The organism is Arthrobacter gyeryongensis (assembly GCF_039543785.1).
GTDB lineage: Bacteria > Actinomycetota > Actinomycetes > Actinomycetales > Micrococcaceae > Arthrobacter > Arthrobacter gyeryongensis.
Genome location: NZ_BAABKK010000010.1, coordinates 57672 through 287401 on the forward strand (window position 1 = coordinate 57672; position 229730 = coordinate 287401).

Below are 229730 nucleotides of genomic sequence, written 5' to 3' on the forward strand. Positions count from 1 at the left end.
GTGCAACGATCCTCCGGGGAGTTCGACGCCTCCCCGGAACGAGTCCAGGGGCAAATCAATGACTTCGGGGCGAGCTTCCACCACGCCGTCATGCCGACTAGCTCGTCCGTTCCCATGAACGAGGAACACGGCTGGCCCTTCTGCCAGCGATCAACCCGCGGACACGACGGACACAAAGATGACAACGACACCAGAACGCAGCATCACAACAGAAACTGCCGAAGAACAATGGCTGACCCCGAAGGACATCTGCACCCAGTTACAGATTCCTGAGCAGACCTTTTACCAGTGGCGCGTGAAGCACCTCGGCCCCCGCGCCTACCGAATCGGCCGACATCTCCGCATCAGCCGTAGCGACTTCAACGCGTGGTTGTCCTCTCGTCTGGAAGATTAGATGTCTCCGAGACCACCGCTTCCACTGGGGACCTGGGGCAAGATCCGCCGCCAAAAGGTCCCAGGCGGCAGATGGCGGGCCACTGCCAGATACCGCGACACAGACGGAATAACTCGGGCTGCCGAAGCGTGGGGAGACACCGGCGCTGCTGCAGAACGGGCTCTTGTGACGATGCTCAAGGACCGGCAGGCCCCGATCAAATCCGAGATCAACCGCAGCATGCGGCTGTCGGAGCTCAGCGCTTTGTGGTTTGCCGAAATCGAAAGCAGCGGCCGCGCCGGTCGGCGCACGATCGACGGGTACAAGGACACTTACAAGCGTGTCATAGCACCTGCGCTATCAGGGCTGCGACTGAATGAACTTACTACCGGCCGGCTCGACCGATTCTTGAAAAGCGTGGCCGTTGACCATCCCGCGACCGCACGCCACTCGAAGATAGTCCTCACAGGAATCATCGGGCTGGCGGTACGTCACGATGCCCTCCACAGCAACCCGATCCGTGACGTCGGACCCATCAAGATAGCAACGAAGAACGTCAAAGCCCTCTCTGTCAAGGACGTTCAGAAGCTCCGCACAATCATCCGCGACTGGCAGATCGACCCTGCCCAAAAGGGACGGCCCCGGACGACAGATCTGCTTGATGTGCTGGACATCTTCCTGGCAACCGGCGCCCGCATTGGCGAGGTCCTCGCTATCCGGTGGCAAGACATCGATCTGGAAGCAAAGCCACCAACCATCACAATCTCTGGGACAGTTGTCATGGAAAAGGGCCGGGGCGCCTACCGGCAGGACCATCCCAAAACCAAAGCCGGGTTCAGGACCATGAAAATACCCCCTTTCGCCGCGCACACGCTGGAGCGAAAGCACGCGACGGAACAACCTATGCCTGAAGACATGCTGTTCCCCTCGTCTACCGGAACCGTGCGAAGTCCTCACAACTTCCGCCGGCAGTGGCGAGACGCGCGGGCCGGCTCGACCTACGAATGGGTGACCCCGCACGTCTTCCGAAAGTCCGTGGCAACGCTCATTGACAAGGAATACAGCTCCAAACACGCTGCCGCGCAGCTCGGCCATTCGGGAACCGCCATCACGGAGAAGCACTACATTGCCAAGGCGACGGAATCCCCTGACCTAACTGCTGCACTTGAGCGATTCGGCAGTCAGGAACCTCACAACGGCCCGACGGCCTAGGTCTAGAGTTGGGCTTCCCGGAGGGAGGAAATCATCAAAGTGTGGGGCGGCTTTTCGATCTCGATACATCGGGTTGGCCTTGCGGCAGGAGCCCTATCCTGGCAATCGCAATGCCAGTGGACCTACGGCTGATTGTCAGCACGAGAATGAGCGGATCATCGAACCCGGCCAGAAGCCCATGACTACCTACAAGCCGACTGACACCTCGACGATCATGAAGAGTCCGGACTAAATGCTGTTGATCAACGTCGAAGCCTCGTAGATTAGGACATCGTTCTTCTCATCAGTCCTCATCGCTTCGACCAGACTTCCCCGAACCTTCGCTTCACCCTTCTGGAGATTGAGAGTGACATGCGAGCTGTATTCCTCCAGCACCATGTGGGCCAGATCGGGCGAGAAGCCGTTACGGAGTAAGCAAATCACGGATGCGTTCGCAGTCCCGTATTTGATTTTGAGTTGAAGCCGCTCTGTAATTAGACCAAACTCAAACAACATATCTATGTACTTCATGAGATGGTTGTCGAGAAAATCTTGCTCTTCCTTGACTTTGACTACCGCCAAATTGATTCTTTCCGTAGTCGACTTCGGACCAATCTGAACCCACGCTTTCTTCCAGCCTTCGCCGTTCGTTTCCTCGCCCCATGACGTGCCGACATAAATCGGCGCATGTTCGTTCCGTGACCAGTAGTTCAGGAAACCGGCGATCATTCGTTTGAAGGACTCGTTGCCAGCTCGCCAGGCAAGGATCATCGAATAGAATTTTCTGGCGCTTTCATTCTCTTGAAGCCGCTTCAAGTCGGAATCGTCGTCCAGTAGAACCTCCTCGAGGAAGAGCTGAAATATGAGCTCTATGACTCCTCCGACTTCATCGAGCGGTGGCCTTCCACTTCGTTTGTCCAGCCTAAACTGAAGAACGGCTTCAAAGGGCACGATGTCGAAGTCATGTACACCATGCTGGAAGCAAGCTTGCCCAATCACAGTTTTTGCAAGCCGGCCCTCACTTACAGCGACAATCCCCGGTTCGATGTTCCCTAGAACCTCGAGCTCGCGCTCCATCCGCTCATTGGCATCAGCAGCTTCAAGGAGTGGATTACTAACGTCGTCTACCAGATCCTTGCTTAGATCAGCCACTTTCCCTAGGAAGTTCACAACACTCCAGTTGCGCGGCGCATACTCGGTGCCAGGGATGAGATGGATCTCCGGGGTGAGTAGTTCCAATCTCGGAGCACCCGGCCTGAAGATCTGACCGAACCGCGCAACGCGCCCTACAAGGTTCCTGAATTGGCTTTGCGTAAGGTGACCCATTCCACGACTGGGCGAAAGGACAATGAGTCGGTCGCAAGGTGTGTTCACACCCTCGAGCAGCGTTGAAGTCGTAACCAGAATCGTCGGGCTCTCCAATTGACGGAAGACGTGCTCCACGTAGATACGCAGAGAATCTGGAAGCTTGCCGTGATGGAACAGGACTCCCGTCCGCATTGCTTCGATCAGGGAGTATCGCGGATCCACAAGCTCTGCAACGGATTCGACGGCACGTTCGATTAGATCGCTGTCTTGTAATTGTGGTCGGCTTGCAGACAAACGCAGCGCAAGTTCCTGTGCGTGCTTCGGCTTGTTGACGTAGATCAACGTGTTTTGTCGCGAGATCAGTTCGACTGCACGGATAAGGTCCTTAGGAAACGAATCTTCGAGCTCAAGAGATCGCCCCAAGAACTGATCATAGATTGTTTGGCCTTCTCCGAGCATGCCGACGATCAAACGCTCTGATTTCATGTGTTCGTCAACGTTTGCCGCTTTGACATCGTTATCGAAATCCAGAACATGCCTCAATTTTCGTGCGTCCGAAATGAAGGGTGTGTAGTAGGCGATGGAGAGCTGCGGGTTCCGATACCGAACCCGGAGGATGGCACGAGAAAGATCTATCGAACGATCGTCATCGCTCAGGATGCCCTGGGCCTCATCGATTAGAAGGCAGTCGAAATCGAGTTCAGGATTCTCCGACAAGAGTCGGTGAAGGCGCTCCTGGGTAACTACGGCAACGAAAGCAGACTGTCCTGTGTACCCATCAGGATGTGTGATGATCGGCAACTTTCGGACCTTCATCCGCGCATCCCGCACCAAGGAGAGTCGAGTCTGCGCAATCAGCGCTTTGGTTGGGACGACGATACACGTTCGCGAAAAAGACGCGTCTGCAACTTTATCCAGCATCATCTCCGATTTGCCATAAGAAGTCGGCGCAACTATCGCTGCCTCACTCATGCGCTCATTAAACTCTCGGAGTTCCATCTGCCCCCGGGTTCGGGTGACGATGTTTCCTGCACCATCGTCAGTGCGGAAATTTACTCGGTCTGCCTCAAGGAACGTCTGCCCGAAAGACTCCTCGTCGCGAAGCAACGGCGCAATCGCCTCGATTGCTTCAACTATCGGGTGGAAATCATTCGTGATAGCGATGTCTCGGAGAGGAACAAAGTCACCGAACAAAAGTGAGTAGTGAAGGACGACACGATAGCCCAGGCGCCGAACCAAAGGATCGTCCGATCTCAGAAACAGAACGGCAAACATCAGGGTGTCACGTTTCTCGCCGTCCTCTAGCTGTTCGCCCTTCAGCAGAGCGGTGTACAAAGCAAGGAAGTTTGAATCTCGCAGGTTAGAGGCATTCCTAATCCGCTTTAGCGTTATTTCCATTTCTACTCCCCCAAACCGGTTCTGATGAAGTCGATCAATAGTTCAGCGGTCTCCTGCTGCACGATGAGCAGCTTAACTTGTTGGAATTTTTGAGAATCGGTTACTTTCTTGGCGGCTGCGTTAGAAGCTTCCAGCGTGATCTTGTCCAGCACCGATTCATGCATCACCACGGCTCCAAGAAGCACATTAAATCCAGTGTCGCCGTCAACGTCCGTGCCAGCGTGGGCGCGCAGGAGCTTTTTGATAGATTTCGCGTCATCTGTCTGGAGGACTTTGGCCGCGTCAGTCATGGCAGAGTCCCACCAGGACCTGTTGCGCTGTTGGGTTAGCTTGCCGTGGATGTCCAGGGCCGCGGTTGCCACCAACTGTCCAAGTTTCGAGCTCGCGCTCAGCGTTTCCCTGTCCGGCCGCGCTTTGGGTACCCCACCCGATTTCACTTCGCCGTACCACAACTCATCCATGGACAGAGTGGTGAAGGTAAGATCGAAGCCCTTCTTGATGCTGCGCTCCTCCTTGTTGAACAAAATGGAGGTGTTGAGCAGATCGACGTGATGCTCCGGCATCAGCGAGTGAATAATCAGCTCTCCGGCCATCCCAAGTTTCGTCGTGGGAGATTTGGTGTCGTAGCGCTTCAGAAACTCTTCGACGGTGTTCTCGAAAGAGTAGTACTCAGGATCTTCAACAATGTCTGCACTCCCGTAGCAGATCCCTGCCAGCCGATCACGGACGAGAGCTTTGAGCTCATCGGATAGTTCATGAACTACGACGGCGACTGCCTCGCCCGTCGATACAACTGTGATCCCCTGCACCTAAACAACATAGGCCAATTTCCGCGGATCGGAGGGATTCGCTGGAAGCCGCGCCAGAGGCTTACGTCTATGTTGTCAGCCGCAATGAAAGCCTACCCGTAGGTGGCCACGAAAGTGCCCACTAACGGCCAGGAGAACGGTGCGTTTGGGCTATGAGATCTGCCCACTTCCTTACTGAACCTACCGCGTCGTAAGCGGCAGGGGCCTCTCCCCGGGATTTGATAATGGCAGACGTACCAGAGTCGCCCACGAAGAGGCCATGTATGAAGCATGACGGAGAAATCATGGAATGCGGGCTGCCTCGATCTAGCTGGATCGTTTCGTGCACCGCGGAACTGACGGGCCGCTCCCACCACACTGTTGCCAGGCAGGTCGCTGCCCGTGACGCTGGCCCATCACTGAACCGTCGCCCACGAGCTTGTCACGGACACGCTCCTGCCCAAAGGGGGCGGAGTGGTCCATCCGGCGGGCGATCGCGCAGGTCAAAGCTGCATGGCGGCTGGTCCACACCCGCAGTGCCCGGGCTCGCCGCAGCCCGGGAGCGATGTCCATGCCAGATTAGCGCCCGTCGAACCAACGCAGTTCGATACCCATTGGGTGGATCGTCGTTACCGGCACGAGGCAGAATCTTCAAAAATCGCCATCGTCTGCCACAGGTTTTCATCCCAAAACGTCGGGTAATCGTCGGGTTGGCCCCATTTTCGGCACAAGAAAGACCCTCCCACCCAGCGTTCCCGCAGGTCAAAGGGCCTTCACTGTGGAGCTAAGGAGATTCGAACTCCTGACCTCTTCGATGCGAACGAAGCGCTCTACCAACTGAGCTATAGCCCCTAGTCAACCGTGCGTTGCCAGTGTCCCTAGGCTACAAACTATCTTCGCGCTTTGCCAACCAAGACTCGAACGTGTCTGTTCCCGTCCGCTGGCTTGGCACCAAATTCAGTCCGCTCCGAAGATATTTGCCCATCGCGCCTGGCAAAGGCACCTCCACGATCCGCCCATGTCCGGTAGTTTTTCGCCAGATCTCAGCGAGTTCACGCATGGTCCGGATGTCCGGTCCGCCGATGGTTCGTATCCGGTGCCGCTCTGTTGAGGGCTCCCCCACGGCTTCGGCAAGCAACTCGAACGCCACATCCGCCGGCGAAATCGTTTGAAAGCGTGCGCCTTTGAAGACCGGGATGAGGCGGACTTTCGCCCCTGCCTGGAAAACCGCCGTCACGAGGCTGTGGAACTGGGTGGCCCGCACAACAACCGTCTCGAGCGCCGAATTGGCGTAGACCCGTTCTTTGTCTGCTTTGGAGACGTAAAACGCCGCGTTGCTCTGGTCGCAGTTGACGATCGAGAGGAGAACCGTTTTACGGACACCGGCACCGGCGGCCGCGGCGAGCAGGCGCGCGCCGCCGTCGGCGAAGTTCTTGCGGGCCTTCCCGAACTGCCCTTCCAAGCAATCGATCACGACGTCGGCCCCGTGCAGGGCTTCCGGCAGTCCGGCGCCTGTGGTGACGTCAGCCTGAAAGTAGCGGACGCCGTCGTGACGGACCGATGACGTGCCCGACGGCGGGCGGCGGCTCAGCACCGTCACGTCTAGTCCGGCGTCGAGCGCCAGACGGACGACTTCACGCCCCACCTGGCCGGTGCCACCTGCGACGCAGACAGTAGTCACGGGAGGCTATGCCCGGCGGCGCTGCAAAACGTCGTCGAGGTTGCTGAGCGCGCTCTGAGGCTTGCCGTGCTGCGCCTGTACCGACGGGGCCGCGGACGGCGCGCTGGCCGGCTTCAACGTCGGTTTGCCGAGGGGCTTGGGAGCTTCAGGCAAGTCGAGGGGTTCTGGTGCCGGCCGGGGTGCCTTGGCTGCGTCGACGTATGTTGGTTTGGGAACGTCCACCGGCTGCCATTCGGATTCCTTGGATTCCGCCGTAAACCGGACTGTGTTGTCGCCGGCGGCGACGGCAACGTTGAGGGCAGCCTGACGAAGTTCGACGGCGGTCAGGCGGGTCGCTTCTCGGGCATGGGCTTCGGCATCGAAGATCTTGGTAGCCGGGCGGTCCGACGCCGGACGACCTACGCGGGCACTCTCAACCGTGGGACCCATTGCGTTGCGGAAGGCCCTGTTCATCTTCGCCCTGCGGTCCCTGATGGCCAGCCGGCGAAGCAGGAAGACGGTCCCGACCACGCCGACGATGGATACCAATGGCACCCAGCCCGAAACGAGGCCAAGAATGCGCAGCACGCCGGAAACGGCTGCCGTGAGTAACAGGAGGAGACCGGCGAGAGCAAGCGCGCAGCGCCCGTATCTGACTTTGAAGACCGCTGCGTCCGTTGCAGCATCACGCCGTTCGCCGGCGCCAGCCGATACCTCGGGCAATGCGGTTGCGGTGCTCTGCATGGTTTCCATTGCTTTCTCCTGCCGAGGGGTGATTGACAGAACCACCCCGGCTTGCAGTTCATGAGCGTCTTCGTCGATCACATCCGCTGGGATGTCACCGGCCACTTGGACGTGGTTGTGACGATTCCGCAGTATGTATGGCGCAACCCAAACAATCCACAGCGCGACAGCAATGACCAATATCACCGAGCTGCTGAGAGGGAAGTCCACAATCAAAACCGTAGAAGCAAATACGCGGAGGCCACGGCATTGCCAACGGTGTGTCGCCGGAGAGTCGGCAAATCAATGGATTTACCGACTCTCATCCACCCCGGCGGACTAGTTGGCCCCGCGTCTCAACCAAGCAGCCAGCAAACCCCCAGGGACCTCCTCCGAGGTCAACGCAAAGCTTCGATGGTCGGCCCATTCGCCGTTGATGTGAAGGAAACGCTCCCGGCGGCCTTCGTCACGGAATCCCAGCTTCTCAACGACACGCAGGCTCGGCCCGTTCTCGGGCCGGATGTTGATCTCCATCCGGTGAAGGCCAAGGGCCCCAAAGCAATGATCGGTCGCCATGGCAACCGCAGTGGGCGCTATTCCGCGGCCGGCCCGGGCCTGGTCTACCCAATAGCCAAGGGTGGCCGTCATCGCCGATCCCCACATAATCGAGGAGACCGTCAGCTGCCCGACGATCCTGGGCTCCGCGAACCCGGGAATCCGCTCCGTGATCACAAACGGAAGGGCACTGGCTTGCCGAGCTTGCGCGTTAAGGGAGGCCACCATCTGCCGGTAGTTCGGAAGTCGACCGCCCGGGGCCGGGTTGGAGGCTTCCCAAGGCGCCAGCCACTCACTATTGCGTGAGCGGACCTCGGTCCACTCCTTCTTGTCCCGGAAATGAATGGGACGCAAGATGAGGTCGCCGCTCTCCAGCGTCACCGGCCAAATGGCCGACCCCCACACGCGCAGCTACTTGCTGAGGCCGGCGGTAAAGCCCGGCAGCCACTCACGCAAGCCAGGCCCGAGGTCTTCACTGTCGCACGCAAGCTGGACGCAGGCTTTGAGGTAGCTGAGCTTGTCCCCGGTATCGTACCGACGGCCGCGGAAGACGACTCCGTAGACGCCGCTACCTTCGCCATCGCCCGCAGCGAGTACTTGAAGCGCATCCGTCAGTTGGATCTCTCCCCCACGGCCCGGTTCGGTTTTCTCGAGAACGTCGAAAACCGAGGGGTGAAGCACGTAGCGGCCGATAACGGCCAAGTTGGAAGGAGCTTCATCTACAGCAGGCTTTTCCACAAGTTGCTTGATGCGGACGTAGCCGTCCTCGCCGATATCTTCGATGTCCGCGCAACCGTAGGCGCTGATCTGGGAGGGCTCGACTTCGATGAGGGCCACAACGGAGCCACCGGTTTTGTGCTGGACCTCGATCATGTCGCTCAGGAGTGTGTCCCGGGCGTCGATAAGGTCGTCACCGAGAAGAACGGCAAAAGGTTCGTACCCGACGTGCTGCTTTGCACGCAACACCGCGTGTCCCAGCCCCTTGGGGTCACCCTGACGCACGTAGTGAATGTCGCCGAGGTTACTGGTAGCCTGCACCGAGTCCAGCTTGGTGGTGTCACCCTTGGCCTCGAGGGTCGCTTCCAAAGCCGGTACCCGGTCGAAGTGGTCCTCCAACGCACGTTTGTTGCGGCCTGTGATCATGAGGACGTCGTTGAGTCCCACGCTCACGGCTTCTTCGACGACATATTGGATGGCCGGCTTGTCGACTACCGGGAGCATCTCTTTGGGCATGGCTTTTGTAGCAGGCAGGAACCTGGTGCCGAGTCCGGCAACGGGGATAACGGCCTTGCGGACGGTGCAGTTGTTGGAAGTCACCGGACTAATCTAACGGAAGGAGCTGGACATTGGGCAAAAGGGTCCTGTGCGGATAGAAGGGACTCCGCTGTTTCTTCCCCGTCCTCAAGCCGCAAAGCAGCGTGAACTGGAGCAAAAATGACTTTGAAAGACGATATCCGCAGGGACTACCGCAAGCGCCGGCTGACATTGACAACGCAACAGCGCGCTGACGCTGGAACGGGGATTGCCCTCGGTGGCCTCTCTTGGGCGGATTCCGTAGCCCGGGGGAAACCGTCGACTTTTGCGGCCTATGTCGGAGTAGCCGCCGAGCCGCCGACCATGCCCTTGCTTGCGGCGCTCCACGCGGCCGGCCACAGGATCCTTCTTCCCGTCTGTGAACCGGAACGGCTTCTGAGCTGGGTCTATTGGACACCGGATACGGCCTTTGTCCGCTCAAAGTACGCACCGATTGACGAGCCGGTGGGCGAACGCTTCGACAGCGACGTCATCAGGGATGCCACTGGAATCTTCCTCCCGGCCACCGCCGTCGACGAAGACGGAAACCGAATCGGCCAAGGGGGCGGTTACTACGATCGGCTCCTTGACAAGCTCGACGCCGACGGGCACCGTCCGCCGACTGTCGCCGTCGTATATGACCACGAAATACTGGCCGCGGGGACGATCCCGGCCGAATCGTTCGACAAGCCCGTGGCGGAGGCACTTACCCCCTACCGGATCGTCCGGCTGGTTCCGGCCGATTGATCGGGGCTTCCGGCCTGTCTACTCCGCCACATTTTGTGGTACCGGCCCCGACTCCGGATGATAGAATTGGCACTCAGGCCCTGGGACTGCTAATGGACGGAACAATCCGCCTTGGCAGCACAGGACCTGTAGTTCGTCCCGGAGGAGGATCACCAGTGCCCACATATGCCTATGCCTGCAAAGACTGCGGACATGCCTTTGACATCGTTCAGTCGTTCACGGACAGCTCCCTGTCCGACTGCCCTGAATGCCAGGGGTCGTTGCGTAAGAAGTTCAACAGCGTGGGCGTCGTCTTCAAGGGATCGGGCTTCTACCGCACCGACTCCCGGGACTCCAAGGGAAGCACCGTTTCGGCCGCTCCCGCCGCACCAGCTGCGCCTTCTGCTCCAGCGTCGGTTCCGGCGGCTGCCGCGAGCTGATCGCTGTTTCCAGCTGCTCCCGGTTTTCCACATAGCTCAACGTTCCACATAGCTCAATAAAGCCCTGCCGCGGGCCGGCGTGCCCGGTTAGCGTGGCACCATGCCCGCAACCCCGAACGTACCCCCGGACCCCCTGTCCGCCGGATCATTGTCGCTTCCGCGCGATAGACTCCTCGCACCGATCAACAGGTCCCGCACCCGCCGTCTTCAAGCTCTTCCCTTCAGGGCCGGCGGGCACCGGGGCGCTAGCGCGGGACCATCCAAACACCGCAGCTTCGGTAGCTGGTTAAACCGCAACCGCCGCCTCGTCGTGGCGCTCTTGCTATGCGTGGCCGCCGGGATCGCAGTCCATCAGCTGACTCCCGCTTCGGAGCGACGAGCCACGGTCCTGGCCGCCGCGCGGGATCTTCCCGCCGGGTCCACTTTGACGGATACCGACCTCAAACCCCTCGATGTCCTTCCTGATGGAATTCCGGCCGGGGCGCTCACCCCGGGAACCGGATACGGCGGAAAGCAGCTTGCCTCGCCGCTGCAGAAGGGGCAGATCCCCACAGACGCCCAATTCCTGGGACCGGGCCTGCTGACCGGAACCGCGCCCGCGACGGCGGCCGTTCCACTTCGCATGGCCGATCCCGCTTCAATTCAGCTCATCTCGCCCGGCCAGTTGGTCAACGTTGTGCTCACCGCGGCAGATGGACTTGAAGGGCCTGCCAAGAAATCCGAACTCTTGGCACCTGCGGTCCCGGTTTTGTGGACATCCGCACAAGGAGGCAAAGCGAACCAATGGTTGGGCACGAACGAGGCGGACGGCCTTGTGGTGGTCGCCGCCAATCCGCAACAGGCCGAAATCCTCGCCGGAGCTTCCACTCGCGGGAAACTGTTCTTTGTCCTCGTCAATCCCTCTGACAACCGGTCATGAAATATTCAGCCCCAGTGCGGGGGCCTTTGTTCCTTCAGCCAGGCGTCGTGGTCGTAGCCAGGCTCATCACCCCAGCGGCGAGCATCGTCCTCGGAGGCTTTCTTGGGCAGAATGCTTTCTCCCGCCTGCTTCCGCTCGGGCGCGGGTTTCACTTTTGGTTTCTCCTGCTCGTCCAACTCGATGTCAGCGCCTACCGCATCGGCACTGGCGTCCGCAGGGTGCTTGGATTGAGTGCTTTTGCTTTCCGCCATTGCGCTTCCTTAGGGGATCGCCGGTCCCGAGCCAGGGCCTTCCGGGCTGCCAGGTCCGGCCGCGGCCGATTCCGCCTGGTTGTCCAGTTCCAATTGTTCAACATCAATGTCCAGGAATCCATCCTGGACTGCGCCGTACGAGGGTGCAACCGGCTTCTCCAGTCCCAAGTAGGACCCGATGCGGTCGGCGCAGGACGAAGGATCAGTGAACACTTCAATGGTCCACAAGGACATGTAACGCCAGCCAAGTCGTTCCAGCAATTGGGGCCGCAGCCGGCTGCGCTCCCTGACGCTCATGCGGCGGTATCGTTCCGTGCCATCCGATTCAATGGCCACCGGGGTGGGCATTTCGGTGTCATCACGGCCTATGGTGTGCACGGGGTCGGCTGCCGCGGCAATGTCCAAGGCTCCGTCATAGTGGTGCCACACCCGGGCTCCACGGGCACGGAGTCGCTCGCCCAGATCCGCCACCAACGGATCCTCACCGAGCGCTTGCTCGCTGGCAGCAGCCCTGGTGGCTGGTGTCCCCAGTTCAGAATTCCCGGACAGTTCACGGTCAAGGAGTTCATGGAAATCAACGGCGCCGTGAGCCAGCCGGTCCAGATCGAGGTCCTCCGGACGGAAGCAGCTCAGGACGTGCAACGATCTCCGGGAACGGGTCATTGCCAAGGCAAACTTGTTTCGGCCGCCCTCGACGGACAGGGGCCCGAAACTGTGCAGCGCCCGGCCATGCGGAGTGCGCCCGAAGCCCAAGGAGAAGATGATGTGGTCGCGGACCAGTCCCTGTGCGCGCTCCAAGTCCACCACGCGGAAGGACTCCGCACCGGCGTTGAAGAAACCCGACAACAGCGGATAGTTAGGAAGCTGGAGCCTGATGGCTTCGCCGATCCTTGCCGCATGGCGAAGGCTTGCAGTGACCACGGCGAGCGAGGTCCGCGGCCGAAGGCTGGCATGTTGAAACACCAAGTCAACAACGCGGTTCACTTCGGCGGCGACCGATTCAACACCTTCGTGATCCGCCCCCGGCAAGCCGGTGCCATCCGGGATGTATTCAACTACTACCGAGCGGTCCAGCCCCGTGACGGATTGCCCGTCCGGCAGCCGACGCAGACCACCGTTGTAGTAGTTCTTGCTCAACTGGAGCACCAGATCTTCGTCAACCGCCCGATACACCCAGTTCAACTGCCACGTGGGCAGGACCCGGGCCAAAGCAGTGAATGCACTGTCCACTGTGTCCTGGCTTGCGGCACCGGCCATGGGTGGCTCCACCGCAACGCTGAAAGTGCGGGCATTGGCGATCTTCGCGTCGCCAAAGGCAACCACTTGCTGGGCCCGGGCGATCGCCGGCAGCACGGCCTGCAAGGATGTGCTCTCGGCGTCGAGAATCACCACCGCATCGAATTTCTGCTCTGCGGGCAAGAGGCTGGTCAGCAGGTACGGACTGATGGACCAAACGGGGACCAAGCGGGAGACAAGGGCAGGCGCCTGGGCGCTGAGCGCCGAGAGGGTAACGCGGCCATCCTTGATCAGGTTCCGGAGGAGTTCCGATTGGCGGGGATGTTCAGCAATTCCAGCCCGCCACATTTCGGCGAGTTTCCACCGGAGCCGGGCGGCTCCGCTGGCGATGTGCGCGTGGTCAGCCAGGCGGTACTCCGCTTCGAGGCGGCGGAGGGAATCGCCGTCGGACATCGCGAGATAGTCGTCACCGCTGATCATCGCTTCCAGGGCAGACTGCCACCAGGCGAGGTCAAGTTCCGCGGCAACGGATTCGGCAGGCACTTCGCGTTCAGCCAGGTCAGCAAGAAGCTCGGCGAGTCCGTGCTCGCGCATATTCTCGACCAGAAGCGTGCGCTCCGGGAGCGTCTCAAGGGTTCCCGTGTCCGCCACAAGGCGCTCAAGACGGTCCATGAGATCTTCGTAACGGCTCGCGTGGAGGTCGCCGCCACCGGCCGTGTGTTTGAGGCAATCGCCCAGACGGCGCAGATCCCGGTCCAGTTCACGGTAGCTGGCGCCGAGGTCCGCAAGTCCGGACGGCACTGCCGGATGGCGCTGGCTGGTCGCGTACTGGGCCCACAGTGCCCGCTGTTCCTGAACGAGCGCCAAGGAGCTGTGCAGATCCGCAATGTGGACACCAGGGCGGACATATTCCTTCGCCACGCGACGCAAGCGGGAGCGCTGCATCGAGGGCATCTCGACTCCCCGCTCACGGCGCCAAGCGGAGGTAGCGGTAGCCGAAATCAGATCGTGGACCGGCCGGTCAAAAATATCGGGGGTGAATTTATCCAGGCTTTCCCGCACCGCCATCAGGAGCTCAAGCTGCGCGCCCCATTCGGCGAAGTTCGCCCCAAGCCGGATTTCGGAGTCCCCCGCAACCTGGTTCATCCGTTCGCGCAACAGGGGAAGTTGTTCGGCGGCACTACTGGCCAGTTGCTGGGCTTCCTCGGTCTCCTTGCGCGTGACCAGACGCGCGCCGTACCAGGGGCTAGACGTCGATGCACGGCTGAAGCTGCCAAGCTCGGCAGCGCGTCGCAATCGTTCAGCCAGCTCAGCCCGGTCTTTGATATTGTCCAGCACACTGCGCTTCAAGCGCACCGTCGTGGCGGGGGCCGGGTGGATGGAGGTCAGTTCCGCGAGGGACTGCATTGCCTGGTAGGGAGAGCATCCCCAGCGCTGGCGCACGTTGTGCAAGGACGCGACATGGTCCATGAGCGCATGGCGGTGCTCGGTCAGGGTCTTGTGGAGATTCGCAAGTTGCGGTTCCAGCGACTTTTCGTTGCGGATGATCGCGCTGACCAGCTGGCCTTTGAGCTGCTGGGGCGTGGCACCGTTGCCCGGCCTGAACAGCATCGATTCAAGGCCCAGGGCTTCAAAATGAGCCGCCAGGCCGTTGAGGCTCGCCCGCCGGTCACCCACTACAAGCACCGATTTCCCCTCGTTGACGAGGGCACCGATCGCGTTGATGGCCGTCTGTGTCTGGCCACTGCCTGGGGGGGCGCTCACTACCAGCGAGTCCCCTGCCCGGACGGCATCCACGACGTATTGCTGATCCGAGTCCGCATCCAGGAGGAGCGACTCTTCGGCGGGGTCGCGCTCGTCGAGGTTCGGGAACCGTCCGGATTTGATGGGTTCGGGTTCCACTTCGCCGCCGTTGGCGGCTTCAAACAGGGAGGCAACGACGCTGCTGTTCTCGTTGATCCAGGGGTCGTCCAAGTTCCCGGACAGATCCGCCAACGTCGTGATAAGGAGATTGGGGGTTACTTCCGCACCGTGGATCGGTTGTACCAGTGTGGCAAGACGGTCGAGGACCGGCAGGGGGTCAAGGCGCGCGGTGTTGTAGGCCATGCGGCTCACGGCGTTGACATCAAAGACGATTCCATGGACGGTCTTCAAGTGCCGGACCAACGCCGGGTTGATGCCCGCTTGTTCGGTCAGTTGCAGCTCGTAGTCATCTTCGCCCGGCCGCGCCGTGAGTGAGATCGCGGCCAACATGACAGGGGCGGAGACTCGCTGGGGCTTTCCGCCGACGGCCGAGGTCCACACGACGGTGCCGCAGGACAGATAACCGGCGTCGATCCCCCGGTCGTTTCCCAGTTCGAAGATCTTCGAGCGAAGGTTCCTGGCGGCACGCGCGGCAACAAGATACTGCTGGCGATCGCGGATCAGGGTGGAAAGCCGGGTCCGGCGCCCGGCGAGGAGCTGTGCCAGGCCTGAAGGGTGGCCGTTGCTGAGGTCTATCGAACCTTCCGGCGTCTTGACGAAGCGCAGCATGGTGTCCGCGCCAGTCACGGGCTTGAGCCCTGACAGCCATTTCCGGAGCTCTACAGAACTCCCTTCGTGGCTTTGACCTACTGACACCGCTGCCTTCTTTTCTGTTATAGCTCGAGACGACTTGGACCAAATCGGCATACTTTCGAGGGTAGCGGGAATCGACCTGCAGTCCGCACCGCAACACTGGTGCGAAGGCAAATTAGCCCTGATTTCAGGGGAAATACAAAGTGACCGGCCTCTGGAACAGAGACCGGTCACTCAGAATGCTATTCCCACTCGATGGTTCCCGGCGGCTTGCTTGTGACATCAAGTACCACGCGGTTGACGCCGTCAACCTCGTTCGTGATCCTGTTGGAGATCCTGGCGAGGAGGTCATACGGGAGCCTCGACCAGTCAGCAGTCATGGCGTCCTCGGAGGATACGGGACGCAGCACGATCGGGTGTCCGTAGGTGCGGCCATCGCCCTGCACGCCAACGCTGCGGACGTCCGCCAGCAATACGACAGGCATTTGCCAGACGTCATTGTCGAGTCCGGCCGCCGTGAGTTCGGCCCGCGCGATGGCGTCCGCCTTGCGAAGGAGGTCGAGCCGTTCCTTGGTCACGTCGCCCACGATGCGGATGCCCAGGCCGGGTCCGGGGAACGGCTGGCGTCCGACGATTTCCTGCGGCAGGCCGAGCTGCGCGCCCACGGCGCGAACCTCGTCCTTGAACAGGGCGCGGAGCGGTTCAACGAGTTCGAACTGCAGGTCCTCGGGAAGGCCGCCCACGTTGTGGTGGCTCTTGATATTCGCGGCACCTTCGCCGCCGCCGGATTCGACGACGTCCGGGTACAGGGTGCCCTGGACAAGGAACTTGATGCTCTCGCCTTCGGACGCAGCCTCGGCGATGATGGCCCGTTCTGCTTCTTCGAACGCACGAATGAATTCGCGGCCGATGATCTTGCGCTTGGTCTCGGGATCGCTGACCCCGGCCAGGGCGGACAGGAACCGCTCCTGCTCGTTGGCGACATAGAGTTTGACGCCGGTTGCGGCAACGAAGTCACGCTCGACCTGTTCGGCTTCGCCTTCGCGCAGCAAGCCATGGTCCACGAATACACAGGTCAGCTGATCGCCCACGGCGCGCTGCACGAGCGCTGCCGCTACGGCCGAATCGACGCCGCCGGAGAGGCCGCAGATGACTTTGGAGTCGCCGACCTGCCGGCGGATCCGGTCCACTTGCTCTTCGAGGATGTTGCCGGTGGTCCAGTTCGGCTTCAGTCCGGCTCCGTTGAACAGGAAATTCTCCAGAACCTGCTGGCCGTGGACAGAGTGCTTTACTTCCGGGTGCCACTGCACGCCGTAAAGATGCTTCTCTTCGTTTGCAAAAGCAGCCACGGGTGCGCCCGCAGTGGTCGCCAGGACCTCGAAGCCGTCAGGAGCCTCGTGAACGGAGTCTCCGTGGCTCATCCAGGTGTTCTGGGAGTCCGGAACACCCGCAAGGATGGAGCGGGCTTCGCCAACGGTCGTGGCCTCGGTGGCGCCGTACTCCCGCAAACCGGTCTGTGCGACCTTGCCGCCGAGCGCATTCGCCATGGCCTGGAAGCCGTAGCAAATACCGAAGACCGGGACGCCGGCCTCGAAAAGGTCCGCGCCAACCCTCGGGGCACCCTCGGCATAAACGCTTGAAGGTCCGCCGGAGAGGATGATCGCTGCCGGGTTCTTGGCCAGAAGCTGCTCGGTGGTGAACGTGTGCGGAACAATTTCCGAGTACACATTCGCTTCACGGACGCGGCGGGCAATCAGCTGCGCGTACTGGGCACCGTAGTCAACAACCAGCACCGGCTTCTGGGAAGTCTGAGCTTCAGAACTGAAGGGTGCGGTGGGAGTAGTCACCGTAACAGCCTACTTTGCCGGGATGCCCCGGTGCACCTTGAAACCGGTCGTGAAGCGCGGAATCAGCTCCGAAAACAGTCCGACGTTAGCGATCTCACAAAGTCGCCGGGCCAGGCCCGTCAGTAGCGCTTGGACGCCTGCGGATTCGCGGCGAGCTCCATCTCTACCTCCGAGTGGAACTTCTTTTCCACGATGAAGGACATGAGAGGGACAACGCCGCCCAAGGCGAGCAGGATGAGCTTCGTGAACGGCCAGCGCATGAGCGACCACAAGCGGAAATCCGAGACGAGGTACAGCACGTACATCCAGCCGTGGACAATCAGCACGGCGATGGATACGTTGACTCCGCCCAGCACCGCCTTGGACTCGGCATCGGCGAATCCGAAACCGAAGGGCTGACCGGTGATCGCGTTGGTGCCGCCGGCGAAGAGATACACGCCGAACACATAGCGTGCAACGAGCTCGGCGCAAAGGAGCAGCAGCATGGTGCCGGTGAGGTAGGCCATGACTTTGTAGAACTTCAGTGCCGAGCGGATCTGGGCCGTCGTTCCACCGAAGCGGCGTTTCTTGGCCGCGCTTGGCTTCGCGGCGGATTCTCCGGACTGTTCGGGCTGGATGGCCGGTTTGGGCTCAATCATGGCTTTACCTGTTCTGGCTTGGTAATTGCTGGCAAATCGTCTGATGGGAATTCGTCGTCGGGCTCTTCGTCGTCTTCTTCGAGGGTGCGCCGGTAGTCATCGGCCACCATGCGCCACCAGACATAGAGGGCGAATCCCGCAAAGACGACCCACTCCACGGAGTAGAAGAGGTTGAGCCAGTTGATCTGTTGGTTGGGGGGCTGGGCCGGGATATTCAAGGGTTTCAGCTGGGCGGGAAGTGCGAGGGTCTTGCCCTCCGATGCTTCCGACGTCGCGGCGACGAAGCCGGGATAGCTTGAGACTTCCCACGTGTTGATGAGTTCGGCGACCGAAACCGCAGACGCGCGGCCCGCTCCGGCGTCGACGTTTGGCACCGGCGCCTCGGACGGCAGGAGCCGTCCGGTCAGTTCAATAGTGCCCGACGGCGGCGGCCCGGCTTGGGCGGGATCGGCTACCCAGCCGCGGGCCACGGGGATCCAGGTTTTCGCGGTTGCGCCGACGCCGTGGAGTGCAGGGGCGCCGTCGACCGCAAACGCAGTCACTACCCAGTACCCTTTTTGCCCGGCGAGCAGCCGGCCCTCCACAAGGACCTGCTTGGCGGGGTCGTAACTTCCCTTGGCGCTGACCATTTGGTCTGACGCCGAACCCGGGAAGAACGTTCCGGGCTGCAATTGCCCGGTAAGCGGCTTGACTTGCTCCACAGCGGGGTCGTCAACCGGGGCATCGCTCTGGGTGGATCTGCCGAACTGCCACTGGCTGAGCAGCACAAACACCCCGGAGAGCAGGAGCGCGAAGATGAGTCCTGCGATCCAGCGGGGCTTCAGAGCGGTTTTCAACACCCCTTAACCGTACTTCGCCAAGCTGTAGAACAGCTAAACGGGAGGTCCTTCCCTCCTACACGGCCTGCCCCAATTTCAGTGGTCGAAGAACACCAGGCTGGAATTGATCAGTTCGGCGATGACTTCGGGGTCGTGGGCGCGCCTGAGGGATTCCCTGAATGATTCCTTGGACAGGGAGCGGGCCAAGGTCGCGAGGACTTCCAAGTGGTCCGAGAATGAACTGGCGGGCGTAGCGATGAGCAGGACCAGCGTGGCCGGTCCGTCGCTGGCGCCGAAGTCCAATGAGTGACCGAACTTCGTGACCCCGACGGCAATGGAGACCCGGGAAACAAACTCGCTGCGGGCATGCGGGAGGCCAATGCCGCCCGGCAGCCCGGTGGCAAGTTGGTGTTCGCGCGAGTTGACGACTTCGAGGAAGCCCTCAAGGTCCGTGATGCGCCCGGCGGCGTAGAGCCTTTCCGCGAGCTGCCCCGCGGCATCTGTTTTGTCGACCGCTTCCATCTCCAGGATGACGGTCTCCGGCGTTGTCAGTTCGGCATCATACGGGTCCAGTGGTTCCGCCAAGTCGTTTTCCCTCCAGTGTGGCCAGCCAACCCGGGCCGCTCAGCGGAGGGGAACGATGTCATCGACACCCATGCGCGCAGCATCGGCCGATTCGTCGTCGGGCTGCTGTTGGCTAAGCCGTTCAGCTTCCACCCGGGCCAGGTAGTGCTTGATTTCGCTTTCCCGCTGCGCGTCGCTCCAGCCAAGAATTTCTCCCATCAGCTTAGCGACAACAGGGACAGCGGAAACACCTCTGTCCCACGACTCGATCGAGATACGGGTGCGTCGGGTCAGGACATCATGGACATGGCGGGCACCCTCATGCGTCGCGGCATAGACGACCTCCGCCGCCAAATAGTCGTCTGCCCCCGGCAGCGGCTCGGCCATGGCCGTGTTGTCCTTGATGATCGCCAGGACTTCCGGGGTCATGGAGCCATAGCGGTTGAGCAAATGTTCCACCCTTGCGACGTGGACCCCGGCCTCATCAGCGGTTCTCGCCCGCCGGTTCCATGCGGCTTTGAAGCCTTCAGCGCCCAGGAGCGGGATGGTGTCGGTGCAGCTCGCGGGTACGCGCTCGTCCATGGCCCGCGTCGCTTCATCCACCGCGTCCTTCGCCATGACCCGGTACGTGGTGAACTTTCCGCCCGCAACCACCACCAGGCCTGGAACAGGGTGCGCCACGACGTGTTCGCGTGAAAGTTTGGCCGTGGAGTCGCTCTCCCCCGCCAGTAGCGGACGGAGGCCCGCGTACACGCCCTCAACATCCTCACGGGTCAGTGGACGCTTCAAGACACGATTGACGTGTTCAAGAACATAGTCGATGTCCTTCGTGGACGCGGCAGGATGCGCCTTGTCGAGCTTCCAGTCGGTGTCCGTTGTGCCGATGATCCAGTGCCGCCCCCAAGGGATGACGAACAGCACGGATTTTTCGGTCCTCAGGATCAATCCCACCGTCGATTGGAAGCGGTCGCGCGGGACCACAAGGTGGATGCCTTTGGAGGCGCGGACCTTGAGCTGGCCGCGATCCGTCACCATGGCCTGGGTCTCGTCCGTCCAGACTCCCGTGGCATTGACCACTTGCTTGGCGCGGACTTCGATGACGCTGCCGTCTTCCTGGTTTTCCACCTTCGCGCCCACCACGCGTTCGCCCTCGCGCACGAACGACACCACGCGCATCCTGTTCACGGCATGCGCACCGTAATGCGCAGCAGTCCGGACGACATTGACCACCAGCCTGGCATCGTCAACCTGTGCATCGTAGTAGCGAATGGAGCCGACGAAGGCATCGTTCTTGAGGCTTGGTGCGGCCCTCAGTGTGCCGCGCCGGAAGAGGTGTTTGTGCATGGGGACACCGCGGCTGTGGCCGGAGGTGAGGCCAAGCGTGTCGTAGAGGAAGATACCGGCACCAACGTAGGGCCGCTCCCAAAAACGCCGGGTGAGTGGGTACAGGAACGGGACCGGACGGACAAGGTGTGGTGCGATCTGTTGGATCAGCAGTCCGCGTTCTTGGAGAGCTTCCTGGACCAGCGCGAAGTCCAGCATTTCCAGGTAACGCAACCCGCCGTGAATCAGCTTCGAGGACCTTGACGAGGTACCCGAAGCCCAGTCCCGGGCCTCGACAATACCCACGGACAAGCCGCGGGTCACCGCGTCCAAAGCCGCGCCTGCCCCGACCACGCCTCCCCCGACAATCAGGATGTCGAGTTCCTTGCCGGGTTCGGTGGTGCCCTTGAGAACTTCGATGGATCTGGCCCGCGCCTGCGGACTCAATGCACCCGTTGGTGCATCATCCCTTTGCGAACCATCTGCAACACTGCTCATTGGACGCCTCCCATCGCACAAGCCCGTAGTTCCCCACACTACTTCTTGTCCAGCGGCTTGGGCAGAGTTTTCGGGCGCCCGCTAAAGCGGTCCCAGCGGGAGCTACCCGCCGGAGTAAGGCGAGACGACGACGTCGACCCGCTGGAACTCCTTCAGGTCCGAATAGCCCGTGGTCGCCATGGAACGGCGAAGCGCGCCAATCAGGTTGGAGGTGCCGTTGGTGTGGTGGCCCGGCCCGAAGAGCACTTCTTCGAGGGGACCCACAGTGCCGACATTGACCCTGTCGCCGCGGGGCAGCTCAAGGTGGTGGGCTTCCTGGCCCCAGTGCCAGCCCTTGCCCGGGGCTTCTTCCGCACGGGCCAAAGCGCTGCCGAGCATGACGGCGTCGGCGCCCATGGCGATGGCTTTGACGATGTCACCCGAAGAACCCATGCCGCCGTCGGCGATCACGTGCACGTACCGTCCACCGGACTCATCCATGTAGTCGCGGCGGGCAGCAGCGACGTCGGAAATGGCGGAAGCCATCGGAGAATGGATACCGAGCGCACGGCGCGTCGTGGTCGTTGCGCCGCCGCCGAAGCCCACCAGGACGCCGGCCGCTCCGGTACGCATGAGGTGCAGGGCCGGGGTGTAGCCGGCGGCCCCGCCGACGATCACAGGGACGTCGAGCTCGTAGATGAACTGCTTGAGGTTCAGGGGCTCATGGTTCTTGGAGACGTGTTCGGCCGAGACGGTGGTGCCGCGAATGACGAAAATGTCTACGCCCGCGGCCACCACGGTCTTGTAGTGCTCCTGGGTGCGCTGCGGTGTCAGCGAGCCGGCCACCGTCACCCCCGACGCTCGGATTTCCGCGAGCCTCGTGGTGATCAGTTCGGGCTGAATGGGCGCTTTGTAGAGCTCCTGCATGCGCCGCGTGACTGCCGGGCTGGCCGTTTCATCCGCTAGGGCAGAGATTTCGTCCAGCACGGACTGTGGATCCTCGTACCGAGTCCACAAGCCCTCAAGGTCCAGGACGCCCAGGCCGCCCAGCCGGCCAAGGGCGATGGCCGTTTCAGGCGACATCGCCGAGTCCATGGGTGCGGCGATCACTGGCATCTCGAACTTGTAGGCATCAATCTGCCATGAGACGGAAACGTCCTTGGGGTCGCGCGTCCGGCGGTTGGGGACGATCGCGATGTCATCCAGGGAGTAGGCACGACGCCCACGCTTGCCACGGCCAATCTCAATCTCGTAAGTCACTGCTCTAGGTTATCCCAGTGCGGCGCGATGTACCGGCAGGGTGACGCACACCATGGCGGCAGGCAATGCCCCATAAACGAGCGGGCCCGGCACCTCCATGAGGGAGGTGCCGGGCTCGCTTTGGAACTGCCTAGGACAGGAATTACGCCTAGCGGGAACCGTAGTTCGGAGCCTCGACGGTCATCTGGATGTCGTGCGGATGGGACTCCTTGAGCCCGGCCGCAGTGATGCGGACGAACTTACCGCGTGCTTTGAGTTCAGCGATGGTCGGAGCACCCGTGTAGAACATGGTCTGGCGCAGGCCGCCGACCAGCTGGTATGCCACCGAGGAGAGCGGCCCGCGATATGCGACGCGGCCTTCGATGCCTTCCGGGATGAGCTTGTCATCACCGGAAACGTCCGCCTGGAAATAGCGGTCCTTCGAGTAGGACGTGTTCTTGCCACGGGACTGCATGGCACCCAGGGAACCCATGCCGCGGTAGCTCTTGAACTGCTTGCCGTTCACGAAGATCAGCTCACCGGGCGACTCGTCGCAGCCAGCCAGCAAAGAGCCGAGCATGACGGTGTCGGCGCCGGCCACGAGGGCCTTGCCGATATCGCCCGAGTACTGCAAGCCGCCGTCCGCGATCAGCGGAACACCGGCAGGGATGGCCGCCTTCGAGGACTCGTAGATGGCCGTGATCTGGGGGACGCCCACACCGGCAACAACGCGGGTGGTGCAAATGGAGCCCGGTCCCACGCCCACCTTGATGCCATCGGCACCGGCGTCGATCAGTGCCTGGGCGCCTTCACGCGTGGCGGCCTGGCCACCGATGATGTCAACGTGGGCAGCAACGGGGTCCGACTTCAGGCGCGTGATCAGGTCCAGGACACCCTGCGAGTGGCCGTTGGCGGTGTCCACGAACAGTGCGTCGACGCCGGCGTCGATCAGGGTCATGGCCCGTTCCCAGCCATCGCCGAAGAACCCGATGGCGGCGCCGACGCGGAGCCGGCCTTCCTCGTCCTTCGTCGCGAGCGGGTACTGCTCGGCCTTCGTGAAGTCCTTGGTGGTGATGAGTCCCTTGAGGCGACCCTGCTCGTCAACGAGGGGCAGTTTCTCGATCTTGTTGGTGGCCAGCTTGTGCGAGGCCTCTTCGCGGCTGATGCCTACGTGGCCCGTGATGAGCGGCATCTTGGTCATGACGTCGCTGACCAGCCGCAACGGGAAGTCGGACTCCGGCACGAAGCGTGTGTCGCGATTGGTGACAATACCCAGCAGCCGGCCATCGGGGTCGATGACAGGCAGACCGGAAACCCGGTAACGCGAACACAGTTCGTCCAGTTCCTGAAGGGTGGCTTCCGGGTGGATGGTCAGGGGGTTGGTGATCATCCCGGACTCGGAGCGCTTGACGCGGTCGACGTGGTCGGCCTGGTCTTCGATGGACAAGTTGCGGTGGATGACGCCAAGGCCGCCCTGCCGGGCCATGGCGATGGCCATGCGGGACTCGGTGACGGTGTCCATGGCGGCCGACAGCAACGGGGTCTGGACCGAAATTCGCTTGGAGATCCGGGATGAAGTGTCAGCCTCGGACGGAATGACGTTGGTGTGCCCCGGCAGCAGCAGGACGTCGTCGTAGGTCAGGCCAACAAAGCCAAAGGGATCGTGTTCGGGCTGGGTCATGAGTGCGCCTCTTACCTTGGTTCTTGGGGGTTGCTCTGGTAGGGGTTGCAACTGATGACCAGCCCGTCATTACGGGACTGGCCTGTGCAGAAAGGTTCTGAATAAATAGTAGAACCTCGCCGCCGATCCCCATATTCCGCGAGGGCAATGTGAGCAACAGCACCCGGCACCAGCCGTCGAGCCGCTCGACAGCCCACCCCGGGCCGGCTAGCTAGCTCCACCCGGTCGCGGCCAGCCACCGGTCCCTGAACATGGGCGCCATGCTCGCAACATAGGTCTTGGAGAGGTGGTTGTTGTCCAAGTAGACAAAGGTGTTACCTACAACGCCAGGGCATTCGCCGCCGTTACAAATCAGATCGGTCATGTCCAGTATGGACAAGCCGACGTACTTGCCTTGAAGTGATGCGAGTGGGTTTTGCGGCGCAAGCAGCTGGGCCTCGCCGGGATTGCAGTCGGGGCTGTGCTGTCCTTTGGTCACGACGCAGTCTGCCATGTTGAAGTCGAACCTCGGGTTGTCACGAACGGCAATGACGGATATGCCTTTGTCTGTCAGCATCTTCACGGTGTCTTCAAACCCGACGGTCAATTTTTCATCGGGTGACGATGGAACGGCTGCAGTTCCCACGAGGAACACGGCGCTCGGCGGGTGCTCGTCGATTTGCTGGCGAACGGCGTCATCAAAATCCTTGCATTCTGAGCTCAGCCCCGAGGTGTCCACCGTGAACGGACAGCCGCCGAGCAGCAGGTTGTACAGGCGCCATTGCTCTTGTTCTGCCAAAGGAGCCAATGCTGCCAACCACTGCTGCGCATGCGAGTCACCCAGTGCCAGGATGGTGCGGTCCGATCCAGCGGGTTGACTGTTTTGATTACACCCCGGCTGGAGGACGTTCGAGGCAGGCTTCAGATCCCCGCTGCACTGGTCGGACAGGCCTGCCCAGTCCTGTGGCAATTTTTCCGGGGTAGGAAGGAGAGCTGCTTTCGGGCTGACTTCGTTAACATAACCGGGCACCAAGGCGGCAGCGCCCGGGTTGTCCTTTTCCGCCTGGGCCATCGCAATTTTGGCACTCACGTACTGCTGCACATTGAATGCGAGCAACGGAACGACGGCAACAGCCAAGCAGGCGACCATCGCAATGGCGGCACGCCGCCGGTTCACTTCCGGCCATTTCCACTCCCGCAACGGCTTCTCGACGAACTTTGTGGTGAGGAAAGCCAAAACCAGGGCGGCCGCAATGATCACAGTCCCCGAGAGCCACCCGGCATGGTCTTTGCCGGTCCAGATGAGGGAGATGACAAGCAGCGGCCAATGCCACAGATACAACGCGTAGGAGTTGTCGCCCAGGCGTACGAGAGGCTTGGAGCTCAGGATCCGGTCAACACCGAAACGGCTGCCTGTCTGGCCGGCAACAATAACGCAGGCCGCCGCCAGGGTAGGCCAGAGGGCAACGAAGCCAGGGAAAGCCGTCTGGACCTGGAGCACGATCCCACAGCTCAACATTGCCAGAATGCCCACCCAGCCCATCATCACGCGGACGGGCTTCGAGAACCTCAACGCCGGCAGGATGAGGGCAACCAGCGTTCCTATGGCGAACTCCCACAGCCTGGCAAACGTGTCGAAATAGGCAGTCGTCTGGTCGGTTGCGGTCGCAATGACTGAATAGGTGAGCGAGACAGCGAAGAGCAGGCCAAATACGTACAGCAATGCGACACGATACCGAAGGCGGTACTTTTTACAAGCCAGGGCGACGAGCGCGAAAATAACCGGCCACAGGATGAAGACCTGGGCTTGGATCGATAGCGACCAGAAATGCTGGAGCGGACTCGCCTGGCTATGATCAGCGGCGTAGTAGTTGACTGCCTCCCGCTGAAGTAGCCAGTTCTGGACGTAGAAAAGCGAAGCCCAGACCTGGTCAACCAAAGCCGCCCATCGGGTCTTGGGGAGCACCACGAAAATTGCGGCCAATGTACCCAGCAGAACGACCACAGCGGCCGGAAGCAGCCTGCGGAACAGGTGAAGCCAGTGCCTCAGCAGGTCCATGGGGCGGCCCTGCTCATAACGGCTTGCGAACTGCAGCGTCATCAAGAAAGCAGAGACCAAGAGGAAAACATCGACGCCGCCGGAAACGCGGCCGAACCACACGTGGTAGGACACCACCATGAGCACAGCAAGCGAGCGCAGGCCTTGAATTTCGGGGCGGAACTTTGACTTTCGGCTGGTGATACTGGAACGACTCTGCCCCTTGATAGAAGCTGCCGTTTGCACAGTTGACACCACAATGCCCCTCAATGACCTAGATCGAACCATAAATCTTACTGATTCGTAATGTTCAATGCCAATCGAAAATTCATCCGAAGAGCACCCATCCTTCAATTGAGCCATCCCTAGCTGGGCGTTCACAGGGTGATTGCCCGGTACCAACTGTGGGCCCGTCTGCGCCGAAACGGCGAGCCAAATGCAGGAGGCCCGGCCCCCAAAGGGGACCGGGCCTTCTTTCACGCAGGTGGGCCCACACCGCCCGGGTTCCCTGGCCGAAGCGAAGCGAGGCTAGGGAGGCGAGGTGGGCCCACGCCGCCCGGGTTCCCTGGCCGAAGCGAAGCGAGGCTAGGGAGGCGGTCTGGGCCCACGCCGCCCGGGTTCCCTGGCCGAAGCGAAGCGAGGCTAGGGAGGCGGTCTGGGCCCACGCCGCCCGGGTTCCCTGGCCGAAGCGAAGCGAGGCTAGGGAGGCGGTGGGGACTAGTGGCTGTGACCTGCGTGCTCGTCTTCCTCGGCCGGCTTCTCGACAACCAGGGTCTCGGTGGTGAGAACCAGTGCTGCGATGGATGCGGCGTTCTGAAGCGCGGAGCGGGTGACCTTGACGGGGTCGATCACGCCGGCAGCGATCAGGTCCTCGTACACACCGGACTTCGCGTTGAAGCCGTGGTTGTCTTCCAGCTCGGCAACCTTGGCGACGACGACGTAGCCGTCGAAGCCGGCGTTCTGGGCGATCCAGCGAAGGGGCTGGGTCAGGGCGCGGCGGACGATGCCGACGGCGGCAGCCGCGTCGCCTTCCAGCGCCTTGACGGCGGCGTCCTCGTCCAGTGCCTTGAGGGCGTGGATGAGGGCGGAGCCACCGCCGGAGACGATGCCTTCTTCAAGGGCAGCACGCGTGGAGGACACTGCGTCCTCGATACGGTGCTTCTTTTCCTTGAGCTCGACCTCGGTGGCTGCGCCGACCTTGATCACGCCGATGCCGCCTGCCAGCTTTGCAAGCCTTTCCTGCAGCTTTTCCCGGTCCCAATCGGAGTCGGTGCGGGTCAGCTCTGCACGGATCTGGGCGACGCGTGCTGCTACGTCCTCGGGAGTTCCGGCGCCGTCAACGATGGTGGTGTTGTCCTTGGTGACGGTGATCCGGCGGGCGCTGCCGAGGACCTCGAGGCCAACCTGGTCGAGCGACAGGCCGAGCTCCGGGGAGACAACCTGTGCGCCGGTCAGTGTGGCAATGTCCTGCAGCATGGCCTTGCGGCGGTCACCGAAGCCAGGAGCCTTGACGGCAACGACGTTCAGGGTGCCACGGATACGGTTCACGATCAGCGTGGACAGAGCCTCGCCGTCGATGTCCTCAGCGATGATGAAGAGCGGCTTGGCAGCCTGCAGGGCCTTCTCGAGGAGCGGCAGGAATTCCTGCAGCGAGGAGATCTTGCCCTGGTTGATCAGAATGAGCGCGTCTTCCAGAACAGCTTCCTGGCGTTCCGCGTCAGTGACGAAGTACGGGGACAGGTAGCCCTTGTCGAACTGCATGCCCTCGGTGAGGACCAGTTCGGTCTGCGTGGTGGAGGACTCTTCGATGGTGATGACGCCATCCTTGCCGACCTTGCCGAAAGCCTCGGCGAGGAGCTCGCCGACCTCATCGCTCTGGGCGGAGATCGCGGCAACGCTGGCAACCTGGGTGCCTTCTACTTCGCGGGCGTTCTCAAGAAGGCGGGCAGCCACGGCCTGGACCGAAACCTCGATGCCGCGCTTGATTTCGCCAGGGGCGGCGCCGGCGGCAACGTTGCGCAGGCCTTCCTTGACGAGTGCCTGTGCCAGTACGGTGGCCGTGGTGGTGCCGTCGCCTGCGACGTCATTGGTCTTGGTGGCGACTTCCTTGGCCAGCTGCGCACCAAGGTTCTCATACGGGTCGTCGAGTTCGACTTCGCGGGCGATCGTCACGCCGTCGTTGGTGATGGTGGGAGCTCCCCACTTCTTGTCCAGAACGACGTTGCGGCCACGCGGGCCAAGGGTGACCTTGACGGTGTTGGCGAGCTTGTCAATGCCTGCTTCGAGCGAGCGACGGGCAGCGTCGTTAAACGCAAGCTGCTTTGCCATGGTTGTGTCCTTTCAAGACGGAAAACCCGCACCGCTGATTCGACCGGAAGAAGTCCGACTTGGTCTGCGATGCGGGATCCAGGGAATTACTTAACGACGATCGCCAGAACGTCGCGGGCGGACAGAACGAGGTATTCGTTGCCGCCGGTCTTGACTTCAGTTCCGCCGTACTTGGAGTAGATGACGACGTCGCCAACGGTTACGTCGACGGGGACGCGGTTGCCGTTGTCATCGAAGCGGCCGGGGCCAACTGCAACAACTTCGCCTTCCTGCGGCTTTTCCTGTGCAGTGTCCGGGATGACCAGGCCGGAAGCCGTGGTCTGCTCTGCTTCGAGCGGGCGGACAACAATGCGATCCTCGAGAGGCTTAATGGAGACCGACACTCGGATCTCTCCTTTACGTGAGGTAGTACATGGACTATCAAACCAGGGGTGCCGTGGCGGGCTTACCGTCGTCGCGGTGCCGGTAAGTGCCTGGCGGCATGATTAGCACCCGCCTAGGGAGAGTGCTAATCAAGACTCTATGTAAGCATTAGCACTCGGTCAAGGCGAGTGCCAGAATTCCGTCATGGGTGAACGCCCAATAGCGGCTTCCGGCTCGAGTAGCTCATTGCCCGGCGAGGTCGTCGAAGTCAACGTCCTCGCCGTCGTCGTACTCTTCCGTCTGTGCGGTTCCGCGGTTCAGATAGAGCACTACGCCGCTGGCGAGCGCGACGACGCCGAACACCACCAGCCCGACGATCGCTCCGATGCGGGCACCGGTGTAGGTGTCACGGATGTCCCGGGCCTCATCCGTGGCGTCCTGGACGCTCTTTCCGGTCATGGAGTAGGTGGCCGCGTTGAAAGAGTCTAGGAAGAAAATAATGATCAACAGCGCGATGCAGACAATGGCAATCAAGGCACCCACGATGAGCGCAGGACGGGCATACTTGGAGAGATTTCCGGCGAAGGGACGTTTATCGGGGGCAGAGGGAGATCCATTGGCGTCGTCAGGCTGGCGTACTGGGTTGTCTTCCATGGCATCAACCCTATCCGCCCGAGCGCTCCCGGATCCCTCCCGACCCCGTATGACGGGCGGGCACTAGGCTAGTTCCCATGGCTGACACACCCCAGGAACAGATCGCACCCTTGCTGACAACGGAAGGTTGGGAACTGCTGGCTTCCTTGGGACCGTACCGCGATGACGAAGCCTTCGCCCTGAATGCCCGCCTGCGCAAAGACGGCCACTCCCCTGCGCTCGTTGCCGCCGTCCTCACCCAATCCAGGCTCCGCACCCGGGCCGAGGCCAAGTTCGGCGAATTCGCCCGGCAGATGCTCTTCACCCAGGCCGGCCTGGAACAGGCCACCCGGCTCAATGTAGCGGCCAGGCATGCCGAACGCTTCGCCAACGCCGGCACACAGCACGTCGCGGACCTCGGCTGCGGGCTTGGAGCAGATTCCATGGCCATGGCCTCCATGGACATCAAGGTCACCGCCGTGGAGCTCGACGAGACCACCGCAGCCTGCGCCACCATCAACCTCATTCCTTTCCCGCACGCGACGGTAGTGCACTCCGATGCAACCTCGGTGCCTCTCTACGGGGTCGACGGCGTGTGGCTCGATCCGGCGCGACGCTCGACGTCGTCGTCGGGAACCAAAAGGATCTGGGACCCCGAGGCGTTCTCGCCGCCGTTGTCCTTCGTTGAATCATTGGCCGCCACCGGCAAGTCCGTCGGGGTCAAGATGGGTCCGGGAATGCCGCACGAATCGGTTCCGGCCGGCTGCGAGGCACAGTGGATCTCGGTGGGAGGGGACGTCACGGAGGTCACGCTATGGTTCAACGACGTCGCCCGTCCCGGCGTCCGCCGCGCGGCCCTGGTGCTCGGGCCGCAGGGCGCGGCCGAGATCACCAGCAGCGCAGATTTCGACGGCGGCCCGGTGCCCGACGTCGGGCCCGTGGAGGGATACCTTTACGAACCGGATGGCGCGGTGATCCGCGCGGGACTGGTAGCCGATGTCGCGCTCCGGCTCGGAGGCCACTTGGTGGACCCACACATTGCCTACATTTGCGCTCCGGAACTGGCGGAGACCCCGTTCGCCCGCGCCTACAAAGTTTTGGAAGTCATGCCGCTGAACGTCAAGGCACTCAAAGCCTGGGTGAAGGCCAACGGCGTCGGCGTCCTGGACATCAAGAAACGCGGCACCTCCGTTACCCCCGAAGAGCTGCGGAAACAATTGCTGCCGGCCGGAAAGAACTCGAGCAAAGCCCGCGGCAACAAAACAGCAACCCTGGTCCTCACCAGGATCGGCGAGGAAAAGGTGGCTGTTGTGGTGGAGCCGGTAGCGGCTGCTTGAGCCGATCCCTGACTTGGGGCGCCCTATTGGGCGCGCGTGAACTCCTCGGCCGCGGCCACTTGCTCCGGCGTCGGCGTGATGCCCGTGTAGAGCACGAACTGTTCAAGGGCCTGGATGGTGGCTACCTCGGCGCCGCTGATCACGCCCTTTCCTGCCGCGCGGCCGGCCTTGATGAGCGGCGTCTCTGCAGGGAGGGCGACGACGTCGAACACTACCCGCGCGGCCGACACCGCTGCTTCGGGGAAGGACAGCGAACCGGACTCGGGACCGCCGGCCATGCCGATCGGTGTGACGTTGACGAGCACGTCCGCCGTCGACTCCCCTACTTCTGCTTGCCAGCCGAAGCCATAAAGCCCCGCGAGGGCTTGTCCGGGCTTTTCATTCCGGGCAACCACCGTGACGCGGGAGAATCCGGCGTCGCGGAAGGCAGCGGCGGTGGCCTTGGCCATTCCGCCGGAACCCCGGAGCAGCACGGACGACGCCGGATCGATCGCGTTGCGCTCGATCAACTGGGCGATCGCGGTGTAGTCCGTGTTATATGCCGTGAGTACGCCGGCGTCGTTAACGATCGTGTTGACCGAGTCAATAGCGGCGGCCGAAGCGTCCATGCGGTCGACAAGGGCGATGACGTCTTCCTTGTACGGCATCGAGACGGCGCAGCCGCGGATGCCCAGGCCGCGCACGCCGGCGATGGCGTTCGGAAGGTCGGTGGGAGCGAAGGCCTTGTAGATCCAGTTCAGGCCGAGCGCCTCGTAGAGGAAGTTGTGGAAACGCGTTCCGTTGTTGCTGGGCCGGGCAGAGAGAGAAATACAGAGCGTCATGTCTTTATTGAGGATCGGCATAACGGGGTTTCCTTCGCGTAGCGGGTTCTCTGCCCAGCCTAGACGGGGAGCTAGCCTTGGCGCGCCTTGAAGCGCGGATTTAGCTTGTTGATGACAAAGGTGCGGCCGCGCCGGCGGACCACTTGCGCGCCGGGGATCTTCTTGAGGGCACGCAGCGAATTCCTGACTTTCATGGGGTTCTCCTTCTCGGGTTTTGACTTGGTTGATGGGGGCTTTGTTCCGCCGGGGCTGGTGCTCGGCTACAGGGTGGATTCGAGTTCAAAAGGGTCCTCGAGTCCGGCGAAGACGAGCCTCATCTCGGCTTCGCTCAGCGCACATCCGTCCAGCAGGGCCCGGATTTCCGCGGCGTTGACGTCGTCTCCCCTTCCGGTCACGGCAAGCACCGTCCCCCGGTCGCCGAAGCGGGGATGCCAGTTGAGAGCGGCGTCGACGTCGTGGAGTCCGTTTCCGTGCTTCAGGCCATTGCCGCTAGGGACGGGGCCGATGCCGGCGTCCGCCAGCCACTCGCCCGTGCTCTCAAGCCAGACGCGCGGCCCGATGCCCTGCACCGCGATCCGGACTTTGGCAGCCGACGCAATCCACAAGCGGCCCCGCATCCAGTGGCATCCCTCGGCCAACTTGGGCAGCGCCTCCTGGAAGCGCCTCGGATGAAGGGGTCGCTCCACTTTGTGGAGCACGGTCCGGAAACTCCCCGACTCCTCCTCGAGCGGCACCCTCACGGAACCACGACGGACTCTCGCGAGAGCCTCGGCGCCGTCGTAGCAGCCGGGCCGGAAGTCGTCGTCGCCCGCGGAAATGGCTGCGTGCGGCGCGAGCTGCCCAAGAAGTTCCACGCCGTGGGTCCACGCCTCGCTTGAGTCCGGGCGCAATCCGGTGAGCTCTGCCCCAAGACCGGCGTGCACCATGACAGTATCCGAGTGGCTCAATTCCCCGATGAGAAATTCTCCGCTGGTGCGCTCGTCCTCGGGCATGGCCGTAAACCCGGATTCATACAGCGTGTGTTTGTCCCAGATATGGTCTTCCAGCCCGGAGGGGTCAATCGCCAACACCGCGTTGTCGATGACGGCGGGCCGCTCCAGGCCGCGCTTGAGTTCGGCCACCGCCATCTCCACGGAGACACCCGGTGGCAGGCCCAGGACGATGTGGTCGTGTCCCGACGCGGCGAGGCGTTCCGCCGTCGGGACAACATCGAGACGGACCGTGCAGCTAAGGCAACCGTGTTCCAAAGCGGTTTGAGCCTGCTCCACCAGTTGGCCGTTGCGGAAGATCCTTCGCAAGACAATGGACCCGTCCAGGAGGTCGTGCAGGACAACCACCGAATCTCGATGCGTCCGCCCAAGCCTGGCGGCGGCTGCTTCGCGGCATTGGCTGTCCAGTGAGCTGACAACAGAAAGATGCATGCCAATAATCTTAGATGCAAATCATTCTCATTAGCAAGCCGATTCGGCTTCCTGTTTTACCTTGAGGTTCCCATCATGCGGTACCGTACCGCCCCTGCATTAGACTTGAGCCAACCGCTGACGGCCCCACGGCGGGCATTGCTCAGGGCGTTTTTGGCAAATACCGAGGGGACCCACGTGCAGATTGATTTCGCTTCATCCAGGCAGTCGACTCTGGGGGTGGAATGGGAGCTTGCGCTCGTCAACGCACGCACCGGCGAATTGGTCTCGGTGGCGAATGAGGTCCTGCGGGGCGTGGCTTCGCGGCATCCGGATTTGAACGAAGACGACGAGCACCCGCACATCAAGCGGGAACTGCTCCTGAATACCGTGGAACTCGTCACCGGTGTGTGCAACACCGTCAAGGAAGCCAAGGAAGACCTGGCCCGCTCGCTGCAGGCCGTCAGGGAAGTCACCGACCCCATGGGCGTGGAGCTCTTCTGCGCCGGAAGCCATCCTTTCAGCCCGCCGCAGCTCCAGCCGGTCTCGGACAAAGAACGCTATGCCAAACTGATCGACCGGACCCAATGGTGGGGACGGCAAATGGTCATCTACGGAGTCCACGTCCACGTCGGCCTGGATCGGAGGGACAAGGCGCTCCCCATCCTCGATGGCTTGGTCAACTACTTCCCCCATTTCCAGGCATTGTCCGCTTCGAGCCCGTTCTGGGGCGGTGAAGACACGGGCTATGCGTCACAGCGCGCCCTCATGTTCCAGCAGCTTCCCACGGCCGGATTGCCTTTCCAGTTCCCCAGTTGGGCCGAATACGAGTCCTATGTCCAGGACATGTTCACCACTGGAGTGATCGACACCCTGTCTGAAATCCGCTGGGACATCCGGCCCGTGCCGAACTTGGGCACCATCGAGATGCGCATTTGCGACGGCCTGGCCACCCTCGAGGAGGTCGGCGCCGTTGCAGCCCTGACCCAATGCCTGGTGGACGAGTTCTCCACCATCCTGGACAACGGCGGCAGCATTCCCACCATGCCGCCATGGCATATCCAGGAAAACAAGTGGCGCGCCGCCCGCTACGGCATGGAAGCGATCATCATCCTCGACGCCGAGGGCAATGAGCAGCTCGTCACTGAGCACCTGAAGGAAACGCTGCTGCGCCTGGCACCTGTCGCGGAAAAGCTGGGTTGCTCGGCGGAACTGGCCGACGTCGAAAAGATCATCGCCCGCGGAGCCGGCTACCAGCGCCAGCGCCGCGTCGCGGCCCAGCACGACGGCGATCTTCACGCGGTTGTCCAGGATCTCGTAGAGCAAATGCGGTCCGTTCCGACCTCCTAGCCTCCGGCCGTATAGCCGCCCGCCGGATTCCCGCGCCTACACCGAAACGGTAGTCACCGGCAGGGAAGAATCCGGAGCGAACGCGACGCCGCTGGGAGCGATTCCCGCCATGATGAGCTGCGAGCCCAAGGCCGCCACCATGGCGCCGTTGTCGGTGCACAGTGGCAGCGGCGGCACATGCAGGGTGATCCCGGCGGAGCTGCAGCGTTGCCCTGTCAGCTCACGGAGCCGGGAGTTGGCTGCAACGCCGCCGCCGAGCAGGAGATCCGTGATGCCGTTCTCCTTGCAGGCCAGCACAGCCTTGGACGTGATGACGTCCACCACCGCTTCCTGGAATGCAGCAGCGATGTCGGCGACGGGAACCTCCTCACCGCGCGCTTCGAATTGTTCAACGCAGCGCGCGACGGCGGTCTTGAGCCCGCTGAAGGACCAATCGTAGCGATGGGGTCCCGGCTCTTCCACGGTTCCCATGTACTTGGGTTGCGTCAGTCCGCGTGGGAAACGTATGGCCTTGGCGTTGCCTTGCTTGGCGAGTTTGTCGATGGCCGGTCCGCCTGGGTAGCCAAGGCCCAGGAGCCTGGCCACCTTGTCATAAGCCTCGCCTGCGGCGTCGTCGATCGTGGAGCCGAGCATCTCGACGTCGTCGGTGATGCTGCGGATGCGCAGGATTTCCGTGTGCCCGCCGGAAACCAGCAACGCACCGAGGTTTTCCGGCAGCCGGCCGCCCGCACCGAGCCCCCCAGCGCCGCCGTCGGCGCTGTCAAGGAGCCCGACGCCGACATGCGCCACCAAGTGGTTGATCGCGTAGAGCGGCTTGCCCGTGGCAATGGAGAGGGCCTTGGCAGCGCAGACACCCACCATGAGCGCGCCGGCCAGGCCAGGCCCGGAGGTCACGGCGATGGCGTCGATATCGTCGAGCGTCACCCCTGCTTCGTGCAAGGCTTCCTGCAGCGTGGGTACGAAGGCGTCGAGGTGCGCACGGGAGGCGATCTCCGGAATGACACCGCCAAAACGGACGTGCTCATCCATCGAAGAGGACACCGTGTTGGTCAGCAAGGTGGCGCCCCGGACAATCCCGACGCCGGTTTCGTCGCAGGAGGACTCGATCCCCAGCACGAGCGGCTGGATAGCGTGGGAGCGGTTCATTCCGGTGTTCCTTCAGTCAGTGTGAGCCTCATGATGAGGGCGTCCGTGCCGTCCCGGTAGTAGCGTCGGCGGACGTGGATCTGCTCGAAACCGAACCGCACGTAGAGTGCTTGCGCTCGTGGATTGTCGGCACGGACTTCCAGGAGCACTTCCACCGCGCCGCGCCGCCGGGCCTCTTCGATCAGTTCCGTGAGGATGGCGGAGCCTATTCCCCTGCCTTCGAATTCGGGCACGACGGCGATCGTCTGGACGTCCGCGATCGGCTCGATGCACATGAGCCCGGCGTAGGCCACAATCTGCCCGCCGGCTTCGGCCACGACGTAGCGGCGGGTGTCAACCTGGGCAAGTTCATCGAAGAACATCTGCATCGGCCACGCGTCTACCGGGAATAGCCTGCGCTCCAGGACTTCGACCGCGGTGACGTCGTCGGCGGTCATGTCGCGCAAGGTCACGCCGTCGAGCTTGAACTGGTACGAAGGGTTCACAGGGCACGCTTCCTGGGGCCCGGCACTTGCGCGTCGGATTCCCGCAAATACAAGGGTGTGGAATCCGGCAGCTCCCCGCCGGCCGCCAGGACGGCCATAGCGAACTGGCCCAGCGAGGCGGCGTCAGGCTGGGTGTTGCTGAATTCCTCGTTCGCGTTGACGACGTCCGCGTAGATGCCGCCGCCGGCACCGAAGACCGGGAGATCGGGCAACTCCGAGGCGAAACCGACGTGCGGACCATCCACAAGTTGCGGGAGCTGGCCATCGTTGAGCGTATAGCGCGCCCAATAGACCTCCTTGCGACGAGCATCCGTGGCCACGAGGAACTCGGCCTGCGCCTCCGTTGACTCGGCCACTTCCAAAGCGATCGCATCCAGGCTCATGAGTCCGAACAGCGGCTTGTTCCAGGCAAATGCCAAAGTGCGGGCGGTTGCAATCCCTGACCGGAGGCCCGTGAACGGCCCAGGGCCGACGCCGGTGACGATGAGGTCGATGTCCGCGCCGCTTACGCCCGCGTCCTCCAGGAGCTTCACAATGCCGGGCGCCAGGACCTCGGCGTGGCTCCGGGTGTCCTCCGTGGCGAAGGACTCCACCACGCCTTCCATGGCATCGTCAGAGATAAGTGCCGCACTTGCCACGGCCGAAGTGTCAATGGCCAAGATCAGCATCAGGCGTTCTCCTCCAGTATTTCCGGCACTGCGCTCCAGCGAGGGCCAAAGCCGCGGAAAACGATGGTGCGCGGTTCGTCGTCGTCCTCCGGGTCGAAGTCCAGCACGGCGTCCTGGCCTGCTTCATGGCGGGTTGTCGCCCTCTCCATGCCGCCAACCGTCCGGTGCATCTCGATGTCCAGGCGACTATCCGAAAGGTGTTCCACGCGCTCGCGCCCCCACTCGACCACTGTCACGGAGTTGTCCATGGTGTTTTCGAGGTCGATGTCGTCGATTTCCGCGGCGGACCCCAGCCGGTAAGCATCAACGTGGACCAGATCCGGGCCGCCGGGCCGGGGTCCGTTCGGCAGGTTGGGGTGGATGCGCACCAGGACAAACGTGGGCGAGATGACGCCGGCACGGACGCCCAGTCCCTCGCCGAGGCCCTGCGTGAAGGTGGTCTTGCCTGCACCGAGTTCGCCTGTCAGGACCAGCAGGTCACCGGGCTCAAGGACCCCGGCGAGCGCCGAGCCCAAAGCGTGTGTCTGCTCCGCCGTCGCGACCTTGACGGTCCGTTCCCACAACGCATCACTCAATGGGGTCTGGTCAATCGAGGCCCCGCTCACCGGGCATCCGCCCCCGGAGTCTCATTGATGTAGATCCGCGGCACGCGTGGGCTGATGCGGGTGACAATCTCATAGTTGTTGGTTCCCGCGGCTGCTGCCCAGTCGTCCGCCGTCGGGCCGCCGTCGGCGCCGTCACCAAACATGACAGCTTCGGCGCCCAGCCAGCCGGCTTCGTCCGTCACCGCGTTCCCAAGGTCGATGACCATCTGGTCCATGGCGATCCGACCCACAACGGGATAGTTGACTCCGTTGACCCGCACCGGTCCGCCGGTGGCGACGCGCGGCACGCCGTCGGCATAACCGAGCGGGATCAGGCCCAAGGCACTCTCGCTGGACGTCCGGTAGTTGAGTCCGTAGGACACCCCCTGGCCTTCGGGCACCCGCTTGCAATTCGAAACGAGGGTGCGCACTGTCATGGCCGGGCGGAGACCAAGTTCCGCGGAGTTTTGTCCTTCGAAAGGGGACAGCCCGTAGAGTCCGAGACCCACACGGACGAGGTCGAAGTGGGCATCCGGGCGCGAAAGCGTGGCGGGAGTGTTGGCAAGGTGCCGGACTTCGGTGTCCACTCCGGCGTCCTCGGCCACGGCAATCGCTTCCCGGAAAGCCGCCAACTGCTCATCGGTCTCGGGACGGTGCGGTTCGTCGGCCACGGCCAGGTGCGAGAAGATGCCCACCACGCGCAGGAGGCCCTCGTCCTGGTACTCCATGGCCTGGCCCACCAATTTGTCCCACTGGGCGATGGTGGAGCCGTTGCGGCCCAGGCCGGTGTCCACCTTGAGGTGGATGCGGGCCGGCCGTTCCTGTTCGCGTGCCGCGGCGACCACCGCGTCCAGCTCCCAGCCGGAAATTCCGACGTCGACGCCGGCGGCAACCGCCGCCTGGAAGTTGCTTTGGCTCGTGTGCAACCAGGCGAGCATGGGGGCGTCAATTCCGGCAGCGCGCAGCGCCAAAGCCTCCGATATATGGGCAACGCCAAGCCATCGGGCGCCCGCTTCAAGGGCCGCCCGTGCCACCTGCACCGCGCCATGCCCATAGGCATCGGCCTTCACCACGGCCATGACGCTTGCGGGCGAGGCGATAGCCACGAATTGGCGTACGTTGTGCCGGATGGCATCCAAATCAATAACGGCTGATCGTTCGAGGACCGTTGCCGGACCCGATTTCGTCGAGGGCTCGAAACTGGCAGCTGCTTCGTAAGTCACCCTCACGATTCTAGTGCCGCGGCGGCGTGCGGGTTGACTGGGGGGTGAGCGGGTTGACCGGGGTGAACGCCGCTCACGCGTCCGAGTTGTGGGCGATCGTGGCTGTCGCACGACGTTGGGCCCCGGGCGGGACATCCGCCACAATGTCCTCAAGGAAAGCGAACCGTTTGAGCCACTGGCTGGACTGCCGCTCCCTCCGGGCGTTCGCTCGCTGCCACCAGTCGGCGATGTCACCCCAACCAGGCGCAGCAAGCGAGCCGCCCACCTCCTGCACCGCCAGCGAGGCGCAAAGATTGGCAAAACGGAGCCGGTCCCCCAAAGGCCACCCGGCCAGGCAGCCCACAACAAACGCCGCACCGAAGCAGTCGCCCGCTCCTGTGGGGTCGTACGCCGTCACGGGAAGGGACGGCACCCACTCCTCCTCGCCGGTTTCGGAATCCACGGCCATGGCTCCCTGCGCTCCCAGGGTCACAACAGCCACCGGAACGCGGTCGGCGAGGGTGTAGAGCGCGGACCATGGGTTGTCCTTGCCGGTGAAGGCCATCGCTTCCCGTTGGTTCGGCATGAAGGCGTGGAAATTGCTGAGCTGGTCCAGCCGTTTCGACGACCACGCTCCCGTCGGATCCCACCCGGCGTCGCCGAAGAGTTTGACGCCGGCTTTCCTCGCCGCCAGCATCCAGGGCTCTGGCTCCTCGCCAAGATCCGCGATGGCGGCGAGCGCTTTGGGCGGGTCGCCAATCAGTTCCGAGGCGCTCATGGGCGAGGGATGTCCGTGGGTGACCATGGAACGATCGTGGTCGACACACAAGGAGACGGTCACCGGAGAATGCCAGCCTTCGAACCGCCTGGACAAGGAAAGGTCCACGTGCTCCTGGCTTTCCAGGATCCGCCAGTTGAAGTCCCCGTATCCGTCATCCCCGAAGGCCGCGGCGAGGCTGGTCCGCAACCCGAGCCGGGCAGCCGCAATGGCTTGGTTGGCCACGCCGCCCGGGCAGGTCCCCATGCCTTGGCTCCACACTTCGGTCCCCGGTTCAGGGCTGCGGTCCAGTCCGGTAAAGATAATGTCTTGGAACACGGTGCCTGTGAGCAGGAGATCGCAGGCTGAATCGGCCCCGTCATTACGCGCTTTCCCCCGGATAGCGGCGAGGGGATCGAATCCAGTCCTGGGCGTTGCGTCCATGCACGGCAGACTACGCCGCGGCCACGATTGTGCAAAGCTCTTAGAGCTCCTGGTACATGACGTGCAGCCCCACATAGCCCAGGGTCGGATGATGGAAGGCTTCGGGGATGGTCGCAAGGATGCGGAAGCCCATGGACTGCCATAGTCCGACTGCGCGGACGTTGCTTTCGACGACGGCGTTGAACTGCATCGCCTTGAACCCGGCGTCCCGGGCGGCAACCAAGGAATAGGCACAAAGTGCCCGGGCGATTCCTTGCCCGCCGTGATCGGCATGGACCATGTAGCCGGCGTTGGCCACGTGGCTTCCGCCGCCGCCCTGGTTGGGGTGCAGTTCACCGGTACCCAGCACGTCGCCGTCGCGCACTGCCACAAAGGTCAGGCCGGGCGCTTCCTTCAACCATTTGCTCCGGGCAGTTTCTTCTGTTGTGTCGCGGTCCCAGGTGAAGGTCTCCCCTGCCCGGATCACAGGTTCCAGGACGGCCCAGATCCCGGGCCAGTCGCTTGCCCGGGCGGGCCGGATCTCGTATGTCACGGCCGCCGCCGTTCCTGTTTCGCTGATTGAGTGGCTCACGTCCGTAACGGTATCAGTCCGCCACGTGATGCTGGCCCTGGGGGACCGGCTGCAATGCCGGGGAGCTCAGGAGTAGTGTTTTCGCTGGGACGCCAAGGATTTATCGCTTTGCGGAACTTGTTGAATTGCGTTGGATACAGGAGGTAGCGGTGTCGTTGATCCGTCGCGTGGCCTTCCTGTCACTCCATACCTCGCCCATGGAGCAGCCGGGTTCGGGCGATGCGGGCGGCATGAATGTCTACGTCCGGGCGCTGGCCATGGCGTTGGCTGATCTTGGCGTGGAGGTCGAGATCTTCACGCGTTCGACGTCCGCCGGGCAGCCCGCCGTCGAACATCCCGGTCCCGGCGTCTGCGTGCACAACGTCCTGGCAGGGCCGCCCCGGAAACTGCCCAAGGAGGAGCTGCCCGATCTCCTCCACGCCATGGTTGCCGAAGTCGAGAGGATCCGGCAGCGGCAACCGCACGGCCGTTACGACGCCATCCATTCGCACTACTGGGTGTCGGGTGTGGCCGGCCTCGAACTCTCCGCATTGTGGAACGTGCCGCTGATCCACACGATGCACACGATGGCGAAGGTCAAGAACCTGGTGCTCGAATCCGGCGAGCGGCCCGAACCCCGCCTGCGTGAAGACGGCGAACAAAAGATCGTCGATGGAGCCACGCGCCTCGTGGCCAACACTCCTGCCGAAGCCCAGGAGCTTGTATCGCACTACGACGCCGATTTCGACCACATCGACATCGCTCCCCCGGGCGTTGACCTCACCGTGTTCACTCCCGCGTTCCGGGCCCGGTCCCGTGCCGAGCTTGGAGTCCGGCCGGGCAGTTTCCACCTCCTCTTCGCCGGACGCATCCAGCGGCTCAAGGGCCCGCAAGTATTCATCGAGGCTGCAGGCATCCTCCGCAAGAGACGGCCCGACATCGACCTCGAATTGACCATCCTGGGCGCCTTGAGCGGCGCCAAGGACTTCAATCTGCAGTCCTTCATCACTGCCGCTGGGCTCGACGACGTCGTAACTCACCGCGCGCCGGTCAAGGCGCCGAAGCTGGCGGGCTGGTTCCGTTCAGCCGATGTGGTGGTGATGCCTTCCTACAGCGAATCGTTCGGGCTTGTTGCCCTGGAGGCGCAGGCCTGCGGCACTCCGGTGGTCGCTACCAACGTGGGCGGCCTGTCCCGTGCCGTTGCCGACGGGCGGACGGGTATTTTGGTCGACGGCCACGATCCTTCCCGCTGGGCCGACGTCATCGAAGCCCTGTACGACGATCCCCGGACCCGCGAAGACATGGGACGCGCCGCGGCAGTCCACGCGGAGGCCTTCGGCTGGCACAGGACGGCCGCCATCGCGCTCGAGAGCTACCACGCAGCCATCGGCGCTGTCCTCGTCCGCCCAAGCTAGACCCTCGCTCACAAACAAGCCCCCTCCCGGCGACGCTCGCTCACCTATGGGGCCAATCCCAACGACGCCCGCTCACCTATGAGGGCAATCCCGACGACGCCCGCTCACCTATCGGGGCAATCCCGACGACGCCCGCTCACCTATCGGGGCAATCCCGACGACGCCCGCTCACCTATGAGGGCAATCCCGACGACGCCCGCTCACCTATCGGGGCAATCCCGACGACGCCCGCTCACCTATCGGGGCAATCCCGACGACGCCCGCTCACCTATCGGGGCAATCCCGACGACGCCCGCTCACCTATCGGGGCAATCCCGACGACGCCCGCTCACCTATCGGGGCTCGACTGACGACGCCCGCTCACCTATCGGGGCTCGACTGATAGATTGTCGCGGACAGTGTTCCGCACAGAGTTGAGGACGAGGATGTCTGAAAACAAGATCTTGAGCGACCTCGAAATTGCCCAGAATGCAGCGATACGTCCCATTGAGGAGATCGCGGAGCGTGCCGGGATCAACGTCGATGCATTGGAACTGTACGGCCGGTTCAAGGCGAAAATCGATCCCGCCAAGCTCCGTCTCCCGGATGCCAAACGCGCGGGCAAGATAGTCCTCGTCTCAGCTATGTCCCCGACCCCGGCGGGTGAGGGGAAGTCCACAACCACGGTAGGCCTCGCCGATTCCTTGGCGCGGGCCGGGCACCGCGTGATGATCGCGCTACGCGAACCGTCCCTTGGACCGATCCTGGGCATGAAGGGAGGCGCGACCGGTGGCGGCCACTCCCAGGTTCTTCCCATGGACGAGATCAACCTGCATTTCACCGGCGACTTCCACGCGATCACCTCGGCCAATAATGCCCTGATGGCCCTCGTGGACAACCACATATTCCAAGGCAACGAGCTCAACATTGATCCGCGGCGCATGACGTTCAAACGGGTCCTCGATATGAACGACCGCTCGCTGCGCGAGGTCATCATCGGCCTGGGCGGGCCCGCTCAAGGCGTGCCGCGACAGGACGGCTTCGACATCACCGTGGCCTCCGAAATCATGGCCGTCTTCTGCCTCGCGACGGACTTGGATGACCTCCGCGAGCGCCTAGGACGCATCACTTTCGGATACAGCTATGACCGTCAGCCGGTCACCGTGGCCGATCTCGGCGTCCAGGGTGCCCTGACCATGCTGTTGAAGGACGCCATCAAACCGAATCTCGTGCAGACCATCGCAGGAACGCCGGCCCTGGTGCACGGCGGCCCGTTCGCCAACATCGCGCACGGCTGCAACTCGCTCATCGCCACACGAACGGCCCAACAGCTCGCCGACATTGTGGTCACGGAAGCGGGATTCGGCGCCGACCTTGGTGCCGAAAAGTACATGGACATCAAGTCGCGCATAGCGGACGTGGCGCCGTCCGCCGTCGTCGTGGTCGCAACTATCCGGGCGCTGAAGATGCAGGGCGGCATCCCGAAGGAGCTTCTCAAGGAGCCGAACGTCGAGGCGCTCGCCGCCGGCGTCGAGAACTTGAAACGGCACGTGCACAATGTCGAGAAGTTTGGCGTCACACCGGTTGTCGCAATCAACAAATTTGCGTCGGACACAACAGAAGAGCTCGAATGGCTGCTGGCTTGGTGCGCCCAGGAAGGAGTCCAGGCGGCGGTGGCGGACGTTTGGGGTCGCGGTGGAGGGGGCGACGGCGGTGACGAGCTCGCGGCGAAGGTCGCCGCTGTGGTGGCGGCAGCAGCGCCGTCGGACTTCCGGCACTTGTACCCTCTTAGCCTGTCTGTGGAGGACAAGATCCGCACGATCGTGCAGGAAATCTACGGCGCCGACGGCGTTGAGTTCTCGGTCCCTGCGCTCCGGCGCCTGGCGGACATCCGGAAAAATGGCTGGGGCGGACTGCCCGTTTGCATGGCAAAGACGCAGTATTCATTCACCGACGACGCCTCCCAGTTGGGCGCCCCCAAGGGGTTCACGGTGCACGTGCGCGAGCTGATTCCCAAGACCGGAGCGGGCTTCATTGTCGCACTGACAGGCGCAGTCATGACCATGCCCGGTTTGCCGAAGGAGCCCGCCGCGATGCGGATGGACGTCGATGAGCACGGCCATCCTGTTGGCCTCTTCTGACGCTAGCTCACCTATGTGCCGTCTTTACGGAACGCTCGCTCACTTATAAGGCACTTTCGCGGAACGCTCGCTCACATATGTGGCACTTTCGGGAAGCCCTCGCTCACATATAGACCCACGAGGACGACAAGTCGCACAGCCGAATCCCGGACCTGTGGATAACTTCTGCGGGCACCGGTCGGTTTGCGGCACAATGCGGGTATGCGAAACGAGTTTGCCCTTCCCGCTGAACTGCTTTCAGGTCCGTTCACGCTCACCCAGGCCCAAGCCCAAGGTGTCCCGCGCAGCCGCCTGCTTCGCGCCGACGTCGAACGCGTCAGCCGCAGCCTCTACCGTCCGATCGACTGGGACTTCGATCTTGAGTCCGCAGCCCGTGCGCTGTCGGCCGCTACCCCAGGGGCCTGGATCTCCCATGTGACGGCAGCGCGCCTTCGCTGTTCCTGCCTTCCGCCGTGGCTTGCCGATTCGACGGAACTGCACCTCAGCAAGCCGCGATCGGTGCCTGGAGCGCGTCGGAAAGGCGTGATCGGGCATAGGGTGATCGCAGCCGAGGACGAGGTCGAATCCGTTGATGGAATACGCATAAGCACGCGCCCACGCACTTGGCTGGACATGGCCCGGCTGCTGCCTTTGAACGACCTCGTCTGTATGGGCGACGAGCTGATTCGCGTACCGCGGCAGGCGCTGGAAGGACGAGACACGCCGTTCGCGACCCTTGAAGAACTGCACGCCTTGGTGGGGCGGCATCCAAATTTGCAGGGCGTCGTGCGTGCCCGGCAGGCGCTCGAACTGATGCGCGTAGGCGCGGATTCAGCGCCAGAGTCTCTGCTTCGCTTGGCCATGCTGGACGCTGGAATTCCCGAACCCGAACTTCAACTCAAGTTGCGAGGTGACGATCCGTTCTCGCCGTCGGCCGATTTGGGGTTCCGTCAAAGGCGGGTCGCCATTCAGTACGACGGCGGCCATCACCTCGCGGAGGCGCAGACACTAAGTGATCGACGCCGGAACAAGGCCTTCGAAGCGGCCGGATGGACCGTCCTCGTGTTCCGCAGGGACGATTTGTCGGATGGTTTCGAGCTGGCTACCAAGAAGATCAAAAAGGCCCTGCGATCGGCATGGGTTGATCCCGCCGTCGCATCCGGCTTTGCCAGCGCCGTGTAGTGAGCCGGCGTTAAACGACAGACGCCCGCTCACTCACAAGTGAGCGGGCGTCCGCCCAAAACCCGGCACAAGTGAGCGAGCGTCCGCCCAAAACCCGGCACAAGTGAGCGAGCGTCCGCCAAAAACCCGACATATGTGGGCGGGCGTCCGCCAAAAAGCCGATATATGTGAGCGGGGGTTAGCGCTCGACGTCGCCGCGGATGAAGGCCTCGACCTTTTCGCGGGCGAGGTCGTCGTTGAACTGCTCCGGCGGGGACTTCATGAAGTAGCTGGAAGCAGAGAGCAGCGGGCCGCCGATGCCACGGTCCAGGCCGATCTTGGCGGCGCGGATGGCGTCGATGATCACGCCGGCGGAGTTCGGGGAGTCCCAGACCTCAAGCTTGTACTCGAGCGACACCGGGGCATCGCCGAAGTTGCGGCCTTCGAGGCGGACGAACGCCCACTTGCGGTCATCGAGCCAGGCGACGTAGTCCGACGGGCCGATGTGGACGTCGTCGGCGTGCAGGACGGCCTCGACGTTGGAGGTCACGGCCTGGGTCTTGGAGATCTTCTTGGATTCCAGGCGGTCGCGCTCCAGCATGTTCTTGAAGTCCATGTTGCCGCCGACGTTGAGCTGGTACGTGCGGTCCAGCGTGACGCCGCGGTCTTCGAAGAGCTTGGCCATGACGCGGTGCGTGATGGTGGCGCCGATCTGGCTCTTGATGTCATCGCCGACAATCGGCACGCCAGCGGCGGTGAACTTGTCGGCCCATTCCTTGGTACCCGCAATGAAGACCGGCAGGGCGTTGACGAAGGCAACACCGGCGTCGATGGCGCACTGCGCGTAGAAGTGCGCGGCGTCCTCGGAACCGACCGGCAGGTAGCACACCATGACGTCGGCCTTGGCTTCGCGCAGTGCGGCGACGATGTCCACTGCCTCTTCCGGGGCCTCGACGATGGTCTCGCGGTAGTACTTGCCCAGGCCGTCCAGGGTGTGGCCGCGCTGCACGGTCACGCCAGTGGAAGGCACGTCGGCGATCTTGATGGTGTTGTTCTCGCTGGCGCCGATAGCGTCAGCGAGGTCGAGGCCGACCTTCTTGCTGTCGACGTCGAAGGCAGCGACGAACTGGACGTCGTTGACGTGGTACTTGCCGAACTCGACATGCATCAGACCCGGAATCGTGGCCTGGGGGTCGGCATCGCGATAGTAGTGGACACCTTGGACCAGCGAAGCGGCGCAGTTACCTACGCCGACAATGGCGACACGAATCGGATGTGAAGACACGGAACTCCTTTGAGAACTAACCTCAGGTGCCTAGCGCGTCAGTACCTGAATGTACGACGGCGTCTTAAAGGCACAGCACCATTCGGCGCTCTTAGCATTGTAACCAACCCAAACGGGGCCGGCTTTGTTCCCAGCCGGCCCCGCAAGTGTGTTAAGTTTCCGAATCTACTTCTGCGCCCACAGATTGATGTCGGATTCGACGGCGAACTCGTCAATTGCTGTCAGTTCCTCCGACGTGAAGTCGAGGTTGTTGATCGCAGACACGGTGTCCTCGAGCTGGGCCACGCTGGACGCCCCGACAAGCGCCGAGGTCACGGGCGAACCCTTCGGCTGATCGCGCAGGATCCAGGCGATGGCCATCTGGGCGAGGGTCTGGCCGCGTCCTTCGGCAATGGCGTTCAAACCACGCACTCGGCCCAGCTTTTCCTCGGTCAGCGCTGATTCGGACAGGAACCGTTCCTTGGCTGCGCGTGAATCCGCGGGAATTCCGTTCAGGTACCGGTTGGTGAGCATCCCCTGTGCCAGCGGGGAGAAGGCGATGGATCCTGCGCCAACCTGGTCCAGCGTTTCGTACAGGTTGGGCGAACCGTTCTCGGTCCAGCGGTTGAGCATGGAATAGCTGGGCTGGTGGATGAGCAGCGGCGTCCCCAGCTCCTTGAGAATCCGGGCTGCCTCGAGAGTCTGCTCCGGGGTGTAGGAGGAGATGCCGGCGTAGAGGGCCTTGCCGGAACGGACTGCGTAGTCCAGGGCGCCCATGGTTTCTTCCAGCGGGGTTTCGGGATCGGGACGGTGGCTGTAGAAGATGTCCACGTAGTCCAAGCCCATGCGCTGAAGCGACTGGTCAAGGCTGGAGAGCAGGTACTTGCGGGAGCCCCATTCTCCGTAGGGGCCGGGCCACATGTAGTAACCCGCCTTCGTCGAAATGACGAGTTCGTCGCGGTACGGCCTGAAGTCGTCCTTCAGGTGGCGGCCGAAGTTCGTTTCAGCGGATCCGTCCGGCGGACCGTAGTTGTTGGCAAGGTCGAAGTGGTTGACACCCAGATCGAAGGCCCGGCGCAGGATGGCGCGCTGCTCTTCGAAACGCTTGTCGTCGCCGAAGTTGTGCCACAGTCCCAGCGAGATCGCAGGAAGTTTGAGGCCGCTGCGTCCGACACGGCGGTAGGGCATGGTTTCATAGCGGTTTTCCGCAGCCGAATAAGTCATACCTACCATCCTGCCACCGCCTTGGAGGCTCGAAGTGCGATGTCCGTCATGTGGGCGCGGTCACTTGCCAGGGTCCAAATTCACCATCGCTGATTGTGGGGACGTGCTGCGCCGGGTCAGTACCTCCTTTAGCGATTCGACCCAGAGGGCGGTTAGGGGTAGCGACGCCCAAGGGGCACTTACAGCCGCAAAGGGCCAAGGCACCGATAAGGACAGCACGTGCAGCGCCGGAGCCAGCCACATCAGCACGAATGCTGCCACCAACATCACACGGATAAAAGCAGATGGGCGCCGTTCCAAGAGAAAGAGAGCGACAGGGACGAGCAGGATCGCGTCGTAGATCATTAGATGGGGCGAGAAAACGACGGTGGTTGCCAGCGTGGCCACCCAGACGGCTTGGGTGTCCACAGTGGTAGGACTGGCTGCACGGATTCTTTGGAGGAGAAAAACAAAACCGATGGCGATGAACGCCCACCCCACGTATGTGGCGAGCCAAGCACTCCATCCCGGCGGCAGAATGGCGATGATGAAGGCCGGAAGGCTCACCATCTTCCAGGCTTGGCCTTGCTGGACCTGTTCGGTGTAGAGCGAACTAGTGATTGCGGCCACCCAATGTTGGACTCCGTCGATTCCAACAAGTAGTACCGATACCCCGGACAGTCCCGCCACAACCGCCACGAAGGCTGCGAGTGCCCTGTATCTTCGAGTGAAAAGCAGGACGAATGGGACTAGAACTACCTGCTGGGGTTTCAAGAAACCAAGACCAATAGCCGCCCCCGCGAGGCCTTGACGGCGCGTTGCCATGAGGCGCAGCCCGACGAGCCAAACGGCGAGTACGAACGCAGAATCCTGCCCGCCACCCACTAATTCAAGAACCGGTGCGGAAGCGAATATTGCCAGGAACACATATTTGCGCCGTCGTCGCATGAGGTTCGGGGCGAGGAAGCCCAGGCTATGAACACACCAGATCAACATCGAAGCGCTCAAGACTACCCAGCATGCCGCGCTCACGTTGTAGTTCAAAACTGAAAGGGGTGCGTACAGCGCCGCGACGAGTGGAGGAGAAACAAACCATGCCAAGTAGGCGGTCGGACCCAAGGCTGTAACCTGATGCCCCAACTGGATTGCGGGGTCGTACAGCCCTTCACGCTCACCAGATAGAAGGAGTCCGCCTCCCGTCCAGTGTGCGAGATAGTCAGGGAGAAATGCCCCTTGCGCTCCGGGATCGATTACGCGCTGCGCGGACGAAACGACAGTCATGAGCGCACCCAGGACGATGAAAATCACGGGATAGTTCTGCAGGCGCTCCGCAGTAATCAGCCTGTCGAGCGCTTGAACCAAATTTCGGAAGAAACGTTCGCAAGATCGCGGAATTCGACGAAATCCCCAGTTTTGTTTTCGACCGCGCAGCAGCATGTTGCGGAGCCTACCTCAAACACATTTACCGGGCCATCCCCCATGGAGTCTATGGTGAGGTGCCGGGGAGCCGGAGCTCACCGTTCGGGGCGGCCCCGCCTTACTTAAGGCGCACGACGGCGGCGCTCTCGCCCGGGAGGGTCAGCTTTCCGTTCCCGACGGCGGCCGTGGAGTCCGTGGCGAGCAGGACTTCGCCATCCATCGCCTTCGTCAGGGTCCGGTCCCCAAAGTTGCAGGCAACCCTTACGGCGCCCCGGCTAAGAACCAGCCATTTGTCCTCTTCGCTGAAGTCGACGTGTGTGTCAGTGAATCCGCCGCCCGCAAGCTCCGGAGTCGAGCGCCTGAGGTTCGCCAGCGCCCCGTAAAGGTCCAGCAATCGGGCGTGATCGCCGTCGTGTGCTTCCTCCCACTTGAGCTTGGAACGTTCAAACGTCTCCGGATCCTGGGGGTTGGGCACCAACGCAGGGTCCCAGCCCATCCGTTCGAATTCCTTGAGCCGGCCCTTTGCCGTCGCCTCAGCCAGCCATTCCTCAGGATGCGAGGTGAAAAACTGCCAAGGCGTGGACGCACCGAATTCTTCGCCCATGAAGAGCATCGGAGTGAACGGCGACGTCATAGTCAGCACGGCGGCCAACGCGAGCCTGCCGTAGGACAGGCTCGAACTCAGGCGATCACCGGCCGCGCGGTTGCCGATTTGATCGTGGTTTTGGTTGCAGACCACCAACGCGGCAGGATGAACGAGCCCCGGGCGGATGGGGCGGCCATGATGCCTGCCGCGAAAGCTCGAGTAGCTCCCGTCGTGGAAGAAACCGTGTTCAAGCACCTTCGCGAGTGCTGCCAAGGAATCGAAATCCGCATAGTAGCCGGCTGTCTCCCCGGTGAGGTTCACATGCACGGCGTGGTGGAAGTCGTCGCTCCACTGCCCTTCCAGGCCATAGCCGTTGGTATCCCGGCGGTAGATCAGGCGCGGATTGTTCAGGTCCGATTCCGCAATCAAGGTCTTGGGGACGCCTGTTTCCGCTTCGATGCCATCCGCGAGGCTGGCTAGGTCTTCCAGGATATGGACGGCCCGCTCATCGCGGAGGGCGTGTACGGCGTCGAGGCGCAGCCCGTCCACGTGGAAGTCGCTCAACCACATAGCGGCATTGTCCAGGATGTATCGACGGACTTCGTCGGAGCCCGGGCCGTCCAGATTCACTGAGTCGCCCCACGTGTTTCCTTCGCCGGACTTCAGGTAGGGGCCGAACTTCGGCAGGTAGTTTCCGCTCGGTCCCAAATGGTTATAGACCACGTCCTGGATCACGCCGAGTCCGGCAGCATGCGCGGCATCCACGAATCGCTGATAGGCCTCCGGTCCACCGTAAGCCTCGTGGACGGCGAACCACAGCACGCCGTCGTAACCCCAGTTGTGGGGGCCATTGAAGGCATTGACCGGCAGGAGCTCCACGAAGTCGATTCCCAGTTCAACGAGGTAGTCGAGTTTTTCCGCGGCCGTGTCCAGCGTGCCTTCCGGAGTGAAGGTACCGAGGTGAAGCTCGTAGATGACAGCGCCGCCGAGCCCGCGTCCGGCCCAATCCGAGTCGTTCCAGGCATAGGACGTGGCGTCGAAGGTGCGGGAAAGGGCATGGACCCCGTCCGGCTGGCGCTGCGACCTCGGATCGGGAAAGGGCCCCTCCCCGTTCACCAGATAGCCGTAGTCAGTTCCGGCCCGCCGTGGTACGTCTGCCGTCCACCAGCCCTCGGCGCCGTCGTCGTTCGACCGCATTTCGTGGTGCTGACCCTCCGCAAGCAAAGTGACAGATTCTGCAAACGGGGCCCACACGTCGAACTGTTTCCCCGCGCTGGTCTTCTCGGCCATTGCTTCCCCTCAATTGTCTCGTTCGGGCTTCGTTTGCCCGCCGTTGTTGGTGCTCTGGCTAGCCAATGGGCACAAGCAAGGCCACCGGGTATCTCTGCAGAAGCCTCGCGACGTGAACCTCGCCCGCAGGGTAACTGTTGCCTGTCAGTTCATCCCGAACTTCGCTCCCAAGACGAATGAACGTGTCTTGCCACCCGCCGTTCCGCTGAAGCTTCCGCGGGAGCCTGGTTGCCAAGGTGATGGCACCGCCACCGGCGGCAAGGGCGCCACGGTCGAAGGCGATGAGATGTCCGGCCGCGGGACCCTCAGCATTGACAGCACTGTAGCCACCGAAAAGCTCCGGCCTGTCCCGGCGCAACCGCAGGGCCCTGGAAGTCAGCAGCAGTTTGGCCAGCTCGTCCCTCGCTTCAGTCTGGACACCGGCGTCGAGGGCTGCGAGCGCGGCCCTCCGCCGTTCGAAGTCGACCGCGCGCCGGTTGTCAGGGTCGGTGAGCGAACGATCCCAGAACTCCGTGCCTTGGTAGACGTCCGGTACGCCCGGCATGGTCAGCTGGACAATCTTTGCCGACAATGAGTTGGACGTCCCATACGGGTCCACGAGGGCAACGAACTCTTCCAGTGCGGTGGTCACCTCCGGCACGTCGAAGACGGCGTCGACGGCGGAAGCCAGCTTCGCTTCGAACTCTTCGTTCGGCTCGGTCCAGCTTGTGGAGTTGCCGGCTTCGCGTGCAGCCTTGACGACATAACCCTGGAGGCGTTCACGACTGGCCGGCCAGGCACCCGCGATGGCTTGCCATACGAGGACTGCGAGTGGGCCGTCGGGAATCGGAGCCAGTTTCTGCATACGATCCACGAATGCTTCCCATTCGGCGGCCGCCTCGGAGATAGCGGAGATCCTGGCCCGGGTGTCTTCGCTGCGTTTGGTGTCGTGGGTGGTCAGTGTGGTCATGGACAGCGGCAGCCGTGCCTGGCGACGTACCATCCGCTCGTGGAATCTGGCCCCGGACAAGGCGAATTCCGTGGGATCCGCTCCCACCTCGGTCAGCGTCCCAAGGCGCGTGTAGCGGAAGAACGCAGTGTCTTCCACGCCCTTGGCCATGACCATGCCGGAGGTCTGCTGGAAGCGGCGGCCCAGTTCACTGCCGGCGTCGAGCAGCAGCGGAAGCAGCGCCTTGAGGACCTGTTCCAACTCCGGCCTGGTGCGGGCAGCCCGTTCAACGGCCTCAACCAAGGTGTCTTTGCCGTATGGGAGATAGCTCCGGTAGACATGAAACGAGGCGATGGTCTCGGCCAGGGCGTCTGCCACCTCCGGACGGGGGGTCTCCTGAGAATCCGGGACGAGCCGCGCGAGCCGGAGGATTTCCGAATGCAGGATGCCGTCCGTGATACGCCGCTTGGTTCCGTGGATCATGGCCTGGTAGTCGACGGGCGAGCCGGTGCCCCGGAGCCTGGCATCCAAGGCATCAAGCTGCACCTCGGCGTCGGGATCCACGAAAAGGCGGTCGACGTCGGCGAGGGCGTCGTAGCCTGTAGTCCCCTCACAGTTGAAGTTCTCCGGAAGTTCCTCCCCTGGCTCAAGGATCTTCTCGACGAGCAGATAGGAGCCGGCCGTGGTTTCCTTGAGGCGCTCCAGGTACCCGGCGGGGTCGGCGAGCCCGTCCGGGTGATCGATCCTCAACCCGTCAACGAGCCCGTCACGGAACCAACGGGCGATCTCCGAGTGGGCTTCATCGTAGACCCATGGGATCTCGACGCGGACCCCGGCCAAGGTGTTGACTGCGAAGAACCGGCGATAATTCAGCTCGTCGTCGGCCCGGCGCCAGCCGACCAGCTCATAGTGTTGGCGCGCATGGACGTCCCTGGCGTTGTCACCCGCGGCATAGCTGCCTTCGGCCAGCGGGAAGCGGTGGTCGAAGTAGCGCAATTCGCCGTCGACGACGTCCAGCTTGTCGACGTCGTCGTCGCTTCCGAGGACCGGGAGCCGGAGCTTTCCGCCGGCGAAGTCCCAGTCGACGTCGAACGCTTCCGCATAGCGGGAGGCCTTGCCCTCTTTGAGGAGGGACCACCACCAAGCATTTTGCGGGGGCGACGCAACGCCCATGTGGTTCGGGACGATATCCACCAGGACCCCGAGGCCGGCCTCCCGTGCTGCCTTGGAGAGCGCCGCGAGCCCTTCGGCGCCGCCGCGCGAAGCATCAACGGTTGAGGGGTCGGTGACGTCGTAACCGTGATCCGAGCCCTCCTCCGCCGTCAGGATGGGTGACACGTACACCCAATCCACCCCGAGCTCGCGCAGATAGCCCGTGAGTGCCGCCGCGTCCTGGAGCGTGAACGACGGCCTGATCTGGAGCCTGTACGTGGAGACGGGTGTCCTCATGATCCCCCGTTCTTGTGGGCGCGTGGCTTTCTGGGCTTCTTCGGCGCAGCGGCAGGCTTGGTTTCGGGGTCAGCCTTCGGCTCCGGAGCGTGGTGCTTCTTCGGTTCAGGGGCTGCTTCCGGCACAACCTGGAGCTTCCGGGTTGACGGTGCCGGTTTGGCCGGCGCAGTCAAGGAAGCCGTTTCGGCGGTGGCAGTCTGCGACAACGCGGCAAGAGACGCGGCCACGGAATGGTCCGGGTCCGTGTCCGGGACGCTGTGTGCCCGCAACACCACGAGTGATTTGGCCCCGACGCCCAGGACCGCTTCAGCCTGCACGGGTTCGGTGTCCGCTCCGCCACCGGCGGTGTCGATGATGATGTCCCACGCAGGTGCGTATTCGTCCGAGGGCACCTTGAAACCGACTTCGTCGTCGTGGGCGTTGAAGTAGAGCAGGAAGTTGACGTCCGTGATGCGTCGGCCCTGGTTGTCCCGGCCGCGGATCCCGTCGCCGTTGAGGAACACGCCCACGGAGCGGCCGAAGCCGCTGTCCCAGTCCGACGGCGTCATGGTGGTTCCGTCGACGTCGAGCCATACGATGTCCGGAAGCCTCTCGCCTTCGCCTCGCAGTACCGGGCGTCCGTCGAAGAATCGGCTGCGCCGGAAGGTGGGGTGCTTGGCGCGCAAAGCGCTGACCGCGGCCGTGAACTCCACCAAGGGCTGGTCCACGCTGTCCCAGTTGATCCAGGTCAGCTCGGAGTCCTGGCAGTAGCCGTTGTTGTTGCCCCGTTGCGTCCGGCCGAGCTCGTCACCGTGCAGCAGCATCGGGACTCCCTGGGACAGGAGCATGGAGGCGATGAAGTTCCGCTGCTGGCGGGCACGAAGGCCCAGGACCTTCGGGTCCTCCGTGGGCCCCTCGACGCCGCAGTTCCAGGAACGGTTGTGGGATTCGCCGTCGTTGTTGCCTTCGCCGTTCGCCTCGTTGTGCTTCTCGTTATAGGACACCAGGTCGGCCAAGGTGAAGCCGTCGTGGGCCGTGACGAAGTTGATGGAAGCCACCGGGCGGCGCCCGGAGTGCTCGTAAAGGTCCGCCGATCCGGTCAACCGGGAGGCGAACTCGCCGAGGGTGGAGGGCTCGCCGCGCCAGAAGTCGCGGACCGTGTCCCTGTACTGGCCGTTCCATTCCGTCCATTGCGGCGGGAAGTTGCCCACCTGGTAGCCGCCGGGACCGACGTCCCACGGCTCGGCGATCAGCTTGACCTGCGAAACCACCGGATCCTGCTGGATGAGTTCGAAGAAAGTGGACAGCTTGTCCACGTCATAGAACTCGCGGGCCAGCGTGGATGCGAGGTCGAAGCGGAAACCGTCCACGTGCATTTCGGTGACCCAGTAGCGCAGGGAATCCATGAGCAACTGCAAGGAATGCGGGCTGCGCACGTTCAGCGAGTTGCCGGTGCCCGTGTAGTCCATGTAGTGCTTCTCGTCGCCCTCCATCAGACGGTAGTACGCGGAGTTGTCGATCCCCTTGAAGGACAGCGTGGGCCCGAGGTGGTTTCCTTCGGCCGTGTGGTTGTACACAACGTCGAGAATGACCTCGATGCCGGCCCGATGGAGGGAACGGACCATGGCTTTGAAGTCCTGGACCTGCTGGCCGGTATCGCCCTTGGAGCTGTAGCTGTTGTGCGGGGCAAAGAACCCGATGGTGTTGTAGCCCCAGTAATTGTTCAGCCCCTTGTCCTGCAGGATGCCGTCGTTCGTGAACTGGTGCACCGGCATGAGCTCGATCGCGGTGATGCCGAGCTTTTGCAAGTGGGAAATCACCGCCGGGTGCGCGACGCCGGCGTAGGTGCCGCGCTGCTCCTCCGGAACCTCGGGGTGGAGCTGGGTCAGGCCCTTGACATGCGCCTCGTAAATCACGGAACGGTGGTACGGGATCCGCGGGAGGTGGTCTCCGTCCCAATCGAAGAACGGGTTGATGACCACACCCATCATCATGTGGGGCGCGGAGTCCTTGTCGTTGCGGGAGTCCGGATCCCCCATGTTGTACGAGAAAAGCGCCGGGTCCCAGTCGATCTGCCGGTGGATGGCCTTGGCGTACGGGTCCAGGAGGAGCTTGTTGGGATTGAAGCGCTGACCGTTAGCAGGGTCATACGGACCGTGCACGCGGTAACCGTACTTCTGTCCGGGCTGGACGTGCGGAAGGTAGCAATGCCATACGTAGCCGTCTACCTCGCTGACGGTGTAGGAAATCTCTTCTCCGTCGTCGTCGAAGAGACACAATTCCACCTTTTCCGCCTTCTCGCTGAACAGCGCGAAGTTGGTTCCCGTGCCATCGAAAGTAGCCCCCAACGGGTATGCGGATCCTGGCCAAACGTCCATGTGTTCTCCTTCATGTGCCGGATAACTTTCTGCCAGCCTAGCGAGACTATGCGACTTTCACGGAACATCCGGGATCATCCGGCGCGATGTTCCCCGAGAAATCGGAAGACATCGGGGACGGCCCGGGCAATATCGGAAGCGGTCAATGGCCCGCCCGCCGAGGCTGCGCTGCCCGCCATTCCGTGGATGCCCGCGCCGACGGCGGCTACCGCGGCCCAGCGCTCATCAGGGGCGATTCCCAACGCTGCGAAGGGTCCATCGTCGTCCAGCCCGGATTCCGCGTACGCCGCAGCCAACGCGCCGACAATCCCGCCAAGGACGTCCCCGCTGCCTGCCGTTGACATCCACGGGCATCCATCCGACTGACTGAAGACCGCCCCGTAAGGCGAAGCAACTACCGTCGTGGCACCTTTGAGCAAAACGACGGCGCCGGTGTGCTCGGCCGCAAGCCGGGCGAAGTGCACGGTCCGCGATTCCACGTCCTCCCGCGTGACGCGCACCTCGCCTCGGCCGAGAAGGGCCGCGAGCTCCCCGGCGTGCGGGGTGAGAATCCAGTTCGGCGGGCAGCGTTCCGGCAGGAGCTCCAGGGCTCCGGCGTCGACGACGGCGGGCTGGCCGGCGCTGGCCGCGGCGGCCAGCACGTCGCGGGCTCGTTGGAGTTGTTCGGCTCCGTCCAGGCCCGGACCGAGCAGCCACGCCTGGACCCGGCCGGGCTCGGCCGGCTCCCAGATGGCTTCGGGGGTTCGTGCCAGGACCTGCCGCGCCACGACTTCCGGGCCGAGATACCGCACCATTCCCGCACCGGCAGCGGAGGCGGCCCCGACACAGAGAGCCGCGGCCCCGGTGTAGCGCTCGGAACCAGCCACGATGCCCAGGACTCCCCTGGTGTACTTCTGGGCCCGACGCCCCGGCTCCGGAAGCACGGCGGCCAGGTCAAGGGCGGAGAAGCGGCGCAGGGCAGGTGCCGGAAGATGCTCCTCGATGCCGATGGGCACGAGGATCGCGCGGCCGGCACGGCCCTCACCCGGGTCGGCCATCAGCCCGGCTTTGATTCCCCCGAATGCCACGGTCAGCCGCGCCGCCAATACAGGCCAGTGGACCTCGCCTGTGTCGGCGTCCACTCCGCTGGGAGTATCGCAGGCCACCACCAGGCTGGGCCTTAGCTCCTCCAGGGCGGCAATTAATTCCGCGGCCGGACCCCCGAGGCCGCCACGGGCACCGGTACCCAAGATGGCATCGATGACTGCATCGTCGCCGGCAATCAGCACGGCCAGTTCTTCGGCGTTGTCCCGGTCCAAGACGTGGACGCGTCCGCCCACGTCACGGAAGGCCTTGAGCGCGTCAGGATGGGCGGAACCGGTGGTGAGCACCGCCGTCGTGCGCATGCCACGCCTCGCGAGCATTGCCGCGGCGAAAAGACCGTCCCCGCCGTTGTTGCCCTTGCCCGCGAGCACGGTGACGCTCGAGCCGTAAAGGCGGCGGCCTTCCGAACGCAGTTCACGCACGACGGCGTTTGCCAGTCCGTATGCTGCGCGTTGCATGAGAACAGCGCCTTCGCCGGCATCAAGAAGCGGTTGTTCCGCTGCCCTGATCTGTGTTCCGGTGAAGGCGCTGATCATGGTTGCTTGCGCTGCTAGGCTTCGGCGATGACCATGGCAGTGGCGATTCCGCCGTCGTGGCTCATGGACACGTGCCAGCGCTTCACGCCCATGGACTCGGCAACTGCCAGCACGGTGCCCTTAACCTTGATGGTGGGGCCGTTCTGGTCCAGGCCGATCCAGCAGTCCTGCCAGTTCATGCCCGCCGGAGCCCCCAAGACCTTGGCTACGGCTTCCTTGGCCGCGAAGCGCGCGGCCAAGGACCGCGTGTTGAGTTCGCGTTCCGCGGGAACGAACAAACGGTCACGGAGGCCCGGGGTCCGCTCGAGTTGGCGCCCGAAGCGCTCTATGTCTACGACGTCTACGCCTATGCCAACAATCATGCGGCTATTCTACGGTCACACTCTTGGCGAGGTTGCGCGGCTGGTCCACGTCGTATCCCTTGGCCTTGGCCAGCTCTGCAGCAAAAATCTGCAGCGGAACAGTGGTGAGAAGCGGCATCAGCAGGGTAGGCGTCTGAGGGACGTAGAAAACGTGCTCGGCGTAAGCCCGCACGGCTTCGTCGCCTTCCTCGGCGATCACCAGGGTACGCGCCCCGCGGGCGCGGATTTCCTGGATGTTGCTGACGACCTTCGCATGGAGGGAATCGCGGCCCCGAGGCGAGGGAACCACCACAAAGACGGGCTGCCCTTCGTCGATCAAGGCAATCGGACCGTGCTTGAGCTCGCCGGCTGCGAACCCTTCAGCATGGATGTACGCGATTTCCTTGAGCTTCAATGCGCCCTCGAGCGCTACCGGGAAGCCGACGTGGCGGCCCAGGAAGAGCACCGATTTCTCGTCCTTCATGCTGCGGGCGAGCTCGCGGAGGGGACCCGCGTTGTCGAGGATCTTCTGGATGTGGGCGGGAATCTTTCCAAGGTCCGCCAAGACGTCCTTGATCTGGCCGGAGAAAATGTTTCCGCGGAGCTGGGCGAGGTAGAGACCGAGCAGGTACGCGGCCGTGATCTGGGCCAGGAACGCCTTGGTGGAAGCGACGGCGATCTCCGGACCCGCGTGGGTGTAGAGAACAGCATCGGATTCGCGCGGGATGGTGGATCCGTTGGTGTTGCAGATGGAGATCGTCTTGGCGCCCTGTTCGCGGGCGTAACGGACGGCCATCAGGGTGTCCATGGTCTCGCCGGACTGACTGATGGACACCACCAGGGTGTTGGCGTCCACGATCGGGTCGCGGTAGCGGAATTCATGCGCGAGCTCCACCTCGGTGGGGATGCGGCACCAGTTCTCGATCGCGTACTTGGCGACCATCCCGGCGTATGCGGCCGTGCCACAAGCCAGGACGATAATCTTGTTGACCTGCTTCAGCAGCTCCGGGTCGATCCGGAGCTCGCTCAAGGTCAGCCGGCCGTTAATGTCCGAGCGGCCGAGGAGGGTCTGGGTGACTGCGTCGGGCTGGTCGTGGATTTCCTTCTCCATGAAGGAGCTAAAGCCGCCCTTTTCCGCGGAAGCCGGGTCCCAGTCAACGTGGTATTCCTTGCCCTGGGCGGGGGCCCCGAAGAAGTCTGTGATCTCCACGGTCTCGGCGGTGATGGTGACGATCTGGTCCTGGCCCAGCTCGACGGCGCGGCGCGTGTGATCGATGAAACCGGAGACGTCTGAGCCGAGGAAGTTCTCGCCCTCCCCCAGTCCTACAACAAGGGGGGAGTTGCGACGGGCGGCGACGACGACGTCCGGCCGCTCGGCGTGCACGGCGAGGAGCGTGAACGCACCTTCGAGCCGCTGGCAGGCAAGTTGCATCGCTTTAGTGAGCTTGCCGTTGGAGGAGTCCCCGTTGAGCTGGTTACGGAAAATATCGCCCAGAAGTGCTGCCGCTACCTCGGTGTCCGTCTCTGACTCGAAGGTGACACCCTTGGCGACGAGCTCCTGCTTGAGCTCGGCGAAGTTTTCGATGATTCCGTTGTGGATCATTGCCAAGCGTCCGCCATCGGCAAGATGCGGGTGTGCGTTCTGGTCCGTGGGTCCCCCGTGGGTGGCCCAGCGGGTGTGGCCGATGCCGGTCAGCGAATCCGGGAGCGGATTTCCCTCGAGCTCGTTCAGTAGATTGCTCAGTTTTCCGGACTTCTTGCGGGCTGCAATGGTTCCATCAGCCACCACTGCAACTCCGGCTGAATCATAGCCCCGGTATTCAAGCCTCCGGAGTCCTTCAAGCACGACGTCGAGGGCCGAGTGCCCGGCATCTGCCCGGCGGGATGAATTGCCAACGTAACCTACGATTCCACACATGCCTACAAGAGTAGCGGGTGCCCCTCGAAATGGACGTAGGATATCCGGGCCCGCACGTAGGCCAGACCGCGGAATATGGCGGTTCATGCACCTTTTCCGGAGAGCATGCTCACACAAAATCTGCCCGCCGTTCATGCAGTATTTCCGGATCAGCCAACGGAGGGGCAGAATCTCTATAGTGACTTTGCAACGCAATGAAGCGAACGGCGACAGCTCCTCTCCGTTCGTGGAGCTGGACAGGCAGACGTGGTCCCGGCTGGGTGCACAGATGGAGCAGCCGCTTAACGAAGAGGACATCATCCGGCTTCGCGGCCTCGGCGATCCCCTGGACATGAAGGAAATCCGCGAGGTCTACCTTCCGCTCTCCCGCTTGTTGCACCTTTATGTCCAGGCGTCACAGCAGCTTCATGCAGCCACAACCACCTTCCTTGGCGAGCAGACCCAGCGCACGCCCTTCGTGATCGGCGTTGCAGGTTCGGTGGCGGTCGGCAAGTCCACTATTGCCCGCGTGCTGCGCGAGATGCTCCGCCGTTGGCCTGGCACTCCGAACGTCGAACTCATCACCACCGACGGGTTCCTGTACCCGCTCGCTGAGTTGAAGCGCCGGCATTTGCTTGAACGCAAGGGCTTTCCGGAGTCCTACGACCGCCGGGCCCTGCTTCGATTCGTGAGTGCGATCAAGGGGGGCGCCGAAGAGGTCCGGGCTCCTTGGTATTCGCATGTCACGTACGACATCGTCCCGGACAAGGAAGTGGTGGTCCGACGGCCTGATGTCCTCATTGTCGAGGGCCTCAACGTGTTGGCACCCGCCCGTCCCCGGCAGGACGGCCGGCAAGGCTTGGCCCTGAGCGATTTCTTTGATTTCTCCATTTACGTTGACGCCAAGACCTCGTACATCGAAGACTGGTATGTGGACCGTTTCCGCAAGCTTCGAACCACGGCGTTCGCCCAGCCCGAATCCTACTTCCACCGTTACGCCACGCTCTCCGACGCCGAGGCGGAAGCCACTGCACGCGGCATTTGGAAGCGCATCAACGAACCCAACCTTGAGGAAAACGTGCTCCCTACCCGTGGCCGTGCGCAACTTGTCCTCACCAAGGACGCCGACCATTCCATCCGCCGCATGCTGCTCCGAAAGGTTTAGCACTTATGTGCTACACCTGCGGTCCCAGCCGAAGGTCCTTCGCAACGCTACTTGTGGCCGGGGTGGGAATGGCGGCCTTGGCGGCCTGCAGCCCGGATGCCCGGGTCGCTTCGCCCACATCCGCACCGTCCTCTTCGGGTCCGCAGACTGCAACGCCGACGACGACGACGCCGCTTCCCGCCGCGGCGAGCAAGCCGCCGTCGAGCGCACCGCCGTCGAAGGCTCCGCCGTCGGGCGTGCTGTCCCAGCAGTTTTCCCTGAGCGACCCGGCGAGCCAGTGGGTCATCGTCAACAAGCACCGGCCGCTGACCCCCTTGCAGTTTGTCCCTGCCGACTTGGCACAGCCACGCGTGCAACTCGCAGCCAGCGGAGAGGCGTCCCTGCTCAACAGCACCACCGCCGGAGCAGCCGAAAAGCTCTTCGCGGCAGCCGCCGTGGACGGCGTGACTATGACCTTGGCGTCCGGCTACCGTTCCTTTCAGACCCAAACCGCCACATACGACGGCTACGTGAGCACCCGCGGCCAGGCCTCGGCGGACACGGCCTCCGCCCGTCCCGGCTTCTCGGAACACCAGACCGGTTGGGCGTTCGACATCGGAGACGGCGGCGGGGCGTGCAGCTTCGAGCCATGCTTCGCTGATCAGCCGGCCGCCGTTTGGGCCAAGGCCAACGCATACAAGTACGGCTTCGTTGTCAGGTACCCGTGGATGCTCAATGAAATCACCGGCTATTACTACGAGCCGTGGCATTTGCGATTCATCGGGGTTGAGGCGGCAACGGACATGGCCAAGCGGGGCATCGGCACCCTCGAGGAGTACTTTGGACTCGAAGCGGCGCCGGGCTACCCCTAGAGGTTGATTAACCAGGGAAGTTCCCGACACTCCTGGGAATTGAAATAACTGTGGCCCGCCTCCTGACGGAGACGGGCCACAGTTGTTTGGTCTTTTGCTGCGTTCGGGCCTAGAGCGCCAGTTCGCGTGGAATAGCGAGCCGGTCTTCGACGACGCCGGCCAGTTCAGTGCATATGCGGGTGGCGGTTTCCATGTCCGCGGCCTCCACCATCACGCGCACCAGCGCTTCGGTGCCCGACGGCCGCAGGAGCACCCTGCCGGTGTCACCAAGTTCGAGTTCGGCGGCAGCCACCGCAGCGGCGACGCCTTCGTCCGTGGCGGCGCGCGACTTGTCTACGCCCTTCACGTTGATCATGAGTTGCGGCAGCTTGGTCATGGCGCGGGCGAGGTCTTGGAGGGTGCGGCCTGTCCCGGCCACCTGGGCGGCGATCTGCAGACCGGTCAGGACGCCGTCGCCGGTGGTGGCGTAATCGGAGAAGATCACGTGGCCCGACTGTTCTCCCCCAAGGCTGAAGCCGCCGTCGCGCATTGCCTCCAGGACGTACCGGTCACCCACCGCGGTCTCACGGAGGGTGATTCCAGCGTCGCGCAAGGCGATCTTGAGCCCGAGGTTGCTCATCACGGTGGCTACCAGGACGTCGTCCTTCAGTTTTCCGGACGCCTTCAGCGCGAGGGCCAGGATCGCCATGATCTGGTCACCGTCGACCTCGTTGCCTTCGTGGTCCACGGCCAAGCAGCGGTCGGCGTCGCCGTCGTGCGCTATACCGAGGTCCGCACCGTGCTTGACGACCGCTTCCTTGAGCTGGCCAAGGTGGGTGGAACCGACCCCGTCGTTGATGTTCAGACCGTCGGGTTCTGCGCCGATCACCACCACTTCGGCGCCCGCACTGGCGAAGACCTGCGGGGAACAGCCGCTGGCTGCACCGTGGGCGCAGTCCAGCACAACCTTGAGACCCTCAAGGCGGTGCGGCAGGGTGCCGAGCAGGTGGACGATGTATCGGTCCTCGGCGTCCGAGAAACGCTGGATGCGGCCGACGTCGCCCCCCACTGGGCGTGAGGGTTCCTTGCCGAGCTGAGCCTCGATCGCGTCCTCCACCTCGTCCGGGAGCTTCTGGCCGCCGCGGGCAAAGAACTTGATTCCGTTGTCCGGTGCCGGGTTGTGCGAGGCCGAGATCATGACGCCGAAATCGGCATCGAGGTCGGCGATGAGGTAGGCCGCGGCGGGAGTGGGCAGCACCCCAGCGTCGTAAACGTCGATGCCGGAGCTCGAAAGTCCGGCCTCCACGGCTGCGGCGATAAACTCCCCGCTGGCGCGCGGATCCCGGGCGACCACGGCGCGGGGCCGCGTTCCGCTGGCCGCACGCTCGTGGCCAAGGACCACCGCGGCAGCTTGGGCCAACTGAAGAGCAAGCTCCGCGGTGAGCAATCCATTGGCGAGACCACGCACGCCATCTGTTCCAAATAATCTAGCCATCGCGTCCCAGTCTAGACGACGGTTGTAGGGGTCGAGGGAAGGCGGCCCGCCGACCCTGCTTTTACCTCTTCAGCGGCGCGAGCGCAAGAGTGGAACTACTTGACTTGCGTCTTGCGCTCCACTCTAGTAATGCCCCTTAACAAGTATCTACGATTACCGCATGACACCTAGCTCTGGGGGCTTGGCGCTCGAAATAATTGTCCCCGTTTTCAACGAGTCCGCCATACTCGAAAGAGGCATTTGCTGGCTTTCTAAGAATGGGTGCTGGGAATTGTTGCCCGGTTGGGGAATTACGATTACCTGGCCAACGAGCCGGACGCGGTTGGGTTGCCATGATTAATTCGGATGAAGAGAACATCACCGATGCCTTGGTCAGTCCACGGACTGCCTTTGCCAGGAAGTTTCCTCTGCTTACAAAAGCCGCGCTCGTGCTGGTTTGGCTAGCCGGTCCGTACTTTGCAACGCACGGCATTTACTTCGCCATGCTGAACAGCAACCCCGGTTTCGACGCTCATGCGTACTGGCTGGCAGGGCAAGGCCCCCTTTTGTATGACAAACCTGCCGGAGCAATCGATGCGTATCTTTACTCTCCGGCTTTTGCCACGGCCATTCGCCCGCTTGCCATGCTCGACTGGCCGTTTTTCTTCGCAGTGTGGGTGTGTTTGGAGTCGGCCGTTCTTGTCTGGCTCCTCAAACCACTACAGCTCAAGTGGGCGATCCCGCTCTTTTTGCTGAGCGTTCCAGAATTGGTCAATGGAAACATCTTCATCCTGCTTGCCGCTTCGGCAGTAATCGGAACCAAAATGCCCGCCGCTTGGGCTTTCCCGGTGCTGACGAAGATCACCAGCGGAGTAGGTCTCATCTGCTTCGCGGTGCGTGGTGAATGGCGTCGACTCGGCCAAGGCATCAGCGCGTGTCTGGTCATAGCGGGCGTTTCATATCTTTTTAACCCCTCCGAGTGGCAGGCCTGGTTCACCTTCCTGATTGAGCACCGGGACGCTACACAAGACGGCGGTCTCAGCTTCCTTCTACGATGCCTGCTTGGAGCGGGCATAGCTGCAGTTGGCGCCCGAAAAGGTTGGCCTTGGCTCATTGCCCCCGCCATGGTGCTGGCCTCACCAGTATTACTCCTGCCCACACTTACGCTCCTTACAGCAATTCCGCGCCTCACAATGGCCGTTGAGCCTGGCAGGCCGGGAAGCAGTTTCGGAATGAACCATCACCCGGTTCGCACAACACTCGGGGGTTGAAATGTCGGCGGGCGTCCGAGCACGGACAAGAAACCTCCGGCGGACCCTGTTCCGCGGACCAGCCCAGGATCTTCCATGGCAGCGTCCGGCTCTTCTGAGCCTTCTGGCTTTCGCGTCTGTCCTCTATATGTGGGGGCTCGATCGAAACGGGTGGGCCAACTCTTACTACTCGGCTGCCGCCATGGCCGGATCGGAAGATTGGACCGCGTTCTTTTACGGGTCCTCGGATCCCAGCAATGCGATAACCGTTGACAAGCCTCCGATGTCTCTATGGATCATGTCCCTCTCCGTGCGCGTTTTCGGGCTCAACTCATGGACCATCCTCTTGCCGCAAGCTCTTATGGGCGTGCTCAGCGTCTATCTGATCTACCGGATGGTGGCGAAACGAACCGACCTTGCAACTGGCCTGCTTGCGGGGCTCTTTTTCGCGGTTACCCCCGTGGCCACGGTTATGTTCCGATACAACAATCCGGATGCACTGCTGACCCTGCTTATGATTGGGGCCGCCTACGCGACCCTCGAGTCAATCGACCGGGGGAAGTTGCGCTGGCTACTCATCGCGGGAGCCCTGGTGGGTGCCGGGTTCCTGACGAAACAACTTCAGGTCCTGCTCGTCCTACCGGCTCTGGGCGTGAGTTACTTGGCATTTTCCCGTGCCCCTATTGTCAAGAGGCTCCTGCACCTAGGTGGGGCACTGCTCGTTGCAGTCCTCGCAGGCGGTTGGTGGTTCGGCCTCGTTCAGCTGGCAGACCCATCCTCGCGCCCCTTCATTGGGGGCACGAGAAATAACGGTGTCATAGAGTTGACCGTCGGATATAACGGCCTCGATCGTCTGACTGGGGAGGCGGCTGTTCGAACTATGACGCCTGGAAATTCAGACGACCTCGAAGCCGGGTTCCAGCGATTTCTGCAACCGCAGTTTTCCGGTCAGTTCGGATGGTTCCTGCCCTTGGCCCTGGCTGGAATCTGGATCATTTCCTGGCTTTTGTTGAAGCGTGCCGGCGGAACACCGAAACGCGCTCTCCTACTACTTTGTGCCATCTGGTTTGTCACTTCGGCAACGGTCCTTGCTTTCATGTCGGGGATTGTCCACCCCTACTATTCCCTCGTGGGGGTACCACCGCTGAGCTGTCTCGCTGCCTTTGGGTTCATTCACCTCCTCCGTCTAAGAAAACACCCGAGGCCGCGTCTCGGCCTCGGGTTGGCCCTCTTTGCGTGCTTGATCGTTGCCTATGTCTCGGCAGCACGTTCAACCAGCGACTTCCCGTGGTTCCCGGAAACTCTTCTTGTCCTGGGCGCGATATCCATCGCATTACTGCTTGTCCCCTCCGCCGACCTTCGTATCCAGCGGATCTCCATTTTTGTGCCTCTGTTCACACTGTTTCTGGGACCTGTGCTCTGGTCGTTCAATACCGTCTTGAGCGCACACGTCGGCGCTGAGGTGATAGCTGGCCCGAGCATCCTACATATCCGCACGGACAGCCCCGATCGGCAACAATTGCCACCGAACATCACGCCGACACTTCTGGCCCTTTCCTACGGCGACGTCCCGGTGCCCGGCATCATCGATCGGCTGCGACAGGACCCCCAAAGTGTCACCTGGTCCGCAGCGATCGTTGGTTCTGAATCCGCGGCTAATTACCAGCTCGCGAGCGGGAGGGCGGTGATGCCTGTAGGGGGCTTTGATGGAACCGACCCATTTCCGACGCTCGCACAATTCAAGGACCTTGTCCGCGCTGGCCGCGTTGGGTCCATGGTCATCCAGAAACTGCCACCAGCTACCTTAGAAGGCCAGGGCGAAGCCGCGCGAATAGTCGACTGGGTAAGGACCCATTTCAATGCAGAAGCCATCGATGGAGCGCAGTATTACGCTCTCGGCCCCAACTCCCCCAATTGACTTTGCACGCCAACGACGAAAGCCCGCCCTGCCAAATGGCGGGACGGGCTTTCGTAGAAGCGGCTTTGGCTCTCGCGGAGAGTTTAGCGCTTGTGGAGCCGAGCGCGTAAAACGCGCTGCGGGCCCCGTAGTGATGTCGCGCCAGCGGCAGCACTACGGGTAGGCGCATTTTTAACGCTTGTGGATCCGAGCGCTAAAAAGCGCCGAGGGCCCCGTAGTGATGTCGCGCCAGCGGCAGCGCCACGGGTAGGCGCATTTTTAGCGCTTGTGGATCCGAGCGCTAAAAAGCGCCGAGGGCCCCGTAGTGATGTCGCGCCAGCGGCAGCACCACGGGTAGGCGCATTTTTAGCGCTTGGAGTACTGCTGAGCCTTGCGTGCCTTCTTGAGACCAGCCTTCTTACGCTCGATGACGCGGGCGTCACGACGCAGGAAGCCGGCCTTCTTCAGGGTGGCGCGGTTGTTCTCGGTGTCGATCTCGTTCAGTGAACGGGCGATGCCGAGACGCAATGCGCCGGCCTGGCCGGAAATGCCGCCACCGTGGATGCGTGCGAAGACGTCGTAGGCGCCGTCAAGATCAAGGATCTTGAAGGGCTCGTTGACGTCCTGCTGGTGCAGCTTGTTCGGGAAGTAGTTGGCCAGCTCGCGGCCGTTGATGATCCACTTGCCGGTGCCGGGCACGATGCGAACGCGTGCAACAGCTTCCTTACGACGGCCAACTGCGGCGCCGGCAACGGTCAGTGCCGGGCGCTCCTTCTTCGGCGCTTCTGCTTCCGCAGGACCGCTCTCCGAGGTGTAGCTGGTCAGGTTTTCCTCAGCCACAACGGCCTCGGTGGTCAGTTCTTCGTTCTGAGCCACGATTCTCCTTGATTAAAAGTTGTTTGGTGGCCAGGACTACTGGGCGACCTGGGTGATTTCGAAAGTCTTGGGCTGCTGGGCGGCGTGCGGGTGCTCTGCACCGCGGTAGACCTTCAGCTTGCCCAGCTGCTGTGCAGCGAGGGAGTTCTTCGGGAGCATGCCCTTGATGGCCTTCTCCACGGCGCGGACCGGGTTGGATTCCAGCAGCTCCGCGTAGTTGACGGAGGTCAGGCCGCCCGGGTAGCCGGAGTGGCGGTATGCGCGCTTCTGCTCCAGCTTGGCGCCGGTCAGGGCGACCTTTTCAGCGTTGATGATGATGACGAAGTCGCCCATGTCCATGTGGGACGCAAAGGTCGGCTTGTGCTTTCCGCGCAGCAGTGTTGCGGTCTGGCTGGCAAGACGACCAAGGACAACGTCGGTGGCATCGATGACGTGCCACTGGCGGTTGATATCGCCGGGCTTCGGGGTGTACGTACGCACGGTTTTGCCTCGTTCTTGTTCTGGCGTTCATGTTTTAGGCGGCACGCTTGAAGCGTGTGCCTACTAGGTATGCGTTACCGGAGCAGAGGTGAGGGCTCTATGTACCAGTTATCCCGAAGTCCCGATATGCCTGTCGAGTTAACGATCCTGCAACTGGATCCCCAAGCGGGCATGTGTCATCGAGAAAGGACACGCACAACGACTATCAACAATAGCGGCAACGAGCTCTAGGGTCAAAATAGGCTGGAAACCAGCGTGAACGACTGAGACCCTTCCTGAGCTCCTAGGAGATGCCATGACAGCAACTGCCGCCCAGCCCTTGCTTGTGGCCGCCTTCGGGCTCCTGGGGCTCCTCACAAGCCCTCTCGCGGAGCTTCTGATAGCCCGTTCCCTGCCGCGGCTTGGCGGGCTCCCATCGCCCCGCATCCGGATCACGACGGCGGTGGTGACCGCCGTGCTGTTTGGCTTCCTGACCCTCCGCTTCGGATTCGCACCGGCTCTCCCCGCCTACTTGCTTTTAGCAGTGATGGCAGTGCAGCTGTCACGCGTGGACGTGGCACACCATTTGCTTCCAAACCCGCTGATCCTGCTGCTGCTTGCGGCCGGCATTGTCTTGTTGTTCATGTCCGCCGTGTTGGCGCCGGACTGGTCTGCCCTGCTTCGCGCGGCTGCTGGAGGTGTCATTTTGTTCCTCGGATACTTAATTCTTGGATTAATTTCTCCCGGAGGCCTCGGAATGGGCGACGTGAAGCTCGCAGCGCCACTCGGAATGTACTTGGGCTACTTGGGCTGGAGCCAAGTGTTCTACGGGGGACTGTTGAGCTTCGTGGTGGGCGGGGTGATGACGGTGCTGGTGTTGCGCCTAAAGCGCGGAATCAAGCCATCGGAAGTGGCACACGGGCCGGCTATGTTCGCCGCGGCCATTGGAGTGGTACTTCTTATCGCTTGAGCCTGCGGCACGCCTCCCCCGGGCTCCCTCAGCCCACAGGGGTCCCATACGTGTCAGTAACGGGTGGTACCTAGCCAGAAAAACCGAGTACTGGCACAGGCTCCTTCGAGTAGTGGACGCAACCGGCACTAAGAAAGACAAGTACCACTACGCATTGTTTGTTAACCCTCCCAGGGGCAATTCTGGTCCTATCGAAATCCGATCCGCTAAACGGGATATGCGAGCGGCAGGAATTCGTAGACAAATTCACTTATCTGGGAAGGTTTTCCAATGTCAACTCTCATGATTCACACCCTCGCATTCATCGCCGGCGTAAAAGACCGGTTCTCCTCAGAAAAGGGCGCGACAGCCGTTGAATACGGCTTGCTGGTTGCACTGATCGCCGCGGTCATCGTAGCCGTTGTTGCAACCCTCGGCACGCAAATCAACAGTGCCTTCCAGACAATCTCGTCCAGGCTTTAACAAGTCCAATGAGGCTTCTGATAATTCCGGCCCTGTCCCTTAGAAGGTGGGCCCAGCAGTTGGTCAGATCCGAAAAGGGCGCGACTGCCGTCGAGTACGGCTTGCTGGTTGCACTGATAGCCGCGGTCATCGTAGCCGTCGTTGCAACCCTCGGCACGCAAATCAACAGCGCCTTCCAGACAATCTCTAGCCAGCTCTAACAACTAGAGACACAGCAATGAGCCCAGGGGCGGCCAGGACAGTTCGGGCGTCTGCTCCGGCTGGCAACGACCGCCCCTGGGCTCTTCATTTTGGTAATCACTCTCGTCAAGGAGCGGTTGTGAAAGGTCTCAAGTCCCACGTTGGTGCTTTCTCATCGCGGCTGAGGAAAATTCTCGGGGCCGCAGGTGGCTCCGAAACCGGGGCGAGCGCCGTCGAATACAGCCTTCTGGTCGTGTTCATCGCCACCGCCATCGTCGCGATCGTTGGCACCCTCGGCCTTCAACTCGTACCAGGATTTCAACAAGTTGTGGCGGGCCTGTGATGAGGACCCGGCGCAACACCAACACCAGAGCCAATCGGCGTTCTCCGCGGGAATCGGGTGCCGTAGCAGTCGAATTCGCCCTCGTTCTTCCTATATTCCTTGTACTCGTGTTGGGGATTGCCGAGTTTAGTAGGGCTTTCAACATTCAAGTGTCCCTCAGCGAAGCAGGACGTGAAGCCTCACGCTACGCGGCCATTCACTGTTCCGAGTCAACCTACAGCGTTGCCGCCGCGCAAAGCGCGGGGATTGCTGCGGCACCGTCCGTTACCTCACCGGCCCCAACCATCGCCATCACGTATTCGGGCGATGGTACATGCTCGCCGGGAAACAACGCGATAGCCACCGTGAGCTACACGACCCCCTGGATGACCGGTTTTCCCGCCCTTATTCCAGGCATGCCGTCCTCTCTATCAATATCCGGAACGGGGGTCATGCGATGCGGCGGATAAGGCTTGATCAGCCGGAGCGCGGCGTCATCGCTCCGATGACGGCATTCCTCATGGTCTTCTTGCTCGGCATGGCGGCATTCGCAGTTGATGTCGGGTCCATGTACTCGGAGCACTCGCAGCTCCAAAATGGCGCAGACGCGGCAGCCCTCGCCATCGCCCAAAGGTGCGCAAAACTGCCTGCCGGCACCACGTGCGCTGCCGACCAATCGACAGATGCCGCACCGTTTGCCAACGGCAACACCTTGGACAGCCACGGACAAGCAATCGTGGCCACCGTCACAGGCGGCATCGTCGATGTGACTACCCAGGCCCAGGATCCGTCTGCGGGCAATCATTTCTCGCTTGTATTCGCCCACGCACTGGGCATCCAGACCGCGGATATCCGTGCGACCGCTCAAGCGAAATGGATCTACCCCACCAAGGGCCGCACAGTCCTGCCCCTCGTATTTGCATCGTGCGAGTTCGTCGATGATGGGCTTCCGCACAAGATCCTGACTCAAGGAGGCGGCCAGGGTGCCCAGGATTGCAACGGTAGAAATCCGTCCAATCAGATCATTCCAGGCGGGTTCGCGTGGCTGAATCCTGACGCCGGCGGCGGATGCAATGTCACAGCCAGCGTTGGCAGTTGGAGTCAGACAAGCACCGGCGGTTCGATACCGAACGGGTGTGGCAGCCTCTTTAGTTCATCACTCATAGGCGAGACGGTCGCGCTTCCTGTGTACGGGTATACGTGTGCGGGAATGACTGCCACTGGGTCCCCGAACTGGGGAAGCTGCTCAGGAAACAACGTCTACTACAAAATCACGAAATGGGCTGGATTCAAGGTCCTTGGCTTTAATTTCCCTGGCTCAAGTGCAGGCGATATCAGTCAATTCCAGGGCAGTGAGAAGGGCCTCTATGGCACCTTCGTCGGATATGCGGCGGACCCGACCCTCTTCAGCGGCGGATCAAGCACACCCACCGGAAACGTCGTTGTCATCGGACTTACAAAGTAAGAATTAAGAACGGAGATTGAAAGTGAAAACTCGCCTACTGGGAGGCATCGTTGCACTAGTGCTCGCAATTGTCGGCACACTGCTACTGGTCTCATTCGTACAGGGGTCCGAAGCCCGGGCCCAAAAAGATCTTCAACCCGTTGACGTCTTGGTTGTGCAGACGCAAATCCCGTCCGGAGCGACCCTCGATACCATCAGGTCCTCGGTCAAACTGACGTCGTTGCCCACAGCTTCCGTCCCCAACGGAGCACTCAAGAGCCTGGATGGGGTCCAAGGGAAGGTAGCCGCCACGGATTTGATGCCCGGCGAACCGTTGCTCGGAGCCCGTTTGGTTGATCCCAACAGTCTGGCGGCCCCAGGGTCCGTCCCCGTTCCGGCCGGAATGCAGGAAATCTCCGTTCAGCTGGAGGCACAGCGCGTGGTCGGCGGGCGGATCGCGGCCGGCGACACGGTAGGTATCGTCGTCCTCTTCGGTGCTGGATCCGGCGGTGACGCCGCGAGCGGAGCAACGTCACAAGAAGTCTTCCACAAAGTCCTGGTCACGAGCGTGCAGCGTTCCCAATCCAAGGCGACTAACTCGACTTCAAATTCGCAGGAACAGGCGAACACTGAACTGCCAACCGGTCAGCTGCTCGTGACTTTCGCCCGCAGCGACGTGGATTCGGCCAAACTCGCTTTCGCGGCTGAGTTCGGAAAGCTGTGGCTCACCAAAGAGCCGGCTTCCGCCGCGGAGAGCGCACCAGTGGTCATCAAGAAGACGGAGTTGTACCGATGAGCCGGTTTGTAGTGATCACGTCCGATGCGGACTTTGAGCGCAGGGCACGGCATGCAGCCACAGGGCTGCGCGGCACCCTCCACGTGATCACCGCCGACTATCTGCCTCCCGGTCCGGACGACATCCTGCGGGTGCTGACCGGAGAACTTGCCGAGGTCATCCTGTTCGGCCCCGGGCTTCCGCTGGAAGATTCGATCCGGCTCGCCAGTCTTTTTGATCTCCAGTTCCCGGAAATCAGCGTTGTTCTTGTGACGGAGAGCAGGTCCGAGGTAGCCCTGCCGGCCATGCGCGCTGGCGTACGGGACCTGCTGTCACCAAACGCAGACGTGGATGAAATCCGCTCGCTGTTCGAACGGGCCAGCCTTGCTGCAGCCGGACGGCGCCGTGGGCTTGGAAATTCAGTCGAGGGCCAACCTCCCGGCGGCCGCGTCATCGCGGTCATGTCCCCGAAAGGGGGCGTCGGCAAGACGACCGTCACCACAAACCTGGCCGTGGGGCTTGGGAAAGTGGCGCCGATGGGCGTCGTTGTTCTGGATCTGGACCTCCAGTTCGGAGACGTTGCCTCCGGGCTCATGTTGGAACCCGAGCGAACGCTTGCGGACGCCATAACGGGTGCCGCGACCCAGGACAGCATGGTTCTCAAGTCCTACCTGTCGGTTCATCCCGCTGGCATCTATGCGCTTTGTGCTCCGCTCAACCCTGTTGAAGCCGATAGGATTTCCGGCGATCAAGTGGGGCACCTGATCAGGCAGCTGTCCGATGAGTTTCAGTTCGTGGTGGTGGACACCGCGCCAGGTTTGGGTGAACATGTGCTCGCGACCCTCGAAGTGGCCACCGACGTCGTGTGGGTCTGCGGCATGGACATTCCGAGCATTCGCGGACTCCGGACGGGGTTGACCATTCTCAACGAGGTGGGCCTCCTTCCCGAACGCAGCCACATTGTCCTGAACTTCGCCGACCGTCGAAGTGGCCTCACGCTCCAGGACGTCGAGGCGACCATCGGCTTCCCCGTGGACGTAGTTCTTCGGCGCTCCCGGGCAGTCCCGTTCTCCACAAATAAAGGTGTCCCGCTCTTGCAGGACGGAACCAAGGATCCTGCGACCAAAGGACTCGCGGAGCTGGTGGATCGGTTCAAACCGAATTGGGAAGACAGACCACACAAGAAACTTCACAGAAGGGTTGTAGTCCAATGAGTCTCGCCAAACGTCTCGAGGCCAGCCGTGGTCTTGACCAGATCTCCGCGCCGACATCAGGCCCGGCTTCACAGGCAGCCCCCTGGGCTGCCGCTGTGCCCGGGCAAGCAGGTAACGCAGCTCCTCCACCGGCCGACCGGCACGCGACCGAAAACAATGAAGCCCTCAATGCGATAAAGGAACGCGCCGGCATCGCCCTCTATGAGCGAATGGGAAGCCGAATCACCGATTCTTCCGTGGACGAATCGGAACTGCACCAGTATGTCAAAGACGAACTTCGCGCCATCATCGACGAGGACGAGATTCCGCTGTCCGTTCTCGAGCGGCAGAGGCTTGTCCAGGAAATTATCGACGACGTCCTGGGGCTCGGTCCGCTGCAACGGTACCTCGATGAGGAAGCCGTCACCGAAATCATGGTCAACGGTCCTGACAAGGTCTACGTGGAGCGGGCCGGAAAGCTCTATCTGACCGGCGCGAAATTCAGCGACGAGGAGCACCTCAGGCGCATCATCGAACGCATCGTCACCAAGGTGGGCAGAAGGATCGATGAATCGTCGCCGCTGGTCGACGCCCGGCTGTCGGATGGCTCGCGTGTAAATGCGATCATCCCGCCTCTGGCGGTCGGCGGCTCGTCGCTCACGATTCGAAAGTTCGGCCACGTTCCCCTCACTGTGGACAATTTGATTTCCTTCGGAACCATGTCTCCGGAGATTGCCGAACTGCTCCACGCCTGTGTGAAGGGCCGCCTGAACATCATCGTTTCCGGCGGCACAGGCACAGGCAAGACGACGCTGCTCAATGTCCTGTCATCTTTCCTTCCACCTGAAGAACGCATCATCACGATAGAGGACGCCATTGAACTCCAACTCCAACAGGAGCATGTTGTTCGGCTGGAGAGCCGCCCACGCAACATCGAGGGGAAGGGTGAAATCAGCATCCGGGAGCTCGTCCGGAACTCTTTGCGTATGCGCCCGGACAGGATCGTTATCGGTGAAGTCCGCGGCGGCGAATCCCTGGACATGCTGCAGGCCATGAATACCGGCCACGACGGCTCCATTTCCACTGTTCACGCCAACTCGCCCCGGGATGCAATTTCACGCCTGGAAACACTGGTTCTCATGGCCGGGATGGATCTGCCGCTGCGTGCCATCCGCGAACAGATCGCCTCAGCCGTAAACCTGATCGTCCATATCTCGCGGCTCAGGGATGGAACGCGGCGCATCACTCACGTTACCGAGGTCCAAGGGATGGAGGGAGACATCGTCACTCTCCAAGACGCCTTTGCCTTTGACTACGGTGCCGGCGTTGACGCCAACGGCAAGTTCCTGGGACGACCCGTCCCCACAGGGGTGCGGCCCCGGTTCGTCGATCATTTCGCCGATTTGGGCATTGCGCTCTCGCCTGCAGTCTTTGGCAGCGTGCCCATTGGCGGTGCATACCGATGACCATCACCGACCCGATCTTCCTCGCAATCGGTGTTGGACTGTGCGTCACTGCACTAGCCGTTCTGCTGCTTGTGGCTGTCGGACCCGGCAAGCAAATTGCCATCTCCCGCCGCAGGCCCGGCGTTATGGAGCAACCATCGATACTCACCCGCGTAACTGACCAGGCAACAACATTCCTCGACCGTAACGTCAGCAGGAACGCGAGCTTCGGCAGCCGTAACTCGCTGGAACAAGCGGGCGTCAAGATGCGCCAAGCGGATTTCATTCTGCTGGTAGCTTGCATCGCCGTGACCCTCGGAGTTGTGGGGTTCATCCTGTCGGGGCCGTTTCTCGGCATCGTGTTCGTCCTCGTGACGCCTCTGGGCGCCATGGCTGCCCTGAAATTGCTGGCCGGCCGGCGCCGCGGAAAGTTCGAGGATCAGCTCGGCGACACCTTGGTAATGCTGGCCGGAGGACTTCGAGCAGGGCACAGCCTGCTCCGTTCGGTTGACGCAGTAGCCAAGGAAGCCGAAGCGCCTACCTCTGAAGAATTCGCGCGGCTCGTCAACGAGAACCGTTTGGGACGAGATTTGAAGGACTCAATGCTGGACGCCGCCCGCAGGCTCCGCAGCGAGGACTTCGACTGGACCGCCCAGGCCATCGAAATTCACCGCGAAGTGGGCGGAGATCTCGCCGACGTCCTGGACCACGTAGGCGAAACCATTCGGGAAAGATCACAAATCAAAGGGCAGGTCCGCTCGCTCAGTGCGGAAGGCCGGCTGTCGGCCTACATTCTGATGGCCCTTCCGATCGGAATGTTTCTCTACCTGAGTGTTGCCAGCCCCAAGTACGTCGGAACGCTTTACACCAACGGATTGGGCTGGCTGATGATTGGCGCCGCAGTCGTACTACTAGCAGTCGGCGGGTTCTGGCTCAGCCGCGTCGTAAAGATCAAGTTTTAGGAGGGCATCGTGACTGCCATGGCGTGGTTGATCGTTGGGCTGATCGTACTGCCCAGTTCTTACATCGTGTGGTCCTTCGTATCCATCGATCGAAGCGGCCTCGCAGCTGTCCGGACCAATCTAGGACGTGACCGGGAGCGCCTCGTTGCCTCACCCGACGGAACCTCGGTTGGTGCAGGCCCTCAAGTGAAGAGGGCTGTACCTCTGGGGCTTCGGCTTGCACCTAAAGGCTACGCCGGCTGGCTGGACAAACTGCTGGCAAAAGCAGGCCGGCCAAGTGGGTGGCCGCTGGAACGGTTGCTGATTGCGAAGCCTGCCCTGGCGCTGGCAGTCGGGATTCTGGGGATCGTTCTAGTAGTCAGAACGCCGACAAGCACCACAGTATTGCTTGCAGCGTCTCTAACCGTCTTGGCCTACTTCGTTCCAGATATTCTTGTCCACGGCCGCGGGGCCGAAAGGCAGAAGGCAATCGAACTGGAACTGCCGAACACTCTTGACCAGATGCTGATTTCGGTCGAAGCCGGACTCGGCTTTGAGACGGCAATGGCTCGTGCCGGGCAGAACGGCAAAGGTCCGCTCGCCGCCGAGTTGATCCGTACACTCCAAGACATGCAGGCCGGACGAAGCCGAAAAGACGCCTATCTCGCTATGGCGGAGCGGGCGGACGTCCCTGACCTCAGGAGCTTTGTAAGGGCGGTGGTCCAAGCTGACGTCTACGGGATCGCCATTGCAAACGTACTGCGTTTGCAGGCAAAGCAAATGCGTGTCAAGCGGCGCCAAAGGGCCGAAGAAAAGGCAATGAAATTGCCAATCAAGGTCTTGTTCCCGCTCATGTTTTGCATTTTGCCGGTGCTCTTCATCGTGATCATCGGGCCCGCGGTCATCAACGTGATGACCAGCTTCGCGGGAGTGTTTTAGGCGATTGGTGAACCTGTGCCTTGAAAGGGGCGTCAGGCGCAAAGACCGGTCCTCCTCGACACCCAGAGTCGAGGAGGACCTCCTCGCGGGTGCCTTGGATACGCCAGCCTCAACCTACTCGCGCCGCGCCCGCGTCAGCTCGGCCCGCGCAAACAGTTCGTCGTCGGAAGGATAGGCCACTTCCTCAAGTACCAAGGGGTGTGGAGCAGCCAGCACGGATTTGGCATCCCTCACCCCCGCGAGCAGTCGCTCATGCAGCCACTCCGGACTTTCCAGGCCTTCCCCCACCCGCAATGCCGACCCCACCAAGGCACGCACCATGTTGTGGCAAAATGCATCGGCCTGGACGTTGGCGACGAGTACGCCGTCATTGCCCCGCACGAACTCAAGCCGCTGCAGTTCTCTGATGGTCGTCGCGCCTTCCCTGGGCTTGCAATAGGCGCGGAAATCCTGGAGCCCCAGCAGCGCCGCGGCTCCCTGGTTCATCGCGCCCTCGTCCAGGGCGGCCTTGTGCCAAAGCGTCAACCTGCGCAGGACGGGGTCCCAACGTTCCGGGCCATCGGCGATCCGGTAGCTGTAGCGGCGCCACAACGCTGAGAAGCGAGCATCAAAACCGTCAGGCGCCAGTCCGACGTCGTGCACTTCAATGGCCCCGGTTTCATCCCGCAGGACCCGGCTCAAGGCTCCCCTAAGCCTCCGCAACAGCGCGGCGGCGGGGTCGATCTCGTGGCCCCTCGGCAGCACGCCCCACTCCGCCTCGGAAAGGTCAATGTGCGCAACTTGTCCCCGGGCGTGGACACCGGCGTCGGTCCTCCCCGCCACGGTGACCCGTACGGGGCGCCGTACGATCAGTGCCAATGCCTCTTCCAACGATCCCTGCACGGTCCGAAGACCGGGCTGAAGCGCCCACCCATTGAAAGGGCCGCCGTCATACGAAAGATCCATCCGGACACGCAAAAACCCGCCGCCCCCCAAAACGGGGGCAGCGGGTTCTCGTTCGTTCATAGACTTAAGTCTACTGTGAAGAATTCAGTGAATTACTTCTTTTCCTCAGCGGCCGGAGCCTCTTCGGTTTCAGCAGCTTCAGCTTCGGGAGCCTCGGCTTCGGTCTCCGGGGCTTCGGTCTCAACGACCTCTTCCTCGGCAACCGGAGCGGTCTCTTCGGCAGCCGGAGCAGCCTTCTCAGCGTCCTTCTTGGCAGCAGCAGTTGCCTCGGCAACTACAGCCTGCTTCGGGGAAACCGGCTCAAGAACCAGCTCGATGACAGCCATGGGAGCGTTGTCGCCCTTGCGGTTGCCGATCTTGGTGATACGGGTGTAGCCACCATCGCGGTTGGCAACGGCGCCGGCGATGTCGGTGAACAGCTCGTGGACGATGCCCTTGTCGCTGATCAGGCCGAGCACGCGACGGCGGGAGGAAAGGTCGCCGCGCTTGGCGAAGGTCACGAGGCGCTCTGCGTACGGCTTCAGGCGCTTGGCCTTGGTGACCGTCGTGGTGATGCGCTTGTGCTCGAACAAGGCTGCTGCCAGGTTCGCGAGCATCAGGCGCTCGTGAGCCGGACCGCCTCCGAGGCGCGGACCCTTAGTGGGGGTAGGCATAGTAATTTCTCCTGTAATGAAGGCCGTCCGGGTCCGAACGTGGACTCGGTGGCCAAGATCTGCTTGTTAGAGCTCGTCGTCGCTGAACGCGGCGTCGTCCTCTTCGATGGCTGCGGCGCGGGCTGCAAGATCGAAACCGGGAGGCGAGTCCTTGAGGGACAGACCCAGTTCAACCAGCTTTGCCTTGACCTCATCGATGGACTTCGCACCGAAGTTACGGATGTCCATCAGGTCAGCCTCGGAGCGGGCAACGAGTTCACCCACGGTGTGGATGCCCTCACGCTTGAGGCAGTTGTAGGAACGGACGGTGAGGTCCAGATCCTCGATCGGCAGTGCCATGTCAGCTGCCAAGGCAGCATCCGTCGGCGACGGGCCAATCTCGATACCTTCAGCTGCGGTGTTCAGCTCACGTGCAAGACCGAACAGTTCCACCAGGGTGGTGCCTGCCGAAGCAACGGCGTCGCGCGGGGCGATAGCCTGCTTGGTCTCGACGTCGACAATCAGCTTGTCGAAGTCAGTGCGCTGCTCAACACGGGTAGCTTCCACGCGGAAGGTAACCTTCAAGACCGGCGAGTAAATCGAGTCGACCGGAATACGGCCGATCTCGGAGTCGCCGGACTTGTTCTGAGCTGCCGAAACGTAGCCGCGGCCGCGTTCGATGGTCAGTTCGAGTTCGAACTTGCCCTTCGAGTTCAGCGTGGCAATGTGCAGATCCGGGTTGTGGAATTCGACGCCGGCCGGCGGAGCGATGTCCGCGGCCGTGACGACTCCGGGGCCCTGCTTGCGCAGGTATGCAACAACCGGCTCATCGTGCTCGGAGGACACGGAGAGGTTCTTGATGTTCAGGATGATCTCAGTGACATCTTCCTTAACACCCGGAACCGTGGTGAACTCGTGCAGCACGCCATCGATCCGGATGCTGGTTACAGCAGCACCGGGGATGGAAGAGAGCAGGGTACGGCGGAGGGAGTTTCCGAGGGTGTAACCGAAGCCCGGTTCCAGCGGTTCAATGATGAAACGCGAGCGGTTCTCGGAGACTACTTCTTCAGACAGAGTGGGGCGCTGTGCAATAAGCACTTAGGTTTCCTTTCGGCGAGCATCCGCTATATGACGCAACACAGGTGGTGGAAATCGGCTTGGTTCCGGCTTTGCCGGCCGGGCCCCACGGAGCAGTCAAGCTGTTCCGTGGCAGGCCCGGCCGGCAAAGCCAAGAATCCAATTAGACGCGGCGGCGCTTCGGCGGGCGGCAACCGTTGTGGGCGCTGGGGGTGACGTCCTGGATGGAGCCAACCTCGAGGCCAGCGGCCTGCAGCGAACGGATTGCGGTCTCGCGTCCGGATCCCGGTCCCTTGACAAACACGTCAACCTTGCGCAGACCGTGCTCCTGGGCGCGCTTTGCAGCGGCCTCGGCAGCCATCTGGGCGGCGAACGGGGTGGACTTGCGGGAGCCCTTGAATCCAACCTCACCGGCGGAAGCCCAGGAGATTACAGCACCGTTCGGGTCCGTGATGGACACGATGGTGTTGTTAAAGGTGCTCTTGATGTGCGCCTGGCCAAGCGCGATATTCTTCTTGTCCTTCTTACGCGGCTTGCGAACCGCGCCACGAGTCTTCGGGGGCATTATTTCTCCTACAGAAAGTTATTTGGGGGAAAGCCAGCGGCTTGGGCCCACATTTGCCGGGTTCCCTGAAATCGCGAAGCGATTTTAGGGGGCAAATGGGGACTAGCGGCCGGCCTTCTTCTTGCCGGCGACGGTACGCTTCGGGCCCTTGCGGGTACGAGCGTTGGTCTTCGTACGCTGACCGCGTACGGGCAGGCCCTTGCGGTGACGCAGGCCTTCGTAGCTGCCGATTTCAACCTTGCGGCGGATATCTGCTGCTACTTCGCGGCGAAGGTCACCCTCAACCTTGTAGTTGCCTTCAATGTAGTCACGCAGCTGGACCAGCTCGGCGTCAGTCAGGTCCTTGACCCGAACGTCAGCGCTGATGCCGGTGGCAGCCAGGGTTTCGTGTGCACGGGTCTTGCCCACGCCGTAGATGTAAGTAAGCGCAATTTCCAACCGCTTTTCGCGGGGAATGTCTACGCCAGCGAGACGAGCCATAGTGGCAGTACTCCTTGAATAAACCGGAGGTCGTAGGCAGTACACCCGCACTTTCAGTGCGGCCCCAGCCTCCGACCGGGGGTTAGCTGTCCAGGCTCTAATACGTCCCGATTCAGCTTGTGCTGCCTTTATTTACTTGCGTGGGTTAGCAACCCAGGTTGCCCTCGCGGGCGCTAGTTCCCCCGCGGGGAATTAGCCCTGGCGCTGCTTGTGGCGCGGGTTCTCGCAGATCACCATGACCCGGCCATTACGGCGGATCACTTTGCACTTGTCGCAGATCTGCTTAACGCTCGGCTTGACCTTCATGGCGTTCCTTTGCGTGTTGCAGTTGGTCAGCTGTTGCGGCAACTACCCCGGTTTCCCAAGGCTGCCGCCCAGCAATTACTTGTAGCGGTAGACGATGCGACCACGTGTGAGGTCGTAAGGGCTTAGCTCAACCACTACGCGGTCCTCAGGGAGAATCCTGATGTAGTGCTGTCGCATCTTCCCCGAGATATGTGCAAGAACTATGTGCTTGTTGGTGAGCTCAACGCGAAACATCGCGTTGGGCAGCGCCTCAGTCACAACGCCCTCGATCTCAATGACCCCGTCCTTCTTGGCCATATCCTCCGCTAACTGTTGTTTGCCGCAGCCCTCCGGTTAGGCACCGGAAAATCTGCGGACGTTTTTTGTTTGTTTGGCCGTCCGGCTCTTGCCACTCCACGAAGCAGGACTCGCGACCTGTTAAATGGGCGTGGCTGTGGAGACAACCAACAAACAACTCTACGCCAAGATGGCACGAAAGTTAAATCCGCCCATGCTAGCGCAGAGACCGGCACCGTGTCACGCTTCCGAGGACCGCGGAGCCCCCTTGGATCCCGCTAAACCTCGCCGTAGGCAGGGAAGGTGCCTGCCGCTGTCGTGATGGATTCCGCGGCCGCGACACCGTCAAGGACAGCCAAGCGGACGGCGTCCGCCGCCGCGCTTTGCAGGGTAATGAGCGAAACCTGCCTTGCTTGTTCCGAACTGCGGTCAAGCCCGACGGCGCCGGTCGCCAGCGCGAACACGGTGTCGCCGTCGGCGAGGGTATGGGAAGGACTCAGCGCCCGGGCGAGGCCGGCGTGTGCCGCACTCGCGGTGCGCTTGCATTCGGCGGGGTCGAGGACCGCATTGGTCGCGACGACGACGAGCGTGGTGTTCAGCGCCGGAGGCCCCACCGGTTCGGAGGTGCCGGATTCGATCCGCGGGGACGATGTGCCGAAAGGCATCCCCAACGCGTTGACCACTGCGAGCGCGCCCACCACCACGCCGCTGTCCAGGGTGATCGACGAGGTGCCCACTCCCCCCTTGAACGCGCCGCGCCCAATCACTGCACCGGTACCGGCGCCGATGTTTCCGCGTCCGACGTCGGCGTGCTCGCTCGAGGCGGCAGCCGCACCGGCCGCTTCGTATCCCATGGCTTCGTCGGGTCGGGCGGCGAAGTCACCGCCGCGACCCAAATCGAAGATCGCGGCGCCCGGAACGATCGGCACCACTCCCCCGGGTACGGCGAAACCGCGAGCTTGCTCCTCGCACCATCGCTGGGCACCGTGGGCCGTGACCAAACCGAAGGCACTCCCGCCGGTGAGCACGACGGCGTCGACCGTGGGCACCAGGGTGGTGGGGTCGAGCGCGTCCGTCTCGTGCGTGCCGGGGCCGCCGCCTCGCACGTCCACCGATCCCACCGTCCCGGGCGGCGGAAGGACAACGGTCACCCCGCTCAGCCAGCCATCGCCGATCCGCTGGACATGTCCCACCCGGATTCCTGGCACATCAGTGATCTTCGAAGTCATGTGCCTATTCTGCTCCCCGCCACCCAACTGGCTGACAGTTGTTGTCGTTATCAGCCGCCATAACGACAACAACTGCGAGCTACTTGGGCGCGCCCAGGATTTCGCGAGCACGCCGGGGTCCTTCCGAACACAAACGGTAGTCGTGCCTCGAATGTAAACACGGCCCCATCCGCCACGAAACATCGAGTGAACAAGCGCAAAAGGCTTGTCCAACAATCCCGCGAACAGCCCTTTTTTTGACTTGACAGGTGCTCCCGTGTGGTGAGGTAAAACTAGCCGCCCCCTTGACCCAACAGTTCGGGTCCGGCGCGCCCCGATATCTGCGAACCGTTAGAGACCTCCCATGACAAGACAACTGACAGGCAGCCCCGCGGACACCGCGCAGGCTGTCCCGGCCCCTCAGCGCCGGGAACGCTGGTCCGGCCGAACCCGACGCGACTTCTTTGTGTTCCTGGCACTGGCCTTGCCGAACTTGGCGCTGATCGCGGTGTTCACGTATCTGCCGTTGATCAACAACATGTATTACTCGACCCTTGACTGGACCTTGGGCTCCACCTCGGCCACCGTCGTGGGCTTCGACAACTACGTCAACTTCTTCACCAGCTCCGACGCCCCGCAAGTGCTCGGCACCACGCTCATCTTCACCGTGGTCACCGTGGGCGGTTCCATGGTGCTGGGCCTCTTGGTGGCCCTGGCCCTGAACGCGAAGGTCCGCGGCACCACCTTTGCGCGCTCAGCCGTCTTCGCCCCCTACGTCCTGAGCGGCGTAGGAGTCGGCCTCGTATGGTTGTTCATCTTCGACCCCGGATACGGCGTGCTGTCCTGGCTGCTCCGGGGCATCGGCCAGCAAAGTCCCCAGTGGATCAACGATCCGCAGCTCTCCCTCGTGATGGTCATCATCGTCTACGTCTGGAAGAACCTGGGCTACTGCGCCGTGGTGTACCTCGCCGGACTCCAGTCGCTCCCGAAGGACGTCATGGAGGCAGCCTCCCTGGACGGCGCCAACGGCTTCCGCCGCTTCATGAGCATCTCCGTTCCGCTGCTCTCCCCCACCACGTTCTTCCTGCTGATCACCACGATGATCAGCTCGCTGCAGGCCTTCGACCTGATCCGCATCATGACGCCGCTGGGCAACGGCACCAGCACGCTGATCTACGAGGCCTATCTCCAGGCCTTCGGAGCCTACAACCGCGCCGGCTACTCGGCCGCCATCTCGGTAGTGCTCTTCGCCATCTTGCTCATCATCACCGTGCTCCAGTTGCGGTTCGTCGAACGGAAGGTGCACTACTCATGAGCACGCTCTCTCCCGTCAGCCCCAACCCCGCAAGCGGCGTCGGAACCCTTGAAGCTCCCGACGGCGGTCCGGAGCTCCCAGCGCGGCGTGACAAGCCGTTCTCCCGCGCAAACCTCGTCCAGACACTGGCCGGAGGCTACATCCCGCTGATCGTAGCCACCCTTGTGGTGGTCCTGCCGCTGTTGTGGATGTTGCTGAGTTCCTTCAAGCAGCCCGGCGAGATCGTCACCACGGACCTCAAGATCCTGCCGCAGGGCTTGAGCCTGGAGAACTACCACACGGCCATGACCACAGTGCCGTTCGCGCGGTTCTTCCTGAACAGCCTGATCGTCACCGTGGTCGGTTCCACGGTGAAGGTGATCCTCGCCATCCTGACGGCGTACGCCCTGGTCTTTGTCCGTTTCCCGTTCAAGAACGTCATCTTCGTCGTGATCCTCGTGGCCCTGATGGTGCCGCCGCAGGTGTCGATCCTCCCCAACTACATCCTCATCGCAGGAATCGGCGGGAAGAACACTCTGTGGGGGATCATTCTTCCGGGACTCGGCACCGCCTTCGGAACCTTCCTGCTCCGCCAGCATTTCAAGACGCTTCCGGGGTCCATCCTCGAAGCCGCGGAAATCGACGGCGCGGGCCATTGGCGCAGGCTATGGCAAGTCGTCGCCCCCGTGTCGCTCCCCTCCATCGCCACCGTCGCCCTCGTCACCGTGGTCAGCGAATGGAACGACTACATCTGGCCGCTGATCATCACGGACCGGCCGGAAACCATGACCCTCCCCGTTGGACTGACCCTGCTTCAGAACTCCGAAGGAAACGGCGCCGGCTGGGGGATCTTGATGGCCGGGGCCGTCCTGGTGATCATCCCCATCCTCCTGGTCTTCGCCGCGTTGCAACGCTACATCGTCGCCGGGCTCACCCAGGGCAGCGTCACTGGTTAGCAACACCGCACCTTCCACACAACCCCATCACTACCTTTGCATCCTTGAGAGGACCAACCATGGCAATGAATCTTGATCGTAGAAACTTCCTGGGGCTCGCCGGACTTGGAGTCGGCGCCGCCGCCCTGGCAGCATGCGGCGGTCCGTCGACCAGCGGCAGCGCAGCGAGCAGCAGCCCTTCGGACATCGACTTCACCGGAGTCAAGCCGGCCGGCTCGTTCGACTTTTGGACCAGCCACCCTGGGCAGTCCCAGGCCGTCGAGCAATCCATCATCGACAAGTTCCAGGCGAAGTTCCCGGACATCAAGGTGAACCTCGTGACGGCAGGCGCCAACTACGAGGAAATCGCGCAGAAGTTCCAGACCTCGCAGGCCGCGAAGTCGGCCCTCCCCGGCCTCGTCGTGCTCTCCGATGTCTGGTGGTTCCGCTACTACACCAACGGCAACATCATTCCGTTGGACGGGCTCATCAAGCAGCTGGACTTCAAAATTGACGACTTCCAGAAGTCCCTCGTAGCGGACTACCAATACGCCAACAAGCAGTGGGCGCTCCCCTACGGCCGCTCCACCCCGCTCTTCTACTACAACAAGGACCACTTCAAGGCCGCCGGCCTTCCGGACCGGGCACCCAAGACCTGGCAGGAGTTCGCCGAGTGGGCCCCCAAGCTCCAAGCCAGCTCGGGAGCGAAGTACGCCTACATCTACCCGGCCCTTGCCGGATACGCCGGATGGACCCTGCAGAACAACCTGTGGGGCTGGGGCGGCAGCTGGTCCAACGGCTGGACCTTCAACTGCGATTCCACCGAGTCCGTCACTGCCCTACAGTGGGCCCAGGACTCCATCTACAAGGACAAGTGGGCCGGCGTTTCCTCCAAGAACGCCGCGGACGACTTCTCCGCGGGCATCACGTCCACCACGATCTCCTCCACCGGGGACCTGCTGGGCGTGCTGAAGTCCGCCAAGTTCAACGTCGGCGTCGGCTTCCTGCCGGGCGGCCCCAAGGCCGAGACCAACGTCTGCCCCACCGGCGGCGCCGGACTCGGGATTCCCAGCGGTGTGAGCAAGGAAGTCCAGCTCGCGGCTGCCACCTTCCTGAAATTCATGACCGAGCCGGAGAACACCGCGGCATTCTCGGCTGCGACCGGCTACATGCCCACGCGCGTCTCCGCGGACATGACGGCAGTCCTCGCAAAGACTCCCCAGATCAAGACGGCCATGGACCAGCTCGCCGTGACCAAGGTGCAGGACAACGCCCGCGTGTTCCTGCCCGGTGCCGATCAGGAGATGGCCAAGGCCGCCGCGAAGATCCTCACCCAGCAGGGCGACGTGAAGGCCACCATGACGGACCTCAAGACAACCCTCGATGGCATTTACACCAAGGACGTGAAGCCCAAGCTCAAGAGCTAGCCAAACTTCCCCGATACGCAGAATCCCTGGCGACACCCGAATTCCGGAGTCGCCAGGGATTTTCCGTATCGGTTCCAGGCTTGGGCGTCAGGGAATCGGAACGGGCACGACGCCGAGCGGCGCCAGCTGCTCTGCACCGCCGTCGGGCGCGGAAAGCACCCAGATGCCCTTTTCGTGGACGGCAACCGAGTGCTCCCACTGGGACGAACGCTTGCCGTCAGTGGTCACCACGGTCCAGTCGTCGTCGAGGGTTGCTGTTTCAATGCTGCCGCGGACGAGCATGGGTTCAATCGCAAGGCACAGTCCCGGCCTGATCTTCGGGCCGCGGTGCGTGGTGCGGTAATTCAACACATCCGGGGCCATGTGCATCTCGGAGCCGATGCCGTGGCCGACGTAGTCCTCCAGGATGCCGAGCGGTTTCCCCGGTACGGAGGAGACGTAGTCATCCACGGCGTTGCCGATGTCGCCCACGAACTTGCCCTTCGCCAAAGCAGCGATTCCACGCCACATGGCGGCCTGGGTGACATCCGAGAGCCGTTGGTCTTCAGGATCTGCCGTTCCGACTATCACGGTGCGTGCGGAGTCGGAGTGCCAACCGTCAACGATCGCTCCGCCATCAATCGAAATGATGTCCCCGTCCTGGAGGACCCGGTCGCCGGGGATGCCGTGGACCACTTCCTCGTTGACGGATGCGCAGATGGTGGCCGGGAAGCCGTGGTACCCGAGGAAGTTCGACTTCGCTCCAGCGTCGATGAGGACCGCGGCGAACACTGCGTCGATCTCACGCGTGGTGACGCCGGGTTTCGCAGCGTCAACGGCTGCGTCGAGCGCTCTGCTGAGGACCAATCCGGCCTCCTGCATCTTGCGCATTTGCTCATTGGTCTTGTATTCGATGCGGGGCTGGCCGAACGCCATGGTCTCCTCTTGTCGTGTGCTGCTTGTGGTGGGCTGCGGAACCAGACCACCCTCAGATCTCTTATTTTCCCGCATCGGCGGTAGTGCCCGAAACCGGAGCCGCGGACGCCCGGGAGCGGTCCCGGGTCCCGCCCCCATAAGGGGAACAGAAAAGGGCGTGTCCAGCGTGGGGAGCAGTTCACTCCAGCGCGGGACACACCCTTTTCAACAGTCGTGCGGCGACTAGACTGCCTTGGCTGCCTCGATGGCCAACAGGACGCGGTCCGTGACCTCGTCGATGCCGCCAATGCCATCGACCTGGGTCAGGATGCCGCGTTCGGCATACTTGGCCACGACGGCCTCGGTCTGCTGGTGGTAGAGGTCCAGGCGGTGGCGGATGACACCTTCGTTGTCATCCGAGCGCCCGGTCTCCTTGGCGCGGCCCAGCAAGCGTGAAACCAGTTCCTCGTCGTCGGCCGTCAGCTGAAGCACGACGTCGAGCTTCTCTTCCGTGTCGGCGAGGATCTGGTCCAGGTATTCCACCTGGGCGGTGGTGCGCGGGTATCCGTCAAGCAGGAAGCCGTTCTCGACGTCGCTCTCGCTCAGGCGGTCACGGACCATCTTGTTGGTCACGCTGTCCGGAACGAAGTCGCCGGCGTCCATGTACTTCTTGGCTTCGATACCCAGCGGGGTTTCGCCCTTGACGTTTGCACGGAAGATGTCGCCCGTGGAAATGGGGACTACGCCCAAGCGCCCGGAAATCCGCTCAGCCTGGGTTCCCTTGCCCGAACCCGGGGGTCCAATGATCAGCATTCTCGTCATCGCAAAAGCCCTTCGTAGTGACGTTGTTGTAGCTGCGCATCAATCTGCTTGACGGTTTCCAGGCCCACACCCACCATGATCAGAATTGACGTGCCACCGAACGGGAAGTTCTGGTTGGCGCCGATCAGGACGAGTGCGACCAACGGAATCAACGCCACGAAGCCCAGGTAAAAGGCGCCGGGGAGGGTGATCCTGGAAAGCACGTACTGCAGGTAGTCCGCGGTCGGTTTACCCGCCCGGATGCCCGGAATGAACCCGCCGTACTTCTTCATGTTGTCCGAGACCTCTTCAGGGTTGAAGGTGATCGCGACGTAGAAGTAGGTGAAGAACACAATCATGACGAAGTACAACGCCATGTAGATGGGGTGGTCGCCCTTGGTGAGGTTGTTGTTGATCCACTCAACCCACGGGGCGATGGACTCTCCGGCCTTGGGCTGGTTGAACTGTGCAATCAGCCCGGGCAGGTAGAGCATGGAGGAAGCAAAGATGACGGGCACGACGCCGGCCATGTTCACTTTGATGGGGATGTAGGTGCTGGTGCCGCCCACGGTGCGCCGGCCGATCATACGCTTGGCGTATTGGACCGGAATGCGCCGCTGGGACTGCTCCACGAAGACTACGAGTGCGACCGTCACGAGGCCGATTGCCAACACCGTGAAGAAGGTGCCCGGTCCCTTGGAGTTCCAGATGGCACCAAGCGAAGTCGGGAAGCCGGCTGCGATGGAGGTGAAGATGAGCAACGACATGCCGTTGCCCACGCCCTTCTCGGTAACGAGTTCGCCCATCCACATGATGAGGCCCGTACCGGCCGTCAAGGTGATGACGACAAGAATCGTGGCGATGATGCTCGTGTCGGGGATGATCGGCAGCTGGCAGTTGGGCAGCAGCTGCCCGGAGCGTGCCAGGGACACCAATGTGGTGGCGTTCAGCAGGCCCAGCGCAATGGTCAGATAACGCGTGTACTGCGTCAGCTTCGACTGGCCCGAGGCGCCTTCGTCATACAGCTCCTGGAACCGCGGAATGACCACGCGGAGCAGCTGCACGATGATGCTGGCCGTGATGTACGGCATGATCCCCAGGGCAAAGATCGAAACCTGCAGCAGTGCACCACCGCTGAACAGGTTGACGAGCTGGTAGAGGCCGCCCTGGTCCTGATTGCTTGACAAACATTGCTGAACATTTTGGTAGCTCACACCAGGCGAGGGGATAAAAGCTCCCAAGCGGAAGATTGTGATGATTCCCAGCGTGAACAACAACTTGCGTCGCAGATCAGGCGTACGAAATGCCCGGCCGAATGCGCTTAGCAAGCGTCCTCCTGAGTTAAAAGTCCAAGGGTGTCGAAAGGGGTCATTGAAACCCAACACCCGAGTCTAACGGTTTGATGCGCCATGCGAACAATCGAGGGGTGTGCGCCATATGAAAAAACTCCCGGCGCGAGGGGCCGAAGCCCTCCACACCGGGAGTCTTTTCACAGCGGGCGATAGCCCCAGAGCCCTTTAGAGGGCAGTGGTGGTTCCGCCTGCTGCTGCGATCTTCTCAGCTGCGCTGGAGGAGAAAGCGTGGGCGGTGACGTCAACCTTGACGGTGATGTCGCCGGTGCCCAGCACCTTGACGGGCTGGTTCTTGCGAACGGCACCCTTCTCAACCAGGGACTCGACGGTGACAGCGCCACCTTCCGGGAACAGCTCGTTGAGCTTGTCCAGGTTTACAACCTGGAACTCAACCCGGAACGGGTTCTTGAAGCCGCGAAGCTTCGGCAGGCGCATGTGCAGCGGCAACTGGCCGCCGGCAAAGCCAGCCTTGACCTGGTAGCGGGCCTTCGTACCCTTGGTACCGCGACCAGCGGTCTTACCCTTGGAGCCTTCACCACGACCAACACGGGTCTTGGCAGTCTTGGCACCGGGGGCGGGACGCAGGTGGTGGACCTTCAGAGTGTTCTGATTGTCGGCAGCCACGTTCTCTGCCTTATCGGCAGCCTTGTTCTCAGCCATTACTTCGCCTCCTCTACATTCACGAGGTGCGGAACCGTGTTGAGCATGCCAACGGTTACGGCATCAGCGGTACGGACAACAGTGTGTCCGATGCGCTTGAGGCCGAGGGACCGCAGGGTCTCACGCTGGTTCTGCTTGGCGCCGATGACGCCCTTGATCTGGGTGATCTCCAACTGAGCGTCGGAGGGAGTCAGGTTCTTAGCCATGACTAGACACCTGCCTTCTGGTTCTGGAGTGCGCGCACCAGAGCAGCAGGAGCAACCTCGTCCAGCGGCAGGCCACGGCGGGCTGCCACGGAAGCGGGCTCTTCCAGTCGCTTCAGGGCGTCAACAGTCGCGTGAACGATGTTGATGGCGTTCGAGGAACCGAGCGACTTGGAGAGAACGTCGTGGATACCGACGCATTCCAGTACCGCGCGGACCGGACCACCAGCGATAACACCGGTACCCGGGGAAGCCGGACGCAGCATGACAACGCCTGCTGCGGCCTCACCCTGCACGCGGTGCGGGATGGTGCTGCCAACGCGGGGAACGCGGAAGAAGGACTTCTTAGCCTCTTCAACGCCCTTTGCGATAGCTGCCGGAACTTCCTTGGCCTTGCCGTAGCCAACGCCAACCAGGCCGTTGCCGTCACCGACGACGACGAGGGCGGTGAAGCTGAAGCGACGACCACCCTTGACGACCTTGGCAACACGGTTGATGGTTACAACGCGCTCTACGAACTGGCTCTTCTCGGCCTCGCGACCGCCGTCGCGGCCACCACGGCCACCACGGTCGCCGCGGCCCTGGCCACGGTCACCACGCTCGCCACGACGGCCGCCGCGGCGGTCGTCGGTGGCAGCAGCAGTCTCAGTTGCCTCAGCAGCTGCAGCTTCAGTCACCTGAATGTCCTTTTCGTTATTCTCAACGGTCACAGTGCCAGCCCACCTTCACGTGCGCCGTCAGCGACGGCGGCGATCCGGCCGTGGTACTTGTTACCACCGCGGTCGAAGACAACAGCTTCGATACCTGCAGCCTTGGCACGCCCGGCAACGAGCTCGCCGACGCGCTTGGCCTTGGCAGTCTTGTCGCCGTCGAATGCACGAAGGTCAGCTTCCAAAGTGGAAGCGTAAGCCACGGTTACACCCTTGCTGTCATCGACAACCTGGACGAAGATGTGGCGTGCGGAGCGGTTGACGACCAGACGAGGACGAGCAGCCGTACCGGTGATGCGCTTGCGGATACGAAGCTGGCGACGGCTGCGTGCAGCAGACTTGCTCTTGTTCGACCGCTTCTTGTTAATTGCGATGGCCATGGTTTACTTACCAGCCTTTCCGACCTTGCGGCGGATAACTTCGCCGGCGTAACGGACACCCTTGCCCTTGTAGGGGTCGGGCTTGCGCAGCTTGCGAATGTTGGCAGCAACCTCGCCGACCTGCTGCTTGGAGATACCAGCGACGGAGAGCTTGGTCGGCCCCTCCACCGTGAAGGTGATGCCTTCGGGAGCGGAGACATTGACCGGGTGGCTGAAGCCGAGAGCGAACTCAAGGTCAGAACCCTTGGCCTGAACGCGGTAACCGGTACCAACGATTTCAAGCTTCTTTTCGTAGCCCTTGGTGACGCCCTCGATCATGTTGGCGATCAGGGTGCGGGTCAGGCCGTGCAGGGAACGCGAAGTGCGCTCGTCGTTCGGGCGGCTGACAGTCAAGGTGCTTTCGTCCAGGGTGACCTCGATCGGGCTGGCTACAGTGTGGCTCAGCTCGCCTTTGGTGCCCTTGACGTTGATGACAGAGCCATCAACCTTAACTTCAACGCCGGCAGGAACGGTGATGGGGAGACGTCCAATACGTGACATTATTCTCTTCCTTTCCCGTTACCAGACGTACGCGAGGACTTCGCCGCCCACGCCCTTCTTGCCGGCCTGCTTGTCAGTCAGGAGGCCGGAAGAGGTGGACAGGATTGCGATACCCAGGCCACCCAGCACGTGAGGCAGGTTGGTGGACTTCGCGTAAACGCGGAGACCAGGCTTGGAAATGCGGCGGACACCAGCGATCGAACGCTCGCGGTTCGGACCGAACTTGAGGTCGATGGTCAGCTTCTTGCCGACCTCGGCTTCCTCTTCCTTCCAGGCAGCAATGTAGCCTTCTGCCTTCAGGATGTCGGCAACGCGTGCCTTGAGCTTGCTGTACGGCATGCTCACGGTGTCGTGGTATGCCGAGTTGGCGTTGCGCAGACGCGTAAGCATGTCTGCGACAGGATCTGTCATAGTCATTGTGGGCTCTTGCCCTTCCTCGTAATGGTTTCCGCGTTGGCTGCAAAGCAGCCGCGGCCGGACCTACTACGTAGTTATTAGTCTTCGGATTTGAACGGGAAGCCAAGTGCCTTGAGCAGCGCACGGCCTTCGTCATCGGTCTTTGCAGTGGTGACAACCGTGATGTCCATACCGCGAACGCGGTCGATGGAGTCCTGGTCGATTTCGTGGAACATAACCTGTTCGGTCAGACCGAAGGTGTAGTTGCCGTTGCCGTCGAACTGCTTGCCGTTGAGGCCGCGGAAGTCGCGGATACGGGGCAGGGCGAGGGTCACGAGGCGGTCCACGAATTCCCACATACGGTCCCCACGCAGAGTTGCGTGTGCACCGATGGGCATGCCTTCGCGCAGCTTGAACTGTGCGATGGACTTGCGGGCCTTGGTTACCTGCGGCTTCTGGCCGGTGATCAGGGTGAGGTCGCGGACAGCGCCGTCGATCAGCTTGGAGTCCTTGGCGGCATCTCCAACACCCATGTTCACAACAACCTTCACCAGGCGGGGAACCTGGTTCACGTTCTCGTACTTGAATTCCTCAACCAGGGTCTGCTTGATGGAATCGGCGTACTTCGTCTTCAGACGCGGAACGATCTTCGCTGGAGTCTCGAGAGTCTCAGTCATTAGATGTCCTTCCCGGATGCCTTGGACACGCGGACACGGACGGCCTTGGAGACGCCGTCCTTCTCAACGGTCTCGAGACGGAAACCAACGCGGGTCGGCTTCTTGGTCGAGGGGTCAACAAGCGCAACGTTGGAGACGTGGATCGGGGCCTCAACGACCTCGATGCCACCGGTCTTGGTGCCGCGCTGCGACTGACCGACCTTGGTGTGCTTGGTGACGCGGTTGATGCCTTCTACCAGGACGCGGTTGGTCTCGGTGAACACGCGAAGAACCTTGCCCTGCTTGCCACGGTCGCCGCCACGTTCCTGCTTGGCGCCGGTGATGACCTGGACGAGGTCACCCTTCTTGATCTTTGCACCCATGGGTTACAGCACCTCCGGAGCCAGCGAAACGATCTTCATGAACTTCTTGTCACGGAGTTCACGACCAACCGGGCCGAAGATACGGGTACCGCGGGGGTCGCCGTCGTTCTTCAGAATCACAGCTGCGTTCTCGTCAAACTTGATGTAGGAACCATCCGCACGGCGGCGTTCCTTCTTGGTACGAACGATGACAGCCTTGACGACGTCACCCTTCTTTACGTTGCCGCCCGGGATAGCGTCCTTGACGGTTGCGACAATGACGTCGCCAATGCCTGCGTAGCGACGGCCGGATCCACCGAGAACGCGAATGGTAAGGATTTCCTTAGCACCCGTGTTGTCGGCGACCTTCAGTCGCGACTCCTGCTGAATCAATTTTTACTCCTTGCGTCGCGCCGGTTCTCAGACCGAAATGGAGCATACGGAATGAGCCTTGCGGAACGGTTGATCGGGGTGTCTCTTGACCTGCCTGGATTTTGCCAGAGCAGGCCTAAACTCCCGTGCCGCCAGCATCAGCTTCCCTTGCGGAAATAACTGCGCGGGGCAGTATGCCGCGGCACGATTGTTTACGAGGTGGTTGTTGACGCACAACTGGCGCCATACAAACTCAATATCCTAGCACGTTTTATGCTAAGGACCGAAACGCGGAAAGGCCCGCATTCCTTCCGGAATACGGGCCTTCCTACCAATCCATATCGCTGCCGGACAAAGCCCGGCGCGGGATTACTTAGCCTTTTCGAGGATCTCGACCAGGCGCCACCGCTTTGTAGCGGACAGCGGGCGGGTCTCAGAGATCAGAACGAGGTCGCCGATGCCGGCGGTGTTCTGCTCGTCGTGAGCCTTGATCTTCGAGGTGCGGCGAATGACCTTGCCGTACAGAGCGTGCTTCACGCGGTCTTCGACCTGAACAACGATGGTCTTTTCCATCTTGTCAGAGACAACGTAGCCGCGACGCGTCTTACGGTAACCGCGCTGTTCAGCGCTGGCTGCTGCTTCCGTCACAGTTTCCTTCTGTTCGCTCACTTGGCGTCCTCTCCAGCCTCGGCTTCGGCCTTTTCAGCCTTGGCTTCTGCCTTCTTGGACTTCTTTTCTTCCTTGGCTTCCACAACCGGTGCGGCAACCTCGGCACGAATGCCCAGCTCGCGCTCACGGAGAACGGTGTAGATGCGTGCGATGTCCTTCTTTACCGCGCGCAGACGACCGTGGTTCTCCAGCTGTCCGGTGGCGGACTGGAAACGCAGGTTGAACAGCTCTTCCTTGGACTTGCGGAGTTCTTCAACGAGACGCTCGTTGTCGAAACCGTCCAGCTGTGCGGGTGCGAGATCCTTCGACCCTACTGCCATTTCTATTCACCACCTTCGCGACGCACAATGCGTGCCTTCAACGGCAGCTTGTGGATTGCCAGGCGCAGTGCCTCGCGAGCTACCTCTTCATTGACACCGGCGAGCTCGAAGAGAACGCGGCCCGGCTTGACGTTTGCGACCCACCATTCCGGAGAACCCTTACCGGAACCCATGCGGGTTTCGGCCGGCTTCTTCGTCAGCGGGCGGTCCGGATAAATGTTGATCCAGACCTTGCCGCCACGCTTGATGTGGCGGGTCATCGCGATACGGGCAGACTCGATCTGACGGTTCGTGACGTAGGCCGGGCTCAGCGCCTGGATGCCGTATTCACCGAAAGTGACCTTGGTGCCGCCCGTTGCAGCGCCGGAACGACCCGGGTGGTGCTGCTTACGGTGCTTGACTCGACGTGGGATAAGCATTTAAGCCTGTCCTCCTTCTGCTGCGGGAGCAGCAGCTTCAGCTGCCGGAGCCTCTGCAGCAACAGGTGCCGCGTCAGCTGCCGGACGGTCGGTACGACGACGGCGGTCACCACGGTCTGCGCCACCCGGGCGGCCCGGACGGTCGCTCGGACCGCGGCCGCGGGACGGAGCAGCAGCTGCCTGCTGAGCCAGTTCCTTGGCGGTGACGTCGCCCTTGTAGATCCAGACCTTCACGCCGATGCGGCCGAAGGTGGTCTTGGCCTCGTAGAAGCCGTAGTCGATGTTCGCACGCAGGGTGTGCAGGGGCACACGGCCTTCGCGGTAGAACTCCGAGCGGGACATTTCTGCGCCACCCAGTCGACCGGAGCAAGCGATACGGATGCCCTTGGCACCCGCACGCTGTGCGGACTGCATGGCCTTCTTCATCGCACGGCGGAAAGCCACGCGGGAAGTCAGCTGCTCAGCAACGCCCTGGGCAACAAGCTGTGCTTCCATCTCGGGGTTCTTGACCTCGAGGATGTTCAGCTGGACCTGCTTGCCGGTGAGCTTTTCGAGCTCGCCGCGAATGCGGTCTGCTTCTGCGCCGCGGCGGCCGATGACGATACCCGGACGAGCCGTGTGGATGTCCACGCGGACACGGTCACGGGTGCGCTCGATTTCGACCTTGGCGATACCAGCGCGCTCCATGCCCGTGGACATGAGCTGGCGGATGCGGATGTCTTCGCGAACGAAGTCCTTGTACCGCTGGCCAGCCTTGGTGCTGTCAGCAAACCAGTGCGATACGTGATCGGTGGTGATGCCGAGTCGGAACCCGTGCGGGTTTACTTTCTGTCCCACTTAGCGAGCCTCCTCTTTCTCCGGGGTAGCGACTACCACGGTGATGTGGCTCGTGCGCTTCTTGATTTGAAATGCGCGACCCTGAGCACGCGGCTGGAACCGCTTCATGGTCGGGCCTTCATCAACAAACGCTTCGCTGATGTAGAGGTCTCCCTCGTCAAAGGCAACGCCGTCGCGGTCCGCGAGAACCCGTGCGTTTGCCATTGCCGACTGAACTACCTTGAATACCGGCTCCGAAGCTGCCTGTTCGGCGAACTTCAGAATTGCCAGAGCCTCATTCGCTTGCTTACCACGAACAAGGTTGACGACGCGCCGGGCCTTCATAGGCGTTACGCGGATGTGACGCGCAATAGCCTTGGCTTCCATTGCTTTCCTTCTCTCGTCTTAGCCGTAGAGCCAGCGCCTTAGCGGCGCTTGCCCTTACGGTCGTCCTTGACATGGCCGCGGAATGTCCGCGTGGGAGCGAATTCGCCGAGCTTGTGCCCGACCATCGACTCAGTGACAAACACCGGAATGTGCTTGCGTCCGTCGTGAACGGCAATCGTGTGACCCAGCATGTCCGGGACGATCATCGAACGGCGGGACCAGGTCTTGATGACGTTCTTGGTGCCCTTTTCGTTTTCCCTGGCGACCTTCACAAAGAGGTGCTGGTCTACGAAAGGACCTTTTTTCAGGCTGCGTGGCATGTGTCCAGGCTCCTATCGCTTGTTCTTGCCAGTACGGCGGCGACGAACAATAAGCTTGTCGCTCTCTTTGTTGGGGCGGCGGGTGCGGCCTTCACGCTTACCGTTCGGGTTGACCGGGTGACGTCCACCGGAAGTCTTACCTTCACCACCACCGTGTGGGTGATCGACCGGGTTCATGGCGACACCACGGACGGTCGGGCGAACGCCCTTCCAGCGCATACGGCCGGCCTTACCCCAGTTGATGTTCGACTGCTCGGCGTTGCCGACCTCGCCGACGGTTGCGCGGCAGCGCACGTCAACGTTGCGGATTTCACCGGAGGGCAGACGCAGCTGGGCGAAACGGCCTTCCTTGGCGACGAGCTGAACCGAAGCACCTGCGGAACGGGCCATCTTGGCGCCGCCACCCGGACGCAGTTCAACTGCGTGGATGGTGGTACCAACCGGGATGTTGCGCAGCGGCAGGTTGTTGCCCGGCTTGATGTCAGCGTCGGGGCCAGCCTCGACGAAGTCACCCTGGGACAGCTTGTTCGGGGCGATGATGTAACGCTTGGTGCCATCAACGTAGTGCAGGAGGGCGATGCGAGCCGTGCGGTTCGGATCGTACTCGATTTCGGCAACGCGGGCGTTGACGCCGTCTTTGTCGTGGCGACGGAAGTCGATCAGACGGTACTGGCGCTTGTGGCCACCACCCTTGTGACGGGTAGTGATCTTACCGGTGTTGTTACGGCCGCCAGTCTTGTGCAGCGGACGCAGCAACGACTTTTCCGGAGTCGATCGCGTGATTTCGGAGAAGTCGGCTACGCTCGAGCCGCGACGGCCCGGGGTAGTCGGCTTGTATTTACGGATTCCCATAATTCATTTCCTCGTTAAAGTGGTCTCCGCTACGCGAGCGGACCGCCGAAGATGTCGATTGTGCCTTCTTTGAGGGTGACAATTGCACGCTTGGTGCTCTTGCGCTGTCCCCAGCCGAATTTGGTGCGCTTGCGCTTACCGGCACGGTTGATGGTGTTGATCGATTCGACCTTGACGGAGAAAATCTTCTCCACGGCCAGCTTGATCTCGGTCTTGTTCGAGCGGGGGTCCACCAGGAAGGTGTACTTGCCCTCATCGATCAGGCCGTAGCTCTTTTCCGAAACGACGGGTGCAATGACGACGTCGCGCGGGTCTTTGATGGTGGCTGCACTCACTTGGCATCCTCCTCGTTCTTTGCCTTGTCAGCGATGAAAGCCTCGAACGCAGCCTTGGTGAAGACAACGTCGTCGGAAACCAGCACGTCGTAGGTGTTCAGCTGGTCTGCGTACAGAACGTGAACATCCGTGAGGTTGCGCACGGAAAGTGCAGCAACATCGTTGGCGCGCTCGATAACAACGAGCAGGTTCCGGCGCTCGGAAACTGCACGCAACGCGGCCAGTGCTTCCTTGGAGGACGGCTTGGGGCCGGCGACCAGTTCAGCAACGACGTGGATACGGCCGTTACGGGCGCGGTCGGACAGGGCGCCACGCAGTGCGGCAGCCTTCATCTTCTTGGGGGTCCGCTGGCTGTAGTCACGCGGAGTCGGGCCGTGGACAACGCCACCACCGGTCATGTGAGGAGCACGGATGGAACCCTGACGGGCGCGGCCGGTACCCTTCTGCTTGAACGGCTTGCGGCCTGCACCGGAAACTTCGGCGCGGGTCTTGGTCTTGTGGGTACCCTGGCGAGCAGCAGCGAGCTGTGCGACGACGACCTGGTGCAACAGCGGCACGTTGGTCTGGACGTCGAAGATCTCTGCAGGCAGGTCTACCTTGACAGTGCTAGTCATTTAACTAGGCTCCCTTCACGGCGGTGCGTACGAGGACGACCTGGCCGCGGGCGCCGGGGACGGCACCCTTGATAAGGAGCAGCGACTTCTCGGCGTCAACAGCGTGAACCGTGAGGTTCAGCGTGGTGTGACGTTCTGCGCCCATGCGACCGGCCATTTTCAGACCCTTGAAGACGCGGCTCGGGGTGGATGCGCCACCGATGGAACCGGGCTTGCGGTGGTTCTTGTGCGCACCGTGGGAGGCTCCAACGCCGTGGAAGCCGTGACGCTTCATAACACCGGCGAAGCCCTTACCCTTGCTGGTGCCGACGACGTCGATCTTCTGACCGGCTTCGAAGAGCTCAACAGAAAGCTCCTGGCCCAGTTCGTAAGACGCGGCGTCTGCAGTGCGCAGTTCGACGACGTGGCGGCGAGGAGTTACGCCAGCCTTTTCAAAGTGACCAGCCAGCGGCTTAGTGACCTTGCGGGGATCGATCTGGCCGTAGCCGATCTGAACGGCGACATAGCCATCAGTCTCTGCATTGCGCAGCTGGGTGATGACGTTGGAGTCAGCCTGGACGACAGTTACCGGGATGAGCTTGTTGTTCTCGTCCCAGACCTGGGTCATGCCGAGCTTCGTGCCCAGCAGGCCCTTTACATTACGGGTTGCGGTCATAGTTTTCTCAGCACCTCCCTACAGCTTGATTTCGATGTTCACGTCGGCCGGCAGGTCGAGACGCATAAGCGAGTCAACAGCCTTCGGCGTGGGGTCGATGATGTCGATCAGACGCTTGTGAGTACGCATTTCAAAGTGCTCACGGCTGTCCTTGTACTTGTGGGGAGAGCGGATCACGCAGTAGATGTTCTTCTCCGTCGGCAGCGGCACGGGGCCCACTACCGTTGCGCCTGCGCGCGTGACCGTCTCAACGATCTTCCGCGCTGAAACATCAATGACCTCGTGGTCATATGACTTCAGCCGGATGCGGATTTTTTGTCCCGCCATGTCGCCTGACTCTCTTTCAGTCTGTGCTGCCCTCGAATAAAGGCTGCCCTGTTCACTTACGTGTTGTATGTGGCTGCCGAAGCATTTGAAGTAGTACTACCACCCGCCGCACAAGCTGAATCCGGAGGGATCCGGGTTCCTCAACTTGCCGGTGTAACCGACCCCCGCGGTCGGGCGTGTCGCGATTTCCACGCAAACGCGTCCGACTTCCTTTGGGGATCTGGGTTATGTTTGGGCTTCAGCTTGGACCCTGACACCCGGCATTATCCGGATCGGGACGCGAAGAAGCGCTTGAACAACTCACCTAGTATGCCGGAATTCCCCGGCATAAGCCAATCGGGCCTCGCGGACCATTGCCATCGGCTCCTGCGCTCGGGATGATGGGGTCATGACTGTCCAAGATTCTGCCACGGTGGGGGATCTTGCAGGCCGCATCCGGCCGGACTTCACCTTGGGCGTCGCTGCGGCAGCCTTCCAGATCGAGGGCTCGCTCTCAGCGGACGGGCGTGGACCGTCAAGCTGGGATGCATTTGCCGAGAAACCAGGCGCGATCGTCGACGGGCACTCCCCCGCAGTAGCCTGCGACCACTACAACCGGACGGACGAGGACATTGCCCTCATGCAGGATCTGGGCGTGGATTCCTACCGGTTCTCGCTCTCCTGGCCCCGGATCCAACCCGGCGGCAAGGGCCCCATCAACGAACAGGGCCTGGACTTCTATGACCGTCTGATCGACAAGCTCCTGAAGGCCGGCGTCTCGCCCATGGTGACCCTGTTCCATTGGGATACTCCCCTGCCGTTAGAGCACGACGGCGGCTGGCTGAACCGGGCGACGGCGGAACGGTTCGCCGAATACTCCGCTGCGGCCGCGCACCGCTTCGGTGACCGCGTGGCGCAATGGGTCACCCTGAACGAACCCGTTTCGGTCGCGTTGCAAGGTTATGCGCTCGGTGTCCACGCTCCCGGCAGGCGGTTGCTTTTCGATGCCTTGCCGGCTGCCCACCATCAGTTGTTGGGGCACGGCCTTGCTGTCCAGGCCCTGCGCGCTGCCGGCGTGGCGGGAACTGTCGGCGTAGCCAACGTCCATTCGCCAGTCCGGCCCGCAAGCAAGCGGCTTGCAGACGGTCTCATGGCCAAGGCCTTCGACCTCATCTTCAACCGGGTCTATGCCGATCCCATCCTCCTGGGGCGGTACCCGAAACCGCCACTCCAGGTCAGGCCCTGGTTCCGGGCCTTGGGCAAAGTCCGGGACGAAGATCTCAAGACCATCCACCAGCCCTTGGATTTCTACGGCTTGAACTACTACTACCCCATCAAGGTGGCCTCGGGCCACGCCGACGGAACCGCGCACTGGAACACCCCGGACATGATGGCCAAGCTTCCGTTCCACCTTGCGGCCTTCCCCGAATACGAAACGACAGGATTTGGTTGGCCTGTAGCTCCCGAACACCTCGGAATCCTGCTGCGGGAGCTGAAAGACCGCTACGGGGCAGCGCTGCCTCCCCTGTTCATCACGGAGAGCGGCGCGAGCTTCCCGGAACCGGATCATACCCGGGGTCCAGTGCACGACGACGATCGCATCAGCTACCTTGCTTCGCACCTTGACCAGGCCTTGAGGGCCACGGCCCCCGGCGGGATCGCCCACGACGTCGAACTTCTGGGCTACTACGTCTGGACGCTACTGGACAACTTCGAATGGGCCGCCGGATATTCACAGCGATTCGGGCTGGTGCACGTTGACTTCGACACCCTCGAAAGAACCCCCAAAGACTCGTACTACTGGTACCAATCCTTGAGCAAGGCACGCAGGAGCTGATTCGAGCCCCTTTTGTGGACCGATCGTGCTAAATCAATCTTTCCTGTTGGCCCGATTGATGCGCTTGGCGCGCTCGATCTCGCGGCGAAAATATTTCCTTCCCCACATCACGCCAGCTACCACCACAACAACCACAACCAGAAAAATGAGCCATCCCATTCCGCATTCCTCCTTTGAGGCAACGCTATCAGGGCGCGGTCCTGTTGAGGCGCCAGACGGCAAGGACGATCAACGCCAAGGCGATCACGGCGAGCATCGCGAAGGCATAGGAACGAAGGGCCCACATAACACTGAGGGCAACGCCCGCGGCACCCCACCACACGAACATGCGCTCGGCGAGGACCAGTCCGGCAAGCAGTAACACGGCATATCCGACGAGGACCCATAGTTGCTGTGGCACAGTGCCAGTGAAGACGCTGCCTGGCACTATCGAGAGGAGGCCCCCGAGCGACAACAAGCCTGAGGCGAGGCCCAACCTGATACGCCCCTCCAGATTTTCCCCTACGTAATAGCGCACCCCTGCCAAAACGGCACCGAGGACCGCGAACCACTGCACCACCCAAAAGAGCTCTGGCCTGGCTCCATGGACGAAAAGGACCGCCCGCTGAGCAGCGGCAAGCACCAGCACCGCACCCAGCTCGGCGACAGCGAATCTGATGGCCCGGGGTGCCTCGAGGTAGGCCACGGCCACGGCGGCGCCGAGCAGGCAAGTTCCTGCCAGAGCGGTGTCATCGTGCAGTAGGCCTGCAGCTGCGGCCAGGGCAAATCCCCCTCCTGCCGCTACTGCGAGCGACAACTTGCGCACAGGCTGCGACCCCACCCCCGGAATCCGGGACCACCGGACAGCGCAGAGAACAGCGGCCGATCCTGCGCAGCCCAGGAGCCACGGGAGGAAATCCTCCCATTGAGCCCCGGCCTGCCCAACGATCGGAGCCCTTTCCAAGACAGAAGAGGCGAAGACTGTAGCCCCGACGAGGCTCGCGGCGGAGGCAAGAGGATAGAAGCCGGGCATTCCCTCGACATGCGAGGCCGCGAAGCACACTATGGCCAATACCAGTCCCGCCATTCCCGTGGCGATGTCCGACACGTCCGCTGACAGCGCCCCACCGGCGCCGGTGAAAGCCAGCGCCGCCACCAGCCAGAACCAACGTTCAGGGACGCCGCTTACCGGCCGGACGAGTAGCCTCACAACAGTCACCAAAAGTGACATCGCGAGCAGCACCAGGGGCACCGCCAACTCGCCGAGGAGGGGTGCGGCAAGCCACGTCCCGGAAGGGAAGGACACCTCGGGTCCGGCTGCCGCCACCGCCGCGATCGACGCCGGAATGGTGAAATACACAGCGCCTCGGGCGGTGAAGATGCGGTTCGCGACAACGGCGGAAACCAGTAACACGGCCAACTCAAGCAACAGGACCCAGCGGCCGCCGTCGTGGGCTTCCGGCTCAACCACAGACGAAAGGTACGTCGCCGGCAGCACGGCCTGCGCGCTGAGCGTCACCCACACTGCTGCCTGTTGGAAGGGAATCTGCTGCAATCGGTTCCGCATGAGCCAACGGATGATGTGCTGCAGCACCAGGACGCCCGCGAAAGTCAGCGACACCACCGTGGCGGACGCCGACAGGTCATGGGCAAAAACCGCGGCAACGGTGGCCGTGAGAAACCTGGCGGCGATGAAGTAAAAGCCCTTCGCTGTGCGCCCGGAAGCCGCGGCCACCATGACTGCGCCGAATACGGCGAAGATGGCAAGCAACGCCTCGACTTCGTGAATGTGCGCATCGCGAAGCCATAGCAAGAGCGCCAACGTCGCAGGCGCGAAGACCGCGGACGCGCCCTCCGAGCGAAGCATGAACCCCGCCGCCACAGCCGACACCGCCATGATGATTGAGATCGCGACCGCCTGCCAGCTTCCAGCCAAGGGATTGTCGAAGGAGGTGTCGGAGATGCTCACGACGAGGGCGGCGCCGGCCATGAAGGGCAGCACCACTGCAGCGTCGAGTGCAGCGAGACCTCGATCAGGGCCGCGCAACGCCTCGGCAAACGGCGGAATCAGTTGGAGTGCCAATGCCACGAAGACCACGGTGGCAAGCTGAAGCCTCTCCCCCGCCACCACCAGGCCGCCTCCGTCCCGGAGCAACTGCAGATAGGCCGTGCCGGCGAGGAGGGTGACGAGCGTACGGGCGGCCCACCAATAGCTGCGGCGGTGCAGGGTGCGGGGAAGGCGGAGCGCCTGAACGGTGAAGTAGACCACGCCAACGAGCAACACAACGTTTCCCAACGCCACGGACACCGCCCCGAAGGACAACGCCCCCGCCCAGGCAAGGGCTGCCGGCGCGAGGAACTCGACCACCCTTCCGCGCAAGGTAGCTCTCAAGGCTTTCGGGAACAGCGTCCAGCCAAGCAACGCGACAGCAAGGACATGAATCACGACGGCCGACACTGTCAAGGGCTGACCCGGCGCTTGCTCGAACAACACAACCAAAGGCATCCCTGCCATGCCGGCACCGGCAAAGGCTGCGAGGCAGGCGGTCGGCGCGAAGGTCCTGACGCCGGAACGGATCATCGCGGCTTCCACCAGCAGCTGGAACGTCGCTGCGGCAAGAAACGCCAGGACGACGGCGGCAATGCGGTCGGGATTCTCCGGCAATATCCCCGCTGTCACTGCCGGGACGCTGAGAGTGAGCGCAATCCGCCCCGCCAAGACAAAGACCCTGCGCTTGGGCTCCGTTGGCCTGCTTGCCCGCAACAGCCAGAACGCGCCGGCGATAGCCAATAGGGCCGCCGTCGGCCAACCGCCCAGCTCATCGGCAAACGGCGCAGCCACCACAATGGCTGTCACAGGGAGCCACTCGGCCTGCCCTCCGAGCTTCCATGCCAGGACCAGACTGCACAGGAGGGTCGCGAACAACGGGATCCACAAGGGCGTCTCGGAATGCCGGACCAGGATGGTGAAGGCCGCCATGAACGCTGCGGCCAATTGAAGGCCGAAGCACACCACGGCATCGATCCAGCAGCGCCGGATCGCCTGAGGTGTGCCCGGTACCGGGAACCAACGGACGAGCCGGCGGCTGTCGAATGCCGACCACAGCGACTGCAGTGCCAAGAGAACGGCCGCGGCCAGCAGCACTTCCGGCAGCCGAAGCCCGGCGTCGGACAGGGCCACGAGGAAAGCCACGGTGAATGAGAGCCTCGCCGCATAGAACTGTGGGAGCCGGAACACGCCCTGGGGAATGGCCGCCATCACGGCGAAATACAGTCCACACGCCATCATGATCATGGCGTACTCACCCTTCCCCAGATGTTGGGGCACGAAGCTGGCGGCAAGTGCGACGAACGGTACGACATAAGGGTGCAGGGACATCAAAGGCCGGACATAGACCGGCGGAAGCCAGCGCGGTCTACGCATGGCCGTCACGGTCAGGACCGCGGCGAACCCGATCAGGGAAGCGAAATACCAGACAAGGACGCCGCCCAGCATGGATACGCCGGACCAGGCCGCGGAGACCACAAAGCTCAATGACAGGAAGGCGAGAACCCTGTTGTCGAGTCGCACCGCGGCGACAACATAGGCCGCTGTCCCAACGATGGACGTGACCAGCCAGGCGGCCGGGCCGTTGTGCAACGCGAAATTGTACATCGCCAAACCCGTGACGGGGATCAAAGCAAGGCCCGTTCCCGCAAAGGCGACCGCGGCGGGCCGCAGCCTGGGAGCCCTCGCGTGGAGGACGAAACCCCCCGCGTAGAAGGCAGCAGTGATGGTCCAGACGCCGGCAAAGCGGAGGACAGACGGGAGGCTGGTGCCAATGAACAGTGCCGACGCGGCGACCAGTAGAAGGCTCGCCACATACAGCGTGATGTTGATGTTCTGCCGATCCCGTTGCTGTTTCCGGGCCGCTTGCTCCTCCCGCAGCATCTCCGGCGGGACCTGGGCTGGCAGCGACTGGATGGGGAATGGCCCGGGCTTAACTGGAACGGGCCAACCCGGGGCGGCCTGGGCTGGGGTGGTTTGAACCGGAGTAGTCCGGACCGGGACCGTCTGGACGGGAGCAGGCGCGAACGTTTGACCGCGTTCCGCGCCTGGCGGGCGGAAATCCCCTTCCTTCGCGGGGGCACCCCCGCGGTGAGCCTCGGCGTCGCGCCATCCTGCCAGGTGGCCGGCCAGATAGCCTGAGCGATACTGCCGGACAGAATCGTCAGCAAGCCGTTGGGCGGCCCTTGCGGCAAGCGATCGTCCTTTCGATTTCCCTGAGGAGTATGCCACCAAAGCGGTGACGAAGACGACAAACAGTACGAGGATGGTGCCAAAGAAGCCAGACATTCCTGCTCTCCTGTCCAGGGGCGACGAAGCCGCACGGGCTTTGGATTCGCAAAGGCACGGATCCACCCTTCGCCATTAATCCATTCGATAGATAAACCATAGCAAAGAAGAACCCCGCCACGATAGTGACGGGGTTCTTCTTTGGTTTGCTACCGGTCGCCGGGCGGCCGGTCCTCCACCGATCTACAAGTAGAAACTACTTGAGGATCTTGGTGACACGTCCCGAACCAACGGTGCGGCCACCTTCACGGATTGCGAAGCCGAGGCCCTCTTCCATAGCGATCGGCTGGATGAGCTCAACGGTCATCTCAGTGTTGTCGCCAGGCATAACCATTTCCGTGCCTTCCGGCAGGGTGATAACGCCGGTTACGTCCGTGGTACGGAAGTAGAACTGCGGGCGGTAGTTCGAGTAGAACGGGTTGTGACGTCCGCCTTCGTCCTTGGAAAGGATGTAGACGTTGGCCTCGAAGTCGGTGTGCGGGGTGATGGAACCCGGCTTGACGACAACCTGGCCACGCTCGACGTCGTCGCGCTTCAGACCGCGGAGCAGGAGGCCACAGTTCTCGCCGGCCCATGCTTCGTCGAGCTGCTTGTGGAACATCTCGATACCGGTAACGGTGGTCTTCTGGACCGGACGGATACCAACGATTTCAACTTCCGAGTTGATCGCGAGGGTACCGCGCTCGGCGCGACCCGTAACAACGGTGCCACGACCGGTGATCGTGAAGACGTCTTCGATCGGCATCAGGAACGGCTTGTCGCGGTCACGAACGGGGTCCGGAACCGAGTTGTCGACAGCTTCCATGAGGTCCTCGACGGACTTGACCCAAACCGGGTCGCCTTCGAGTGCCTTGAGGCCGGAAACGCGTACAACCGGAGCGTCGTCGCCATCGAAGCCCTGAGCGCTGAGCAGCTCGCGAACTTCCATTTCAACGAGGTCGAGAAGCTCTTCGTCGTCGACCATGTCGGACTTGTTCAGCGCGACCAGCAGGTAGGGAACACCAACCTGGCGGGCAAGCAGAACGTGCTCGCGGGTCTGAGCCATCGGGCCGTCAGTGGCGGCAACCACGAGGATCGCACCGTCCATCTGTGCAGCACCGGTGATCATGTTCTTGATGTAGTCAGCGTGACCCGGAGCGTCTACGTGTGCGTAGTGGCGCTTCTCGGTCTGGTACTCAACGTGGGAGATGTTGATGGTAATACCACGCTGGCGCTCTTCCGGAGCAGAGTCAATCGACGCGAAGTCGCGCTGCTCGTTGAGAGTGGGGTACTTGTCGTACAGCACCTTGGAAATGGCGGCAGTCAGCGTCGTCTTACCGTGGTCAACGTGACCAATGGTGCCGATGTTGACGTGCGGCTTAGTCCGCTCGAACTTTGCCTTTGCCACAGGTTCCTCCTAGAACGATTTCAAGTGAGTTGCTCCTCGGCCGCGCTTTTCGCGGCAGAAACTCCAGCAAGTCTACTTGGGGGCTTTGGATTTGGTGAAATTGCAGATTCAGGGACCACTATTGGGACCTGGAGTCTGTTCGCACAGGGACCGGACTGCTGCCTGGGCTACAGCCCGGCACCTGCGCTGAATGCTTTCCCGGAACGGGCCAACATCCTGGTTTATCCGTCGGTGATTACTCGCCGCGGTTCTTCTGGATGATCTCGTCGGCAACTGCCTTCGGGACCTCGGCGTAGCTGTTGAACGTCATGGAGTACACGGCACGGCCCTGGGTCTTCGAGCGCAGGTCACCGATGTAGCCGAACATGCCGGACAGCGGAACGTGCGCGCGGATCACCTTGACGCCGGCGGCATCTTCCATGGACTGCATCTGGCCACGGCGGGAGTTCAGGTCACCGATTACTTCACCCATGTATTCCTCAGGGGTGCGGACCTCAACATCCATCAGCGGTTCGAGCAGAACCGGGTTCGCCTTGCGTGCGGCTTCCTTGAAAGCCATACGGCCGGCGATCTTGAACGCCATTTCCGAGGAGTCAACATCGTGGTACGCGCCGTCAATCAGCGTGGCCTTGATGCCCACAACCGGGTAGCCGGCCAAAACGCCGTCGTTGAGTGCATCCTGGATGCCCGCGTCAACGGACGGGATGTACTCGCGGGGCACGCGGCCACCGGTGACCTTGTTCTCGAACGCGTAGAGCTCGCCGTCGGCGGTGTCCATCGGCTCGATGGCGATCTGGATCTTTGCGAACTGACCCGAACCACCGGTCTGCTTCTTGTGCGTGTAGTCGTGACGCTCTACAGCGCGCTTGATGGTTTCGCGGTAAGCAACCTGCGGCTTGCCGACGTTTGCCTCGACCTTGAATTCGCGGCGCATGCGGTCCACCAGGATGTCCAGGTGGAGCTCGCCCATGCCGGCGATGATGGTCTGACCGGTGTCCTCGTTGAGGGAGACCTGGAAGGTCGGGTCCTCAGCGGAGAGCTTCTGGATGGCCGTGGAGAGCTTCTCCTGGTCACCCTTGGTGTTCGGCTCGATAGCAACCGAGATCACGGGCTCCGGGAAGCTCATGGACTCGAGGACGATCTGGTTGTTCGCGTCGCACAGGGTGTCGCCCGTGGTGGTGTCCTTCAGACCGATCGCTGCGTAGATGTGGCCAGCGGTAGCGCCTTCAACAGGCATTTCCTTGTTGGCGTGCATCTGGAACAGCTTGCCGATGCGCTCCTTCTTGCCCTTGGTGGAGTTGACCACCTGTGCGCCCGCTTCCACGTGACCGGAGTACACGCGGATGAAGGTGAGCTGGCCGAAGAACGGGTGCGCGGCAATCTTGAACGCCAGAGCCGAGAACGGCTCTTCGGCAGAAGGCTTGCGGGTGAGCTCCTTCTCTTCGTCGCGCGGGTCGTGACCGATCATGGGCGGGACGTCGAGCGGGTTCGGCAGGAAGTCAACAACAGCATCCAGCATCGGCTGTACGCCGCGGTTCTTGAAGGCAGAGCCACAGAGAACCGGGTAGAGCTCAGAGTTGATGGTCATCTTGCGGATGCCGGCCTTGAGCTCCTCGACAGTGAGTTCTTCACCCTCGAGGTACTTCTCCATGAGTTCTTCGGAAGCCTCGGCAACAGTCTCAACGAGCTGTGCACGGTACTCTTCAGCCTTGGCCTGGAGATCAGCGGGGATCTCCTGGACCTCGTACTTGGCACCCATGGTGACGTCACCCTTGGCATCGCCCGGCCACACCAGGGCGCGCATCTCAAGGAGATCCACAACGCCGATGAAGTCGTTCTCTGCACCGATCGGCAGCTGGAGGACCAGCGGCTTGGCGCCGAGGCGGCTGATGATGGTGTCTACGGTGAAGTAGAAGTCAGCGCCGAGCTTGTCCATCTTGTTGACGAAGCAGATACGCGGCACGTTGTACTTGTCGGCCTGGCGCCAAACAGTCTCGGACTGCGGCTCAACGCCTTCTTTGCCGTCGAAGACAGCAACGGCGCCGTCGAGGACGCGCAGCGAGCGCTCGACCTCAACCGTGAAGTCCACGTGGCCCGGGGTGTCGATGATGTTGATCTGGTTCTTGTCCCAGAAGCAGGTCACGGCGGCAGACGTGATGGTGATGCCGCGTTCCTTTTCCTGTTCCATCCAGTCGGTCGTCGAAGCGCCGTCGTGCGTTTCGCCGATCTTGTGGTTCACACCCGTGTAGAACAGGATGCGCTCGGTGGTGGTGGTCTTGCCGGCATCGATGTGGGCCATGATGCCGATGTTGCGGACCTTGCTAAGGTCGGTAAGCACGTCCTGTGCCACGGTGTCTCCCTTTCGGATGGACTACACGTTCGCCGCCAGCTCAGGGAGCCGGCGGCGTACGGGAAGTTTTACCAGCGGTAGTGTGCGAAGGCCTTGTTCGACTCGGCCATCTTGTGGGTGTCTTCGCGACGCTTCACAGCGGCACCGAGACCGTTGGACGCATCCAGGATTTCGTTCTGGAGGCGCTCGGTCATCGTTTTCTCGCGGCGGGCCTTGGAGTAGCCAACCAGCCAACGGAGAGCGAGGGCGGTGGAGCGGCCCGGCTTGACCTCAACGGGAACCTGGTAGGTTGCGCCACCGACACGGCGGGAGCGGACCTCAAGGGAAGGCTTGACGTTGTCCATGGCCTTCTTGAGGGCGGCGACGGGGTCGCCACCGGACTTGGCGCGTGCACCTTCGAGTGCGCCGTAAACGATGCGCTCTGCGGTGGACTTCTTGCCGTCGATCAGAACCTTGTTGATCAGCTGCGTGACCAACGGGGAACCGTAAACGGGATCGGAAACTAGCGGCCGCTTCGGGGCCGGACCCTTGCGAGGCATATTACTTCTTCTCCATCTTTGCGCCGTAGCGGCTGCGGGCCTGCTTGCGGTTCTTGACACCCTGGGTATCGAGGGCACCACGGACGATCTTGTAACGGACACCCGGAAGGTCCTTCACACGACCACCACGGACCAGCACGATGGAGTGCTCCTGGAGGTTGTGGCCAACACCGGGGATGTAGGCGGTAACTTCAACGCCACCGTTGAGGCGGACACGTGCAACCTTACGGAGAGCCGAGTTCGGCTTCTTCGGGGTGGTCGTGTAAACGCGGGTGCAAACACCGCGGCGCATCGGGCTGCCCTTAAGCGCGGGAGCCTTGGTCTTTGAGACCTTCGGCGTGCGGCCCTTGCGGACCAGCTGGTTAATCGTAGGCACTTTCGTGTTCTCCGTTGGTTGATCTCTGCTCCGCGCCCAGGCGTTGGCCTGTGTTTGCGTGAGAGCTTTGGCGTTGTCCATGCGGCCCTGGTCCGAAGACCGGTGGGCGTGCAAAAGTGCGGCATTCGTTGCGCACGTAGCCCGCAACCCGGAAACAGGCACCACCGAAACATCATGAGAACAAAACCGAAATGATGCTGCGGCGGCCTTCATCCACTGCCACACAGAACAATTACCAAAATTCTAGCATGGCTTGATCTGAGGCCTTAATCGGGTGTAAAGGGGTGAACCACGACGGCGGGTGCCGCCCGCCGTCGTCGGGCACTTAACGGGAAGGACCCCGCACTCACTGAGTACGGGGTCCTTACCTTGACTTGAAGACTTCTCAGCGGAAGTCGTTGCCGAGATCGTAGTCATCCAGCGGGATGGCGTGGAACTCGGGAGCTCCGTCGCCTCCCAAGGCGTCATACGAGAAGTCGGTGAAGGCGCTGGGGCCCGTGAACAGGCTTGCCTTTGCTTCTTCAGTCGGCTCCACGGTGACCTCGGTGTAACGGGGCAGGCCCGTACCGGCCGGGATGAGCTTACCGATGATGACGTTCTCCTTGAGGCCAAGCAGCGGGTCGCTCTTGCCTTCCATGGCCGCCTGCGTCAGAACGCGGGTGGTCTCCTGGAAGGAAGCGGCCGACAGCCAGGACTCGGTTGCCAGAGATGCCTTCGTGATACCCATCAGTTCCGGACGGCCGGAAGCCGGGGTACGGCCTTCGGACACCACGCGACGGTTCTCGTCTTCGAAGCGGCTGCGCTCAGCGAGCTCGCCCGGAAGCAGATCGGAGTCGCCGGATTCGATGACGGTCACGCGGCGCAGCATCTGACGGACGATGACTTCCACGTGCTTGTCGTGGATGCCGATGCCCTGGCTGCGGTAAACGCCCTGGACCTCGTCCACCAGGAACTTCTGGGCGGCACGCGGACCCATGATGCGCAGAACCTGCTTCGGGTCCACAGGACCGTTGATCAGCTTCTGGCCGACGCTGACGTGCTCGCCATCCTCGATGAGGAGGCGGGAACGGCGCAGCACCGGGTAGGCGATCTCCTCGGAACCATCGTCCGGGGTGATGATGAGGCGCATCTGGCGCTCGGACTCTTCGATGGCGATGCGCCCGGCTGCTTCAGCAATCGGTGCAACACCCTTCGGAGTACGGGCTTCGAAGAGCTCCTGGATACGGGGCAGACCCTGGGTGATGTCGTCGCCACCGCTCGCGGAAACAGCACCACCGGTGTGGAACGTACGCATGGTCAGCTGGGTACCGGGTTCACCGATGGACTGTGCGGCGATGATGCCGACGGCCTCTCCGATGTCCACGGTCTTGCCTGTAGCCAGCGAACGGCCGTAGCAGAGCGCACAGGTACCGACCTTGGACTCACACGTGAGCACAGAACGGACCTTGACCTCGGTGATGCCGGCTGCGAGCAGCTCGGCAATGACGACGTCGCCGCAGTCGGTGCCGGCAGCTGCCAGCACCGCACCCTTGGAGTCGACGACGTCGACGGCGAGGGTACGTGCGTAGGCGCTGTTCTCGACGTTCTCGTCCAGGACGAGCTCACCGTTGGAGTCCGGCACGGCGATTGCGGTCATGAGACCACGCTCGGTACCGCAATCCTCTTCACGGACGATGACGTCCTGCGAAACGTCCACGAGACGACGGGTCAGGTAACCCGAGTTGGCGGTACGCAGCGCGGTGTCGGCCAGACCCTTACGGGCACCGTGCGTGGCGATGAAGTATTCCAGCACCGACAGGCCCTCGCGGTACGAGGACTTGATCGGACGCGGGATGATCTCGCCCTTCGGGTTGGCCACAAGACCACGGATACCCGCGATCTGGCGGACCTGCATCCAGTTACCACGTGCACCGGAGGACACCATGCGGTTGATGGTGTTCATCGGGGACAGGCTGTCACGCATCGCCTGGGCGATTTCGTTGGTGGCCTTGTTCCAGATCTCGATCAGTTCCTGGCGACGCTCGTCGTCGTCGATCAGGCCCTTGTCGTACTGGCCCTGGATCTTGGCAGCCATGGTCTCGTAACCGGCCAGGATGGCCGGCTTGGAGGTGGGCACCTCGATGTCGGAGATTGCCACGGTGACGCCCGAACGGGTTGCCCAGTAGAAACCGGCGTCCTTCAGGTTGTCCAGCGTTGCGGCCGTGACAACCTTCGGGTAGCGCTCTGCGAGGTCGTTGACGATCCGGGACAGCTCGCCCTTGTCGGCAACAGCCTCAACCCACGGGTAGTCCTCCGGCAGGGTCTCGTTGAAGAGAACCTGGCCGAGGGAGGTCTGGACCAGTGCGACCTGACCCGGCTCCCAACCTTCCGGAGCTTCCCAGCCTGCGTAAGGGACAAAGCCCTCAAGGCGGATCTTGACCTGGGAGTTCAGGTGCAGCTCGCGGGCATCGTAGGCCATGATGGCTTCCGCAACCGAGGAGAAGATCCGGCCTTCGCCGGCGGAACCAACGCGCTTGGTGGTCAGGTGGTACAGACCGATGATCATGTCCTGCGAAGGCAGGGTCACCGGACGGCCATCGGACGGCTTCAAGATGTTGTTGGAGGACAGCATCAGGATGCGGGCTTCAGCCTGCGCTTCGGGGCTCAGCGGCAGGTGGACTGCCATCTGGTCGCCGTCGAAGTCGGCGTTGAAGGCGCCACAAACCAGCGGGTGAAGCTGGATGGCCTTGCCTTCAACAAGCTGCGGCTCGAATGCCTGGATGCCGAGGCGGTGCAGGGTAGGTGCACGGTTGAGCAGCACCGGGTGTTCGGTGATGATCTCTTCCAGCACGTCCCAGACCTGCGGGCGGTAACGCTCGACCATGCGCTTTGCCGACTTGATGTTCTGCGCGTGGTTGAGGTCAACCAGTCGCTTCATCACGAACGGCTTGAAGAGCTCCAGGGCCATCTGCTTGGGCAGACCACACTGGTGCAGCTTCAGCTGCGGGCCGACGACGATGACCGAACGGCCGGAGTAGTCGACGCGCTTGCCAAGCAGGTTCTGGCGGAAACGACCCTGCTTGCCCTTGAGCATGTCGCTCAGGGACTTCAGCGGACGGTTGCCCGGACCCGTGACGGGACGGCCGCGACGTCCGTTGTCGAAGAGGCTGTCAACAGCTTCCTGAAGCATGCGCTTCTCGTTGTTGACGATGATCTCCGGAGCGCCGAGGTCAAGCAGTCGCTTGAGTCGGTTGTTGCGGTTGATCACACGGCGGTAGAGGTCGTTGAGGTCGGAGGTCGCGAAGCGGCCACCGTCCAGCTGGACCATCGGGCGCAGTTCCGGCGGGATCACCGGGACGGCGTCAAGAACCATGCCAAGCGGGCTGTTGTTGGTGGTCAGGAATGCGTTGACAACCTTCAGTCGCTTGAGGGCACGGGTCTTGCGCTGGCCCTTGCCGTTCTGGATGGTGTCGCGGAGGGACTCCGACTCTGCCTGCATGTCGAAGTTCTCAAGACGCTTCTTGATGGCTTCGGCACCCATGGAGCCTTCGAAATACATGCCGTAGCGATCGCGCAGTTCGCGGTACAGGCCTTCGTCACCTTCAAGGTCGGCGACCTTGAGGTTCTTGAAGCGGTCCCAGACCTGCTCGAGGCGCTCGATCTCAGCATCCGCGCGCTTGCGGACGTTGGCCATCTGACGGTCCGCGGAGTCGCGGGCCTTCTTCTTGTCCGCAGCCTTGGCGCCTTCACCTTCGAGGCGGGCAAGCTCGTCCTCAAGGTCGCGGGCGATCGTGGCGATGTCGCTGTCGCGGTTGTCGACGAGCTGCTTCTTCTCGAGGTCGTGCTCCACCTGAAGGTTCGGCAGTTCCGCGTGACGGCTCTCGGTGTCGACGCTCGTGATCATGTAGGCAGCGAAGTAGATGACCTTTTCAAGGTCCTTCGGCGCCAGGTCAAGGAGGTAGCCCAAGCGGGAGGGAACACCCTTGAAGTACCAGATGTGCGTGACGGGAGCGGCCAGCTCGATGTGGCCCATGCGCTCGCGGCGCACCTTGGCGCGAGTGACTTCAACGCCACAACGCTCGCAGATGATGCCCTTGAAGCGCACGCGCTTGTACTTGCCGCAGTAGCATTCCCAGTCCCTGGACGGGCCGAAGATCTTCTCGCAGAAGAGGCCGTCCTTCTCGGGCTTGAGCGTGCGGTAGTTGATGGTTTCCGGCTTCTTGACCTCACCGTAAGACCAGCCGCGGATGTCTTCCGCGGTGGCGAGGCCGATCTGCATGAGGCCGAAGGAGGATTCGCTGGACATATGGTCCCTGTTCTCTCTTGTTCTCTAAATTCTGAAGTCTTGGGTTTACGGAAAGAGGCAGCTGCCTTGGCTGGCGGTCTGCACCGCCAGCCAGAGCGGCTGTTAGACCTCTTCTACGGAGCTGGGCTCTGCGCGAGACAGATCAATGCCCAGTTCTTCCGCAGCCGTAAAGACTGCGTCATCAGAGTCACGCATTTCGATCGTCGTACCGTCCGTGGAAAGAACTTCCACGTTCAGGCACAGCGACTGCATTTCCTTGATCAAGACCTTGAAGGATTCCGGAACGCCAGGCTCGGGGATGTTCTCGCCCTTGACGATGGCTTCGTAGACCTTCACGCGGCCGTGGATATCGTCCGACTTGATCGTCAGCAGTTCCTGGAGGGTGTAGGCAGCGCCGTATGCTTCGAGCGCCCACACTTCCATTTCACCGAAGCGCTGGCCACCGAACTGTGCCTTACCACCCAGCGGCTGCTGCGTGATCATGGAGTACGGGCCGGTGGAGCGCGCGTGGATCTTGTCGTCCACCAGGTGGTGGAGCTTCAGGATGTACATGTAGCCCACGGAGATCGGGTCCGGGAACGGCTCGCCGGAGCGGCCGTCGAACAGACGGGTCTTGCCGGAGGAGTCGATCAGGCGGTCGCCGTCGCGGGTCACGTTGGTGGAATCCAGCAGACCTGTGATTTCCTCTTCGCGTGCACCGTCGAACACCGGGGTGGCGACAGTGGTCTGGCCGGATTCACGAGGCAGGTTCGGGAGGTTCTTGACCCACTCCGGCTCGCCTTCGATCTTCCAACCGGTCTTCGCAACCCAGCCAAGGTGCGTTTCGAGCACCTGGCCGACGTTCATGCGGCCCGGAACACCCAGCGGGTTCAGGACGATGTCCACCGGCGTACCGTCGGCAAGGAACGGCATGTCTTCGATCGGGAGGATCTTGGAGATGACGCCCTTGTTACCGTGGCGGCCGGCGAGCTTGTCGCCGTCGGTGATCTTGCGCTTGGCAGCAACGTAGACGCGGACCAGCTGGTTGACGCCCGGGGGCAGCTCGTCGTCGTTGTCGCGGTCGAAGACGCGCACGCCGATGACCGTGCCGGACTCACCGTGGGGAACCTTCAGGGAGGTGTCACGCACTTCGCGGGACTTCTCACCGAAGATCGCACGGAGGAGGCGCTCTTCCGGAGTCAGTTCGGTTTCACCCTTCGGGGTGACCTTTCCGACCAGGATGTCGCCGGCTTCAACTTCGGCACCGATGTGGATGATGCCGCGCTCGTCCAGTCCTGCGAGGACTTCCTCGGACACGTTGGGGATGTCACGGGTGATTTCCTCGGCACCAAGCTTGGTGTCGCGGGCATCGATCTCGTGCTCTTCGATGTGGATGGAGGAAAGAACGTCCTCAGCGACGATGCGCTGCGACAGGATGATGGCGTCCTCGAAGTTGTGGCCTTCCCAGGACATGAATGCCACGAGGAGGTTCTTACCGAGGGCGAGTTCACCCTGGTCCGTTGCCGGGCCGTCAGCGATGATGCCGCCGACTTCGAGGCGCTGGCCTTCGTTGACCAGGACACGGTGGTTGTAGCAGTTGCCCTGGTTGGAACGGGCGAACTTGTTGATGCGGTAGCTGGTTTCCGTGCCATCGTCGTTGAGCATGGTGACGAGGTCAGCGGAAACTTCGTTGACGACACCGGCCTTCTTCGCGATGACAACGTCACCGGCGTCGACGGCGGCAGCGCGCTCCATGCCGGTACCCACGAACGGGGCCTCGGAACGGACCAGCGGCACAGCCTGGCGCTGCATGTTGGCACCCATGAGTGCGCGGTTTGCATCGTCATGCTCGAGGAACGGAATCAGGGCGGTAGCTACGGACACCATCTGGCGCGGGGAAACGTCCATGAACTGGACCTCGCCGGCCGGAACCAGGACGGGCTCGCCTCCACCACCACGGGCACGGACAAGCACGGTTTCTTCCGCGAACTTCTTGTCGGCATCCAGCGGTGCGTTGGCCTGTGCAATCAGGACCTCGGCTTCGTCGTCGGCGGTGAGGTACTGGACCTCATCGGAAACGACACCCTCGGACACCAGGCGGTACGGAGTCTCGATGAAACCGAACGGGTTGATACGGCCGTAGGAAGCCAACGAACCGATCAGACCAATGTTCGGGCCTTCAGGAGTTTCGATGGGGCACATACGTCCGTAGTGGGACGGGTGAACGTCTCGAACTTCCATGCCTGCGCGGTCACGGGACAGACCACCCGGGCCAAGGGCCGACAGGCGGCGCTTGTGGGTCAGACCCGACAACGGGTTGTTCTGGTCCATGAACTGCGACAGCTGGGACGTTCCGAAGAACTCCTTGATAGCTGCCACAACAGGGCGGATGTTGATCAGGGTCTGCGGCGTGATCGCTTCGACGTCCTGCGTGGTCATGCGTTCGCGGACGACGCGCTCCATGCGGGACAGGCCGGTGCGGACCTGGTTTTCGATCAGTTCGCCGACGGCGCGGATGCGACGGTTGCCGAAGTGGTCGATGTCATCGATCTCGACGCGGAGCTCGTGGTCTTCGCCATCGCGCTTGCCCATGAGGGTCTTCTCGCCGGCGTGAAGCGCGACGAGGAACTTGATCATGGCCACAATGTCTTCAACGTGCAGGACCGAAGCTTCCTTGTCGCCAAGGGAGCGGTCGATGCCGAGCTTGCGGTTGATCTTGTAACGGCCGACCTTGGCCAGATCGTAGCGCTTGGCGTTGAAGTACAGGTTGTCCAGCAGGGACTGGGCAGCCTCGACGGTGGGCGGCTCGCCCGGACGCAGCTTGCGGTAGATGTCCAGCAGGGCGTCTTCGCGGGTTTCGGTGGCGTCCTTCTCCAGCGTTGCGCGCATGGAGTCGTACTGGCCGAACTCTTCGAGGATCTGGCCTTCGGTCCAACCGAGGGCCTTCAGCAGAACGGTGACCGACTGCTTGCGCTTGCGGTCGAGGCGTACGCCGACCTGGTCGCGCTTGTCGATTTCGAGCTCGAACCATGCACCGCGGGACGGGATGATCTTTGCAGTGAAGATGTCCTTGTCACTGGTCTTGTCAGCGGTGCGCTCAAAGTAGGCGCCCGGCGAACGGACCAGCTGGGAGACGACGACACGCTCGGTGCCGTTGACGACGAACGTTCCCTTCTCGGTCATGAGAGGGAAATCGCCCATGAACACGGTCTGCTGCTTGATTTCACCCGTGTTGTTGTTCATGAACTCGGCCTTGACATACAGCGGTGCCGAGTAAGTGGCGTCACGGTCTTTGCATTCGGCCATGGTGTACTTCGGATCAGCGAACTCCGGCTCGGAGAAGCTCAGGGACATAGTGCCCTGGAAGTCCTCGATGGGGGAGATCTCTTCGAAGATGTCAGCAAGTCCCGAGGTGGTGGCGACGCTCAGGTCGCCTTCCTCGACGGCCTTCGCTACCCGCGACTGCCAGCGTTCGTTTCCGACCAGCCAGTCAAAGCTGTCCGTCTGCAGTGCGAGCAGATTCGGAACGTCCAGCGGTTCGTGAATCTTTGCGAATGAGAGCCGGCGAGTTGCACCATCGGTGCTTGCCGTATTAGCGGTTTCGTTATTAGAGGTGCTCGAGGCGACCAAGAGGGATCCTTCCACAGACCTTCAGGCGTTTTCAGATCTCCCCCGCTTGCACCCTGCAGATTGAATCCGCAGTGTACCTTTCCGGTTCCGCTATATGACCCGGGACCCCCGCTGGCCAAGACCATGCGCGTTCTTAACGGCACGTCGATGGCGCAGCTGAGAGGTAAAGCCCACCGCTATATGAAGGCTGAAGGTTAACAGGGAAGACGCAAATATCCACAATACGGCAAATCAACCCACCTGTCTACCCCACATCCCGCCCGAATGCAAGCACAGTTGCTGCAGGCACCTATGCGCCCCTGCCCGGATACTGCCGTCGACGGAATGTAGATCCAGGCTCCATTGTTGAATGGAGTGGTGATGTACGCCACGGTAACCTAGGCTCACCACCCTTGATCGGAAGAGAGAAAATGAGCACCCCCTCAGACATGACGGACAACAACAACGACGTTGTCATCCTTTCCGCCAGCCGCACCCCACAGGGACGGTTGAACGGGCAACTGGCAGGGCTCACCGCCGTCGAGCTCGGCGCTCACGCCATTTCGGGCGCCATCGCCGCGAGCGGACTCACCGCGGACAAAGTGGACGCTGTGATCATGGGACAGGTCCTGCAGGCGGGCGCCGGCCAGAACCCGGCCCGGCAAAGCGCCATCGCCGCCGGAATCGGCTGGAACATCCCTGCCGTCACCATCAACAAGGTCTGCCTCTCCGGACTGACTGCCGTGATCGATGCCGCGCGAATGATCCGTAGCGGGGACGCCGCCGTCGTGGTTGCCGGCGGCCAGGAATCGATGAGCCGCGCCCCCCACCTGCTGCCCGGTTCAAGGCAAGGGTGGAGCTACGGGGCGATCCAGGCCCTCGACGTCGCTGCCCACGACGGCCTCACCGATGCCTTTGATGGCCAGTCCATGGGGCTGTCCACCGAGATCAAGAACCTTTCGCTCGGCATCGACCGCCGGTCCCAGGATGAAGTGGCCGCCGCTTCGCACCAGCGTGCGGCCGCTGCCGCCGCGCAAGGCGTGTTCGACGGCGAGATCACACCCATCAGCGTCAAGCAGCGTAAGGGAGAACCCTTGGTGCTGACAAGCGACGAAGGCGTCCGCCCCCAGACAACATTGGAGACCTTGGCCCCGTTGAAGGGCGCCTTTGCCACCGACGGAACCATCACCGCAGGCAACTCCTCTCCCCTGTCCGACGGCGCCTCCGCACTCGTTCTCACGAGCCGCCGCTTTGCCGAGGAGAACGGCCTTGACTACCTCGCCGTCGTCGGCAAGCCCGGCCAAGTAGCCGGACCCGACAACAGCCTGCATTCGCAGCCTTCCAACGCGATACGCCACGCCCTGGACCGCGCGGGATGGACGACGGCCGATTTGGACTTCATCGAGATCAACGAAGCCTTCGGTTCGGTTGCGGTGCAGTCCTTGAAGGACCTGGACTATCCCTTGGAGAAGTGCAATGTCCACGGCGGAGCCATTGCGATCGGACACCCGATCGGTGCCTCAGGAGCGCGGCTTGCCCTCCACGCGGCCCACGAGCTGAAGCGCCGCGGGAAGGGCAAAGCGGCGGTTGCCCTGTGCGGCGGCGGCGGCCAAGGCGAAGCGCTGCTTCTCTACCGCGACTAGATGTTCGGGCGATTCAGCCGCGGAAGCGGCCTTGAATGGAAACGGGGCATGAATGCGGGGCACTGAGCGATTCCTGGCCGACGCGGCCGCCCGCGGACTCGACGTCCAACTCGTGGAGCGGGCCGCGGCAGGCAGCCTTGACGAGGCGGCCCGCATCATGGGCATCAGACCGGCGGACATCGTGAAGTCCCTCGTGGTCAAGCACCGGGATGGCACGTTCCTGTTTGCGTTGGTTCCTGGTGACCGGCAGATCTCCTGGCCCAAGCTGCGCGCCCTCCTCGGCGTCAACAAGCTGTCCATGCCGTCCGCAGACATCGCTTTCGAGGCAACCGGCTATGAGCGCGGTACCATCACGCCGCTCGGAAGTTCCAAGCCATGGCCCGTCTATGCGGATGCCAGCATCTCCGGACGCAGGATCTCCATGGGGGCGGGCGAACACGGATTCAGCGCTTTCGTGAAGGCCGATGAGCTGGCGGCCGCGCTGCAGGCCGTAGTAGCCGACATCAGCGACCCCATCTGAGCAACACGGGGTCACTTACGGCCCATCCAGCAGCACCCAATGGGCCGTAAGTGACCCCGCGTTGCCCTTAAACGCAGGAAAGCCCCGCCCGGACGAATCCGGACGGGGCTTCCCGAAAAGGCGAGTTACTTGACAGTAACCGTGGCGCCTGCAGCTTCGAGCTGGTCCTTGGCCTTCTCAGCGGCTTCCTTGGTGGCGCCTTCGAGAACAGCCTTCGGTGCACCGTCAACCAGGTCCTTGGCTTCCTTGAGGCCGAGGGAGGTGATGGCGCGAACTTCCTTGATCACTGCGATCTTCTTTTCACCAGCAGCTTCGAGGATGACATCAAATTCGGTCTTCTCTTCAACTTCTTCGCCAGCACCGGCACCAGCCGGGCCTGCAACTGCAACAGCAGCAGCAGTAACTTCGAAGGTCTCTTCGAAGAGCTTGACGAACTCGGAGAGCTCGATGATGGTCAGTTCCTTGAAAGCTTCAATGAGCTCTTCGTTGCTGAGCTTCGCCATGTTTGGCGTCCTTCCTTTAGGTGGTGCTGCCACGGACGTCGTCCGTTACTGCACCGCAGTTTGAATGGGGAGAACTTAGTTCTCTTCGGTTGCTGCTTCAGCGGCTTCAGCCGGAGCGGCAGCCTCTTCTGCAGCAGCCTCGGCGGGAGCCTCTTCGGCAGCCGGTGCTTCTTCAGCGGCCGGTGCAACAGCGCCGCCCTCTTCTTCAAGCTTGAGGCGCAGAGCGTCAATGATGCGTGCAGCAGCGGCAGCAGGTGCCTTGAGGATGCCTGCAACCTTGGCGAGCTGCAGCTCACGGGACTCGAGGGCCGCCAGTGCGGCAACCTCTGCTGCGTTCAGTGCCTTGCCTTCGAAGTAGCCGGTCTTGATGACCAGCTGCTTGTTGACCTTGGCAAAGTCCGTCAGGCTCTTGGCGGCAGCAACCGCGTCACCCTTGATGAATGCAATTGCAGTGGGGCCGGCGAGCTGACCGTCGAATGCTTCGACACCAGCTTCCTTGGCTGCAATGGCGGTCAGGGTGTTCTTGACGACCGAGAACTTGGTGTCCAGGCCGAGAGAAACACGCAGCTGCTTGAGCTGTGCAACAGAGAGCCCACGGTATTCGGTCAGGACAGCGGCGTTCGATTCCTTGAAATCGTTGGTGATCTCAGCTACTGCAGAGATCTTGCTAGGCGTTGCCATAACCCTCCTTCCGGGGAATAAAGCCGGTTTTCCGGGTCCCCGCTCAAAAGAGCTGCAACTAAAAAACGCCCCGCGCAGATGCACGGGGCTTGGCTCGACACGACTCAATGATCGCGGAGATTTGCTTCGTTCACCTGCGCCGGCCGCCCTTTGTCAGGGTCCTTCGTCAAGGAAACCACTTGGTTCTTCCGCGCGTAGCTGCAGAGTTGAGCTGCGCGCGGAGGAGTGGATTCCCATCAACCGACGGTCTTTGGTAGTTCAAGCTTACGGGACGGGCAAGTGCATCGCCAAATCGCGCCGCCTCACTCGGAGGAGGTGACCCTCGGGCCCATGTTCGGCAGTTCCTTCTGCCACAGACCGGTGACCCCGGCCGTCGTGAATCCCAATTGCTTGTTCACCGTCAGCAAGTACCGGTTTTCGGGGGCATTCCAGGTGTAGATCACACGGGCGTCGGGGAACTGTTCGCTGAGGCGCTGCATGTTGGCGACTTTGATCAGGAGCCCGAGCTTGTTTCCCCGGTGCTCCTGCAGGACGATCGTGTCGTCCTGGAAGACGACATCCTGGCGTTGCGCCAGGACGCCGATCGTGGTGAGTCCGACGATCCGCCCGCTCGCGACGTGCTCGACGGCGGTGACCACCGTTCGGCGCCCCTGCGCGACGGCGGCGTCCTCCGCCTGGCGCAACACAGCGGCGTCGAACACTAATTGCTGCTGTTCGGCCTCCGCGGTCTCACTGCCCTCGGACACCACTTCCCCGGCCGCATTCTCCAGCGCCGCCACGGCTTCGAGCCACTGCTCCGGGCAACGGTCGGTCCAGTGGTGGAGACGGTAGCGGCCGGCGTTCGCGTCTTCCGCTTCGGCCTCAAGCTCGGCGACGAGCTTCGAATCCAACGGGAGCGCACAGGAGCTGAACTGTTCGATGTGCTGGAGGGTGTAGCCGGTGCGCCTGGCAAAATCGACCTCGCGGCTGGCCAAGGGAACGAAGCCCAGGCCGCTGCCAGGTACTAGCTGGCCCTCTGCACCGCCGCGCAAGGACTCGGCAGGATGGTTGGTGTCCACCATGATCATCGTCCGGCCCTCGCTTTTGGCGAAATGTTCGGCAGCTTCCAGAAGCTGCCGGCCGACGCCCCTGCGCTGGAATTCAGGAAGGATGTCGAGGGTAAACTCGGCCAGGTCCATGTTGTCCGCAAGGGGCAGCGCGATGTCCACGGTACCGACAATGCGTCCGTCAACGCGGGCTACGAGAATGACCTGGCGTTCGTACGGGTCGCCGAGTTCGAGCAGTTTCTCCAACGGAGTGTAGGCGAGATCATCCGTGCCCCAGATCTGCATGCGTACCCTGCGGCTGACTTCGACGGCCGCCAGGAAATCCTTGGCGTCATCGGCGTCAAGGGAATCCGGGATCCAGAGTTGGCCGATCTCCACCGTGCTCGTCATTTGATCCTCTTTTGCCATTCGCCGTCGTATCCCGCCGGTTTGAAGCCGAGCTGTACGTTGATGGACAGCATATGTTCGTTTTCCTCGGCGTTAAAAGTCATGACGCGCCCGACGGCCGGATATTCCGTCTGCAGCCTGCGCAGATTGGCCAGTTTGACGAGCATCCCCAGTCCATGGCCCCGATGCGGCTTTGCCACCAAAGTGTCGTCCTGCTCGGCCACCCCGGCCTTCGCGGGATCAAGGTAGATCACGGTGTACGCAACGAGCTCCCCCGTCCGCCGATGTTGCGCGGCGGCCACAAGGGCAGTCTGTCCTTCGGCTAGCGTGGTGTCCTCGAGTTGCCTGACGCGGGCCGCATCCCAGGCCTCCGCCTCGATCTCCAGGCCTCCCGCCGGGGTATCCGTGCTCATCCGGCCCATCAGCCCGGCCATGTGGTCCACGTATTCTCCGGGGCAACGGTTCGTCCAGGCAAGGACCCCGTATTCGGCGTCTGCTTTGGAATGCGCCGCAAGCTCGAGTCGTGCCCATTCCGCGTTATGGTCCATGTCCAGCGTGCTGAATCTGCTGGCCTGTTCCAAGGTGTATCCATGCTTGAGGCAGAAGGCTGCTCCCGGACCATCGTCGGGTACTCCCCCGGGTACTCCCTCCGCGCCTGCTCCTGCTCCTGCTCGTGCGAAGCCGATCGGGTGTTCGGTGTGCGCCTGCAGGACGTGCCTCCCCTGGGCCGCCGCGATCCCTTCCACGGTGCGGAGCAATGCGGTTCCGATTCCATGCCGGCGGCACCCCTCCAGCACATCTACGTGGATCCACGCGGTATGGACATTGTCCTTGAGCGGAACGCTGCAGGAAGCGTGGCTGACGATGCTTCCCTCAACCCGGGCGAAGAAGTTCCTCGATACCTCGTATGGAGTATCCCGCCATCCGGCGAGCCGGGCCTGCGCCGAGGACGCGCGCTCCAGGTTTCCCCAGGTTTCCAGCACCATGGCGTCCATCACGGATGAGAGCTCCCGGAAATCCTTGCCGTCCGGCCCATCCATGGACTCCGGCAGATGGAGCTCGTGGATGCTGAAATCCGGAATCTGGCCTGTCATGCCCTCAGCCTAATCAGCGCTCGCCAGCCGCGATAGGTGCCCGTTTGCATACAACGAAAGGACCGCCCGGCGAATGCCGGACGGTCCTTTCAGAGTCGATGCTCCCGGTGGCTTACGCCTCGGTGAGAACCTTGGTGACGTTCGGGTCAACGGAGATGCCCGGACCGAACGTGGTGGCGACCGTAGCCTTCTGGATGTAGCGGCCCTTGGAAGCGGACGGCTTCAGGCGAAGAACCTCTTCCAGAGCGGCTGCGTAGTTCTCGGCCAGCTTCAGCTCGTCGAAGGAAACCTTGCCGATGATGAAGTGCAGGTTCGAGTGCTTGTCGACGCGGAAGTCGATCTTGCCGCCCTTGATGTCGTTGACAGCCTTGGTGACGTCAGCAGTCACGGTACCGGTCTTCGGGTTCGGCATGAGGTTACGCGGGCCGAGGACCTTACCGAGACGGCCAACCTTGCCCATGAGGTCAGGGGTTGCCACTGCGGCGTCGAAGTCGGTCCAGCCGGCTGCGATCTTTTCGATCAGGTCATCGGAACCAACGAAGTCGGCGCCTGCAGCGATTGCCGCTTCAGCCTTGTCGCCCGTTGCGAAAACGAGGACGCGGGCAGTCTTACCCGTGCCGTGCGGCAGGTTCACGGTGCCGCGGACCATCTGGTCGGCCTTACGCGGGTCAACGCCCAAACGGAAAGCAACCTCAACGGTGGCGTCGAACTTGGACGGGTTGGTGTCCTTGGCGAGCTTGATGGCCTCGAACGGGGCGTAGAACTTGTCCGCCTCGATCTTGGCTGCGGCTGCCTCATATGCTTTGCTGCGCTTTGCCATGCTGCTTATTCTCCTTGTGCAGTTGTGGTCTGCGGACCGCGCTGGGCCCTGCCACAGTCGGACATCCGGCGTGGATCTCCAACATTTTCAATATTTCAATGGTGCCGGTTTCCCGGCGGTGCTACCCGGCGTCGTCAGTTTCCCAAAACAGACGCCATGAAGCGGTGAGGGGAATTAACCCTCGACGGTGATGCCCATGGAGCGTGCGGTGCCGGCGATGATCTTGGCAGCGCCCTCAAGGCTGGTGGCGTTGAGGTCTTCCATCTTGGTGGTGGCGATCTCGTTTACCTGCGCCTGGGTCAGCTTGGCAACCTTGACGGTGTGCGGCGTGGCCGAACCCTTTGCAACGCCTGCAGCCTTCTTGATGAGTTCTGCAGCCGGCGGGGTCTTGGTGATGAAGGTGAAGGAGCGGTCTTCGTAGACCGTGATTTCAACCGGGATAACGTTTCCGCGCTGGGCTTCCGTTGCAGCGTTGTACGCCTTGCAGAATTCCATGATGTTGACACCGTGCTGGCCAAGCGCAGGACCGATCGGCGGGGCCGGGTTGGCGGCACCTGCCTGGATCTGCAGCTTGATGAGGCCGGTGACCTTCTTCTTGGGAGCCAATGTAGGTCCTTCTCTCAATAACTTCCTAGGACACAGGAGCGTGCCTCAGGTTTATGGCCGCCATGGCAAGGCGACCGACCGCTCCGTGGCTGCTAAGCGGGCAACCGCGGGGCGAAATTCTTGGATCAACTAGATCTTGGTGACCTGGTTGAAGGCGAGCGTAACCGGGGTTTCGCGTTCGAAGATCGACACCAGGACCACAAGCGTCTGGGAATCCATCTTGATCTCGGAGATCGTGGCGGGAAGGGTCTCGAACGGACCTTCCTTGACGATGACGGATTCTCCGACCTCGAAGTCGATGTCGACGGGCGTCTGGTGCTGCTTGTTGACCGGCTTGCCCTTTTCGGCCTGCTGCTCTTCGAAGACCGGAGCCAGCATCGAGAAGACCTCGTCGAGGCGAAGCGGAACCGGGTTGTGTGCGTTGCCCACGAATCCGGTGACCCCGGGGGTGTGGCGGACGGCGCCCCAGGATGCGTCAGTCAGGTCCATGCGGACGAGGACGTAACCGGGGATGCGTACGCGGTTGATGATCTTGCGCTGGGCGTTCTTGATCTCAACCACTTCCTCCATGGGCACCTGGATCTCGAAGATGTAATCTTCCATGTCCAGGGTCTGGATGCGGGTCTCAAGGTTGGCCTTGACGCGGTTTTCGTAGCCGGCGTAGGAGTGGATGACGTACCAGTCACCTTCCTGGCGGCGAAGCTTGGCCTTGAACTCCTCAGCGGGGTCGGCAGGCGCTACGGCTGCAGCGGCGGCCAGGGCGTCGGCGTCGTCGGACGCCTCAGCAGACTCGTCGTCGTCGTCGGCAGACTCGTCGTCGCCGGACTCATCCTGGTCGGCGTCGTCGACGTCGGCAGTTTCGGGCGCAGCAGAATCGACCTCGGATCCTTCCACGGCGTCAGCCGTGGCGTGGGCCGTGCTTTCAGCGGGCCCATCCAGCTCAGTCTCAGTTACCTCGAGCTCCTGCTCAGACACTTGGTCTCCTGCTTCCTCATTGCCTAACATGCCTATTTAAATGGCTCAATTCCGCAAACCCTGCGAAATCCCTTGATTTTCCGGGGATTCCACGCGGTTTGCGGAGCGATCCGCTTAGTGGTTCGTGGTGCCAGTAGCGCCGAAAACCCATTTGATTCCCGTACCGAAAGCCAGGTCCAGGATGGTGACGACCAGCATCATGATGGCCACGAACACCAGCACCACGACTGTGTAGTTGACCAGTTCCTTACGGGTGGGGGCAACTACCTTCTTGAGCTCGCCAATTACCTGGCGAACAAAAAGCGCAATTCGAGCGAAGAGGCCGGAATCGGACTTCTTGGCAGGGCGGCCCTTCGAGCTGCTCGCAGCTGTTTCGGTCACCTGATCCTCACTCATCTATGCAAACGTCGTTGACCCGACTCTGATCAGAGTCATGGTTGCTGCGCTTGTTCCAAGCAAAACCCGGAACAGCTTGCGCAGGGCAGACAGGACTCGAACCTGCAACCTGCGGTTTTGGAGACCGCTGCGCTACCAATTGCGCCACTACCCTATGGAACGAATCCATATTTCGGCCACACTCCATCGAAGCCAACGAATCCAGAAGAACACGAGATTCCGGAGCCTATCTGGGGCGCGAACCATTGTGATGTTTTTCAACACCGGTGAACCAGTCTACGCAACAACGTCGCGATAGTCGAACCGGGCCATTTCGGAGCGTTCAGGCCGTCCCGCTCGTGTGATCAGCGCTCGCTTGATCAGCCTTCACTGTCACTTTCCCGGCGTTAGCCCGATAGCTCCGCAGAACAGCATAAAGTAGATTTCGTCGAATCCCACCATCCAGCCCATGAGCTGCCCGCGAAGAACGGTGCTTTAATGTCTGCCGGAATACCAGCCGCCCGCATTTCACAGCGAATTTCCGCCATCGCCGAATCCGCCACCCTTGCCGTTGACGCCAAGGCCAAGGCGCTCAAGGCAGCGGGTCGCCCCGTGATTGGCTTTGGCGCCGGGGAGCCCGACTTCCCGACCCCCGACTACATCGTCAAGGCCGCCGTCGAGGCCGCCGGCCAGCCGAAGTACCACCGCTACTCCCCTGCCGCCGGCCTGCCGGAGCTGAAGCAGGCTATCGCGGACAAGACTTTCCGCGACTCGGGCTACAAGGTGGATGCGTCCCAGGTGATGGTCACCAATGGCGGCAAGCAGGCTGTCTACAACACCTTCGCCACACTGGTTGATCCGGGCGACGAAGTAATCATCCCCACGCCTTTCTGGACCACCTACCCGGAGGCAATCCGCCTCGCCGGAGGCGTTCCCGTCGAGGTCTTCGCCGGCCCGGAACAGGGTTACCTGGTCACCGTGGAGCAGCTTGAGGCCGCGGTCACCGACAAGACGAAGATCCTGCTTTTCGTTTCCCCGTCCAACCCGACCGGCGCCGTCTATAGCGCCGAACAAGTTGCAGAGATCGGAAAATGGGCAGCGGCGAAGGGCCTCTGGGTAGTCACCGACGAGATCTATGAGCACCTGACGTACGACGGCGTCCCCTTCACCTCGATTGCCACTGCCGCCCCCGAACTCGGCGACAAGGTGGTCATCCTCAACGGTGTCGCCAAGACCTACGCCATGACCGGATGGCGTGTCGGATGGATGATCGGCCCGGCCGACGTCATCAAGGCCGCCACCAACCTCCAGTCGCACGCGACGTCGAACGTTTCCAACATCATGCAGATCGCAGCCCTCGCTGCGGTGTCCGGTCCGCTGACCGCCGTCGACGAAATGAAGGTCGCCTTCGACCGCCGCCGCAAGGCGATTGTTGCCGGACTGAACGCGATCGAGGGTGTGGAATGCCCGACGCCGACCGGCGCCTTCTACGTCTACGCCGACGTCCGCGGACTGCTGGGCAAGGAATTCCCGACGTCGAACGGTCCCGCCCGCCCGTCAACGTCCGCTGAGCTAGCCTCACTGATCCTCGACGAGGTTGAGGTCGCCATTGTTCCGGGCGAGGCCTTCGGCCCCTCCGGTTTCGTGCGCCTCTCCTACGCCTTGGGCGACGACGACCTCGCCGAAGGCGTTCGACGCCTCCAGGAATTCCTCGGCCAGGCCAAGTAGCCTTCCGCTTCCACAAACGCCTGCTCACCTTGGCCATAGGTGAGCGGGCGTTTGGGTTTAAGCCGCCATAGGTGAGCGGGCGTCAGAGGAGGCGTCGCTCGGCGGCCCACTTTGTCAGTTCGTGGCGACTGGAGAGCTGGAGCTTGCGGAGTACCGCGGAGACATGGGTTTCCACGGTCTTGATGGAAATGAACAACTCCTTGGCCACCTCCTTGTAGCTGTAGCCCCGGGCGATGAGGCGCATGACTTCCAGCTCCCTCGCGGAGAGACGGTCGAGTTCGTCGTCGGCGATCTCGGCCGGGGAGGTTCCAAACGCGTCCAGGACAAAACCGGCCAGTCTCGGCGAGAAGACGGCGTCCCCGTCGGCCACGCGGATCACGGCATCGGAGATCTCGGGGCCGGAAATGGTCTTGGTGACATAGCCCCGGGCTCCGGCGCGGATGACGGCCACGACGTCCTCGGCGGCATCGGAGACGCTCAAGGCCAGGAAGCTCGTGCTCCCACGCAACGGCGCGGATGCGCTGATGACCTCCCGACCGCCACCGCCAAGGCCGCCAGGCAGGTGGACGTCGAGCAACACAACTTCCGGGTGAACCTCTGCAATCACGGCGATAGCTTGCTCCACTGTTCCGGCTTCGCCTACGACGTCGATCCTGGAATCGAGGTCGGCCTTCAGCCCGGACCGGAAAATGGCGTGATCGTCCACGATCACCACACGAACCTTCCGCGCTACTTGCTCTGATAGGGCGTTCATGCTTTGGCTTCTCCGTTTCGGTTCTCTGCTTTGTCGGCGTTCTCGACGGGCAGTTTCAGGCGTACTTCGGTGCCCTCGGAGCTACTGCTGATGACCGCAGTACCGCCGTGGCGCTTCATCCGTCCGATGATTGATTCCTTGACTCCGAGCCGGTCTTCCGGGACGGTATCCGGATTAAAGCCGGGTCCGCGGTCCCTGACAAAAACCTCGCTGCCGGTGTCCGAGCTCTCGAGATAGACGGACACGGCTCCGCCGCCGTGCCTGGCGGCATTGTGCATGGCCTCCCGGGCCGCCAGGACGAGGGCTTCGTGCCTGTCTGTCATGGCGGCGTCTCCCACGCTGACGACGTCGACGGCGTGTCCGTGGGCGTCCTCGACTTCGGCTGCGGCCGCGCCAATCCGCTCCGCCAGGAGTCCCGCATCCTTGGCGGCGTCCCGGTACAGCCAGGTGCGCAGTTCACGCTCCTGGGCACGGGCGAGGCGGACCACGTCCTGCTCGGAACCTGCCCGGCGCTGGATCAAGGCGAGCGTCTGCAGTACCGAGTCGTGCAAGTGGGCGGCAATCTCGGCCCGCTCAGTCTCGCGAACCCGCGCTGCCCGCTCAGTTTCAAGGTCCTTCCAGAACTTCAAGCCCCACGGCAGCAGCACCAGTGCGACGCCGCCCAGCACCGCGATGGAAGCCAGCAGGGCGAGCCAGGTCTGCTCCCACGAACCGGAACCGGACACCATGACCAACACCCCGGCAACCACCAGGGCCAGGCCTGCAGCGAGGCGGACCCAGCCACCGGCTTGGTCGGCCTTGGTCTTGTCCACCAGCCCGGCCCGGCGCGTCTCATCCAACTGCATCCACGCGATCGACGCTCCGCCGAGTATGGCCGCCGCCGGGATCAGCGTGCCGAGAGGGACCTCGACGCCGAGCTGCCGGGCAATGAGGATGGCGGCCACCAGGAGCAGGCCGGCTCCGAGGAGGATCTCTTTCCCGTACTGGATGCGGCGAATCCTGAACCAGGAGGCGAAGACGGGGGCCGGGGCGGACGGCGGCAGCGGCTGCGCGCCGCCGTCGGGCGCTGTTACGTCGGGGGGCATGCTCACCGAAAGGGGCATGCTCACTGCGGGAGCAATGGGCGACGCCGGCCGGCGGCTATTGCGGCGGGCGCTTTCGTCGGCGGTGGGCACCATGACCCAGAGCCAGGCGTAGAAGGCCAGGCCCGCGCCGCCGGCGAACGAGGCTAGGACCATACCAAGCCGGATGTATTTCACAGGCCAGCCAAGGTGGTCGGCCAGGCCGCTGCACACGCCGGCAATCATCCGGTCGCTGCTCCGGACCAGCGGCGGGCGTTGCATGGCGGTTGTCATGATTCCATCCAAACACGTATCAGGGCCTTCGGCGCTCGAAGCTAGGGCATCTCAGGGGGCCACTCAGGGAACGTTCAGGGTATCCCCCAATAGAGGGCGGCGTCGCCGGGCGGCAAGATCGAAGTATGAACGCGAACAGCATGAATCCCGAGGACTCCGGACAAGCAGCGGAGCCCGGTCAACCTGAAGAATCCAGCCAGCCGGCCGGGACAGGCTCGCCGGAAGAACCGGCCCAGCCAAACGCAGCCAACAGCGGCGCCTCGCCGAACTACGCCGTTCCCGCTCCCCCACAGAACTTCTTCAACTGGATCCGCAGCCAAGGCATCAGCCGTGGCCGGGACCGTTGGGTGGGCGGCGTAGCGAGCGGCATCGCGCACCGCTTCGGCGTCGATCCATTGATCGTCCGCGGCATCTTCATCGTCCTTACCCTCTTCGCCGGCGTCGGCATGCTGCTCTACGGCGTCGCCTGGGCGCTCCTGCCCGAACCGGATGGCCGCATCCACGCCCAGGAGGCCGGAGCAGGCCGCTGGTCCGCAGGCATGACCGGCGCCCTCATCACGACCATCATCGGATTGCCGGGCCTCGGCCGCGGTTTCTGGGGATGGGGCTGGAACGGCGTTCCTGGAATCCTCTGGACGCTGTTCTGGGTAGGCGGCACCATCTACTTGATCTACTTCCTGGTCCAGCGCAGCAAATCCCGCAACGGAAGGCAGACCATGGGCCCTCACAACCATGCGGCCGCTCCAGGCTCCCCCGGCGGGGCGGGCACCCACGCCTCAGCAGGTTATCCGGCCGGTCCTTACAGCGCGGGTCCTTACGGCGCAGTTCCTTACAGCGCAGTTCCTTACAGCGCAGCTCCTTCCGGCTCCGGTACTTACGGGACAGGCGGCCCCTCAACTCCCGCAGGCCCCGTCAATCCTGCGGGGCCGTACCCACCCGTTGGCGTACCGAACCGCCCAGAGCGGCCCGAGCGGCCGAGGCGGCAGGGACCGGGCGCGGCCATCGTAGCGGTCTCAGCCGGGGCGGCCCTGTTGGCCGGCGGAACGCTCAAGCTGCTCGACGCCGGCAACGTCATCCACCTTGGCGATGCCGCCAACGCTGTGGTCTGGGCCACGGGGGCCGCAGTCCTCGGCCTCGGCATCCTTGTCGCCGGGCTCCGGGGCCGTTCGTCGGGGCTGCTCGGCTTCCTGGCCGTAGCGACGCTGGTAATCGGAGCCGTATTCAATATCGCCCCGAGCGCGGACCACTTCCGCCTCCAAAATGCCCAATGGAATCCCGTGAGCATCGACGATGCCCGCAAAGGCTTCGACATCACGGGAGCCAACGGGACCGTTGACTTGACCAAACTGAACCTGAGCGCGCCACTGAGTTCCGACGTCGTGGTTCCGATGGACGTGACCGCAAGCAATATCAAGCTGGTCGTCCCCTCGACCGTACCGGTGGAGGTCCAAGCAGACATGACCTTCGCGAACCTCAAGCAGGACGGTAGCGCCGTCACCCAAAGCAACGGTGGTACCAGGGAGAGCTTCAACACGGACAAACCCGGCGCCAAGCTTGTCGTCAGGCTCAACGGCACTTTCAGTAACGTCACCGTCCAGGAAGGAAACTGACATGAGCACGCACGAACCCACGCGGGCATTTGAAACGGCACCTGAAACCCCGGTTCAAACCGCCCGGGCAAGGGTAGGCACAGTGGTCTGGGGGCTGATTGTCCTGGCACTCGCGGCTTTGATCATCATTTCCGAGCTCGGCCTCGTGGTCCTCAACGGCACCTACGTGCTGATCGGGCTCATGATCGGGGCCGGAGCGGCACTCGTGATCGGAGGCCTCTTGTCCGCCCGCTCCCGAAAGGGCAGCGGGTCAGGCCCGGACTCCGGGGCCGGCGGCACCGATTCCGACCACCGGTAGCAAGCAGCACGTGACAAAGCAGCCACAACAGGGAAGGCTCTAGCCATGAACAAGTTCTTCAGCATCGTACGGGGCATTGGCCTGAAGCGCGGTCCGCAGCGTTTGATCGGAGGGGTGTGCGGTGGCATTGCCGCCAAACTGAATGTGGACGTGGCCTACGTCCGTATTGGCTACCTGATCTTCTGCCTGCTACCCGGGCCCGCCGTGGTGATCTACGTGGTGGCTTGGCTGTTGCTTCCCAACCAAAGCGGCACCATTGCCCTGGAATCCTTCCTCACCCAGCGTTCGCAAGGCCGGAAGTAACACAGCCCTGGTTCGCCCGTCCCATTTCAACCCTGTTTCAAAAGTCTCATCCCTGGCGGTGGTCATGGTTTGTGTCCCACCCCACATTGCCCCCTACAATCAGTGTGAGCTCAGCGTGGCGCTCTGCACGTATACCTCCTAGCCAGGATTTGAGCCCTCATGAAAATTGGAATCCTTACCAGCGGTGGCGACTGCCCCGGACTTAACGCCGTCATCCGCGGCGCCGTCCTCAAGGGAATTGCCATTCACGGCCAGGAATTCGTCGGTTTCCGGGACGGTTGGCGGGGCGTCGTGGAGGGCGACGTCATCGACATTCCCCGCACCATGGTCCGCGGTATCGCCAAGCAGGGTGGAACCATCCTCGGCACGTCCCGCACCAACCCGTTCGAGAACGGGGGCGGGCCGGACGTCATCAAAGCCCACATGGACCGCCTCGGCATCGACGCCATTATTGCCATCGGCGGTGAAGGCACCCTTGCAGCCGCGAAGCGCCTGACCGACGCCGGTCTGAAGATCGTGGGCGTCCCCAAGACCGTGGACAATGATCTCGACGCCACCGACTACACCTTCGGTTTCGATACCGCCGTCCAGATCGCCACTGAGGCCATCGACCGGCTACGCACCACCGGGGAATCCCACCACCGCTGCATGATCGCCGAGGTCATGGGCCGCCACGTGGGCTGGATCGCCCTGCACGCGGGCATGGCTGCCGGCGCGCACGCCATCCTGATCCCCGAGCAGAAGGTCAGCATCGAGCAGATCACCGAGTGGGTCCAGGAGGCCCACGATCGTGGCCGCGCACCGCTGATTGTTGTTGCCGAGGGTTTTGTTCCCGACCACATGGAAGCCCCGCACTCCGAACGCGGCCTGGATACCTTCGGCCGGCCCCGACTGGGTGGCATCGCCGACCAGCTCGCCCCCGAAATCGAAGCCCGCACCGGCATTGAAACCCGCGCCACGATCCTCGGCCACATCCAGCGCGGCGGCGTCCCCTCGGCTTTCGACCGCGTGCTGGCCACCCGTCTGGGAATGGCAGCCATCGATTCAGTCGTGGAAGGCCGCTGGGGAACCATGGTGGCCCTCAAGGGCACGGACATCGAGCACGTGGGTTTCGAAGCCGCCTTGGGCAAGCTCAAGACCGTCCCGCAAAACCGCTATGACGAAGCCGCGGTCCTGTTCGGCTAAACCGGTTCGTCAAGGAGCAGGTTCTTCAAGGAGCCGGCGGGTACCACCAGGTGCCTGCCGGCTCCTTCCTTTCCCGGGACTGCATAGACTCGATGTCATGGAACTTGATGCGGGATCGGCGGAAATTGTGCTGCTGGCCTGGGCCCGGCATTTAGGGTTCGACGACGAGGCCTTCAGTTTCGTCTCCGGTTCACCTGCTGCCCGCAACGGGGAGCGGTTGGTCCGGGAAGATGAGGACGCCGAATCCATTACGTTCGTGAGGCTCTTCGGCCGCTCCGCATTGGTGGCTCCGGCATGGGCGGCGGCCGCCGCCGTCGAACTCCCGGACGACCAACTGAGCGAGCATTCCGTACTGTTGCGGATCAGCCGCGAACACGGTGGCCACGGGCTCGGGACGTCTGCCCTGCTGTTCGCCGACGACCTTCCCCTCTTCCAGCCGGGCGGCGAGGTCACAGTCTCCCACGGCCACCCCGAGGCGATCGAGTTGGAGGGCAGATGCCCCCCGGACGACGTCAACGAAGTCCACCTCTCAAGGATGGACCACCATTTCACCGTGATGGACGGCAACGAACCGGACCGCAAACCGGTGGCTTGCGGCGCTTATGCGGAGTGGCAGGGGATCCTCGCGGACATGGGCGTCCTGGTGCCCCCGGAATTGCGCCGGCAAGGGCTCGGAACCCTCGCTGCTTCGATCGCTGCCCACGAGGCACTCGCCTCCGGGCTGACCCTGCAATGGCGAACGGCGCTGGACAACCGGGGCTCCCTGGCCTTGGCCCGAAAGCTGGGATTCGCCGACGGCGGCATCCAGACCTCCGTTCTGCTTCGCTAGCGCCCTCCACTGCCCGCGAGTTGGCAGACGATGCCCCCAAAACCGCATTTTGAGGGCATCCTCTGCCAGTTCGCGCCGGTTAGCCGTCTTGCGAAACAGTTTGAGGCTTAGCCCCTGCGGCAGCCGGGGAACCCCAACCCTGGACGGCCTTGGGCTTGCCAAACAGCAACGCCGCTACTGCGCCCAGCAGAATCGCAAAGGCCGGCAGCAGGACCGACTGGCTCATCGCCGTCGAGAAGCCGTCATGCAGGAATTCAGGCAACTTTCCGGCGAATCCGCCTTCACCGGCCGGGGCAGCACCTGGCGGAGCCGCGGGAAGCTCGGCCGCGAGCCGGGACTGGATGAGTGCGGCGATGGCTGCCGAACCCAGTACCGCACCGATCTGGCGCGTCGTGTTGAAGACGCCGGAACCGGCGCCTGCCGACCGCGGCGGGAGGTTGCGGGTGGTGGCGTTCGAGACCGGGCCCCAAATGAAGCCGTTGGCCACACCCTGGAGGGCACTGGGCAGCAGGAACATCCAGATTGGGGTGTCCGGTTTCAGAAGGGTCGACGTCCAGAAGAGTGCACCGGACAGGCAGACGAGGCCGAAGGCGGCAAACCAACGCGGGTTGATGCGGTCGATCAGCTTGCCAACGAAAGGTGCCAGCGCGCCGGAGATCACGGCCATGGGGATCATGAGCAATGCGGACTGCGTCGGGGTCAACCCGCGGACTACCTGGTAGTAGAAAATGGTGGGCAACGGGAACGCGGTGATGGTGAAGCCCACCGCCATGATGATGGTGTTTCCCAAGGAGAAGTTGCGGTCCTTGAACAGGCCCAACGGCAGCAGGGGTTCGCCGCCGCGGCGCTCCAGGAGCCACTGCCACAACACGAACAAGGCCAGGACGACGAGCCCCGTGATGATCAGTCCCCACACCGTAATAGGCCCGCTCACGGTACCCCACTTGTAGCTTTGGCCTTCCTGGATGCCGAACACCAGAAGGAACATGCCTGCTGCGGACAGCAGCACACCCAGGACGTCGAACTTGTGGCTGTGCGTGGTCAGCTTCGGTACAAGCCGGGTCACGAGGACAAAGGCAACGACGCCGATGGGAACGTTGACGAAGAAGATCCACTGCCAGCCGAGGCCGTCAACCAACACGCCGCCGAGGATCGGGCCGACGAGGATCGCCATGCCGGCCGTGGCGCCCCACAGGCCCATCGCCGCGCCCCGGCGGTCCGGCGGGAAGATCCGGGTGATGACGGCCATGGTTTGAGGCGTCATCATGGCAGCGCCGATGCCCTGGACCACCCGGGCCGCGATCAGCATGCCGATGTCGCCCGAGAGGCCGCACCACAGCGAAGCCAGGGTGAAGACCACGAGGCCGATCAAGTAGAGGTTCTTCGGCCCGAAGCGGTCACCGAGCCTTCCGGTGATCAGCAACGGCACGGCGTAGGCGAGGAGGTAGGCGCTCGTCACCCAGATGACGGCATTGATATCGGTGTGCAGGCCCTCCATGATCCGCGGGTTCGCCACGGAGACAATGGTGGTGTCGATCAGGATCATGAAGAACCCGACCACGAGGGACCACAGCGCGGGCCACGGTTTAGCTACGTTTTCCATGGGTTTCCTTTGACTGTGCTGAATCTATTGCAAGTTGGTTCGTGGCATGGGCGGTCACCATGGCAACTGCCCGCTGCGGAGATCATTTTGGAAGCTGCGTATCCAGTCGATTTCCGTCCGCAGCATGGTTTGTTGGTACTTGACGTCGATCCAGAACTTGGGCTCGACGCCTTTGGCAGCGACAGCTTCTTCACCGCGGACCAGGAAGTCGAGCTGGTTTTCCAGGTTCGCCACGCGGTGGTCCAGGAGTTCGAGTACGACGCCGGACGGCAGGTTGTGTGCCTCGGCGATCGCGTGGGGGAACACCGGGTACTCATTCACGGGTTCCGCCAGCATGTTCTGGAGGCGCTCGGTCAGCGCTTCCCGGCCGGTTCCCGTGATTCGGTAGGTGGTGCGCTCGGGCCGGTTGCCGGAACGGTCAATGCCTGTGGACTCGACCAAACCCGCCTCTTCCAGGCGGCCGACTGCGTGATAGAGCGTACCCGGCCGGACTTTGACCAAACGGTCCTCGTGGCGGGCCATCAGGAGCTGGTACATCTCGTATGGATGCATCGGCGCCTCGACAAGGAGGGCCAATGCAGCGACGCCCAGTGGAGTCAGCGCTGCTCGTGCCATTTCCCCATCCTCCGTGCGAACTATTCCACAACAACTATTCCACATGGAATATTTGCGCGCAAGACAGCCGGCGCGGCGAGGCCGTCACGTATGGACAAAGCCCGACGGCCCCGCCTTGGCCTATCCGAGCAGTCCGAGAATCTCCGTGCGGGCAAACATCCGGGCGGCGTCGCGCGCTGTGGGTGCACCGGCGTCAGGATCGGCACCGGCGTCGATCAGAACCCGGGCCACCTCCGTGTAACCCTTGAAGACTGCGCCGGCCAGCGGAGTCTGGCCACGGTCGTTCGCGCCGTTTGCATCGGCACCGTGGTACAGCAGAAGCTGAACGGTTTCAGCGTGGCCATGGTATGCGGCCAGCATCAGCAGCGAGTCACCCGCGGCAGTGCGCATTCCAACCGGCGCACCGGCATTGAGGTAGCTGCGCAGGATCTGCGAGTTGCCTTCCCTGGCGGCATCGAACAAGGCATGCGCCAAGGCAATGGCCTCGTCATCGGCACCCGTCGCCTGGGCTTCAGCGCCCGTCGTTTCGCTCATCGATGGGGTCCCTTCAGGAATCCGGTCTGACGCCCCACCACCTGTCCGGCATCGGGCGCAACGATTACTTCCTGGGCGGCCGGATAAGGCTCCTCACCGTCCAGCACGGTCAGCACTTCGTGCGGGTCGACGGACCGCTTGATCAAAGCCAGTCCTACTGCCCCCATTTCGAAATGCTGGGCCACGGACGTTAGCGTACCCACCTTGCGCTCTCCGGCAAATACGACGCTGCCCGGCGCCGGAAGGGTGTGCTGCGAGCCGTCCAATTGCAGGAAAACGAGCCGCCGGGGCGGGTGTCCCAGGTTGTGGACGCGGGCGATGGTCTCCTGGCCCTTGTAGCAGCCCTTGGACAAGTGGACCGAGGTCCGCAGGAGATCGAGCTCGTGCGGAATGGTCTTCTCGTCTGTCTCCGCGCCGAGACGGGGACGCCACGCGGCAATGCGGAGCGCCTCCGCCGCCAAGGAGCCGGCGAGGGCCATGCCTTCAACGGCCGCTTCAAGCTCGTCCGCGGGAATGAGGTACTCGAACCAGGGACGCTCAAGGCCGGGATGGGAGCTTTCCTCCACCACGCTGTAGGAGTAGCCACCGACGCCGATGTGCGGCCACGGGTCCTCCCAGACGAGCCGCCCGGACCAGGCGTCAACGGGCTTGGTTGAGCCGACGACGGCCCAATCGGCCGACACGTCGGCCACCTCGACGCGCAACATGAACCGCATTCTGTCGAGCCACTCCGCCAGCGGGGCAGCCTCGGCGGCTTCGACCAGCAGCCAGGTGGTCTCGCCGTCGTCCACCACTCGGGCGTCAAACTCGATGCGGCCCTGGATGGTGAGGAGCAATAGTTCGCTCGAGACGCGGGGCTGGAGGTTGGTCAGTTGCTGCGAGGAAAGGGTGTTGAGCCAGCTCAGTCGGTCAGGGCCGGTGACGGTGACAACGCCCCGGTAGGAAAGATCGACGACGGCGGTGCCGGCGGCGAGTGCGCGCTGCTCCCGCAGGGGTTCGCCGTAGTGGGCCGCGACGCCGGAGTCCTCGCCGCCGCCTTCTACAGCTCCGGGGCGCGACAATAGGGGGCTCTTGTAAGTCATATGTAGTAGAAGTCCTTGGGGCTCAGCGGTATTCCGGGTTTTCAAAATCGAAGCGTGTGCCGGCTTTCCATTCATCCGGGAGGTTGCCGTACGCAGGAATGCCGCCGACGTCCTTGAGCATGCGGGCGTAGTGGAGCAGGTTCCACGTCATGAAGGTGGTGTTCCGGTTGGTGAAGTCGCTCTCGGGGCCACCTGATCCTTCGTCGAGGTAGCTGGGGCCGGGGCCAACGGCACCGATCCAGCCGGCGTCGGCCTGCGGCGGAATGGTGAAGCCGACGTGCTGGAGGCTGTACAGGACGTTCATGGCACAGTGCTTGATGCCGTCCTCGTTGCCCGTGATCAGGCAGCCGCCGACTTTCGGATAGTAGGCCCACTGGCCTTTGCTATTGAGCTGGCCCGAATGGGCGTAGAGCCGCTCGATGAGTTTCTTGGTCTGGGAGGAGTTATCACCAAGCCAGATAGGACCGGCCACCACCACAATGTCGGCCTCCAACACGGCCGGGTACAACTCCGGCCATTCGTCAGTGGCCCAGCCATGTTCGCGCATGTCCGGATAAACCCCGGCGGCGATGTCGTGGTCCACCGTGCGGATCACGCGCGTGCTGACGCCCTGCTTTTCCATGATGCGCCGGCTGATGGCAATCAGACCGTCGGTATTGCTCACCTGTGGGGATGGTTTGAGCGTCCCGTTGAAAAAGACGGCCTTGAGATCGTCATAGCTGGCAGGCTTTGTTGCTTCGTTCACTTGCTGCTCCCCTTTGGTTCGGACTGCGAAACGGGACGTTCAGTGAGACCTCTTCGGTGAGACCTTGAAGACAGGGAACAAGCCCTCCTAGGAGAGCTTGTTCAGGAAAGCCGAAGCGTGGGCCTCGAGCGACTTGCCCGGAGTGGACACATCCCAGCGCCACAACAGATTGCCATCCACGAGGCCGAAGATGCGTGTGGCCGCAGTGTATTCCTTGGAGTGGCCGCCGCGCATCACCATATCGGTGCTCATCTGGATCTGCGGCCCCTTGATTTGGCCGTAGTACAGCTCGCTGATGCCACCGGGATGGGCGATCGTCACGGTGATGTCGAACCCGCCGTCCGCGTTCCGGTGGGCCTCGACGTCGTCGGCGGTTTTCAAAACCGGGACGATTTCCGCGGGAATCAAGCCGGGGCCGCCGTCGGCGTCGAGCATTTTCCGCTCCAGCGCCCAGAAGCCTGTTTCCACGGTGAGGGGCCGCAACTTGGTGCCGTCCTCGTCGCTGAGCCAGCTTTCCGCGCGGTACTCCAGGTAGGGCAGACCGTGGTGCGTGAAGGAGACATGCTGGATGAAATGATCCGAGTCTTCTTCACCGGTTCCAAGCCGTCCCCGGCCTTCCCACTCACCAATGAGCCAGGAAAGGGGTACCAATTCGGGTGTCAGGTCGGAAGGGATTTCGATGGGCACAGCAATTACCTCAGTGGACCGGAAGGTACAGGTTGATCAAAAGCGCTGGGAGCTCTACTTCTGGCCCTTGAAGAGACGGTAAACGACAAAACCAGCGAACCACGCCATCGAGAGGCTGGCCAGGCCGAGGAGGACAAGGAAGAAGATTTCAAATGCAAGTACGGACATGATGCCATCCTAACTGTTAGTAGATGAGTAGTTTGTCGATGAAGTAGCACATGGCGCCAACCGCCCAGACTGGGGCGACGCCCATTCCAAGGACAGCCGGGAAATTGAGGCGGCCGAGCCGAAGCGTCACCATCCGGCGGAAACTGACCAGGACCGAGCCGATGACGACGCCCACCACGATGGCGGCGACGATCGCGATATTGGAGAACACCAGGCCTGCCAGCGGAGCCACCAACCCCGCCGCCACGATGCCCAAAGGCGCCACGACCCGGTCCGGCCAGCGCAACAAGCCGGCGAGGAGGGCGACGGCGGCGCTGAGAGCGGCGACCAGCACCATTTCCTTGATCCCGTTGAACCTCGCCCCCGCAATCCAGCCCGCGCCAAGGCAGCTCAGCAGGACCCCGGCGCAGCTGCCAAGGGTGGATTCGAGCCGTTGGGCCTGGCCGGTTCCGCGAATCAACTGCACGACGAACACCGCGATCACGCCTGCGGCGATGAAGGCGGGGGTTGCGTCGAGAAATCCGGGGGCTGGCACGAAGCCGGCAGCCAGGGCTGAACCCGCACCGCTCAGGCCGATCACGGTGGCGAGTGTTTTCTTCGCGGGGACCGCTAGAAAATGGGGCCAGCCGATGCCGACCGCGGCCGACGCCAGGATTCCGACGGCGACCAGCCCTTCCGTGGGACCGTAAGAGCCGGCGACGAAAACCGCGAGCGCCACGAGGCCGACCACCCCGATGCTCCAAGACTTCACTGCGCCCCTGACCTCACTGTGTCCCTAACCTCGTTGCGCCCTCGTGGGATCCTCGATGGGCCCCATTTCGTTCCAGGCTGCGAGCAACCTCCTGCCAATCCTGCCTTATACGGCACAAATATGTCGCAAACATGGGTTGAAGGTGACACGAATCCCTGACGTTGCAGGGGCCTTTGGGTATACTCGGTTGTCAACAGCGCTTCTTGTTGCAACGCTTCCGTTACAACGGAACCACGCCCCATAAGCAGCTACCGGCCGGTGGAAACCCGGTTCAGACGCCCGATGATGCGCGGACCGCCCATTGGAGGAACTATGTCGCACATCCTGCTCCTGACGAACAGCACCGGCTCGTCGGTAGACATCCTGCCCGCCTTGGAGCTATTGAACCACCGGGTCCACATCCTTCCGGCAGAGCCAACGGCATTGCTCGAAACCGACCCCACCGACGTCGTGTTCCTTGATGCCCGCAAGGACCTCGTGGGGGCCCGCTCCCTGACCCAGTTGCTCAAAGCCACGGGCTTGAGCGCCCCCCTCATCCTGATCCTCACCGAAGGCGGCATGGCTGCCGTCTCGTCCGCTTGGTCTGTTGATGACATCGTCCTCGACTCGGCGGGCCCGGCCGAAGTCGAAGCCCGGATCCGCCTGGCCGTGGCCCGCGCCATCCCCGGCGAAGAGGAAACCAACACCGAAATCCGGGCGGCCGGCGTCGTGATCGATGAAGCGAGCTACACGGCCCGCGTGAACGGGCAGCCGCTCAACCTGACCTTCAAGGAGTTCGAACTCCTGAAGTACCTGGCCCAGCACCCGGGCAGGGTATTCACGCGCCAGCAGCTGCTCACCGAAGTATGGGGCTACGACTACTACGGCGGCACGCGCACCGTGGACGTTCACGTCCGGCGCCTGCGCGCCAAGCTGGGCGTGGACCACGAGAACCTCATCAGCACGGTCCGCAACGTCGGCTACCGCCTGACCTTGGTCCGCTTGCCGGAAGACGAGCTCACGGAGGCCTAGGCTTCCGACACCCTTCAAAACCCCAATCTTCTCAAAACACAGGGAAGGCCCGGACTCATTGAGTCCGGGCCTTCCCTTGCTTGAGTGGAGGACATACGGGTCGAACGTATCGAGGCCACCCCACTGGTGGATCCCCCTCGTATCCTGCTTCGCGAAGCCGGACGAGATATAGACCTTACACGGCCAACACAGTGGCCGCAAAATCCATCCCGCCAAACCGGCCGGAGACGTATAGCCTTGCAGCATGAGCCTTGCGCACCCGGAGAACTGGCCCGTCCTCGTCGTCAAAGGCGCGTCGGACAACGACTTGTTGAAAGACATCAAGACGCTGGCCGCAGCTGCCGAGGAGTCGGACGGCAATCCCCCGCTGTCCGAACAGACCCTGGTCATGCTGCGCGGAGCCGATGCCGGCGACCACTCGGTGCTCACGCTGGCCCTCTACGCCCCGGACGAGCAGTCCGATCCCGCAAGCGGCCAGGATTTGGCGGGAATCGCCGTCGTGGTTGAAGCGGACGACGGGACCGGAGTCCTGGAAATGGCAGTGCACCCCAGCTACCGCAACCAGGGTGTCGCAGGCCGGCTGTTGGACTCGCTCCGGGACAGCCGCGGGCTCGACGGGCTGAACGCCTGGTCCCATGGGAATCACGAGGCCGCCGCGGAGCTTGCGGCCCGTTACGGCTACGGCCCGGCGCGCGAACTGTGGAAGATGCGCCTCATGACCTCCACAGCGGAGCTGCCCGACGCCGGCCTCCCTGAGGGAGTCTCGCTGCGCGCCTTCGTGCCGGGTCAGGATGAGTCCGCCTGGCTGGCCGCCAACAGGGCGGCATTTGCCCACCATCCCGAGCAGGGTTCCCTGACCAGGGCCGACCTGGAAGCCCGGATGGCTGAGGACTGGTTCGATCCCGCCGGTTTCCTGCTGGCTGTGAACCCGGCCGGGGAACTGCTCGGATTCCATTGGACCAAGGTGCACCCCCGGCAAGGACCCCATCCGGCCATCGGAGAGGTCTACGTCGTCGGTGTGACACCCGCGGCCCAGGGGTTGGGGCTTGGCAAGGCGCTCACTGTCGCCGGGATCAGGTACCTCCAGAGCCACGAACTGCACTCCGTGATGTTGTATGTGGACGCCGACAACACCGCGGCAGTCGCCCTCTACCAGAAGCTGGGCTTCGTACGATGGGACGTCGATGTCATGTATGCGCCGTTGACCCGGAAGTAACCCGGAACCAAGGCGTATCTGAAAGGCTGGGACATCTAGGATTCCGGCACGTGGAATCCTTGTAGGGTTGAATCAAACCCCCGCGCTGAACGAAGGAGAGCCCGATGAACCCGGACCCGGTCGGAACCACCAAAACCGAGGTCAAGGGCGCAACCTTGCCTCCCCGCTTCGGATCTTCCGAAGTCCCGGCTGCGCGGGCAACACAGGACCGCATCGACATTCCCGAATTTGCGCCCTCCCTTGAACCGGAAGGCGACATCACTCCGGACCGCTTCCTGGACCGCGAGCTGAGCTGGCTCGCCTTCAACTCCCGGGTTCTCGAGCTCGCGGAGGATCCGGACCTCTTCCTGCTGGAGCGGGTCAATTTCCTCTCCATCTTCGCCTCGAACCTGGATGAATTCTTCATGGTGCGGGTTGCCGGCTTGAAGCGGCGCATCGCCACCGGGCTCGCGGTCCCCTCCCCCGCCGGGCTGAGCCCGATCGAAGTCCTGGAGCAGATCGGCGATGCCGCCCGGAAGCTGCAGGAACGACACGCGCGCGTGTTTGCCGAGCAGATCCGCCCCGCACTGGCCTACGAGCACATCCACCTCATGCGCTGGGACGAACTCGACGACGAGGCCCAGCACCGTTTGAGCATCATGTTCGGCGAGAAGGTCTTCCCGATCCTCACCCCGCTCGCCGTCGATCCCGCGCACCCCTTCCCGTATATTTCCGGTCTTTCCCTCAACTTGGCCGTGATTGTCCGCAACCCCGTGAGCGACAAGGAACTCTTCGCCCGCGTCAAGGTTCCGGACCAGTTGCCGCGGCTCGTCTCGATCGACGGACCGCGTGCCGGCGCGGTCCCGGGCCGCGTGGCACGATTCATCGCGCTCGAAGAGGTCATCGCGGTGCATTTGGACAAGCTGTTCCCCGGAATGGAAGTCATGGAGCATCACAGCTTCCGCGTCACCCGCAACGAGGACGTGGAAGTTGAAGAGGACGACGCCGAGAACCTCCTGCAGGCGCTCGAAAAAGAACTGCTGCGCCGCCGCTTCGGCCCGCCCGTCCGGCTCGAGGTCACCACCGACATCAACCCGAACATCCGTGCGCTCCTGGTGCGGGAACTCGGCGTCGAGGAATCCGAGGTGTACTCCGTTCCGGCTCCCTTGGACCTCCGGGGCCTGTCGGTCATCGGCGGAATTGACCGCGCGGACCTCCACTACCCGAAACACGTGCCCCACACCTCGCGGTACTTGAACGAATCCGAGACCTCCAAAGCCGCCAACGTCTTCGCGGCGATGCGTCGCCGCGACATCCTGCTGCACCACCCGTATGACTCGTTCTCGACGTCGGTCCAGGCCTTCCTGGAGCAGGCGGCCGCCGACCCCAAGGTCCAGGCCATCAAGCAGACCCTGTACCGCACGTCCGGCGATTCCCCGATCGTGGACGCACTGATCGACGCCGCCGAGGCCGGCAAGCAGGTCCTGGCCCTCGTGGAGATCAAGGCCCGCTTTGACGAGCAGGCCAACATCTCCTGGGCCCGCAAACTTGAGCAGGCCGGCGTGCACGTGGTGTACGGCATCGTGGGACTCAAGACGCACTGCAAGTTGTCCCTGGTTGTCCGTCAGGAAGTGGATGGCCTCCGACGGTACTGCCACATCGGCACAGGCAACTACCACCCCCGGACAGCCCGCTACTACGAGGACCTGGGCCTGTTGACCTCCAATGAGCAAGTCGGCGAGGACCTGTCCAAGCTCTTCAACCAGCTCTCCGGATATGCCCCCAAGTCGACCTTCAAGCGGCTCCTCGTGGCGCCGCGCTCGGTGCGGTCCGGCCTGATCGACAGGATCGAGACCGAGATCCGCAACGCCCGCGCAGGAATTACCGCCAAGGTCCAGATCAAGGTCAACTCCATGGTTGACGAGGCCACCATCGATGCCCTTTATCGGGCGTCACAGGCCGGGGTAAAGGTTGACGTCATTGTCCGTGGCATCTGCTCGCTCCGTCCGGGAGTTCCTGGACTGAGCGAGAACATCACGGTCCGCTCCGTCCTGGGACGCTTCCTGGAACACTCCCGCGTTTTTGCCTTCGCCAATGCCAACGATCCCGTGGTCTACATCGGCTCCGCGGACATGATGCACCGCAACCTCGACCGCCGGGTTGAGGCCTTGGTGCAGCTCTCCAACCGCGAAGACACGGCCGAGGTCATGGACCTGCTGCGCCGTTACATGGACCCAGGCACCGCCAGCTGGCACCTCGACAACCAAGGCCACTGGACAAGGTTCCACCAGACCGAAGACGGCACGCCGCTGTTGGACATCCAGTCCTGGCTGCTTGCCTCCCGGTCCCGCCAACGTGCAGTTGCCCGGCGGTAGGCAGCGAAAAGTTGAAGAGCGATACACCTGTTGCAGACCAGACGGACCATCCCGGGGAGCCGATCGCCGTCACGGCGGCCGGCGCTATTCCTTGGCGCGTTACCAAGGGTGCCCTTGAGGTCCTGCTGATTCATCGGCCAAAATACGACGACTGGTCCTGGCCCAAGGGCAAGCTCGACTCCGGGGAAACCATCCCGGAGTGCGCCGTCCGCGAGATCAGGGAAGAAATCGGCCTCGACGCTGCCCTCGGGATCCCCCTTCCCCCGACCCACTACCATGTGGCGGCCGGGTTGAAGGTGGTGCACTACTGGGCGACGCAGGTCAACGGGGCCATCATCAAGCCGGACGGCGAGGAAGTGGATGCCTACATGTGGGCCGCGCCGGACAAAGCGGCACGATTCCTGAGCAACCCGACAGATGTGGGACCCCTCCAGGCGCTGGCCAAGGCACACCTGAACGGTGAGCTGGAGACCTGGCCCCTGATTCTGGTGCGCCATGCCAAGGCCAAGCCACGATCCTCCTGGTCCAAGGCCGAAGGCAGCCGGCCGTTGGCCGTGACGGGACTGCGGCAGGCGCTGGCCGTGGAACGGCTTCTGGGCGTGTGGAAGCCGCTGCGGATCGTGAGCAGTCCGTGGGCCAGGTGCGTATCCACCATCGCGCCGTATGCCAAGTCAGCCGGAGCCAAGGTGAAACTTGTGGAGGCCCTGACCGAGCACAACCATCAGCGGAGCCCGAAGAAGACATCCGCCGTCGTCGAGGGCTTGTTTGACAAGCAGCGCGGGGTTGCACTGTGCACCCACAGGCCGGCACTCCCCACCGTCTTGAAGACGCTCGGCGAGCGTATGGGCCCCGAGCTTCACGAGATGCTGCCTGCCCAGGATCCGTACCTGGCGCCTGGCGAGATGATCGTGTGCCACGTGGCCCGGGCAAACGGCCAGCGGGTTGTGGCCGTGGAACAGATCAAGCCCTTCGACGACTGACTCCAGTAAGCTGGGTGCGTGAGCATCCCAACCCCATATGAAGACCTCCTGCGCGACGTCATGGCCAATGGCACGCATAAGTCGGACCGCACGGGCACCGGCACGCGGAGCGTTTTCGGCCGCCAGCTGCGCTTCGATTTGAGCCAGGGTTTCCCGCTCATCACCACCAAACGGGTGCACTTCAAATCCCTCGCGCTGGAGCTCTTGTGGTTCCTCCGCGGCGAGTCGAACGTGAAGTGGCTCCAAGAGCAGGGCGTCACCATCTGGGACGAATGGGCGGACGCCGACGGCGAACTCGGCCCGGTGTACGGCGTGCAGTGGCGCAGCTGGCCGACCCCCGACGGCGGGCACATTGACCAGATCGCCGAGCTCATGAAGGGCCTGGCCGCCAACCCGGATTCGCGCCGGCACATCGTTTCGGCATGGAACGTGTCCGAGATCAAGGACATGGCCCTGCCGCCGTGCCACGCGTTCTTCCAGTTCTATGTGGCCGACGGCAAGTTGTCCTGCCAGTTGTACCAGCGTTCGGCAGACATGTTCCTGGGTGTTCCTTTCAACATCGCTTCCTATGCACTGCTGACTTGCATGGTGGCCCAGCAACTGGGCCTTGAGCCCGGCGATTTCGTGTGGACCGGCGGGGACGTCCACGTTTACGACAACCACGTGGAGCAAGTCACCGAGCAGCTCTCCCGGGAGCCTTACGAGTACCCGCAACTGCGCTTCGCCCGCAAGCCGGACTCGGTCTTCGACTACACCTTCGAGGACTTCGAAGTAGTCGGCTACCGCCACCACCCCTCGATCAAAGCACCCGTGGCGGTATGAACACCCACGAAACTCCCGCCGAGGAGTCGCCTTCCCCCGGGGAGGCCGCGGAAACGCTCAACGGAATCGGCCTGGTCTGGGCACAGACCGGCAGCGGAGTGATCGGCAAGGGCGGGACCATGCCTTGGCATGTTCCCGAAGATCTGCAGCATTTCAGCCGGCTGACAAAAGGACATCCGGTCATCATGGGCCGGAAGACCTGGGAGTCTTTTCCCGCAAAGTACCGGCCCTTGCCCGGCCGCACCAATATCGTGGTGACCCGGCAACACGGCTGGGCGGACTCGCCCGAAGCACGTGGCGCCGTCGTGGTTTCATCCCTTGACGCAGCCCTGCTCGAGTCCCAGTTCGCACCGGGCGGCCAGAATGTCTGGATCATTGGCGGCGGCGAAATTTACCGGCAGTCCATGGATATCGCGAATGTCGCCGTCGTCACGGTCATCGATTCCGAAACCGACGGCGACACTTACGCGCCGGAGTTCGGCGAGGCTTGGAATCTTGAGGCGATGGAGCCGGCTGAAGGCTGGCTGACGTCCAAGAACGGCACCAACTACCGGATCGCCACGTGGCGCCGGACGGAAGACTGAGAATGCTGAAGAAACCTGAGACCCTGTTCGTGCTCGGCTACATGTTGTTGCCGCTCTTCGCTCTCTTGTCCGCGATCGTTGGACTCACCATGATCCTGGGCGGCAACAAGATCCTGGGAATCATCGTGCTTGTAGTTGTCACCCAGATCTTCGCTTTCGGCGCCTTCTACGCCCTGCGCGCCCGGAAGGCGGCCCTGCTGGAAGAACCCGACTCCGGCAAGTAAGCGGCAACTTGCCCAACTGACTCGCAGTTGTTGTCGTTTTGGAGGTTCAAAACGACAACAACTGCCAGTCAGTTGGGTCCGGGAACCGCCGTCGTGGATTTCCTCGTGACGTAACCGACAGCGGCCGGGAGCCGCGAAAGTCTAGACTGGTTCAATGACTACAGCAGCTAATCCGTCCGTTGGACTGGTCGGTTGGCGTGGCATGGTCGGCTCCGTCCTGATGCAGCGCATGCAGGAAGAAGGCGACTTCGCCAACATCAACCCGGTATTTTTCTCCACCTCGAACGCTGGAGGTGCCGCGCCGTCATTTGCCGACGGCGCAGGCAAGCTCGAGAACGCGTTCGATATTGAGACTCTTGCCAAGCTGCCGATTATTGTCACGGCCCAGGGCGGCGACTACACGAAGCAAGTCCACGGTGAACTGCGCGGCCGCGGCTGGGACGGGCTGTGGATCGATGCCGCATCCACGCTGCGTATGAACGACGACTCCATCATCGTGCTGGACCCCATCAACCGCGACGTCATCGACGCCGGACTGTCCGGGGGCGTGAAGGACTACATCGGCGGCAACTGCACCGTCTCGTGCATGCTCATGGGGCTCGGCGGCCTATTCAAGAACAACTTGGTCGAGTGGGGTACCTCCATGACCTACCAGGCGGCATCGGGCGGCGGTGCCCGCCACATGCGCGAACTGCTCAATCAGTTCGGCACCCTCAACAACGAGGTCAGCAGCGAACTGGACGATCCCGCCTCCGCGATCCTGGAAATCGACCGCAAGGTCCTGGCGACCCAGCGCACCGGCGTCGACGCCACCCAGTTCGGCGTGCCGCTGGCCGGCTCCCTGATCCCGTGGATCGATGCCGACCTCGGCAACGGCCAGTCCAAGGAAGAGTGGAAGGCCGGAGTGGAAACCAACAAGATCCTCGGCACGGGCAACGGAAAGCCGGGCAAGGACCATGTGGTCATGGACGGCCTCTGCGTCCGTATCGGCGCCATGCGCTCCCACTCCCAGGCACTGACGCTCAAGCTGCGCGAGGACTTGTCCGTCGCCGAAATCGAGAAGCTCCTCGACGCTGACAACGAGTGGGCCAAGGTCGTTCCCAACACCAAGGAAGCCTCCATGGCGGACCTCACCCCGGTAGCCGCCTCCGGCACCTTGGAGATCCCCGTGGGCCGTATCCGCAAGCTCGAGATGGGCCCTGAGTACATCAGCGCCTTCACGGTGGGCGACCAGCTCCTCTGGGGCGCTGCCGAGCCGCTGCGCCGCATGCTGAAGATCGCTACCGGCACCCTCTAGGCGTCCTGCTTTCTTCAACTGACTTGCAGTTGTTGTCGTTTTGAGGGCTCATAACGACAACAACTGCGAGCTAGTTGGGTGCGCTCAGCGCTTCATGAACCGCACGTACTTCGCGGCCTGGAGTTCAAAGGAGCGCTTGGCCGCCGGAGCCAGGCCTTCAGCGGCGAACGGTTCGGGCACGACGACGGCGGTCCGGCCGGTGCCGCTGCGGGACCAGGTGCCCACCACTTCGCCGCCGGACACGATCATCCGTTTGAAGACACCGTTGCCGCCGGGAACGACCTTCTCGAAATGCTCCGGCGGCAGGACAAGGCTGCGGTCCGTATACCCCAGCAGGAATTCATCGAATCCCGGCAAGGCGAGGACCGTCCGCGAGCCGGGGACGCCGTCGTCGAGCAGTGCTGCCGTCTCAGGCGAGAGCCAATAGGACGTTCCACGGAAGACGAGCTCAACGAGTTGGCTGCGAATAGCCTCGTGGGCTGCCCGGACCTCGGATTTGGGAATCTGGGTCCACCACGCGAAGTCCAAGAGCGTGGCCGGTCCGTGGCTGCGTATATACCTGAGCAGGAATTCGGCTATTCCCTCTTCACGGCCCAGGCCCTTGGATTCCGGAATCCACTCATCGAAGGCCACGAATAGTTGCTGTCCAAGCGCTTTGCCTGCCGTGCCGGCCGGAGGACCTTGGACCAGCCAAGCGTTCTGGCACAGGATCCACAGCAAATGGATCCCGCGTTGTGCCGTGGTCACTTGGCCTGCGGATTCGAAGATCTTGAAGAGTTCCTCGCGCGTTGCGCCTGGGCTTCCGGCGACCCGTTCAAGGGCAAGGTCCCGGCACGTGGCGATGTCTGCCTCGTCGATCCCAAGCTCCCGATGCCGTGCGGCAACCGAACGCATGGACCGGTCCGTGGTGATGGCCAGGATCCAGCGCAAGTCCTGCGGCGGAACCAAGTGAAGTGTGCCCCGCATGGGCCAGGACCGGACCACTGCGCCGTTCTCCAGCGCTTCCAGCACCTTCGAGAGGCCGGAACCGGGGACCCGCTGTCCCACCGCCCAGAACGCCGAGGCAAGGTCTTGGGCCTGCATCGCGCCCATCCTGGAGACGCATTCCTCCGGGCTACTGAATCCGCCAAGCAATCCTTGGCTCGCAAGGCGCAGCCTTCCCATGACTTTGGGAGTGACGTTGGTCTTCGTCGAAGCTGCCATGGGCCCATCATAGGACGCGCCGCGGACAGCTTCGGTCCTCATTAGCCCGTTGGAGGAACTCCCATGCCGCTCACAGGGGCCTTCCAGCGGGCCCTCCTACGCTAGGGGAATGCTGTTCGGTGAGTTAGGTCCGCTGCTGCGGCCGCTCAGCCGGCGGTTAGCGGCCGCTGGTTGGTGTGCCGCCGCCGTCGGGCTTGTCTGCGGCTTGGCAATAGCTGTTGGTGCGGGGGTCCGGTTGTCCCCGTCGATGCAGGCTGTCCAAGAGGTAGGACTCGCCGCCACGGGCGCCGCGGCCCTCCTCCTGGGCCTTGCCGCCGCGTGCCAGCCCTCGTCCGAGCGGCACGTTGACGATTCCGAACCAGGGTTCCAGACAGGCGCCAGCGATCAAGTGCGCAGTTTCCTGCTTGCCGCCATCGTTATGCTCCTGGGGGTGGCAGGCTTTGCGGCAGCTGGCTGGATTTCGCCCGGCGGTCCGTCGCCGCAGAGCATAGCGTTCAGCCAGATCTTCCTCTTGGGGGCCGCCAGCTGCGGGCTGACGTTCCTGTTGCTCAACAAGGTCCTCCCGAGCGGAAAGCGCTGACGGGCGTTCCTCGCGGGTTTCTTAGCGGTTTTCTACAGGGCCAAACCGATCAATAGCGGCTCCGGATGCAGTTCAATGCCAAACCGCTCGACGACGCCGCGGCGCACCTCGCGCGCGATCGCCACCATGTCCTCCGCACTGGCTCCCCCCCGGTTGGTGATGGCCAGGGTGTGTTTGGTGGACAGCGAGGCGCGGCCGCCGGAGACGCTTGCGGGTTCGAGTCCGAAGCCCTTTCCGAAGCCGGCCTGGTCGATCAGCCAGGCTGCCGACAGCTTGACGAGGCCATCGTTTCCGGCCGGGTACTGCGGCGCTCCCTCGGGCAGTGACGCGGCCGCTGCGGCCGGGACAATCGGGTTGGTGAAGAAGGAGCCCGTGGAATACGTGTCCCTGTCCGAAGCGTCGAGGACCATGCCCTTGGAGGCACGCAGCCGCAGGACTTCGCGCCGAACGTCGTTGGAATACGCGCGTTTCCCGGCCTCGACCCCGAGTGACCGGGCCAGCTCTGCGTACCGGATGGGCGCGCTCATGCGTCCGAGCGGCAGCTGGAATTCAACAGTCAGCACCACGTATCGCGGTGAGCCCTCGGTGGTGGTCTGTTTGAGGATGGAGTCCCGGTAGCCGAACTTGAGCTCGGAGTTGGTGAAGGTTTGCACGGCGTTGCGTTCGCGGTCCCAGGTACGGACCGCGGCGATGGTCTGGGAGACATCGGCACCGTAGGCGCCCACATTCTGAACAGGGGTAGCGCCCGTGGCTCCGGGGATGCCGGAGAGGGCCTCAAGTCCCGACCACGCGTGCAGCACCGAGTGCTCCACGAAGGCATCCCAGTTGTGCCCGGCCTGGACCACCACGGAAACGCCTCCGCAGCTATCCTCCGAATTGACGGTGAAGCCTTGCGAAGCGATCTTGAGCACGGTGCCCGGGTATCCGGCGTCAGAGATCAGCAGGTTGGAACCACCACCGATGATGAGCAGTTTGTCGCACGCAGCATCCGCCGAGCGGACTGCGTTGATGATTTCCGCTTCGTTGCGGGCCTCCACGAAGGTACCGGCGGGGCCACCAACAGCGGCCGTGGTCAGTTCGGAAAGCATCGTCTGGGTCACCAATCAAGCCTAGCGGGGATTGCCTGCCATGGCCGACTCAGGGGTGCGCCGGGTCAGGGGTGCGCCGGCTCAGGGGCGCGCTTCCGCGAAACGGGCGCCAGGAAGAAGCTCGCGACGAGCAGGACCAGGACGGCGAGCAAGGAATGCAGGATGCCGAAGTGCTCCGCCAACAGTCCCAAGAGCGGCGGACCGCAAAGGAAAGCTCCATAGCCGATCGCGGAGACGACTGAAACCCGTGCCGCTGCGTGCGCTGGATCATCGGCGGCAGCGGACATGCCCACCGGGAACCCCAAAGAGGCACCCAGTCCCCAGATGGCCAGGGCCGCGAAGGCGAGCCACGGCACGGGAGCGAAGACAAAGAGCGCCAGCCCCACCACAGCCGTGGCCGAGCACCAACGCATGACGGGCACCCGGCCGAAGCGGTCCAGGACCACCGTCCCGGCAAAACGGCCCACAGTCATGAAGGTCACGAAGATTCCATAGCCGATGGCTCCGGCAGCGTCGGATTGACCGTGTCCATCGGCCAACGCCAAGGCCACCCAGTCCCCCGCCGCGCCCTCAGCCAGGGCGAGCCCCAGGACGAGCAATCCAAGCAGGAGGGTCCGGCGTTCGCGCCACGCCCGCGCCACCATGCGCTTGCTGTCTAACGGTTCGGCCGGTCCCTGCTGGCCGGGCTGACTCGGCCGGATGACCGGCAAGGGGCCGGTTGAAGGATCTTCGAAGGTGTCCGGCCTTTCGGGCTTGAAAGCCTTGGCCGCCCCTCGCGCTATGGAATGGCGGGTGATATCCGCACGGAACCAGGCAGTGGCTGTCACCACCGAGACCGCGACCGCCAGGCCGGCCGCGGCCAGATGCCAGAAGACCGGCAGTCCCGCGGCAGCGGCCCAAGCGCCGAGCCCTGCGCCCGCAACGGTGCCGAGGCTGAAGGATCCGTGGAGACGCGGCATGATGTGCCGTTCGAGGGCGCGTTCCAGTGACGCACCCTCGACATTCGATGCCGTGTTCCAGCTGGCCGTGCCGAGGCCGATCACCATGAGTCCAAGCGCCACGACCACCGGGCTGGCCAGCACGGACGTGCCAAAACCGGCGACCGCAAGGCCGAGGCCCACCATGGCGCCGCCGATCCGCGTGGTCAGTCGTGACCCGAGCCGGATCACGATCACGCCGGACGCCGACACGGAGAGGAACGATGCCACGGTCATGCACATGAGCAGGAGCCCTACCGTGCCGGGCGTCAGGTTCAGGCCATCGCGGATCGCGGGCAAGCGGGAGACCCACGAAGAGAAGGCCAGGCCGCTGGCGCCGTACGCGGCCACCACAGCATTACGCCACCGCGACAATTCCGCCGCGGTGGCGCGAGGTGCTGATTGTTGCAGCTGGCTCAAGCGAGCTTCACAACGGCCTGGGATTTCATGAGGACCTTCTGGCCGGCAAAGGTGACAGTCAGGTCGATGCGCGCGGTGCGGGCTTCGGCGTCGAGCGCTCCCACCACTCCGGCAACCTCAATCACGGCGCCGGGCTCGCTGGTACCGGTCGTGTCGGTGACCAGCACCGGCTTGGTGAAGCGCGTCTGGTAGTCGACGACGGCGGCCGGGTCGCCGGCCCAGTCGCTCACCAATTGCACGGCGGAGCCCATGGTGAACATACCGTGGGCGATGACACCGGGAAGTTCGACGCCGGTGGCGAAGGATTCGTTCCAGTGGATCGGGTTGAAGTCGCCGGACGCGCCGGCGTACTTGACCAGGTCCTGGCGCGTGACCTCGATGCTGCGGGTGCCGATTTCCTGCCCGACGGTGAGTTCTTCAAGTTTCAAGCTCATGGCTACTGTCCCTCTCCGCGGACCAGGATGGACGAGGTAGTGGTGGCGACCCTTTCGCCGTCCAACGTTGTGATTTCCGAACGAGTCGTGATCATGGCCCCGCCACCCATGGCGCGGACGCCGTCGACGTGCAGCTCGGCGCGCAAGCGATCGCCGGCAACGATCGGGCGGTGGTGCGTGAAGCGCTGGTCTGCGTGCACCACGCGGCTGAAGTCAATCCCGGAATCGGGGTCCTCGATCAGCTGGGCATCGGCCCGCTGGGCGACGATGATGGCGAAGGTCGGCGGGGCGACGAGGTCGCTGTGGCCAAGGGCTTTAGCGGCTTCGACGTCGAAGTGGGCGGGATGGGTGGCCTTCACGGCCCGGGCGAACTCCCGGATCTTTTCGCGGCCGACGTCGTACACCTCTGCGGCAGGGTAGCTGCGGCCCTGCAAGTCCGGGTTAATAGTCATGCTCCAACCCTATCGGCCCGGGGCGGGTCTCCGGATGAGCGTCGAAGCCGGACCGCTACGCGGCGGCAGGTGGTCCGAACCATGTGGTCAGCGCGTCGGCAAGGCCCGCCTGGGTTCGGTCTCCCACCCAGGCCACGTATCCGTCGGGCCGAATCAACACGGCGGCCGGAGGAGTGACGGCCCCGAGTGCCGGAAGCTCCCAGGTACCAAGGTAGGTGGCGTCGACCAACTGGACGCGGTCCGCCCACGGCGTGATGTCGATGCCGCCGGGCTCGCCAAGGTTGAGGAGGACCGGCTGGGCATCGTGCAGGAGGCTGAAGACGCGCAACGGGCCGTTAGCCGTGACCAGGTCGAGATCGGGTATGCGGCGTCCGAGCAGCGGGTGCCCCTCGCCGACGTCGTAATGTACATCGAGGCCGGACTGCATCGCCGCGAAGCGCTTGCGGGGTTCCTCCATGCCTAGGAGCTCGGCAATGACCTCGCCCACGGCTTTTGTGCGTTCGTCCGGGCGGCGAAGCGCGACACTCGCCATCGTGTTCCGCAGCACGCGGGCGGCCACCGGGTGGCGCTCGGCGTGGTAGCTGTCGAGGAGGCTCTCCGGCGATGTCCGCTTGACCACCTGGGCCAGCTTCCATCCAAGGTTCACGGCATCCTGCACACCTGTGTTGAGGCCCTGTCCGCCGTCGGGGGCATGAACGTGTGCGGCGTCGCCGGCGAGCAGGACCCGTTTGTCGCGGTAGCTCGCGGCCTGCCGGGTCATATCGGTGAATCTGGAGATCCAGATGGGACTGTGGATTCCGTAATCCGTCCCGCATACGGCGATGAGCGCCTCGCTCAGGTCATGGAGGGTGGGTTCGCTCGCGGGGCCTACGTGCTCTTCGGTCACCATGACCCCCACCGGCCCGCCATCCGCGTAGACCACCTTGCCGTCGAGAATCTTGTAGTCCAGCTTGCCGAAGGAGTGGATGCCGAAAGGATTGGGGTGGGCGCCCAATGGCGGCTGCTCGGTCATCTCGACCTGGGCGATCAGGGCGCTGGTGGTCGGATCCCACCCGGGGAACTCGATGCCGGCTGCTTTACGGACCAGGCTGCGGCCGCCGTCGCACCCGACGAGGTACTCCGCGCGCAATGGCCCGCCGTCGGACAGCTCGACGTCGACGCCGGTCGCGTCCTGCGCGAATCCGGTCACCTCGCGTCCGTAATAGATCGGCACGGCCAGCTCGGCGATCCAGCCGGCCAGGATGCGCTCAATGTGGTTCTGCCACAGTCCTAGCCCGTAGTTGTGCCGGGTGGGAAAGTCGCTGATGTCAAAACGGACGCCGCCGAACCCCGCGACCTGGGCCACCTGCCCCTCGGACAGGAACCGATCTGCGATTCCGCGCTGATCGAGGACCTCGATGGTGCGTGAGTGCAAACCGCCCGCACGTGAGCCGGCGAGATCCTGGTTTGGACGCCGCTCGACAATCGCGACATCGACGCCGGCCAACGCCAGTTCGCCCGCGAGCATCAGCCCTGTGGGGCCACCTCCGGCGACCACCACCACATGCTTGGTCATCGCCATGCTCCGCCAGGCTACTTCTTCAAGCCCTTGCGGACCTGCTGTCCGCGGACCACCATGCCCACGACATGCAGGACCAGGCCGAGCCCGATCACGAACAAGGACGTCAGTGCAAGGCTTTGGTTATGGGAGGTGTTGCCGATGATCGTAAGGATGATCCCGACGGCGATAAGCCCCATCGCGCTGAAAACCAGCGTCTTGTAGGCGGTAGAGGCCGTGGCCCAGAATTCGTTCAGCACCCCCCAAGTTTAGGGCACTTGCCAGAGCAGCTGGTCCTGGGGCCCGGAAACCCGACGAACGCTCGCTCACCTATGGCCGCCAATCCACCAACGCTCGCTCACCTATAGCCGCCAATCCACCAACGCTCGCTCACCTATGGCCGCCAATCCACCAACGCTCGCTCAGATCATCTGCAGGAGGGTTTCGGGAATTGCCGTCATAAGTGAGCGAGCGCCGTGAAAAAGCCGCATATAAGTGAGCTAGCGTCGGTGGGTGCCCTTAGAGGGAGGGCTGGACCCCGAAGGCCACCGCGAGCTTCATGATCTTTTCGGCGCGGCCGAGGCGCGGGAGGTCGGAACCGTCGCGGATGACCCTGCCATTGGCTTCGAAGTCGTTCATGAAATCGGTGGCCCAGGCGACGTCGGACGGCGTGGGGCTGATGACCTCGTTGATGACCGTGGTCTGGTCAATCGCCAAGCAGAGCTTGCCGGTCATGCCCATGGTCACCGTGATGCCAGTCTGCTCGCGCAGGATCGGGTGGTTGGTGCCGACGGTGGGACCGTCGATCGGTCCCGGCAGGTTGCCAACGCGGCTCGCGACGACGAGCTTGGCCCGCGGGTAGGCCATTGCCTCAGGCGTTGCGGCCATGCCGGTGTCCCGGCGGAAGTCGCCCGAACCGAACGCCAGGCGGAAGGCACCTTGGGCGCGGGCGATGTGGTTGGCTTCCTCGATGCCGAGGGCCGATTCCACGAGAGCGACCACCGGGGTCTTGCCATCCATGCGGTGGAAGGACTCGGTGACCTGGTCCGCTGACTCGGTCTTGGCCAACATGACGCCCAACAGGCCGGGCGTGCCGCGCAGACCGGCGAGGTCATCGGCCCAGAACGGGCTCGTGGCGTCGTTAATGCGGACCCAGGCCTGACCGCCGGCGGTCAACCAGTTGATGACGTTGTCGCGGGCGATGTCCTTCTGGGACGGGTCCACAGCGTCTTCGATATCAAGGATGATGGCGTCCGCGCGCGATGAGGCCGACTGGTCGAAAAGCTCCGTCTTCATGGCGTTCACGAGGAGCCAGGAACGGGCAATGTCTGCGGGAATTTTGCGGGTTGACCGAATGGACTCGGCGGCGGTGCTTGACGTCATGTATCTACCGTATCCGGCCAGCCGCCAGGAACGCTAAGAATCTGGCACCGGTGTGAGCATCAATACGAACAAAACGATTGTGACAGGCGGTTCCACCCAACTAGCCCGCAGTTGTTGTCGTTATGCGCCGTCAAAACGACAACAACTGCGAGTTAGTTGGGTTTGACGCGCTTTGGGGAGCCCGCAGCTCAACGCAGCTCAACCCCGCGACGCGTAGCGAATTGTGTCCTTGCATTGCCCGGAGTTGCGCGGGCATGTCGCCGGATTTCGCCCGGTTTCCCGGCATTTCCGGGGGTTACTGCCGGGCTTCCCCTGAGCAGTGGACGTGCGCTTACATCGTTCCCACGGCAGTTCGGTCTACCCCGGAACAGAGCCGGACCAACGAATTCCACACCCCCAGAAAGTAGCTCCCATGAAACTGCACCAGCCCCTGCTAGGCGTCGCGGCCGCCGTCGTACTTGCGCTGACGGTGACCGGCTGCGGCGGCAATGCTCAAGCGGGAGACCAATCAGCCGGCCAATCAGCCGGCCAACCGGAAATCAGAGTGCTCCGCTACCAAGGCTCGGCCAATAGCGTCGGCCTTCCCGAACTGGCGGCGGACCTCGGTTACCTGGGCGACATCAAACTCAACTGGGTGGGCAACACCACCAGCGGCCCCCAGGACATCCAGTCGGCGGCCACCAACCAGACCGACTTCGGCGGTGCGTTCGCCGGGGCAGTCGCGAAGCTGATTGAGGCAGGGGCTCCGGTGACCGCCGTCGTGAACTACTACGGCGAAGACGCCAAGACTTTCAACGGCTTCTACGTCAAGGCGGACAGTCCCATCAAGACCGCCAGGGACCTCATCGGCAAGAAGATCGCAGTCAACACCCTGGGCGCCCATTCCGAAGCCGTCATCAACACCTACCTCAGCAAGAACGGCCTCAGCCAGGACGAAATCAAGCAAGTACAACTGGTAGTGCTCGCGCCCAACGACACCGAAGAAGCGATCCGCCGCGGCCAAGTGGACGTCGGAAGCCTGGGCGGGGTCCTGCAGGACCATGCGGTTGCCGCCGGTGGACTGCGCTCCCTCTTCAACGACTACGAACTCTTCGGCACCTTCGCCGGCGGACAGTACGTGCTCCGCAACGACTTCATCGACAAGAACCCCAACACAGCCCGGACCTTTGCGACGGGCGTGGCCAAGGCCATCAAATGGGAGACCGAGACGCCGCGGGACCAAGTGATCGCGCGCTTCAAGAAGATCATCGACGCCCGCGGACGCAATGAGAGCACCGCGAACCTGCAGTACTGGAAGAGCCCCGGCGTCCCCGACAACGGCGTGATCAAGGACGAGGACTTCAGCCGCTGGTCTGCATGGCTGAAGAGCTCGGGGATTGTCAAGAACGATCTCGCACCGTCGAAGTACTACACGAACAAGTTCAACGATCTCGCAACAACCACCCCAACCCCAAGCACCGCGAAGGGATAGTGATGACCGCCAAAATCAGCCTCCGCAATGTCACCAAGCAATTCGCCGTCCGGCCCGGCAAGGGCTCCAAGGCCTCCCCGACCGGCGCAGCTGGCAAGATCGGCGCGAAAGAGCCCACTACGCTCACCGCCCTCGACTCTTTGAGCCTCGACGTGCGCGACGGCGAATTCCTCACCTTGGTGGGGCCCAGCGGTTCCGGCAAGACCACCTTGCTGGACCTCCTGGCTGGCCTGTCCACGCCCACCTCCGGCGAGGTATTGGTGGACGGCCAGCCCGTGACGGGTCCCGGCAAGGACCGTGCCGTGGTTTTCCAGCAGTACGCGCTCTTTCCCTGGCGCACGGCGTCGGCCAATGTGTCGATCGGGCTTGAAGGCAAGGGCACGGACGGGCGCAAGCTCAATCGCCGAGAACGTGCCGCCAAGGCAAGCGAATACCTCAAACTGGTTGGCCTGGCCGGCTTCGAGGACCGTTTCCCGCATGAGCTCTCGGGCGGCATGAAGCAGCGAGTGGCCATTGCCCGGAGCCTCGCCTATGAGCCCGATGTGCTCCTCATGGACGAACCCTTCGCCGCGTTGGACGCCCAGACGCGTGAACAACTCCAGGACGAGCTCCTGCGGATCTGGCGGGCCACGGGAAAGACGATCGTGTTCATCACCCACGGCATCGACGAGGCCGTATACCTGGGGCAGCGCGTCGCCGTCCTTAGCGCCCGGCCCGGACGGCTCAAGGAAATCGTGGACGTGGACATCCCGGACCGCGACGGCGAAGACGACATCCGCTCGCACCCCGCCTTCGTCGAACAACGGCACAAGGTGTGGACCCTGTTGCACGACGAAGTCCGCCTGGCCCAGGGCGCCGGGCATCGCAAGATCCTGCCGGACGGCACAGCCCCGGATGAAGTTCCGGGAACAACTCTCGAAAGGAGCGCAGCCTGATGACCACAACTCTCGCGCAACAGCCCGCGGCGAGCGCCGCACCCAAGCAAGCGCCCGCCGTCGGGCACTCCGGTCCTGTTGAGACGGGGCATCGGGGCACGACGGCGACACTCGCCTTCGTGCGGACAGCAGCCGCCCGCGCCGGTTCCGGCCTGTGGAAGGCCGCAGGGATCATCGCCTTCCTGGTTCTGTGGGAACTCGGGCCGACATATCTGGCCAGCCCCTCAACCCGGGTATTCCTGCCGCCCTTGCACGAGGTCCTGGCCGCGTGGGGCAAATTGTTCGAATCCGGCAGCATCCAGGCGCATCTGGCCGCGAGCCTCACCCGTTCGGTGTCGGGATTCGGCGCAGCCCTCGTGGCTGGCGTATCCCTCGGTCTGCTGATCGCCTGGTACGGACGGCTCAATGCGGTGCTGAACCCGCTCCTGGAACTGTTCCGCAACACTGCCGCCCTTGCCCTGCTGCCCGTCTTCACGCTGCTGCTGGGGATCGGCGAAGAGTCCAAGATCAGCATCGTGGCGTATGCGGCGTTCTTTCCGGTCCTGCTGAACACGATCGCGGGCGTGAAGACCGTGGATCCGCTGCTCATCCGGGCCGCGAAATCGCTTGGCCTCTCGAGCCTCGCGCTGTTCCGCAAGGTGATCCTGCCTTCCGCGGTGCCCACTATTTTCACCGGAATCCGCATGGCCGGAACGGCCTCCATTCTGGTGTTGATCGCCGCCGAAATGGTGGGGGCCAAGGCCGGGCTCGGCTACCTCATCGTGAATGCCCAGAGCAGTTTCCTCATCCCGGACATGTACGCCGGCATCCTCACGGTGTCGCTCTTGGGCTTGGCCGTGAATTTCCTTCTTGTCGCCTTGGAGCGGCATTTCTCCCGCTGGCGGACCGCCGTCGGGTCCGGGTCCTGACCGTCAATCCATCCCGTCACAAATTAGTCACAACAGAAAAGGAACAAAAAATGTCCGTCATCACTGAAACAAAGTTGGAATTTGCCAGGCTCGGATCCCGGATCGGCGCCGAAATCCGCGGCTTCGACCTTAGCGGCGATCTCTCCCCGGAAACCGTGGGACAGATCCGGGCCGCACTCAACGAACACAAGGCCCTCGTTTTCAGGGAGGCCAACATTCTCAGCGACGAGGCCCAGGTGAAATTCGCCAGCCATTTCGGCCCGCTCACCACTGCGCATCCGACCGTGGCCTCCGTGGAGGGCGAAGAGAACGTACTGCCGGTGGATAGCGAGAACGGTTCCGCCAACAATTGGCACGCCGACGTCACGTTCGTGGTCAACCCGCCGCAGGCTTCCACCCTGCGCAGCATCGATCTGCCGTCCTATGGAGGCGAAACCCTGATTGCTTCTTCGGCGGGAGCGTACGCAGACTTGCCGGACGAGCTTCGGAACTTCGCGGACACGCTCTGGGCGATCCACACCAACGACTATGACTACTCGGTGCCGAAAAACCTGGAACACGAGAACGCCGATGAGCGCCGCAAGGAGTTCACCCGCATCAAGTTCGAAACCGCCCACCCCGTGGTGCGCGTCCATCCCCTGACCGGCGAGCGCGGATTGTTCATTGGGGGCTTCGCGCAGCGCCTTCGGATCGTGGGGCTGTCCAACACGGAGTCGAAGGACATCATCCGCTTGCTCCAGGCCTACGTCACCCGTCCGGAGAACATAGTGCGCGTGAACTGGGAACCGAACCAGTTGGTGCTCTTCGACAACCGCATCACCCAGCACTACGCCCCCGACAACTACGACGGCCAGCCGCGCAAACTCAACCGTGTGACGATTGCCGGCGACATCCCGGTGGGCGTGGACGGCAAGCCGAGCCAGTCGATCCAAGGTGACTCAAGCACCTATTCCCCGACGGTTCCCTCGCCTCGCAAGCTCGGCCAGGGAACCCCGCCGTCGGGGGCCCATGTTGTCGCGCCGCTGTAGCTGCCTTAGCCCAACTAGCTCGCATTTAATGTCGTTTTCATGGCTCATAACGACATCTAATGCGAGCTAGTTGGGCTTAACGCGCTTAGGGGAGCTTGCTGCCCCGCGCGGCCACCCACAGGCCGTACCACTCGGTCCGCGTCATGGCTGCGGCAACTGCGGCAGCATCCGCGCAGGCAGCGATCCGCGCCGGGTTGGAACTGCCCAGCACCGGGGAAATACGTGCCGGATGCTTCATGAGCCACCCCAACAACACCGCCTCAGGGGTGACACCCTTTGCTTCCGCGAGCTGGGCGACCAGAGCGGCAGTCGCAGTGTCCGCGGCAGTCGGGAAAACCGGCGTCGAGCCCGTGTACCGGCCCTGGGCGAGGGAACCATAGGCCTGCAGCTCAATCCCCTGGCCGACGCAGTATTCCAAAGTGCCGTGCGGGAAACTGTAGCCGAGGGCGTCGTCGTGGTTGACCAGGACAGTGCTCTCGAGCCAGGCCCGCCGGTGCAGGCTCATTTCCAGCTGGTTGGCGACGATCGGCACCTCCAGCTGCTCCTGCAGGAAGGTGATCTGCGCGCCGGACATGTTGGACACGCCCAATTGCCGCACCTTGCCTTCCGCCATGAGCTGCCCGACGGCGGAGGCCACCTCTGCGGGTTCCATCAAAGGGTCGGGGCGGTGAAGCAGAAGAACGTCGACGTAGTCGGTCCGCAACCGTTCCAGGCTTCCATTGACCCGTTCCAGGATGGCGTCCTTGCTGAGGTCGTAATGTCCGTCGACGCCGGGCTGCCCTAGCCGGATTCCGCACTTGGTCTGGAGCTGGATTTTCTCCCGCAGCCCTGGCGTCCTGGCCAGGACTTCACCGAAGACTGCCTCGGACTTGCCGCTCCGGTAGATGTCGGCGTGATCGAAAAGGGCGATCCCGATGCCCATGGCGGCTTCGATCGCGGCCGCGGCCTGCTCGACCTCGGCAGCACCGTATTCACTGCCCTCCCAAGGGCCTCCAAGACCCATGCAGCCATAGATGAGCCGGCCGGACGCGATTTTGCTTTTTGCAGTCATTTTTCAACTCTTTCACATGCAACTGGCCCGCAGTTGTTGTCGTTTACAGCCTTCAGAACGACGTTAACTGCGGGCCCGTTGGGTAAGCGGTCAGGGAGCGACTGGGGACTAGACGATCCAAGCCGTGGTGTTTGCCGGGAGCTTGCCGCCGTCGAGCGGTGCGCTGCTCACGACGACGGTGCCTTCCGGAAGTGCCACCGGCTCGGTTCCGAAGTTCGTCACCGACTGCCAGCCGTTGGGCCGCGCGAAATGGAGCACGGAATCATTGCTGGAGGGGATCCACTCAAGATCCTCGGCCGCCCGCAGCTCCGAACGCAGTGCAAGGGCCTTGCGGTACAGCTCCAGGGTGGAGCCAGGAACGTTGTCCTGCGCCTCCACGGCGTAGCCGGCAAACCATTCCGGCTGTGGCAAGTGGGCATGTCCGTCGCCAAAGCCGAACGACGATCCTTCACTGGTCCACGGCAGCGGGACACGGCAACCGTCGCGGCCGACGTCGACTCCCGGGTTGCGGAAGAACGCGGGGTCCTGGCGCTGGCCGGCCACGATGTCGCCGACTTCCTGCAATCCAAGTTCCTCGCCCTGGTACAGGTACGCGGAGCCCGGCAGGGCGAACATCAGCAGCGACGCGGCGCGGGCACGGCGCAGGCCGAGCTCGGCGTCGACGTCGGCGGCCGAACCGCCGTCGAGCAGCCATTGCTTGCCGTCCTGGCCCAAGCCGTCACGGCCGCCACCCGCGGGCAAGCCGTAGCGGGTCGCGTGCCGGACGACGTCGTGGTTGGAGAAGACCCAGGTCGAGGAAGCACCGGATGCCGCGGCCTCGCCGAGGTTCTTGGTGATGATCGTGCGGAACTGTTCGGCGTCGAAATCGGCCTGGAGGAGGTCGAAGTTGAAAGCCTGGCCCAGTCCCTCAGGGCTGGCGTAGCGGGCGCGGCGGTCCGCGTGGACCCACGCTTCCGCGACGGCCGTCCGGGGCGGGTTGTACTCGTTGAAGACCTTGCGCCACTCGGCGTAGATTTCGTGTACCTCGTCGCGGTCCCAGAACGGGTGCTCGCCCAAGGCGTTTTCGCCTTCCTTGGGCAGTTCGTTCTTGGAGGGCAGAACCTCCGGCAGGTCCTTCGTGAGGGCGTGGGCGACGTCGATGCGGAAGCCGTCCACGCCACGGTCGGACCAGAAGCGCAGGGTCTTCAGGAAGTCCTCGCGGACCTCAGGGTTGTCCCAGTTGAAGTCCGGCTGCTCCTTGGTGAAGATGTGCATATACCACTGTCCGGGGGTGCCATCCGGTTCGGTGATGCGCTCCCAGGCCGGGCCGCCGAAGATCGAGTCCCAGTCGGCCGGGGGCAGTTCGCCGTTCTCGCCCAGCCCGTCGCGGAAGATGTAGCGTTCACGGGCCGCCGAGCCCTTCGGGGACGCCAGCGCCTCCTTGAACCATTCGTGCCGGTCCGAGGAGTGGTTCGGGACGATGTCCGCGATCAACTTGATGCCCGCGCCGTGCAGGGCGGCCGCCATCTCATCGAAGTCGGCCAGGGTGCCCAGCTTGGGGTCGACGTTGCGGTAGTCGTCGACGTCGTAGCCACCGTCAGCAAGGGCCGAGGGGTAGAACGGGCTCAACCAGACGGCGTCAATGCCGAGGGACTTCAGGTACGGAACCTTGGCGGTAATGCCCTTGATGTCGCCCAGGCCGTCGCCGTTCGCATCGGAAAAGCTGCGCGGGTAGATCTGGTAGACAGCCGCTTGGCGCCACCAGTTCGGATCGGCCATGCGCTCGGAGCGCTCGGAGTCGAAGTGGGTTGCCATGGTGACGGTGGAGGACAAAGGAAATCCTGTTCTGTGTCGACGCTTCGATGAACGGACTTTTATTTAGAATCTAAATTTAGTACCTCAAGTATTATGTGACGCACACCTACAGGAGGTCAACAGCCATGGCTGAAATCGCGACTGCCACTCCGCAGATGCTCCGGAGGTTCAACGCGGCCACCGTGCTCGGAGCCATCCGTTCCTCCAACGCCGTGACCGTTTCGGAGCTGATGGACGCCACCGGCCTGACCCGCGCCACTACTATTTCCGTGTGCGAAGACCTCATGGCCCGGGGCTGGATCCGCGAGCTGGAAAACCAGCGCGATTTCGGCACGTACCAGAAGGGGCGCCCCGCGCGGCGCTTCGAGCTCGACGAAAGTGCCGGCTGCGTCTTGGGGATCGACGTCGGCGTCCTCAAGACCACCGTGGTAGTGGCGGATCTGCGCGGCAGGACCGTCGGACGGGCCAGCGAGCCATTCCGCGCCAGGGAGATTGAAGCGCAGGAACGGATCCGTGTCATCAGCCAAACCGCGCTGCTCGCCCTCGAGTCCGCCGGAGTGGCGCCGGACAAGGTCCTTGCAGTGACGGTGGGGCTTGCCGCCCCGGTGGGCCGCGACGGAAATATCCTCGTCAGCCAGCCGTTCTGGAGCCTGTTCGACGTCGGCCTGAAGAAGGCCCTGCACGAGCTGCACGGATGGGCGGTAATGCTGGAGAACGATGCCAACTTAGCGGCATTGGGCGAATGTTGGCGCGGCGCCGGCAGCGGCGTCCAGGACCTGGCCGTGCTCCTGGCCGGTGAGCGTTTCGGGGCGGGCCTGGTGGAATCCGGCAGGCTGCTGCACGGTACTGCCGGGGGCGCGGGTGAAATGGCCTACTTGGACATGGTGGAGGGTGTGGGATCGGCGGACGGCCTCGCTGCACTTGCCAGATTATGGGCGGCGGAAGCCTTGGCCGGAAAGTCGAAAACCACGCTGCGGACGGCAGCGCCCGCAGGCCACGAGGTCACCGCGCAACACGTCTTCGCCGCAGCTGCCCAGGGTGACAAAGTTGCGCTGGACATCCTGGACCGACTCTCGGACCGGCTCGCCCGCGTGGTCTCCACAGTAGCCATTTTGCTCAACCCGGAGCTCGTGGTGGTCGGCGGCGCGGTGGCAGATTCGGCGTCGGTCCTCCTAGAGCCGGCCGCCCGGAAGCTGGCTAGCTACACCGCCACTCCCCCACGGCTCGCAGCGTCCCCCTTGGGCGATGCGATTGTGGGCATCGGCGCGGTGCGCCACGCACTGGACCGTGTGGAAAAGAACTCCTTGGATCTGGTGTTGCGGCGAGCCTAGGGCCTTCGGCGGCTAATCCGGCATCGCCATGGTGCGGAGGTCCAACTGACGCAGCACCCGGTCAGCCACCTCGGGATCCATGCCGGGTTCGCTCCGCGCGGCGACCACTTCCTGCCGTGCGGCGTCGAGGGCGATGGTCTGGACCGCGATCGCCAGCTCCCGGCCGCGCTGTCGCTTTTCGGCGTCCGACTCATTCTTCAATGTTCCGTCGAGCAGCTCGGCATGCAGGCGGGTCATCTTTTCCTTGACGAGGGCCACCTTGTCCGCCGGCAGCTCCTTCATCAGATCGTGTTCCTTGAGCGCAGAAATGGCAGCAGTCTGGGCGCGTTTGGCCAAGAGCCGCGCGGCATCCTTTTCGTGTGAACCGTCTTCGGACGCCTTGAGCACGCGCATGAGCCACGGAAGGGTCAGCCCCGGCAGCACCAGTGTGGCCAGCAGTACGGCGCAGGCGATGACCAGGATCTCGTGCCGTGCAGGGAAGTCACTGCCGTCCGCAATAGTCAGCGGAAGGGCCAAGGCGAGCGCGAGCGTCGCCAGCCCCCGCATGCCGCACCAGGTCAGGATCAGGACCTCCTTGGGGGAAGTGGGCTGCAGCAGGTTCTTCCGCTTGCGGGCCGAGATTGCCAAAAGCCCGAGCCAGGCGAAACGGACAACAAAGACGAGCACGCAGACCGCCACGGCCGGGCCAATCATGCCGTAGACCGCTGCGCCCTCGTCCCGGATCACATGCCGGATCTCCAGCCCCACAAGACCGAACGCCAGGCCCGTAGCAAGGAGTTCCACCACATCCCAGAAGGCGGTGCGGGTGACACGCTCGGCCGCGTCCTGCGACCGTGCGTGCCGCTGTGTCTCGAGGGCCGTGACGACGACGGCGATCACCCCCGAAGCATGCAGCTCTTCAGCCAGGATGTATGCAGCGAAGGGAATCACCAGGGTCACGGCACTTCGGGCCACCATGGAGGTGACCAGCTTGGTGATCAGCCTCGTCAACCAGCCCATCGCAATGCCGACAATGACGGCAAGGGCGGCACCGATGACGAATTGGAGCACGACGCCGGCCCCCAGCTTGGTGCCCGAAACCGTCGCCGCCACCGCAGCCTGGAAGATCACGATCGCGGCGGCGTCGTTGAACAGGCCCTCGCTCTGCAGCACGGTGATGAGCCTGCGCGGCATGTGGACGCGGCCGGCAACGGATTCAACTGCGACGGGGTCCGGTGGAGCCACCATGGCGCCCAGTGCGATCGCCGCAGGGATGCCGATCCCTGGAATCATGAGCCACGCAGCTCCGGCAACGACCGCCGTCGAAACAACCACGAGTGCCACCGCCATGAGCAGAAGCGTCCGCCAACGGACCCGGAAGACCGCCCAGGAACTTTTCTGGGCGGTCGCGAAGAGCAGCGGAGGGAGGAAGATCGGGAGGATCAGTTCAGGCGCAAGCTCAAAGTCAGGGAAGCCCGGGATGAAGGTCATCGCCGCAGCCAGCAACAGCATCAGCACCGGGTACGGGAGCCGCAAGCGGTCCCCCAAGCCCACGGCCACGACCGTAGCAAGCAGCAATCCAACAATGAGTGCCAACTGGTCCATGTTCCCGATTTCCCCAGACGTCATAGTGGCTGCGTCCCGGGCATTGCCTCGGGACTACCAACATATCCCGGCGACGTGCGGTCCTGGCCCGGCTCCAGGCCCGGCAGTGTGTGGCTAGGACGCGGTGAGGGCTTCCACCACAGGCACCGAGCCGTCCCTGAACTCGATGGTGCGGCGGACAGTCTCGGGCAGTTCCAGGACGGCGGCAGCCACTAGGGCAACATTGGCCCGCGAAGTTTCGGTCCCGGTGCCCGGGTCCGCGGGGCTTACCTCAATGAGCGCAGACCCAGGATTGCTGGTCAGTGCGCCCGGGCCAAGGATCGTCCAGTCGAGGTCAGTCGCACGCAGGTACTCGTCCGCCGCAGCCTTGGCATCCGCGTAGGCGTAGAAGCTGTTGTCCTCGGGAACGCCATGGCCGGGTCCTGCGCCGAAGTAGGACACCATCACATAGCGGGACACGCCCGTTTGCGCCGCGGCATCCATCGAGCGGATGGCGGCGTCCCTGTCCACTGCATACGTACGGTGCGGATTGCCTCCGCCTGCCCCGGCGGACCACACCACCGCGTCGTGGCCGTCAAGTGCAGAGGCGATTTCTGACGTCGTCGAATTCTCGACGTCGAGTACTACCGGGGCGGCACCCGTCACTTCGACGTCGGGCGCGTGTTCCGGATTGCGGATGAAGGAAGTGACCGAGTGACCTTCGTTGCTCAGGATGCGGGACAGTTGCAAGGCCACCTTGCCGTGGCCGCCGATGATTGCGATTCGACTCATGGACCCATTCTGTCCCAATGGTCAAGTGCGTGGTCAAGCCCTCCCCGACACGGTGGATACATTCTCGAAAATCGGTCTCTGCGCATTTCCAGAGCGCATTGCCGAATTCGTCAATTCTCGGGATAAATATGACTACTAATTACTAAGCAGACTTAGTTTAGTAAAGTTCACACCTCCCCGCCCGCTGGCAGGCCGGGCTCCTGCAAGCACCCGCCCCCTGCCGAGGAAGCCTTGCGAGTGTTTGGCCGGCAGTCCGGAATAAAAGCGAGTGGCACCCACTCGTGTAGAGCGAATTCCCCATTCCTACACTCAAATTACCTGCAGCAGGAAAAAGGAAATATCTCTTTCATAAATCTCACTGATGGATTTATCAAAACGGGTTCATACATCCCTTTGATGGATTTATCAAAGTAGATGGATCGAGAGATTCCTCAGTGCTGCGCATTTAAGCAAAAGGGTCTCAACAAGCGCCATCCCCTGCGCCTGCGTATCACTTCCCGGGCCAGCCAACCGGCCGGCCCAAGAAACGATGAATTACGGGGATCCGACATGTATCAGCAGGAGTACAGACACAGCGGGATCAGCGGAGGCAACGTCTTCGCGCTGATATCCGCGGGAGTAAGAACCCTCACCAGGTACAAGGCATCAATAGCCACCTGGGCGATCGTGGCAGTGGTGGCCGTTGCGGCCGTGACGATGCAGAACTACGCACAGGTACTTGCACCGGCAGGCACGAGCGCCGCACTTGCCCCGCAGCTCGGATCGGGAGCCGGTATTGCCGCGCCTTCGCCGGCCGCTGCCAGTCCCAAGCCGGCAGCCACTCAGGCGCCAGTACAGACGCAGGCACCGGCCGCCGTCGCGCCGTCAGCGCCCGCAGCAGCGCCGGCCGCAGCGCCACCCGCTCCGGCTCCTGCTCCTGCTCCTGCTCCTGCTCCTGACCCTGCGTCTGACACGAACGCCTATACGGTGGTCAGCGGCGACACTGTTGGCTCCATAGCCGCCAGGTTCGGCGTCGACGTCAACGGGATGCTGGCAGCCAATGGGCTGAGCGCCTATTCCGTCATCGTGCCTGGCGAGGTGCTAAAGCTGACAGGGCCGCCGGTTGCCGCGGCTCCCGCACCTGCCCCTGCCCCTGCCCCTGCCCCAGCACCTGCACCAGCAGCCGCCCCAGCTCCCGCTCCGGCGGTGCGGACCATTTATGTTGCGGGCTCAGGCGGCCAGGCGGCCGTGGACAGTTGCATTGGCCCGATCCATTTCACCCCCACGGACGCCTACTCGCTGTTCATTACCGAACATGATTTCTGCGGGGGGTGGGCACAATTCTCGGGTATCGGCGTCGGCGAGACCGTGAGCATCCCCGGCTATGGCACGTACACAGTGACGGCGCGCGGCCAGGTGCCTCAAGGCGGGACCACCAACAACGTCGCAGCGGTATTCGGCGGATTTCCTCGGGCGGTATTGCAAACATGCATCCCGGGCACCAACCAGATGCTCGTCATCGCACTGAACTGAGGGCGGTCAGGACGGCAGGCCCGCGGAATTCAGCGTCGTAACAGAAGCAGGCCAGAAGCTGAACGCTCCTGGCCTGCTTCTGTGAGCGTGGGAGGTTCGATCTCCCCACCAGACCTCGCTCAACAGCCTTCATTTTGGGAGACTGGACCAAGACCTGAGAGTGGGGCGAACTTGGACGGACAACAATGGATCTGGGTTGCGACAGTGCTGGTCGTCGCGGCGGTAGTAGCCATTGTCATGGCCTTTGGACGCCGGTAAGAGTCGCCCGCTGATCGCGAATGCGTCCAGGGCCTGGCCTTTCCGGACGGGCTCCGGTATCGCGTCCCGCTAGCGGCTGTCTCTCAGGGCGCAACAACTTCGTGTACTTCCGCTTCTTGTGCCACAGCACGAGCAGGTGAAGAGAACACATCAGCACAACTGTGATGCCAACGAAGACCACAAGGTCAATGAGATAGCGGCCAAAATCCACGAGCAAGGATGCCTTTCGGTCCGGACAACCTCCTGATCGTAGCTGGAGATAGCCCGCAGACGAAACGGCCCACTACATGGTGAACCTCAAGGAAACGCTAAGAAAAGATCAAGATTCACTTAAGACTGCCCGCTCGGGCGCCAAACGCTTATAGGAGAATCTGTTTGTTCACAGGCACCTAAGTCGCTGGCCAAGATCTTCGAGAAGCGCCGCCACCTGAGGATTGGGGGACACTCAAGTGGCGGCGCCTCTAAAAACTATCGGCTGGTCGAACGCGCTCTCAGCTTTTCGACAGGATCTTTACGAAATCTTTACGGCAAGTGCCCAGCAGACTTGCGGGCTTCGATCAGGACTAAGGGCAGGCTTGGCTGGCCGCCGGAAGGGCGATTTCTTCGATCCACATCCGGCTCGGTGCGACACCCCGGGAAACGAAAAAGTCCCCGCCTTAGCGGGGACTTTCAAAGTAGCGGTGGGGAGGCTCGATCTCCCGACCTCACGATTATGAGTCGTGCGCTCTAACCAACTGAGCTACACCGCCACGAATGAGAAAAACCTGCGTCAAGCCGGTCAAAAACCGCCTTGACACAGGCCCTCATTCAGAGCCCCCCACCGGAATCGATCCGGTGACCTCGTTCTTACCAAGAACGCGCTCTACCACTGAGCTAGGGGGGCAACGAGTAAATACTCTACCGGACGATTTCTCAGGTCACAAATCGGCTGCGGGACAGGGAAAAACGGCGCCGACACAATTTGCATCCGCACCGGATTCTTGAGCCGGAAAGCGTCTGAACTAGGGCAGGCGGAGCACTTGGCCCGGGTAGATGTGGTCCGGGTTGGGCACGGTATCCGCGTTCGCTGCGATCAGGGCATCCAAGTCAACGCCGAACTGCATGGCTATGCCGCTCAGGGTATCGTCTGCTTCCACTACGACCTCGGTGACCTGCCCAACGCTGCCGGCGGGAGCATCGGCGTCGGGCACTGCGGTGCCAGGAACCACGAGAGCTCCCACTGACGGCTCCGGTCCGGCATTTTGGACCGTCTCCCCCGTTGCGGCTTCAGCGGCCTTCTGCGGGGCCTCCGAGGCCCGTCCAGTCGGCTTGTGTTCGGCCTTGTCGAAGCCGAGGTTCTTCTTCAACCAATCAAGGAAACCCATGAACCAACCTTTCCACACCCGCGGGCCGCGCGTCTTCCCCATGTTTGGTTTGGGAAAGCGTTTACGACACGGCGGGTCGGTCTTTCTTGATCCTCAGGGCCGTCAAACATGGGGGAAACGCTGCAGTCAGGCGTGCGCGGGACCTGGGACGGCGCTAAAGGCGGGCCGCCGTTAAACAGCCAGAGGCCGGCTCGAAAGCCGGCCTCCGCCAAAAACCCAGGAACTAGTCCTGTTTACCACTTACCCTTGCGGTTGAAATCGCGGTTGCCAGCGTCGCCGCCAGTGCGCGGCTTGCGTGCGCCTCGGTCGGCGTAGCTGCCGGTTCCGGCGCCGGCGCCGGCGCCGGCGCCGCTGCGCTCGCTGTAGGAACGGCCGCCGCGGTCAGCGGAGGAACGCTCGCCACCGGAGTAGCCACCACGGTCGCCTTCGGTCTTACGGAACTCCTTTTTGAAGCCACCGTTGCCCTTGAAGTTTCCGCCGCGGTCTCCACCGGAGTAGCCACCACGTTCGCCGCCGCGGCTGCCACCGGAGTAACCGCCACGCTCGCCGCCGCGGTCAGAGGCAGGCTTGCGACCGTTGTCCAGCTCGAGGTGAATCAGCTCGCCGCCGATCCGGGTGCGGGACAGTGCGCGCAGCTGCTCGGGGCTCAGGTCCGCCGGAAGCTCCACCAGGGAGTGGTCCGAGCGGATGTCGATGCCGCCGATCTGTGCCGAGGAGATGCCGCCTTCGTTGGCAATGGCGCCAACGATCGAACCCGGCATGACGCGCTGGCGGCGTCCGACGGCGATCCGGTAGGTGGCGTTGCCCTCGGTCAGGGTGCGGGTCGGGCCGCGGGAACCGAAGCCGTCCTTGGAGCGCTCGCGCTTCTGGAATTCCGGCGCAGCCGGCAGTTCCTTCACCAGGAGCGGCTGGCCGCCCTGTGCCATGACAGCCAGTGCAGCGGCGATCTCCGAAGCCGGAACGTTGTGCTCTTCTTCGTAGGAGGAGATCAGGTCGCGGAACGCGGCAACGTCCTCGGATTCGAGGGTCTCCGTGATCTTGTCTGCGAACTTGCCCAGACGCAAGGTGTTGACCGTCTCGGCGGTGGGCAGGTGCATCTGCTCAACCGGCTGGCGGGTGGCCTTCTCGATCGAACGCAGCAGGTACTTCTCCCGCGGCGTCATGAACAGGATGGCGTCGCCGCTACGGCCTGCACGGCCGGTGCGGCCAATGCGGTGGACGTAAGACTCGGTGTCGTGCGGGATGTCGTAGTTGACCACGTGGCTGATGCGCTCTACGTCAAGGCCGCGGGCCGCGACGTCGGTGGCGACCAGGATGTCGATGCGGCCTTCCTTGAGCGCGTCGACAGTTCGTTCGCGCTGCTGCTGCGGAATGTCACCGTTGATCGCGGCGGCCTGGAAGCCGCGGGACTTCAGCTTGTCAGCCAGGTCCTCGGTTGCCATCTTGGTGCGCACGAAGGCGATAACGCCGTCGAACTCTTCCACCTCGAGGATGCGGGTCAACGCGTCGAGCTTGTGCGGGCCCATGACCTGCAGGTACCGCTGGCGGGTGTTGGCGCCGGTGGTGGTCTTGGACTTGACCGAGATCTCGGCCGGGTTGTTCAGGTACTGCTTGGACATGCGGCGGATCTGGCTCGGCATGGTGGCAGAGAACAGCGCAACCTGGCGGTCTTCCGGGGTCTGCTGGAAGATCTGCTCAACGTCCTCGGCGAAGCCCATGCGGAGCATCTCGTCGGCTTCGTCCAGTACGAGGTACTGCAGCTCGGACAGGTCCAGGGAACCCTTGGAGATGTGGTCGATGACGCGGCCCGGGGTACCGACAACAACCTGTGCACCGCGGCGCAGGCCTGCAAGCTGCGGGCCATAGGCGGAGCCACCATAGACAGGGAGAACCGTGAAGTCATCGATGTGCTTGGCGTACGAGGTGAAGGCCTCGGCAACCTGGAGCGCAAGCTCGCGGGTCGGGGCGAGAACCAGGGCCTGGGTCTTGCGGGACGGGCCGTTGAGGTCGTGGAGTTCGGCCAGGCGGGACAGTGCCGGTACTGCGAATGCTGCAGTCTTACCGGTGCCGGTCTGGGCGAGGCCGACGACGTCGCGGCCTTCGAGCAGAAGCGGAATGGTTGCTGCCTGGATCGGAGACGGCTTCTCGTAGCCGACGTCCTGCAGGGCCGCCAGGACGCGGGGGTCGATTCCGAGGTCGACGAAGCGGACGCCCTCTTCCTCTTCTTCGACGGGTGATTCGGCCGAGGCCTTTGCGGGTGCCTCAGCTTCAGCGGGTGCCTCAGTGAAGGTAGGAGCCTCAACCGGCGCTGCAGCCTCAGCCGGGGCCGGAGCCTCGATGAATTCAGCGGCGGGTGCGGTTTCGGCGATCTCGACGGCGGTCTCTGCTTCTTCAGCAGACTCGGCGACGAACGGGTCGTTCAGGTTTTCGGGCATAGGGGAAAGTTTCCTCATCCATAGGGGGCCAGTCGGCGCGGCCCGGTTGGGCTTGGCCGCAGTACACGTTGCAAACAGAAGAACCCGAAGGCTCTGGTGCTCGCAAGAAGTCCGGCGCTGTCGCAATCCCATGGCAGGACTTCCCGCTGCATCTCTTGGCTGCTATCTCAGCAGTCTGTACAGCGTTTTCTTCGCCCGGCTCTCCCTATGAAACTGCCCACACACATTTTGCGGGCCCCAACACTGACCAGTCCTGCCTCAAGAATTGGGCAGGAAAAAGGGATTTCCGGAGTGGGGGATGTTTCAAGTGTAGGGCACAGATGAGTCCCTTGGCGACATAACCGTCGACGGCGACGGTGAGCTTGCGCACAAAGCCGCCCCGAGCGCCTTCAAGACCGCCCCTCAGGACGGCCGTTCGAGGACGTCCGTTCGACGGCGGATCAGGCGTCCACACCGTTGCGGCGCATGAGCTTTTCGAAGCTGTCGTGGTAGTCGGACTGCAGCAGGACTTCCCCGTCGGCCTCGGCGTCGAGGAGCAACTGCATGTCATCGAGGTTGGGGTTGCTGAACCACTGCCCCACCGTGATGCCATGTTTCGGCACAAACAGTTTGTGGATGTAGTCCCCGGCCGAAATGGAACCGGTCTTCACCACGCGCAGATAGGTGCCGACGCGTCCAGCTTCCGTGAAGCGCTTGACCCACTGCGGTTCATTCATGCGGCGTTGGAACGTTGCGCACGGCACACGCGGGGAGGTGACCTCGACTTCGACATCCAGGCCGATCTTCCACCGTTCGCCGATCACGGCACCGCTCGTCTCGATCCCGGCAACGCGGAGGTTCTCCCCGAAGATCCCGGCGGGCATGTCCCTCTGGAGTTCACCCGCCCAGTAATCGGCATCCGCTTGGGAGTACGCATAGAGCGCTTGGTCCTCGCCCCCGTGGTGGATCCGGCTCGCCTGGATGTCTCCATGGATTCCCAGCTTGTGGACCTTCACCGGCCCGTCGACGGGGCGCTTGTCAATGGCCGTCACTCCGACCGACCCCTCGGGATCGGGCAGTAGTTCGTATACCCGGCAAACAGCAAGCAACGATGCGGTATCCATAACTACAGTCTACGTACGCAGCTACGGATCGAAGCGATATCCCATGCCGGCCTCGGTGTGGAGATGGCGGGGCTGTGCAGGGTCGCGTTCGAGCTTGCGCCGGAGCTGGGCAATGTAGACACGCAGGTACTGGGTCTCCTTCGCGTAGGCCTGTCCCCAGACCTGGGTGAGGATCTGCTGCTGGCTGACCAGCCGGCCGGCGTTGCGGACCAGCAATTCCAGGATGTTCCACTCCGTGGGTGTCAGCCGCACTTCCGCGCCGTCTTTGGTGATCTTCTTTCCGGCGAGGTCAACCAGGAAGTCGGCGGTCTGGAGCGTCGGCACTTCGTGCCGGGGCGCTGCCCGCCGCGAGGCTGCACGGAGCCTGGCCAGCAGTTCGTCCAGGCCGAAAGGCTTGGTCACGTAGTCGTCGGCTCCGGCGTCGAGGGCCTCTACTTTGTCTTCCGAACCGTGCCGGGCGGACAAAACGATGATGGGCATGCTGCTCCAGCCGCGGATTCCTTTGATCACATCCACGCCATCCATGTCCGGAAGCCCAAGGTCGAGCACCACGATGTCCACGGGCTGCTGGGCGGCCGCCTTAAGCGCATCCGCGCCGTTGCCCACGCTGATGGCGTGGTAGCCGTGGGCATGGAGATTGATTTGCATCGCGCGGGCGATCTGCGCCTCATCTTCCACGATCAGCACGAGGTTCAAGGCCGCCCTCCTGTCCACAGAGGGAGTGTGACCACCATGGTCAGCCCGCCTCCCGGCGTCGCCTCAGCCATGAGCGTACCGCCCATGGCCTCCGTGAATCCCTTGGCGACAGCGAGTCCCAAACCGATTCCGCTGCGGCCGTCCCGGCTGGATGGAGAATCATCGAGTCGTTGGAAAGGCTGGAAAAGCTCCAGGACTGCCGCGGGCGCGATCCCCGAACCATGGTCCATCACCCGCAGTTCGCTGGCCGGCCGCCCGTCCACCGTGATGCCTGCTCCGGTCCGAGCGACAAGCACAACATCGGAGTCAGGTGCGTATTTCATTGCGTTTTCCACGAGGTTCGCCACTACGCGTTCCAGTATCCCGGCGTCGGCCTCTACATACGGAAGGTTGGCAGGAAGCTCGTTGCGGATGCGCTCCCCCGGCACGCCTCGCAAAGCCTCCGGCATGATCTGGTGCCAGCCCAGTCCACGCAGCAGCGGGTTCACGGCATCCGCCGTGATCCGGGACATGTCCAGCAAGTTATCCACCAAGTGATCCAAGCGGTCCGCGTAGTCCTCGATGGTGGCCAACAGTTCGCGCTCGTCTTCGGGGGCGAAGGTCACGTCTTCCTGTCGCAGGCTGCTGACAGCAAGCTTGATGCCCGCCAGCGGAGTGCGGAGATCATGGGAGACGGCGCGCAGGATGGAGGTCCGCATTTTGTTGCCTTCGGCCAGGCGCACGTTGTCCTGCCTGCTCTTGACGAGTTGCTGTCGCTCCCGCAATGCCACCACGAAGGCGCCGAACGCCGCGAGCATGCGCCGATGCTGTTCGGAAAGCGGCCCGCCCCGGAGCAGGAGCGTGTAGTTGCGATCGACGACGGCGGCATGGTCGGCTGCCGCATGGGTCACCGGCGGTTGAAGCCCTGAGCTTGCAAGGACCTGCCAGTTGGGCCCGGGGGCATCCGGCGAGTCAAACGTGGAGAGCAGCGTCACCGACTCCATGCCGAGGTTGACGCGGATCTTGTCCAGGAAAGACTCGAGGCTGCCGTCCGAGCTCAGGATACGAAGGGCCAATTCGCTGAGGGCTTTTGCTTCGGCGCCGGAATGCGCGGCCTCTTGGGCCCGTCGGGTCGCCAAACCGACGGCGAGCGCCACTCCGCACGCCACAGCAAGGAAGATGACCAGAGTGAGAAGCGTGGCGGGATCCGCGATCGATAAGGAGCCCACCGGTTCGGCCGAGAAGTAGTTCAAGAGCATGCTGCCGAGGACGGCGGAGACCACGGCCGGCCATAATCCCCCGATTGCGGCAACGGCGGCGGAGACGGCCAGCTGGAAGAGCATGATCATGGCGAAGTTCCGGTATTCCAGCACGGACACCATGACTTCGACGGCCGAGGGTAGCAACAGGGCCAGGACCAGGCCAGCCAGGATGCGGCGTCGCCCGATCCCCTTGGCTGCCCGAAGCTGCAGCCCTAGTGCGTTCACGTCCGCGGCGGCCATGGCTCAATTCTGGCACGGCGCGGGTGCCGCACCCGCGTCGACCGTCTCTACAGGACGCTTCGGGGGAACATGTCCGGCCTTAGGATGCTGGCATGAGCCATTCAACGACGAATACCTCCGATGTCCTTGCCCTCGATTCCCTCTTGAGCTCCGAGGAACTGGAGCTTCGCGAGAAGGTACGCGATTTTACGGACCAGCGGATCCGGCCGAACATCGCCCGCTGGTACGAGGACGCGGTGTTCCCGCGGGACCTGCCGGCGGAACTCGGCGAACTCGGCGTCCTTGGCATGCACCTGGAGGGCTACGGCTGCCCGGGCCGCACCGCCGTCGAATACGGCCTCGCCGCGATGGAACTCGAGGCCGGCGATTCCGGCATCCGGACCTTCGTATCGGTCCAGGGCTCCCTGGCCATGACGGCGATCCACAAGTGGGGCAGCGAAGAGCAGAAGGAGCAATGGCTCCCACGAATGGCAGCCGGCGAACTGATCGGCTGCTTTGCCTTGACAGAGCCCACGGCGGGTTCGGATCCGTCGTCGATGGCCAGCCTTGCGCGCCGCGACGGGACGAGCGACGACGCGGGCTGGGTGCTGAATGGTTCGAAGCGCTGGATCGGGATGGCATCGATCGCCGACGTCATGATCGTGTGGGCCAACACTAACGACGGCATCCGGGGCTTCCTGGTTCCCGCCGGAACTCCGGGAGTCACCGCGACTCCCATCGACGCGAAGCTCTCCATGCGCGCCTCGATCCAGTGCGACGTGGTGTTCGACGCCGTCCGGCTCGGTCCGGAAGCCCTCCTCCCGGGTGCCACGGGACTCCGCGGCCCGTTCTCCTGCCTCAACGAGGCGCGGTACGGCATTGCCTGGGGCGCCATGGGCGCGGCCCGTGACTCCTACGAGGCCGCGCTCGAATATGCCGGAAGCCGTATGCAATTCGGCAAGCCCTTGGCCAGCTACCAGTTGACCCAGGAGAAGCTCGTGAACATGGTCCTGGAGATCCAGAAAGGTACCTTGCTCGCTCTGCACCTTGGACGGCTCAAGGATGCGGGCAAACTGCACCCGGAGCAGATCTCTGTGGGCAAGCTCAACAATGTGCGCGAGGCAATCAAGATCGCCCGCGAAGCCCGCACCATCCTCGGTGGCAACGGCATCACGCTGGATTACCCGCCGTTGCGCCATGCCAACAACCTGGAATCCGTGCGCACCTACGAAGGGACGGACGAGGTGCACACGCTGATCCTGGGCCAACACATCACGGGGGTTCCGGCTTTCCGCTAGCCTCCAGCGCGAGGATCAGGCTCCGACGGGAACCGGCTCCTTCTTCCCCGCGTCCTTCCGGATGGTGGCGCTGATGACGGCGGCCACCGTGCACATCGCTGCCGCGCCGATCCATGCATAGGTGTAGTGGCCCGTGGCGTCCCGGATGTAACCCGCCAGCAACGCGGCGGCTGCGGCCCCGAGCTGGTGCGCGGCGAAGACCCAGCCGAACACCACCGAACCGTCCGCCCCGAACACCTTCCGGCAGATGGCCGCCGTCGGGGGCACAGTGGCTACCCAGTCCAGGCCGTAGACCACCACGAACAGGATCATGCTGGGTTGCACCGTGGACCCCAAGAGCACGGGCAGCACCAGCAGCCCGACCCCGCGGAACTGGTAATACACAGCCAGAAGCACCTTGGGGTTGAAGCGGTCCGTCAACCACCCGGAAGCGATCGTGCCCACGATGTCGAAGATCCCGACGACGGCCAGCAAGCCTGCTGCGGTGGTTTCCGGCATTCCGTGGTCGTGCGCCGAGGGAATGAAGTGGGTGCCGATCAGGCCGTTGGTGGTGGCACCGCAGATGGCGAAACCGGCAACCAGTGCCCAAAAGGTGCGCACTTTGCTGGCGCGTTTGAGGACCTGCAGTGCTCGCACCGCAGCGTTGGGCGTCTTGGCGCCTTCAGCTTGGGTGGCGTCCGCGACAGTGGCGGCTTCTGCCGTCGTCGGCTGCTCTTCTTCAGCACCGTAAGGCTGGACCCCGACGTCGGCCGGTGAGTTCTTGAGCCAGCGCAGCACGAGCGGCACGACGGCAAGCGCCCCGGCTGCGATGAGCAGCGAGGCGCCACGCCAGCCCGGGCTCTGCGCGAGCATCGCGATGAAGGGCAGGAACACAAGCTGCCCGGCGGCGCTGCCCGCCGTCAGTATGCCGATCACGAGTCCACGGTTCTTGGAGAACCACGTGTTGGCGATGGTGGCCGCGAAAACCAGGGCCATGGATCCGGTGCCGAGGCCGATCAGCACACCCCAGGTCAGCAGGATCTGCCAGGACTGGTTGACGAACACCGTCAGCGCGGAACCGAGGCCGATCAGGCAGAGGGCAATCGAGGTGACGGTGCGGATGCCGAAGCGTTCCATGAGCGCGGCAGCGAAGGGCGCGGTGAGGCCGAACAACACCAGGTTGATGCTGACGGCGAGCGACAGCACGGTTGTTGACCAGCCGAATTCCTGCTGCAGCGGCACCATGAGCACGCCGGGCGCTGCGCGGAACCCGGCAGCGCCCACAAGTGCCAGGAACGCGACGACGGCCACCGTCCAAGCGGGGTGGAGGCGCCGCTTCCGAGGGGCCTTGCCAACTGGGTTGCCGGCGGAAAGTTTGGTGGGATTGGGTGCGGTCATGCGGAGGGCTCCGATTCGTTCGGGAGGTCGCGTCTGGCGGGGGCAGTGGCCAAAGCCAACGGGTGTTCAGACCGCGTGAGGCTATGCCAGCTGGTGTTGGCGGCGGTCAGCCGGGACCCGCAGTGGGAGCAGGTATCAGCCGACGCTGTCGGCAGTCCGCAACCATTGTGGATCACGCGCATATGGGCGTTGTCCGCCGGGGCGTCGAGATGTTTTTCGGACCAGAGGATGATGGCGTTCAAGACAGGCAAGGCATCTTCGCCCTTGGGGGTGAGGACGTACTCCTGGCGCGTCCGGGCGCCGTCCAGGTAGGGCCGTTGGGCAAGGAGGCCCGCTTCAACCAGCCAACCCAGTCTTTTGCTGAGCACATTGTCTGCGATGTGGAGGCGGGTCTTGATGGCATCGAAGCGGCCGTTGCCGAAGAAGACCTCCCGCAGCACCAGGCTTCCCCAGGGGTCTCCCAGGATATCGAGGCCGCGGGCCAGGCTGCACGTCCGCTCGGACCAATCGGATCGTAAAGGCATGGTTCGAGATTAGCTGGCTTTTCTAAAGAAAGCTAGGTTACTTGGTGAGGGGAGACTCCACTCCTGACCATGTTTGAATGCAAATCGGCCGGGACTCGCCGCTGGGATGGCGCGTCCCGGCCGATCTGGTCATTCAAAAACGGTCAGAAGTTGAGAGGCTTTCAGTCAGTGATGTTGCCGATCGCCTGCTCGAGGTCCGCAATCAGGTCCTCGACGTCCTCGATGCCGCAGGAAAGCCGGATCAGGTTGACCGGAACGGCCAGTTCGGTGCCCTTGACCGAAGCGTGCGTCATCTCCGAGGGGTAGTTCATGAGGGACTCGATGCCGCCCAGGGATTCGGCCAGCGTGAAGACCTGGGTGGACTCTGCCACCTTGCGGGCAGCAGCTTCGCCGCCCTTGAACTGCACTGAAATCATGCCGCCGAACTTCTTCATCTGCTTGGCCGCGAGCTCGTGGCCCGGGTGGGAAGGCAGCCCCGGGTACAGCACGGCTTCAACCTCGGGGCGCTCAAGCAACCATTCGGCCACGGCCTGGGCATTCTCGCTGTGGCGGTCCATGCGCACGCCGAGCGTCTTGAGGCCACGGGTGGTCAGGAACGCATCCATGGGTCCGGACACGGCGCCGACAGCGAACTGCACAAAGCCGATCTTTTCGGCCAGTTCGGCATCCTTGACCACGATCGCGCCGCCCACGACGTCCGAGTGCCCGCCGATGTACTTGGTGGTCGAGTGGACCACGACGTCGGCACCCAAGGCGAGCGGGGTCTGCAAGTAGGGCGAAGCGAAGGTGTTGTCGACGACAAGGAGGGCACCGGCGTCGTGCGCTACTTTGGCGAGCGCCTCGATATCGGTGATCTTCATCATCGGATTGGAAGGAGTCTCCACCCAGACGATGCGGGTCTTGTTCGCCGCGACGGCCGCCGCAACGGCGTCAAGGTTGGACATGTCCACTGGTGTGTTGCCGATGCCCCACTCACCGAGCACGCGGCTGATGAGCCGGTAGGTTCCGCCGTAGGCGTCGTTGCCAAGGACGATGTGGTCGCCGGGGCGGGCAACTGCACGGATCAGGGAGTCCTCCGCGGCAAGGCCCGAGCTGAAGCTGTAGGCGTGGGTGCCGCCCTCCAGCGCTGCGAGCTGTTCCTGCAGCGCATCGCGGGTGGGGTTGGTGCCGCGGCCGTACTCGTAGCCGTCGCGCAGACCGCCTATGCCGTCCTGGGCATACGTCGAGCTGAAGTGCACCGGCGGAACCACAGCGCCGGTGCGGGGTTCGAAGGCCTGGCCGGCGTGGACGGCACGCGTGTTGAATCCTGCTTCGTTTGCAGACATATGAACTCCTAGTGTCAGTTGCTCAGGTAGGCGAGAAGGTCGTGGCGGGTCAGGATGCCCACGGGAGCTCCGACGAACGTCACCATGACGGTGTCGACGTCGGACAGCAGCTCGCGTGCGGCGGAGATGGTTTCCAGGAAGCCGATGACCGGCAGGCGCTCCCCCATGTGCTCGGAGATCTTGTCGGTCAATTTCGCCTCGCCGCGGAATAGCTTGGTGGTCAGCGTGCGCTCATCGACGGCGCCCAGGACCTCGCCCATCACCACAGGCGGTTCTTGCGAGAGGACCGGGATGTGCGAGACCCCGAATTCGTTCATGATGTTGATGACATCGCGGACGGTCTCATTGGGGTGGATGTGGACGAGGTCCGGCATCTGGCCGGTCTTGGACTTCAAAACCTCGCCAACCGAGGCCTCTTCGCCACCGGGGAGGAAGCCGTAGGAGCGCATCCACTTGTCGTTGAAGATCTTCGCCAGGTAGCCGCGGCCGGAGTCCGGCAGGATCACGACGACGACGGCTTCCTCGCCAAGGTCTTTGGCCACCTGCAACGCGGCAACTACTGCCATGCCCGAGGAGCCGCCGACCAGGAGGCCTTCCTCGCGGGCCAGTCGCCGGGTCATCTCGAAGGAGTCGGCGTCGCTGACGGCAATGACATCGTCCGGCACGGTCTTGTCGTAGTTGGCCGGCCACATGTCCTCGCCGACGCCCTCCACGAAGTATGGCCGCCCGGTGCCGCCCGAGTAGACCGAGCCTGCCGGGTCCGCGCCGATAACCTTGACGCGGCCGCCGTCGGACACCGGCCGGTTGGCGGACACGTCCTTGAGGTAGCGCCCCGTGCCCGTGATGGTGCCGCCTGTGCCCGCGCCGATCACCACGTGGGTGATCTTCCCGTCGGTATCACGCCAGATTTCGGGCCCGGTGGTTTCGTAGTGGCTGCCGGGGGCGGCGGGGTTGGAAAACTGGTCCGGCTTGTAGGCTCCGGGGATTTCGGACACGAGCCTATCCGAGACGCTGTAGTAACTTTGCGGGCTGTCCGGGGCCACGGAAGTGGGCGTGACGACAACTTCCGCACCGTACGCCTGAAGCACGGCACGCTTGTCCTCGCCCACCTTGTCCGGGACAACGAAGATGCATTTGTAGCCCTTTTGCTGGGCCACCAGGGCGAGTCCGACGCCGGTGTTGCCCGAGGTCGGTTCCACGATGGTTCCGCCCGGCTTGAGCTTTCCGTCCCGCTCTGCCTCCTCGATCATTTTCACCGCGATGCGGTCCTTGATGGAGCCACCGGGGTTCACATATTCGAGCTTCACCAGAATGGTGGCTTTGATGTCCCCGGTCACGTGGTTGAGCTTGATGAGGGGTGTATTGCCAATGAGGTCCAGGACGGACTGGGCGTACTTCATAGGTACCAAGTTACCGCCTGGTCGGGACTGCTCCTGTGCAGCCGAGGGTCGGGGTGGTGGCGGGTCGGCGTCCGCTCCCCGTGAGTGACATTGACCGTGCCATCGAGTTCTACCGCGACAAAGTGGGCTTCAACCTCGATCACAACACCACCAACGAGCACATGCACGTGGCGCAGCTTACCCCGCCAGGCTCCGGATGTTCGATCGTCGTCGGCGACCTGCCCGCGCAGAGCGAGATGGCGCCGGGTTCCATGCGGGGCCTTCAACTTGTGGTGGCGGATGCGCGCGCTGCACGCGAGGAATTGCTCAGCCGCGGAGTCGAGGCCAGCGAAATCACCGTCTTCGACGAGCGCGACGGCGGCACGTTCTTCGGCTTCAGCGATCCGGACGGAAACACTTGGGCGGTGCAAGAACTCAAGGTCCGCGCCGGGAAGCCATTGATTCCGGCGGAGTCCCGAGGGCGCTTCGGAGAGTAGTTTCGGGGGCGTAGGTCCAGCTCACTCGGCCGGTGCAGGGCCTGCTGCCGAAGAGTCGGTCTGCCAGAGGCCCAGGATGTTGCCTTCAGTGTCCTTGAAATAGGCGTAGTAGCCCATGCCCGGAACGGCGTCCTTGCCCTTGACCACTGAACCGCCCGCACTCTCGATTTGGCCGAGCGATGCCTCGATGTCTTCGACGTCGACCGTGATGATGGGAGTCTTCAGCTCTTCCGAGCGCGGGAAAAGTGCGCCATTGATGGCCCCCGGCGAGCTCGGCATGCCCGTCTGCGGGTCTGACGGCGTGGTGATTGCGATCGTGTAGTCCATCTCCTGCATGGGGTTGAGCATCCAGCCGAAGGCACCCTGGTAGAAAGTGTTGGCCCGCTCCTTGTCGTCCGCGGGGATTTCAAAATGCACAACACCGGCCATTGCGTTCTCCTGAAATTGTCATGGAAGGCGCAGACGCCCCGCGCCACACGTGGAGTCTAGTCGTGTGGGTTTCGCGGCGTAAGGGCTTGGACGCCGCACTTTTGGAGTGTTGTCGGACGAGCATGCGACCATGAATGAATGACCATCGTCGATGCCCCGCCCGCCGCAGCGGCTCCGTCCGACGCGTCCGTGCGATGGCACCCCGGCGGCCCCTTCGACCTTCTCCAGACCTTGGGAATCCTCATGCGCGGCAATGGCGACCCGTCCTTCGCGGCGCGGCAGGACGGCGTGTGGATGGCCTTCACGACGCCGGACGGTCCGGCAACGCTGCGCCTCACCGCCGCGGGAACCGGCCAAGACACCCGTGTCGATGCCCAGGCGTGGGGCCCGGGCGCGGGCTCCGCCATTGCCTCGGTGCCTGCGCTGCTGGGGAGCGGGGACGACTGGTCCGGCTTCGATGAAGCTGCGTTTCATGCCACCCTCCCGCGCATGGTCCGGGAAGCCCGACGCCGGAACCTCACCGTCCGTTTACCCACCACCGGCCGCGTGGTGGACTCCCTTGTGCCCACGATTCTTGAGCAAAAGGTCACGACTATTGAAGCCCGCCGGGGCTACCGCTACCTGATGTACCGCTACGGAACCGCAGCGCCCAGCACCGGCCGCCTATCGACGTCGGGCCTGCCGTCGGGCCTGATCGTCGCACCGACCGCCGCCCAATGGTTGGCCATTCCTTCATGGGAGTGGCACAAAGCGGGCGTGGGTCCCCAGCGTTCGGCAACAGTCATGCGGGCGCTGCGATCCGCCGTCGCGCTTGAACGGCTCGCCTCACTCAGCGCGGCGGAGGCCGGGGCCAAGATGCAGACCATTCCGGGCATTGGCATCTGGACGGCTGCCGAGGTGGTCCAGCGGACCCATGGATGCCCTGATTCGATCGCGGTGGGCGACTACCATCTGGCCTCGTACATCGGTTACGCGCTCACAGGCAGGAAAACGGACGACGCCGGAATGATCGCCCTCCTGGAACCCTGGCGTGGGCATCGGCAGCGGGTAGTCCGAATGCTCGGGCTCAGCGGCTTCCGCAAGCCGACGTTCGGACCGCGGATGACTATCCAGGACCACCGAGGACACTAGCAACGCGGGGTCACTTACGGCCCATGTTGCTGCCCGGCATGGGCCGTAAGTGACCCCGCGTTGAGGGTTTCGCCCGCTTGATCCGGACAATCAGGCCGGTGAACCCTTCGGCCAGGTCATCGGCGTTGACCTTGAAGTAAGACCAGCCGGCGCTGGTGAAAGCCTCGTCCCTCCGGTTGTCCCTTGTCTGCCGTTCCCGCGTGAGATGCGGGGCACCGTCATACTGCACGGCGATCCGGAATCGCCGGTACCCCAGGTCCGCGGAAGGCGACCACGGATCGTCCGGATCGAGACGGAGCTGCAATTCCGGTTCAGGCAATCGAGCATCCACCATGGCCAGCCGCAGGAATGTCTCCGGAAACGAATCTGCCCCGACGCGCATCTCTTCGAGAGCAAGCCGGGCCTTCTCCACGCCTTTCATGTTCGGATGCTGCCGGATCAGGAGCCGCAACCCTTCCTTGTTGGCGTAGGGCTCGGACCTTCCTTCAAGTCCCGGCCGGGGCATGCGGATCAACTGGTCACCCATGGCAATCACGTACCGCAGCGGCAACTGCTGCGCCAGGTCAAGCCACGTCCGGGGTGGAGAGGACACAGGAATTCCGTCAATTTCCGTGACTTCGTCCGGGAGGATACGGACTCGGTGCCCCGTCACTCCGGTTCGTCGGACCCTGGGAAGCGCATGGGGCTTGCTGAGGTGGACCGTCTCGCCGCCGCCCAGCCACGGAGGAAGGCCGAGGCGGATCAATATCGCAGCGCTCTCATGGGACACCCAGGCGCCCGGTGTTGCCGCGGCAAGGATCCGCGCCCTTTCGGCAAACTCAAACTCGCGACCCGCGGGCAAGTAGATCAGGCGGCCGCCGTCGGACACGTCCCTGGCCCGGAGCCGCTTCGGAGCGACGCCAAGCACGCGGGATTCATAGACCGTGAAAGGACGGTTACTGAGTTCCTTCGGCAGCGGAATGATGCGGACCATGGGATCCAGTTTGGCTGCAATTTGACCCCGCCGAGGAGTTATCCACAGGCAGACTTCCAACCAAGCCAACGCGGGGTCACTTACGGCCCATGTCGGGCAGCAACATGGGCCGTAAGTGACCCCGCGTTGGAATTAGAGTCCGAGGCGGGCGATCGCTTCTTCGCGCATGTCGATCTTGCGCACTTTGCCGGACACCGTCATGGGGAAGCTCTCCCGGATGTCCACGTAGCGCGGGATCTTGTAGTGGGCCAGTTTGCCGCGGCAGAACTCCTGCACGCCGTCCAAGTCCAAAGCTGCTCCCGGTTTGAGGATGATGCAGGCCATCAGCTCCTCGCCGTACTTGGCATCCGGAACGCCGATAACCTGGACATCCTGGATGGCGGGATGCCTGTACAGGAACTCCTCGATTTCGCGGGGATAGACGTTCTCGCCGCCGCGGATGACCATGTCCTTCATGCGGCCTTCGATCACGATGAAACCGTCCGGGTCCATCCGGGCCAGGTCGCCGGTGTGCATCCAGCCGTCGTCGTCGATAGCCTCGGCTGTCTTCCCCGGCTCGCCCCAATACCCTGCCATCACGGCGTAACCCCGCGTGCACAACTCGCCAATCCTGCCGCGTTCCAGGGTTTCGCCAGTGCCTGGATCCACGATCTTGGACTCGAGCCGGGGCATCGTGCGCCCTACCGTCGTGGTCCTCTGCTCCAGGGTGTCGGCCGCGAGGGTCATGGTGGACACGGGCGAAGTCTCGGTCATCCCGTAGCAAATGGCTACGTCCCGCATGTTCATCTCGGAGATGACATGTTCCATGACCTCGATAGGGCACAGTGAGCCGGCCATGACGCCGGTACGCAGCGTGGAGAGGTCGTAGGATGCGAAATCCGGCAAAGCCAACTCGGCGATGAACATGGTGGGCACGCCATACAGCGAGGTCCCGCCAAAATCCTGCACGGCTTCCAGTGCTGCGGCCGGCGTGAATCCGCGGCCGGGAATAATGGTGGCCGCGCCGAAGCTCAGGGCGTTCAGGTTCCCGATGACCATGCCGAAACAGTGGTAAAACGGCACCGGAAGGACCACGCGGTCGCGTTCCGTGTACCCCAGCAGCCGGCCGATCTGGTTGCCGTTGTTGAGGATGTTGTGGTGGGTCAGCGTGGCGCCCTTGGGGAAGCCGGTGGTCCCCGAGGTGTACTGCAGATTGATGGGATCGTGCGGGTCCAGTTCGGCCATGCGAGCCTTGAGCGCTGAGGGCGCGACGTCGTCCGCTCGCTTGAGCAGTTCGGCGTACGTCAGCTCGGCGACGGTTTGCGGTTCGCCTGCGTTGAGCATGTCCAGTCCCAGATCGGGAAGGAAGACCAGCTCCCGAAGCTCGGGGCAACTGGCCAAGGCCTCCCGGGCCATGCCCACATAGCCGCTGTTCTTGTCCGATGGTGCGGCCACCAGCATCCGCATGCCATTCTGACGGACCACGAATTCCAGTTCGTGGCTGCGATACGCCGGATTGACATTGACCAGGATCGCGCCAACCTTCGCCGTCGCGTATTGCAGGATGGTCCATTCGGCGCAGTTCGGGCTCCAGATGCCCACCCTGTCACCTTTGGCGACGCCCTTGGCGAGCAGCGCACGCGCGAGCCGGTCGACGTCGTCGTTCAGTTTTTCGTAGCTCCAGCGCCGAGCCTCGTCGCCGGGCACCACGGCGGCTTCGATCAGCGCATCCCGCAACGGAAACCGCGCCGCGACGCGTTCAAAGTTGGCGCCGATGGTCTCTTCAAGCAGCGGGACGTCAGTGTCCCCGGCTGTGTAGGAAAGCATGAACGCACGCTACCAACTCCGCGGGGCCAAGAGAAGACTTTTGCTTGGAAGTCCTACAAAATATTTCAGGACCTTGCCGGGCCAGCCGGTAATGTGAATCCCATGAGTGCACCCATTGACCTGCAGGCCACGTTCATTCCCAACGACGGCGAATACTTCCGCGTCAAGCTCGCTCTGGAAATCGCGATCGACGAAGTAGTGAACGAGCCCGGCTGCATCCGCTACGAGCTCACCGAAGCCAACGAGGACAAGCTGGTCCTGACCGAGCAGTGGGCCTCCGAGGAACACCTCGACATCCACTCCAAGGGCATCGCCGTCCAGGACCTCAACGAATCCCTCAGCGCACTGCTGGCGGAGCCTGTGATTCTCGAGCGCCTCTAGGAGTTTTCGGCTAGGAGTTTTCCGCGCGCTGCTTTGCGATATGCGCGTGGACCTCATCCATGTCGAGCCCCTTGACGGCCTCGATGACCTGCTCCAGCTGGGGTCCGTTCAGCGCGCCCGGCTGGGAGAACACGAGGACCTTTTCGCGGAACGCCATGAGCGTGGGGATCGAGGAGATCCCGGCTTCGGCGGCAAGCTGCTGCTCGGCCTCGGTGTCCACCTTGGCGAAGAACACATCGTCATGCTTCTCGGAAGCGGCCTGGTATGTGGGGGCAAACTGCCTGCAAGGGCCGCACCACGCAGCCCAGAAATCCACCAGGACAATGTCGTTGCCCTCGATGGTCGATGCGAACTGCTCCCCGGTGATGTCAACTGTAGCCATGCTTCCACGGTACGCGACCGCGCCCCCTAAGTCGCCTCTGTTCGCTACCCGGCAAACCGGGAATAAAGCACGACGGCGGGCGGCCGGTTTGGGGCCGACCGGTACCTTCGGCTAGTGCCAGAAGTGCGGGGCGGCCTTCCGGGCGCCGGGGAGCGCGTTGTTCTCGCGCCACTCGTGGATCCATTCCGGAAGCTCGAGGTCCGCGGGCGGCTCGCCGAACTCGGCCAGGATTTCCTCCTGGCTCACGGGCCGGCCCTTGTCGACAAGCCGGGTGGCAATGTGCGCGCGGGCGTAGATCTCGCCGTCCACCACCATGCGTTGTTCAAAGTAGATCGCCTTCGAATCGAGCCCGATGATCTTGGACTCGATGGTGTATTGCTGCCAAAGCTGCAACGACTTCCGGAATGCGATGGTCTCCCCTGCAGCCACGGGGCTCCAGCCCCGGCGGCGCATCTTCTGCCAGATCCCTGCACGCACCATAAGGTCGAAGCGTCCAAGATCCATCAGCGAGAAGTACATGCCGTTGTTTACGTGCATTGCAATGTCGATGTCCGTGGGCAGTACGCGCATGGGCAACGAGGACATACCCCACACACTGAGCCGGCTCCGCCTGGACGAGGTGAACAAGATCAAGAGGGTTCGCAGAAGCAAATGCATAACCGCCATGTTACTCCGCAGTAACATTTCGGGACAGTCTCGTTTTGTGTGTCGCTACATGGCATGTCGTTTACCACCAGTTCACATGCCGCGGGAAGAATGTCTGAAAACAAATTCCAGAAGGCACCAAGGAGATCCCGTGAGCACCACCCAAACCATCAGGGCACACGCAGAGGTGTGGCCGGAACTGCCGCTCCACCAGGAACTGGTGCTGCAGGACACCCGCGGCAACAGGATCGTGGGGACTTTGGACGGCATGACCGAGGATCGCAGCACGCTCTGGATCCAGTTGTCCGGAGGCCTGGGCCGGCAACTCGTCCACCATCAGGACGGATACTGGCTGGAGCCGGGCAGCGCGAGCTAATTGGGCTTTCGTCGTCGACACCCGAGTTCCGGTGTCGACACCCCAAATCCCTGACGACACCGGAATTCGGGCGTCGAGAGTCCATCCGCGCCTCACAGGAAATTTTCCGCGTCGAACGGCCCCGCCAAGAAAACACGGACAAACAAAAAATCCCCGGAACCATATGGTTCCGGGGATTTAATTTTGTGGCAGATGAGGGATTCGAACCCCCGTAGGCGTTGCCAGCTGATTTACAGTCAGCCCCCTTTGGCCGCTCGGGTAATCTGCCGAACTTCAAAAGAAGTCACTCCCGATCATCGTTTCGTTTCCGATCCGGTAAGCGCGAGCAAGACAACCTTACAGAACTTCTGCCGAAGAATCGAATCGAGGCCTCGAAGCCTCAAAACAGGCGAAAATCTCAGGCCCCACCAAATATCCGGCCAGCCAACTTGGCCTCGAAACTGGCTGCTTGCTCCAACGTGATCTGGTTGAGCTGAACGGCCCGCAACAAGTCCGAGTGGACACCATCCATCCGCGAAGCCGCATCAGGAACCGGGCTCAGGACCACGGACGCCGCGAGTGCCGCGGCTGCAACCGCGGTTGCGGCGGTGGTGGCGGCGGCTCCGATTGAACCGGCGGCGGCAGCGGCTGACTTGGTGACGTAACGGACGGCCTGGTTGCTCATAGTGCTCCCTTTCAGGATGGGATCTTCAAACTGGTACAACTCTGTCGGGGCAGTCTCAGTTCCGGCCATGCGTGTGCTGTGAGCGAACTGTGAACGCTCAGCACACGCCGGGCGCTTCCGTATTAGGCTGGTTGGCAGACAAAGCCGCCCGTTTCCGGGCCGCACGCAACAACCAAAGGAGAGTCATGGCAGGCGAATCCACATTCGACGTCGTCAGCAAGGTAGACAAGCAGGAAGTCGCCAACGCGCTCCACCAGTCCCAGAAGGAAATCGCACAGCGATACGACTTCAAGGGCGTCGGCGCGGAGATCGACTTCAGCGGCGAAAAGATCCTCATGAAGGCCAACTCCGAGGACCGCATCCTCGCTGTCCTGGACGTCTTCCAGTCCAAGCTCATCAAGCGCGGCATCTCCCTCAAGTCCCTCGACCAGGGCGAGCCCTACCCCTCCGGCAAGGAATTCCGCCTGGAATGCTCCATCAAGGAGGGCATTGCCCAGGACATTGCGAAGAAGATCAACAAGATCATCCGCGATGAAGCCCCGAAGTCCGTCAAGTCCCAGATCCAGGGCGACGAACTCCGCGTCACCTCGAAGTCCCGCGATGACCTGCAGGAAACCATGAACATCCTGAAGAAGTTCGAAGAGGTCGATCTCCAGTTCGTGAACTTCCGCAGCTAAGGCTTCGCTGCGGCCCAGGCCGCCATCCGGAAGTACGACGACGGCGCGTTGCCCCCTGAGCGGGCAACGCGCCGTCGTCGTTAATGGTGGCGGTCGTTAATGAAGCCAGGAGCGTCACTCCACGCAACTTTTTGGGGTCGAGGTGTGCGACGACCCCGGGATTCCGCGGCTGCACCGACCCGCGGAGGCCAAAAGACTGCTTTGCGTGACAACCCCTCAAAATAATTACGAAACCCTTCTTTTGCGTAATCGGGTCAAACGGGTACTGTACTTTCTTAGGCGAGCCTAAGTGTGGCTCCCCTAACGAAAGATTCCACATGACCGCGAACTTCCTGATCGGCCTGCGCGAGGGCCTCGAAGCCACCCTCGTTGTGGTCCTGCTGATGGCCTATCTCGTCAAGACCGGACGCCGCTCGCTGCTCCCCCGGCTTTGGGCCGGCGTCGGCATCGCCGTGGCCGTATCCATCGCCTTCGGCGCCCTGCTCACCTTCGGTCCGCAGGGACTGACTTTCGCTGCGCAGGAGGCGATCGGGGGCGGATTGTCCATTGCCGCCGTCGCGCTCGTCACTTGGATGGTCTTCTGGATGGCGCGGACTGCCCGCAGCCTCGGCGGCGAGCTGAAGTCGCAAGTGGACAAAATGGCCGACGGCGCCGCGTGGGGCCTCGTGGTCGTCGCGGCACTCGCGGTGGGCCGCGAAGGACTCGAGACTGCGCTGTTCCTTTGGGCTGCTGCCCAGGCCGCCGGCGAGTCGTCGCAGCCGCTGCTAGGCGCGCTGCTCGGCCTGGCCGTCGCTGCCGGGCTCGGATACCTGCTGCATCGCGGCGTCCTCAAGGTCAACCTCTCGCGGTTCTTCACCTGGACGGGCGTCGGGCTCATCGTGATCGCGGGCGGTGTGCTGGCCTATGGCATCCATGACCTCCAGGAAGCCGGAATCCTGCCTGGGCTCCCCGACCTCGCGTTCGACGTCTCAGCGGCCATCCCGCCGTCGTCCTGGTACGGCACACTGCTCAAGGGCACCCTCAACCTGTCCCCGGCCACCACGTGGCTCGAAGCCGGGGCCTGGCTGCTCTACGTGATCCCGGTGCTTTACTTCTACATCCGCGTCAACGGTTCCACGCCGAAACAATCCACGGGCAACGCCGCCTCTCCCCACGCCGCCAAAGCCGCCTAGACGCTTCTCGCACTCCACAACAGAAGGAAACCCCATGCCTGGCACTCCCCTGCCCAAAATAACGCTGCCTAAATTGACCTCCCGCCGTCGGACGTCTTTTGCCATCGTCGCCGCGGCCGCAGCTGTTCCGCTGGCACTCACTGGCTGCACGGACAACACAAAGACGCCCGGCCCCAGCGCTTCCGCTGGACCAATACAGGTCACCAGCACCAAGACCGAGTGCAAAGTTTCTACCGGGAGCGTCCCCAGCGGCAACCTGAGCTTCGCGGTCAAGAACGAAGGCACGGAAATCACCGAGTTCTACCTCCTCGCCGAGGACGGCTTGCGGATCGTCGGCGAAGTGGAGAACATCGGTCCCGGCCTGACCCGCAACCTGGTGGTCACGGCTCCCGCGGGCAAGTACACCACCGCGTGCAAGCCCGGCATGCAGGGCGACGGTATCCGTGCCGCCTTTGAGGTCACGGATTCCGGAAACAAGACCGGCGTCGATGCCGATTTCCAGAAGCTCGTGGACACCGGCGTCCAGCAATACACGGCCTACGTCAAGGACCAGACCGAGCAGCTCGTGACCGGCACCAAGGCCTTCGCCGATGCCTACGCTGCAGGCGACGCATCCAAAGCCCGCGAACTCTACGCCGCGACCCGCATGCACTGGGAGCGGATCGAACCCGTGGCGGAATCCTTCGGCGACCTCGACCCCAAGCTCGATGCCCGCGAAGCCGACCTTGAGCCCGGCCAGGAATGGACAGGCTGGCACCGCGCGGAGAAGGACCTGTTCCCCCCGGCAGGCTACACGGCGCTGACGGCCACGGAGCGAGCCAAAATCGCCACGCAGCTCGTCTCCGATACCGAGGAGCTCGGCAAACGCACCCGCACAGTGGTGCTCTCCGCTGACAAGCTCGGCAACGGAGCCAAGGAACTCCTGGACGAAGTCGCGCGCGGCAAGGTCACCGGCGAGGAAGAAATCTGGTCCCACACCGACCTCTGGGACTTCCAGGCCAACGTCGACGGCGCCCGGATCGCCTTCGAAAACCTCAAGCCCGCGCTTGCGCAGAAGGACGCTGCCCTCGCCACGAGCCTCGACGGGAAGTTCGCTGCCCTGCAGGCCGAGCTCAAGAAGCACGCCAAGGGTGACGGCTTCGCCTACTACAACGAACTCAGCCCGGCCGAGGTCCAGCAGCTCGCCGCGCTGGTCGACGCCCTGGGAGAGCCGTTGTCCAAGCTCACCTCAGCCGTGGTCCTGTGAGCGGCTGCCCTTTCAACCACGGGCCCGCTGAGGTGCCCGACGGCGGAACCCGGTCTGCCGCCGTCGGGCCCGCCAAGGCGGCCCTCCCGTCCGCCAAGCGCGACGGCGGCGGCAAGCGCGACGACGGTGGCAAGCCCCGCCTGTCCCGTCGCGGACTGTTCTCCCTCGCCGGCGCGGGCGGTGCCGGTGCAGTGGCTGGCCTTGCCGCCGGATACCTCAGCCACGATGCGGTGGCAGCTCAAGCGGCGCCCGCGGCAAGCGACGTCGTTCCTTTCTATGGCGAACGCCAAGCAGGCATCGTCACTCCTGCCCAGGACCGCCTCCACATGGCCGCCTTCGACGTCACCATCGAGGACCGCGCGGCATTAATCCAGCTCCTGAAGGACTGGACCGCTGCGGCCGAAGCCATGACCGCCGGCCGCACGACCGGCGCGACCGGCGCCGTCGACGGCCCCTACGATGCGCCGCCGGAAGACACCGGGGAAGCCCTCGATCTGGCGGCGGGCAAGCTGACGTTGACGTTCGGCTTCGGACCGGGCCTCTTCGAAAAGGACGGCAAGCCCCGCTTCGGACTGGAGGGCCGCAGACCCGATGCCCTAATCGACCTGCCGCATTTCCCCGGCGACGCCTTGCAGCCAGAACGCACTGGCGGGGACATTGTCGTCCAGGCGTGCGCCGATGATCCGCAGGTCGCCGTGCATGCGATCCGGAACCTCGCGCGCATCGGCTTCGGCAAGGTGCGCGTCCGTTGGTCCCAGCTTGGCTTCGGCCGGACCTCCTCCACGTCCAGGGCCCAGACGACCGCCCGCAACCTTTTCGGGTTCAAGGACGGCACAGCCAACCTGAAGTCGGAAGACGCGGCACTCCTGGACGAACACGTCTGGGCCACCGCCGGAACCCACCCGGGTGAAGCGTGGATGGCGGGAGGCAGCTACCTTGTGTCCCGGCGGATTCGGATGCATATCGAGATCTGGGACCGGACCTCGCTCCGCGAACAGGAAGGACTGATCGGCCGCACGAAGGGTGCCGGGGCGCCGTTGTCCGGAGGGGAAGAATTTACGGCGCCGGACTTCGGGATCAAGGGCCGCGACGGCGAGCCGTTGATTCCGATCGATTCCCACGTCCGCCTGGCGCATGCGGACCAGAACAACGGTGTGAAGATGCTTCGCCGCGGATACAACTACACCGACGGTTCGGACGGGCTCGGCCACCTCGACGCGGGCCTGTTCTTCATCGCCTTCGTCAAGGACCCGCGGACGCATTACGTGCCCATGCAGACGGCCATGGCGAAGAGCGACAAGCTGGCCCTGGAGTACCTCAAGCACACGGGCTCGGGCCTGTTCGCAGTGCCTCCGGGGATAAAGGCGGGCGGCTTCATTGGTGAGGGCTTGTTCGCATGAAGCCGTCCGTCGTCGGACGCGGCACCGGCACTCGGTGACTTACGGGACCGCTGGCTAGGAAAGCGGCCGTCCGGCCATCCGTTCGAGCCGCTCGATACGCTCACGCATGGGCGGGTGGGTGGCGAACAGCTTGGTCATGGCACCGCCGCGGAACGGGTTGGCAATCATGAGGTGCGAAGTATTCACGAGGCGCTGATCCTGTGGCAGCGGCACTTGCTTCACGCCCGCTTCGATCCTGCGGAGGGCTGAGGCGAGCGCCAGCGGATCGCCGGTGAGTTCCGCGCCGTCGTGGTCGGCGTCGTACTCCCTCGTGCGGGAAATGGCGAGCTGGATCAAGGAAGCGGCAAACGGCGCCAGTAGCGCCATGGCGATCATGGCAAACGGGTTGGCGTTCCGCCGGTCCCCGCCGCCGAAGAACAGCAGCATCTGGCCCACCGAAGTAATGACGCCGGCGACGGCGGCCGCGATGGACGAGGTGAGGATGTCGCGGTTGTAGACGTGCATGAGTTCGTGCCCGAGGACGCCGCGGAGTTCACGGGCGTCGAGCAAGTTCAGGATGCCCGCGGTGCAGCACACGGCGGCGTTCTTCGGATTGCGTCCCGTGGCGAAGGCATTGGGGTTCATGGTCGGAGAAACGTAGATCCGCGGCATGGGTTGGTTCGCCCGCACGGAGAGTTCCCGGACGATCTGGTACAGCTGTGGAGCCTCCGCCTCCGAAACCGGGTACGCGGCCATGGAGCGGATGGCGATCTTGTCGCTGTTCCAATATCCATAAGCCGTTGTCGCGATGCCGATCAGTGCCATGATCCAGATGGGCGACGCGCTGCGGGTGCCTACGCCGATCACGGCACCAAGACCCAGCAGCACCGCCCAGAGCACACCGAATAGCGCTGCGGTCTTCAGGCCATTGTGATGATTATGCACTTCACTACTTTCTTGCAGTACGGCTTTTGTCTTGCATTGCATGCTGGTTCTGTTCCGATTAACGCCGACGGCGGCCCGGACGTTCCGCCTCTGCCCACCCAAGTGACTCGCATTTGTTGTCGTTCTGAGCCGCCATAACGACAACAACTGCGAGTTACTTGGGCGTACGAACGGGCGCAAAACTCAGGGCACCGGGTGGAGGGAATCGTAGCGGAGAAATCCGCGCTGCCCGCGCGCCACGAGCCACGCAAGCACTGCGCACAGCACGCCGCCGAGGAGCAACACCCAGCCTTCGCTGAGCACTTTCGTGACGCCACCGGCGAGCATGTCCCCCACTCGCGGACCACCGGACACCACCACGATGAACACGCCTTGCAACCGTCCCCGCATGTGGTCCGGAGTGGCCGATTGCAGGATGGTGGTGCGGAAGACCGCGCTGACGGAGTCAGAGATCCCGGCAAGGGCACAACACATGGCCGCCGGGATGATCCACAGCGTAACGCCGTTGCGCCCGGCGTCCCCGGCCAGGACCACGACCAGGCCGAAAGCAGCAATCGAGAAGCCCCATCCTGCCACGGACCATACCACCGCACTCCCCTGACTCCGCACCCTCCCCAGGGGCCCGGAGAACAACCCCGCCAGGAAGGCACCGACGGCCACGGACGCGAGCAGCACACCCACGGTGGTGTCGCCGCCTCCGATCATCGTGGCTCCGATCGCGGGCATGAGGGCGCGCGGCTGGGCGCAGATCATCGCAATGAGGTCGATGATGAAGGTCATGCGGAGGTTCGGCCGGGTGCCCAGGAAACGGAAGCCCTCGACGACGGAGCGCAGGCCGGGTGCCGACGCGTTCGCTGCCGCGGGAAGGGCCGGGAGCTTGAAAAGGCTCCACAGCGCGAAGGCGAAGCTCAGGGCATCGATCGTGTAGGTCCAGCCAAAACCGCTCGAAGCGACCAGAACGCCGGCCAGCAGGGGGCCGGCCGTCATGGAAATACCCATGTTGAGCATGCTCAACGCGTTGGCGGCGGGCAGCAGTTCCTTGCGGACCAGCAAGGGAATGATGGCGCTGCGTGCCGGCGCGTTGATACCTTGCGCGCCGCTCTGGATCGCGACGAGGAGGAACAGTATCCAGACATTGTTCAGCTGGAACCACGCCTGGAGTGCCAGGGCCACGCTGCAGGCCCACAAAACGAGGGACGCAACAATGGCGACTTTCCGCCGGTCATAGGCATCGGAAAGGGCCCCGCCAAACAAACCCGCGATCACCAGCGGAACCAGGGCAAAGATGCTGAGCAGGCCCACATAGAGGCTCTGTTGGGTGATGCTGTAGACCTCGAGGCTCACGGCAACCAGGGTCAACTGGGATCCGACCATCGACACGGACGACCCGAGCCACAGGCGGCGGAATGCGGGGCTTTCGCGAAGCGGGGTCATGTCAGCCAGGAGTTTTGCCACCGTCCAACCCTACCCATCAACGCTTCCGCCCTCCCGAAGCGCGGCGTGGGGCGGGGTTCGCCGTCGCGCCCGAGTGCGGGCCGCCGTCGGCGGGTTCATCTGAAGTTAGCCTCACCTTATTGTGAAGTACTCATAATAAGTGCTTCAATGGGCGTATGGCAGATCACACGGCAGACCAGGAAGCGTGGGCTTCCGCCCTGCATTCCCACGGACGCCGCGTGACCAAGCAGCGTCTTGCGGTTCTTGCTGCCGTTCAGCACAATCCACATTCCCCGGCCGAAGGCATCCTGGCTGCCGCGCGCAAGGATCTTCCCGAACTGACAGCGCAGTCTGTTTATGTGGTGCTGAGCGACCTCACGGACCTGCAGATGCTGCGACGCTTCGAACCGCCCCACTCTCCCGCACTGTACGAGACGCGGGTGGGCGACAACCATCACCACGCTGTGTGCATCAGTTGCGGCCGGGTGGAGGATGTCGACTGCGCCGTAGGCCATGCCCCCTGCCTCACCCCGCACTGGGATGAGCACTCCAAACCCATGACCATCCAGATCGCAGACGTCCTGTACCAAGGCATCTGCCAGGACTGCCAGGCCAAACAACAGCTTCCTACTCAAACGCAAGTAACCACGAAATAGGAGAACGATGACCGCGAACATCTCGACCACCCAGTCGGGCGCCCCTGTCACTTCGGACGCGCATTCCCAGTCCGTTGGTGCCGATGGTGCCATCATCCTGACCGACCACTACCTGGTGGAAAAGCTCGCCCAGTTCAACCGCGAGCGCGTCCCGGAGCGTGTTGTCCACGCCAAGGGCGGCGGCGCTTTCGGTACCTTCAAGACTTCCTCGGACGTTTCCAAGTACACCAAGGCTGCCCTGTTCCAGCCCGGTGTCGAGACGGACATGCTCATCCGCTTCTCCTCCGTCGCAGGCGAGAACGGCTCCCCTGACACCTGGCGCGACCCCCGCGGCTTCGCCGTCAAGTTCTACACTTCCGAGGGCAACTACGACCTCGTGGGCAACAACACCCCGGTGTTCTTCATCCGCGACGGCATCAAGTTCCCCGACTTCATCCACTCCCAGAAGCGCCTCCCGGGCACCCACCTGCGCGACGCCGACATGCAGTGGGACTTCTGGACCCTCTCCCCCGAGTCCGCACACCAGGTCACCTGGCTCATGGGCGACCGCGGCCTGCCGGCCTCATGGCGTGAAATGCAGGGCTACGGCTCGCACACCTACCAGTGGATCAACGCCGAAGGCGAGCGCTTCTGGGTCAAGTACCACTTCAAGTCCAACCAGGGCGTCAAGACCATCACGGGCGACCGGGCTGAGGAACTGGCCGGCTCTGACGCGGACTTCTACATCCGCGATCTCCAGGAAAACATTGCCGCCGGCAACTTCCCGTCCTGGGAACTGCACGTGCAGGTCATGCCTTACGAGGACGCCAAGACGTACCGCTTCAACCCGTTCGACCTCACCAAGGTGTGGCCGCACTCGGACTACCCGCTGATCCACGTTGGCACCATGGAGCTCAACAAGAACCCGGAGAACTATTTCGCGCAGATCGAGCAGGCCACATTCGCGCCGTCGAACTTCGTTCCGGGTATCGCTGCCTCCCCGGACAAGATGCTGCAGGCCCGCATCTTCTCCTACGCTGACGCACACCGTTACCGCGTGGGCACCAACCACGCCCAGATCCCGGTGAACCAGCCGAAGAACCAGGTCAACAACTACAGCCAGGACGGCGCGGGACGTTACCTGTTCAACGCTCCTTCGGTTCCGGTCTACGCACCGAACTCCGTGGGTGGCCCGGCTGCTGTTGAGCCGCAGAACCCGGCCGGCGGCTGGGAGAACGACGGCGAGCTGACGCTCTCCGCGCACTCCCTGCACGCCGAGGACGGCGACTTCGTCCAGGCCGGCGCGCTGTACCGCGAGGTCTACGACGACGGCGCCAAGGCCCGCCTGCTGGAGACCATCACGGGCGCTGTGGGCGGCGTCAAGAGCCCCGGCATCAAGGAACGCGCCATCCAGTACTGGACCAACGTCGATGCTGAACTCGGCGCCAAGTTGCGCGCCAACCTCGGTGCAGGCGAAGGCGAGTCGGCTTCAGAGGCAGCCAACAAGCTGTAACAAAGTCAACGCACGAAGCAACCCCGCTGCGGAATCTCCGCGGCGGGGTTGCTTTTTTATGCCCATGAATAGCGGGCCTGATTACCGTTCCGCGGCGGGTTTTCCACATAGCCGAGAATGTCTCTGGCTAGCTCGGCATTGTGATCCATAGGATCCTTACATGAGCACATTCACCGGGATCCCCGCAGAGGCCATCGCCTTCTATGCCGAACTTGAAGAGAACAACAACCGCGAGTGGTGGTTGGCGCACAAAGACATCTACGACTCCGCCGTGAAGGAGCCATTGACGCTGTTGCTGGAGGAGCTTGAGCCGCGATTCGGGCCGGGCAAGGTTTTCCGTCCGAACCGGGATATCCGCTTCTCCCAGGACAAGTCCCCCTACAAGACGGCACAGGGAGCGTTTGCGGCGGACAAGGAGGGTGTGGGCTTCTACCTCCAGCTCAGTGCAGACGGCCTGTTGCTCGGCGGCGGATGCCACTCGCGCACCCCAGAGCAGATTGCCCGGTTCCGCGCCGCCACGGATTCGCCGGCCAGCGGGGAGGAACTGCAGCAAATCGTCGATTCCATCGCCGCAGCAGGTTTCGCGGTCGAAGGCGAGAAGCTCAAGACCGTGCCTCGTGGTTTCGACAAAGACCATCCCCGCGCCGAGCTCCTGAAGCACAAGTCGTTGTCTGCCGGGATGACTTTGGGCGAACCGGAATGGATGTCACAGCCCTCAGCCAAGGAAGAAATCGCCAAGCGTTGGGAGGTATTGCGCCCGCTCGTGGAGTGGGTCAACGAACACGCGGCGCCGTAATCTGCAGGAACAGTGAATCCGCCGCTGGTTAGACCCTGCTGAGGCTGTCTTCGTCGTCGCCGCTCTTGTCGGAAACAGCGGCCTTCCCGGATACCGCAGCCGTCGCGGAAGCGAACTTCTCGTTCAGTCGGGAGTGGCGCTGCCCGTAGGCAAAGTAGATGGCGAGTCCGATTACCAGCCAGATGGCGAAGAAGATCCAGGTCTCCACGGCCAGGTTTGTCATCAGGTAGATGCACAGCACTGCCGAGACCACGGGAAGCACCTTGCCGAACGGAACCCGGAAAGCGGGCTTCAGATCCGGGCGCTTCTTACGCAAGACCAGGATGCCCAGGCTCACCATGACGAAGGCCGAGAGGGTACCTATGTTGATCATTTCTTCGAGAAGATCCACGTTGGTCAGACCCGCGACGATTGCCACGGCCGCGCCGCAGATGATCTGGAGGCGGACCGGCGTCGAACGCTTGTCGCTCGTCTTGGACAGCGCGCGCGGAAGCAGACCATCGCGGCTCATTGCGAGGACCACGCGGGCCAGGCCCATGAGCAGCACCATGATGACAGTGGTCAACCCGATCAGGGAGCCAAAGGCAATCACCTTGGCCGCGTCGGTGTTTCCGACCGCTTCGAAGGCCGTGGTCAGGGTGGGGTTCTTCGCTTGCGCCAGCTGTGTATAGGACACCATGCCGGTCAGGGCGAGGGAGACCAGGATGTAGAGCAACGTCACGAGCGCCAGGCCGCCGAAGATTCCCCGGGGCAGGGTCTTCTGCGGGTTCTTGACCTCTTCCGCGGAAGTGGCGACAACGTCGAAGCCGATGAAGGCAAAGAACACCAAGGCTGCGCCGGCAAAGATGCCCAGCGTTCCGTACTGCGCCGGGACCGCACCAGTGAGGAAGCCGAAGAGGGATTGTTTCATGACATCCGCACCGTCGGCGCCTCCGGTAGGCTGCGATGCCGGGACGAAGGGAGTGTAGTTGGAGAACTTCACGTACGTGAAGCCGACAACAATCACGAACAGCACCACGGCGATCTTGATCAGCGTGAAGACGTTGCCCACGCGGGCAGACAGCTTGGTGCCGAGCACCAGGAGTACCGTGAAGATCGCGACAATCAGGAAAGCGCCCCAATAGAGATCCACGCCGGCGATGTTCAAGGCCGGCGGCATATCCACGCCCATGAGCGCAAACACCTTGCTCAAGTAGATGCCCCAGTATTTGGCGATTACGGCAGCAGCGGTAAACAGTTCAAGAATGAGGTTCCAACCAATGATCCAGGCAAGGACTTCACCCATGGTGGCGTAAGTGAAGACGTAGGCGGACCCAGCGACCGGGATCGCAGTAGCGAATTCGGCGTAGCACATGATGGCCAAGGCACACGTCACGGCCGCAACGGCGAAGGAGATCGTCACGGCGGGGCCGGCAAAGTTCGCAGCCGCCTTCGCCCCGACAGAGAAGATCCCGGCGCCGACTGCAACGGCGACGCCCATGATCATCAGATCCCAGGTGCTGAGCGAACGCTTGAGCTTGCGTCCGGGCTCATCGGCGTCCGCAATGGACTGCTCGATCGATTTGGTCCGGAAGAGGTTCATAGAAGAGTCCACAATCTTGATGAGGTGGTAGAAACAGACTCATCAAGAGTAGTGTCCAGCCAATGGACCCCCACATTTGTCCCAAATCGTGAGACGCGAGGACGGCTTCTCTTCAGAGCTTGGGGACGTTCCAATCCATCAAGGTGGAACGGATAAGGAAGCGTTTCCCCTCAGGCGATTCCACCGAGAAGCCACTCCCGCGGCCGTCTACCACATCCACCGTTAGATGGGTGTGGGACCAGTAATTGAACTGCTCCCGGGACATCCAGAACTCCAAGGGCTGCGGCCGTTCGGGCTCGCCAATGTCGAAAAGTCCGAGCAGAACGTCGGAATCACCGGTGATGAATTCGCCGGCGGGGTAGCACATCGGTGAGGAACCGTCGCAGCAGCCACCCGATTGGTGGAACATGAGCGGACCGTGTTGCTCCCACAGCTTCCGGAGCAGTTCGATGGAAACGGCGGTGAGCGCCACCCGGGGAAAGTCTTCCCCGGGCAGCGTCACTGCGGCGTCAAGCCTGTTGTGGGGCATTAGAACCTCAGCACCACGCGGCCGTCGATCTTGGCATGCTTCATTTCGTCAAAGACCGCATTCACCTCGGAGAGCTCCCGCGTGGACACCGTCGGGTGGATCTTGCCCTGCGCGTAAAAGTCCAGGGCTTCCTCCAGGTCCTGGCGAGTTCCCACGATCGAGCCACGGACGGTCAGGCCCTTGAGCACGATCTCGAAGATCGGCGCAGGGAAGTCTCCCGGCGGGAGCCCGTTGAAGACGATGGTCCCGCCCCGCCTCGCCATGCCGATCGCCTGCCCGAACGCCGAAGGGTGCACCGCTGTGACCAAGACGCCGTGGCATCCTCCGGTTTCCCGTTGGATGACTTCCGCCGGATCTTCGTGCAACGCGTTGACCGTAAGCTCGGCACCGTGTTTCTTGGCGAGGGCGAGCTTGTCGTCGGCGATGTCCACTGCGGCAACCCGCAGGCCCATGGCCACTGCATATTGGACGGCGATATGACCCAGCCCGCCGATGCCGGAAATGGTGACCCATTGGCCCGGTTTGGCCTCGGTCATCTTCAATCCCTTGTAGACGGTGACGCCGGCGCACAACACCGGGGCGACTTCCACGGGGTCCGAACCTGCCGGAATCCTCGCCGCGAACCGGCTGTCCACCAGCATGTACTCCCCGAAGGAGCCGTCCACGCTGTAACCGGCGTTCTTCTGGGCCTCGCACAGCGTTTCCCAACCGGTCCGGCAGAACTGGCAGTCGCCACAGGCGGACCAGAGCCAGGCGTTGCCCACGAGGTCCCCGACGGCCAGGTCGGTGACGCCCTCACCGAGGGCCACCACTTCGCCCACGCCTTCATGGCCGGGCACGAACGGCGGCGAGGGCTTGACCGGCCAGTCCCCCTCGGCGGCGTGCAGGTCCGTGTGGCACACGCCGCTGGTGATGACCTTGACCAGCGCTTCCCCTCGGCCAGGCGTGGGGAGGGGAAGGGACTGGATCTGAAGGTCTTTTCCGAATTCAGTTACTACGGCTGCTTGCATTGTCGTCGTCATTGGCGCAATCCTTGCGTTGTTAAAGCGTTTCTCTAGGGGTGCTGCTGCTTTCCTGAGCGGTAGCCAGGGTGGTTCGGCGGGGAGTGATCTGTGCTGAACACTCCCCGCCGGAGCAAGTGCGGCTTAGAAGAAGCCGAGCTTGTTCTCGTTGTAGCTGACCAGGAGGTTTTTGGTCTGCTGGTAGTGGTCCAGCATCATGGCGTGGTTCTCACGTCCGATGCCGGAGGACTTGTAGCCGCCGAACGCGGCGCCGGCGGGGTAGGCGTGGTAGTTGTTGACCCACACGCGGCCGGCCTGGATTTCCCGTCCTGCCCTGTAGGCGACGTTTCCGTTGCGCGACCAGACACCTGCGCCGAGTCCGTAGAGGGTGTCGTTGGCGATACCGATGGCGTCGTTATAGTCGCTGAACTTCGTCACGGACACCACGGGGCCGAAGATCTCCTCCTGGAAGATCCGCATACGGTTGTGGCCTTCGAAGATGGTCGGCTGGACGTAGTAGCCGCCGGCGAGGTCGCCGTCGAGCTGGGCGCGGGCGCCGCCGGTGAGGACCTTGGCGCCTTCCTGCTTTCCGATGTCGATGTAGGAGAGGATCTTCTCCAGCTGGTCGTTGGAGGCCTGGGCACCGAGCTGGGTGTCGGTGTCCAGCGGGTTGCCTTGGATGATCTTGTTGGTCCGGGCAACGGCGTCGGCCATGAAGGAGTCGTAGATGCCTTCCTGGACCAGGGCGCGGGAGGGGCAGGTGCAGACTTCGCCCTGGTTGAAGGCGAAGAGCGTGAAGCCTTCCTGGGCCTTGTCATAGAACGCATCGTTCTGCGCGGCGACGTCGTCGAAGAAGATGTTCGGGCTCTTGCCGCCCAGCTCCAGGGTCACCGGGATCAGGTTCTGGGACGCGTACTGGCTGATCAGCCGGCCCGTGGTGGTCTCGCCCGTGAAGGCGATCTTGCGGATCCGCGGACTGGACGCGAGCGGCTTGCCGGCCTCGACGCCGAAGCCGTTGACGACGTTCACGACGCCGGCTGGCAGCAGATCGGCGATCAGTTCCATCAGGACCAGGATGGAGGACGGCGTCTGTTCGGCGGGCTTGAGGACGACGGCGTTGCCCGCGGCCAGTGCCGGGGCGAGCTTCCACACGGCCATGAGGATCGGGAAGTTCCACGGGATGATTTGGCCCACCACGCCGAGCGGCTCGCGGAAGTGGTATGCCGTGGTGTCCTCGTCCAGCTGGGACAAGTGGCCTTCCTGGGCGCGGATCGCGGAGGCGAAGTAGCGGAAGTGGTCCGCCGCCAACGGAATGTCTGCGTTCAGGGTTTCCCGGATCGGTTTGCCGTTGTCCCAGCTTTCGGCGACGGCCAGCAGCTCGGTGTTCTCGTCGATCCGGTCGGCGATCTTGTTCAGGATCGCGGCGCGTTCGGTCGCCGAGGTCTTGCCCCAGGACGGTGCGATCTTGTGGGCGGCGTCCAGGGCCAGCTCGATGTCCTCGGCCGTGCCCCGGGCCACTTCGCAGAATGCCTTCCCGGTCACCGGGGTGATGTTCTCGAAGTACTGCCCCTTGACGGGGGCAACCCATTCGCCGCCGATCCAGTTCTCGTAACGGTCCTTGAACGTGACCTTCGAACCCTCGGCACCTGGCTGTGCATAAACAGTCATCTGTAGCTCCTTTGCTCCGCATGATGGTGGCTTTGCTGTGCCATCAGCGTAGGAGCGGGGAGGTTGCAAGCAGGTTGCAACCTTGTGGTTCAGATCACTTCGGGGCGGCTCAGGTCTGGGGGCGCTCCCCTGCCGCGCCCAGGAAGCTAGAGACCCGCAGGGAAATTGTAGGAACCGGGAACCGGTGAGGGTGCGGCACCGTAGGAGAGCACTACCTCGTCGTGGGCCTTGAGAACTACGTCAGACACCGGCGCACCCTGCTTTGCTCCGTTCACGTACACGGTCCATCCACCGGTCCCGCCATGCGGTGCTCCGCTGGCGTCCTTGCCGTCGAGAACTCCCCATTCGCTGAGCACCTGGCCCAGCGTGTACTTCAGGCCGGCCGTGGGCGCTTCGATGTGGATGACGCCGGACGTGTCGTGGGTGTGAAGCGCGGAGATTCCGTTCGGCTGCCCGTCTGCCCCGAAACTGAAGCCGATCTCGGCCGGGACCGTGACGGCTTTGCCGTCAACGAGGACGTCGAGATGGGCGTGATAGTGCTCGGCTGTGCCTTCGGCGGTCAGGATATCCAGGCCTGCGGCTTTGATTCTCCGGGCGCCCGCGGCTGGATCGAGTTCCCAACCGGCGGCAGCTGTGGTGGCCGACGGCGACGGCGTCGCCGATGTGGGCGCTGTCTGGGCGGGTGCTCCGCAGGCTGTGGCTCCGGCGAGGAGTCCGGAAATGGTCAGGGCAACAGCGAGGCGTTTGTTCAACACGGAGGAAGCTTCTTTCGTTTGGCTCGGTTCTACGATACGGGCCGAAACTCCGTATTGCCCGAGTGCCACACGAGGGTCCTTCGTCAGGCCGACAGTTCGCTTTCCAGGCGTTCAAGCTCGGCGACGACGGCGGCCCGCTTGGGCGAGCGCGGCGGCAGGAGCTTGAGGGCGGCAAGCCGGACGTCGACGTCGTTCTTCGCCTCGGGTAGGCCGGCATACTTGAGCAGCGCCTCGGCACTGCCGTCGTTGAGGACCGCCTCGCGCAAGAGCGCCGAGACCTTCTCACGGAGCTCCACAATGCCGGGCGCTTCCGAATGCGGAAGGACGGCTCCTTTGTAGATCTCCAGCGCGACGCGGTGGGCACCCCGCTGCAGGCAGGACAAAACCTGGGCGGCGTCCTGGCCGAGGTCGATCGGGAGCCGGTAGGGGCGGGATTCCGGAACCGCAGCGGGATCGAGCTCGTGGAGTACCTTGCGCAGGCGCACCATTTCGGCCCGGAGAGTGACAGTGAATCCATCGCCCGGATACAGGGCCAAGGCGAGCTCTTCGGCACTGAGCCCCTCGGGACGGGTTCCCAGCAACGCCAGGATCTCGCTGTGCCGTGCGGACAGCGGAATGCTGCGCCCTCCGATGCTCAACAAAGCCTGGTCCCGGCCGAGCAGCTGGAGGCTGTTCCGGTACAGTCCGGTCCCCTGGCGTGAGCCGACGGCGGAAGGCGAGTTCCGGCGTCGGGCAGACGCAGAGTGCTTAGTGGCCGCGAGCTGTAGCCTTTCCACGCGCAATTGGGCCTGCGCCGCGGCCACCGTCGCTTCAACGAGGGAAAGCGTGTGGGGCGCGACGGCGGCTTGCGTGCCGGTGATGTCGACGACCCCAAGGAGGGCTCCGGAGTCAGGGTCATGGAACGGCACCGCCGTGCAGCTCCACGGGTGGACGGAACGTTTGTAGTGCTCGGCGCCGGAAATCTGGATGCCGCGGCCCAAGGCGAGCGCCGTGCCGGGCGCACTCGTGCCGACCGCGGCTTCGGACCAGTCCGCGCCTGCCACGAACATCATGCCTTCGGCGCGGCGCCGCATCGCGGGATTTCCGTCCACCCACAGCAGTCGGCCGAGCTCGTCCCCCACTGCGACCAGCAGCCCGCTCTCATAGCTGGGCTGGATCAGGAGCTTCTGGATGACGGGCATGATGGTGGCCAGCGGGTGTTGGCGGCGGTATTCCTCAAGCTCGTCGAGATCCATGGCCACGGGAGCCTCGGGCTGGTCCGGGTTCGCCTTGAGCTGCGCGGATCGCTGCCAGGATTCCTTGATCAGGCGGCGCAAACCGGGAAGCTCCGAGGTGTCGGGAAGCCCAAAGCGCCACGTATCAATTTGCTCATGTCCAGCGCGGGCATGGCGCTGCAACAGCTCGGCGACATCATTGACCGAAGCTGCCGGATGGATCGGATTCTTCATCGAACTCCCAAAACCGGACGCAGCACAGTACGGGCCAGTCTAGTTGCGAAGCAGGAGTTTGCCTATGGCGAGACGCCGAGGGCGGCTGCCTGTTGAGCGAGCCCGGTGATGAGTTTCCAGTCGCCGTTTTCGATGGCGTTGCGGGGTGTCAACCAGCTGCCTCCGACGCAGGAGACATTCGGCAGCCGCAGGTAGTCGGGTGCCGATGCCGGGCTGATGCCGCCTGTAGGACAGAACTGCACATGCGGGATGGGAGCTCCGATGGCAGCCACATAGGCGGGTCCGCCAGCCGGGCCTGCCGGGAAGAACTTCATGGCCTGAAGTCCCTGCTCCAGCACCGCCATGACTTCCCCGACCGTGGCAACTCCGGGGAGTATCGGAACTTCAAGGGTGAGCATGTGCCCTAGGAGGGCGGGCGTGACACCCGGGCTGACGAGGAACTGCGCGCCGGCATCCACCGCTGCATCGGCCTGTCCGGGTGCGAGGACTGTTCCCGCCCCAAGCAGGATCTCCGGCACTTCCCCTGCGATGAGTTTGAGCGACTCAAGGGCGCTGTCCGTGCGGAGGGTCAGCTCGATGATCCGGACCCCGCCGTCGGCGAGCGCGCGGGCCACCCGCACGGCGTGGCGTGGATCATCGATCGTGACGACGGGAATAACGGGGGAAACCCTCAGGATATGAGTGGCATCAGCCATGGTGGATCTCGTTTCTCAGGCCGTCCAGCCTGTGGTTGTCGACGATGCTGTGCGCCCGGGTCTGCTCAAACGTCGGGACGAATCCGGTGCCGCCTTTGCCGCCCACCACAAGGGAAGCGGCCGCGGCACCGTAGCGGGCCGCCGTCGTGAGCGTGTCGCCGAGCACCATGCGGGCGGTCATCGTTCCCACGAAGGCGTCCCCGGCACCGGTCTGGTCCACGACGGCGGGTGCCGGTATCGCTTCAACCCAAAGCGAAGCGGCGGCGCTGCCCAGCTGGATGCCTTCAGCTCCGCATGTCACCGCGACGTTCATGGCGCCGAGCTGCCGAAGCTTTCCGACGGCTTCCTCCGCGGATGCGCAGCTGAGGAGCGCCCCCGTTTCCCCCGGGAATGAGGGGGTCACGAGGAACGCCTGGGGCGCAAGTTCGGCGAGGTCCGCCGTCGCAGCCTCCACGGACGTCAGCCGCGGCCGGAAATTGGGGTCGAAGACAAAGCGGGGCGAAAGCCCTGCGGCCTTGAGAACGGCGGCGCGCGATGTACTCGAAATAGCGCAAGCGATCCCGCCCGCCACCACGGCACCGGCTGCCGAAAACACAGCGGGATCGACGTCGTCGGGGCTTAGCGTGGATCCAACGCTGCCGCGGCGGGCGTAGGAGAATTCCCGCTGGCCTTGGGGGTCGCAATGCACCAGGTACATGCCCTGCTGTCCCGGCCTGAACTTCAGGAGCTCCGTGGAAATACCGAGCTCCCCGACTCTGGCGGCAATCGCTTGCCCGAGCTCGTCGTCGCTCAGTACGGACAGCAGTCCCACACGGGCACCGGCCGCGGCGGCGGACGCCGCGACATTCAGCGCGTCCCCGGAGATGCCTAGCTGCGCCGGAACGCCGTGTCCGACGGGGACATCCGTCGCGATCTCAAGGAGGATTTCACCCATCACGACCACGTCGAACGGCTGCCGTTGGAGGGCTTCAGTCACCGTGTTCACCAGTCGTGGACCGAGCCGTCGAGGCGGCGGTTGATAGGCAAGTACTTCGGGTCGAAAGGAAACGTCAGCGCTGCCTCTTCGTCGAACGCCACCCCGAGGCCGGGAGCGTCGCCGGGGTGCATGTAGCCGTCAGTGAAAGTGTAGGACGTCTTGAACACTTCGCCTGCTGGATCCCGGTGCCCCATGTATTCCTGGATGCCGAAGTTCGGAATGCCCATATCCACGTGAAGCGCCGCAGCGAACGAGACCGGTGAAAGATCGCCGGCACCATGCGAACCCGAGCGGACGCCGTAAAGGTCGGCAAGGGAGAAGATCCGCCGCAGGTGGGTGATGCCGCCGGCGTGTGAAACCGAGGTGCGGATGTAGTCGATGAGGCGTTCCGTGATGAGCTGCTGGCAATCCCAGATCGAGTTGAATACTTCCCCGACGGCGATCGGCGTCGTCGTGTGCTGGCGGATCAGCCGGAACGCGGATTGGTCCTCTGCCGGGGTCGGATCCTCGATCCAGAACGGACGGTACTGCTCCAGCGAGGCACCCAGCCTGCCGGCCTCAATGGGCGTGAGCCGATGATGCACATCGTGCAGGACATGGACGCCGTAGCCGAACTGTTCGCGGACATGTGCCATCATCTTCGGCGCAAAATCCAGGTAGGCCGTGGTCTCCCACGTGTCTTCCTGCGGGACGTTGCCGCTCGCCGGCTCGTAGGTCTTCCCGTCCACAGGCGCGATCCCGTACGTCTTTTCCAGCCCGGGAACCGCCGCCTGGGCACGGATGGCCTTGTAGCCGAGGTCAAGGTGATGCTGAAAGTCGGCGTCGAGGTCCTCAAGGCTGGATCCACTCGCGTGACCGTAGACCATGACGCCTTCACGGGCCGCGCCGCCCAGGAGCTCATAGACGGGCATGCCGGCCGCCTTGCCCTTGATGTCCCAAAGCGCGACGTCGATAGCGGCGATCGCGGTCATGGTCACCGGGCCGCGGCGCCAGTACGCGCCCTTGTAGAAGTACTGCCAGGTGTCCTCGATACGGCGTGCGTCGCGGCCGATCAGCAGCGGGCAGAGGTGCTCGGACAGATAGGACGCCACGGCCAGCTCGCGGCCGTTGAGCGTGGCGTCGCCGATGCCGGTGATGCCGTCCTCGGTTTCAATAACGAGCGTGACGTAATTTCGTCCCGGGGACGAAACCACCACCCGTGCGTCGGTGATCTTCACTGCTTGGTCCTTCAAGTAGGTGGCAGTACATGTCGTTTTGAGCCGTCAAAACGACACCTACTGCGAGTTAGTTGGGTTGCTTAAGAATTGCTTGGCTTAGCTCAGCTGGAGCATGACTTTGCTGCTGCCGGATGTCGGGTCTGTGGCAACCCTCATTGCTTCGGCGGCCTGGTCAATGGCGAATTTATGCGTGATCACGGGTGAAACATCCAGGCCGTCGGCCATGGCGAGCAGCGCGTCGCTGATTTCGTCCACGAAACGGTACGAGCCGATCCACGTGATTTCACGCGTCACCAGGTCACCAATGGCCGAGAGGCCCGGGGCGCCCGGAAGGTTGCCCACCTGGACAATGGTTCCGCCGCGCGCGGTGGCTTTGAGGACGCTGCCGAGGACTCCAGGGATACCAGAGGCCTCAAAAACCAGTTCGACGTCGTCGGGAAGCGCGCCGCCGCTTGCAACATTAAGCACCTCGTCGGCCCCCATGGACTTCGCGATCCGCAGCGAGGCGTCGTTGATGTCCGCCGCGATGACAGTCCTGGCTCCCGCGTACTTGGCAGCAGCAATCACCAAGGAACCGATCGGACCCGCACCGTTCACCAAGACGTCCCGCCCTATGAGTGATCCCGCCCTGCCGACGGCGTGCATAGCAACGGCGAGCGGTTCAGCGAGCGCACCACGCAACGTGTCCACGCCGTCGGGCAGGGACCTGAGTTGCGATGCCCGGACGCGCTTCCGTTCACTGAAGCCACCGTCCGTGTGCGGGTCAAAGGCGGCCGAGCCAAAGTACCGAACGTGCGGATACAGGTTGGTACGTCCGGCCAAACGCTCCGGCATGACGCCATCGCCTACCAGTTCCGCGGGATGTACCGTGACAGGCTGGCCGACGTCGAAATTCTCGACGCCGGCGCCGAGCTGGGCGATGCGCCCTGCAACTTCATGGCCCAGGATGAGCGGTGATTTCAGCGTCGCTGTTCCAGATGCACCGTGCTTCCAGTACGACAAATCAGAGCCGCAGATCCCGCCCCACTCGACGTCGATTACCACTTCTCCGTGCCCCGCGACGGGCTCGGGCCGTTCGTCGATGCGGAGGTCGTTGGCGCCGTGGACCGCTACCGCTTTCATACGGCGTCTTCCAGGAGGACCATGTCACGGCCACGGACTTCCGGTCCGACGGCGGCGGAAATCAAGGTAATCAGGGAGTAGCCGATGAGCATCGCGGCCAGCGGCCACCATTGACCGGTGACGGCTGTCAGGGTTGCAGCCAGCAGAGGACCGATGGCGGTGGCGAGGATGCCGCCGATTTCCTTGGCCAGCGCCAGCTGGGTGAAGCGGGTGCGTGCTCCAAAGAACTCGGCCATGGTGACGCTCTCCATCGAGAAGAGGCTGAGAACGCCCAGGTTAAGACCGATGACCATGCCCGTCGTGATGACGGCGGGATTTCCGCTGGTGACCATCAGCATCATGGGGATCGCGAAGAGAGCGCTCAAGGCGCTGATGGCCAGGTACAGGGGCCTGCGTCCGAAACGGTCGCCCAGGAGGCCGATCAGCGGAATTGTGACGAAACCGAGCAGGGACCCGTACACGATGGCCGTGGTGCCTACGGTCTTGTCGACCAGAAGCACCGTGGCGAGGTAACCGACAAGGAATGTTTGGACGAGGCCGGAGTTGCCAGCTTGGCCAAAGCGCAGACCAAGCGCGATGAGGAAGGCTTTGCCCTTGCGTTGGTGGAGCGCGGCTTCGATGGTGCTGGTTGCTTTCTTGTTGTCCTTGGCTTCGCGAACAACGTCCTTGGACAGGATGTCTTGCTTGGAGAGGGCCACGCCGTCAACAACGTCTGCACGCTCCTCGAACACCGGGCTTTCCTTGAGGGAGCGGCGAATCCACACCGCGAAGATCATCAGCACGAAGCTGGCAAGGAACGGGATGCGCCAGCCCCAACTGAGCAATTGGTCTTGGGGAAGAGCTGCAACGAGGATCGCCCAGAGCGCTGAAGCGCCCAGGGTTCCGGAGTTGGTCCCGAGGCATACCAACGAAGAAATCAGGCCGCGACGGCGGGCGGAGGCATATTCGGTGAGCATGACCGTTGCCCCGGCAATTTCGGCGCCGGCGCCAAAGCCCTGGATGAGGCGCAGCGCGACGAGCAGGATCGGTGCCCAAATACCGATCATCCCGTACGTGGGAAGCACCCCGATCAGGGTGGTGGACGCACCCATGAGTGCGATGGTGATGAACAGGACTTTCTTGCGGCCGATCCGGTCACCCATGCGGCCGAAATAGATCGCGCCGACGAGGCGGGCCACATATCCGACGCCGTAGGTTGCCATCGCGGCGATCAAACCGATGACCGGGCTGACGTCCGGAAAGAAGATCTTGTTGAAGACGATGGCCGCTGCTAGCGAGTAGAGCTGGAAGTCCATGAATTCCATGGCAGTCCCGAGCCAACCGGAAACGGCAACCTTTGCGAGGTCGCCGGTACTCCTGGTAGTTGGCTTGACGGCGGGTGGGGCAAAGCTCTCGGTCATCAATTGCTCCTTTGCAGGCGATGAAAAGCGAAATGGAGAATTCTCGGAGGAAATGCCAGCCGTCGTGATGCCCTGGAAGCGAGGCCTCAGGAAGATGAATTCGGCTGATTTATTACTACCATACAAGCACTACCATTCTAGTCTGTCAATGGATATTAGACTGGACATGTGGCTACGAATAAACCAGCAAGTGAACAGGCGCCCCGGCTTTCGGTGCGTGACCGGACCCTGGACACCCTCCGGCGTCGAATCATTTCGCTTGAGCTGCGGCCCGGTGAGCCCCTGTCCGAAAATGAACTGGCCCAGGAGCTAGGGGTCAGCAGGACGCCGGTCAGGGAAAGCCTGATTCTGCTGCGCGAAGAAGGCCTGGTCCAGGTCTTTCCGCAGATCGGTTCGTTCGTCTCCCTGGTGGATCTCGGCAGGGTCGCCGAAGCCCAGTTCGTCAGGGAGGCCATCGAGTGCGCTTCCCTGGTTGACGCCGTGGTTGATCGCGACGGGATTGAGGGGCTCCGCGAAATCCTCACGGACCAACGAGGTGCCGAGGCCGCCGGCGATATAGACGAGTTCTTCAGGCTGGACGAGGACTTCCACCGCGAACTGCTCCGCCTCGCAGGCCACGAAACCGCATGGACCGCGGTCAATTCAGCAAAGGCTCATTTGGACCGTGCGCGGCGGCTGAGCCTCATCGACACCCGGCCGGTGTCCACCCTGATCGAGCAGCACACCGCAATCGTGGACGCGCTGGAGGCCAGCGATCCCGCCGGCGCCGACCATTCGCTGCGCCTCCACCTGCGGGGCGTTTTCGACGACGTCAAGCGCATTCAGGCAGCTACGCCCGAACTCTTCTCCGACGGCACCGCGCCGCGCCCGATCCGCCGGAGCATCGCCCGGCTGACCTAAAGTCCGGAGAGCCGTTAGCCGCGCGAGATCTCGATCATGTCCTCGCGCGGAACCACCTTGATGCGTTCGCGTACGACGCCGGCGTCCGGGTTTTCGGCGGTCCATTCGGCGCCGAGGGCTACTTCGTGCGCATCGAGCTTGTTCCAGCCTTCCCAGGTGGTGTACTCGATGCCCCGCTCTTCCAGGAGGTTGATGATGGCTTGCGGGTCCGGGTTTTCTGCCGGGGGCAGCGTGAGGCGGTCCTCCAGTAGGCAGCCGATGGTCTCCAGCGCGTCGCCCTTGGTGTGCCCGATCAGGCCGACGGGCCCGCGCTTGATCCAGCCAGTGGCGTAGATGCCGGGTACCGGCTTGCCGTCGGCGCCCAGCACCCGTCCGCCGTCGTTCGGAATGACGCCGCGGCGGGCGTCGTACTCAAGCTCGTCCAGCGGCGAACCGTGGTAGCCGATGGCGCGGTAGACGGCCTGGATCGGATAGTCCACGAACTCGCCGGTGCCTTTGACGTTGCCCGTGCCGTCCAGCTGCATGCGCTCGAACTTGATGCTGGAGACTTTCCCGGAGCCGTCCTCGGAAACGATCTCCACCGGGCTGTGCAGGAAATGGAGGTGCAGGCGGCGGGACGAGGGCCGCTCGGCTTCGGCGTGTTCCTCGACGAGCCAGTTGGTCAGCGTGTTGACCATGGTCTTGATCTGGTTGTTGCTGCGGATGGCCTCGTCTGAGGCTTCGTCAAACTCGAAGTCTTCCGGGTACAGCACAATGTCGACGTCGTTGGAGTGCGAGAGCTCGCGCAGTTCCAGCGGAGTGAACTTGATCTGGGCGGGGCCGCGGCGTCCGAAGACGTGGACGTCGGTGACCGGGGAGGCTTTGAGGGCGGCATAGACGTTGTCCGGGATTTCGGTCACCAGGAGGTCATCTGCGTGCTTGGAGAGCATGCGGGCCACGTCGAGCGCGACGTTGCCGTTGCCGATGACCGCTACTTCCTTGGCATCCAGCGGCCATTCACGGGGCACGTCGGGGTGTCCGTCATACCAGGAGACGAAGTCAGCTCCGCCGAAGGAGCCCTCCAGCTCGATGCCCGGGATGTTCAGGTCAGCGTCCTTGATGGCGCCGGTAGAGAAGATCACCGCGTCGTAGAAGGAGCGGAAGTCATGCAGCGTGAGGTCGCGGCCGTACGTCACGTTGCCGAGGAAGCGGATGTCTCCGCGGTCCAAGACCTTGTGGAGCGCGTTGACGATGCCCTTGATGCGGGGGTGGTCCGGCGCCACGCCATAGCGGATCAGGCCGTACGGCGCAGGGTATGCCTCGAAAAGGTCAATACTGACCTCGACGTCGCCGTCCTTGACCTCGTTCGATTTGGTCAGGATATCCGCGGCGTACACGCCGGCCGGTCCTGCGCCGACAATAGCGACGCGCAGTGGACGTTTTGAGGTGGTTTCGGCCGAGTTGGACACCGTGAACCCTTCTGAGACAGGAATCCGCCCCGCGTGGTGGGGCGCGCAGTTTCCAATTCTAGTTCTCACTTGTGGCCGGAGTGTCAGTACGTGGCGGGAGGTGACACAACTGGGCGAGGAAGCTCACACTAACTTTCCGGCCGTACGGTCAGGAATACCCTCGCAAAATGTGATGTTGTTGACTTTGTGCCTACGCCCGAGCAAACCGTGCCTGCCCAGTCCGCCACCACCGCGCCGAATGCTTCCGCTGCAGCATCTGCCGCCGCTGCCATGGCAAAGAAGGAGACGACGGCGGGTGTCGTGTTCGGTATCGGGGCGTACGGTCTGTGGGGGCTGCTCCCGCTCTACTTCGTAGTGTTGCAACCCGCCGGAGCCGTGGAAATCGTCGCCAACCGAGTGGTGTGGTCGCTCATTTTCTGCGCCCTGCTCATCACCATCACCCGGACATGGCGCCTCCTCGGCAATGCATTCAGGGACCGGGCCGTCCTTGGACCGCTCGCGATAGCCGCCGGGCTGATCGCCGTCAACTGGCTGACCTACACCTTCGGCGTCACCACCGGGCACGCGGTCGAAGCTTCGCTCGGCTACTTCATCAACCCACTCGTGTCTGTGCTCCTTGGGGTGTTCGTCCTGAAGGAAACGCTTCGCCCGCTCCAGTGGGCCGCCGTCGTGATCGGCTTCATCGCCGTCGGCGTTTTGACGGTTTCCTATGGCAAGCTGCCGTGGATCGCTTTGGTCCTGGCGTTCAGCTTTGGACTCTACGGCTTCGTGAAGAAACGCGTAGGGCCAAAGGTCAACGCCATCACGAGCCTAACTGTGGAAACCGTGGTCCTCGCTCCTATCGCCGGCGCCACCATGATTGTTCTCGGTCTCACGGGTGCCGGGACTCTGGGCAGCAACGGCCCGGGCCACTTCTGGCTGCTGGCCGCTTCGGGCATCATCACCGCCGTGCCGCTCCTGTTCTTCGGCGCCTCCGCGCGCCGCCTGCCCATGACCACCATCGGCCTCCTGCAATACTTCGCGCCTGTCCTCCAGTTCATCGTGGCTTTGGCGGTCCTTCACGAGACCATGACACCGGACCGCTGGGTGGGCTTTGGAATCGTGTGGCTGGCGTTGCTGCTCCTGACCCTCGACATGCTGCGTACGGCACGCAAGAACTCGGTCATCAGGAAAAGCGCACGGCTCAGCGCGGCCTAAGCAGCTTCCCGCGCCTGCACCCACGGGGGACATGCCCCCTGTTAAACGCCAAGGATGGACATAGTCACACTATGTCCATCCTTGGCGCGTAGAGGTGGGCATGTCCACCTGGAGGCTGTGGCTAAGCGTTGGCCTTGATGGCCGCTGCCAGGACCTCGAGGCCGTCCAGGAGCAGTTCGTCGCTGATGACCAGCGGCGGCAGCAGACGGATCACATTGCCGTAGGTACCGCAGGTCAGGATGATGACGCCTTCCTGGAGGCACGCGGCGGCAACAGCCTTGGTCAGTTCCGCGTTCGGTTCCTTGGAACCGGCCTGGACCAGTTCGATCGCCAGCATCGCACCGCGCCCACGGACGTCGCCGATGACACCACCTGCAGAAGGATCAGCGGCCAACTCACGCAAACGGCCGAGTGCGACGTCCTCGATGTGGCGCGCGCGGGCGTTGAGGTCGTGCTTTTCCATGGTGCCGATGGCAGCAAGAGCTGCAGCACAAGCCACCGGGTTGCCACCGTAGGTGCCGCCGAGGCCGCCCGGGTGGACGGCGTCGAGCAGGTCTGCGCGGCCGGTGATCGCGGACAGCGGGAGGCCGCCGGCAATGCCCTTGGCCATGGTGATGATGTCCGGGACAACACCCTCGTGGTTGACGGCGAACCATTCACCCGTGCGGCAGAAACCGGACTGGACCTCGTCCGCAATGAAGACGATGCCCTTGTCCTTGGCCCATGCGGACAGAGCCGGCAGGAAGCCTTCGGCCGGGACAATGAAGCCGCCCTCGCCCTGGATCGGCTCGATGATGATCGCGGCAACCTGCTCGCCGCCGATCTGCTTCTCGATCATGGTGATGGCGCGCTTGGCGGCCTCGGCACCGGTGATCTCCGGGTTTTCCTCGCGGAACGGGTAGCTCATCGGCATGCGGTAGACCTCGGGCGCGAACGGGCCAAAGCCACCGGCAGGGCCAGCCTTGTACGGCATGGCCTTGGCGGTGAGCGCCATGGTCAGGTTGGTGCGGCCGTGGTAGGCGTGGTCGAAGGCGACGACGGCGTCACGGCCGGTTGCCAGGCGTGCCACCTTGACGGCGTTCTCCACTGCTTCGGCGCCGGAGTTGAAAAGCACGGTGCGCTTCTCGTGGTCGCCCGGGGTGAGGCGGTTCAGCTGCTCGGCGACGGCGACGTAGCCCTCATAAGGCGTGACCATGAAACAGGTGTGCGTGAAGTGCGCTGCAGCGTCCTGGACGGCGGCGACGACGGCGGGATCCGAAGCGCCCACGCTGGTCACCGCAATGCCCGAGCCGAGGTCGATGAAAGAGTTGCCGTCGACGTCGCGGATGATGCCGCCGTCGGCGTCCTCAACGTAAACGGGCACGCCTGAGGACACACCGGCAGCGACGACGGCCGCGCGGCGCTCGTCCAGGGCCTGCGACTTGGGGCCGGGGAAGGCGCCGTTGATGCTGCGCTTCTGGTCCAGGCGGTAGGTGATTTCATGTGCTGTTGCGGTCATGATGGTTCTTTCTTTCTTATGCTTGCCGTGTTTGGGCGTCGGGCGTCATACGCCTGAGTTAGGCATCAAGGGCGGACATGACGTGCTTGATGCGCGTGTAGTCCTCGACGCCGTACATGGACAGGTCCTTGCCGTAACCGGACTGCTTGAAGCCGCCGTGGGGCATCTCAGCGGTCAGCAGGATGTGAGTGTTGATCCAGACCGCACCGAAGTCCAGGTCGCGGCTCATCCGCATGGCGGTGCCGTGGTCCGTGGTCCAGACACTGGATGCCAGGGCGTATTCGACGTCGTTGGCCAGCTCGAGTGCCTCGGCTTCGGTGGTGAACTTCTGGACAGTGATGACGGGTCCGAAGGTTTCCTTCTGGACGACGTCGTCGCTCTGCTTGGCGCCGGTGATGATGGTGGGCTCGAAGAAGAAGCCCTTGTCACCGGCGCGGTGACCGCCGGTTTCGATCTTGCAGTTGGCCGGCAGGTGCTCCACCACCGAGTTCACGGCGTTGAAGTGGTTCACGTTGTTGAGCGGGCCGAAGTAGTTTTCCTCGTCGTTCTGCGAACCGGTGTGCAGCGTCTTGGTGTGCTCCACCATGGCGGCAACCATGTCGTCGTGGATGGAGTCCTCGATCAGCACACGGGTGATGGCCGTGCAGTCCTGGCCGGCGTTGAAGAAGGCGAATTCGGCGATGGCCGCGGCGCTCTTCTTGATGTCGGCATCCTTGAAGACGATGGCCGGGGCTTTGCCGCCGAGCTCCAGGTGGGCGCGCTTGAGTCCCTTCGCCGCCCCACTCGCGACGGCAATGCCGGCACGTACGGAACCGGTGATCGAGACCAGGCCAGGGACCTTGTGCTCGACCATCATCGAGCCGGTGGCCGCGTTGCCGAGGACCACGTTGAGAACGCCGGCCGGGAAGATCTCCCCCGCCAAGCGGGCCAGGACCAAGGTGGATTCCGGCGTGGTATCGGAGGGCTTGAGAACAACGGTGTTGCCTGCTGCGAGGGCGGGGCCGATCTTCCAGATGCCCATGAGGAAGGGGTAATTCCACGGTGCAACCTGGGCCACGACGCCGATCGGTTCGCGGCGGACGTACGAGGTGTGGCCCTCGAAGTACTCGCCTGCGGACTTGCCTTCCATGATGCGCGCGGCCCCGGCGAAGAAGCGGAGCTGGTCTGCACCAGCGGCAACTTCCTCGGATGCAATGAGGGCGCGGACCTGGCCGGTGTTGCGGTGCTGTGCCTCAACGAGCTCGTCGCTGTTGGCCTCGATGGCATCAGCGAGCTTGAGCAGCATGAGCTGGCGCTGGCCGGGCGTGACATGCTTCCAGGACTTGAAGGCTTCCTTCGCCGCGTTCATGGCCGCATCGACGTCGGCCGCCGTGGAAATAGGCGCCTGGGCGACAACCTCCCCGTTGGTGGGGTTCACGATGTCGAGCAGTTCGGTGCCTGCCGGCGTGACGAACTCGCCGTTGATGAAGTTCTGCAAGGTTTGGACCACGGTGTACAACCTCTTTCGGTGTCTAGGCATTGGTTGCAGCTGCTCCGAGCCTATGCCAGCACCCCGCGGCGCGGAATAGTCAGGTGCACACCCCGACCACCCAGACTTAGTGCGAATGACCAGTGCCGGGATATCCTTTTTGGCATGGCAATGTCACTCGCCGCGCTCGTCGGCGTCCCCTCTCTTCGGCTCCGTAAAGCCGGCCTCGCGGAAACCACCTGGAACGAAGATATCCGTTGGGTGGCCGTGACCGAGCAGGAGGATCCCCAACGCTTCCTCAACGGCGGCGAGCTGATCCTGACCACTGGCCTCAGGCTCAACGGAGCCGCGGAACAGCGCCGCTTCGTGCGCCAGGTCCAGCGCGCGGGAGCCGTCGGCATCGGCTTCGGCACCGGGCTGACCCACGAGGCCGTGCCCCCTGCCCTCATTGCGGAAGCGAACCGCTGGGGCCTGCCCCTCGTCGAAGTCCCGTACGAGACCCCTTTCATCGCAATCGGCAAACTCGTGGCCGATTCCCAATCCGCTGACCACTACTCGAAGCTGGAGCGCCTCATCGCCGGCCACCAGATCCTGGCCCGGGCCTTGCTGACCGGTGGCGGACTCGGCGAACTGCTCAAGCAGTTGGGCAGCATGCTCCGGACCGACATCGCGCTCACGCAGTTCAGCGCCCAGCTCTACAACAGCGTGGCCGGCAACCCCGCACCGACGGCTGACGACTGGGCCTCCTTCCCCATCCCGACAGGCCGCCGCGACGCCTGCACCCTATGGATCAAGCAGCCCTTCGGCGACACCGGGATTGTCAGTTATGCGCAAAACCTAATCAGCGTGGAACTCAACAACATGGTCAAGCAGCGCCAGAGCCAGCGGGCCTTGGCGGGCCAGGTGCTGGACGACGTCATCCACGGAACGCTGGACACGGTGGAGGGCGCCCGCCGCCTGGCTGGCGTCGGAATCAACAGCACGCGCAAGAACGTGGTGCTGCTGGTGGTCTCCGCAGCCCACCACAAACAACTCGGCAGCACCTCACTGCCGCAGTCGCTCGACGGCGGGGTGACCGCCGTCGTCGGGAAGGACCTGGTGACGGTAGTGCCCGACGACGGCAGTTCCGCGAGCGCGCTCGCGAAGGACCTCAGTGATCACCTTCTGGAAGCGGGGATCCATGCGGTGATCGGGATCGGCGGCGCGTACACCAAGCCGAACGGCGTTCGCTGGAGTTACTTCGAAGCGCGCGACGCCGTGGCCCACGGCCTGCCCGTCAACGAACCAGAGCGGCTCAGCCTGACCTCGCTGTTGCTCGCGAGCGAGGATGTGCCGTTGGCCGATATGGCCAGTGAGGCCCTCACCCCCCTGCGCAAGTTCGACGCCACGCACGGCTCGGAGCTCGTTTCGACCCTGGAAAGCTACCTCAACCACAATGGTTCGGTGGCCGCCGTCGCAGAAGCCCTGACCCTGCACCGCAATACGGTCCGCTACCGCTTGGCGCAAATCACGGACCTCACCGGCTACGACCCTGCCCAGACTCCGGACCGGGTGCAGTTGTGGCTTGCCCTGGCGGTACAACGGCTGGGAGCGCGCAACCCGCGCTGAGGGTTCTTCGCGGCCGGCCGGCCCAACTAGTCCCCACCGCGACGGGGCCTAGCGGAAGATGTCGGCGGCGACACCCATGATGATCCTGTCCCCAGGGGTCGACTTTTGCAGGAAGTCCACAACTGCCCAATCGTCCAGCGAGATGCACCCGGCGGTAGGCACTTTGTTTTCGTGCAGGAAGATGGCAAATCCGGCGTCTTGGACGATCGGAGAATCAGGGGGACGGTTGTAGTTGATGACGGCCCCTTGCCGGTAATCATGCTGCGGGCGCGTAGCGAAATACCACATGTTCTCGTCATAACCCACCCACGAGCTGGATTCGAAGTACGTGTTGTAGCTCCCGGTCCATGGATTTCCACCCCAGCGCGAACCGGGGTTCAGCGTGCGGTACGGAAGGGCCGTCCCCGGATTACCCAAGCCGAAGGCCTCCGTGACGGAGAACGAGCCGGTGGGCGAGTAGTTGTAGCGTGTAGGACCCGAGGGAACTCCGGGTGGCTTGAACCCACTGGCGCCCACAAAACCGCTCGTGGTCCACTCCGCCACGTACATTCCTGCCACCCGCTTGCAGTACGCAACTCCGGCGAAGGACTGCCCATAGGCGGCGGTATATACCAAGGTCACGTGGTTGGCGTTGCCAGAGGAGTATTTCACTCGGCCGTCGTTCAACCCCGTGCACTCACTTTGCCTGTAGTCGCGGGTAGCGGCCGGCGTCCACGTCAGGAACCCGCCCTGGAAAGCTTGGACACATTCACCGTTGACGCACGTCTCAGGCGTCGCCGGATAGCCGAGGTAACTCAGATGCCAGCCCATTTGTTCGTACTTGGCTTTGATGGCTCCCCGAACAGGTTGTGCCCCCGTGGCCGGCGACCAGAAGATGAGACCGCCTTGAAACCACTCGTAGCACCCGCCGTCGCGCTGGCCGCACACCTCGCCCCCCAAGGGATAGCCAAGATAGCCGCCTGTTAGTCCGCCCATGTTGTCGTACTGGGCACGGATGCCGCCGTTGACGCCATTCGCCCCGGTCTGCGGCGACCAGTAGATGACGCCGCTTTGGAACTGCTGAAGGCAACCGGATGCTGGCTGGCCGCAGATTTCGTCGGAAACGGGATAGCCAAACCGTCCGTTTTCGAAGCCCGCACTGGCCCACGCAGAGCGAATGCCGCCGTGGCTTGTCCGTGCCCCGCTGGCCGGTGACCAGATGACGGCCCCGTGCTGATACATCTGGTAACAGCCACTGGCCTTGAGTCCGCAGGTCTCGCGGGTTGTCGGATAGCCCAGCCAGCCAGATTCAGCTCCGGCCGCAGCATACGCTGCGCCAATAGCCCCTGGTGTCCACACTCCGGCCGCTCCCGACGCCGAGCTCCACAGAATTCTCAGATTCCCGAAGCTCTGCTGGCATCCGGAGTTCACCAGATCGCATAGTTCCGGGCTCGTGGGGTACCCCGCTTGGGCGTAGCCACCATACAAGCGGAACAGGGAGTCGCCGATGCCACCCTTGGTCCAGACAGTCTGAGGACCGCCGACAGCGCTCCAGGTGATATCCAAACCACTGGAGAACTTCTGATAGCAGCCATTGCTATCGCATTTTTCCTCGCCGAGGGGATATCCGAACGCGGAAAGCTGTCCGCTTTCGTGCCACTGGGGCCCCGTCTTTCCTGCCGTGAGCAGCACGGCGTTAGCACCAGTGAGCGCCGTGGAATAGATGCGTCCGCCGGCAAACAACTGAACGCAAAGGAGATCCTGGTCGCACGATTCATCCGCTGTAGCGGCCCCCAAAGGTCCCGCCGCACCACCCAATAGCTGCCATTTGGCCCCGATCGCTCCTGTAGGAACGATGTCGACGGCGGTCGGAGCGAGGTTCGGCGGGGCCGCGGGCGCTACGTCCCGGGTCGGAGCGGGCGCGGGCACCGAGGAGGGCGCTGTTGGAGCCGTCGTCGCTGGCATCCCCGTCGGTTCCTGGGTCGGGGCCGTGCCATTGCTCGGCTGAGGGGCGGGCGTCTCCGAAGGTGCCGGAGACGTGGAGACGGCGGGAGACGGCGTCGGAGACTCCACTGCCGGGAGAGCGACGGCGGTTGCCGCCGTGGGCGCGAGCCCGGCCGCGACAACGGCGGTCAGGACAAACGTTGCTAAGGCACGGATAGCCCGTGTGGCACTGTTTCCGGTCACTTTGAGACCACCGCATCACACGTGGAGCCGGCAGGTGCCGCCTGGGCGACTTCTGCTGCGCGGACTTCCGTGCTGGCGCCGGCAGCGACTTCCTTCTCGATCATCGCGTGCCCGGCCACGCTGCTTGTCGTTCCCACGGCGATCGCGATCGTGTACTTCACGGACGCCGTTCCGGTGTTGTGCAGCGTCCCGGAGAAAGACCAGGTGCCGTGAGCGTCGGCCGCACATTGCACATTCTTCAGCGCATCAGTGACGAGAGAGTCGGGCGCGGATACGCTCGGCGCGGGCAACGGCGGCGAAGGAGTCGTCGCGGGCGCTGAAGGTGGTGCAGCGGCGCTCGAAGGTGATGCTGACGACGGCGCGCCGCAAGCGCCAAGAGTAAAAATTCCGACGGCAGCGAGCACGACAGTAAAGGGCCAGTTCTGCATTCTTCCCCCAAAAAATGTTCATAACCTGCCCAGAACCGTGTTCCTGGCCAGCAACAGTTGCGAGACTACCAGCGCCCGGACTTCAACCGGGAGATTTCCACCACAAAACTTCCCGCGCCAAACATCAAACGTCTAACCTTTAAGCATGGCCTCAACTCACCCGACTCCCCACGCAACGGAAGCAACAACTGTGCCCACCGGCGGCGGTACGGTGGCGCCGAAATCCCGGGCGGTCGCCGTCGTCGGGATCATCGCGGTCATCTTGATCGGCCTTAACCTGCGCGCCGGCATCACGAGCGCCGCGGCGCTGTTCCACGATTTGCAGGCATTCCTCGGCTACGGGGCGCTTGTCGCGTCGATTCTTCCGTCCATCCCCTTGCTGTGCTTCGCCGTCGCAGGGTTGGGCACCTCGTGGCTATCTCGCCGGATTGGCGTCGAGAAGTCGATCCTCGTGGCGCTGGCCATGCTGGCTGCCGGGCTCCTGGTCCGCAGCGTCCCCGCAACCGGCGCCCTCCTCGCCGGAACAGTGCTGGCGATGTCCGGCCTGGCGGTGTGCAACGTGGCCATGCCGTCGTACATCCGCGAGCACTATGCAAGCAAGACCTCCATGATGACCGGCCTCTACACGTTCACGATGTCCGCGGGTGCCACCTTCGCGGCAGCGGTCAGCGTGCCCTTGGCGCAGCAACTGGGCTCGCCGTCGATGGGCCTGGCGGCCTGGGGACTCCTTGGCGTCGCCGCACTTCTTGGCTTCCTCCCGATGGTCCTCCACACCCATCGCACTTCACGGAAGGCCAACCAGGAGCACGTATCCATGTGGCCGCTCCTGCGCACACGCCTTGGATTCCTCATCACTTCCATCTTCACGTTGCAGGCCCTCCTGGCGTATGCCGTGATGAGTTGGTTTGCCTACATCCTGACAACCCAAGGACTCAGCGCCTCCGAGAGCGGCCTGCAGTTCGGCCTCATGCAGCTGGTATCCGTCGCTGCCGGCATGATCCTCCTGGCCATCGGCTCGCGGCCCGGCATGATGCGGCCTGCCCTGTTCCTCGGCAGCGGGACCACCCTTCTGGCAATCCCGGCAATGCTGTTGCTCCCGACGTCGTTCGCCTCGGTTCCCGCCGTAATGTTCGGTTTCGGCCTGGGCATCTTCCCCCTGGTCCTGGTGATCATCAGCCGCAGCGGGCGTACGACGGCGGAGACCACCGCCATGTCCACTGTCGCCCAGTCCGTGGGGTACTTGATCGCGGCGTTGGGACCGTTCGGCATGGGTCTGCTCCACAGTGCCACCGGAGCTTGGACCCTCCCCCTGGCGCTCCTTGCCGCGGTGGCCCTGGCCCTCATGGTGACTTGCCACCAGCTGACCAGCAAACGCACGCCGATCAAGGCCGGGCCAAGGCCCGTGGCATGAGCCTGACACCTTCGCACCGGCCCGCCTTGGCCGAGGAAGTCACCAGGCAACTGCGCGGCATGATCCAGTCCGGAGAGTGGCCGCTGCAGGAGAAGATTCCGGCCGAGCCGGAACTCATGGCCTCGCTCGGAGTCTCGCGCGGAACACTCCGCGAAGCCATCAAAGCCTTGGCGCACAGCGGCATGTTGGAGGTCCGCCGCGGTGACGGCACCTATGTCCGGGCCACGAGCGAAATCTCCGGCGCAGCCCAACGCATGTACAAGGAACATACGCAGGAGCACGTAGTCGAGGTCCGGGTGGGGCTCGACACCCAGGCCGCCCGGCTGGCCACGAAGCATGCCACGGCCGAGGACATCGCCGCCATGCGGGCCCTTCTCCAACTACGCCACGACGCGTGGCTCGCCGCCGACTACCCTGCCTGGGCCCGAGCCGATTGGGATTTCCACGAACGGGTGGCGCTGGCTTCGGGCAACCCGTTGCTGCACCAGTTGTATGTGTCCTTCGGCGGGGTCTTCCACGACGATCTCCTGCGCCAGCAACGCAAGGCCGGCTTCAACGGCATCCCGCACGAAGGTCACGACGAGCTCGCCGACGCCATCGAAGCACGCGACGAGGCCGCCGCCGTCGCGAGCGTCTACCGCAACCTGGACTTCGCCGCGGAATGGATCAACAAATGACGCCCGCTCACCTATGACCGGGTTTTGACCAACGCCCGCTCACCTATGACCGGGTTTTGACCAACGCCCGCTCACCTATGACCGGGTTTTGACCAACGCCCGCTCACCTATGACCGGTTTCCCCCCGACGCCCGCTCACCTATGCGGGAGCGGCGCCCGTCAGCTCGACGCCGGCATCCGCCGCCTCGCGGAAGAGCGCGTCGATGAGCACCACGTCACGGCCGGCACGATGCAGCAGGCTTGCGGCGACGCTGGCCCGGTAGCCGGAGGTGCAATGCACCCAGATCCTGGAGTCCGGCAGTTCGTCCAGTCGGAGCAAAAGCTCATGCAACGGAACATTCACTGCCTTGGACACATGGGAGGCGGTAAATTCCTCGGTACGGCGCACGTCCAGCACTGTTTCGCCCGGTGCCCGGTCCCGCACCAGCCCCAACCAGTCCGTGACCGGGTACTGCGCCAAAGAAGCGCCTGGCGCCAGAGCCCCAATATCCTCGCCGACGGCGGCATCCGGGGAGTCGAATCCGATCCTTGCGAGATCGCGGATGGCCTTTTCGACGTCGTCACGGTCGCCCAGCAGGGTCAGCGGCTGATTCCATGGCAGGACCCAACCGAGGTAGCTTGTGAAGCTCGATCCTGTCCCATATTCAAAGGCCACGCTGCCGCGCAGGTGGCTCGCCGCGAACGCGACCCGGTTGCGCAGGTCCACCACCCACTCCCCTGCCTCGAGCCTGCGCTCCAGTTCCGCGGATTCCAGAGATTCCGGCACGTCGAGCATCGCTGGGCCCGGGCCCAGGGCGTTGAGCGGGCTCATGTGCGCGTAGTAGCTCGGATAGGCCGTGATATTCGCCAGGAGGTGCCTGACAAAGTGGTCTTCGTCCGGGTCGGTGAGCGCATGATTGGTGGCGGCCTGCTCCCCGATCGTCGATGCGGGGATCCTGCTCGCGGGACCAATGGAGCAGAACGAACCAAAGCCATGGGTGGGGTACAGGATCGCGTCCGGGGCTGCCTCAGCCACGAGCCGCCGGACCGAGGCGTACTGGTCATGGGCCAGCCCGGCGGTGTCCTCCGCGGTAATCAAATCAGTCCGGCCCACAGAACCGTAAAGCAGGCTGCCACCAGAGAACACGGCTTGCCGGACGCCAGTGCCGGCGTCAGGGTCCGAAACGACATAGGCCAGGTGCGTGTGCGTGTGCCCGGGGGTCGCTATGGCTTTGACCGAAAGTCTGCCTACCTTGAAGGTCTCCCCCGGGACAACGGGCTCACGCTCAAACGCCACGTTGTCCGCCGCATTCACCAAGTAGCGGGCGTGATGGTCACGGGCAAGGATGCGGCCGCCCGTGAGGTAGTCGTTGTGGAGGTGGGTCTCAGCGACATGCGTGATCGCCACTCCCGCAGCACGCGCTGCCGTTTCGACGCGGTCGGTATCACGCTGGGGGTCGATCACGAGCGCCGACCTGCCGTCATGAACGAGGTAGCTGCGGTCCCCCAGCGGGGTCGTTTCGACGACGACGACGTCCATGCGGAGAGTCTAGCCCCGAAAACACGCAACGCGGGGTCACTTAGCGCCCATTCCGATGCTCCGGATGGGCGCTAAGTGACCCCGCGTTGGAGATTTAGACCTGTGCCGCCACGCCGTCGCGGGAAATGTCCACCATGTCCTCACGCGGTACAACCTTGATGCGTTCGCGCTTGACCTCAACGCCGTGCGAAGTGCCGGCCCCGGAAGCGGCGGCGCCAAGGGCAAGCTCGTGCGCGTCCAGTGCCAGCCAGCCTTCCCAGCTGGTGAACTTCACGCCGCGGGCGTCCAGGAGCTCGACGACGGCGTCCGCCTCGGGAACTGCGGCGACCGGCAGGTTTTCGCGGTCTTCGAGGAGGTAGGTGACCGTCTCCAGGGCGTCACCCTTGGTGTGGCCGATCAGGCCGACGGGGCCGCGTTTGATCCAACCCGTGGCGTACAAGCCAGGAACGTGCTCGCCGGAAGCGTCAAGCACGCGGCCGCCGTCGTTCGCGACGACCCCGCGCCGGTGGTCGAACTCGACGTCCGGCAGGGCGGAACCGAAGTAGCCGATCGCGCGGTATACGGCCTGGACCGGGTAGTCCACGATCTCGCCGGTACCGCGCGCGTTGCCGGTGCCGTCCAGCTCGGTGCGCTCGAACTTGATCGCGGCAACCTTGCCGGGGGTCTCTGCGGAATCCACAATCTCCAGCGGGCTGTGCAGGAAGTGCAAGTGCAGCCGGCGGGAGGCCTTGAGCTCGGAGAGGTCCTCGGGCTGCTCGGCGATCCAGTTGGTGAGGGTGCCCACCATGGTCTTGGTCTGGTTGTTCGTCTGGATCTGGCGGTCCGACTCTTCGTCGAACTCGAAGTCCTCGGCGTAGAGGATGATGTCCACGTCCTTGGAGTGGGACAGTTCGCGGAGCTCCAGCGGGGTGAACTTCACCTGGGCCGGACCGCGACGGCCGAAGACGTGCACGTCTGTGACCGGGGAAGCCTTGAGTCCGGCGTAGACGTTGTCCGGAATCTCCGTGACCAGCAGGTCGTCGGCGTGCTTGGAGAGGACCCGGGCAACGTCGAGTGCCACGTTGCCGTTGCCGAGCACGGCCACGGAGGTGGCGTCGAGCGGCCATTCGCGGGAAACGTCGGGGTGGCCGTCGTACCAGGAGACGAAGTCGGCGCCGCCGAAGGAGCCTTCCAGCTCGATGCCCGGGATGTTGAGGTCCGCGTCCTTGATGGCGCCGGTGGCGAAGATGACGGCGTCGTAGTGGGTGCGCAGGTCTTCGATGGAGATGTCCGTGCCGTAGTCGACGTTGCCGAAGAAGCGGATGTCGCCGCGGTCCAGGACCTTGTGCAGGGCGTTCACGATGCCCTTGATGCGGGGGTGGTCCGGGGCAACGCCGTAGCGGATCAGCCCGTAGGGGGCCGGGTAGCGGTCGAAGAGGTCGATGCTGACCATCAGCTCGCCGCTCTTGACAGCCTCGCTCTTGGTCAGGATGTCAGCTGCGTAGACGCCGGCCGGGCCGGAGCCGACGACGGCGACGCGCAGCGGACGTGCGGCGGTTCCTACGGTGGTGCTAGATGACACGGCTGTGTTCCTTTTCAGTGTGCTTCGGGGCTAAGGGGTAACGACGCGGGGCTTATTGGGGGTCAGGGTGCTGTAGTCAGCGGTCTTGAAATGTTCGGGGGCAAACGGGCTGACACGGACGACATCGCCGATCACAATCACTGCGGGATTTGCGACGCCGGTGGCCTCGGCTTGGTCTGCAATCGTTGCCAAAGTGCCGATCGTGACGCGCTGATCGGGCATGTAGCCGTTCTCTACGATACCTACTGGCGTGTCCAAGGGCATTCCGGATTCCGCGAGGGCGGCGGCGGATTCGCGGAGTTTGGCGACGCCCATGAGCAGGATCACGGTGTGGTCAGGCCGCGCCGGGACTTCGGACAGTTCCTCGTGGCCTGTCACCACGCTGAAGCCCTTCGCGAGTCCGCGGTGCGTCACGGGAATGCCTGCTGCCGCCGGTACGGAGATCGCCGACGTGACACCGGGAACCACTTCTACCTCGACGCCGTTCTGCCGGCAGAATTCGGCTTCCTCGCCTCCGCGGCCCAGGACGTAGGGGTCGCCGCCTTTGAGTCGGACCACGCGGTGGCCGGCCAGGGCTTCCTCCACCAGGATCCGGTTGATCTCCAGTTGCGGCACGGGGTGGCGGCCGGGAGTCTTCCCGACTTCGATCACGCGGACGTCCGGAGCGAGTTCCTGCAACAAGTCACGCGGCCCGAGGCGGTCCGCGACGACGACGTCGGCCTGGCCCAGCAGGCGACGGCCGCGAACGGTGATGAGGCCAGAGTCACCGGGCCCGCCACCCACGAGGGCGACGCTTCCGGTCGAGGCACGACGACGGCGGAGCGGCAGGTCTCCCGCCTCAAGCGCGGTGGCAACTGCGTCGCGCAACGCCATGGCACGGCGGGGGTCTCCCCCGGCGTTGATGGCGATTTTGACGTCGTCCACAACGGCGACGGCGGGGGTCCAGGCAGCCGAGGCTTCGTGGTCCGAGGCATTGACGCACCAGATGCGCTGCGCCTCGGCGTCGGCGGCTACCTGGGCGTCCACAGCGGCAACGCCGGTTGCCGTCTGGACGAACCACACGCCGTCGACGTCGGAGGAAAGGTAAGTGCGCGGCTCCCAGGTGAGCAGCCCGGAGGCGGCGACTTCGCGGAGCGCGTCAGAGGCAAGCGGCGCCACCACGGTCACCCGGGCGCCGGCGTCGAGCAGTCCCTTGGCGCGTCGAGCAGCCACGGGTCCGCCGCCCACCACCAGCACCGGGCGGCCAAGCAGCCGCAGGGCTGTGGGGTAGATGTCCTGTATTGCCATGAAAAAACTGTAGGGCCGGGCCGTAACATGCTTCAAAGGTCCGGAAACACCAGTTCACGCTAGGTAACCCTGCGTCACATTACGCCTAAGCGCTGGGCGCCTCCCAGCCGATCGCCGGAGCCACGTATTTGGCGATGTTGCGCAGCAGCTTGACGTTGTATTCCACCCCGAGTTGGTTGGGCACTGTGACGAGCACCGTGTCAGCAGCCTGTACCGCGGCATCCTGCGCGAGTTCCTCGGCCAAGGCATCGGGTGGGCCGACGTAGCTCTTGCCGAAGCGCGACAAGGCACCGTCGAGCATGCCCACTTGGTCCCGGTTCTCCACCTGCGCACGGAGCCCGAAATAGTGTTCGTCCTCGGCGTCAACCACGGGAATGATGCTGCGGCTGACTGAAACGCGCGGCTCAAAACCGTGTCCGGCTGCTGCCCAAGCCTCGCGGAACATGCTGATCTGTTCCGCCTGGAGCTGATCGAAGGGAACTCCCGTGTCCTCGGTGAGCAGCGTGGAGCTCATGAGGTTCATGCCTTGTTCCGCGGCCCAGACGGCGGTCTTGCGGGTGCCTGCGCCCCACCAGATGCGCCGTGGCAGCCCGGGCGACGTCGGCTGGATCGGCAGGAGGCCGCGGCCGCCGCCCATGAAGGAGGGATCGGCTTCGGCCACTCCATGGCCTGCGATGGCATGCCGGAATACGGCAGTGTGGCGTCGGGCCATCGCGGAGTCGTCCTCCCCCTCGGCAGGCGCGTAGCCGAAGTACCGGGCGCCGTGCAGGGCCGGCTCGGGCGAACCACGGCTGATGCCCAATTGGAGCCTGCCTTGGCTGATGAGGTCCGTGGCCGCGGCTTCTTCTGCCATGTACAGCGGGTTTTCGTAGCGCATGTCGATCACGCCCGTGCCCATCTCGATCCGGCTGGTCCGGGCCGCGATGGCCGCCAACAAAGGGAATGGCGAGGCCTGCTGGCGCGCAAAGTGGTGCACCCGGAAGAAGGCGCCGTTGATGCCGAGTTCCTCCGCCGCAACCGCTAGGTCGATTCCTTGGAGCAAGGCGTCGCCGGCCGAAGGAGTGCGCGAGCCTTGGACTGGACCCCAATGGCCGAAGGAAAGAAAACCGATTCGTTTCATGCCCGCGTCAACCACGGGGCGGCCCGGGGAATTCCTTGGCGCGTGCTGCCCGCCAGTTAGCGCGTGCTCCCCGCCAGCAGGCCGCGGCGCAGGAGGAGGCGGCGCTCAATCGGGGCGAACACGACAAGCTCGATCAGGATGCCCACAAAGAGGATCGCCAGGATCGCGGACATGACCGTGGCCATGTCCGACAAGGTGCGGCCCTGGTCCAGGAGCGAACCGAGTCCGAAGCCGATGGTGCCGCCGACTGCGATGATTTCGGCGGCCATGAGCGAACGCCAGGAGAAGGCCCAGCCCTGCTTGAGGCCGCCCAGGTAGCCGGGAA

General features: G+C 63.1%; 217 protein-coding genes and 5 tRNA genes (2 of these 222 cut by a window edge). 70 read left to right on the forward strand and 152 right to left on the reverse strand.

Annotated features, from left to right (window positions below; all coding sequences use genetic code 11):
- The 3 genes in view from ABEA18_RS24615 to ABEA18_RS06990 are tightly spaced (each overlapping or abutting the next) and all read left to right on the forward strand, a layout consistent with a single transcriptional unit that may run on beyond the window.
- Positions 1-273, forward strand: the 3' portion of a protein-coding gene (locus tag ABEA18_RS24615) for a winged helix-turn-helix domain-containing protein (RefSeq protein WP_425550502.1). 138 nt of this gene lie to the left of the window's left edge; only the last 273 of its 411 coding nucleotides appear in the window; the start codon falls outside the window, past its left edge; the stop codon is at positions 271-273.
- Positions 179-394 (forward strand): helix-turn-helix domain-containing protein, encoded by a 216-nt coding sequence (locus tag ABEA18_RS06985; RefSeq protein ID WP_345448572.1) that lies wholly within the window; start codon positions 179-181, stop codon positions 392-394. Before ABEA18_RS24615 ends, ABEA18_RS06985 begins: the two co-directional genes overlap by 95 nt.
- A complete protein-coding gene (locus ABEA18_RS06990) occupies positions 395-1585 on the forward strand; it encodes a tyrosine-type recombinase/integrase (protein WP_345448573.1) in 1191 nt (396 codons plus the stop codon).
- Between the two features lie 228 nt (positions 1586-1813).
- Here the strand turns inward: ABEA18_RS06990 and ABEA18_RS06995 are convergent, their stop codons facing one another.
- From ABEA18_RS06995 to galU, 7 genes are all read right to left on the reverse strand, one after another.
- Complete coding sequence (locus ABEA18_RS06995) at positions 1814-4270, reverse strand: helicase-related protein (protein ID WP_345448574.1); 2457 nt, start codon at positions 4268-4270, stop codon at positions 1814-1816.
- A gap of 2 nt (positions 4271-4272) precedes the next feature.
- The gene (locus ABEA18_RS07000; protein ID WP_345448576.1) at positions 4273-5079 is read right to left on the reverse strand and encodes a Hachiman antiphage defense system protein HamA; all 807 of its coding nucleotides are present in this window, start codon (positions 5077-5079) and stop codon (positions 4273-4275) included.
- A 758-nt stretch (positions 5080-5837) separates the two neighbouring features.
- Positions 5838-5910: transfer RNA gene (locus ABEA18_RS07005), tRNA-Ala, on the reverse strand.
- A gap of 31 nt (positions 5911-5941) precedes the next feature.
- Positions 5942-6739 carry an SDR family oxidoreductase gene (locus ABEA18_RS07010; RefSeq protein WP_345448577.1) on the reverse strand — a complete coding sequence of 266 codons (798 nt, stop codon included), beginning with the start codon at positions 6737-6739 and terminating at the stop codon, positions 5942-5944.
- A gap of 6 nt (positions 6740-6745) precedes the next feature.
- Positions 6746-7471 carry a hypothetical protein gene (locus ABEA18_RS07015; protein ID WP_345448578.1) on the reverse strand — a complete coding sequence of 242 codons (726 nt, stop codon included), beginning with the start codon at positions 7469-7471 and terminating at the stop codon, positions 6746-6748.
- A gap of 309 nt (positions 7472-7780) precedes the next feature.
- On the reverse strand, positions 7781-8401 hold the full coding sequence (locus ABEA18_RS07020; protein WP_345448579.1) for a GNAT family N-acetyltransferase: 621 nt from the start codon (positions 8399-8401) through the stop codon (positions 7781-7783).
- Between the two features lie 6 nt (positions 8402-8407).
- Positions 8408-9313, reverse strand: a complete 906-nt coding sequence (gene galU, locus ABEA18_RS07025) for a UTP--glucose-1-phosphate uridylyltransferase GalU (RefSeq protein WP_345448580.1) — start codon at positions 9311-9313, stop codon at positions 8408-8410.
- Positions 9314-9430: 117 nt separating this feature from the next.
- On the opposite strand from galU, the gene ABEA18_RS07030 reads away from it, so the two are divergent.
- The 3 genes from ABEA18_RS07030 to cpaB (ABEA18_RS07040) all read left to right on the forward strand — a co-directional run bounded on the left by ABEA18_RS07030 (position 9431) and on the right by cpaB (ABEA18_RS07040) (position 11374).
- Positions 9431-10036, forward strand: a complete 606-nt coding sequence (locus ABEA18_RS07030) for a 5-formyltetrahydrofolate cyclo-ligase (RefSeq protein WP_345448581.1) — start codon at positions 9431-9433, stop codon at positions 10034-10036.
- Positions 10037-10191: 155 nt separating this feature from the next.
- On the forward strand, positions 10192-10455 hold the full coding sequence (locus ABEA18_RS07035) for an FmdB family zinc ribbon protein (RefSeq protein ID WP_345448582.1): 264 nt from the start codon (positions 10192-10194) through the stop codon (positions 10453-10455).
- A gap of 100 nt (positions 10456-10555) precedes the next feature.
- Positions 10556-11374 (forward strand): Flp pilus assembly protein CpaB, encoded by an 819-nt coding sequence (gene cpaB / locus ABEA18_RS07040; RefSeq protein WP_345448583.1) that lies wholly within the window; start codon positions 10556-10558, stop codon positions 11372-11374.
- 5 nt (positions 11375-11379) lie between these two features.
- Here the strand turns inward: cpaB (ABEA18_RS07040) and ABEA18_RS24620 are convergent, their stop codons facing one another.
- From ABEA18_RS24620 to ABEA18_RS07100, 13 genes are all read right to left on the reverse strand, one after another.
- On the reverse strand, positions 11380-11625 hold the full coding sequence (locus tag ABEA18_RS24620; protein WP_425550491.1) for a hypothetical protein: 246 nt from the start codon (positions 11623-11625) through the stop codon (positions 11380-11382).
- Between the two features lie 9 nt (positions 11626-11634).
- Positions 11635-15531 carry an AAA family ATPase gene (locus tag ABEA18_RS07045; protein ID WP_425550492.1) on the reverse strand — a complete coding sequence of 1299 codons (3897 nt, stop codon included), beginning with the start codon at positions 15529-15531 and terminating at the stop codon, positions 11635-11637.
- 128 nt (positions 15532-15659) lie between these two features.
- Positions 15660-17264, reverse strand: a complete 1605-nt coding sequence (gene guaA, locus ABEA18_RS07050) for a glutamine-hydrolyzing GMP synthase (protein ID WP_345448584.1) — start codon at positions 17262-17264, stop codon at positions 15660-15662.
- A 119-nt stretch (positions 17265-17383) separates the two neighbouring features.
- Positions 17384-17902, reverse strand: a complete 519-nt coding sequence (locus ABEA18_RS07055) for a DUF3817 domain-containing protein (protein WP_345448585.1) — start codon at positions 17900-17902, stop codon at positions 17384-17386.
- Positions 17899-18741: an SURF1 family protein gene (locus ABEA18_RS07060; protein WP_345448586.1), complete on the reverse strand. Its 843-nt coding sequence runs from the start codon at positions 18739-18741 to the stop codon at positions 17899-17901. The genes ABEA18_RS07055 and ABEA18_RS07060 overlap by 4 nt, the downstream gene beginning before the upstream one ends.
- A gap of 75 nt (positions 18742-18816) precedes the next feature.
- Positions 18817-19305, reverse strand: a complete 489-nt coding sequence (locus ABEA18_RS07065; RefSeq protein WP_236812181.1) for a PTS sugar transporter subunit IIA — start codon at positions 19303-19305, stop codon at positions 18817-18819.
- Positions 19306-19344: 39 nt separating this feature from the next.
- Entirely contained in the window at positions 19345-21105 is a 1761-nt protein-coding gene (locus ABEA18_RS07070; protein ID WP_345448587.1) for a glycerol-3-phosphate dehydrogenase/oxidase, read from the reverse strand.
- Positions 21106-21207: 102 nt separating this feature from the next.
- Entirely contained in the window at positions 21208-22344 is a 1137-nt protein-coding gene (locus ABEA18_RS07075) for a GuaB3 family IMP dehydrogenase-related protein (protein WP_345448588.1), read from the reverse strand.
- Positions 22345-22492: 148 nt separating this feature from the next.
- Positions 22493-24004, reverse strand: coding sequence for an IMP dehydrogenase (gene guaB, locus ABEA18_RS07080; RefSeq protein WP_236812187.1), 1512 nt, complete (start codon positions 24002-24004; stop codon positions 22493-22495).
- 211 nt (positions 24005-24215) lie between these two features.
- Positions 24216-26276: an acyltransferase family protein gene (locus tag ABEA18_RS07085; protein ID WP_425550493.1), complete on the reverse strand. Its 2061-nt coding sequence runs from the start codon at positions 26274-26276 to the stop codon at positions 24216-24218.
- Positions 26277-26738: 462 nt separating this feature from the next.
- Positions 26739-28349 (reverse strand): chaperonin GroEL, encoded by a 1611-nt coding sequence (gene groL / locus ABEA18_RS07090; RefSeq protein ID WP_284756252.1) that lies wholly within the window; start codon positions 28347-28349, stop codon positions 26739-26741.
- A gap of 86 nt (positions 28350-28435) precedes the next feature.
- Positions 28436-28732, reverse strand: coding sequence for a co-chaperone GroES (gene groES / locus ABEA18_RS07095; RefSeq protein WP_028265041.1), 297 nt, complete (start codon positions 28730-28732; stop codon positions 28436-28438).
- Positions 28733-28955: 223 nt separating this feature from the next.
- Positions 28956-29366, reverse strand: a complete 411-nt coding sequence (locus tag ABEA18_RS07100; RefSeq protein ID WP_345448589.1) for a hypothetical protein — start codon at positions 29364-29366, stop codon at positions 28956-28958.
- Between the two features lie 77 nt (positions 29367-29443).
- Here ABEA18_RS07100 and ABEA18_RS07105 point away from each other — a divergent pair, with 77 nt between their 5' ends.
- Positions 29444-30682: a THUMP-like domain-containing protein gene (locus ABEA18_RS07105; RefSeq protein WP_345448590.1), complete on the forward strand. Its 1239-nt coding sequence runs from the start codon at positions 29444-29446 to the stop codon at positions 30680-30682.
- A gap of 23 nt (positions 30683-30705) precedes the next feature.
- Here the strand turns inward: ABEA18_RS07105 and ABEA18_RS07110 are convergent, their stop codons facing one another.
- From ABEA18_RS07110 to ABEA18_RS07120, 3 genes are all read right to left on the reverse strand, one after another.
- The gene (locus ABEA18_RS07110; protein WP_345448591.1) at positions 30706-31524 is read right to left on the reverse strand and encodes a shikimate 5-dehydrogenase; all 819 of its coding nucleotides are present in this window, start codon (positions 31522-31524) and stop codon (positions 30706-30708) included.
- A 50-nt stretch (positions 31525-31574) separates the two neighbouring features.
- Entirely contained in the window at positions 31575-31697 is a 123-nt protein-coding gene (gene ykgO, locus ABEA18_RS07115; protein ID WP_184740519.1) for a type B 50S ribosomal protein L36, read from the reverse strand.
- Positions 31698-31763: 66 nt separating this feature from the next.
- Positions 31764-32924, reverse strand: coding sequence for a GTP-binding protein (locus ABEA18_RS07120; RefSeq protein WP_345448592.1), 1161 nt, complete (start codon positions 32922-32924; stop codon positions 31764-31766).
- 177 nt (positions 32925-33101) lie between these two features.
- Here ABEA18_RS07120 and ABEA18_RS07125 point away from each other — a divergent pair, with 177 nt between their 5' ends.
- Positions 33102-34253, forward strand: a complete 1152-nt coding sequence (locus ABEA18_RS07125; protein WP_306958941.1) for a glutamate--cysteine ligase — start codon at positions 33102-33104, stop codon at positions 34251-34253.
- Positions 34254-34289: 36 nt separating this feature from the next.
- Here ABEA18_RS07125 and tsaD read toward each other — a convergent pair whose 3' ends face one another.
- The 7 genes from tsaD to ABEA18_RS07160 form a co-directional block, all read right to left on the reverse strand.
- A complete protein-coding gene (tsaD, locus tag ABEA18_RS07130; protein ID WP_345448593.1) occupies positions 34290-35399 on the reverse strand; it encodes a tRNA (adenosine(37)-N6)-threonylcarbamoyltransferase complex transferase subunit TsaD in 1110 nt (369 codons plus the stop codon).
- Entirely contained in the window at positions 35396-35836 is a 441-nt protein-coding gene (rimI, locus tag ABEA18_RS07135; protein WP_425550503.1) for a ribosomal protein S18-alanine N-acetyltransferase, read from the reverse strand. The genes tsaD and rimI overlap by 4 nt, the downstream gene beginning before the upstream one ends.
- A 44-nt stretch (positions 35837-35880) precedes the next feature.
- Positions 35881-36552: a tRNA (adenosine(37)-N6)-threonylcarbamoyltransferase complex dimerization subunit type 1 TsaB gene (gene tsaB / locus ABEA18_RS07140; protein WP_345448595.1), complete on the reverse strand. Its 672-nt coding sequence runs from the start codon at positions 36550-36552 to the stop codon at positions 35881-35883.
- Positions 36552-37127, reverse strand: coding sequence for a tRNA (adenosine(37)-N6)-threonylcarbamoyltransferase complex ATPase subunit type 1 TsaE (gene tsaE / locus ABEA18_RS07145; RefSeq protein WP_345449073.1), 576 nt, complete (start codon positions 37125-37127; stop codon positions 36552-36554). The genes tsaB and tsaE overlap by 1 nt, the downstream gene beginning before the upstream one ends.
- A 26-nt stretch (positions 37128-37153) precedes the next feature.
- Entirely contained in the window at positions 37154-38359 is a 1206-nt protein-coding gene (alr, locus tag ABEA18_RS07150; RefSeq protein WP_345448596.1) for an alanine racemase, read from the reverse strand.
- A 73-nt stretch (positions 38360-38432) separates the two neighbouring features.
- The gene (locus ABEA18_RS07155; RefSeq protein ID WP_345448597.1) at positions 38433-39539 is read right to left on the reverse strand and encodes a carbohydrate kinase family protein; all 1107 of its coding nucleotides are present in this window, start codon (positions 39537-39539) and stop codon (positions 38433-38435) included.
- A 40-nt stretch (positions 39540-39579) separates the two neighbouring features.
- On the reverse strand, positions 39580-40110 hold the full coding sequence (locus ABEA18_RS07160; RefSeq protein ID WP_425550494.1) for a GNAT family N-acetyltransferase: 531 nt from the start codon (positions 40108-40110) through the stop codon (positions 39580-39582).
- Between the two features lie 149 nt (positions 40111-40259).
- On the opposite strand from ABEA18_RS07160, the gene mshA reads away from it, so the two are divergent.
- The 3 genes from mshA to ABEA18_RS07175 all read left to right on the forward strand — a co-directional run bounded on the left by mshA (position 40260) and on the right by ABEA18_RS07175 (position 44785).
- Entirely contained in the window at positions 40260-41504 is a 1245-nt protein-coding gene (mshA, locus tag ABEA18_RS07165; RefSeq protein WP_345448598.1) for a D-inositol-3-phosphate glycosyltransferase, read from the forward strand.
- A 425-nt stretch (positions 41505-41929) separates the two neighbouring features.
- Positions 41930-43624: a formate--tetrahydrofolate ligase gene (locus ABEA18_RS07170; RefSeq protein ID WP_345448599.1), complete on the forward strand. Its 1695-nt coding sequence runs from the start codon at positions 41930-41932 to the stop codon at positions 43622-43624.
- A 201-nt stretch (positions 43625-43825) separates the two neighbouring features.
- Positions 43826-44785, forward strand: a complete 960-nt coding sequence (locus ABEA18_RS07175; protein ID WP_345448600.1) for a DUF559 domain-containing protein — start codon at positions 43826-43828, stop codon at positions 44783-44785.
- A 178-nt stretch (positions 44786-44963) separates the two neighbouring features.
- On the opposite strand, the gene ABEA18_RS07180 is transcribed toward ABEA18_RS07175, so the two are convergent.
- From ABEA18_RS07180 to glmS, 9 genes are all read right to left on the reverse strand, one after another.
- Positions 44964-46049, reverse strand: coding sequence for an inositol-3-phosphate synthase (locus ABEA18_RS07180; RefSeq protein ID WP_078108128.1), 1086 nt, complete (start codon positions 46047-46049; stop codon positions 44964-44966).
- A gap of 165 nt (positions 46050-46214) precedes the next feature.
- Positions 46215-47252, reverse strand: coding sequence for an L-glyceraldehyde 3-phosphate reductase (gene mgrA, locus ABEA18_RS07185; RefSeq protein ID WP_345448601.1), 1038 nt, complete (start codon positions 47250-47252; stop codon positions 46215-46217).
- Positions 47253-47312: 60 nt separating this feature from the next.
- Entirely contained in the window at positions 47313-48668 is a 1356-nt protein-coding gene (locus ABEA18_RS07190; RefSeq protein ID WP_345448602.1) for a glycosyltransferase family 87 protein, read from the reverse strand.
- A gap of 100 nt (positions 48669-48768) precedes the next feature.
- A complete protein-coding gene (gene treZ, locus ABEA18_RS07195; RefSeq protein ID WP_345448603.1) occupies positions 48769-50526 on the reverse strand; it encodes a malto-oligosyltrehalose trehalohydrolase in 1758 nt (585 codons plus the stop codon).
- Between the two features lie 58 nt (positions 50527-50584).
- Entirely contained in the window at positions 50585-52903 is a 2319-nt protein-coding gene (gene treY, locus ABEA18_RS07200; protein WP_345448604.1) for a malto-oligosyltrehalose synthase, read from the reverse strand.
- Complete coding sequence (glgX, locus tag ABEA18_RS07205) at positions 52900-55260, reverse strand: glycogen debranching protein GlgX (RefSeq protein ID WP_345448605.1); 2361 nt, start codon at positions 55258-55260, stop codon at positions 52900-52902. The genes treY and glgX overlap by 4 nt, the downstream gene beginning before the upstream one ends.
- A gap of 74 nt (positions 55261-55334) precedes the next feature.
- Positions 55335-56879: an NAD(P)H-hydrate epimerase gene (locus tag ABEA18_RS07210; protein WP_345448606.1), complete on the reverse strand. Its 1545-nt coding sequence runs from the start codon at positions 56877-56879 to the stop codon at positions 55335-55337.
- Positions 56880-56893: 14 nt separating this feature from the next.
- Positions 56894-57241, reverse strand: a complete 348-nt coding sequence (locus ABEA18_RS07215; RefSeq protein WP_236812218.1) for a holo-ACP synthase — start codon at positions 57239-57241, stop codon at positions 56894-56896.
- Between the two features lie 4 nt (positions 57242-57245).
- Positions 57246-59138 (reverse strand): glutamine--fructose-6-phosphate transaminase (isomerizing), encoded by a 1893-nt coding sequence (gene glmS / locus ABEA18_RS07220; protein WP_345448607.1) that lies wholly within the window; start codon positions 59136-59138, stop codon positions 57246-57248.
- A 133-nt stretch (positions 59139-59271) separates the two neighbouring features.
- Here glmS and coaA point away from each other — a divergent pair, with 133 nt between their 5' ends.
- Complete coding sequence (gene coaA, locus ABEA18_RS07225) at positions 59272-60282, forward strand: type I pantothenate kinase (protein WP_345448608.1); 1011 nt, start codon at positions 59272-59274, stop codon at positions 60280-60282.
- 5 nt (positions 60283-60287) lie between these two features.
- Complete coding sequence (locus ABEA18_RS07230) at positions 60288-61133, forward strand: M15 family metallopeptidase (protein ID WP_345448609.1); 846 nt, start codon at positions 60288-60290, stop codon at positions 61131-61133.
- 109 nt (positions 61134-61242) lie between these two features.
- Here the strand turns inward: ABEA18_RS07230 and glmM are convergent, their stop codons facing one another.
- On the reverse strand, positions 61243-62607 hold the full coding sequence (glmM, locus tag ABEA18_RS07235; protein ID WP_345448610.1) for a phosphoglucosamine mutase: 1365 nt from the start codon (positions 62605-62607) through the stop codon (positions 61243-61245).
- 332 nt (positions 62608-62939) lie between these two features.
- Between glmM and ABEA18_RS07240 the strand changes: the two genes are divergently transcribed.
- Together ABEA18_RS07240 and ABEA18_RS07245 are read left to right on the forward strand one after the other, a co-directional pair.
- On the forward strand, positions 62940-63857 hold the full coding sequence (locus ABEA18_RS07240; RefSeq protein ID WP_345448611.1) for a glycosyltransferase 87 family protein: 918 nt from the start codon (positions 62940-62942) through the stop codon (positions 63855-63857).
- Positions 63858-64119: 262 nt separating this feature from the next.
- Positions 64120-65754: a glycosyltransferase family 39 protein gene (locus ABEA18_RS07245; protein WP_345449075.1), complete on the forward strand. Its 1635-nt coding sequence runs from the start codon at positions 64120-64122 to the stop codon at positions 65752-65754.
- Positions 65755-66099: 345 nt separating this feature from the next.
- Here the strand turns inward: ABEA18_RS07245 and rpsI are convergent, their stop codons facing one another.
- Entirely contained in the window at positions 66100-66609 is a 510-nt protein-coding gene (gene rpsI / locus ABEA18_RS07250; RefSeq protein ID WP_234749102.1) for a 30S ribosomal protein S9, read from the reverse strand.
- A 36-nt stretch (positions 66610-66645) separates the two neighbouring features.
- Positions 66646-67089 carry a 50S ribosomal protein L13 gene (rplM, locus tag ABEA18_RS07255; RefSeq protein WP_024817563.1) on the reverse strand — a complete coding sequence of 148 codons (444 nt, stop codon included), beginning with the start codon at positions 67087-67089 and terminating at the stop codon, positions 66646-66648.
- A gap of 295 nt (positions 67090-67384) precedes the next feature.
- Here rplM and ABEA18_RS07260 point away from each other — a divergent pair, with 295 nt between their 5' ends.
- The 11 genes from ABEA18_RS07260 to ABEA18_RS07310 all read left to right on the forward strand — a co-directional run bounded on the left by ABEA18_RS07260 (position 67385) and on the right by ABEA18_RS07310 (position 75739).
- Positions 67385-68038 carry a prepilin peptidase gene (locus ABEA18_RS07260; RefSeq protein WP_345448612.1) on the forward strand — a complete coding sequence of 218 codons (654 nt, stop codon included), beginning with the start codon at positions 67385-67387 and terminating at the stop codon, positions 68036-68038.
- Positions 68039-68308: 270 nt separating this feature from the next.
- The gene (locus ABEA18_RS07265) at positions 68309-68500 is read left to right on the forward strand and encodes a Flp family type IVb pilin (RefSeq protein WP_345448613.1); all 192 of its coding nucleotides are present in this window, start codon (positions 68309-68311) and stop codon (positions 68498-68500) included.
- 8 nt (positions 68501-68508) lie between these two features.
- Positions 68509-68700 carry a Flp family type IVb pilin gene (locus ABEA18_RS07270; RefSeq protein WP_345448614.1) on the forward strand — a complete coding sequence of 64 codons (192 nt, stop codon included), beginning with the start codon at positions 68509-68511 and terminating at the stop codon, positions 68698-68700.
- Positions 68701-68819: 119 nt separating this feature from the next.
- Positions 68820-69023, forward strand: coding sequence for a Flp family type IVb pilin (locus ABEA18_RS07275; RefSeq protein ID WP_345448615.1), 204 nt, complete (start codon positions 68820-68822; stop codon positions 69021-69023).
- Positions 69023-69472 (forward strand): TadE/TadG family type IV pilus assembly protein, encoded by a 450-nt coding sequence (locus tag ABEA18_RS07280; RefSeq protein WP_345448616.1) that lies wholly within the window; start codon positions 69023-69025, stop codon positions 69470-69472. Before ABEA18_RS07275 ends, ABEA18_RS07280 begins: the two co-directional genes overlap by 1 nt.
- Positions 69460-70467, forward strand: a complete 1008-nt coding sequence (locus ABEA18_RS07285) for a pilus assembly protein TadG-related protein (RefSeq protein ID WP_345448617.1) — start codon at positions 69460-69462, stop codon at positions 70465-70467. Before ABEA18_RS07280 ends, ABEA18_RS07285 begins: the two co-directional genes overlap by 13 nt.
- 22 nt (positions 70468-70489) lie before the next feature.
- Entirely contained in the window at positions 70490-71242 is a 753-nt protein-coding gene (gene cpaB / locus ABEA18_RS07290) for a Flp pilus assembly protein CpaB (RefSeq protein ID WP_236812244.1), read from the forward strand.
- Positions 71239-72435, forward strand: coding sequence for an AAA family ATPase (locus tag ABEA18_RS07295; RefSeq protein WP_345448618.1), 1197 nt, complete (start codon positions 71239-71241; stop codon positions 72433-72435). The genes cpaB (ABEA18_RS07290) and ABEA18_RS07295 overlap by 4 nt, the downstream gene beginning before the upstream one ends.
- On the forward strand, positions 72432-73880 hold the full coding sequence (locus ABEA18_RS07300) for a TadA family conjugal transfer-associated ATPase (RefSeq protein WP_345448619.1): 1449 nt from the start codon (positions 72432-72434) through the stop codon (positions 73878-73880). The genes ABEA18_RS07295 and ABEA18_RS07300 overlap by 4 nt, the downstream gene beginning before the upstream one ends.
- Positions 73877-74821 carry a type II secretion system F family protein gene (locus tag ABEA18_RS07305; protein WP_345448621.1) on the forward strand — a complete coding sequence of 315 codons (945 nt, stop codon included), beginning with the start codon at positions 73877-73879 and terminating at the stop codon, positions 74819-74821. Before ABEA18_RS07300 ends, ABEA18_RS07305 begins: the two co-directional genes overlap by 4 nt.
- Before the next feature lie 9 nt (positions 74822-74830).
- Positions 74831-75739 (forward strand): type II secretion system F family protein, encoded by a 909-nt coding sequence (locus tag ABEA18_RS07310; protein WP_345448622.1) that lies wholly within the window; start codon positions 74831-74833, stop codon positions 75737-75739.
- Positions 75740-75853: 114 nt separating this feature from the next.
- Here the strand turns inward: ABEA18_RS07310 and ABEA18_RS07315 are convergent, their stop codons facing one another.
- The 8 genes from ABEA18_RS07315 to ABEA18_RS07350 form a co-directional block, all read right to left on the reverse strand.
- The gene (locus tag ABEA18_RS07315; protein ID WP_345448623.1) at positions 75854-76744 is read right to left on the reverse strand and encodes a tRNA pseudouridine synthase A; all 891 of its coding nucleotides are present in this window, start codon (positions 76742-76744) and stop codon (positions 75854-75856) included.
- Between the two features lie 32 nt (positions 76745-76776).
- Positions 76777-77337, reverse strand: coding sequence for a 50S ribosomal protein L17 (gene rplQ, locus ABEA18_RS07320; protein ID WP_345448624.1), 561 nt, complete (start codon positions 77335-77337; stop codon positions 76777-76779).
- Positions 77338-77403: 66 nt separating this feature from the next.
- Positions 77404-78414 carry a DNA-directed RNA polymerase subunit alpha gene (locus ABEA18_RS07325; protein WP_011692778.1) on the reverse strand — a complete coding sequence of 337 codons (1011 nt, stop codon included), beginning with the start codon at positions 78412-78414 and terminating at the stop codon, positions 77404-77406.
- A 142-nt stretch (positions 78415-78556) separates the two neighbouring features.
- Entirely contained in the window at positions 78557-78958 is a 402-nt protein-coding gene (rpsK, locus tag ABEA18_RS07330; RefSeq protein ID WP_028265083.1) for a 30S ribosomal protein S11, read from the reverse strand.
- A 102-nt stretch (positions 78959-79060) separates the two neighbouring features.
- Positions 79061-79438 carry a 30S ribosomal protein S13 gene (rpsM, locus tag ABEA18_RS07335; RefSeq protein WP_011775569.1) on the reverse strand — a complete coding sequence of 126 codons (378 nt, stop codon included), beginning with the start codon at positions 79436-79438 and terminating at the stop codon, positions 79061-79063.
- 192 nt (positions 79439-79630) lie between these two features.
- On the reverse strand, positions 79631-79744 hold the full coding sequence (gene rpmJ / locus ABEA18_RS07340) for a 50S ribosomal protein L36 (RefSeq protein WP_011775570.1): 114 nt from the start codon (positions 79742-79744) through the stop codon (positions 79631-79633).
- Positions 79745-79819: 75 nt separating this feature from the next.
- Positions 79820-80041 (reverse strand): translation initiation factor IF-1, encoded by a 222-nt coding sequence (gene infA / locus ABEA18_RS07345; protein ID WP_009358723.1) that lies wholly within the window; start codon positions 80039-80041, stop codon positions 79820-79822.
- Positions 80042-80298: 257 nt separating this feature from the next.
- Positions 80299-81249, reverse strand: a complete 951-nt coding sequence (locus tag ABEA18_RS07350; protein ID WP_345448625.1) for a P1 family peptidase — start codon at positions 81247-81249, stop codon at positions 80299-80301.
- Positions 81250-81592: 343 nt separating this feature from the next.
- Between ABEA18_RS07350 and ABEA18_RS07355 the strand changes: the two genes are divergently transcribed.
- The 3 genes from ABEA18_RS07355 to ABEA18_RS07365 are packed head-to-tail and all read left to right on the forward strand — an operon-like array spanning position 81593 to position 84884.
- Positions 81593-82543, forward strand: a complete 951-nt coding sequence (locus tag ABEA18_RS07355) for a carbohydrate ABC transporter permease (protein ID WP_345448626.1) — start codon at positions 81593-81595, stop codon at positions 82541-82543.
- Positions 82540-83478: a carbohydrate ABC transporter permease gene (locus tag ABEA18_RS07360; protein WP_345448627.1), complete on the forward strand. Its 939-nt coding sequence runs from the start codon at positions 82540-82542 to the stop codon at positions 83476-83478. Before ABEA18_RS07355 ends, ABEA18_RS07360 begins: the two co-directional genes overlap by 4 nt.
- A gap of 59 nt (positions 83479-83537) precedes the next feature.
- Entirely contained in the window at positions 83538-84884 is a 1347-nt protein-coding gene (locus tag ABEA18_RS07365) for an ABC transporter substrate-binding protein (RefSeq protein ID WP_345448628.1), read from the forward strand.
- A gap of 87 nt (positions 84885-84971) precedes the next feature.
- Here ABEA18_RS07365 and map read toward each other — a convergent pair whose 3' ends face one another.
- The 23 genes from map to rpsJ all read right to left on the reverse strand — a co-directional run bounded on the left by map (position 84972) and on the right by rpsJ (position 97924).
- Entirely contained in the window at positions 84972-85799 is an 828-nt protein-coding gene (gene map / locus ABEA18_RS07370) for a type I methionyl aminopeptidase (protein WP_345448629.1), read from the reverse strand.
- Between the two features lie 222 nt (positions 85800-86021).
- Positions 86022-86591, reverse strand: coding sequence for an adenylate kinase (locus tag ABEA18_RS07375; RefSeq protein ID WP_345448630.1), 570 nt, complete (start codon positions 86589-86591; stop codon positions 86022-86024).
- A gap of 5 nt (positions 86592-86596) precedes the next feature.
- Complete coding sequence (gene secY, locus ABEA18_RS07380; RefSeq protein WP_236812275.1) at positions 86597-87907, reverse strand: preprotein translocase subunit SecY; 1311 nt, start codon at positions 87905-87907, stop codon at positions 86597-86599.
- Positions 87908-88096: 189 nt separating this feature from the next.
- On the reverse strand, positions 88097-88591 hold the full coding sequence (gene rplO, locus ABEA18_RS07385; protein ID WP_345448631.1) for a 50S ribosomal protein L15: 495 nt from the start codon (positions 88589-88591) through the stop codon (positions 88097-88099).
- On the reverse strand, positions 88591-88797 hold the full coding sequence (gene rpmD / locus ABEA18_RS07390; protein ID WP_059387371.1) for a 50S ribosomal protein L30: 207 nt from the start codon (positions 88795-88797) through the stop codon (positions 88591-88593). Before rpmD ends, rplO begins: the two co-directional genes overlap by 1 nt.
- A 2-nt stretch (positions 88798-88799) precedes the next feature.
- Positions 88800-89471, reverse strand: coding sequence for a 30S ribosomal protein S5 (gene rpsE / locus ABEA18_RS07395; protein ID WP_028265093.1), 672 nt, complete (start codon positions 89469-89471; stop codon positions 88800-88802).
- 29 nt (positions 89472-89500) lie between these two features.
- Positions 89501-89884 (reverse strand): 50S ribosomal protein L18, encoded by a 384-nt coding sequence (gene rplR, locus ABEA18_RS07400; RefSeq protein ID WP_234749066.1) that lies wholly within the window; start codon positions 89882-89884, stop codon positions 89501-89503.
- 3 nt (positions 89885-89887) lie between these two features.
- Positions 89888-90424 carry a 50S ribosomal protein L6 gene (gene rplF, locus ABEA18_RS07405; RefSeq protein ID WP_345448632.1) on the reverse strand — a complete coding sequence of 179 codons (537 nt, stop codon included), beginning with the start codon at positions 90422-90424 and terminating at the stop codon, positions 89888-89890.
- 18 nt (positions 90425-90442) lie between these two features.
- Entirely contained in the window at positions 90443-90841 is a 399-nt protein-coding gene (gene rpsH, locus ABEA18_RS07410) for a 30S ribosomal protein S8 (RefSeq protein ID WP_028265096.1), read from the reverse strand.
- A 77-nt stretch (positions 90842-90918) separates the two neighbouring features.
- Positions 90919-91497 (reverse strand): 50S ribosomal protein L5, encoded by a 579-nt coding sequence (gene rplE, locus ABEA18_RS07415; RefSeq protein WP_059387367.1) that lies wholly within the window; start codon positions 91495-91497, stop codon positions 90919-90921.
- Positions 91497-91859 (reverse strand): 50S ribosomal protein L24, encoded by a 363-nt coding sequence (gene rplX / locus ABEA18_RS07420; protein WP_236812278.1) that lies wholly within the window; start codon positions 91857-91859, stop codon positions 91497-91499. The genes rplE and rplX overlap by 1 nt, the downstream gene beginning before the upstream one ends.
- A gap of 3 nt (positions 91860-91862) precedes the next feature.
- On the reverse strand, positions 91863-92231 hold the full coding sequence (rplN, locus tag ABEA18_RS07425) for a 50S ribosomal protein L14 (RefSeq protein WP_003803789.1): 369 nt from the start codon (positions 92229-92231) through the stop codon (positions 91863-91865).
- A 348-nt stretch (positions 92232-92579) separates the two neighbouring features.
- Entirely contained in the window at positions 92580-92879 is a 300-nt protein-coding gene (gene rpsQ / locus ABEA18_RS07430; RefSeq protein WP_059387365.1) for a 30S ribosomal protein S17, read from the reverse strand.
- Positions 92876-93199 carry a 50S ribosomal protein L29 gene (gene rpmC / locus ABEA18_RS07435; protein ID WP_059387364.1) on the reverse strand — a complete coding sequence of 108 codons (324 nt, stop codon included), beginning with the start codon at positions 93197-93199 and terminating at the stop codon, positions 92876-92878. Before rpmC ends, rpsQ begins: the two co-directional genes overlap by 4 nt.
- Before the next feature lie 2 nt (positions 93200-93201).
- Positions 93202-93618, reverse strand: coding sequence for a 50S ribosomal protein L16 (gene rplP, locus ABEA18_RS07440; RefSeq protein WP_028265101.1), 417 nt, complete (start codon positions 93616-93618; stop codon positions 93202-93204).
- Positions 93619-94455 carry a 30S ribosomal protein S3 gene (rpsC, locus tag ABEA18_RS07445; protein ID WP_028265102.1) on the reverse strand — a complete coding sequence of 279 codons (837 nt, stop codon included), beginning with the start codon at positions 94453-94455 and terminating at the stop codon, positions 93619-93621.
- Positions 94456-94821, reverse strand: a complete 366-nt coding sequence (gene rplV, locus ABEA18_RS07450) for a 50S ribosomal protein L22 (protein WP_028265103.1) — start codon at positions 94819-94821, stop codon at positions 94456-94458.
- Between the two features lie 38 nt (positions 94822-94859).
- Positions 94860-95141, reverse strand: a complete 282-nt coding sequence (rpsS, locus tag ABEA18_RS07455) for a 30S ribosomal protein S19 (RefSeq protein ID WP_018773666.1) — start codon at positions 95139-95141, stop codon at positions 94860-94862.
- A gap of 12 nt (positions 95142-95153) precedes the next feature.
- Positions 95154-95993, reverse strand: a complete 840-nt coding sequence (rplB, locus tag ABEA18_RS07460; RefSeq protein WP_028265104.1) for a 50S ribosomal protein L2 — start codon at positions 95991-95993, stop codon at positions 95154-95156.
- A gap of 29 nt (positions 95994-96022) precedes the next feature.
- Positions 96023-96328 carry a 50S ribosomal protein L23 gene (rplW, locus tag ABEA18_RS07465; RefSeq protein WP_059387362.1) on the reverse strand — a complete coding sequence of 102 codons (306 nt, stop codon included), beginning with the start codon at positions 96326-96328 and terminating at the stop codon, positions 96023-96025.
- Positions 96325-96942 (reverse strand): 50S ribosomal protein L4, encoded by a 618-nt coding sequence (gene rplD, locus ABEA18_RS07470; RefSeq protein WP_234749056.1) that lies wholly within the window; start codon positions 96940-96942, stop codon positions 96325-96327. The genes rplW and rplD overlap by 4 nt, the downstream gene beginning before the upstream one ends.
- A gap of 4 nt (positions 96943-96946) precedes the next feature.
- Positions 96947-97597 (reverse strand): 50S ribosomal protein L3, encoded by a 651-nt coding sequence (gene rplC, locus ABEA18_RS07475; RefSeq protein WP_059387360.1) that lies wholly within the window; start codon positions 97595-97597, stop codon positions 96947-96949.
- 18 nt (positions 97598-97615) lie between these two features.
- On the reverse strand, positions 97616-97924 hold the full coding sequence (gene rpsJ / locus ABEA18_RS07480) for a 30S ribosomal protein S10 (protein ID WP_038464699.1): 309 nt from the start codon (positions 97922-97924) through the stop codon (positions 97616-97618).
- A gap of 388 nt (positions 97925-98312) precedes the next feature.
- Here rpsJ and ABEA18_RS07485 point away from each other — a divergent pair, with 388 nt between their 5' ends.
- Positions 98313-99740, forward strand: a complete 1428-nt coding sequence (locus ABEA18_RS07485; protein WP_345448634.1) for a GH1 family beta-glucosidase — start codon at positions 98313-98315, stop codon at positions 99738-99740.
- A 33-nt stretch (positions 99741-99773) separates the two neighbouring features.
- Here ABEA18_RS07485 and ABEA18_RS07490 read toward each other — a convergent pair whose 3' ends face one another.
- The 8 genes from ABEA18_RS07490 to rpoB form a co-directional block, all read right to left on the reverse strand.
- Positions 99774-99899, reverse strand: a complete 126-nt coding sequence (locus ABEA18_RS07490; protein WP_272909588.1) for a hypothetical protein — start codon at positions 99897-99899, stop codon at positions 99774-99776.
- Positions 99900-99927: 28 nt separating this feature from the next.
- The gene (locus ABEA18_RS07495) at positions 99928-104055 is read right to left on the reverse strand and encodes a hypothetical protein (RefSeq protein WP_345448635.1); all 4128 of its coding nucleotides are present in this window, start codon (positions 104053-104055) and stop codon (positions 99928-99930) included.
- 196 nt (positions 104056-104251) lie between these two features.
- Positions 104252-105442: an elongation factor Tu gene (gene tuf / locus ABEA18_RS07500; RefSeq protein ID WP_028265109.1), complete on the reverse strand. Its 1191-nt coding sequence runs from the start codon at positions 105440-105442 to the stop codon at positions 104252-104254.
- 235 nt (positions 105443-105677) lie between these two features.
- Positions 105678-107792: an elongation factor G gene (gene fusA, locus ABEA18_RS07505; protein WP_345448636.1), complete on the reverse strand. Its 2115-nt coding sequence runs from the start codon at positions 107790-107792 to the stop codon at positions 105678-105680.
- Between the two features lie 68 nt (positions 107793-107860).
- Entirely contained in the window at positions 107861-108331 is a 471-nt protein-coding gene (gene rpsG, locus ABEA18_RS07510) for a 30S ribosomal protein S7 (RefSeq protein WP_059387355.1), read from the reverse strand.
- A 1-nt stretch (position 108332) separates the two neighbouring features.
- On the reverse strand, positions 108333-108707 hold the full coding sequence (rpsL, locus tag ABEA18_RS07515) for a 30S ribosomal protein S12 (RefSeq protein WP_009358312.1): 375 nt from the start codon (positions 108705-108707) through the stop codon (positions 108333-108335).
- Between the two features lie 385 nt (positions 108708-109092).
- Complete coding sequence (locus ABEA18_RS07520) at positions 109093-112992, reverse strand: DNA-directed RNA polymerase subunit beta' (protein ID WP_236812283.1); 3900 nt, start codon at positions 112990-112992, stop codon at positions 109093-109095.
- A 102-nt stretch (positions 112993-113094) separates the two neighbouring features.
- Positions 113095-116601: a DNA-directed RNA polymerase subunit beta gene (gene rpoB / locus ABEA18_RS07525; protein WP_078108119.1), complete on the reverse strand. Its 3507-nt coding sequence runs from the start codon at positions 116599-116601 to the stop codon at positions 113095-113097.
- A 410-nt stretch (positions 116602-117011) separates the two neighbouring features.
- Here rpoB and ABEA18_RS07530 point away from each other — a divergent pair, with 410 nt between their 5' ends.
- Complete coding sequence (locus tag ABEA18_RS07530) at positions 117012-118223, forward strand: acetyl-CoA C-acetyltransferase (RefSeq protein WP_345448637.1); 1212 nt, start codon at positions 117012-117014, stop codon at positions 118221-118223.
- A 52-nt stretch (positions 118224-118275) separates the two neighbouring features.
- Positions 118276-118743, forward strand: coding sequence for an aminoacyl-tRNA deacylase (locus ABEA18_RS07535; protein ID WP_345448638.1), 468 nt, complete (start codon positions 118276-118278; stop codon positions 118741-118743).
- A 125-nt stretch (positions 118744-118868) separates the two neighbouring features.
- On the opposite strand, the gene rplL is transcribed toward ABEA18_RS07535, so the two are convergent.
- From rplL to ABEA18_RS07580, 9 genes are all read right to left on the reverse strand, one after another.
- Positions 118869-119246 (reverse strand): 50S ribosomal protein L7/L12, encoded by a 378-nt coding sequence (gene rplL, locus ABEA18_RS07540; RefSeq protein ID WP_234749044.1) that lies wholly within the window; start codon positions 119244-119246, stop codon positions 118869-118871.
- A gap of 75 nt (positions 119247-119321) precedes the next feature.
- Positions 119322-119927: a 50S ribosomal protein L10 gene (gene rplJ, locus ABEA18_RS07545; RefSeq protein ID WP_234749043.1), complete on the reverse strand. Its 606-nt coding sequence runs from the start codon at positions 119925-119927 to the stop codon at positions 119322-119324.
- 302 nt (positions 119928-120229) lie between these two features.
- Positions 120230-121381, reverse strand: a complete 1152-nt coding sequence (locus ABEA18_RS07550; protein ID WP_425550495.1) for a GNAT family N-acetyltransferase — start codon at positions 121379-121381, stop codon at positions 120230-120232.
- Entirely contained in the window at positions 121360-122454 is a 1095-nt protein-coding gene (locus tag ABEA18_RS07555) for a GNAT family N-acetyltransferase (RefSeq protein WP_345448641.1), read from the reverse strand. The genes ABEA18_RS07550 and ABEA18_RS07555 overlap by 22 nt, the downstream gene beginning before the upstream one ends.
- A gap of 112 nt (positions 122455-122566) precedes the next feature.
- Positions 122567-123274: a 50S ribosomal protein L1 gene (gene rplA, locus ABEA18_RS07560; protein WP_028265118.1), complete on the reverse strand. Its 708-nt coding sequence runs from the start codon at positions 123272-123274 to the stop codon at positions 122567-122569.
- A gap of 174 nt (positions 123275-123448) precedes the next feature.
- A complete protein-coding gene (rplK, locus tag ABEA18_RS07565; RefSeq protein WP_018773647.1) occupies positions 123449-123880 on the reverse strand; it encodes a 50S ribosomal protein L11 in 432 nt (143 codons plus the stop codon).
- Between the two features lie 129 nt (positions 123881-124009).
- Positions 124010-124855, reverse strand: coding sequence for a transcription termination/antitermination protein NusG (gene nusG / locus ABEA18_RS07570; protein ID WP_345448642.1), 846 nt, complete (start codon positions 124853-124855; stop codon positions 124010-124012).
- A gap of 114 nt (positions 124856-124969) precedes the next feature.
- Complete coding sequence (gene secE / locus ABEA18_RS07575) at positions 124970-125251, reverse strand: preprotein translocase subunit SecE (RefSeq protein WP_059387348.1); 282 nt, start codon at positions 125249-125251, stop codon at positions 124970-124972.
- Positions 125252-125332: 81 nt separating this feature from the next.
- Positions 125333-125405, reverse strand: a tRNA-Trp gene (locus tag ABEA18_RS07580).
- A gap of 323 nt (positions 125406-125728) precedes the next feature.
- Between ABEA18_RS07580 and ABEA18_RS07585 the strand changes: the two genes are divergently transcribed.
- Positions 125729-126958 (forward strand): pyridoxal phosphate-dependent aminotransferase, encoded by a 1230-nt coding sequence (locus ABEA18_RS07585; protein WP_345448644.1) that lies wholly within the window; start codon positions 125729-125731, stop codon positions 126956-126958.
- An 82-nt stretch (positions 126959-127040) separates the two neighbouring features.
- On the opposite strand, the gene ABEA18_RS07590 is transcribed toward ABEA18_RS07585, so the two are convergent.
- Positions 127041-127712, reverse strand: a complete 672-nt coding sequence (locus ABEA18_RS07590; protein ID WP_236812294.1) for a LuxR C-terminal-related transcriptional regulator — start codon at positions 127710-127712, stop codon at positions 127041-127043.
- Positions 127709-129067, reverse strand: a complete 1359-nt coding sequence (locus tag ABEA18_RS07595; RefSeq protein WP_345448646.1) for an ATP-binding protein — start codon at positions 129065-129067, stop codon at positions 127709-127711. The genes ABEA18_RS07590 and ABEA18_RS07595 overlap by 4 nt, the downstream gene beginning before the upstream one ends.
- Positions 129068-129192: 125 nt before the next feature.
- Between ABEA18_RS07595 and ABEA18_RS07600 the strand changes: the two genes are divergently transcribed.
- The 5 genes from ABEA18_RS07600 to ABEA18_RS07620 all read left to right on the forward strand — a co-directional run bounded on the left by ABEA18_RS07600 (position 129193) and on the right by ABEA18_RS07620 (position 133292).
- On the forward strand, positions 129193-130677 hold the full coding sequence (locus ABEA18_RS07600; RefSeq protein WP_345448647.1) for a PspC domain-containing protein: 1485 nt from the start codon (positions 129193-129195) through the stop codon (positions 130675-130677).
- A gap of 1 nt (position 130678) precedes the next feature.
- Positions 130679-130975: a hypothetical protein gene (locus ABEA18_RS07605; protein WP_345448648.1), complete on the forward strand. Its 297-nt coding sequence runs from the start codon at positions 130679-130681 to the stop codon at positions 130973-130975.
- Between the two features lie 45 nt (positions 130976-131020).
- Entirely contained in the window at positions 131021-131278 is a 258-nt protein-coding gene (locus ABEA18_RS07610) for a PspC domain-containing protein (RefSeq protein WP_345448649.1), read from the forward strand.
- 159 nt (positions 131279-131437) lie between these two features.
- Entirely contained in the window at positions 131438-132463 is a 1026-nt protein-coding gene (locus tag ABEA18_RS07615) for an ATP-dependent 6-phosphofructokinase (RefSeq protein ID WP_234749032.1), read from the forward strand.
- Between the two features lie 97 nt (positions 132464-132560).
- Entirely contained in the window at positions 132561-133292 is a 732-nt protein-coding gene (locus ABEA18_RS07620) for a GNAT family N-acetyltransferase (protein WP_345448650.1), read from the forward strand.
- A gap of 79 nt (positions 133293-133371) precedes the next feature.
- Here the strand turns inward: ABEA18_RS07620 and ABEA18_RS07625 are convergent, their stop codons facing one another.
- From ABEA18_RS07625 to ABEA18_RS07655, 7 genes are all read right to left on the reverse strand, one after another.
- Complete coding sequence (locus ABEA18_RS07625; RefSeq protein ID WP_345448651.1) at positions 133372-134895, reverse strand: DHA2 family efflux MFS transporter permease subunit; 1524 nt, start codon at positions 134893-134895, stop codon at positions 133372-133374.
- Between the two features lie 54 nt (positions 134896-134949).
- Complete coding sequence (locus tag ABEA18_RS07630) at positions 134950-135510, reverse strand: PadR family transcriptional regulator (RefSeq protein WP_345448652.1); 561 nt, start codon at positions 135508-135510, stop codon at positions 134950-134952.
- Between the two features lie 120 nt (positions 135511-135630).
- Positions 135631-136044: an ankyrin repeat domain-containing protein gene (locus ABEA18_RS07635; RefSeq protein WP_345448653.1), complete on the reverse strand. Its 414-nt coding sequence runs from the start codon at positions 136042-136044 to the stop codon at positions 135631-135633.
- Positions 136041-137126: a CAF17-like 4Fe-4S cluster assembly/insertion protein YgfZ gene (ygfZ, locus tag ABEA18_RS07640; RefSeq protein ID WP_345448654.1), complete on the reverse strand. Its 1086-nt coding sequence runs from the start codon at positions 137124-137126 to the stop codon at positions 136041-136043. The genes ABEA18_RS07635 and ygfZ overlap by 4 nt, the downstream gene beginning before the upstream one ends.
- A 22-nt stretch (positions 137127-137148) precedes the next feature.
- Complete coding sequence (locus tag ABEA18_RS07645) at positions 137149-137871, reverse strand: flavodoxin family protein (RefSeq protein ID WP_234749026.1); 723 nt, start codon at positions 137869-137871, stop codon at positions 137149-137151.
- Between the two features lie 87 nt (positions 137872-137958).
- Complete coding sequence (locus ABEA18_RS07650) at positions 137959-138558, reverse strand: nitrobindin family protein (protein WP_345448655.1); 600 nt, start codon at positions 138556-138558, stop codon at positions 137959-137961.
- A gap of 184 nt (positions 138559-138742) precedes the next feature.
- Entirely contained in the window at positions 138743-139477 is a 735-nt protein-coding gene (locus ABEA18_RS07655; protein WP_345448656.1) for a permease, read from the reverse strand.
- A 312-nt stretch (positions 139478-139789) separates the two neighbouring features.
- On the opposite strand from ABEA18_RS07655, the gene ABEA18_RS07660 reads away from it, so the two are divergent.
- The 8 genes from ABEA18_RS07660 to asd all read left to right on the forward strand — a co-directional run bounded on the left by ABEA18_RS07660 (position 139790) and on the right by asd (position 147965).
- On the forward strand, positions 139790-140488 hold the full coding sequence (locus ABEA18_RS07660) for a winged helix-turn-helix transcriptional regulator (RefSeq protein ID WP_059387339.1): 699 nt from the start codon (positions 139790-139792) through the stop codon (positions 140486-140488).
- Between the two features lie 244 nt (positions 140489-140732).
- Positions 140733-141704 carry a mycothiol synthase gene (gene mshD, locus ABEA18_RS07665; protein WP_345448657.1) on the forward strand — a complete coding sequence of 324 codons (972 nt, stop codon included), beginning with the start codon at positions 140733-140735 and terminating at the stop codon, positions 141702-141704.
- Positions 141705-141808: 104 nt separating this feature from the next.
- A complete protein-coding gene (locus ABEA18_RS07670; RefSeq protein ID WP_236812317.1) occupies positions 141809-144058 on the forward strand; it encodes an RNA degradosome polyphosphate kinase in 2250 nt (749 codons plus the stop codon).
- An 11-nt stretch (positions 144059-144069) separates the two neighbouring features.
- Complete coding sequence (locus ABEA18_RS07675) at positions 144070-145038, forward strand: NUDIX hydrolase (RefSeq protein ID WP_345448658.1); 969 nt, start codon at positions 144070-144072, stop codon at positions 145036-145038.
- Positions 145039-145056: 18 nt separating this feature from the next.
- Positions 145057-145860 (forward strand): thymidylate synthase, encoded by an 804-nt coding sequence (locus ABEA18_RS07680; RefSeq protein WP_345448659.1) that lies wholly within the window; start codon positions 145057-145059, stop codon positions 145858-145860.
- The gene (locus tag ABEA18_RS07685) at positions 145857-146444 is read left to right on the forward strand and encodes a dihydrofolate reductase (RefSeq protein WP_345448660.1); all 588 of its coding nucleotides are present in this window, start codon (positions 145857-145859) and stop codon (positions 146442-146444) included. The genes ABEA18_RS07680 and ABEA18_RS07685 overlap by 4 nt, the downstream gene beginning before the upstream one ends.
- 2 nt (positions 146445-146446) lie before the next feature.
- On the forward strand, positions 146447-146668 hold the full coding sequence (locus tag ABEA18_RS07690) for an NF038396 family protein (RefSeq protein WP_345448661.1): 222 nt from the start codon (positions 146447-146449) through the stop codon (positions 146666-146668).
- 154 nt (positions 146669-146822) lie between these two features.
- Positions 146823-147965: an aspartate-semialdehyde dehydrogenase gene (gene asd, locus ABEA18_RS07695; protein ID WP_345448662.1), complete on the forward strand. Its 1143-nt coding sequence runs from the start codon at positions 146823-146825 to the stop codon at positions 147963-147965.
- 84 nt (positions 147966-148049) lie between these two features.
- Here the strand turns inward: asd and ABEA18_RS07700 are convergent, their stop codons facing one another.
- Positions 148050-149168, reverse strand: a complete 1119-nt coding sequence (locus ABEA18_RS07700) for a winged helix DNA-binding domain-containing protein (RefSeq protein WP_345448663.1) — start codon at positions 149166-149168, stop codon at positions 148050-148052.
- A 109-nt stretch (positions 149169-149277) separates the two neighbouring features.
- Between ABEA18_RS07700 and ABEA18_RS07705 the strand changes: the two genes are divergently transcribed.
- Positions 149278-149748: a hypothetical protein gene (locus ABEA18_RS07705; protein WP_345448664.1), complete on the forward strand. Its 471-nt coding sequence runs from the start codon at positions 149278-149280 to the stop codon at positions 149746-149748.
- A 32-nt stretch (positions 149749-149780) separates the two neighbouring features.
- Here ABEA18_RS07705 and ABEA18_RS07710 read toward each other — a convergent pair whose 3' ends face one another.
- The 7 genes from ABEA18_RS07710 to ABEA18_RS07740 all read right to left on the reverse strand — a co-directional run bounded on the left by ABEA18_RS07710 (position 149781) and on the right by ABEA18_RS07740 (position 156039).
- On the reverse strand, positions 149781-150848 hold the full coding sequence (locus tag ABEA18_RS07710; RefSeq protein WP_345448665.1) for a UDP-N-acetylmuramate dehydrogenase: 1068 nt from the start codon (positions 150846-150848) through the stop codon (positions 149781-149783).
- A 53-nt stretch (positions 150849-150901) separates the two neighbouring features.
- Entirely contained in the window at positions 150902-152233 is a 1332-nt protein-coding gene (locus ABEA18_RS07715) for an MFS transporter (protein ID WP_345448666.1), read from the reverse strand.
- On the reverse strand, positions 152230-152667 hold the full coding sequence (locus tag ABEA18_RS07720) for a MaoC family dehydratase (protein WP_236812329.1): 438 nt from the start codon (positions 152665-152667) through the stop codon (positions 152230-152232). The genes ABEA18_RS07715 and ABEA18_RS07720 overlap by 4 nt, the downstream gene beginning before the upstream one ends.
- A 2-nt stretch (positions 152668-152669) precedes the next feature.
- Positions 152670-153119 (reverse strand): FAS1-like dehydratase domain-containing protein, encoded by a 450-nt coding sequence (locus ABEA18_RS07725; RefSeq protein WP_345448667.1) that lies wholly within the window; start codon positions 153117-153119, stop codon positions 152670-152672.
- A gap of 55 nt (positions 153120-153174) precedes the next feature.
- A complete protein-coding gene (locus ABEA18_RS07730) occupies positions 153175-154674 on the reverse strand; it encodes an FAD-dependent monooxygenase (protein WP_345448668.1) in 1500 nt (499 codons plus the stop codon).
- A gap of 17 nt (positions 154675-154691) precedes the next feature.
- Positions 154692-154916, reverse strand: a complete 225-nt coding sequence (locus ABEA18_RS07735; RefSeq protein WP_236812333.1) for a DUF3188 domain-containing protein — start codon at positions 154914-154916, stop codon at positions 154692-154694.
- A 259-nt stretch (positions 154917-155175) separates the two neighbouring features.
- A complete protein-coding gene (locus ABEA18_RS07740) occupies positions 155176-156039 on the reverse strand; it encodes an HpcH/HpaI aldolase/citrate lyase family protein (protein ID WP_236812334.1) in 864 nt (287 codons plus the stop codon).
- Between the two features lie 412 nt (positions 156040-156451).
- On the opposite strand from ABEA18_RS07740, the gene ABEA18_RS07745 reads away from it, so the two are divergent.
- Genes ABEA18_RS07745 through ABEA18_RS07760 form a run of 4 tightly spaced genes read left to right on the forward strand, consistent with a single transcriptional unit; the run spans position 156452 to position 160381 of the window.
- Positions 156452-157510, forward strand: coding sequence for an ABC transporter substrate-binding protein (locus ABEA18_RS07745; RefSeq protein WP_345448669.1), 1059 nt, complete (start codon positions 156452-156454; stop codon positions 157508-157510).
- Positions 157511-157512: 2 nt separating this feature from the next.
- Positions 157513-158445, forward strand: a complete 933-nt coding sequence (locus ABEA18_RS07750) for an ABC transporter ATP-binding protein (protein WP_345448670.1) — start codon at positions 157513-157515, stop codon at positions 158443-158445.
- A complete protein-coding gene (locus tag ABEA18_RS07755) occupies positions 158445-159353 on the forward strand; it encodes an ABC transporter permease (protein ID WP_345448671.1) in 909 nt (302 codons plus the stop codon). Before ABEA18_RS07750 ends, ABEA18_RS07755 begins: the two co-directional genes overlap by 1 nt.
- A gap of 50 nt (positions 159354-159403) precedes the next feature.
- Complete coding sequence (locus ABEA18_RS07760; protein WP_345448672.1) at positions 159404-160381, forward strand: TauD/TfdA dioxygenase family protein; 978 nt, start codon at positions 159404-159406, stop codon at positions 160379-160381.
- An 85-nt stretch (positions 160382-160466) separates the two neighbouring features.
- On the opposite strand, the gene ABEA18_RS07765 is transcribed toward ABEA18_RS07760, so the two are convergent.
- Both ABEA18_RS07765 and ABEA18_RS07770 read right to left on the reverse strand, forming a co-directional pair.
- On the reverse strand, positions 160467-161432 hold the full coding sequence (locus ABEA18_RS07765; protein WP_345448673.1) for an aldo/keto reductase: 966 nt from the start codon (positions 161430-161432) through the stop codon (positions 160467-160469).
- 108 nt (positions 161433-161540) lie between these two features.
- A complete protein-coding gene (locus ABEA18_RS07770; RefSeq protein ID WP_345448674.1) occupies positions 161541-163244 on the reverse strand; it encodes a glycoside hydrolase family 13 protein in 1704 nt (567 codons plus the stop codon).
- Between the two features lie 107 nt (positions 163245-163351).
- On the opposite strand from ABEA18_RS07770, the gene ABEA18_RS07775 reads away from it, so the two are divergent.
- Complete coding sequence (locus ABEA18_RS07775) at positions 163352-164557, forward strand: ROK family transcriptional regulator (RefSeq protein ID WP_345448675.1); 1206 nt, start codon at positions 163352-163354, stop codon at positions 164555-164557.
- A 12-nt stretch (positions 164558-164569) separates the two neighbouring features.
- Here ABEA18_RS07775 and ABEA18_RS07780 read toward each other — a convergent pair whose 3' ends face one another.
- Positions 164570-166141 (reverse strand): Na+/H+ antiporter, encoded by a 1572-nt coding sequence (locus tag ABEA18_RS07780; RefSeq protein ID WP_345449076.1) that lies wholly within the window; start codon positions 166139-166141, stop codon positions 164570-164572.
- 114 nt (positions 166142-166255) lie between these two features.
- Entirely contained in the window at positions 166256-166912 is a 657-nt protein-coding gene (locus ABEA18_RS07785) for an SDR family oxidoreductase (protein ID WP_345448676.1), read from the reverse strand.
- Between the two features lie 549 nt (positions 166913-167461).
- Here ABEA18_RS07785 and ABEA18_RS07790 point away from each other — a divergent pair.
- Complete coding sequence (locus ABEA18_RS07790) at positions 167462-168424, forward strand: LysM peptidoglycan-binding domain-containing protein (protein ID WP_345448677.1); 963 nt, start codon at positions 167462-167464, stop codon at positions 168422-168424.
- A gap of 933 nt (positions 168425-169357) precedes the next feature.
- Here the strand turns inward: ABEA18_RS07790 and ABEA18_RS07795 are convergent.
- From ABEA18_RS07795 to ABEA18_RS07825, 7 genes are all read right to left on the reverse strand, one after another.
- Positions 169358-169431, reverse strand: a tRNA-Met gene (locus ABEA18_RS07795).
- Between the two features lie 62 nt (positions 169432-169493).
- Positions 169494-169565 (reverse strand) — tRNA-Thr (locus tag ABEA18_RS07800).
- A 118-nt stretch (positions 169566-169683) separates the two neighbouring features.
- Positions 169684-170046: a LysM peptidoglycan-binding domain-containing protein gene (locus ABEA18_RS07805; protein WP_345448678.1), complete on the reverse strand. Its 363-nt coding sequence runs from the start codon at positions 170044-170046 to the stop codon at positions 169684-169686.
- A 233-nt stretch (positions 170047-170279) separates the two neighbouring features.
- A complete protein-coding gene (locus ABEA18_RS07810) occupies positions 170280-172481 on the reverse strand; it encodes a DEAD/DEAH box helicase (RefSeq protein WP_345448679.1) in 2202 nt (733 codons plus the stop codon).
- A 440-nt stretch (positions 172482-172921) separates the two neighbouring features.
- Positions 172922-173584, reverse strand: coding sequence for an MOSC domain-containing protein (locus tag ABEA18_RS07815; RefSeq protein WP_345448680.1), 663 nt, complete (start codon positions 173582-173584; stop codon positions 172922-172924).
- A 21-nt stretch (positions 173585-173605) separates the two neighbouring features.
- On the reverse strand, positions 173606-174280 hold the full coding sequence (locus tag ABEA18_RS07820; protein WP_236812356.1) for a response regulator: 675 nt from the start codon (positions 174278-174280) through the stop codon (positions 173606-173608).
- Entirely contained in the window at positions 174277-175761 is a 1485-nt protein-coding gene (locus ABEA18_RS07825) for a sensor histidine kinase (protein ID WP_345448681.1), read from the reverse strand. The genes ABEA18_RS07820 and ABEA18_RS07825 overlap by 4 nt, the downstream gene beginning before the upstream one ends.
- Positions 175762-175853: 92 nt before the next feature.
- Here ABEA18_RS07825 and ABEA18_RS07830 point away from each other — a divergent pair, with 92 nt between their 5' ends.
- Positions 175854-177038: an acyl-CoA dehydrogenase family protein gene (locus tag ABEA18_RS07830; RefSeq protein ID WP_345448682.1), complete on the forward strand. Its 1185-nt coding sequence runs from the start codon at positions 175854-175856 to the stop codon at positions 177036-177038.
- A gap of 15 nt (positions 177039-177053) precedes the next feature.
- Here ABEA18_RS07830 and ABEA18_RS07835 read toward each other — a convergent pair whose 3' ends face one another.
- From ABEA18_RS07835 to ABEA18_RS07850, 4 genes are all read right to left on the reverse strand, one after another.
- Positions 177054-178415 carry an MFS transporter gene (locus tag ABEA18_RS07835; RefSeq protein WP_345448683.1) on the reverse strand — a complete coding sequence of 454 codons (1362 nt, stop codon included), beginning with the start codon at positions 178413-178415 and terminating at the stop codon, positions 177054-177056.
- Positions 178412-178939, reverse strand: coding sequence for a winged helix-turn-helix transcriptional regulator (locus ABEA18_RS07840; RefSeq protein WP_345448684.1), 528 nt, complete (start codon positions 178937-178939; stop codon positions 178412-178414). The genes ABEA18_RS07835 and ABEA18_RS07840 overlap by 4 nt, the downstream gene beginning before the upstream one ends.
- A gap of 161 nt (positions 178940-179100) precedes the next feature.
- Positions 179101-180264, reverse strand: coding sequence for a cystathionine gamma-synthase (locus ABEA18_RS07845; RefSeq protein WP_345448685.1), 1164 nt, complete (start codon positions 180262-180264; stop codon positions 179101-179103).
- 14 nt (positions 180265-180278) lie between these two features.
- Positions 180279-181664, reverse strand: a complete 1386-nt coding sequence (locus ABEA18_RS07850; protein ID WP_345448686.1) for a cystathionine beta-synthase — start codon at positions 181662-181664, stop codon at positions 180279-180281.
- An 80-nt stretch (positions 181665-181744) separates the two neighbouring features.
- Here ABEA18_RS07850 and ABEA18_RS07855 point away from each other — a divergent pair, with 80 nt between their 5' ends.
- On the forward strand, positions 181745-182140 hold the full coding sequence (locus tag ABEA18_RS07855; RefSeq protein WP_345448687.1) for a VOC family protein: 396 nt from the start codon (positions 181745-181747) through the stop codon (positions 182138-182140).
- A 21-nt stretch (positions 182141-182161) separates the two neighbouring features.
- On the opposite strand, the gene ABEA18_RS07860 is transcribed toward ABEA18_RS07855, so the two are convergent.
- Positions 182162-182569 (reverse strand): VOC family protein, encoded by a 408-nt coding sequence (locus tag ABEA18_RS07860; RefSeq protein WP_345448688.1) that lies wholly within the window; start codon positions 182567-182569, stop codon positions 182162-182164.
- A gap of 138 nt (positions 182570-182707) precedes the next feature.
- Between ABEA18_RS07860 and ABEA18_RS07865 the strand changes: the two genes are divergently transcribed.
- The gene (locus ABEA18_RS07865) at positions 182708-183700 is read left to right on the forward strand and encodes a DNA-3-methyladenine glycosylase family protein (RefSeq protein ID WP_345448689.1); all 993 of its coding nucleotides are present in this window, start codon (positions 182708-182710) and stop codon (positions 183698-183700) included.
- A 10-nt stretch (positions 183701-183710) separates the two neighbouring features.
- On the opposite strand, the gene ABEA18_RS07870 is transcribed toward ABEA18_RS07865, so the two are convergent.
- Together ABEA18_RS07870 and ABEA18_RS07875 are read right to left on the reverse strand one after the other, a co-directional pair.
- Positions 183711-184673 (reverse strand): hypothetical protein, encoded by a 963-nt coding sequence (locus ABEA18_RS07870; protein WP_345448690.1) that lies wholly within the window; start codon positions 184671-184673, stop codon positions 183711-183713.
- Positions 184674-184805: 132 nt separating this feature from the next.
- On the reverse strand, positions 184806-186479 hold the full coding sequence (locus ABEA18_RS07875; protein WP_345448691.1) for an AMP-binding protein: 1674 nt from the start codon (positions 186477-186479) through the stop codon (positions 184806-184808).
- 102 nt (positions 186480-186581) lie between these two features.
- On the opposite strand from ABEA18_RS07875, the gene ABEA18_RS07880 reads away from it, so the two are divergent.
- The gene (locus ABEA18_RS07880) at positions 186582-186860 is read left to right on the forward strand and encodes a putative quinol monooxygenase (RefSeq protein WP_345448692.1); all 279 of its coding nucleotides are present in this window, start codon (positions 186582-186584) and stop codon (positions 186858-186860) included.
- Between the two features lie 10 nt (positions 186861-186870).
- Here ABEA18_RS07880 and ABEA18_RS07885 read toward each other — a convergent pair whose 3' ends face one another.
- A complete protein-coding gene (locus ABEA18_RS07885) occupies positions 186871-187242 on the reverse strand; it encodes a thioredoxin family protein (RefSeq protein ID WP_059387274.1) in 372 nt (123 codons plus the stop codon).
- Between the two features lie 111 nt (positions 187243-187353).
- Entirely contained in the window at positions 187354-187899 is a 546-nt protein-coding gene (locus ABEA18_RS07890) for an acyl-CoA thioesterase (RefSeq protein WP_345448693.1), read from the reverse strand.
- 139 nt (positions 187900-188038) lie between these two features.
- Here ABEA18_RS07890 and ABEA18_RS07895 point away from each other — a divergent pair, with 139 nt between their 5' ends.
- Complete coding sequence (locus ABEA18_RS07895) at positions 188039-188263, forward strand: hypothetical protein (protein ID WP_332602775.1); 225 nt, start codon at positions 188039-188041, stop codon at positions 188261-188263.
- 186 nt (positions 188264-188449) lie between these two features.
- Here ABEA18_RS07895 and ABEA18_RS07900 read toward each other — a convergent pair.
- Positions 188450-188531, reverse strand: a tRNA-Tyr gene (locus ABEA18_RS07900).
- A gap of 129 nt (positions 188532-188660) precedes the next feature.
- Complete coding sequence (locus tag ABEA18_RS07905; RefSeq protein WP_345448695.1) at positions 188661-188927, reverse strand: hypothetical protein; 267 nt, start codon at positions 188925-188927, stop codon at positions 188661-188663.
- A gap of 185 nt (positions 188928-189112) precedes the next feature.
- Here ABEA18_RS07905 and ABEA18_RS07910 point away from each other — a divergent pair, with 185 nt between their 5' ends.
- From ABEA18_RS07910 to efeB, 4 genes are all read left to right on the forward strand, one after another.
- On the forward strand, positions 189113-189604 hold the full coding sequence (locus ABEA18_RS07910; RefSeq protein ID WP_236812384.1) for a YajQ family cyclic di-GMP-binding protein: 492 nt from the start codon (positions 189113-189115) through the stop codon (positions 189602-189604).
- Positions 189605-189921: 317 nt separating this feature from the next.
- Positions 189922-190776, forward strand: a complete 855-nt coding sequence (gene efeU, locus ABEA18_RS07915; RefSeq protein ID WP_345448696.1) for an iron uptake transporter permease EfeU — start codon at positions 189922-189924, stop codon at positions 190774-190776.
- Between the two features lie 34 nt (positions 190777-190810).
- Positions 190811-192022, forward strand: a complete 1212-nt coding sequence (gene efeO, locus ABEA18_RS07920) for an iron uptake system protein EfeO (RefSeq protein ID WP_345448698.1) — start codon at positions 190811-190813, stop codon at positions 192020-192022.
- Positions 192019-193422 (forward strand): iron uptake transporter deferrochelatase/peroxidase subunit, encoded by a 1404-nt coding sequence (gene efeB, locus ABEA18_RS07925; RefSeq protein WP_345448699.1) that lies wholly within the window; start codon positions 192019-192021, stop codon positions 193420-193422. Before efeO ends, efeB begins: the two co-directional genes overlap by 4 nt.
- Positions 193423-193476: 54 nt before the next feature.
- Here efeB and htpX read toward each other — a convergent pair whose 3' ends face one another.
- Both htpX and ABEA18_RS07935 read right to left on the reverse strand, forming a co-directional pair.
- Positions 193477-194346: a zinc metalloprotease HtpX gene (gene htpX / locus ABEA18_RS07930; protein WP_345448700.1), complete on the reverse strand. Its 870-nt coding sequence runs from the start codon at positions 194344-194346 to the stop codon at positions 193477-193479.
- Between the two features lie 183 nt (positions 194347-194529).
- Entirely contained in the window at positions 194530-195801 is a 1272-nt protein-coding gene (locus ABEA18_RS07935; RefSeq protein ID WP_345448701.1) for an MFS transporter, read from the reverse strand.
- 155 nt (positions 195802-195956) lie between these two features.
- Here ABEA18_RS07935 and ABEA18_RS07940 point away from each other — a divergent pair, with 155 nt between their 5' ends.
- The 3 genes from ABEA18_RS07940 to ABEA18_RS07950 all read left to right on the forward strand — a co-directional run bounded on the left by ABEA18_RS07940 (position 195957) and on the right by ABEA18_RS07950 (position 198724).
- Positions 195957-196436: a Fur family transcriptional regulator gene (locus tag ABEA18_RS07940; protein ID WP_236812396.1), complete on the forward strand. Its 480-nt coding sequence runs from the start codon at positions 195957-195959 to the stop codon at positions 196434-196436.
- Between the two features lie 7 nt (positions 196437-196443).
- Positions 196444-197928: a catalase gene (locus ABEA18_RS07945; protein ID WP_345448702.1), complete on the forward strand. Its 1485-nt coding sequence runs from the start codon at positions 196444-196446 to the stop codon at positions 197926-197928.
- Positions 197929-198088: 160 nt separating this feature from the next.
- Positions 198089-198724, forward strand: a complete 636-nt coding sequence (locus tag ABEA18_RS07950) for a DUF2461 domain-containing protein (RefSeq protein ID WP_345448703.1) — start codon at positions 198089-198091, stop codon at positions 198722-198724.
- A 28-nt stretch (positions 198725-198752) separates the two neighbouring features.
- On the opposite strand, the gene ABEA18_RS07955 is transcribed toward ABEA18_RS07950, so the two are convergent.
- The 11 genes from ABEA18_RS07955 to ABEA18_RS08005 form a co-directional block, all read right to left on the reverse strand.
- A complete protein-coding gene (locus tag ABEA18_RS07955) occupies positions 198753-200306 on the reverse strand; it encodes an amino acid permease (RefSeq protein WP_345448704.1) in 1554 nt (517 codons plus the stop codon).
- A gap of 112 nt (positions 200307-200418) precedes the next feature.
- Entirely contained in the window at positions 200419-200835 is a 417-nt protein-coding gene (locus ABEA18_RS07960) for a DUF779 domain-containing protein (protein ID WP_345448705.1), read from the reverse strand.
- On the reverse strand, positions 200835-201857 hold the full coding sequence (adhP, locus tag ABEA18_RS07965; protein ID WP_269997237.1) for an alcohol dehydrogenase AdhP: 1023 nt from the start codon (positions 201855-201857) through the stop codon (positions 200835-200837). Before adhP ends, ABEA18_RS07960 begins: the two co-directional genes overlap by 1 nt.
- Before the next feature lie 123 nt (positions 201858-201980).
- Positions 201981-203504, reverse strand: a complete 1524-nt coding sequence (gene exaC / locus ABEA18_RS07970) for an acetaldehyde dehydrogenase ExaC (RefSeq protein WP_345448706.1) — start codon at positions 203502-203504, stop codon at positions 201981-201983.
- A 146-nt stretch (positions 203505-203650) separates the two neighbouring features.
- On the reverse strand, positions 203651-204259 hold the full coding sequence (locus ABEA18_RS07975; protein ID WP_345448707.1) for a hypothetical protein: 609 nt from the start codon (positions 204257-204259) through the stop codon (positions 203651-203653).
- A gap of 83 nt (positions 204260-204342) precedes the next feature.
- Entirely contained in the window at positions 204343-205707 is a 1365-nt protein-coding gene (locus ABEA18_RS07980) for a GAF domain-containing protein (RefSeq protein ID WP_345448708.1), read from the reverse strand.
- A 62-nt stretch (positions 205708-205769) separates the two neighbouring features.
- The gene (gene eda / locus ABEA18_RS07985; protein ID WP_345448709.1) at positions 205770-206402 is read right to left on the reverse strand and encodes a bifunctional 4-hydroxy-2-oxoglutarate aldolase/2-dehydro-3-deoxy-phosphogluconate aldolase; all 633 of its coding nucleotides are present in this window, start codon (positions 206400-206402) and stop codon (positions 205770-205772) included.
- Positions 206395-207336 carry a PfkB family carbohydrate kinase gene (locus ABEA18_RS07990; protein ID WP_345449077.1) on the reverse strand — a complete coding sequence of 314 codons (942 nt, stop codon included), beginning with the start codon at positions 207334-207336 and terminating at the stop codon, positions 206395-206397. The genes eda and ABEA18_RS07990 overlap by 8 nt, the downstream gene beginning before the upstream one ends.
- A gap of 47 nt (positions 207337-207383) precedes the next feature.
- A complete protein-coding gene (gene manD, locus ABEA18_RS07995; RefSeq protein ID WP_345448710.1) occupies positions 207384-208595 on the reverse strand; it encodes a D-mannonate dehydratase ManD in 1212 nt (403 codons plus the stop codon).
- A gap of 96 nt (positions 208596-208691) precedes the next feature.
- A complete protein-coding gene (locus tag ABEA18_RS08000) occupies positions 208692-209717 on the reverse strand; it encodes an L-idonate 5-dehydrogenase (protein ID WP_345448711.1) in 1026 nt (341 codons plus the stop codon).
- Complete coding sequence (locus tag ABEA18_RS08005) at positions 209714-211117, reverse strand: MFS transporter (RefSeq protein ID WP_345448712.1); 1404 nt, start codon at positions 211115-211117, stop codon at positions 209714-209716. The genes ABEA18_RS08000 and ABEA18_RS08005 overlap by 4 nt, the downstream gene beginning before the upstream one ends.
- Before the next feature lie 168 nt (positions 211118-211285).
- Here ABEA18_RS08005 and ABEA18_RS08010 point away from each other — a divergent pair, with 168 nt between their 5' ends.
- The gene (locus tag ABEA18_RS08010; RefSeq protein ID WP_345448713.1) at positions 211286-212017 is read left to right on the forward strand and encodes a GntR family transcriptional regulator; all 732 of its coding nucleotides are present in this window, start codon (positions 211286-211288) and stop codon (positions 212015-212017) included.
- Between the two features lie 14 nt (positions 212018-212031).
- Here the strand turns inward: ABEA18_RS08010 and ABEA18_RS08015 are convergent, their stop codons facing one another.
- Positions 212032-213465: an FAD-dependent oxidoreductase gene (locus ABEA18_RS08015; protein WP_345448714.1), complete on the reverse strand. Its 1434-nt coding sequence runs from the start codon at positions 213463-213465 to the stop codon at positions 212032-212034.
- 270 nt (positions 213466-213735) lie between these two features.
- Here ABEA18_RS08015 and rarD point away from each other — a divergent pair, with 270 nt between their 5' ends.
- Complete coding sequence (gene rarD, locus ABEA18_RS08020; RefSeq protein ID WP_345449078.1) at positions 213736-214662, forward strand: EamA family transporter RarD; 927 nt, start codon at positions 213736-213738, stop codon at positions 214660-214662.
- Between the two features lie 121 nt (positions 214663-214783).
- Here the strand turns inward: rarD and gabT are convergent, their stop codons facing one another.
- Entirely contained in the window at positions 214784-216160 is a 1377-nt protein-coding gene (gene gabT / locus ABEA18_RS08025; protein WP_345448715.1) for a 4-aminobutyrate--2-oxoglutarate transaminase, read from the reverse strand.
- Positions 216161-216218: 58 nt separating this feature from the next.
- Positions 216219-217649: a gamma-aminobutyraldehyde dehydrogenase gene (locus ABEA18_RS08030; protein WP_345448716.1), complete on the reverse strand. Its 1431-nt coding sequence runs from the start codon at positions 217647-217649 to the stop codon at positions 216219-216221.
- A gap of 144 nt (positions 217650-217793) precedes the next feature.
- Here ABEA18_RS08030 and ABEA18_RS08035 point away from each other — a divergent pair, with 144 nt between their 5' ends.
- Positions 217794-219236, forward strand: coding sequence for a PucR family transcriptional regulator (locus ABEA18_RS08035; RefSeq protein WP_345448717.1), 1443 nt, complete (start codon positions 217794-217796; stop codon positions 219234-219236).
- Positions 219237-219284: 48 nt separating this feature from the next.
- Here the strand turns inward: ABEA18_RS08035 and ABEA18_RS08040 are convergent, their stop codons facing one another.
- Positions 219285-221402, reverse strand: a complete 2118-nt coding sequence (locus ABEA18_RS08040) for a hypothetical protein (RefSeq protein WP_345448718.1) — start codon at positions 221400-221402, stop codon at positions 219285-219287.
- Positions 221399-221830: a hypothetical protein gene (locus tag ABEA18_RS08045; RefSeq protein WP_345448719.1), complete on the reverse strand. Its 432-nt coding sequence runs from the start codon at positions 221828-221830 to the stop codon at positions 221399-221401. Before ABEA18_RS08045 ends, ABEA18_RS08040 begins: the two co-directional genes overlap by 4 nt.
- A 145-nt stretch (positions 221831-221975) precedes the next feature.
- Here ABEA18_RS08045 and ABEA18_RS08050 point away from each other — a divergent pair, with 145 nt between their 5' ends.
- Together ABEA18_RS08050 and ABEA18_RS08055 are read left to right on the forward strand one after the other, a co-directional pair.
- A complete protein-coding gene (locus ABEA18_RS08050; RefSeq protein ID WP_345448720.1) occupies positions 221976-223241 on the forward strand; it encodes an MFS transporter in 1266 nt (421 codons plus the stop codon).
- Positions 223238-223918 (forward strand): FadR/GntR family transcriptional regulator, encoded by a 681-nt coding sequence (locus tag ABEA18_RS08055; protein ID WP_345448721.1) that lies wholly within the window; start codon positions 223238-223240, stop codon positions 223916-223918. The genes ABEA18_RS08050 and ABEA18_RS08055 overlap by 4 nt, the downstream gene beginning before the upstream one ends.
- A 139-nt stretch (positions 223919-224057) precedes the next feature.
- Here ABEA18_RS08055 and ABEA18_RS08060 read toward each other — a convergent pair whose 3' ends face one another.
- The 5 genes from ABEA18_RS08060 to ABEA18_RS08080 form a co-directional block, all read right to left on the reverse strand.
- The gene (locus ABEA18_RS08060; protein WP_345448722.1) at positions 224058-225437 is read right to left on the reverse strand and encodes an MBL fold metallo-hydrolase; all 1380 of its coding nucleotides are present in this window, start codon (positions 225435-225437) and stop codon (positions 224058-224060) included.
- A gap of 94 nt (positions 225438-225531) precedes the next feature.
- Entirely contained in the window at positions 225532-226998 is a 1467-nt protein-coding gene (locus ABEA18_RS08065) for an FAD-dependent oxidoreductase (protein ID WP_345448723.1), read from the reverse strand.
- 30 nt (positions 226999-227028) lie between these two features.
- Positions 227029-228285: a uroporphyrinogen-III C-methyltransferase gene (gene cobA, locus ABEA18_RS08070; protein WP_345448724.1), complete on the reverse strand. Its 1257-nt coding sequence runs from the start codon at positions 228283-228285 to the stop codon at positions 227029-227031.
- 85 nt (positions 228286-228370) lie between these two features.
- Entirely contained in the window at positions 228371-229405 is a 1035-nt protein-coding gene (locus ABEA18_RS08075) for an LLM class flavin-dependent oxidoreductase (RefSeq protein ID WP_345448725.1), read from the reverse strand.
- Between the two features lie 56 nt (positions 229406-229461).
- On the reverse strand, positions 229462-229730 hold the 3' portion of the coding sequence (locus tag ABEA18_RS08080) for an ABC transporter permease (RefSeq protein ID WP_345448726.1). 682 nt of this gene lie beyond the right edge of the window; the window shows 269 of its 951 coding nt (coding positions 683-951); its start codon lies off the right edge, out of view; the stop codon is at positions 229462-229464.

Coding starts and splice junctions, on each gene's coding strand:
- map (WP_345448629.1), bottom strand. CDS start 85,799: ATGGCGTTCGGCCAGCCCCGCATCGAATACAAGACCAATGAGCAAATG.
- adhP (WP_269997237.1), bottom strand. CDS start 201,857: ATGACGACGACAATGCAAGCAGCCGTAGTAACTGAATTCGGAAAAGAC.
- ABEA18_RS07805 (WP_345448678.1), bottom strand. CDS start 170,046: ATGGGTTTCCTTGATTGGTTGAAGAAGAACCTCGGCTTCGACAAGGCC.
- ABEA18_RS07620 (WP_345448650.1), top strand. CDS start 132,561: ATGGAACTTGATGCGGGATCGGCGGAAATTGTGCTGCTGGCCTGGGCC.
- rimI (WP_425550503.1), bottom strand. CDS start 35,836: ATGACCGCCGACGACGTCACCGCGGTCGAAGTCCTGGAGCGCAGGCTA.
- ABEA18_RS06990 (WP_345448573.1), top strand. CDS start 395: ATGTCTCCGAGACCACCGCTTCCACTGGGGACCTGGGGCAAGATCCGC.
- ABEA18_RS07550 (WP_425550495.1), bottom strand. CDS start 121,381: ATGGCAAAAGAGGATCAAATGACGAGCACGGTGGAGATCGGCCAACTC.
- rplA (WP_028265118.1), bottom strand. CDS start 123,274: ATGGCAAAGCGCAGCAAAGCATATGAGGCAGCCGCAGCCAAGATCGAG.
- rpsK (WP_028265083.1), bottom strand. CDS start 78,958: ATGCCCCCGAAGACTCGTGGCGCGGTTCGCAAGCCGCGTAAGAAGGAC.
- ABEA18_RS07940 (WP_236812396.1), top strand. CDS start 195,957: ATGGCAGATCACACGGCAGACCAGGAAGCGTGGGCTTCCGCCCTGCAT.
- ABEA18_RS07760 (WP_345448672.1), top strand. CDS start 159,404: ATGTCCGTCATCACTGAAACAAAGTTGGAATTTGCCAGGCTCGGATCC.
- ABEA18_RS07375 (WP_345448630.1), bottom strand. CDS start 86,591: ATGCTGATCATTGGACCCCCGGGTTCGGGCAAGGGAACCCAGGCTGAG.
- rplQ (WP_345448624.1), bottom strand. CDS start 77,337: ATGCCTACCCCCACTAAGGGTCCGCGCCTCGGAGGCGGTCCGGCTCAC.
- ABEA18_RS06995 (WP_345448574.1), bottom strand. CDS start 4,270: ATGGAAATAACGCTAAAGCGGATTAGGAATGCCTCTAACCTGCGAGAT.
- ABEA18_RS07240 (WP_345448611.1), top strand. CDS start 62,940: ATGATTAATTCGGATGAAGAGAACATCACCGATGCCTTGGTCAGTCCA.
- ABEA18_RS07860 (WP_345448688.1), bottom strand. CDS start 182,569: ATGGCCGGTGTTGTGCATTTTGAAATCCCCGCGGACGACAAGGAGCGG.
- ABEA18_RS07595 (WP_345448646.1), bottom strand. CDS start 129,067: ATGACAACCGCCATGCAACGCCCGCCGCTGGTCCGGAGCAGCGACCGG.
- ABEA18_RS07945 (WP_345448702.1), top strand. CDS start 196,444: ATGACCGCGAACATCTCGACCACCCAGTCGGGCGCCCCTGTCACTTCG.
- ABEA18_RS08005 (WP_345448712.1), bottom strand. CDS start 211,117: ATGACCGAGAGCTTTGCCCCACCCGCCGTCAAGCCAACTACCAGGAGT.
- rplR (WP_234749066.1), bottom strand. CDS start 89,884: ATGGCCATCGCAATTAACAAGAAGCGGTCGAACAAGAGCAAGTCTGCT.
- ABEA18_RS07765 (WP_345448673.1), bottom strand. CDS start 161,432: ATGACTGCAAAAAGCAAAATCGCGTCCGGCCGGCTCATCTATGGCTGC.
- eda (WP_345448709.1), bottom strand. CDS start 206,402: ATGGCTGATGCCACTCATATCCTGAGGGTTTCCCCCGTTATTCCCGTC.
- rplL (WP_234749044.1), bottom strand. CDS start 119,246: ATGGCGAAGCTCAGCAACGAAGAGCTCATTGAAGCTTTCAAGGAACTG.
- rplJ (WP_234749043.1), bottom strand. CDS start 119,927: ATGGCAACGCCTAGCAAGATCTCTGCAGTAGCTGAGATCACCAACGAT.
- rpsJ (WP_038464699.1), bottom strand. CDS start 97,924: ATGGCGGGACAAAAAATCCGCATCCGGCTGAAGTCATATGACCACGAG.
- ABEA18_RS07885 (WP_059387274.1), bottom strand. CDS start 187,242: ATGGCTACAGTTGACATCACCGGGGAGCAGTTCGCATCGACCATCGAG.
- glgX (WP_345448605.1), bottom strand. CDS start 55,260: ATGGACGTTTGGCCAGGATCCGCATACCCGTTGGGGGCTACTTTCGAT.
- ABEA18_RS07830 (WP_345448682.1), top strand. CDS start 175,854: ATGAGCCATTCAACGACGAATACCTCCGATGTCCTTGCCCTCGATTCC.
- rplD (WP_234749056.1), bottom strand. CDS start 96,942: ATGACTAGCACTGTCAAGGTAGACCTGCCTGCAGAGATCTTCGACGTC.
- ABEA18_RS07625 (WP_345448651.1), bottom strand. CDS start 134,895: ATGGAAAACGTAGCTAAACCGTGGCCCGCGCTGTGGTCCCTCGTGGTC.
- mshD (WP_345448657.1), top strand. CDS start 140,733: ATGAGCCTTGCGCACCCGGAGAACTGGCCCGTCCTCGTCGTCAAAGGC.
- ABEA18_RS07280 (WP_345448616.1), top strand. CDS start 69,023: ATGAGGACCCGGCGCAACACCAACACCAGAGCCAATCGGCGTTCTCCG.
- ABEA18_RS07910 (WP_236812384.1), top strand. CDS start 189,113: ATGGCAGGCGAATCCACATTCGACGTCGTCAGCAAGGTAGACAAGCAG.
- ABEA18_RS07790 (WP_345448677.1), top strand. CDS start 167,462: ATGTATCAGCAGGAGTACAGACACAGCGGGATCAGCGGAGGCAACGTC.
- ABEA18_RS07880 (WP_345448692.1), top strand. CDS start 186,582: ATGAGTGCACCCATTGACCTGCAGGCCACGTTCATTCCCAACGACGGC.
- ABEA18_RS07730 (WP_345448668.1), bottom strand. CDS start 154,674: ATGACCAAGCATGTGGTGGTGGTCGCCGGAGGTGGCCCCACAGGGCTG.
- cobA (WP_345448724.1), bottom strand. CDS start 228,285: ATGGCAATACAGGACATCTACCCCACAGCCCTGCGGCTGCTTGGCCGC.
- ABEA18_RS08075 (WP_345448725.1), bottom strand. CDS start 229,405: ATGAAACGAATCGGTTTTCTTTCCTTCGGCCATTGGGGTCCAGTCCAA.
- ABEA18_RS07720 (WP_236812329.1), bottom strand. CDS start 152,667: ATGAGCTTGAAACTTGAAGAACTCACCGTCGGGCAGGAAATCGGCACC.
- ABEA18_RS07780 (WP_345449076.1), bottom strand. CDS start 166,141: ATGGACCAGTTGGCACTCATTGTTGGATTGCTGCTTGCTACGGTCGTG.
- ABEA18_RS07850 (WP_345448686.1), bottom strand. CDS start 181,664: ATGAAGTACGCCCAGTCCGTCCTGGACCTCATTGGCAATACACCCCTC.
- groL (WP_284756252.1), bottom strand. CDS start 28,349: ATGGCAAAGCAGCTTGCGTTTAACGACGCTGCCCGTCGCTCGCTCGAA.
- ABEA18_RS07535 (WP_345448638.1), top strand. CDS start 118,276: ATGCGGGGCACTGAGCGATTCCTGGCCGACGCGGCCGCCCGCGGACTC.
- ABEA18_RS08000 (WP_345448711.1), bottom strand. CDS start 209,717: ATGAAAGCGGTAGCGGTCCACGGCGCCAACGACCTCCGCATCGACGAA.
- ABEA18_RS07605 (WP_345448648.1), top strand. CDS start 130,679: ATGAGCACGCACGAACCCACGCGGGCATTTGAAACGGCACCTGAAACC.
- ABEA18_RS07690 (WP_345448661.1), top strand. CDS start 146,447: ATGCTGAAGAAACCTGAGACCCTGTTCGTGCTCGGCTACATGTTGTTG.
- rpmC (WP_059387364.1), bottom strand. CDS start 93,199: ATGGCAGTAGGGTCGAAGGATCTCGCACCCGCACAGCTGGACGGTTTC.
- ABEA18_RS24620 (WP_425550491.1), bottom strand. CDS start 11,625: ATGGCGGAAAGCAAAAGCACTCAATCCAAGCACCCTGCGGACGCCAGT.
- coaA (WP_345448608.1), top strand. CDS start 59,272: ATGCAGTATTTCCGGATCAGCCAACGGAGGGGCAGAATCTCTATAGTG.
- efeO (WP_345448698.1), top strand. CDS start 190,811: ATGCCTGGCACTCCCCTGCCCAAAATAACGCTGCCTAAATTGACCTCC.
- ABEA18_RS07585 (WP_345448644.1), top strand. CDS start 125,729: ATGTCTGCCGGAATACCAGCCGCCCGCATTTCACAGCGAATTTCCGCC.
- rplC (WP_059387360.1), bottom strand. CDS start 97,597: ATGACCGCAACCCGTAATGTAAAGGGCCTGCTGGGCACGAAGCTCGGC.
- ABEA18_RS07190 (WP_345448602.1), bottom strand. CDS start 48,668: ATGCTGCTGCGCGGTCGAAAACAAAACTGGGGATTTCGTCGAATTCCG.
- ABEA18_RS07265 (WP_345448613.1), top strand. CDS start 68,309: ATGTCAACTCTCATGATTCACACCCTCGCATTCATCGCCGGCGTAAAA.
- rpsS (WP_018773666.1), bottom strand. CDS start 95,141: ATGCCACGCAGCCTGAAAAAAGGTCCTTTCGTAGACCAGCACCTCTTT.
- ABEA18_RS07700 (WP_345448663.1), bottom strand. CDS start 149,168: ATGGCAGCTTCGACGAAGACCAACGTCACTCCCAAAGTCATGGGAAGG.
- rplF (WP_345448632.1), bottom strand. CDS start 90,424: ATGTCACGTATTGGACGTCTCCCCATCACCGTTCCTGCCGGCGTTGAA.
- ABEA18_RS07175 (WP_345448600.1), top strand. CDS start 43,826: ATGCGAAACGAGTTTGCCCTTCCCGCTGAACTGCTTTCAGGTCCGTTC.
- ABEA18_RS07315 (WP_345448623.1), bottom strand. CDS start 76,744: ATGAACGAACGAGAACCCGCTGCCCCCGTTTTGGGGGGCGGCGGGTTT.
- ABEA18_RS07070 (WP_345448587.1), bottom strand. CDS start 21,105: ATGAGCAGTGTTGCAGATGGTTCGCAAAGGGATGATGCACCAACGGGT.
- ABEA18_RS07015 (WP_345448578.1), bottom strand. CDS start 7,471: ATGGAAACCATGCAGAGCACCGCAACCGCATTGCCCGAGGTATCGGCT.
- ABEA18_RS07055 (WP_345448585.1), bottom strand. CDS start 17,902: ATGATTGAGCCCAAACCGGCCATCCAGCCCGAACAGTCCGGAGAATCC.
- gabT (WP_345448715.1), bottom strand. CDS start 216,160: ATGACCGCAACAGCACATGAAATCACCTACCGCCTGGACCAGAAGCGC.
- ABEA18_RS07110 (WP_345448591.1), bottom strand. CDS start 31,524: ATGCCGATCCTCAATAAAGACATGACGCTCTGTATTTCTCTCTCTGCC.
- ABEA18_RS07750 (WP_345448670.1), top strand. CDS start 157,513: ATGACCGCCAAAATCAGCCTCCGCAATGTCACCAAGCAATTCGCCGTC.
- ABEA18_RS07295 (WP_345448618.1), top strand. CDS start 71,239: ATGAGCCGGTTTGTAGTGATCACGTCCGATGCGGACTTTGAGCGCAGG.
- rplB (WP_028265104.1), bottom strand. CDS start 95,993: ATGGGAATCCGTAAATACAAGCCGACTACCCCGGGCCGTCGCGGCTCG.
- ABEA18_RS07810 (WP_345448679.1), bottom strand. CDS start 172,481: ATGCCCGAAAACCTGAACGACCCGTTCGTCGCCGAGTCTGCTGAAGAA.
- ABEA18_RS07260 (WP_345448612.1), top strand. CDS start 67,385: ATGACAGCAACTGCCGCCCAGCCCTTGCTTGTGGCCGCCTTCGGGCTC.
- ABEA18_RS07955 (WP_345448704.1), bottom strand. CDS start 200,306: ATGAACCTCTTCCGGACCAAATCGATCGAGCAGTCCATTGCGGACGCC.
- exaC (WP_345448706.1), bottom strand. CDS start 203,504: ATGACTGTTTATGCACAGCCAGGTGCCGAGGGTTCGAAGGTCACGTTC.
- ABEA18_RS08035 (WP_345448717.1), top strand. CDS start 217,794: ATGGCAATGTCACTCGCCGCGCTCGTCGGCGTCCCCTCTCTTCGGCTC.
- rplV (WP_028265103.1), bottom strand. CDS start 94,821: ATGGAAGCCAAGGCTATTGCGCGTCACATCCGCGTAACGCCTATGAAG.
- glmM (WP_345448610.1), bottom strand. CDS start 62,607: ATGGCTAGATTATTTGGAACAGATGGCGTGCGTGGTCTCGCCAATGGA.
- cpaB (WP_345448583.1), top strand. CDS start 10,556: ATGCCCGCAACCCCGAACGTACCCCCGGACCCCCTGTCCGCCGGATCA.
- ABEA18_RS07890 (WP_345448693.1), bottom strand. CDS start 187,899: ATGCATTTGCTTCTGCGAACCCTCTTGATCTTGTTCACCTCGTCCAGG.
- ABEA18_RS07980 (WP_345448708.1), bottom strand. CDS start 205,707: ATGAAGAATCCGATCCATCCGGCAGCTTCGGTCAATGATGTCGCCGAG.
- ABEA18_RS07170 (WP_345448599.1), top strand. CDS start 41,930: ATGTCTGAAAACAAGATCTTGAGCGACCTCGAAATTGCCCAGAATGCA.
- ABEA18_RS07740 (WP_236812334.1), bottom strand. CDS start 156,039: ATGACGTCAAGCACCGCCGCCGAGTCCATTCGGTCAACCCGCAAAATT.
- ABEA18_RS07305 (WP_345448621.1), top strand. CDS start 73,877: ATGACCATCACCGACCCGATCTTCCTCGCAATCGGTGTTGGACTGTGC.
- ABEA18_RS07360 (WP_345448627.1), top strand. CDS start 82,540: ATGAGCACGCTCTCTCCCGTCAGCCCCAACCCCGCAAGCGGCGTCGGA.
- ABEA18_RS07215 (WP_236812218.1), bottom strand. CDS start 57,241: ATGATTGTTGGCATAGGCGTAGACGTCGTAGACATAGAGCGCTTCGGG.
- ABEA18_RS07990 (WP_345449077.1), bottom strand. CDS start 207,336: ATGGGTGAAATCCTCCTTGAGATCGCGACGGATGTCCCCGTCGGACAC.
- ABEA18_RS07875 (WP_345448691.1), bottom strand. CDS start 186,479: ATGCTTTCCTACACAGCCGGGGACACTGACGTCCCGCTGCTTGAAGAG.
- rpmD (WP_059387371.1), bottom strand. CDS start 88,797: ATGGCTAAGAACCTGACTCCCTCCGACGCTCAGTTGGAGATCACCCAG.
- ABEA18_RS07245 (WP_345449075.1), top strand. CDS start 64,120: ATGTCTCTATGGATCATGTCCCTCTCCGTGCGCGTTTTCGGGCTCAAC.
- ABEA18_RS07285 (WP_345448617.1), top strand. CDS start 69,460: ATGCGGCGGATAAGGCTTGATCAGCCGGAGCGCGGCGTCATCGCTCCG.
- ABEA18_RS07495 (WP_345448635.1), bottom strand. CDS start 104,055: ATGTCTGGCTTCTTTGGCACCATCCTCGTACTGTTTGTCGTCTTCGTC.
- ABEA18_RS07365 (WP_345448628.1), top strand. CDS start 83,538: ATGGCAATGAATCTTGATCGTAGAAACTTCCTGGGGCTCGCCGGACTT.
- rplE (WP_059387367.1), bottom strand. CDS start 91,497: ATGACTGAGACTCTCGAGACTCCAGCGAAGATCGTTCCGCGTCTGAAG.
- ABEA18_RS07905 (WP_345448695.1), bottom strand. CDS start 188,927: ATGAGCAACCAGGCCGTCCGTTACGTCACCAAGTCAGCCGCTGCCGCC.
- rplP (WP_028265101.1), bottom strand. CDS start 93,618: ATGCTTATCCCACGTCGAGTCAAGCACCGTAAGCAGCACCACCCGGGT.
- ABEA18_RS07670 (WP_236812317.1), top strand. CDS start 141,809: ATGAACCCGGACCCGGTCGGAACCACCAAAACCGAGGTCAAGGGCGCA.
- ABEA18_RS07490 (WP_272909588.1), bottom strand. CDS start 99,899: ATGGGATGGCTCATTTTTCTGGTTGTGGTTGTTGTGGTGGTAGCTGGC.
- ABEA18_RS07210 (WP_345448606.1), bottom strand. CDS start 56,879: ATGATCAGCGCCTTCACCGGAACACAGATCAGGGCAGCGGAACAACCG.
- ABEA18_RS07950 (WP_345448703.1), top strand. CDS start 198,089: ATGAGCACATTCACCGGGATCCCCGCAGAGGCCATCGCCTTCTATGCC.
- rpsG (WP_059387355.1), bottom strand. CDS start 108,331: ATGCCTCGCAAGGGTCCGGCCCCGAAGCGGCCGCTAGTTTCCGATCCC.
- ABEA18_RS07355 (WP_345448626.1), top strand. CDS start 81,593: ATGACAAGACAACTGACAGGCAGCCCCGCGGACACCGCGCAGGCTGTC.
- ABEA18_RS07745 (WP_345448669.1), top strand. CDS start 156,452: ATGAAACTGCACCAGCCCCTGCTAGGCGTCGCGGCCGCCGTCGTACTT.
- ygfZ (WP_345448654.1), bottom strand. CDS start 137,126: ATGACTTACAAGAGCCCCCTATTGTCGCGCCCCGGAGCTGTAGAAGGC.
- ABEA18_RS07230 (WP_345448609.1), top strand. CDS start 60,288: ATGTGCTACACCTGCGGTCCCAGCCGAAGGTCCTTCGCAACGCTACTT.
- ABEA18_RS06985 (WP_345448572.1), top strand. CDS start 179: ATGACAACGACACCAGAACGCAGCATCACAACAGAAACTGCCGAAGAA.
- ABEA18_RS07350 (WP_345448625.1), bottom strand. CDS start 81,249: ATGACTTCGAAGATCACTGATGTGCCAGGAATCCGGGTGGGACATGTC.
- ABEA18_RS07870 (WP_345448690.1), bottom strand. CDS start 184,673: ATGGTCCGCATCATTCCGCTGCCGAAGGAACTCAGTAACCGTCCTTTC.
- ABEA18_RS07590 (WP_236812294.1), bottom strand. CDS start 127,712: ATGAACGCCCTATCAGAGCAAGTAGCGCGGAAGGTTCGTGTGGTGATC.
- ABEA18_RS07660 (WP_059387339.1), top strand. CDS start 139,790: ATGTCGCACATCCTGCTCCTGACGAACAGCACCGGCTCGTCGGTAGAC.
- ABEA18_RS07725 (WP_345448667.1), bottom strand. CDS start 153,119: ATGACTATTAACCCGGACTTGCAGGGCCGCAGCTACCCTGCCGCAGAG.
- ABEA18_RS07100 (WP_345448589.1), bottom strand. CDS start 29,366: ATGGAAGACAACCCAGTACGCCAGCCTGACGACGCCAATGGATCTCCC.
- ABEA18_RS07630 (WP_345448652.1), bottom strand. CDS start 135,510: ATGGCACGAGCAGCGCTGACTCCACTGGGCGTCGCTGCATTGGCCCTC.
- efeU (WP_345448696.1), top strand. CDS start 189,922: ATGACCGCGAACTTCCTGATCGGCCTGCGCGAGGGCCTCGAAGCCACC.
- ABEA18_RS07835 (WP_345448683.1), bottom strand. CDS start 178,415: ATGACCGCACCCAATCCCACCAAACTTTCCGCCGGCAACCCAGTTGGC.
- ABEA18_RS07530 (WP_345448637.1), top strand. CDS start 117,012: ATGAGCACCCCCTCAGACATGACGGACAACAACAACGACGTTGTCATC.
- ABEA18_RS07960 (WP_345448705.1), bottom strand. CDS start 200,835: ATGCCCCACAACAGGCTTGACGCCGCAGTGACGCTGCCCGGGGAAGAC.
- rpsM (WP_011775569.1), bottom strand. CDS start 79,438: ATGGCTCGTCTCGCTGGCGTAGACATTCCCCGCGAAAAGCGGTTGGAA.
- ABEA18_RS07705 (WP_345448664.1), top strand. CDS start 149,278: ATGCTGTTCGGTGAGTTAGGTCCGCTGCTGCGGCCGCTCAGCCGGCGG.
- ABEA18_RS07555 (WP_345448641.1), bottom strand. CDS start 122,454: ATGACAGGCCAGATTCCGGATTTCAGCATCCACGAGCTCCATCTGCCG.
- ABEA18_RS07270 (WP_345448614.1), top strand. CDS start 68,509: ATGAGGCTTCTGATAATTCCGGCCCTGTCCCTTAGAAGGTGGGCCCAG.
- ABEA18_RS07685 (WP_345448660.1), top strand. CDS start 145,857: ATGAACACCCACGAAACTCCCGCCGAGGAGTCGCCTTCCCCCGGGGAG.
- ABEA18_RS08050 (WP_345448720.1), top strand. CDS start 221,976: ATGGCCTCAACTCACCCGACTCCCCACGCAACGGAAGCAACAACTGTG.
- ykgO (WP_184740519.1), bottom strand. CDS start 31,697: ATGAAAGTCAGGAATTCGCTGCGTGCCCTCAAGAAGATCCCCGGCGCG.
- ABEA18_RS07030 (WP_345448581.1), top strand. CDS start 9,431: ATGACTTTGAAAGACGATATCCGCAGGGACTACCGCAAGCGCCGGCTG.
- ABEA18_RS07600 (WP_345448647.1), top strand. CDS start 129,193: ATGAACGCGAACAGCATGAATCCCGAGGACTCCGGACAAGCAGCGGAG.
- ABEA18_RS07635 (WP_345448653.1), bottom strand. CDS start 136,044: ATGAGCGAAACGACGGGCGCTGAAGCCCAGGCGACGGGTGCCGATGAC.
- treY (WP_345448604.1), bottom strand. CDS start 52,903: ATGAGGACACCCGTCTCCACGTACAGGCTCCAGATCAGGCCGTCGTTC.
- infA (WP_009358723.1), bottom strand. CDS start 80,041: ATGGCCAAGAAGGACGGGGTCATTGAGATCGAGGGCGTTGTGACTGAG.
- ABEA18_RS08045 (WP_345448719.1), bottom strand. CDS start 221,830: ATGCAGAACTGGCCCTTTACTGTCGTGCTCGCTGCCGTCGGAATTTTT.
- ABEA18_RS07485 (WP_345448634.1), top strand. CDS start 98,313: ATGACTGTCCAAGATTCTGCCACGGTGGGGGATCTTGCAGGCCGCATC.
- ABEA18_RS08055 (WP_345448721.1), top strand. CDS start 223,238: ATGAGCCTGACACCTTCGCACCGGCCCGCCTTGGCCGAGGAAGTCACC.
- ABEA18_RS07825 (WP_345448681.1), bottom strand. CDS start 175,761: ATGGCCGCCGCGGACGTGAACGCACTAGGGCTGCAGCTTCGGGCAGCC.
- ABEA18_RS07785 (WP_345448676.1), bottom strand. CDS start 166,912: ATGAGTCGAATCGCAATCATCGGCGGCCACGGCAAGGTGGCCTTGCAA.
- guaB (WP_236812187.1), bottom strand. CDS start 24,004: ATGACCCAGCCCGAACACGATCCCTTTGGCTTTGTTGGCCTGACCTAC.
- treZ (WP_345448603.1), bottom strand. CDS start 50,526: ATGGCCGAGAAGACCAGCGCGGGGAAACAGTTCGACGTGTGGGCCCCG.
- rpmJ (WP_011775570.1), bottom strand. CDS start 79,744: ATGAAGGTCAAGCCGAGCGTTAAGCAGATCTGCGACAAGTGCAAAGTG.
- ABEA18_RS07615 (WP_234749032.1), top strand. CDS start 131,438: ATGAAAATTGGAATCCTTACCAGCGGTGGCGACTGCCCCGGACTTAAC.
- ABEA18_RS08060 (WP_345448722.1), bottom strand. CDS start 225,437: ATGGACGTCGTCGTCGTCGAAACGACCCCGCTGGGGGACCGCAGCTAC.
- rpsH (WP_028265096.1), bottom strand. CDS start 90,841: ATGACTATGACAGATCCTGTCGCAGACATGCTTACGCGTCTGCGCAAC.
- ABEA18_RS07755 (WP_345448671.1), top strand. CDS start 158,445: ATGACCACAACTCTCGCGCAACAGCCCGCGGCGAGCGCCGCACCCAAG.
- rplO (WP_345448631.1), bottom strand. CDS start 88,591: ATGGCTGAGAACAAGGCTGCCGATAAGGCAGAGAACGTGGCTGCCGAC.
- tsaD (WP_345448593.1), bottom strand. CDS start 35,399: ATGAACCGCTCCCACGCTATCCAGCCGCTCGTGCTGGGGATCGAGTCC.
- ABEA18_RS07845 (WP_345448685.1), bottom strand. CDS start 180,264: ATGTCTGCAAACGAAGCAGGATTCAACACGCGTGCCGTCCACGCCGGC.
- ABEA18_RS07865 (WP_345448689.1), top strand. CDS start 182,708: ATGACCATCGTCGATGCCCCGCCCGCCGCAGCGGCTCCGTCCGACGCG.
- ABEA18_RS07520 (WP_236812283.1), bottom strand. CDS start 112,992: ATGTCCAGCGAATCCTCCTTCGGCCTCATGCAGATCGGCCTCGCCACC.
- glmS (WP_345448607.1), bottom strand. CDS start 59,138: ATGTGTGGAATCGTAGGTTACGTTGGCAATTCATCCCGCCGGGCAGAT.
- ABEA18_RS07300 (WP_345448619.1), top strand. CDS start 72,432: ATGAGTCTCGCCAAACGTCTCGAGGCCAGCCGTGGTCTTGACCAGATC.
- ABEA18_RS07815 (WP_345448680.1), bottom strand. CDS start 173,584: ATGGATACCGCATCGTTGCTTGCTGTTTGCCGGGTATACGAACTACTG.
- rplX (WP_236812278.1), bottom strand. CDS start 91,859: ATGGGTGCAAAGATCAAGAAGGGTGACCTCGTCCAGGTCATCACCGGC.
- ABEA18_RS07155 (WP_345448597.1), bottom strand. CDS start 39,539: ATGGACGCAACGCCCAGGACTGGATTCGATCCCCTCGCCGCTATCCGG.
- tsaB (WP_345448595.1), bottom strand. CDS start 36,552: ATGCTGATCTTGGCCATTGACACTTCGGCCGTGGCAAGTGCGGCACTT.
- mgrA (WP_345448601.1), bottom strand. CDS start 47,252: ATGACTTATTCGGCTGCGGAAAACCGCTATGAAACCATGCCCTACCGC.
- ABEA18_RS07840 (WP_345448684.1), bottom strand. CDS start 178,939: ATGCCTTTACGATCCGATTGGTCCGAGCGGACGTGCAGCCTGGCCCGC.
- rarD (WP_345449078.1), top strand. CDS start 213,736: ATGGCAAAGAAGGAGACGACGGCGGGTGTCGTGTTCGGTATCGGGGCG.
- ABEA18_RS07775 (WP_345448675.1), top strand. CDS start 163,352: ATGGCTGAAATCGCGACTGCCACTCCGCAGATGCTCCGGAGGTTCAAC.
- ABEA18_RS07045 (WP_425550492.1), bottom strand. CDS start 15,531: ATGCCGATTTGGTCCAAGTCGTCTCGAGCTATAACAGAAAAGAAGGCA.
- ABEA18_RS07610 (WP_345448649.1), top strand. CDS start 131,021: ATGAACAAGTTCTTCAGCATCGTACGGGGCATTGGCCTGAAGCGCGGT.
- ABEA18_RS07120 (WP_345448592.1), bottom strand. CDS start 32,924: ATGCATCTTTCTGTTGTCAGCTCACTGGACAGCCAATGCCGCGAAGCA.
- secE (WP_059387348.1), bottom strand. CDS start 125,251: ATGAGTGAGGATCAGGTGACCGAAACAGCTGCGAGCAGCTCGAAGGGC.
- asd (WP_345448662.1), top strand. CDS start 146,823: ATGACTACAGCAGCTAATCCGTCCGTTGGACTGGTCGGTTGGCGTGGC.
- ABEA18_RS07105 (WP_345448590.1), top strand. CDS start 29,444: ATGGCTGACACACCCCAGGAACAGATCGCACCCTTGCTGACAACGGAA.